Below are 230,686 nucleotides of genomic sequence, written 5' to 3'. Positions count from 1 at the left end.
GTCTGGGCGTGCTGCTGGAACAGGGACCCGATGCCGCCCGGGAGGTTGCGCTCACGCCACCTGACGGGTCGGAATAGTTCACAGACGTTCTGGGGGTGGCCCTGCCGGGGTCGGCGGGCATCACTCCCATAGCGCATATCGGATGGTTACGGAGAGCGTGGGCGCATTCGGGCAACCGCTGTGGATCGCTGCTCCCCGTAGCCTAGTGCGGCCTACTGTTGAGATGTGCGCCTGCCGTGGCGCGGGCACCGCCGGCTGTGAGAGGGACGGGTATGAAACCGACCGACAGCGCCGCCCCAGTGTCGCGGTTGTGGCGGAACGCTCTCCCCGGTTTACCGGTCGTGGTCGTCGCGCTGGCCGCCGTCGCGCTGGGCGTGGGCGTCTTCCGCGTGCTGCGGACCGACACCGCGCTCTTCCCGAGCGGCACCGTCGGCTGGTCGCTGGCCGTGCTGACCGGGGCGATCGTCGGCCATCTGGTGGCCCTCGGCCGTGACCGCTGGTGGGGCGGCACCGGCTCCGGCGCCGCCCTCACCCTGGCCGCCCTGCTGCTGTACGGCTGGCTGCCCGCCGTCGTCATCAGCCTGGCCGTGGTCGTGCTGGTCGGCGCGGCCCGCCGACACCGCTGGCGCCAGGCCCTGTTGCACGGCGCCGTGGACATCCTCGGCATCGGCGCCGCGGGCCTGGCCCTCGCCGGACTCGGCACCATCCCCTCGGTGGAGCACCCCTGGCAGCCCGACGCGTGGAACCTGTACGTCATCCCGCCCATCGCCCTGGTCGCCTTCGCCTACCTGCTGGTGACCCGGGCCCTGCTCTGGTACACGATGGCGCCGCGCGGCGGCGGCCTGCGCACCGTCGTGCGCACCGCCATCGTCCGCCAGGCGCTGGTCGGCATCGCCCTCCTGGGCATCGCCCCGCTCATCGTCGTCGTCGGCGTGCACACCCCGATGCTGCTCCCGCTGTTCGCGGTGCCGCTGATAGCCCTCGACTCCACGCTGTGGATCGCCCGGGTCCGCGCCGAGGAACAACTCCGCGACCCGCTGACCGGGCTGCCCAACCGTCAGTGGCTGCTGGAGCGCACCTGGTCGGCGCTGGACGAGGCCGAGCGGGCCGGCACCCGCTCGGCCCTCGTCCTCATCGACCTGGACCGGTTCCGCTCCGTCAACGACACCCTCGGCCACCTCGCCGGCGACCGGCTGCTGTTGCAGATCGCCGAACGGCTGCGGCTGGCGCTGCCGCGTGGCGCCGAGGTGGCCCGGCTCGGCGGTGACGAGTTCGCCGTACTGCTGCCCACCGCCGACTCCCTGACCAGCGCTCAGCGCGCCGCCCGCTCGCTCATCGCCGCCCTCGGCTCGCCCCTCGACCTCGACGGGCTCACGCTGGTCCTGGAGGCCAGCGCCGGGGTCGCCGTCTTCCCCGACCACGCGATCGACGCGGAGGGCCTGCTGCGCCGCGCGGACGTCGCCATGTACCAGGCCAAGCGGGACCGCAGCGGCACCGAGGTCTACGAGGCGCGCCGGGACGGCAACACGCCCGACCGACTCGGCCTCCTCGGCGACCTGCGCCGCGCCCTGGACGCGGGCGACGTGGAACTGCACTACCAGCCCAAGGTCGGCTTCGACGGGCACGTCGCCGGCCTCGAGGCGCTGGTGCGCTGGGTGCACCCGGACCGGGGCAAGGTGCCGCCGGACGAGTTCATCGCCATGGCCGAGAGCTCGGGCCTGATGCCCAAGCTGACGGAGTACGTGTTGGAGACCGCGCTCGGCCAGGTCGCCCAGTGGCGTGCCGCCGGCCTCGACGTGCCGGTCGCCGTGAACGTCTCGCCGCGCGACGTGCACACCCCCGGCTTCGCGGGCGCGGTCGCCGCGCGCCTGGCGCGACACGGCGTACCGCCCGGCGCGCTGCAACTGGAGATAACCGAGCACGTCCTGCTGGAGGACCCGCAGCGGGCCGCCGACACGATGGCGGGCCTGACCGGGCACGGCGTCAAGATGTCGCTGGACGACTTCGGCACCGGCTACTCCTCGCTGGTGCACCTGCGCCGCCTGCCGGTGAGCGAGCTGAAGATCGACCGGTCGTTCGTGGCCCGCCTGGTAGTGGACAACGAGGACGCGGAGATCGTCCGCTGCACCCTCGACCTGGCGCACTCGCTGGGGCTGCTGGTCGTCGCGGAGGGCGTGGAGGACGACGAGACCTGGGAGCGGCTGCGCGACCTGGGCTGCGACGCGGTGCAGGGCTGGCTCGTGGCCGCGGCGATGCCGCCGGAGGAGACGACGGCCTGGCTCAAGCTCCGTGGCAAGAGCGGTTGGCACCGGGAGGTCGAACGCGGCCAGGCCCTCCAGGCGTCGGCCGAGCCCTCGGTGCCGGCGGCGTCGACCGAACAGAAGACCCCGGCCGCGTCGGTGGGCAAGGAGGCGGACCAGCCGGTGACCTAGTCCCCGCCCGCGCCAGCCGGCTGCCGCAACGTTTTGCCTGAGGTAGCGGGCCTGCCGCACGCCGCCCCTCACCCCCCCCGGACCGGGCTGAGCCAAGCCGGGCGGCAGGCTCAGCCGAGCCGAGCCGGTCCGGGGCGGGGGAGCGGAGGAAGGCGGGTGGAGGGGGTTACGGGCGGATGATCCGCTGGACCAGCTCCGGGACCCACTCGACGTACTCGACCTCGGCCCCGTCGGCGTGGCGTGCGTAGAGGAAGCGGCCGGTCGGCCCCGAGGCCAGGGGCGTGGTGAGGGTGGCGCCCGCGGCCGTGAGCGTGGCCTGGCACGCGTCGAGGTCGGCGACGACGACGGTGGCGGAGGCGTGCGCGTACTTGGCCCGTTCGTCGGCCGGTCCGGCGATGACGAGGAAGTCGCCGACGGCCGCCAGCTCGACGGCCTCGAACCCCAACCGCAGGTCGGGCTCGGCCCCCGTCAACTCGCGCAGCAGCGGCAGCGCGTCGTCCAGGCTGTCGGTCCACAGGCGGGCGTACGTCTTGAGGATGGTCATGGGACTCCCAGCGGTTCAGTCGCGGTGGCGCGTGCGGGGGCAGGGACAAGGGGGCAAGGGGGCAAGGGGGAGGGGCGGTGGTCGTCGGCGGTGGCCGACGCCTCGCACACCGTAGGGACGGACGGTCCTGACGTGGAAGAACGCACTTTTTGGTGCCCAGGGCACCAGGAGGAAACCGCGCACGGGCGGCGCGGCGGCGTAATCCCGCCACCGGGACGCCCTGTACCCGCGCCCCCGTACCCACGGCCCCGCGACCTGCCCCGCGCCCCCCGACGCCCCGAGCGATCGCTCCACCGCGCCGCCCCCGGTCCCGCTCGTGGTTGCGAGCGCGGTGGCCTGAGGCGGGCCGGTTGGCGTCCGTGCGGGGGGTCGTCGGATAAGCCCTTCGTCGGGTGCTGTCCGTGGCGCATAGGATTGGGCGCGCGTCACGACCCGGCGCACGGGCCGGTTCCGGTCACGCGGCGCCCGGGTCCACGCTCAGGAACCCAGCCCGTTCACCCACAGTCCAGCCCGAACCCAAGCCAAGAACCCAGAGGATCGCTGCATGCCTGGCATCACGCGCGAGGAGGTCGCCCACCTCGCTCGGCTGTCGCGTCTGGAGCTGAAGGACGAAGAGCTCGACCACTTCGCCGAACAGCTCGACGTGATCATCGGCGCGGTCGCCCGCGTTTCCGATGTCGCCACCGAGGACGTCCCCCCGACCTCCCACCCGCTGCCGCTGACCAACGTCATGCGGCCGGACGAGGTCCGCCCGTCGCTGACCCCGCAGGAGGCGCTGTCCGGCGCCCCGGCCCAGGAGCAGCAGCGTTTCAAGGTTCCGCAGATTCTGGGGGAGGAGTGACCACCGTGTCGGGTACCACCGATCTGACCAGGCTCACGGCGGCCGAGACCGCCGCCAGGATCGCCGCCGGCGAGGTGACCGCGGTCCAGGTGACCGAGGCGCACCTCGACCGGATCGCCGCCGTCGACGAGAAGGTGCACGCCTTCCTGCACGTCGACCGCGAGGGCGCGCTCGCGCAGGCCCGCGCCGTGGACGACAAGCGCGCCCGCGGCGAGGAGCTGGGCCCCCTCGCGGGCGTCCCGCTGGCGCTGAAGGACATCTTCACCACCAAGGGCGTGCCGACCACCGTCGGTTCCAAGATCCTTGAGGGCTGGATCCCGCCGTACGACGCGACGCTGACCCAGCGACTGAAGGCCGCCGACGTGGTCATCCTCGGCAAGACCAACATGGACGAGTTCGCCATGGGCTCCTCCACCGAGAACAGCGCGTACGGGCCGACCGGCAACCCGTGGGACCTGACCCGCATTCCGGGTGGCTCCGGCGGCGGCTCGTCGGCCGCGCTCGCCTCGTACCAGGCCCCGCTGGCGATCGGCACGGACACCGGCGGCTCGATCCGCCAGCCCGCCGCCGTGACCGGCACGGTGGGCGTCAAGCCGACCTACGGCGCCGTCTCGCGGTACGGCATGGTCGCCTTCTCCTCCTCGCTCGACCAGGGCGGGCCCTGCGCGCGCACCGTCCTCGACGCGGCGCTGCTGCACGAGGCCATCGCCGGGCACGACCCGCTCGACTCCACCTCGATCGACGCGCCGGTGCCCTCGGTGGTGGCGGCGGCGCGCGAGGGCAACGTGGCGGGCCTGCGCGTCGGCGTCGTGAAGGAGTTCAGCGGCGAGGGCTACCAGGCCGGGGTGATGCAGCGGTTCAACGAGTCCGTCGAGCTGCTGCGCGAACTCGGGGCCGAGGTCGTCGAGGTCTCCTGCCCGTCCTTCGACCGGGCGCTGGCCGCGTACTACCTGATCGCGCCGTCCGAGTGCTCCTCCAACCTGGCCCGCTTCGACGCCATGCGCTACGGGCTGCGCGTCGGCGACGACGGCACCCGTTCGGCCGAGGACGTCACCGCGCTGACCCGCGAGGCGGGCTTCGGCGACGAGGTCAAGCGGCGGATCATGCTTGGCACGTACGCCCTGTCCTCCGGCTACTACGACGCGTACTACGGCTCCGCGCAGAAGGTCCGCACGCTCATCACGCGCGACTTCGAGCGGGCCTTCGCGTCGGTGGACGTGCTGGTCTCGCCGACCACGCCGACCACGGCCTTCCCGATCGGTGAGCGCGCGGACGACCCGCTGGCGATGTACCTTGCCGACCTGTGCACCATCCCCTCCAACCTGGCGGGGAACGCGGCGATGTCGCTGCCGTGCGGCCTGGCCCCCGAGGACGGGCTGCCGGTGGGTCTGCAGATCACCGCCCCCGCGATGGCTGACGACCGGCTGTACCGGGTAGGCGCGGCGGTCGAGGCGGCGTTCGTCGACCGCTGGGGCCACCACTTGCTGGAGGAGGCACCGGCCCTGTGAACGCCGTCTGTACGAGCGTCACGCGTACGGCCGCCGGAGCGCACCCGACGACGACATCCGCCCCGCTGCACCGTGCGGGTAAGGAAGCGAAGAGGAGCAGCCTGTGAGTGGCAAGCTTGAGAAGGCCAAGGGGTTCAAGAAGTCGAAGCCCGGCCTCTACCTTTCCATCGGCACCTCCCTGTTTGGCGTAGTGAGCGTCATCAAGCAGGGCAAGAAGGCCCGGCACGAGAACGACACGTTGCAACTCCTGGACGCCGCGGTGTCCGCCGCGGCCATCGCCACGGGTGTCGCGCTGCTCCTCCGTGAGCTCAAGCGGCTCGGCGACGACGACGTTCTGCTGGGCTGAGAGGGTTAGTTTTCCGTGACCGTCACTGAACTGGTGTCGTACGAGGACGCGCTGGCCACCTACGAGCCCGTCATGGGGCTTGAGGTGCACGTGGAACTCGGCACCAAGACCAAGATGTTCTGCGGGTGCTCGACCGCCCTGGGCGCCGAGCCGAACTCGCAGACCTGTCCCACCTGTCTCGGCATGCCCGGCTCGCTGCCGGTGGTCAACGCCGTCGGCGTCGAGTCCGCCGTCAAGATCGGCCTCGCGCTGCACTGCGAGATCGCCGAGTGGTGCCGCTTCGCCCGGAAGAACTACTTCTATCCGGACATGCCGAAGAACTTCCAGACCTCGCAGTACGACGAGCCGATCGCCTTCAACGGCTACCTGGACGTCCAACTGGAGGACGGGGAGGTCTTCCGCGTCGAGATCGAGCGCGCCCACATGGAGGAGGACACCGGCAAGTCCACCCACGTGGGGGGCGCCACCGGTCGCATCCACGGCGCCTCGCACTCCCTCCTGGACTACAACCGCGCCGGCATCCCGCTCATCGAGATCGTCACCAAGCCGATCGTCGGGGCGGGGGAGCGCGCGCCGGAGGTCGCCAAGGCGTACGTCGCCGAGCTGCGCGAGCTGATCAAGGCGCTCGGCGTCTCCGAGGCCCGCATGGAGATGGGCCAGATGCGCTGCGACGTCAACCTCTCGCTGCGCCCGAAGGGCGCCGAGAAGTTCGGCACGCGCTCGGAGACGAAGAACGTCAACTCGCTGCGCTCCGTCGAGCGGGCCGCGCGCTTCGAGATCCAGCGGCACGCGGCCGTGCTCGGCGCGGGCGGCACGATCCTCCAGGAGACCCGGCACTTCCACGAGGAGGACGGGTCCACCACCTCGGGCCGGATCAAGGAGGAGGCCGAGGACTACCGGTACTTCCCCGAGCCCGACCTGGTGCCGGTGGCGCCGTCCCGGGAGTGGGTCGAGGAGCTGCGCGCGGGGCTGCCGGAGCTGCCGCGGGTGCGGCGCAACCGGTTGCGCGAGGAGTGGGGCATCTCCGAGCACGAGATGCAGTCGGTCCTCAACGCGGGCGTCATCGACCTGATCACCGCCACCATCGAGGCGGGCGCCGACGCGGCGTCGGCCCGCAAGTGGTGGATGGGTGAGCTGGCCCGGCGCGCCAACGAGGAGGGCATCGACCCCACCGCGCTGCCCATCACCCCGGCCCAGGTCGCGCGGGTCGCGGCGCTGGTCGCCGAGGGGGCGCTCAACGACAAGCTGGCCCGCCAGGTCATCGAGGGCGTCCTCGCGGGCGAGGGCGACCCCGACGCGGTGGTGGACAAGCGCGGCCTGAAGGTCGTCTCGGACGAGGGCGCGCTCGGCACCGCCGTGGACGAGGCCATCGCCGGCAACCCGGCCATCGCGGACAAGATCCGTGGCGGCAAGGTGGCCGCCGCGGGCGCGCTGGTCGGCGCGGTCATGAAGGCCACGCGCGGCCAGGCCGACGCGGCCCGGGTGCGCGAGCTGATCCTGGAGCGGCTCGGCGTCACCGAGTAGCGAACCGGCGCGGCGCGGCCCCGGGCCGCGCGGCTTCCGGAGGTGACGACGGCGGCGGGTCCCCGGTGGGGGCCCGCCGCCGACGCGTGTGCGCGGCCGGGCCGGTGCGCGGCCGGGCCGGCGGGGCGGTCGGCGAGCGGGCGGCCGGGCGCTCCGTCCCGACGCCCGCCCGCTCGGGCTACCTCGTGCCGATCACGATCGCCAGCGGGCCGTTCTTCTCGGTCGGCTCGTCGGGCGCGCTGATCAGCTTCTGGCCCAGGTACAGGCGTCCACGCGCGTAGCGCACCTGCCCACCGGCCTCGAAGGACGCCTCGGTGTCCCGGCCGGCCGGGCCGCCGCGCAGCACCCGCGTCTTGGCGTGGGTGCGCGGATCGACGCGCCACACGGCGCCGCCGGCGCCGCCCAACGTCGTCTCCTGGTACGCGAGGACCGCGCCCTTCTCGTCCAGGCCCAGGACGCGCAGGTTGGCGTCCACGGAGCCGGGCGTGCGGCCGGCCTCCTCGCCGGTGGCCAGGTCGAGGGCGACGATCTCGTTCATCGTCGCCGCGTCCACGTTCTGCTCCGTGCCGAGGAAGACCGCGTCGCGCTCCTTGCTGACCGCCACTTCCGTGCAGCTCTCCACCACCGATGGCTGGCAGTCCAGGGTGTACGTGTCCTCACCCACCTCGATCGCGCCGCGTTTGGTGCCCCGGGCCGCGCTGTCGTCGACGGCCACCAGGTCGGTGACGCCGGTCGACCGCTTCTTCTCGTCCTCGACGGCGATGACGAGCGGGTCGGTCGAGACCACGTGCAGGTACTCGATGCCGGCCGGCAGCTCGTACGTCGACGTCGCCTTCCGCGTCTTCGGATCGACGCTTTGCACGTCGACGGCGGGGCTTGAGACGTCCCCGCAGTGCCGCACCGCGACGAGCCTGGCGCCGCCGCCGTAGCCGACGTCGCGGCACTCCGCGTCCTCCTCCGGCTTCCACAGCGCCGTGCCGTCCACCGACCAGGCCGCGCCGCCGTCGGAGCTGCCGGCCGCGATGGTGCCGCCGCCCATGGTCACCTCGTCGAACATCACCCGCGACCCGTACTCGTTGGCGACCTCGTGCTGCCAGCGCAGCTCGCCCTTGCGGAGGTCGAGCAGCCCGACCTGGGTGCACACCGGGTTGTCAGCGTCCGAGTCGCGAAACAACACCGGTGTGAGACCGTCCGCGCTGATATGCGGAGTTGTCCAGCAAATCTCGCCGCCGAGGGGTATTTCCCATTGCGCCGAACCGCCGTCGAGTGGATATCCGGTGACCTTCTCGACGCCCGCCTTCACGAAATTACGGTCGGTCGTCCACATGCCCTCCACGTTGATCGGGTCTTTTCCTATCTTCGGGGTCGGAATCTCGTGGAGAATGCGGGCCTCGGGCGGCTCCTTCTCGCCCGAACCGCCGGAAGAACCGCCGGACGAGTCGTCGCCCGAGGCGATGAGCCAGGCGCCACCGGCCAGCGCGAGCGCCACCACGATCACCGCGGCGACCACCGCCGGAGTACGCGCCGGGGTGCGGTTCCCGCGCCGGCGACGGTTGCCGCGCCCCGGAGGCGGGCCCGCTCCGGGCCCCGTCCCCGACCCCGTGGCAGGGTCGCTGCCAGGCGGAACGCCGGGGCCGGCCGGTCCGCCCGACCCGCCGGGTACCGGCTGGCCGAAGGCCGCGCCGCCACCGGGATAGGGCGGCGCGGTGCCGCCCGTGGCCACCGAAGGGCCGCCACCTGGCGGCGGGGGCGGGTAGCCGTAGCCGCCCGGGGGCGGCTGGTTCGGCGGCGGGCCCGGAGGCCGGGGAGGGGGCTGGGTCATGGAAATCCCTCATCGCGGACGCCGGTGAACCGTTCACCTTCCCCCGCGCCCCGGGGCTGATATCCCCCGGAAAAGAAGCGAATCGGAAACGGCGCCCGTTATTCATTGATCAACTGGCAGTGCGATTGCGGGAGTTATTTCTACCACCCGATACGGAAGCGGCTTCGGCGACCCGCGACGGTCGCCACGCGGGAAGCGACGGGGCGCGCCCGGGGTTGACCTTGACGCTAACGACAACCTTTTAGCGTCCACGCATGGTGAAGGAGATGGAGATGCGCATCGGGGAACTGGCTCAGCGGACCGGAGTCACTCCCCGCGCGCTGCGCTACTACGAACAACAGGGCCTGCTCGCCCCCGAGCGGGCCGCCAACGGGTACCGCGAGTACGGCGCGCTGGACGGCGTGCGCGCCGCGAACATCCGGGAGTTGCTGAGCGCCGGGCTGACCGTCGAGGACGTCCGGCCGGCCCTGGAACAGGGCTGCCTCGACGTGCCTCTGCGGGAGCGCGCCGGGTGCGCCGCCGAGTTGCGTACGGCCACCGACCGGCTCGCGGCCCTGGACGAGCGCATCGCGGCCCTGCACGGCCTGCGCAACCGGCTGGCCCACCACATCGACGAGGTCCGCTCGGCCGCCGAGCCGCCCCGGTCGACCGCGCTGGCCGCCCGCTCCGTGCGGGTCGGACGGGCCGCGCCGGTGCCCGAGGGGCGGCCCTGATGGTCGACACCACGGCGCGGGCCGGCCAGACCTCCACCGGCGCGCCGATCAGCCGCGTCCTCCCGCTGGCGCTGGCCACCTTCGCGGCCGGCACCGACGACATGGTCATCGCCGGCGTACTCCCGGACATCGCCGCCGACCTGCACGTCAGTGAGGCCAACGCGGGACAGCTCGTCACCGCGTTCGCCCTCACCTACGGCATCGGCACGCCCCTTGTCGCCGTGCTCACCGCGCGGTTCCCGCGGCGCGGCGTGCTCCTCGGCGGGCTCGGCGCGTTCGTCGCGCTCAACCTGCTGGCCTCGCTGGCGCCCTCGTACGGGGCGCTGTTGGCGCTGCGCGTGCTCGCCGCCGTGGCCGCCGCCGCCATCACGCCCGCGGCCCTGGCCATGGCCGCGACCATGGCCCCCGACCACCGGCGCGGCAGGTACCTCGGCCTGGTCATCGGCGGCCTCACCGTCTCGCTGGTGGCGGGCGTGCCGCTGGGCACCTGGATCGGCGGCGGCCACGGCTGGCGGGCGACGATGCTCTTCGTCGCGGGGCTCGGCGCGCTCGCCTGGTGCGGGGCGCTGGCCGTGCCCCGCACGCTCGCGGACGGGGCCGACACGGGGCCGGGCGGCGGGGCGACGGGGGCCGGGGCCGAGCGGGGAGCGGGGTTGCGCGGGCGGCTGGCCCCGCTGCGGCAGCGGCCCGTGCTCGGAGTGCTGCTCATGATCGTGGTCGCTGCCTCCGGCGGCATGATGCAGATGACCTACGTCTTCCCGGTGCTCCGTGCCGCCGGGCACGGCATCGGCCACGACGACGTCGCCCTCACCATCACGCTGATGGGGTGTGCCGGCGCCGTCGCCGCCTGGCTCGGCGGGCGCGGGGCCGACCAGTGGGGCCCGCGCCCGACGGTGGTGGCCGCCGAACTCGGGCACGGAGCCGCGCTGTTGGCCGTCGCCGCCCTGGCCTGGGCCGGCGACATGCCGTACGCCGCGATCGCCTCGGCCATGATGCTGGTCGCCCTCTTCGCGTGGTCGCTGACCCCACCGCTCCAGATGCTGCTGCTCACCCTGGCGCCGGGGGCCGGCATGGAGGTGCTGGCGTTGCAGACCAGCGCCCTGTTCCTCGGGGCGTCTCTGGGTGGCGTGCTCGGCGGGCTGTTGTTGGCACACGGGTCCGCGGCGGCGATACCGCTCGCGGGTGGCCTGTTGCAGTTCGCCGGCCTCGCGTTGTTGCCACGGCGACGGGGCGCTTGACGTAGCGACGGGGGTGCCGACGAGGCGACGGGGCGGCCGGCGGGGCGACGACGGGGCGCCCGGCCGAGCGCCGCACGGGGCGGGCGCTGGCTGCCCCGTCCGCTCCGTGCCCCGTGCTCCGTGCCCCGTGCCCCGTCGGGACGGTGCCGGTGCGGCCCCGTGCCCTGTCAGTCGGCCGCGCGCCCGCTGAAGAGGACGTCGTGTTCCCACTCCGCGCGCGGCTGGGCGTGCAGGCGCCAGTAGTGCTCGGCGATGGCGTCCGGATCGAAGGCCGTGCCCGGCGCGACCGGGCCGTCCACGGTGATCGCCGCCACGTGCACGCCGGCCGGCCCGTACTCCTGGTCGAGCAGTGAGACCAACGCGCGGACGCCGGCCTTGCCGAGGGAGAGGCTGACGTACCGGGGCACCGGCCGCGGCATGCCGCTCGTGACGAGGAATGTGCCGCTGCCGCGCCGCGCCATCGCCGGCGCCACGTGTGCGGCGGCGGTGTGCGCGCCCACCACGTTGACCGCCCAGGCGTCGAGGTGGCCTCGCGCGCTGAGTTCGCCGACGCGGTCGGGGCGGACGATCGCCGCGTTGTAGACCACGACGTCGGGCGGTCCGAACCGGTCGGCGGCCGCGTCGAGCGCGGCCCGCAACGCCGCCTCGTCGGTGACGTCCGCGGTCAACGCGGCCACCCGCGCGCCGGGCTCCGTTCCCGTTCCCGCCTCGGAGTCCGTATCGGGCGAGCCGCCGGTGGTTCCGAGCGCCCGCGCCACCTCGTCCACCGTCCGCCGGGTCCGCGCGATGAGCGCGACCGGCATCCCCGCCCGCGCGAACCGCCGCGCCACGGCCTGACCAATCCCCGGCCCCGCCCCGATGACGACCGCTCCGGACATGCCTCGACTCCCTTCCTCAAGATCACGTACGGCCCGAGGCTAGGGGTTGCCATGGATGTGAAGGTCAAGCGGCTGCGCCGGGCCGGGAGTGGTGCGTACGCGGGGCTGCGGGGAGGGGGCGGGGACGGCGGTACGGGGCACGGGGCGCGGGGCCGCAGGGTTCGCCAGTGCGGAGCCGCTGAGCACGGGGGCACGGAGCGCGGAGCACGGGGCGGCGATCCTCTTCGGGGGCACGGGGCACGGGGCACGGGGCACGGAGCCCCACGTACGGAGCACGGGGCGCAGGGCCCCGGGGGGCGCTCCACCCGTCGCCTCCGTACCCCGCCGCCGGTGCCGACAGCGTCACCCACCGCCAGGCCCGAACGCTGACGGGCCCGCCCGCCGACGGGACGTCAGCCGCACGGCCGCGCGGGATTGGCGCCGGGCCTCGTTCATCAATGCGCCACTTTGGTACCTATCGTGTGCCATGCGGCTGCAGTACGGTCCCCACCACACGTAACCAATGGTGTGCGACCGAACCATTAGCTGCCGACCGGGAGGAAAGAGCGTGGCATCGGAGATATCTCGCAGGCGGGCACTGGCACTTGGGACGGGCGGGGCGGGGCTCGTCGCGGCGGGTTCGCTGCTGCCGCCCTCGCTCCAGCAGGCCCTGGCCGACCAGGCGTCCGAGCGAGGCCACGAGCGGCACCACGGCGGGGGGTTGCGCGACATCCGGCACGTCGTGGTGCTGATGCAGGAGAACCGATCCTTCGACCACTACTTCGGCATGCTGCGCGGCGTACGCGGCTTCGGTGACCGCAACGCCATCGAACTGCCCCGTGGCGGAAGCGTCTTCGAGCAGCCCGGTGCGCTCGGGGTCGGCACCGTGCTGCCGTTCGGTGTCCGCGCCGCCGCGGCGGCGCAGCAGAAGGAGCTCCAGTACATCGGGGATCTCGACCACAGTTGGCAGGGCGGCGCGAAGGCGTGGCGGGACGGCTGGATGGACGGCTGGGTCACCGCGAAGACCGCCGCGACGATGGCGTACTACGATCGGTCCGACATCCCGCTGCACTACGAGCTGGCCGACACGTTCACCGTCTGCGACGCGTACCACTCCTCCATCCACTCCTCGACCAGCCCCAACCGCAACCATCTCGTGAGCGGCTGGACGGGCTTCGAGCCGGGCGGGGCGCGCGCGGTGGGCAACGACGCGTACTCCGAGGACAAGCACCCCGGCTACGCCTGGCCCACCTACGCCGAGCGGCTGGAGAAGGCCGGCCACTCCTGGCAGGTCTACCAGGAGTGGGACAACTTCACCGACAACAACCTGGAGTTCTACGCGAGCTTCAAGGCCGTCGCGCGCAAGGCGCTGGCCAAGGTCGAGGGCGTGCGGAACATGACCGCCTTCTACGACAAGCTCGCCGCCGCCGACGCGGCCGGCCGCAAGCAGCTCACCGAACTCCTCGAAGAGGGCGTGCGCGGCCTGAGCGCGGCCGAGCGCAGCCTGTTCGAGCGCGCGCTGCGGCGCGGCGAGCCGGGCACGACGGCCACCGCGTTCGCCGCCGACGTCGCCGCCGGGACCCTGCCGAAGGTGTCCTACATCGTGCCGTCCGCCGCCGACTCCGAGCACCCGGGAGCCTCGTCCCCGGTCGCCAGCGCCACCATCGTCTACAAGGTGCTCGACGCGCTCGGCAGGAACCCCGACGTGTGGCGGCACACCGCGCTCTTCCTCACCTACGACGAGAACGACGGCTTCTACGACCACGTGCCGCCGCCGGTGCCGCCGGCGGGCACGGACGGCGAGTTCTGGCAGGGCAAGCCGACCGGCCTCGGTATCCGGGTGCCGATGCTGGTGATATCGCCGTGGACGGTGGGCGGCTACGCCTGCTCGGAGGTGTTCGACCACACCTCCATCGTCCGCTTCATGGAGCGCTGGCTCGGCGTCCGCGAGCCCAACATCGGCGCGTGGCGCCGCACCGTCTGCGGCGACCTCACGTCGGCGTTCGACTTCTCGCGCCGCCGCCGGCTGCCCGAGGTGGAGCGGCCGGGCGCCATTCCGCCCTTCGACGGGCGCTGGCGGCCCAAGCCGCCGGCCGACCAGCGGCTGCCGAAGCAGGAGCCGGGCACCCGGCCGGCCCGCCCGCTGCCGTACGGGCCGGACGCGGATGGTCGCCTGGACGCGGACGCGGCCGTCTTCCGGCTCACGCTGCGCAACACCGGTCGCTCCAGCGCGCACCTGGCGCTGTACCCGTACGCCGACGAGTACGCCACGCCCCAGCACCGTGACGTGCCCGGCGCCGGACGCCACCCGCACGGTGCCACGGTGCACGGGGCGACGGGGCACGGGACGACGGCGCACGAGGTTACGGAGCAAGAGGCGCTGGCCGCCGGGCACGGTCGGGGGCGGGGCCGGCACGAGCGGGGCGAGGCGTGGAACGTGCCGGTGAAGAACGGCGCGTACCGCTTCACCCTCACCGGGCCCGGCGGCTTCCGCCGCGAGTTCGCCGGCACCGCCCGTGGCGCCGCCGCGCGGGCCGCGGTCCGCAGCCGGATCGACGAGCGCCGTCGCGAACTGCACCTGTCCCTGGAGAACGCCGGCGACGCCCCGCTGACCTTCACCCTCAAGCCGCTGGCCTACTCCGACGCCGCGCCGCGCACCATCACCCTCGCCCCGGGCCGCACGCGGACCCTGCCGTTCCCGACGGGCGGCGCGCACGGCTGGTACGACCTGGCGCTCACCGTCGCGGAGGACGAGACCTTCCGCCGTCGTCTGATGGGTCACATCGAGAACGGGGCGGAGTCCGTGACGGGCTGAAGCCGGACCGCGCCTCGCCCATTGCGGCAACCACCACGGCGAAAACGCCAGAGATCCTTCCAAGGCCGCGGTTAACGGTCACCGTGGCCCAGTTGTGGGGTAACCCACAAAGCGGTCAAAGGATCTCCGCGGGCTGTCAGAGTGCTGCGCGGGGCCCGTCGCTCCTTCGTCGGCAGGCGGCGGGCCCCGTGCCCACCCGTTCCCCGCGCACGCTGCCCAGCCCCGGCACCCGCCGGTGGTGAGCGGCGCACAATCCGGAAGCGACCCTGCACTCCATGGCCGCACTCGCCCGGTGGTGCCTCAGGCGCCGCCTCGTCGTCATCGTGCTGTGGCTGGCCGTCCTCGCGGGCGCCGCCTCGGCCGCCGCCGTGGCGGGTTCCGCGTACTCCAACGACTACGACGTGCCGGGCACCGAGTCGGCGAAGGCCGCCTCGCTGGCGGCCAAGGCGTTCCCGGACCAGGCGGGCGACGGCGACCGTGTGGTCTGGCACACGGACGCGGGGCGCGAACCCGTCCGCTCCGCCACCGTCGAGGCCCGGATGACCGGCGTCCTCGACCGGATCGCCGACCTGCCCGGAGTGGCCGCCGTCGGCAGCCCCTACGCGGGGCCCGACGGGGCGCGCCAGATCAGCCCCGACGGGCACACCGCGTACGCGACCGTCACCTTCGAGCGGCCCGCCGACGACCTGCCGGCGAGCCAGCCGCGCGCCGTGGTGGACGCCGCGAAGGCCGCCGCGGGCGACGGGCTCCAGGTCGAGGCCGGGGGCAGCGCCATCGCGCTCACCGAGAAGCCCGACACGCACCTCAGCGAGTTGATCGGCATCGCCGTCGCCGCGGTGGTGCTCTTCGTCGCCTTCGGCTCGCTCGCCGCCAGCCTGCTGCCGATCATCACGGCCGTGGTGGCCGTGGGCACCGCCACGCTGGGCATCACCCTGCTCGGCCACGTCATGACCGTCGCCGACTTCGCGCCGATGCTGGGCATGCTCATCGGCCTCGGCGTGGGCATCGACTACGCGCTGTTCATCGTCACCCGGCACCGCCAGGGACTCAGGGCCGGACTGCCGGTGCCCGAGGCCGCCGAGCGCGCCGTGGCCACCACCGGGCGCGCCGTGGTCTTTGCCGGCGGCACCGTCTGCGTCGCCCTGCTCGGCATGCTCATCCTGCGACTGAGCTTCCTGAACGGCGTGGCCATCGCCGCCTCGCTCACCGTCGTGCTGACCGTCGCCGCCTCCGTCACGCTGCTGCCCGCGCTGCTCGGGACCATCGGGCCGCGGGCGCTCAGCCGCCGCGAACGACGCCGGCTCGCCGCGGGCGCCCGCCCGTCCGAGGCGCCCACGGGGCTCGCCGCCCGCTGGTCCGCCTTCGTCGAGCGCCACCCCCGGCTGCTCGGCGGCCTCGCCGCGGCCGTCATGCTCGTCCTGGCCCTGCCGACCCTCTCGCTCCACCTGGGCACCTCCGACCAGGGCAACAACCCCGTCGGGTCGACCACGCGCCAGGCGTACGACCTCCTCGCCGGCGACGGTGCGAACGGCACTGGCGCGAACGGCGACGGCGCGAACGGTGCTGGCACCACTGACGGCGGCCCGGACGGGGCCGCCGGGGGAGCGGCGGTCCCGAGCGGCTTCGGGCCCGGGGTAAACGGGCCCCTGACGCTGGTCGCCCATCTCGACGGGGCCGCCGACCGCGTCGCCCTGAGTCGCCTGGAGGACGCCCTCCGGGACACCGAGGGCGTCGCCTCCGTCCAGGGCCCGGCTGCCACCGACGCGTCCGCCCCCAGCAGCGGCGACACGAGCGTGATCACCGTCATCCCGGAGACCGCCCCGCAGTCCGAGCGGACCAGCGAACTGGTCGACCGGCTCCGCACCGAGGTGATCCCGGCCGCCGAACGCGGCACCTCGCTGGAGGTGTACGTGGGCGGCCTCACCGCCAGCTACGACGACTTCGCCGAGGTCATTGTCGGCAAGCTGCCGCTGTTCGTGGGCGTCGTGGTCGGCCTCGGCTGCCTGCTCCTGCTGCTGGCCTTCCGTAGCGTCGGCATCCCCGTCAAGGCGGCGATCATGAACATCGCCGCCGTCGCCTCCTCCTTCGGCGTCATCGTCGCCGTCTTCCAGTGGGGCTGGGGCAGCGAGTTCCTGGGCCTGGGCAGGGCGGGACCGATCGAACCCTTCCTGCCCGTAATCATGATCTCCGTGCTGTTCGGCCTGTCGATGGACTACCAGGTGTTCCTGGTCAGCCGGATGTACGAGGAGTGGCGAGTAACCGGCGACAACTGCCGCGCCGTGCGCGTCGGACTGGCCGAAACCAGCCGGGTCATCAACTCCGCCGCCGTGATCATGATCGCTGTCTTCGCCGCCTTCGTCCTCAGCGGTGACCGCATCATCGCCATGTTCGGCATCGGCCTTGCCGTCGCCGTCGCCCTGGACGCCTTCGTGCTCCGTACGCTCCTGGTCCCGGCCCTGATGCACCTGCTGGGCGGCGCCAACTGGTGGCTCCCCGGCTGGCTCGACCGCTGGCTGCCCCGGTTCAGCATCGAGCCGCCGGAGCGCGTGGCCGCGCCGAGGCGCGTGGAAGCGCCGGCGCGGCGCGCGGAGGCACCGGAGCACGCGGGCGCGCCGTAGGACGCGAAGGCGCCGGGGCGGCGGGGCGGCGTGCGGCGGCGTCGGATGGTGCTCGTAGACGGGTGTGACGGGTGCGACCGGCATGGTCGGTGTGCGGGGTACGCAGGCGGGCGACGGAGCGCACGACGGGGCACGGGGGCGTCGATCGACGGCCGCCGTCCGGCCTAGGGTTGGCCCGTGCAGAGCCCCATGGACGACAGCGCACGCCTGGGCCGCCAGGCCCAGGCCCTCAAGGACACCGCGGCGCGGCCCACACCGACCAACGTCGTGGGTCTGTCCCCGACGTTCACCGACCCGCTGTGGCGGATACCGGTCAGCCTGCGTCCCGTGGAAGTGGCCCTGCTGCGCACCGCGCCGCTACGGCGCCTGCACTTCGTCGCCCACGGCGGAGCCTCGACGCTCAGCACCCTGCAGTCGTACTCCCGGTTGGAACACAGCCTCGGAGTCCTCGCGCTGGTCGCGCACTTCCGCCCGGACGACGCGCCGCTCCGGGTCGCCGCGCTCGTGCACGACATCGGACACCTGCCGCTGAGTCACACCTTCGAGGGCATCCACGACCTCGACCATCACGCGATCGGCTTGCGGTTGCTACGGGCAGACCCGGTCCGCTCCGTACTGGCCCGCCACGGGGTGTGCGCCGACGCGGTCGCCGCCGCCCTCGCCGGAGAACCGCCGTCACCGCTCAGCAACCGCACCGGTCTGCTGCACCTCGACCATCTCGACTCGTACGTGCGCAGCGGTCGGGCCGCCGGGCGACTCAAGACCGACCCCGCCGTGATGCTGTGCCGGATCGACCTCCGGGACTCCGTGGTCTCCACCGACCGCGAGACCGCCGCCACCCTCGTCGACCTGATCACCGCGGAGGCGCGGCTGCACACCTCCTGGGACAACGTGGGCCCGACGTCCGTGGTCCGCCGCCTGGCCGGGCAACTACTCGACGGCACGCCCCTCAGCCCCGACGAACTGGCCCGGCTCACCGACCCGCAACTCTGGTCGGCGCTCGACGCCTGCCCCAGCACGCGGGCGGAGAGCACCATGGTCCGGTACGAGCCGCACCGGCTGAAGGTCAGGGCCGGGCACGCCCCCGACGAGCAGCGCGGCTGGAACTTCTCGCTCCGCAAGATCTACCGCGCCGCTCCGCTGGTGGCCGGCCAGCGAATCGAGGCGTCGGCACCCGAACTGGCCGCGGAGCTGGCCGCCCTGGGCACGCTCCCCACCACGTTCCGCGTCTGGTGGAGCTGAGCGAACGCCGGCCCGTCGGCCCGTAACCGATCGTCCGGCCCCCGCGCGGTCGCCCAGCGTGCCACCGGAGCGCCCCACCGCGCCCCGCCTCCCACGCGGCGCTCCGTGTGCCCCGTGCCCCGCGCCCCGTGCTCCGTTGCTCCGTGCCTCATGCCTCATGCCCCGTGCCCCGCACGAGGGGTACCGCTCAGCGCTCCGTGTGCCCCGTGCCCCCGGCCCCGGCTGAGCCACATCCCTAAGGCACCGCGCTAAGGCACCTCACCGTGCGCCCGGGCCCCGTCAACCCTGTGTGGACGGCAGACCTAAGGCCTCTGGGCAGGCGGAAATCAGGCACTCGCCCGATGTGGCCGACCCCTCTGAGTCGCGAAAGTGGAGGCACAACGAAGGCAGGCCGGAGCAGGAGTCCACGAAGCCCCTACCGCCCCTGCCGGACCACCACCCACCAGGGAGAGCCCGATGTTCCACTACGAACTGCACCAGCTCCGCCAGCGCGACCTGGTCCGCGAGGCCAGCAGCGACCGCCGTGCCCGCGAGGCCACCGGCCGCCTCGTCGCCCGCCGTTCTGCCGGCGACGAAGCGGAGGGGCGGGTGAGGCCGCCCAGAGGCCGCCGCGCGGTCCCACCGCGCCGCGCCACCGCCTGACGGGGCTCACTCTGACCCGACGCTCGCCCCGTCGCCCCGTACGGAGCCACCTCACCCCACGGCTCTGTACGGGGCACTCCCTTTCCCCGGCCGGTGCTCCGCGCTCCGTGCCCCGTGCCTCGTGCTCCGTGCTCCGTGCCCCGCACGAGAGGTACCGCCCCGTGCCCCGCGCGAAGAGTTGCCGCCCCGTGCTCCGTGCCCCGCGCCCCGTGCCCCGTGCCCCGTGCGAGGGCCGGCGCCCCGCGCCCCGTCACCCCGCCGTACGCCGCGAGGACGGCGCCCCGCGCCCCGTTCGCCCCGCACCGTCACCGGAGTTCTGGCCATGACCACCACCGCGCCCGTTCCCGCGTCCCCCGACATCAGTGGTTCCCCGCCCCGTTCCGGCACCGTCGCGTTCGGCGGGGCCGAGGGCGCGTCGCACGTCGGCGAGGGATTTCACGCTGCGTTGTCGGATGCCTGTGCGATGCTCGGCTCTGTGAGTACCACGTCCGTCAGCCCGGTCTTCGTCGGCCGTACCGAAGAGCTGGGCGCGCTCTCCGACGCGCTCGGCCGCGCCGCCGTGCAGCAGCCCCAGGCGTTGCTGCTCGGGGGTGAGGCCGGAGTGGGCAAGACGCGGCTGGCCGAGGAGTTCCTGGTCGCGGCGCGCGCGGCCGGCGCCGTCACGGCGCTGGGCGGGTGCGTGGAGATCGGCGTGGACGGCCTGCCGTTCGCGCCGATCTCCACCGTGCTGCGCGCGCTGCGCCGGCAGTTGGGGGAGGAGCTGGACCGCGCCGCCGCGGGCCAGGAGGGCGAGCTGGCCCGGCTGCTGCCCGAACTGGGGGAGACCGCGCCCGAGTCGCGGGACGAGGACGGCCGGGCCCGGTTGTTCGAGCTGACGGCGCGACTCCTGGAGCGGCTCGCCACCGAGCGCACGCTGGTGATCGTCGTCGAGGACCTGCACTGGGCGGACCGTTCCACCCGCGAGCTGCTCGGCTACCTCTTCCGCTCCGTGCAGCGCGCGCGACTGGTCATCCTCGCCACGTACCGCTCCGACGACATCCACCGCCGCCATCCGCTGCGCCCCTTCATCGCCGAGATCGACCGCATGCGCACCGTGCGCCGCATCGAGCTGGCGCGCTTCAACCGCGCCGAGGTGCACGCGCAGATAGCGGGCATCTACGGCACCGAGCCCGACCGGCAGTTGGTGGACCGGGTCTTCGAGCGGACCGACGGCAACGCCTTCTTCGTCGAGGAGATCGCCCACAGCATCACCGACGGGGCCCAGTGCGGGCTCAGCGAGTCGCTGCGCGACCTGCTGCTGGTGCGGGTCGAAGCGCTGCCCGACGACGCCGAACGGGTGGTGCGGATCGTGGCGGAGGGCGGTTCGCGCGTGGAGCACGCGCTGCTCGCGGCCGTCGCCAGGCTCGGCGAGGACGAGCTGATCGAGGCGCTGCGCGCCGCCGTCGGCTCCAACATCCTGCTCCCGACGGACGACGACAACGGCTACCGCTTCCGGCACGCCCTGGTCCGCGAGGCCGTCACCGACGACCTGCTGCCGAGCGAGCGCGCCCGGCTCAACCGGCAGTACGCGACGGCCCTGGAGGCCGACCCCGGGCTCGTGCGGGAGGACGAGTACGAGGCGCGGCTGGCCAGCTACTGGTACTACGCGCACGACCCGGCCAAGGCGCTCCCCGCCGTGCTCGCCGCCTCCGTCAAGGCCCGCCGCCGGCACGCCTACGCCGAGCAACTGGGCCTCCTCGAGCGGGCCATGGAGCTGTGGGAGGACGTGCCGTCGGAGGTCAGGACGGCGCAGCGACCGATGGACGAGGCGGGCGCCTATCCCGCCTGCGCCGTGCACGAGGAGGGCGCGCTGCGCCACCTGGACCTGCTGGCGGAGGTGGTGGTGGCCGCCCACCTGTCCGGGCAGCGCGAGCGGGCGCTGGCCATCACCAAGCGCGCGCTGCGCACGGTGGACGAGACGCGGGACCCGCTGCGGGCCGCGTGGTTCTGGACCCAGCGCTCCAAGATCATGGAGGGGCTGGCGCGGGGCAACGGCTGGGCCGAGCTGAGCCGGGCCCAGGAACTGGTGCGCGGCCTGCCGCCGTCGGTGGTGCACGCGGACGTGCTCGCCGCGGCGGCCGGCTGGCTCGCGGTGCACGAGCCGGGGCCCGACAGCTACACCGCCGCGGAGCGCGCCGTGGAGTTGGCCCGGCTCGTCGGCGCCGACGAGTTGGAACTGCACGCGCGGGTGACGCGCGGCAACCTCATGATCGACTCCGGTGACGTGGACGGCGGCCTGGCCGAGATGGCCGACGCCGCGGCCCGCGCCGTCGACGGCGGGTGCATCAGCGTGATAGCCCGCTGCCACGTCAACCTCTCGTCGGCCCTGGAGGGCGTCGGCCGGTCGGCCGAGGCGGTCGAGGTCGCGCGCGAGGGCGTGCGGACGGCGCAGCGTTTCGGGCTCGTGGACACCAAGGGCTGGACGTACGGGAACATGGCCGAGTCGCTGATCTCGCTGGGCCGTTGGGACGAGGCGCTGGAGGCCACGCGGAAGACGGAGCGGTTCGGCCAGGGCAGCAAGCCGCGCGGCGCGGCCGCGAGCCGGCGCGTACAGCTCGCGCTCGCGCGCGGTGAGTGGGACGTGGCCCAGGAGCAGCACCTCGCCGCCCGCGAGTTCTACGGCACCCACGACCCGCAGCCGCAGTACACCATCACGCTGGCCCGACACGCCCTGACGCTGGCCGCGCTCCGTGGCGACATCCTCCGGGCCCGCGCCCTCCTGGCCGAGGCGCTGGACTTCGGCATTCCGGTCGGAACCCAGCGGTACGCCTGGCAGTTGCTGCTCGCCGCCGCCACCGCGGAGGCCGAGGCGCGCGGCCTGCCCGCCGCGGAAGCCGGCCGGGCCGAGGCGCTGGACCGCGTCCGCTCGGCCGCGAAGCGGCTCGCCCAGCCCGTACCGATCTGGCGCGCGTACGGCCTGCTGGTGGCGGCCGAACTGCTGCGCGCCGAGGGTCGCGACACGCCCGCGCACTGGAGCGAGGCCGCCGCCGCCCTGGCCCCGCTGGACCGCCCGTACGAGCTGGCCCAGGTCCGCTACCGCTGGGCTGCGGCCCGCCTGGCCGCGGGCGACGCCCCACCGGCGACCGCCGCGCACTCCGTGGCGGCGGTGCCGAGACCGGCCTCGGCGACCCCCGCCGTCACCGCCCCCGGCGCGCGTCACGCCGCCGAACCCGCCACCGTCGGCCCCGCGCGCGAGCACGCCGCGTCCCTGCTGGCACGGGCGTACGAGACGGCGGAGCGACTGGCGGCCGAGCCGTTGCGCGAGGCGATCACCCTGCTGGCGGCGCGCGCCCGGCTCCCGCTGCCGTCCACGGGCGCCGGCCGGCCCCGCCCCGTCGGCGCGCCGACCGGCGCCGGTACCCGACGGGCGGTCACCGCGGGCGGCCCGAAGCCCGAGCCGGCCGACGGGGACCACCCCGTGCACGGCGCCCCGGAGCCCGCCGCGCGCCCGGACGCGGCCCCGGCCGTCGGCGCCCGCGCCGAAGACCCGGCCGACGCCTTCCGGCTGACCCGGCGCGAGCGCGACGTGTTGCGTCTGGTGGCCGTCGGCCGGAGCAACCGGCAGATAGCCGAGGAGTTGTTCATCTCCCCGAAGACGGCCAGCGTCCACGTCTCCAACATCCTGTCCAAGCTGGAGGTATCGGGTCGTGGCGAGGCCGCGGCCATGGCCCACCGGCTGCGGCTGGTGACCCCGGCGGAAACGGCGTAGCCGCCTCTCGTACCGACCGCGTACGGGCCGCGCCGGGGCCGGCCGGGCGCACCGTGGCCCGGTGGGGTACGTCAGTCAGCTCACCTTCAGCCGGAGGACGCGGTCGTCCTGCCCCTTCGGGTCGCCCCGCCCGTCCGTGTTGCTCGTGGTCAGCAACAGGGTGCCGTCGTCCGAAGCCTGAACGGTGCGCAGCCGCCCGTACTTCCCGACGAAGAACTCCTGCGGCTTCGCCACCGGTCGGGTGCCGTCCAGCGGAACGCGCCACAGGCGCTCGCCGCCGAGCGCCGCCATCCACACGGAGCCGTCCACGATGGCGATGCCGCTGGGCGACGCCTCGCTGGTCTTCCACTGCTCCACCGGGTCCACGAACCCCTGCTCCGCGGCCTCGCCGTCCTTGCCCCTGCCCTCGACCTCGGGCCAGCCGTAGTTGCCGTCCGGCTTGATCAGGTTGAGCTCGTCCCAGGTGTCCTGGCCGAACTCCGCGGCCCACAGCCGCTTCTGCTTGTCCCAGGCCAGCCCCTGCACGTTGCGGTGACCGTACGAGTAGACGACCGAGTCGGGGGACGGGTTGTCCTCCGCCGGCTCCCCGTCGGGCGTCATCCGCAGGATCTTGCCGCCGAGCGAGTCCTTGTCCTGGGCCAGCCCGCGGTCCCCGCTCTCACCCGTGCCCACGTACAGCATCTTGTCCGGACCGAACGCGATCCGCCCGCCGTTGTGGATGGTGCCCTTGGGGATGCCCTTGAGGATGGTGTCGGGCGCGCCCAACTGCTGTCCCGCGGGGCGCCTCTCGTCGTAGATCATGCGCGCGACACGGTTGTCCGACTCGGTCGTGAAGTACGCGTACAGCATGCGGTCCGCACCGAAGGTGGGCGACACGGCGATCCCGAGCAGCCCGCCCTCCCCACCCGGCGAGGCGCCGGGCACCGAGCCCAGCTCGGTCCGCTTGCCGTCCTCGCCCCCGATCCGCACCACCTTGCCCTCGTCGCGCAGGGCCACCAGCAGATCGCCGTCGGGCAACTCGACGAGGCCCCACGGCGCACTCAACTTCTGCGCCACGGTGGCCACCACCTTCGCGGTGCCCTTCTCGGGCGGCGCGGAGCGCGACGGACTCGCCGACGGCCCGTCACCGCCCTTCTTGGCCGACGGCGACGGGGTCCCCGGAGTCCGCCCCAGGATCGGACCGTCACCACCGTCGTCCGAGCAACCGGACACGAACAGCAGCGTGGCCGCGGCGAATGCGGCGGTGACACCGGTACGTCGCACGATGGTTTCCTCCCACTGAGCACGAGCAACTGGCCCGGGCGGCCCTGGCCCAGACGGCGAGTGAGGTCGGGGCGCGACCCTGGTTCCTTATACACCGTGCCCTGCTCATTCGCCGGCGCCGCACGGGCTGGCGGGATGCCGGAGGATCGCCCCGCGGCCTCGCCTAGGGTGCGTACGACGGCTCGCGGCGAAGCGGCTTCGGGGGCGCCGCGGTCGTCACGGGGCGGCTGCCACCCGCCGGTCGAGGCACTGGCATCGCGGCGCTGTTGATAGGGACGCATCAGTGCACCACAAGACTTCCGGCAAGGAGCGAGCCCCTCGATGCTGCGAGACCCCAGCCCGCCGACCAGTACCGAACCCTGGCTCTCCATCGCCGACCTCGACGGCTCAGTGCCTATCCAGGACTTCCTTCCCTCTCCCGGCACCACCTTCACCGCGTGGATGAGCGGGCGGCACATGCGGGACCCGGATGGACTCCTCCAACAGTTCTACGACGCCTTCAGGTTTCCAGACTATTTCGGTTGGAATTTCCCCGCACTCAGCGACTGTCTGAGCGATCTCGCCTGGCTCCCCGCAGACCATTTCGTGCTGGTCATCGAGGAGGCACAGGGGATTCTGAGCGAAGATGTCGCGGCACTCGCGGATTTCCTGGACATCCTGCTACGCACTGGAGAGCGATGGTCCACTGCCCAGCGCCCCGACGGCAGCACGCGCGCCAGGTTCCGCACTCTCCTCATATGCGATGAGCCTGCCGGGGCGCGTTTGCGGGACGCTGCGCTCGCGAAGCGTCGACAACAGAAGCCAGGAATGCCCGGCACCGAGTGAGGTGCTGCGAAGGCGGCGACCTCGCGTATGTCGTGGAGCGGGCTCGCGCCGTGAGCGTCGGCCTCATCGAAAAGGTCGTCTATTTAACCCGCGCCAACGCGGCAGAAACTACCGAGGCCACACCTCTGCGACCCCCTCCCCGCCGCCCCCCACGAGGTCTCAGTCCCACGACCCCCGCGCCGGCGGCAGCGCGGCGATCTCCGCGAGGTCCTGCTCGGTCAGGCGTAGCCGCGCCGCCTCCGCGTTCTCCGTGGCCCAACGTTCCTTCTTGGTGCCGGGGATCGGCACGATGTGCCGCCCCCGGGTGAGCAGCCACGCCAACGCCACCTGGGCGGCCGTGGCCCCGTGGCGTTCCGCCACGCGGCGCAGGCCCACGACGATCGGCTGGTTGGCGGCCATCATCTCGCCCGTGAAGCGCGGGTGGCGGGCGCGTACGTCCTCCGGCTCGAAGCCCTGGCCGGGCGTCAGCGTGCCGCTGAGGTAGCCGTTGCCCAGCGGCATCGCGGCGAGGACGCCGACGCCGCGCGAGGCGCACCACGGCACGAGCGTGTCCAGGGCCTCTGGCGACCACACCGACAGCTCGGCCTGTACACAGCTCACCGGGAACACCTGCTGCACCCGTTCGAGCTGGCGGATGGTCGCGTCGTGCATCCGCGCCGGGGCCATTGCCCCGGCGCGTGCTCCGGCGCGTCGTAGCTGACCGCGCGCTCCTACGGCGCACAGCCCGAGCGCCCGCACCTTGCCGGCCGCGACGAGTTCCGCCATGGCGCCCCAGGTCTCCTCGATGGGCACCTCGGGGTCGGCCCGGTGGAGCTGGTAGAGGTCGATCCGGTCCGTCTGGAGCCGGCGCAGCGAGGCGTCACAGGCCCGCTTGACGTAGCCGGGGCGCCCGTTGGCGACAACGTGTTGTTCCCCGACGAGCAGTCCGCACTTGGTCGAGACGAAGGCTTCGGCGCGCCGCTCCTTGAGTACCCGGCCGACGAGCAGCTCGTTGGTGAAGGGGCCGTACATGTCGGCGGTGTCCAGCAGGCTGACGCCGCGGTCGAGCGCGGCGTGCACGGTGCGCAACGAGCCCTCGCCGCTCTGCTGCGAGCTGGTGTACGCCCAGTTCATGGGCATGCACCCGAGCCCGATGGCGCCCACCGACAGCGCCCCCGCACCGATTGTCCTGCGCTCCACCTGCCCGCACCCCTCCCGTGCCGGACCCCAACGTAACGTCTGCGCGCCGGTGCCTTTCGCATAGCCTCCTGTCATGCCTGCATATGACAGTGAAACGGTGCGTCCCGTGGTGTGGCTGCCCCTCCCGGCCGAGGAGATCGACGACCTGCCGCAGGGCCTGGAGTACGCCTACTGGAACGCGGGGGACGAGTACCCGACGGACCCGGCCCGCTGCGTCTTCTACTGCGTCCCGTACATGAAGGGCGCGGAGCCCTCCGTACGGCCGCTGCCCCAGATGTCCCGGGTGCGGGTCGTGCAGACGCTCACCGCGGGTATCGACCACATGGAGTCAGGGTTGTCCTCGCTGCCGCCCGGCGCCCAGTTGTGCAACGCGCGCGGCGTCCACGACGCGAGCACCGCCGAACTCGCGCTGACGCTCACGTTGGCTGCGCTGCGTGACATCCCGGGGTTCGTACGGGCCCAGGACGCCGAGCGTTGGAGCACTGGATTCCGGCCAGCGCTCGCCGACCGTTCCGTGCTGATTGTCGGGTACGGCGCGATCGGCTCGGCGATCGAGGACCGGCTCACACCCTTCGAGTGTGCGCGGGTGACGCGCGTCGCGCGCTCCGCCCGCGAGTCCGAGCGCGGCCCCGTGCATCCACTCGCGGCGCTGCCCGAGCTGCTGCCCGACGCGGACGTGGTGATCTTGGCCCTGCCGCTTACCGAGGCGACTCGTTCCCTGGTCAGCACCGGTTTTCTGGATCGGATGAAGGACGGGGCGCTGCTGGTGAACGTCGCCCGCGGCGCCATCGTGGACACCAAGGCCCTGCTCGCTGAGCTGGAGACGGGCCGGCTGCGGGCCGCGCTCGACGTCACCGACCCGGAACCACTGCCGCCGGGCCACGCGTTGTGGCACGCTCCAGGGGTCCTCATCACTCCGCACGTGGGCGGCCCGTCGTCGGCCTTTCTGCCGCGTGCCCGGCGGCTTCTGCGGGATCAACTGCATCGGTTCGTAGCCGGAGAACCGCTGCACAACGTGGTCGTGACGGCTGGCTGAAACGCGGCCAAGCAGTACCCGGAATGCACACTTCCGGCACACTGCGGAATCACGTGATTGCTCAAAGTGTTGACGACCCCCTCCCTGGTTACGCTGTGTAGATGACCTATGTCCCTGAGTGACTAATCTGGTGTATCGTCCGGAACGGGGACCCACGCCACGAAACGCACGGCGTGCGTGACGGACCGGAACCGAGGGGGGCGACGGGCGATGTACGGCCAATGGATGAACACCCCGACGCGGCTCACGCGTCGATCACTACACAGCCTGGCGAACCGCAGCGCGGCGATTCGCGAGCTGACGGCGGTGCCGTCGTGAGCGCCTGGGCGGCGGTGCTCGCCCGCCCGGGGGCGGCGGACGGTGGCGCCGGGATGCTGCACCAACTACTGCTGACCCTCGTGTGCGGCGGCTACGCGGCGGGGTCGGTCCTCGGCTGGGGATCGCGCGAACTGGCCACCATCATGGGCGACTTCGGGCTCTGTGCAGCGGCGCTGGCCGCCGCCGTCTCGTGCTTCGTCTACGCGCGCTCATGCTCCGGCCCCTCCCGGCCGGCGTGGTACATGTTCGCCGCCTCCTCGCTGATGGCGGGCCTGGGCAACGGCGTATGGGGGTGGTACGAGGTGGTGCGGGGGCAGCCGGTGCCCTCGGTGTCGCTCGCCGACTTCTGCTTCCTGCTGTTCGCGCCGCCCGCCATCGTGGGACTGCTGGTGCTCGCCAAGCGCCCGGTCAACCGCGCCGGGTGGCTGTGCCTGAGCCTCGACTCCTGGCTCATCGCCGGATCGCTGCTGACCCTCTCGTGGAGCCTGGCGCTCGCGCACACGGCCAGCTTCGACGGCGAGAGCGTCGCGCGCACCGCCCTCTCGCTGGCCTATCCGCTGCTGGACATCGCACTGGTCAGCGTCGTGCTCGCGGTCCACTTCCGGCGCTCGTCGGCCAACCGCTCAGCGGTCAACACCGCCATCGGCGCCCTCGCGCTGACCGTCCTGTGCGACGCGCTGTTCACCTCGCCGCTGCTGCGCCAGCAGTACAACTCGGGCCAGCCGCTGGACGCGGGCTGGTTCGCGGGCTCGCTGCTGCTGGCCTACGCGCCGTGGGCGTCGGCCCGCTCCAGCGCGGAGTGGGAGCGCCCGCGCCGGCCACAGCCCGCCGGGCGCCCCATCGCCAACTCGCTGACCGCCCTGACGCCCTACCTGGCCGCCAGCGTCTGCGTACTGGGGATCATCTACAACGTGCTCAACGGCCGGGCCGTGGACCAGGTCGTGCTCTTCACGGGCTGCACCGTCGTCCTCGCCCTGGTGGTCCGGCAGGCCATCATGCTGATGGACAACATCACCCTGACCCAGGAGCTGGCGCAGAAGGAGAACCACTTCCGCTCCCTCGTGCAGGGGTCGAGCGACGTCATCATGATCGCCGCGCCCACCGGCGTACTGCGCTACGTGAGCCCGGCGGCCTCCGGAGTCTACGGCCGCGACGCCGAGGAGCTGACCGGCTCCGAGCTGGCGTCGCTCATCCACCCCGAGGACCTGGGCTCGGTCGTGCACGAGGTGCGCAGGTTCCTGGCCGCCGCGCCCAGCCAGGAGCCCACCACCCGCATCGAGTGCCGGTTCCGCTCCGGCAACGGCGACTGGCTGAACGTCGAGTCCACGATCAACCGACACCACGGCGGGCTGATCCTCAACAGCCGCGACGTCACCGAGCGCGTCCGGCTCCAGGCGCAGCTCCAGCACAACGCCGAGCACGACCCGCTCACCGACCTGCCCAACCGCGCCCTGTTCACCCACCGGGTGCGGCAGGCGCTCGGCGGCAGGCGGCGCACCGACCCGGGCACCGCGGTGCTCTACATCGACCTCGACGGCTTCAAGGCGGTCAACGACACCGTCGGCCACCAGGCGGGCGACGAACTGCTCGTGCAGGCCGCCCGCCGGCTCCAGGAGTCCGTGCGCGCCGGCGATGTCGCCGCCCGGCTCGGCGGCGACGAGTTCGCCGCGCTCATCATGGGCGACGGCGGCCCGGACCAGGCCGCCCACGAGTACCGCGTGCACGACATCGCCGAGCGGCTGCGCATCGCCCTGTCCCGCCCGTACCGCGTGCAGGGCACGGAGGTGCGGGTGGCCGCCAGCATCGGTGTCGCCTTCGCCGAGCCCGGCATCAGCCCGGGCGACCTGATGCGTAACGCCGACCTGGCGATGTACCGGGCGAAGTCCGCCGGCAAGAACCGGGTCGAGCTGTACGCGCCACAGATGCAGGCGGACGTGGCCCGCCGGGCCGAGATGGCGACGCGGCTGCGTACCGCGCTCAAGGACGGCGAGTTCGTGCTGCTGCACCAGCCCGTCGTCGACGTCAACAGCGGGCGCGTCACCGCCGTCTCCGCCCAGCCGCGCTGGCGCTCCGCGCAGGGCATCCTGTTCACGCCGGCCGAGTTCCTCCGGGTCACGGGCACCGGCCAGAGCGACGGGCGAGGTGGCGGAGAGGACGCCGCGCGCAGCGCCGAGCTGAGCCGCTGGACGCTGGAGGAGGCCATCCGGCAGGCGGCCCGCCGGCGGCGCGCCGGTCACAGCGTCGCGGTCTCGGTGCGGCTGCCCGCGAGCCAACTGGCCGACAAGGCCATTCCGCCCAAGGCGGTGGAGGGCCTGCTCGCCGAGCACGGCCTCCCGTCCGGCAGCCTGATCATCGAACTGTCCGAAAGTGACTCCCGCAAGCCGCTGGAGGACCTGGAGCACCGGCTGATGGCGCTGCGCCGGTTGGGCGTACGCATCGCGTTGGACGGGTTCGGTAGCGGGTACGCCGCGATCAACGCCCTGCGCAAGCTCCCCGTCGACCTGGTCAGGCTCGACCACAGCCTGGTCGAGGGCGTGCTGGAGTCGGCCAGGCTCTACAAGATCACCGCCGGGCTGCTGCGGATCGCCAACGACCTGGGCACCCAGGTGATGGCCGAGGGCGTCGACCTCCCCGAGCAACTGGCCGCCCTGCGAGCCATGGGCTGTACGCATGCCCAGGGCACCGTCTTCTGTGGCCCGCTGGACGAGCACCGGCTGCGCCGCGCGCTCACCGTGGGCGACTACCCGCTGCCGCGCCCGGAGCCGCGTCTGACGGCCCGCTCCGCCGTCCTGGCCGACGTCCGCGCGCCCGAGCAGCGGACCGAGCCGCCGGCGCTCGTGGGTGGCGCCATGCCGGTGCGGTACAGCGGATCGCACGGGACACGGCGCCACGAGCCGCTGGCGCATACGCCGTTGCGTTCAAATAATGAGACGCCCGTCCCACCCACTTGACACTCCCTGGGCGGCGGGGGGAGGGTCAGAGCCATGCGCACCCGAATTCTCGTACTTGGACAGCGCGTCGGCTGAGCAGGGCCACAAAGGCCCTGCGGACCTCCTCCCGACGCGCTCCCCTCGATTGCCTCACGGCACGAGGGGTTTTTTGTTGCACTGACGCACTTTCCACCCCCGCACCACCCCTCATCTTCGAGAAGAGAATGCCGATGACCGAGCAGGCCACCGGGGCTCCCCACCCCCAGCCGCGGGCCCGAAACGGACAGCAGTCCGTCACCGCTGAGGACGTCACGGGCGCGCAGTCCCTCATTCGTTCGCTTGAGGAGGTCGGAGCAGACGTAGTCTTCGGAATTCCCGGCGGGGCGATCCTGCCCGCGTACGACCCCATGATGGATTCATCGCGGGTCCGGCACGTGCTGGTGCGTCACGAACAGGGCGCGGGACACGCCGCGACGGGATATGCGCAGGCGACCGGAAAGGTCGGCGTCTGCATGGCGACTTCCGGCCCCGGGGCGACCAATCTGGTGACGCCGATCGCCGACGCGCACATGGATTCCGTGCCACTGGTTGCCATCACGGGACAGGTGGCCTCGAAGGCCATTGGTACCGACGCCTTCCAGGAGGCGGATATCTGCGGCATCACGATGCCGATCACCAAGCACAACTGGTTGGTGACCAACGCGGACGACATTCCGCGGACTATCGCGGAGGCGTTCCACGTGGCCTCGACGGGCCGCCCGGGCCCGGTCCTGGTGGACATCGCGAAGGACGCGTTGCAGGCGCGGACGCGGTTCTCGTGGCCGCCGCAGACGGACCTGCCCGGCTACCGGCCGGTGACCAAGCCGCACGCCAAGCAGATCCGGGAGGCCGCCCGGCTGATCACGCAGGCGAAGCGGCCGGTGCTGTACGTGGGCGGCGGCGTCCTCAAGGCGCGGGCCAGCGCCGAGTTGCGGGTGCTGGCGGAGCTGACCGGGGCCCCGGTGACCACCACGCTCATGGCGCTCGGCGCCTTCCCCGACGGCCACCCGCAGCACCTGGGCATGCCCGGGATGCACGGCACGGTGGCCGCCGTGACGGCCCTGCAGAAGGCGGACCTCATCGTCGCGCTCGGCGCCCGGTTCGACGACCGGGTGACGGGGCGACTGGATTCCTTCGCGCCGCTGGCGAAGGTGGTGCACGCGGATATCGATCCGGCCGAGATCGGAAAGAACCGCCTGGCCGACGTGCCGATCGTGGGAGACGCGCGCGAGGTGATCACCGATCTGGTGACCGCGGTGCGCGCCGAGCACGCGGCCGAGGGCCGGGTCGGCGATCTGGCCGCGTGGTGGGCGGATCTGGACCGGTGGCGCAAGACGTATCCGCTGGGTTATGACCTGCCGTCGGACGGGAGCCTGTCGCCGCAGCAGGTGATCGAGCGCATTGGGCAGTTGGCGCCGCAAGGCACGGTTTTCGCGGCGGGCGTCGGACAGCACCAGATGTGGGCCTCGCATTTCATCCAGTACGAGGAGCCGGCGACCTGGCTGAATTCGGGCGGGGCCGGCACGATGGGATACGCGGTGCCGGCGGCCATGGGCGCGAAGGCCGGTCGGCCGGAGCGCACGGTGTGGGCGATCGACGGTGACGGGTGTTTCCAGATGACCAACCAGGAACTGGTCACCTGCGCCCTGAACGACATTCCCATCAAGGTCGCCATCATCAACAACGGCGCCCTGGGAATGGTCCGGCAATGGCAGACCCTGTTCTACAACCAGCGCTACTCCAACACGGTGCTGCATTCCGGCCCCGGCGAGGCGGCGGACGAGGGAAAGCCGACCGGAACCCGCGTGCCGGACTTCGTCAAACTGGCCGAGGCCATGGGGTGCGTGGGACTGCGCTGTGACGACCCGGCACAGCTCGACGCCGTCATCGAGAAGGCCAACGCGATCAACGACCGCCCCGTGGTGGTGGACTTCATCGTCCACGAGGACGCCATGGTCTGGCCGATGGTCGCGGCGGGGACCTCCAACGACGAGGTCATGGCCGCCCGCGGGGTGCGCCCGGACTTCGGCGACAACGAAGACGACTGAGCACCAGGCCGAGCGCAAGCCGAGAAGAGAGAGACCCATGTCCAAGCACACGCTCTCCGTTCTGGTGGAGAACACCCCCGGCATCCTCGCCCGGATCGCCGCGCTGTTCTCGCGCCGCGGGTTCAACATCGACTCCCTCGCCGTGGGCGTCACCGAGCACCCCGACATCTCCCGCATCACCATCGTGGTCAACGTCGAGGAACTGCCCCTGGAGCAGGTCACCAAGCAGCTCAACAAGCTCGTCAACGTGCTGAAGATCGTGGAGCTGGAGGACGGTTCGGCCATCCACCGCGAACTCGTCCTGGTGAAGGTCAGGGCCGACAACGAGACGCGCTCGAAGGTAGTGGAGATCGTCCAGCTCTTCCGGGCCAAGACCGTGGACGTCTCCCCGGAGGCCGTCACCATCGAGGCCACCGGCGGCAGCGACAAGCTGGAGGCCATGCTCAAGATGCTGGAACCCTTCGGCATCAAGGAACTGGTGCAGTCCGGCACCATCGCCATCGGACGGGGCGCGCGCTCCATCACGGACCGGAGCCTGCGCGCCCTCGACCGCTCCGCGTAACGGGTCGCCCGCGCCCGCCCCGTACCCCGGGGCCAGCACGGCGCCACCCCGCCGCCACCGCGCTCCGCGCACCACCGCGCACGCGCTCCGAGTCCGCGCGCCGGGCCGGCCGCGACCGCCCCACCCCGGCGGATTCCGGCCGGCCCGCGGGACCGGATAGCGAGACCCCCAACCCTTCCCCCGCCCAGCCGTCATACGGTGGGCAGCACCACCCAGAAGCTAGGAGATACCCGAAGTGGCCGAGCTGTTCTACGACGCCGACGCAGACCTGTCCATCATCCAGGGCCGCAAGGTCGCGGTTCTCGGTTACGGCAGCCAGGGTCACGCCCACGCGCTGTCCCTGCGCGACTCGGGCGTCGATGTCCGCGTCGGCCTGCACGAGGGCTCGAAGTCCCGGGCCAAGGCGGAGGAGCAGGGCCTGCGCGTGGTGACCCCCGCCGAGGCCGCCGCCGAGGCCGACGTGATCATGATGCTGGTGCCCGACCCGATCCAGGCCACGGTCTACGAGGAGTCCGTCAAGGACCACCTCAAGGAGGGCGACGCGCTCTTCTTCGCCCACGGCCTGAACATCCGGTACGGCTTCATCAAGCCCCCGGCCGGCGTCGACGTCGCCATGGTCGCCCCGAAGGGCCCGGGCCACCTGGTGCGCCGCCAGTACGAGGAGGGGCGCGGCGTGCCGTGCATCGCGGCCGTCGAGCAGGACGCCACCGGCAAGGGCTTCGCCCTGGCCCTGTCGTACGCGAAGGCCATCGGCGGCACCCGGGCCGGCGTCATCAAGACGACCTTCACCGAGGAGACCGAGACGGACCTCTTCGGCGAGCAGGCCGTGCTCTGCGGTGGCGCGAGCGCGCTGGTCAAGGCGGGCTTCGAGACCCTGGTCGAGGCCGGTTACCAGCCGGAAATCGCCTACTTCGAGTGCCTGCACGAGCTGAAGCTCATCGTGGACCTGATGTACGAGGGCGGCCTGGAGAAGATGCGCTGGTCGGTCTCGGAGACGGCCGAGTGGGGCGACTACGTCACCGGCCCGCGCATCGTCAACGACGCCACCAAGGCCGAGATGAAGAAGGTCCTCGGCGAGATCCAGGACGGCTCCTTCGCCAAGAACTGGATGGCCGAGTACCACGCGGGCCTGCCGAAGTACAACGAGTACAAGAAGGCCGACCAGGACCACCTCCTGGAGACCACGGGCAAGGAGCTGCGCAAGCTCATGAGCTGGGTCGACGACAACGAGTAAACGCGCCGCCGGCGCGGGCGTGGGCGCGCGGTGCCGGGAGATGCCCGGCGCCGCGCGCCCACGCCGCGTCCGCCCCGCCCACCGGCCGCCGCGCGCCGCGGCCCCGGCGCGCGGCGGGTCGGGCGGCCCGACCCGGCCGCCGTCGCACGCGACTCATGCGTCATCCCAGGTCACAAGTGCGGCCGGGGACGAACAGGCGGCGCCGACCGGTGGCCGGGCGGCGGGTGTGAGCCGGCCTTGACGACGTTGTCCAGAGGGCCCGCTCAGAACCGGGCGATGTTGCGCGACGACGCGAGACGCGAGCCCGTACGCCACTACACTGCATCCACAAGCGCGTCAGGCTCACAGCGTCGTGCGTCTTCCACGCGGCTGACCCCTTCACCGCCTTCGGCCGTCGGGACGGCCGTCCGCAAAGGACTAGTGAGGACTGAGGACCACGTGAGCACTGCCAAGCCCAGCAAACCTGTCGTACTCATCGCTGAAGAACTCTCGCCCGCCACCGTCGACGCCCTCGGCCCCGACTTCGAGATTCGGCACTGCAACGGTGCGGACCGGGCCGAGCTGATCCCCGCCGTCGCCGACGTGGACGCCATCCTCGTGCGCAGCGCCACCAAGGTGGACGCCGAGGCGATCGCCGCCGCCCGCAGACTCAAGGTCGTCGCCCGCGCCGGCGTGGGCCTGGACAACGTCGACGTCGCCGCCGCCACCAAGGCGGGCGTGATGGTCGTGAACGCGCCGACCTCCAACATCGTCACCGCCGCCGAGCTGGCGTGCGGCCTGATCGTCGCGACCGCGCGCAACATCCCGCAGGCCAACACGGCCCTGAAGAACGGCGAGTGGAAGCGGAGCAAGTACACCGGCGTCGAGCTGAGCGAGAAGACGCTCGGCGTGGTCGGCCTCGGCCGCATCGGCGTGCTGGTCGCGCAGCGGATGTCCGCCTTCGGCATGAAGATCGTCGCGTACGACCCCTACGTGCAGCCCGCGCGGGCGGCGCAGATGGGGGTCAAGCTGCTGTCGCTTGACGAGTTGCTCACCGTCTCCGACTTCATCACGGTGCACCTGCCCAAGACCCCCGAGACGCTGGGGCTGATCGGCGACGAGGCGCTGCACAAGGTCAAGCCCGAGGTGCGCATCGTCAACGCGGCGCGCGGCGGCATCGTGGACGAGGCGGCCCTGGCCTCGGCGCTGAAGGAGGGCCGGGTCGCGGGTGCGGGCCTCGACGTGTACGCCACCGAGCCGTGCACGGACTCGCCGCTCTTCGAGTTCGACCAGGTCGTGGCGACCCCGCACCTGGGGGCCTCGACGGGGGAGGCGCAGGAGAAGGCGGGCATCGCGGTCGCCAAGTCGGTGCGTCTGGCGCTCGCCGGTGAGCTGGTCCCGGACGCGGTCAACGTGCAGGGTGGTGTGATCGCCGAGGACGTGCGTCCGGCGCTGCCGCTGGCCGAGAAGCTCGGCCGGATCTTCACCGCGCTGGCGGGCGAGGTCGCGGTCCGCCTCGACGTGGAGGTCTACGGCGAGATCACCCAGCACGACGTGAAGGTGCTCGAACTCTCCGCGCTCAAGGGCGTGTTCGAGGACGTCGTGGCGGAGACCGTCTCGTACGTCAACGCGCCGCTGTTCGCCCAGGAGCGCGGGGTCGAGGTGCGGCTGACGACGAGCTCCGAGTCGCCGGACCACCGCAACGTGGTGACCGTGCGCGGCACCCTCTCGGACGGCCAGGAGGTGTCCATCTCGGGCACGCTGGCCGGCCCCAAGCACCAGCAGAAGATCGTCGCGGTGGGCGAGCACGACATCGACCTCGCGCTCGCCGACCACATGGCGGTCCTGCGCTACAGCGACCGCCCCGGCGTGGTCGGCACCCTGGGCCGGGTCCTCGGCGAGGCCGGGATCAACATCGCGGGCATGCAGGTCTCCCGGTCCACGGCGGGCGGCGAGGCGCTGGTCGCGCTGACCGTGGACGACAGCATTCCGGCGAACGTGATGAGCGAGATCGCCGTGGAGATCGGCGCGACGTCGGCGCGCGCGGTCAACCTCACGGACTGATGCAGGGCAGCCCGCGGGGCCGCACGGCGCGAGCCGGGACCCGCGGGCTTCCGTGACGTAGGCGGCCGGCGGGCGCGCGTCGGCGGGGCTCGGCCCCGGTCGGCGTACGGCGTCCGCGCCGGCCGGTGTGCTCGTACGGGCTGGTCAGCAGGGGTATGCGCGCATACCGGGTAACCGGGCCCGCACCGCGATGGCGGTGCGGGCCCGGTTTTTTCTCTCACTTACTCAACAGGTGATGAATTAATGCGCGGCAGGCCCTACGCTGATGGAAGTGGAGAAAAACCATCCATCTACGGGATGTGTGTGCCCTGCTGCCGCGCGTAGGCGAACGCCCTCGCGCCGCGCCCTCCCGCCACCGCCCGGCCCATCGAGGAGGAACCGTGACCCCCGACCGCGCCCCCACCGCCGGCACGGAGCCGCCGCGCATGCGGGCCGACGCGCGGCGCAACCGCGAGCAGATCCTCCGCGCGGCCCGAGAGGTCTTCGCCGCCCAGGGCCCGGACGCGCCGCTGGACGAGATCGCCCGCCGCGCGGGCGTCGGCGTCGCCACCCTCTACCGGCGCTTCCCCGACCGCACCGACCTGATCCGCGGCGTGGCCATCGACGTGCTCACGGCCCTCGGCGAAGCCGCGTTGGCGGCGCGCGACACCGAGGACGAGCCCTTCGAAGCGCTGCGCACCTTCATGCACGCGGCACTCGACCTCAGACTCGGCTCCGTCATGCCCGCGCTGATCGGGCGCCTGGAGGCCGACGACGTACTCGACGGCGTACGGCAGGACGCCGCCGACCCGGTACAGGAACTGGTCACCCAGGCCCAGGCGGCCGGCACGCTCCGCTCCGACGTGCGCTTCGGCGACCTGCCCCTGATGCTCATGCGCATCTCCCGACCCCTGGCCGGCGGACAACTCGCCGAAGACGACGACCTGGCCCACCGCCAACTGGAGATCTACCTCGACGGCCTGCGCGCCCCGGGCACCTGCCACCAGCGGGCCACGCTCCCCGGGCCCGCCGTCGACCTCGGCTGGTTCAAGCGGATCAGAACACGACTGATCGGCAACCAGCCCCCGTCACGCCCACGGGCCTGACCCACACACCGCCCAGCTCGTTCATGAGAGAGGCACCACCATGTCCGTCAGCGACCGCAGGCCAGGCGGCTCCTTCCCGGAGCCCGAGCCCGAGCCGGCGTCCGGAGCGGCCCGGGGAACCACGGCCGCGCCCACCGACCAGCCCCCCACGGACGCGCACCCACGACGCTGGCTCGCCCTCCTCTTCATCGGCATGGCCCAGTTGATGATCGTGCTCGACATCACGATCGTGAACATCGCCCTGCCGTCCGCGCAGCGCGACCTCGACATCTCGGCCGGCGACCGGCAGTGGGTCATCACGGCCTACACCCTCGCCTTCGGCAGCCTGCTCCTCTTCGGCGGACGCATAGCCGACTACACGGGGCGCCGACGCGCCTTCGTGATCGGCCTGTTGGGGTTCGCCGGCGCGTCGGCGCTCGGCGGCGCGGCGGAGAGCCTCGGCACGCTGCTCGCCGCCCGGGCGCTCCAGGGCGTCTTCGCCGCGCTGCTCGCCCCGTCCGCGCTCTCGCTCCTGGCCGTCATGTTCACGGAAGCGAAGGAGCGCGCCAAGGCGTTCGGCGTCTTCGGCGCCATCGCCGCGGGCGGCGGCGCCCTCGGCCTCGTACTCGGCGGGCTGCTCACCGAGTACCTGAACTGGCGCTGGTGCCTGTACGTGAACGTGCCGATCGCCGTCGCCGCCGTCTTCGGCTGGTACGCGCTGCCCGCCGACACCCGTACCAGCGGCAGCCGAGCCCGCTTCGACATCCCCGGCGTCCTGCTGGCCGTCAGCGGCCTGGTGGCCGTGGTGTACGGCTGCAGCGAGGCGGAGGCGGACGGTTGGGACTCCGGCCGCGTCATCGGCCTGCTCGCCGCGGGCGTCCTGCTCCTCGCCGTCTTCGTCGCGGTGGAGAGGCGGGTCAGCACTCCGCTGCTGCCGCTGCGCGTGGTCCTCGACCGGACCCGTGGCGGGGCCTACCTGGCGGTGGGCCTGGCGATGGTCGGCATGTTCGCGATGTTCCTGTTCCTCACCTACTACCTACAGACCGTCAAGGACTACTCGGCGGTCGTCACCGGGGTGGCCTTCCTGCCGCTGACGGCGGGCGTGCTGTTCGGAGCGGGCGGCATCGCCACCCGACTGCTGCCCAGGGTCCCACCGCGGGCGCTGGTGGCACCGGGGCTGCTGCTCGCCGCGGCGGGCGCGGCCTGGCTGATCCCGCTGGAGCCGGACAGCTCGTACGCGGCGGGCGTACTCCCCGCGGAGTTGCTGGTCGGCACGGGCATGGGCCTGGTGATGGCCCCGGCGATGAACTACGCCACGTACGGCGTACGCCCCGAGGACACCGGCATCGCCTCCGCCTCGGTCACCACGGCCCAGCAGATCGGCGGCTCGATCGGCACCGCCCTGCTCAACACGATCGCGGCCAGCACCACGTCCGACTACCTCAGCGCGCACCGGCCGCCCACCCCGGACGTGGCCAGGCAGGCCCTGACGGAGGGGTTCTCGGACGCGTTCGTCGCGGCCTCGCTGATCCTGGTCGCGGCGGCGGCCGTGGTCGGCGCCCTCATGAACACCCCGCGCCCCAGCCGCGACGCCGACGCCCGCACCGATGCCCAGCCGATGGCACCGCACCTGGGCTGACGAGACCGCCGGCGGCCCCCCGGGGCGGGGTCCACCGGCGCACCCCGCGCCCCCGGCGCCCGTGGGGACGGGGACCTGGGGCGCGGGCCAGCCCTCCGCCGGGCGGGGCGGGCGCCGCGCGGGGCAGGGGGCTGGCGCGCCGCGCGGGGTGCGCCGTTACGGAGCGCGGGGCGGCGATCCTGCCCGGGGGCACGGGGCACGGGGCACGGGGCACGGGGCACGGGGCACGGGGCACGGGGCCATGGGGCGGCGACCCTGCCGACGGAGCACGGAGCACGGAGCACGGAGCACGGAGCACGGAGCACGGAGCACGGAGCACGGAGCACGGAGCACGGAGCGGGGCGTCGTCCGACGGGGCGCGGGGGCGCACGGGGCGGGCCCGCCGGAACGGCACCAAGTCAACAGGCGCCCAGCCGACACGCACGCCACCAGCGCGGCCCGGGCCGGCACGGTCGCGACCAGCACCACGGCACTCAGCAAGCACGCCGACGCGAACTCACGTCGCGAACTCACCGTCGTGAACTCGCCGTCGTGAACGCACGGACAACGAAAAGAGGATTGTCATGACGCAGGCAGATGAGCGAGCCGAAGGGTTGACCGGGCTCGCGGAGACCTCCCTGGGCGTCGCGTTCCTGCGCGACCTGGAGCACCAGCGTGCGGACCGGCTGTTCGCGGACCCGTTCGCGCGGTTGTTCCTCGACGCGGCCGGAGACCTCGGCGCCTCCTGGACCGACGTGCCCTCCGGGCCGGCGGGACCGTCGGGGCCCGGATTCGTCGACCTGATGGCCGACCAGGTGGCCGTGCGCACCGCGGCGCTGGACGCCGCGCTGTTGGAGGCCGCGGCGGCGGGGCGTACGCAGGTGGTGCTGCTCGCCTGCGGGATGGACGCCCGCGCCTACCGCCTGGGCTGGCCCGCGGGTACCCGCGTGTTCCAGGTGGACTTCGCGGCCGTGCTGGACTTCCGCGTCCGGGCGCTGCGCGCGGCGGGGGCGAGCCCGCGCTGCGACGTGGTCGACGTCGCCACCGACCTGCGGGAGGACTGGGGCGCGGCGCTCCGCGCGGCGGGGTTCGACCCGACGGCGCGTACCGCCTGGCTGGCCGAGGGCCTGGTGTACGGGCTGCCGTCGGTCGCCGCCGACGGGCTGCTCGACGCGATCAGCGCGCTCTCGGCACCCGGCAGCACGCTGGCCCTCGACCACGGCGAGGACGGGGAGCTGTTGCGGGCCGCGCGCACCGCTGTCTCGCCCGACTTCACCGACCTGTGGCAGGGCGGCCCCCGTACGGAACTCGACGTGTGGTTCCGCCGTGCTGGTTGGGCGCCGTTGATCCGCGACATCGGACTGGTCGCGGTGGAGTACGGCCGCCCCACGCCGAAGGCGTTCGACCCGCACCGTGCGGGCACCGGTCGCGGGTGGCTGATCCAGGCGATGCGCCAGCCGCTCCCCGCAGGTGATGTCCCGCAGGGGTTGGCGGGCGCCAGCGCCCCGTAACCCTGACCGGACCCCGATCCGTACGGGCGAGGGCAACACGAGCCCCGTGGCTTTCGGTCCTCCCAGGCGACGGGCGTGGCGCATCCGGGCGTGACGCCCCTCGCGAAGGGACGCGTAATCCATGACACGTAGGCAACTGCGGCGCGGCGTCGGGGTTCTGGCCGTGGCCGGGGCACTGACGGCCGTGGCCGCCTTACCGGCCACCGCGACCGGCGACCCCGCCAACGGCGCGGGCCCCGCCGCCCGCGCCGGCGAACGGAGCCGCCCGCACGCCGAGACCGCTCGGGCGCTCGACGCGGTCGTCGCCGACGGCACCCCGGGCGTCGTGGCGCGGGTCGACGACGCTGACGGGGCGTGGCGGCGGTCGGTCGGGGTCGCCGACCGCGAAACGGGGCGGCCACGGCTCGCCCGGGACAGGCTCCGGGTGGGGAGCGTGACCAAGCCGTTCACGGCGACGGTGCTGCTGCAACTCGCCGCCGAGGGGCGCCTGTCCCTCGACGACACGGTGCACACGTGGCTGCCCGGTCTGGTGCGGAACGCGTACTACGACGGCAGGCACATCACCCTCCGCCAGTTGCTCAACCACACCAGCGGCATCTTCAACTACAACGACGACCCGGGCTTCCTGGCCAAGTTCACCGGGCAGGGCTTCCTCCAGCACCGGTACGACGGGGCGACACCGCACGAACTGGTCGCCATCGGACTGGCCCAACCGCCGGTGTTCGCGCCGGGGAAGGGCTGGTCCTACTCCGACACCAACTACATCCTGGCCGGCCTCGTCATCGAGAAGGCCACCGGCCACGACTACGAGGACGAGGTCAGGAACCGGATCATCAAGCCGCTGAAACTGACGTCCACCACGCTGCCGAGGTCATCGCCCACCCTGCCGGCCCCGCACGGCCGGCACTACTCACGGCTGTACGAGGAGGACCCGGCGGCCCCGGTGCACGACGTCACCGAGTTCAACCCGACGGTCGCCTGGGCGGCGGGCACGATCATCTCCACGCCGCGCGACCTGAACACCTTCACCCGCGCGCTGTTGCAAGGGCGGCTGCTGCCCGCCGAGCAACTCGCCGAGATGCTCGAAGGGGTCCCCGTGCCGTCCGACGGTGACGAGACCCCGCCGGCCGCCCCCCGCCGGCCCACAGACGGGACACCTCGGGCCACCTACGGGCTGGGCATCCGGTCGTTCACCCTCTCCTGTGGTGTTGAGGTGTGGGGCCACGGCGGACAGGTGCCGGGCTCGCTGACGCGCACCGCGGCCACCCGCGACGGCCAGCACGTCCTGACGATGAACAGGAACGCCGACTACGGGGCCCAGGAGGGGGAGGACGCCACGCTGGAGGCGGAGTTCTGCCGACGCTGAACCGTGCTCCTGTCCGGCCTGTCCCCTCGCCAGACGTCCCCAGTCCCCGCCGCCGCTCCGTCCCAGCCGTGACGGCGGGGACGCCGCCGGCGCCGCCGGGCCCGTACGCCGCTGGCCTGAGGCGCGCCGCCGGATAACCCGACGCGCGCGGTCGGGTAGCCCCGCGTACGCGACCGGGCAGCCCTACGCGCGCGCCAGACGGGCCTTCTTCAGCGCCATGTGCAGCAGCAGCCGGTCCTCGCCGGCGTCGAGGTCGAGGCCGGTCAACTGCTCCACCCGGGAGAGCCGGTAGTAGAGCGTCTGGCGGTGGATGCCGAGGGCCTGGGCGGTGCGGCCCGCCTGGCCCGCCCGGTCCAGGAACTCCTCGGCGGTCCGGGCCAGCTCCGTGTGGCCCAGTTCGAGGAGGGGTCGTACGGCCGGGTCCGGGTCGGTGGCCGGCAGCCCGGTCAGCAGCCGGTACGGGCCGACGTCCGCCCAGTTGACGACGGGCCCGAAGCGTTCGTCGGCGCGCGCCGCGCGCGCGGCGGCCAGCGCCTCGCGCCAGGCGGCCGGCAGCTCGCCGAGCTCGCGGCGTACGTCGCTCACGCCCGCCGCGGCGCCCCGCGCACCGTGCCCCGTTGTGGCGGGCACGGCGCCGCCACGGCCGGCCGCGCCCCGCGCGGTGCGCCCCGCGCCCCGTGCCCCGTGCTCCGTCCCGGACGGCGCCCCGCCGCCGGACGGTGCCACGGGACCGGACGGTGCCACGAGGCCGGAGGGCGCGGGGCCCGCCCCGTGCTCCGTGCTCCGTGCCCCGTCCGCCGGCCCCCGCCCGCCGATGTCGGCAGTGCCGGAGCGCGGCCCCGGCTCGGCGCCGGCCGCGCGTGGCGAACGCAGCAGTTGCTCCGCCGTCGCGTGCGCCGGGTCGAGCGACGCACCCGAACGCAGCCGGACCAGCGCGGCCAGGCTCGTCCTCGACGCGTGGGGCCCGCCCGTCGACCCCGCGCCGGCGCCCGAACCAGTGGCCCGGGGCCGACCGGCGATGGCGCAGACGGCGGCGAGCCCCGACAGGTTGGGCAGGGGACCGGCCTCCGCGGGGTTCTCGGTGTCCCAGGGCGTGACGGCGACGACGGCGAGCGGGCCCCGCGCCGCCCCGCGCAGCGCGTCGCGCAGCGCCGCCTCCGCCTCGTCCCGCCCCGCCGGCGGTCCCACCAGGAGGGCCCGCAGCAACTCTCCGAGCTCCGCTCCGCTGCGCGCCTCGGCCGCCAGCAGGGCGCCGATGCGTGCCGTCGTCTCCATGGCCTGGGCGAGCCGAGGGTCGGTCTGGGCGCCGGGGCGCCCGAGTTCCAGGTCGGCGAGGTGGCCGTCGTCGAGCAGCCACACGTAACCGTGCACGACGCCCCGGTGCCGTACGGGCAGGCAGATGCGCCCCATGAAGACCCCGGCCGCCGGGTCGGGCGGGATGCGCAACGGGGCCTGCGCGCGTGCGATGCCGAAGCCCTCGAACCACGCCCGCACCGCCGCCGTCGAACGGCGCTGGAGGATGGACCGGGTGCGGACCGGGTCCATGGCCAGGTCGTCGTCGCTGTCGTGCACCCCGAACGCGATCAGCCCGAAGTCCCGGTCCTCCAGGGTCGCGGGCGCGCCCAAAGTCGCCGAGATCTCGTCCACGAGTTGCTGGTAGTCGCCGCGCATCCGCCGCGTGGCCCCCTTCGAGGTGGCTGGCTTTCGAGGTGTCTGGGTGAGCCCGCGTGCTCCTCGGGCGGTACGCCGTCCGAGGAGCACGCGGGGGGGGTGGGGTGGTGGGTGGGGGAGCGGGGAACGACGGTCCGGTCGCCGTGACCGGCTCCCTGGCGCGTCAGCCGCGCTCGGCTGGTCGTGCGGTCGGAACGTTCACGCGGCGCTCCGGCACCACGCGTGCTTCAGGTGTTCCACGCGTTCCCCGTCTTTCATGCTTCCGTGCTCCGTGCTCCGTGCTCCGTGTGGCTCGTGCTCTGCGTTCCGCGTGCTCCGCACTCCTTGCCCGTCCTGCCCCGCGCGTGTCCTGCTTTGGGTGCCCCGTGCCCCGTGCCCCGTGCCCCGTGCCCCGTGCCCCGTGCCCCGTGCCCCGTGCCCCGTGCCCCGTGCGCGACCTCCGGCGTACGAGCACGGCCCGTACCCGCCCCCGGCACCGCACGCCGCCAAGCATCGACGAGGCGCCGGCCCGGCCGAGTCCCCAACCGGGAGAGTCCCCGACCGGACGAGGCCACAGCCCAGCGAGGCCCCGGCGTACCACCCGGCGGATGTCCGTCCCACCCCACGGCACCCCCAAGGCACCCTCCAAGCCGCACCCCAAGGCACCCCCGAGCCGCACTCCGGGGCGCACGCCCGGCGCGTACCGCAGCGCATTGCTGGAACCATTGTCATACATCTGTCTGAGATCCCGGCCACCAATGCGTGACAGGTGTCGATGGTCGCGCGCCGGCGCGCTCCATAGGTTTCACAGTGGCTCACCTTGCCGTCGTGGCCCTGGCCGCCCGGCGCCATCAGCCCTGACAAGAACCATCGCAACGTGGAGGTGCCCCGTGCTGGGTCCCGTGCTGCTCGCCGCGTCACGCAGCGACGCCATCCGCCGTATCGTCTCGGCCGCGCCGGTCACCCGCCCCATGGTGGACCGTTTCGTCGCGGGCGAGCTGCTGGAGCCGACCATGTCGGTGATCCGGGGCCTGACCGAGCGCGGCCTCGACGTGACCATGGACTTCCTCGGTGAGGACATCACCGACCCGGCCGAGGCGCTGCGCAACCGCGATGCCTACCTGGCGCTGACCGAGGAGCTGGCCCCGCTGGGCCTCGGCGCCCGCACGGAGATGTCGGTCAAGCTCTCCGCCTTCGGCCAGGCGCTGCCCGGCGGCCACGACCTCGCCCTGGCGAACGTCACGCCCGTCGTGGAGGCCGCGGCCGAGGCCGGCATGAACGTGGCCCTGGACATGGAGGACCACACCACCACCGACTCCACGCTGGCGATCCTCAGCGAGCTGCGGAAGAAGTACCCGTCGACCGGCGCCGTGGTGCAGTCGTACCTGTTCCGCACCGAGGAGGACTGCCACGCGCTGGCCACCGAGGGCTCGCGGGTGCGCCTGGTCAAGGGCGCCTACAAGGAGCCCTCCGACGTCGCCTTCCAGGACAAGCGCGAGGTCGACAAGGCGTACGTGCGCTGCCTGAAGATCCTCATGGCCGGTGACGGCTACCCGATGATCGGCTCCCACGACCCGCGCCTGGTCGCCATCGCGCAGGAACTGGGCCGGCGCTACGGCCGCAAGCTGGACGAGTACGAGTTCCAGATGCTGTTCGGCATCCGCGTCGCCGAGCAGGAGCGCCTGCTGGCCGAGGGCCACCGGATGCGCATCTACGTGCCGTACGGCACGGACTGGTACGGCTACTTCATGCGCCGTCTCGCCGAGCGCCCCGCCAACATGACCTTCTTCCTGCGCTCGCTGGTCAGCCGCGGCTGACCGCCCCACGGCACGCCGCGACGGCCCCGTGGCCGCCGGCCGCCGGGCCCGCCCCGTGCGCCGACGCGAACCGGTCCGTGGGCATCCCCACACGTCGGCCGCCCCGTTCGGCGGCCGACAGGAGTAAGACTGGCAGGGGGCGCCCCGTGACCGGCGAGCGCCGGCACCCCCGGCGCCCCCACCGAACCGCCCGGCGCAGGCCAGCGCGGAGCGGAGCGCGGACGGCACCGGAGGGGCCGCCGTACGGGGCCGAGCCGGCGCCGTGGCGGCAGCCCGACGGCCCCGCGGCCTGGTGGCCCCCGTGCCGCCGCCCTTACGTTCCGTACGCAGAACGTTTTCGTACGCAGACCCGACGATCGAAGGAGACACGGCCATGGACGCTGTGACCCAGGTCCCCGCGCCGGTGAACGAGCCGGTGCACACCTACGCACCCGGCACTCCCGAGCGCGCCCGTCTTGAGATCAAGCTCAAGGAGCTTGCCGAGAACCCCATCGACCTGCCGATGACCATCGGTGGCGAGAAGCGGATGGGCGGCGGCGACCGCTTCGACGTCGTACAGCCGCACAACCACGCCGCCAAGCTCGGCACCTACGCGAACGCCACCACCCAGGACGCCCAGGACGCGGTGGACGCCGCGCTGGCCGCCGCCCCCGCGTGGCGCGCCCTGGCCTTCGACGACCGCGCCGCGATCATCCTCAAGGCCGCCGAGCTGCTCTCCGGCCCCTGGCGCGAGACGCTGGCCGCCTCCACCATGCTGGGCCAGTCCAAGACCGCCCAGCAGGCGGAGATCGACACCCCCTGTGAGCTGGTCGACTTCTGGCGCTTCAACGTGCACTTCGCGCGCCAGATCATGGCCGAGCAGCCGATGGCCAACGCCCCGGGCGTGTGGAACCGCAGCGACCACCGGCCGCTCGAGGGCTTCGTCTACGCCATCACCCCGTTCAACTTCACCGCCATCGCCGGCAACCTGCCGACCGCCCCGGCGCTGATGGGCAACACGGTCGTGTGGAAGCCGTCCCCGACCCAGACCCACGCCGCCGTGCTGCTGATGCAGCTCCTGGAGGAGGCCGGGCTGCCGAAGGGCGTCATCAACCTGGTGACCGGCGACGGCATCGCCGTCTCCGAGGTGGCCCTGAACCACCCCGACCTGGCGGGCATCCACTTCACCGGTTCGACCAAGACCTTCCAGTACCTGTGGAAGACGGTCGGCAACAACATCGAGAAGTACAAGACCTACCCGCGCCTGGTCGGCGAGACCGGCGGCAAGGACTTCATCGTCGCCCACCCGTCCGCCGACCCGGCGGTCCTCAAGACGGCGATGACCCGTGGCGCCTTCGAGTTCCAGGGCCAGAAGTGCTCCGCCGCCTCGCGCGCCTACGTGCCGCGCTCGCTGTGGGAGAACGGCCTCAAGGAGGAGTTCGCCGCCGAGGTGAACGCCCTGACCATGGGCGACGTCACCGACCTGTCGAACTTCATGTCGGCCGTCATCGACGAGCGGTCCTTCGCGAAGAACAAGGCCGCCATCGACCGTGCCAAGGCCGACCCGACGATCGAGGTCATCGCCGGCGGCACGTACGACGACAGCGTGGGCTACTTCGTCCGTCCGACGGTGCTCGTCTCGACCGACCCCGAGAACGAGATCTTCAAGGACGAGTACTTCGGCCCCATCCTCGGCGTCTTCGTCTACGACGACGAGAAGTACGACGAGATGCTCACCCAGATGGAGTCGGCCTCGGCGTACGGCCTGACCGGCTGCGTCATCGCGCAGGACCGCGCCGCTGCCGCCGCCACCTGTGAGGCGCTGCGCTTCGCGGCGGGCAACTTCTACATCAACGACAAGCCGACCGGCGCCGTCGTCGGTCAGCAGCCGTTCGGTGGCGGTCGCGCGTCCGGCACGAACGACAAGGCCGGCGCCAAGCAGAACCTGATGCGCTGGACCTCCACCCGCTCCATCAAGGAGACCCTGGTCCCGCCGACCGACTACCGCTACCCGCACATGGGCTGATCAGCCCCACACACCGGCCGGTCCGACCCGGTCGGTCCGGTCCGGCGCGCGCCACGCGTGCGCGCCACCAGCTTCCGCCCCCGTCTGGTCCCCCAACCGGCCGGGGGCGGAGGTGTACCCGGCGCCAGCACCCGCCCCCGCGAGCGCGCCCCGTACGCGGGGGCCCCGCCCGCCCCGCCCGTCCGCGCGCCCCGTGCGACCCGCGCATCCGGAGCGCGCTTCCCGCGGGTGGCCTAGCGCGCCGTTGGCGCGTCGGGCGGGGCCGAACGTGTCCAACAGGCGGGACGCCCAGGCAGGTGCCAGCGGAGCCTCGGTAGTGCCGCCGTCTCAGATAGTAGGAAGTCCGAGTAATGGGGCAGACAGCTCCGCTTCGCTGGCTTACGTTTGTGGAAGCCGAACGTCTCGCTCCATCGAGCGACGGCGGATGAGCCGGCTGCGTCGCGCAGGTGACCCCTGCCGTATCCAGGCTCCCGCCCTTCCGGCGATTCCATTCCCCTTCGGGTTCTGGCATTGGCATTGGAGACGTGCATCATGGCCGACACCGTTCGCAGGATCAGGCACGCTGCCCGCCGCGACGACGACACCGACCGCAAGAACGCCGCCGCCGCGCTCCAGCGCGCGCTCGACCGCCGCGACAACGGCGGCTCCACCGGCCACTAACACCGACTCACCCCGCGCACGCACGCCCCGGGGGCCCCAGCCACCCGGACCACCGATCCTCCCTGGGGGCACGGGGCACGGGGCACGGGGCACGGGGCACGGGGCACGGGGCACGGGGCACGGGGCACGGGGCACGGGGCGGGCGTCGCGGGCCCGCCCCGTGCCCCGTCGCCCCGTCGGCACCCGGCCGAGGACGGCGCCCGGCCGATGACGGTGCGAGGCCGCGCGGCGGTTACGCGCGGCCGTCCCGCCGTGAACGCGTGATCTCGAAGTGGTCCACGCGCTCGCCGCTCTCCGCCAGGGTGGTCACCCGCATCCGGGGTCGCGCGCCGGCGCGCACGCTGACCGCGACGAAGGAGAAGCCCGTGAAGCGCACCCGGGACCACTCCACGTCCTCCTCGCGCTTCTCCGGCTTCTCCGCCTTCTCCGCGCCCTTGACCCAGTGGTACGTCCGCACGTGGTCGCGGTCCTTGACGTGTCCCTCGTAGCTGTCCGGCACCGGAAAGCTGTAGAGCGCCTTGCCCGCGCCGCCCGCCGTGACGTACACGATGCCGTCGCGCGCCGGGTCCACGCTCTCGCCGATCGGCACCTCCCTGGCCACCGCGCCGCCGCGCAGCGCGTCGGTGCGCTCGTAGACGTGGTTGTGGCCGTTGATCACCAGGTCCACCTGGTGCTTCTCGAACAGCGGCACCCACGCGTCGCGCACGCCGCCGTCCGAGGCGTGGGCGCTGGTGGTCGAGTAGGCGCAGTGGTGGAAGAAGACCACGACGAAGTCGATGCCCCGAGTCCGGCGCAGCTCGCCGAGGCGCCGGTCGAGCCAGGCCGTCTGGCGCCCGCCCGTGTAGCCGAGGTTGGCGGTGATCTCGTACGAGACGTCGTTGGCGTCGAGGGCGACCACGCCCACGTTGCCGTAGGTGAAGGAGTACACGCCGGGGGCCTCGCGCGGATCGGGGCCGTTGTCCGGCAGCGTCCAGCGCGCGAGTTGGCCGCCGTAGCCGTTGGGGCTGTACCACGCCTCCATGTCGTGGTTGCCGGTGGTCACCATCCACGGCACGCGCGCGGCGACCGATTCGGTCTGCGCGAGGAACTGGTCCCACACCCGCGCGTCGTAGACGTCCGACTCCTCGCCGTGCCCCGTGGTGTCCGCGTAGCACAGGTCGCCCGCGTGCAGGTGGAACGACGGGTTCTGGCCGAGGATCAACTGGTCGTTGGCGAGCGCGTCGTAGCTGACGCCCTGGTCGCCGAAGGCGGTGAAGACGAACTCCTCCGGCCGCGCGGGCGCCGTCCGGAAGCTGCCGATCGTCGAAAGGCGGCTCGGGTCGGTCGGGTCGAAGCCGTCGTGGCCCACGCCGTAGTAGTACGTCGTGCCGGGGCGCAGCCCGTCCAGCGCGGCGTGCAGGTAGACCTGCCGCACCGTGGGCAGCCTGTCGGACAGCGCCGGCGTGTGCAGGTCGCGGACCTCGGCCTCGATCTTCCGGCTCAACTGCCAGGGTTCGACCCCGATCCGTACGTACGGCCGCCGCACGGCGAAGGGAACCTGCCACGAGATCCGCATCTGCGTCCGCGGGTCAGCGCCGAAGGCCAGGTGGCGACCGAACGGGGCGACGAACGAGCCGTCAACGCGCTCCGTGGCCGGGGCGTTCGCGGCGGCGACGGGGCGGGCGTCGGCGTTGGCGGAGCCGGCGAGCAGGCCGGCTCCGGCGACCGTGCCCGCGGTCGCCGCGCCGGCGCGCAGGGCGCCACGCCGCGACAGTTTGGCGCGCAGGTAGGCGTGTTGTTCCGGCATGGACATCCGGCGGGCCAGCTCATCGGGGATGCCGACCCGGGGGAGATCGGCGGAACCAGGGGAGTGGGGGCCCGGCTGGCGGGAATGAGCGGTCATGACAGGAAAGCTCCCAGCCGTGATCAACTCCGGGCTGTATCACGGCCGTATCTGGGGTGAACGCCACCTGTCCGACGAGCGCCCGTCCGAACTGTGGACATGACGTGTCAACGAATGGGACGAAGAGTAGGGTCCTCGCATGTCTCGCAGCATTCGCCTCGCAGTGATCCCCGGTGACGGAATCGGCCAGGAAGTGGTGGCCCAGGGCCTCAAAGTGCTCTCGGCGGTGCTTCCGCAGGACGTGAAGCTGGAGACCCGGGAGTACGACCTCGGCGCGCGGCGCTGGCACGCGACCGGGGAAACCCTGCCCGACGCGGAACTCGAGTCGCTCAAGGACCACGACGCGATCCTGCTCGGCGCGATCGGCGACCCGTCCGTGCCCTCCGGCGTCCTGGAGCGCGGCCTGCTGCTCAAGCTGCGGTTCGCCTTCGACCACTACGTCAACCTTCGCCCCTCCAAGCTCTTCCCGAACACCCCGACGCCGCTCGCCGGCCGCCCCGAGATCGACTTCGTCGTGGTCCGCGAGGGCACCGAGGGCCCGTACACCGGAAACGGCGGCAGCCTGCGCACCGGAACGCCGGCCGAGGTCGCCACCGAGGTGAGCGTCAACACCGCGTACGGCGTGGAGCGCGTGGTGCGCGACGCGTACGAGCGGGCCAACGCCCGCCCCCGCAAGAAGCTGACGCTCGTGCACAAGAACAACGTCCTAGTCTACGCGGGCCACCTGTGGAAGAACATCTTCGACCGGGTCGGCCAGGAGTACCCGGACGTCACCACCGACTACCTGCACGTCGACGCGGCGACGATCTTCTTCGTCACGCAGCCGGAGCGCTTCGACGTCATCGTCACCGACAACCTCTTCGGCGACATCGTCACCGACCTGGCCGCCGCCGTCACCGGCGGCATCGGGCTGGCCGCCAGCGGCAACATCAACCCCACCGGGGCCTTCCCGTCCATGTTCGAGCCGGTCCACGGCTCGGCCCCCGACATCGCGGGCACCGGTAAGGCCGACCCGACCGCCACGGTGCTCTCCGTCGCGCTGCTGCTGCGACACCTGGGGTACGAGGCGGAGGCGGCCCGCGTCGAGACCGCGGTCACCGAGGACCTGGCCGCCCGCGACGGCGTGACCCGGACCACGGACGAGATCGGCGACGCGCTCGCCGTCCGGGTCACCGCCTGACGCGTACGCCGCGTGCCCGGCGGCGTGTGACGAACGCGACGCGCTGACCGGTCCTACGGACCGCTTCCTCGGGGCCCCGTGCTGACGCCCGGGGCCCCGAGGCGTCCGCGCGCGGACGACCGTTCCGCCATGCCCCGTGCTCCGCTGCTGCTTCCCGTACGGGGCGCCGCGCGGCACCGATCCTCCCTGGGGGGCACGGGGCACGGGGCACGGGGCACGGGGCACGGGGCACGGGGCACGGAGCGGCGGCCTACGGGGCGGCGGGGCGAAGGGGAATCGCGGTCCCGCGCGGCGCGGGTCGGGGCGGTCGGGGGCGGGACCTGGCGTCCGTGGGTCGGCGGGGGACGTCCCCGGCCCGAAGCGGACGGTCGTTCGCATCCACGGCGGTGGCCACGGTCACAAACGATGATGGGAGCCTCGTCACCGTCGCTGTGTTTCCGCGCGATGGGGTGCGACCATCGAGGTCAGGCCCGCGCGCGCCGAGGTGCGGCCTTGTGTTCCCTGGGCGGTCGCGCACGAGCGATAATCGAACGTGGGGCCGCAACACAAGGCGAATCTTGGACGTTATAGCCGACTGACAGGGACGGAAGTGAGCGCGGTCCGCCGAACCCACCTGGCGAAGGACACGTACTCATGACGACGACCACGATCGAGCTCAAGCCCTCCTCGCATCCGCTGCCGGCCGCGGAGCGCGAGAAGATTCTGGCCAGCCCCGGGTTCGGCCGCCACTTCACCGATCACATGGTGACCATCAAGTGGACCGAGGGCCGCGGTTGGCACGAGGCCCAGCTCGTTCCGTACGCGCCGCTGTCGATCGACCCGGCCAACATGACGTTGCACTACGCGCAGACCATCTTCGAGGGCCTCAAGGCGTACCGGCAGCCCGACGGCACCGTCGCCACCTTCCGCCCCGACGCCAACGCCGCCCGCTTCCAGGCGTCCGCCCGCCGGCTGGCCATGCCCGAGCTGCCGACCGAGACCTTCATCGCGGCCTGCGACGCCCTGGTCACCCAGGACAAGGCATGGGTGCCGGCCAGCGGTGAACAGTCGCTGTACCTGCGGCCCTTCATGATCGCCACCGAGGTCGGCCTCGGCGTGCGCCCGGCCAACGAGTACCTGTTCGTGGTCATCGCCTCCCCCGCCGGCGCTTACTTCCCCAGCGGCGTGAAGCCGGTCTCGGTGTGGCTGTCCGAGGAGTACGTCCGCGCGGCCCCCGGCGGCACCGGTGCCGCCAAGGCCGGCGGCAACTACGCCGCGTCCCTGGTCGCTCAGGCGCAGGCCGCCGAGAAGGGCTGCGACCAGGTGGTCTGGCTGGACGCCATCGAGCGCCGCTGGATCGAGGAGATGGGCGGCATGAACCTCTACTTCGTCTACCGCTCGGGCGACTCGGTGCGCATCGTCACCCCGGAGCTGTCCGGCTCCCTGCTGCCCGGCATCACCCGCGCCTCGCTCCTCAAGATCGCCGAGGACCTGGGGTACGAGTGCGAAGAGGGCCGCATCTCCGTCGACGACTGGAAGAACGGCAACGCCGACGGCTCGCTGACCGAGGTCTTCGCCTGCGGCACCGCCGCCGTCATCACCCCCGTCGGCTCCGTGAAGTCCGCCCGCGCCGACTGGACGGTGGGCGACGGCCAGCCCGGTGAGATCACCATGAAGCTGCGTACCGCGCTGCTGGACATCCAGACGGGCGCCGCGCCCGACACCCACCACTGGATGCACCCGCTGGGCTGATCGCCACCGATCACCACCGATCACCACCGGTCGTCACCGACCGCTGACGGGCCCGCCCTACGCCGCCGCCACCGCGCGCGTGGGCGGGTCCTCGCGCGTCGACCACGCCCCCGCGTCCCGTGGGGGAGGGGCCAAGCGTCCGCGCTCCGTACCCGGTTGGGGGTAGGCGCCCCGTGCCCCGTGCTCCGTGCCCCGTTGAGGTCTCGCGCTCCGTGCCCCGTGCCTCGTTACGGGTTCACACCCCGTGGCCCCGTCCCCCGTCAGGGTGGTCATGTCCCGTGGCCCCGTACGCCACCGCCCGGTCGGGGCCGCACCGCTTCGGTGCGGCAGGACGGCGCGCGGCGGTCGGCCGGGGCTCCCGCATCGTGAGACGGGCGGGTGCCGCGCCGGGGCGTGTGGCACACTCCTGCCGTGCTCTCGTTCGCCATGATTATTGGCAGCAGGCGCGCCGGTCCGCAGTGACCGCCCCGTACGAACCGAGTACGGCGCGGACACCGTCGTCCCAGACCCGCGCGCAGACCTCTCGCACCCGCGAGGGGTTTTTTCGTTTCCTGGACCATCCGCCCCAGGGGACGGAGCGCACGGGAGCATAGTGGGGACGGTGGAACCGGTCATTCCGGTAGACCGAGATCCCGACAGGAGCCAGATCAGCATGACGGACGCACTCGACGACAACTTCCACGTGTTCGACACCACGCTGCGCGACGGAGCGCAGCGCGAGGGCATCAACCTCACCGTCGCGGACAAGCTGACGATCGCCCGGCACCTGGACGCGTTCGGCGTGGGGTTCATCGAAGGCGGCTGGCCCGGCGCCAACCCCCGGGACACGGAGTTCTTCGCCCGCGCCCGCGCCGAGATCGACTTCCAGCACGCCCAGCTCGTCGCGTTCGGCGCGACGCGCCGGGCCGGGACGCGGGCTCAGGACGACCCGCAGGTACGGGCGCTGCTCGACTCCGGGGCGCCGGTCATCACGCTCGTCGCCAAGTCCCACGACCGGCACGTGGAACTCGCGCTGCGGACCACGCTGGAGGAGAACCTGGAGATGGTGCGGGACACCGTCTCCTACCTCCGCTCCCAGGACCGACGGGTGTTCGTCGACTGCGAGCACTTCTTCGACGGCTACCGGGGCAACCCCGACTACGCCAAGCAGGTCGTCAGCGCGGCGCACGAGGCGGGTGCCGACGTGGTCGTGCTGTGCGACACCAACGGCGGCATGCTGCCCGCCCAGGTGCAGGCGGTCGTCGCCACGGTGCTCGCCGACACCGGTGCGCGCCTGGGCATCCACGCCCAGGACGACACGGGGTGCGCCGTCGCCAACACCCTGGCCGCCGTGGACGCGGGCGCCACCCACGTACAGTGCACGGCCAACGGCTACGGCGAACGGGTCGGCAACGCCAACCTGTTCCCGGTCGTCGCCGCCCTTGAGCTGAAGTACGCCAAGACGGTGCTGCCCGCGGGGGCGCTCGCCGAGATGACGCGGGTCTCCCACGCCATCGCGGAGGTCGTCAACCTCACGCCCTCCACCCACCAGCCCTACGTCGGCGTCTCGGCCTTCGCCCACAAGGCCGGCCTGCACGCCTCGGCGATCAAGGTGGACCCGGACCTGTACCAGCACATCGACCCGGAGCGGGTCGGCAACACCATGCGCATGCTGGTCTCCGACATGGCGGGCCGCGCGTCCATCGAGCTCAAGGGCAAGGAGCTCGGCATCGACATCAGCGACGACCGCGCGCTGGTCGCCCGGGTCGTGGAGCGGGTCAAGGAACGGGAGTTGGCGGGCTACACGTACGAGGCGGCCGACGCCTCCTTCGAGTTGCTGCTCCGCGCCGAGGCGGAGGGCAGGGCGCGCCGGTACTTCCGGGTCGAGTCCTGGCGCGGCATCGTCGAGACCCGCCCGGACGGCACGCACGCCAACGAGGCCACCGTGAAGCTGTGGGCCAAGGGCGAGCGCATCGTGGCCACGGCGGAGGGCAACGGCCCCGTCAACGCCCTGGACCGGGCGCTGCGGGTGGGCCTGGAGCGGATCTACCCGCACCTGGCCGGCCTGGAGTTGGTCGACTACAAGGTCCGCATCCTGGAGGGCCGGCACGGCACCGAGTCCACCACCCGGGTCCTGGTCTCCACCAGCGACGGCCGGGGCGAGTGGGCCACGGTGGGCGTCGGCGACAACGTGATCGCCGCCTCCTGGGAGGCGCTGGAGGACGCGTACACCTACGGCCTGCTGCGCGCGGGCGTCGAACCGCAGGAGTAGGCGGCGCGCGGCGGGGCGGCGCGGCGCACCCGGCCCCGTCGCGGCCCGGCACCGCCGCCCCGTAGCAACGATCCCGTAGCAGCGATTCCGTAGCAGCGGCCCCGTGCCAGCAGGGCCCGTGCCGGCAGGGCCCGTGCCAGCAGGGCCCGTGTCACCGGGCCCAGCAGGCGTGGGGTGCTGAGCGCGGGCGAACGCACCGCGGCCCCGGCCGGCCCACGGGGGAGGGCTCGGACGGGGCCGCGGCGTTCGGGGGGTCAGGCCGCGGGGGCGGCCTTGACGGCGGAGATGTCGAAAGTGAGCTTCACCTTGTCGCTGACCATGACGCCGCCGGTCTCCAGAGCGGCGTTCCACGTCAGGCCCCAGTCGGAGCGCAGGATGGTGGCGCTGCCCTCGAAGCCGACGCGCTCGGCCCCGTAGACGTCGGTCGCCGCGCCGTTGAAGTCGAGGTCGATGCTGACCGGGCGGGTGACGTCCTTGATGGTCAGGTCGCCGGTGACGCGGAAGCTCTCGTCGTCGGTCTGCTTGACGCCGGTGCTGCGGAAGGTCATCAGCGGGAAGCGCTCGGCGTCGAAGAAGTCCTCGCCGAGCAGGTGCGCGTCGCGGTCCTTGATGCCGGTGTCAACGCTGGCGATCTTGACGTCGATGCTGGCGCTGGAGCGGGCCGGGTCGGCACCGTCGAGGCGCAGGGCGCCCTCGTGCTCGATGAACGAGCCGCGCACGTTGGTGACCATCGCGTGGCGCACCGTGAAGCCGATGCTGCTGTGTGCCGGGTCGATCGTGTACTCACCCGTGAGCCCCGCGAGGGCCGGGTTCGCCTGGGGCGCCGCGGCGTCGATGACGGCGGTGCCAGTGGCGGCGGTGGCGGCGTCAGCGGCCGGGACGGTGTTGCGCTTGCGGTTGAACAGAGCCATGGCTCCTCCTCGGGGCGTTGTTGTTTAAGCTTCAACGAAATTCATCGTAGGGGCATTCCGTTCAATTTTCAACCTTCTCGTTTCCGGGGGGTCAGGCGCCGTGCCCCGCGCCCCGTGCTCCGTGCCAGGCTCCGCGCCCCCGGGCCGCCCCGCCCCGTGCCCCAGGCTCCGTGCCCCGTGCCCCGTGCGAGACCATCGCCCCGCCCCGTACCCGTCCCGCCCCGCATCCGTGGTGCTCCGTTCATGCCGGGCCTCTGGCGGACGCGCGTAGAACTCGGGCATCATCCTGGGGCTCCACCTGCACAGCCGACCCGCCCCACCGTCCGGTCCGTCCTCAGCAGGAGGTTCCCCCATGGATCACGCGCTGTACGGCAGTCGCCGCCCGCGCCGCGTCGTTCGGTCCCTGCTCACCGCCCTCGCGCTGGCGCTCGGCGCCCTGTTCGCGCCCGGTGTCGGCGTCGTCGGTGGCGCCACCGAGGCGCACGCGGTCACCAAGCTGAGCCACGCGCAGGCCACCGCGATGTTCCGGGACGCCGGCATCACCTGGTCGTCCTCCGGCGGCTGCTCCGACCGCAACCAGCCGAACTGCACCTCGTTCACACAGCTCAACCTCAGCTCCGCGCGGGGCGCTCAGACGCTCAAGCAGGCCAGCCGGTGCGCGCTGAACATCACCGGTGGCACCGAGACCGGGCACGCCAGCGGCACGTACAGCCACTGGAACGGCTACAAGCTCGACTTCAGCCTCTCCACCTGCCTGTCGAACTACATCACCGGCACGTTCGCGTCCATCGGCGGATCGAAGTGGAAGTCGGCCTCCGGCAACATCTACTACCGTGAGAGCAACCACTGGGACGTGACGTACTACAACTGCGGCGGTTGCTGACCCCGCCCACCCCCTACCGCGCCGGCCCCGTCATCCGCCCCGCTGGGGCCGCTGGCGGGGCCGGTGGAGTGCGCGAAGCTGTGGGAGGGGCACCAGGGTGGCCCCTTATGCTTTGTGGGGTATACACAGGGGAAAATGGGGGTTAGGCGCCCGACAATGCGGGAAGGGTGCCGCACAGTTCTGCCGCCTGTGACACGAAAACGTTCACGACGTTGTAGGGAAACGACATGAGGTTCCCGGCCCCAGGGAACGTACCGTCTTGGCATGACCAATCTCGAAGGTGCGCCCGTAGCGGCGAGTGACGTCCGTGGGCGCGTCGCCGAGCTGCACGCCATTCGCGAGCAAGCTCGGCGCGGCCCGAGCGAGCGGGCGACCGAGGCGCAGAAGGCCAAGGGCAAGCTGACGGCCCGGGAGCGGATCGACCTCCTGCTCGACGAGGGCTCCTTCAACGAGGTCGAACCCCTGCGGCGACACCGCGCGGTCGGCTTCGGCCTGGAGGCCAAGAAGCCCTACACCGACGGCGTCATCACCGGTTGGGGCACGGTGCACGGTCGCACCGTCTTCGTCTACGCGCACGACTTCCGGATCTTCGGCGGCGCGCTCGGCGAGGCCCACGCCACCAAGATCCACAAGATCATGGACATGGCCATCGCGGCCGGCGCGCCGCTGGTGTCCCTCAACGACGGTGCCGGCGCCCGCATCCAGGAGGGCGTCTCGGCCCTCGCCGGGTACGGCGGCATCTTCCAGCGCAACACTCGCGCCTCCGGTGTCATCCCGCAGATCTCGGTGATGCTCGGCCCGTGCGCCGGCGGCGCCGCGTACAGCCCCGCGCTGACCGACTTCGTGTTCATGGTCCGCGAGACCTCGCAGATGTTCATCACGGGCCCCGACGTCGTGCAGGCGGTGACCGGCGAGAAGGTCTCCCAGAACGGGCTCGGCGGCGCCGACGTCCACGCGGAGACCTCGGGCGTGGCTCACTTCGCGTACGACGACGAGGAGACCTGCCTCGAAGAGGTGCGCTACCTGCTCTCCCTGCTGCCGCAGAACAACCGGGAGAACCCGCCCGTCGCCGAGGCGTCCGACCCCGCCGACCGGCGCGGCGAGGCGCTGCTCGACCTGGTGCCGGCCGACGGCAACCGGCCGTACGACATGCGCAAGGTCATCGAGGAGATCGTCGACGACGGCGAGTACCTGGAGGTCCACGAGCGCTGGGCGACCAACATCATCTGTGCGCTCACCCGGCTCGACGGGGCCGTCGTCGGCATCATCGCCAACCAGCCGCAGTCGCTGGCCGGCGTGCTCGACATCGAGGCGTCGGAGAAGTCCGCGCGCTTCATCCAGATGTGCGACGCCTTCAACATCCCGCTGGTCACCCTGCTCGACGTCCCCGGCTTCCTGCCCGGCGTGGACCAGGAGCACGGCGGCATCATCCGGCACGGCGCCAAGATGCTGTACGCGTACTGCAACGCCACCGTGCCGCGGATCTCGGTGATCCTGCGCAAGGCGTACGGCGGCGCCTACATCGTCATGGACTCCCAGTCCATCGGGGCCGACCTCACCTACGCCTGGCCGACCAACGAGATCGCCGTGATGGGCGCCGAGGGCGCGGCCAACGTCATCTTCCGCAAGCAGATCGCCAGCGCGGACGACCCGGAGGCCATGCGCGCCCGCATGGTCAAGGAGTACAAGTCCGAGCTGATGCACCCGTACTACGCCGCCGAGCGGGGCCTGGTCGACGACGTGATCGACCCGGCCGACACCCGCGAGGTGCTGATCCGATCCCTGGCGATGCTGCGCAACAAGCACGCCGACCTGCCGTCCCGCAAGCACGGCAACCCGCCGCAGTAACCGCCGTAGTAATGGAGACGAAGAGCCTGTGAGCACCGCAACCGAACCCACCGCGCACACGTCGACCGACACCGTTGTCCGGGTGGAGCGGGGCCACGCCGACGCGGAGGAACTGGCCGCCGTCACCGCGGTCCTGCTCGCCCGCGCCGCCGCCACGCAGCACCTCACGGCGCCGCCCGCACCCCGCCGCTCGACCGCCGGCTGGCGTCGCCTGGAGCGCACGCCCGGCTTCCGGGCTCCGCACAGCTGGCAGGGCTGACCGGCCCGCCGGACGGCAAGCAGCACGAAGCCCCCGTTGCTCCTCGGAGCGGCGGGGGCTTTTCGGGTCACGCGCGAGCCGGCGGCACGCGGTCGGGGAGCGCGGCCGGCCGCGGCCGGGGGAGGGGCGCCGCGTGCCGCGGCCCGTCCCCGCCCCGGCCCGCGTCGGGCTAGCGGAGGCGGGCCATCAGCGCGTGCTCGACCAGGGTGATCAGCGCGCTCTTCGCCTCGTTGCGGTGCCGGGCGTCGGTGACGATGATCGGTGCGTCCGGGCCGATCTGGAGCGCCTCGCGCACCTCGTCGGGGGTGTACGGCTGGTGCCCGTCGAAGCCGTTGAGGGCGATGACGAACGGCAGGCCGGAGTTCTCGAAGTAGTCGACGGCCGGGAAACAGTCGGCCAGTCGGCGCGTGTCGACCAGCACCACGGCGCCGATCGCGCCGCGTACGAGGTCGTCCCACATGAACCAGAAACGGTCCTGCCCGGGCGTGCCGAACAGGTACAGGATCAGGTCCTGGTCGAGCGTGATGCGGCCGAAGTCCATGGCTACCGTGGTGGTGGTCTTGTCCGGCGCGTGCGTGAGGTCGTCGATCCCCGCCGATGCGGAGGTCATCACGGCCTCGGTGCGTAGCGGGTTGATCTCCGAGACCGCGCCGACGAACGTGGTCTTGCCCACGCCGAAGCCGCCCGCCACCACGATCTTCGCGGAGGTGGTGGAGCGGGCTGCACCGCTAGAGCTTGCGAAGTCCACTGAGCACCCTTTCGAGCAGTGTCACGTCAGGCTGACCGCCGGCGGTTTCGTCGCCGCCGGGCTGATGGATGGCGACGAGCCCCGCCTCGGCCAGGTCGGCGACGAGGATGCGGGAGACGCCAAGGGGGATGGAGAGGAGTGCGGAGATCTCGGCGACCGACTTGATCTCCCGGCACAGGTGGCAGATCCGCTGGTGCTCAGGGAGTTGGCCCTGGAGCTGGGACGGATCGGCGGTGGTGCTCACCAGCGCCTCGATGGCGAGCTGGTAGCGCGGACGCGTGCGGCCACCGGTCATCGCGTACGGGCGCACCAGGGGGTTGTGTGCGCTACCGGCGGGCGCCGGCTCCGGCTCGTGCCGTTGCGGCGCCACCGGTTCGATGCGCGGGCTGTGCGGATGGCGCGGCCCGGCGGGGGGTTCGTAGCCCGGCTGGGGCTGTGGCTGTCGTTGCGGCTGCGCGTGGCGGCGCGGCTGCTGGTGCGGCTGGCCGTAGCCCTGCTCGTACGGCTGCTGGTACGGCTGTTGCGGATAGGACTGCTGTTGCGGGTCGGCGTGCCACGAGCCACCCGGCCGCCGCGCACCGTACTGGTCCTGGCCCGGCTGGCCCTGGCCGTACTGGCCCTGGCCGTGCTGGTCCTGGCCCGGCCGGTTCGGGTCGGGGTGGCTCTGCCGGGGGTGCGGCTGCTCGGCCGCGCCCGGCTGGCGCTGGGCCGCGGGCCGGACCCGACGGCTGGGCGCGGAGGGGAAGTTGAACCGGTTCAGCGGCGCCTGGCCCTGGGGATCAGGCTGCTGCCCTTCGCCGTACGAATAGCCGCTCGGGGGCGTTGCCACGGTTCCTCCTCCAACTCGCCTGTCTGCCGGTCGCGCCACCGCACCCTATGGCGCGGTGGCGCGAAACGCACTGTTTGTTTGCTAGTTGAGAAGGCTCCCTTGCAGTTCCGCGCGGAGATCCGGGGTGAGGACACCGCCGGTGCGGTCGACGAGGAGGGCCATTTCGTAGCCGACGAGACCGATGTCGCACTCGGGGTGAGCGAGTACGGCCAGCGAGGACCCGTCGGAGATGGACATGATGAAGAGGAAGCCGCGTTCCATCTCGACCACGGTCTGGTTCACGGCGCCGCCCTCGAAGATGCGGGAGGCGCCGGAGGTCAGCGAGGTCAGACCGGACGCTACGGCCGCCAGTTGGTCGGCCCGGTCACGGGGGAACCCTTCGGACATCGCCAGAAGGAGTCCGTCGGCGGAGACCACCACCGTGTGGGACACCCCTGGGGTGTTGTCCACGAAGTTGGTGATCAACCAGTTCAGGTTCTGCGCCGCCTGGCTCATCGGGCTCACACTAACGCTCCTGATCGTAGGTGCTGCCGGGGCCGAAGCCCTGTTGGTCATGCTGGTGGTGCGTACTGTTGTCGGCGCCCGCGTTGCGCCCCTGTTGGACCCCGCGCCGCAGATTACTCAACCTGCCGCGGATGTCCTCCGGGGACCGCGAAATCTGCGGTCCGCCCTGCTGGCTCTCCTCGGCGGTGCCCTCCACCAGATTGGCCTTGGGGACGCGCCGTGGCAGCCCGGACGGAGTCACTCCGCCTGCCTTCGGCTCACGTAGCTGCTCGGCACGGTGCCAGCGCTCGTCGTTGGCCGACTGCCAGCCGGAGTCCGCGTGCCGCGGCGTGTGCTGCTGCTCCGGCTCCGCCTGCTCCTCGGGTCCTTGGTGTGCTGACTCGGTGTGGTCCGCCGCCGCGTCCGCGACGTCGGCCCCGTCCGAAGCCCGCCACTGCTTGCCACGGCGCGGGAGGCCCGCCTCGGTGATCGAGTCGATGCCGCTGGGCGATGGGCCCGGACGGTGGAACTCTACGCGCTCCGGGCCGTCTTCCGCAGCGCTCGGGAAGGGTTCCGTTTGCGCTCCGTGCGCATCGGCGCCGGGGGCCTGGTAGGCGTCGGCCGTGGCCCACTCACCCTGGTGACCTCGCGCGTCGTGCGTGCCGTAGGGCTGCTGCCCGGACTCGGACTGATCCGCGTAGTCACCTTCCGGATACGCACCGTCGCGGGAGCCATCGGGCAGGTAGCCACCGTGTCCCGGCAGCCCGTCCGGCGCCGGCGCGGCCTCCGCCTCCGGGAGCGGGGACTGGCCCGTGCGCTCGTGCTCCGGCTGCCCCGGGTACGGGGCCAGCGGCGTCACGTGGCCGGCCCCGTCCGGGAAGCCGGTCGCGCCCACCCCGCCCGGCGCGGCCCCGTAGCCGGCGTCGTACCCACTGCCCGGCCCGGCGTCGTAGCCGACGCCCGGCACCGCGCCGTAGCCGGCGGCACCGTCGTCGCCGGCGGGCAAGCCGGCGCCCTGCTCGGCTCCGTAGGGCTGCTGAGCGGGCGCCGTCTGGCCGCCGCCGTACTCGCTCCCGTACTCGCCGCCCGGGCTCCCGCCCGGAGCGCTCTCGTACGGGACACCCTGCCGCGCCTCGTACGGAGCGCCCTGCTGCTCCGCGTACGGAGCGGCCTGCTGGCCCTCGTATGTCGGGTGGCCGGCGTCGTCGAAGCCGAGGTCCGCGGCCGTCTGCTGCGCGGCCGGCTGCGGCGGCGACGGGGGCGCGGGCTGCTCGGGGACGATCGGCGAGACGGCGAAGTCCTCCTGGGGCGCGTCGTCTCCGCCACCGCCGTGCGTGATCGGCTCGGGCAGCATGACCAGCGACGTGGTGCCCGCCTGCTCGCCGGCGGGGCGCAACTGCACCCGGATGCCGTGCCGGTTGGCCAGCCGGCCGACCACGAACAGGCCCATGCGCTGGGAGACCGCCACGTCGACCGTCGGCGGGTGGGCCAGCCGGTGGTTGATGTCCGCGAAGTCCTCGGCGGTCAGGCCGATGCCCTTGTCGTGGATCTCGATCATGACCCGGCCGTCGGGCAGCCGGGTCGCGGTCACCCGCACCTTGGACTGCGGCGAGGAGAACGTGGTGGCGTTCTCCAACAGCTCGGCCAGCAGGTGCACCAGGTCCGTGACGGCGTTGCCGTGGATCTCGCTGTCGGGGACGCCGGCCAGCTCGATCCGCTCGTAGCTCTCCACCTCGGACGAGGCGGCGCGGAGCACGTCCACCAGCGGCACCGGCTGGTTCCAGCGTCGGCCCGGCTCCTCGCCCGCGAGGACGAGGAGGTTCTCGCCGTTGCGGCGCATGCGGGTGGCCAGGTGGTCCATCCGGAACAGGTTCTCAAGCTGGTCCGGGTCGGCCTCGTTGTTCTCCAGCGTGCTGATCAGCGTGAGCTGGCGCTCGATGAGGCCCTGGTTGCGGCGCGAGAGGTTGGTGAAGATCGCGTTGACGTTGCCGCGCAGCAGCGCCTGCTCGGCGGCCAGGCGGACCGCCTCCTGGTGCACGTGGTCGAAGGCGCGGGCGACCTCGCCGATCTCGTCGCGGGTGGCGATCGGGATGGGGGTCACGCGGGTGTCGGTGCGCCCCGGCTCCGTACGCGAGAGCTGGTCGACCAACTCGGGCAGCCGCTGCTCGGCGACCTCCAGCGCGGCGTTGCGCAACTGACGCATGCTACGGCTCATCGAGCGGGCCATCAGACCGGCCACGATGAACGCGGCCAGCAGGGCCACCAGCACGATCGCGGAGTTGACGAAGGTGTCCCGGCGGGCGTCGGAGGAGATCTGCGCAGCCTCGTCCACCGCCTTGTCGGCCAGGCTCTCCTCGACCGCGCGGTAGGCGTCGAACTGGGCCGTCGAAGCGTCGAACCAGGAGGCGGCGGTAATGCCCTGGTCACGCAGCTCGGACGGCTTCGCGCCGGAGCCGATGGCCTTGACCATGGTGTCCATCGACGGCGGAGCCGTGAAGTCCTCACCACGGCCCTGGGCGCGCTCCCGCGCGGCGGCCGTCTTCTTCTTGCCGGTCTCCGCGGCCTCCCGCAGCGCCCGCTTGAGGTGTGCGGTGTCCGCGTCCATGCCGCCGGACTCGAACTCCAGCAGCGCGATCCGCTCCAGGTAGGCGTACGAGGAGAAGGCGGTGAGCTGCGCGCGGCGGTCCGCCTCGGTGGGGCCCGGCTTGGTCAGCAGGTGCGCGCCGATCGAGCGCTGCAACGATTCGGCTGCCTTGGCCAGGGAGATCGCGTAGACCGTACGGCCGTAGGAGGTGATGTTGCCGGTGCCGAGGCCGAGTTCGTTGGAGAACTCCATCAGCGGGTGCTGGACGGTGACGTACCCCTCCTCGGTCTGCACCCCCGGCAGCCGCGAGGAGAAGGCGTTCTGGCGCAGCGAGGTCAGCCGTGGCTCCACGGCGCGGAACGCCTTGAGCCGGCGCCCCAGCCCCGCGTCGTCCGGCATGTCGCGCGCGAAGCGGTCGAACTCCTTGGCCGCCGCGTCGGTCGTCCGCCGGGCCTGTCGCATCTCGTCGGTCTCGCGGCCCTCGAGCAGCGGCACCGTGGACACGTCGCGCTCGTTGATCAACGCCTGGCCGTACGTCGCCGCGGCGCGCACCAGCCCGGCCGTGCGCTCGGCGTCCTGCGCCTCCTGCCACGTCTCCACGGAGGAGGCGACGCGGAAGCCGCCGAAGACCAGGGCCACCAGGACCGGAATGAGCAGGATCGCGTTCAGCCGGACCGGGACCCGCCAGTTGCGCGGGGACCAGGGGCCACCCTGGGGCGGCGGGGCGTCGGGTGCCGCGTCGGGCGATGCCACCGTGCGCGATGGCGGCGTGAAGTTGCCCCGTGCCTGACCCTGTGGGGTCCGTGGCTGGGGCGACCCCGTCGCGGGCGCCGTTGTGCTTCGCCTCACTGACCAACAACCTCTCGGCGTCGGCACTTGATGTTGTGCCGTTCTCTGCTGAGCCCTTACCGCTCAGTTCAGCGAATTCCAGCACGTGAGGCAGGCGCATTCCAAACAGTGCCGCTACCGGATGGAGGACTGTCGGCCACGGAGATAAAACGGGCGTTAAGGGCGACCGACGGCAAAATTCAGGAGAATCGCGTGCGCTTCGGAGTCGATTGATCGCGCTGTGTAGTGGGCGCGTGGTAATTGCCTGTCGAAACGTTATGAATTTGCGGGCTAGCCGTGGCAAACGACACAACGGTGTGTACGACAACTACCCGGTGGTTCACGCTACTTGAGGCGGGCCATCAGCGCGTGCTCGACCAGGGTGATGAGCGCGCTCTTGGTCTCCCCGCGTTGCCGGGCGTCGGTGACGATGATCGGCGTGTCCGGGCCGATCTGGAGCGCCTCGCGGACCTCGTCGGGGGAGTAGGGCTGGTGCCCGTTGAAACCGTTGAGGGCGATGACGAACGGCAGGCCGGAGTTCTCGAAGTAGTCGACGGCCGGGAAGCAGTCGGCCAGCCGGCGCGTGTCCACCAGCACGATCGCGCCGATCGCGCCCTTGACCAGGTCGTCCCACATGAACCAGAAACGGTCCTGCCCGGGCGTACCGAACAGGTACAGGATCAGGTCGTCGTCCAGCGTGATGCGGCCGAAGTCCATCGCCACGGTCGTCGTGGTCTTGTCCTGAACGTGGCTCAGGTCGTCGATCCCCGCCGACGCGGAGGTCATCACGGCCTCGGTGCGCAGCGGGTTGATCTCCGAGACCGCGCCGACGAACGTGGTCTTGCCCACGCCGAAGCCGCCCGCCACCACGATCTTCGCGGAGGTGGTGGAGCGGGCCGCGCCGCTAGAGCTTGCGGAGTCCACTGAGCACCCTTTCGAGCAGAGTCACGTCAGGCGTGCCGCCCGCCTCGGAGCTGCCGGGCTGGTGGATCGCCACCATGCCGGCCTCGGCCAGGTCGGCGACGAGGATGCGGGCGACGCCGAGGGGTATCGCGAGCAGCGCGGAGACCTCCGCGACCGACTTGACCTCACGGCACAGGTGGCAGATCCGCTGGTGCTCGGGGAGTAGCCCCTGCAGGTGCGCGGGGTCTGCCGTCGTGCTCACCAGCGCCTCGATGGCGAGCTGGTAGCGCGGCCGGGTGCGACCCCCGGTCATGGCGTACGGGCGCACCAGCGGCTGGTCGCCTTCGACCCCGTACGGCGCGTGGTGAGAGGCGCCGTACGGGCCGGTCGAGGCAGCGGGCGGGTTCATGGTTCCTCCGGTCGGGACAGCAAGCGAGTAGTAGTGCCGTCGGTCGGTGCCGGTGGGGGGGCCTGGCGGTGAAGCGAAGGACGGACGGTGGTCGAAAGTCAGTTGAGCAGACTTCCCTGCAGTTCCGCACGCAGGTCAGGGGTCAGGACGTTACCCGTACGGTCGACGAGAAGCGCCATCTCGTAACCGACGAGACCAATGTCGCACTCGGGGTGCGCGAGCACCGCGAGCGATGACCCGTCGGAAATCGACATGATGAAAAGGAAACCGCGCTCCATCTCGACCACGGTCTGGTTCACGGCGCCGCCCTCGAAAATGCGGGAGGCACCGGAGGTCAGCGAGGTCAGACCGGAGGCCACGGCCGCCAACTGGTCGGCCCGGTCCCGGGGGAACCCCTCGGACATCGCCAACAGCAGGCCGTCGGCGGAGACCACCACCGTGTGCGACACCCCCGGGGTGTTGTCCACGAAGTTGGTGATCAACCAGTTCAGATTCTGCGCCGCCTGGCTCATCGGACTCAACTAACGCTCCTGCTGGTGAAGGGGACCGCGACCGCGAGACTCAAGGCCGACCGTCCGTTCCGGCCTGACGGCCCTGCTGGATACCACGACGAAGGTTGGTCAGTCGCCCGCGCACGTCGTCGGGCGCGCGGGAGACCTGGGGGCCACCGCGCCGCTGGGCGGGCTGTTCCTCGGCGGTGCCGTCGACGAGGTTGGCCCGCGGCACCCGACGGGGCAGACCGGACGAGGTCACCCCGCCCGCCGCCGGCTCCCGGACCTGCTCGGCCCGCCGCCAGCGCTCGTCGTTGGGCGAGGAGCGCCAAGCCGCGTTCCCGGCCGTGCCGGCGCCCCGCGCGTCCGCGCCGTCCGCCGCCTGGGGCCGCTGCCCCGTGGCACGCGCGGGGATCAGACCCTGCTGGCCCGGCTCGCGCCGCGGCAGCGGGGGCGTGGCCGACCGCGCCGACTCGCCCTCGCCGCCCGGAGCGCCGCCGTGCGGGTCGGCGGGGCGCGCCGTGGGCTCGGCGGACGGACCGGCCGGCCCGGGGCCCTGTGGGCTGTGGAACCAGCGCGACTCGATCGTGTCGAAGATCGGGGTGCCACCGTTGTCGAAGCCCTGCGGGAGCGGCAGTTCGCCGGTGAGGTGGTCGTCCTCGGGCGCCGGCGCCGGCGCCGGCGCCGGCTCGGCGTGCGCGCCCTGGCCGAGCCCCACGCCCGGGCCGCCCTGCGGCAGGTACGCCCCGCCACGCCCGGGCGGCGGACCGTTGAAGTCGGGCCGCTGGAACTGGGTGGTGTCCCCGGAGCCGTCCTGCCCGTGCTCCGGCCGCAAGTAGCCGCCGGTGTCGGCGGGGCGCGGGTACTCGCCCGTCTCGCCCGGCAGCGCGTACTCGCCCGTGTCGCCGGCCGGCCGCGGGTACTCACCCGTGTCGCCGCGACCGCCCGCGAAGGCGTCGGGCTGTGCGTACTCGCCCGTGTCGGTGAGCTGCGGGTACGTCCCGGTCTCGCTCGGTGTCGGGTAGCCGCCGGTCTCGTCCGAGGTGCCCTGGGCGTACGGGTCCGGGTACGCGCCGGCGCCTTCGGGCAGGGCGTAGCCGCCGGTGTCCGTGGGGCGCGGGTACTCGCCGCTGTCGCCGGGGCCGCCCGCGGGCAGCGCGTACTGGCCGGTGTCCGCGACGCCGGAAGGCTGGGACGGCAGCGCGTACTCGCCGGTGTCGCCCGGGCCGGCCTGGTGCGGGTAACCGCCGGTGTCGGACGTGCCGGGAACCGGGTAACCGCCGGTGTCCGCGGTGTTCGGCCGCGCCCACTCACCGGTGTCGCCCGCCCCGTGCGGGGTGGGGGGTACGGCGAACTCGCCCGTGTCGCCGGGGCCACCGGCGGCACCGCGCGGGAACGGCGGCGTGGTGTCGATCTCCGCGTGGTCACGTGCCGCGTCGCCGTCGGTGGGCCAGTCGTCCGCCGCGGCGGCGCGCCGGGCGCCCCAGTTGGCGCCGGGAGCCTGCGGCCCGCCGTCCTGAGCCGGCGTCTCGGTGGACTCGGGGGCCACGGCGCCGGTCAACTCGGGGGCGGGGCCGCGCTGCGGGAGCTGCGGGCGCGCCCCACGCTCGCCGGAGCGTCCCGCGCCCGCGGGGGCGCCGGTCGGCGGGGCGACGGTGGGCTCGTGGTCCGGCGCGTCCTGGCCGCCACGCGTGGGCAGCGCCGGGCGGTTCGCGCCCGGGCCCTGCCCCTGGTCGGCGCCCGCGGCGCTGCGCGCGCCGGCCCGGCTGCCGCCGAAGAAGTCACCGGTGGTTGCGGGGACGTTTCCGCCGCCACTGGCCCGGTTGCCACTGCCGCCGCTGCCGAAGAAGTCGCCGCCACCGGCGCCCGTCCCGGCCGCCCCGTTGCCGTGCACCGAGGCGCCCACGGGGCGCGTGGGCAGCCCGCTGCGCGTGGCGCCGCCCCGTGCGGGCTGGGCACCGGTGCCGGTCGGCGGCACCGGGCCGCTCGGGTTCGGCTTCGTGCGCTGCGGGGTCGAGCCGCCGCCCGCGAGTTCGGCCCGCGGACCCGAGCCCGGCACCTGGCGGCGCGTGCCCGTACCGGCGGTCGCGGAGCCGGACGCGCCGTTGCCACCGGGGCCGGCCGCCTTGCCAAGGGCGGGGGTGCCGCCGGCCGGCGTGCCGGACTGCCCGGGGGCGCCGGACGGACCGGGCGTGCCGGGCGCGCCCGGGGTGGGCTTCTTGCCACCGCCCTGCGCCACGTCGACCGGCAGCATGACCAGCGCGGTCGTACCTCCGGAGTCCGACGGCCGGAGCTGGATGCGGATGCCGTGCCGCAGCGACAGGCGGCCGACCACGAACAGACCCATCCGGCGCGAGACCGACACGTCCACGGTCGGCGGGCTGGCCAGCCGCTCGTTGATCGCCGCCAGGTCCTCGGGGGAGAGCCCGATGCCGGTGTCGTGGATCTCCACGAGCACCCGGCCGTCCGGCAGCGCGTGCCCGGTGACCTTGACCTTGGTCTGCGGCGACGAGAAGGACGTCGCGTTCTCCAACAGCTCGGCCAGCAGGTGCACGAGGTCGTTGACGACCCGGCCCGCGACCTCGGTGCCCGGAACGGAGCTGAGCTCGATCCGCTCGTACTGCTCCACCTCGGACGCCGCCGCGCGGAGCACGTCCACCAGCGGCACGGGGCGGGTCCACCGGCGCCCCGGCTCCTCACCGGCGAGGACGAGCAGGTTCTCACCGTTACGGCGCATACGCGTCGCGAGGTGGTCCAGCTTGAACAGCGAGGAGAGCTGGTCCGGGTCCGCCTCGCGGGACTCAAGCTCGGAGATGAGTGAGAGCTGCCGCTGGATCAGGCCCTGGCTGCGGCGCGAGAGGTTGGTGAACATCGCGTTGACGTTGCCTCGCAGCAGCGCCTGCTCGGCGGCGAGCCGGACCGCCTCGCGGTGCACGTCGTCGAAGGCCGCGGCCACCTTGCCGATCTCGTCCCGGCTGTGCACACCGACCGACTCGACGGAGGTGTCCACGTCCTGCGGGTCGTGCTCGGACAGCTCCTTGACCAGCTCGGGCAGCCGCTGCTGGGCGACGTCCTGCGCGGTGTCCTGGAGCCGGCGCAGCGAACGCACCATGGAGCGGGAGACGACGAACGCGCCGACCAGCGAGATGCCGAGGACGAGCAGGATCAGCGCACCGTTGATGAACGCGTCCTGCTTGGCCTCCGAGCGCAGCTCGCGGGCCTTCTGCTCCATCTCCGTCAGCAGCGTCTGCTCGATCTTGGACATCGCCACGAGCTTGATGCTGTCCTGGTCGTACCAGTCCATGTAGGTGCGCTTGGCGGACGCCAGGCTCTCCGGGTCGCGCACCATGCGCAGCGCGTACTTGTTGGCCGCGTTGATGTCGCTGTTGTCGCCGGTGAGCGGGTCGAGCAGCTCCGGCGTGTCACCGCTGCGGATCTCCAGGAACCGGCGGAGCGCCTGGTCTTCCTTCTCCAGCGCCGTGGAGGTGTACCGGCTGTCGATCGCCGAGAGCTTGGGCTTGTTCGGGTGCGCCAGGGCCGCGCTGATGGAGGCGCGCTGGATGGACGCGTACTCCTTGGCCGACGAGAACGTGGCCAGCGCGCGCGTCTTGTTGATCATCGCGCGGTTGCTGGTCGCCTGCGCCATGTCCTGGGAGAGCGAGAGCAGCGAGGTGATCAGCTCGTTATACCCGAGGATCGTCTGCGAGGTGTAGTCGCGGTCCTTGTACGCCTGCTTGCGGATCTCGTGGATCTTGTTGAGCTGCTTCTTGATGTCGATCACCGTGGACTGCACGCCGGTGATCGCCGGGTCGACCGGGTCCAGGTCGTCCGTGGCGTCGGCGAACGCGACGAGCGCCTGGTCGGTCGCCTGGCGCGGGGCGACCACCTGGTCGTCCCGGTCGTCGCCGGCGCCGGCCAGCGGCCCGGCCGACTGGTCGCGCTCCTCCTGGAGCGCGTTGGCCAGCTCGGTCGCCTGCTGCGTCATCTCGGTGAGCAGCTTCATCTGGTCGAGCTGCTCGATGTTGTCCATCGAGTTCTGGATACGCAGGGCGCCCAGCGTGGTGGCGGCCACCACGGGGAGGGCGAGCAGCGACACGAGTCGGGTGCTGATCTTCCAGTTACGCAGGGCTATTCGCGGCCCGGGCCCCGTGGGGCCCTTCACCTTCGGCCGCTCGCCGGATGACTCCTCGCCGCTGGGCGCGGTCGGCCGCGTACTGACATCCGCGCCGCGGTCGGTGCCACCGCGCGGCTCGGGGTCCGCCGCGGCGTTGCCATCCTTCTTGAAACGTCCCTGCACTAGCGTCGCAACCTCTGGACCAGGCGTCCCGCCGTGCGTACGGCGAAACGGTGTGAGTCGTGAGTGACCGGCGCGCTCGACCCTTCCTTGTCGCGGAGCGAGGCCGCCGCCGCTCGGCGCCCCGTCTGCGCCCGCTGCGCGCCAGGTGAATCCTGTCGGCGGTCCGTGGAATTCCAGCACAGTGCCGGATGCTCCAACAAGAGCCGTGGGTCACGGTGTGGATGCGGTGACGGTACGTGGCAATAAAGTGACCGCATGTGGAAAACAATGGCCGTGATAACGGACTTTTATGCACGTTCCGCTCGGGAGTGATGGGTGTCCGGGTCGCGATGATCAAGAGCGGAACGTCTGCATAGGTCGGCAATGCCGGATTCCGCCTGGGGTGATAGGTGCGCACGATGCGGCATTTGTCCGCCTCTTCGTGAGAGAACTCACATGCTGGGCGTGACTGGCCTCGCGGATTTCGGGGGAAGGGCGCGTTTAGCCTGACGCTTTACACCGTCCGCGAAAACGACAAGACGAGGCAGATCCCGTGAAGACGACGATGATGTTCCGCAACATAGCCAACCCGCGGCGCACCACTCTCGCCCACCTCAAGGATGCCGAAGAACTCCAGACCGCGCCCGCCGCAGAGGAGCAGACCGCCTCCGTCGAGCTGCCCGCCCAGACGGCGAACCCCCGCCGCACGATTCTCACCGAAGCACCCAAGTAGCGGCCACCTCCCTCGTGGGCGGCGCCCCACGGCCCCCTCGGAGCCCGCCGCCCCCGTCCGCCCCACCTCGTCGCGTCCCCCGGCGCACGGTCGCGCGCCCCGCGCGCGAGCGGCCCACCCTCCCGCCGCTCCGGCGCCCGCCCGCCCCGTTCGGACCCGCCCCACCCCGGCCTCGCCCCCGGCCGGCGACGTACGTCCCGTACGCCCACGCCACCGGGAGGGCTGGGGTTTTCGCGTTTCCCCTCCGTGGACCTGTCGTCCGCTGCCCGTTCTTGCGTCCTGTCCGGGAACACCCGGGGCATGGCCGGGCTCCGCGTCGTGGCTTCGTGCCCCGTGCCTCGTGCTCCAGCTCCGTGCTTCGTACGGGAGGGGAGCTGGGCTCCGTGCCCCGTGCTCCGTGCTCCGCGCCCCGTTCGGGAAGGGAGCCGGGCTCCGTGCCCAGTGCCCCGTGGGAGCGGGGTGGCTGCCCCCGTGCCCCGTCCCGCTACCCGCCGCACCGGGGCACTGCCACGGGGTGACGGGCTGGGAGCGCGGCGGTGTCGAAAACGGGGCGATAGCCTGGAGCGTCAGACCTCAGCCAATGATCAGTAGTGAAGGGCAGCACTTCCCGTGCGCATCGCCAGATTCTCCATCGACGGCAACGTCGCGTTCGGAGTCGTGGAGGAGGCCGCCGCCCCTGACGGCGGCCCCGTCCTCGACATCATCAAGGGGCACCCCTTCGCCGAATTCGAACGCTCGGGCCAGAAGGTCCCGCTGGACAAGGTGCGCCTGCTGCCCCCGGTGCTCCCCAACAAGGTCGTGGCGATCGGTCGCAACTACGCGGAGCACGCCAGGGAGCTCGGCAACGAGGTTCCCGACGTTCCCGTCGCCTTCTTCAAGCCGTCCACCTCGGTGGTCGGCCCCGGCGACGCCATCGCCTACCCCTCCTTCTCGCAGGAGGTCCACCACGAGGCCGAGCTGGCCGTCGTGATCGGCAGGATGTGCCGGGAGGTCCCGCGCGAGCGGGCCCGGGACGTCATCCTCGGCTACACCTGCGCCAACGACGTCACCGCGCGCGACGTACAGCGCCGCGAGCAGCAGTGGGCGCGGGCCAAGGGGTTCGACACCTCGTGCCCGCTGGGGCCGTGGGTGGAGACCGACGTCGAACCGGGCGACCTCGCGATCATGTGCACCGTCAACGGTGAGCAGCGGCAACTAGGCCGCACCAGCGAGATGGTCCGCTCCGTCGAGGACCTGATCGTGCACATCACCGAGGCCATGACGCTGCTCCCGGGCGACGTCATCCTCACGGGCACCCCGGCTGGGGTCGGCCCGCTCAACGTCGGCGACGAAGTCGCCGTCACCATCGAAGGCATCGGCACTCTCACCAACAAGGTGATCAAGCGTGGCTAGCGCATCTCCCGTACGCGTCCGTTTCTGTCCCTCGCCCACCGGCAACCCCCACGTGGGCCTGGTCCGCACCGCCCTGTTCAACTGGGCGTTCGCCCGTCACCACGGCGGCACCCTGGTCTTCCGCATCGAGGACACCGACGCGGCCCGCGACTCCGAGGAGAGCTACGAACAGCTCCTGGACTCGATGCGCTGGCTCGGCTTCGACTGGGACGAGGGCCCCGAGATCGGCGGCCCGCACGCCCCGTACCGGCAGTCGCAGCGCATGGGCATCTACGCGGACGTCGCCCGCAAGCTCCAGGAAGGCGGCTTCGCGTACGAGTGCTTCTGCACCACCGAGGAGCTCGACGCCCGCCGCGACGCGGCCCGCAAGGCCGGCAAGCCCTCCGGGTACGACGGGAAGTGCCGCGACCTCTCGGCCGAGCAGATCGCCGCGTACCGCGCCGAGGGTCGCACACCGATCGTCCGGTTCCGGATGCCCGACACCCCGATCACCTTCACCGACCTGGTGCGCGGCGAGCTGACGTTCACCCCGGAGAACGTGCCGGACTTCGGCATCGTGCGCGCCAACGGGGCCCCGCTCTACACCCTCGTCAACCCGGTCGACGACGCGCTGATGGAGATCACGCACGTGCTCCGCGGCGAGGACCTGCTCTCCTCGACGCCGCGCCAGATCGCGCTGTACGGGGCGCTCGCCCAGATCGGCGTGGGCAACGGCACCGTGCCGGCCTTCGGCCACCTCCCGTACGTCATGGGCGAGGGCAACAAGAAGCTGTCCAAGCGCGACCCGCAGGCGTCCCTCAACCTCTACCGCGAGCGCGGCTTCCTCCCCGAGGGGCTGCTCAACTACCTGTCCCTGCTGGGCTGGTCGCTGGCCGAGGACCGGGACATCTTCTCCATCGAGGAGATGGTCGCCGCCTTCGACCTGGGCGACGTCAACGCCAACCCGGCGCGGTTCGACCTCAAGAAGTGCGAGGCCATCAACGCCACCCACCTGCGCGCCCTGGCGCCCGACGAGTTCGTACGCCGCCTGGTGCCCTTCCTCTTCCCGGGACGGGGCCCCAGCGACGCCGAACTCGACCTGCTCGCCAAGGCCGCTCCGCTCACCCAGGAGCGCATGGTGGTGCTCGGCGAGGCGGTGGGCATGCTCGGCTTCCTGTTCGTGAAGCCGGAGCACTTCCGGGTGGACGAGGCCGACGCGGCCAAGGTGCTGACCGAGGACGCCAAGCCGGTCCTTGAGGCCAGCGTCAAGGCGCTGGAGGAGCTGGCCGACTTCACGCCCGAGCCCATTCAGGCCGTGCTGCGTGAGGCGCTGGTGGACGGGCTCGGCATCAAGCCGAAGTTCGCCTTCACGCCGCTGCGGGTCGCGGTCACCGGTCGTCGGGTCTCGCCGCCGCTGTTCGAGTCGATGGAACTGCTCGGCCGCGAGGAGACGCTGCGCCGGCTGCGGGCCGCGCTGTAGCCGCGACCACGGCGCGCCCCGACGGGGCGGGCCACGGCTGGCGCCGTCCCACGGTGTGGGGCGGCGCCAGCCGTTTGTCCCACCGTTCCGCCGCCGGCCACCGCCCCGTTACGGCTACGTCGTGGCTCCGTGCGGGGCTGTTCGGGGGCGCGCGGGGGGCGTGCCGTGGGGGTGTGCGCTGGGTAGGGATGACGGGCGTCCGTGCTGCGGTCGGGGCGCTGCGCGGTGCGCTCGACGGCCTCGGGACGGGCGGTGGCCTTCGCCGCGCGCCCGCGGGTCGCTGGCGGGGGATCTGCCGCGCGCGGGCCGACCAGGCGCGTGTAGCGGGGCGCGAGCACGCGTGGGGCGGCTGTCGAGCCGCTCACACGAGCGGTATCCGTTTTGGTGCGCCGCCTCCTGTCGGGTAATGTTCTTCCTGCGCCGCCCGCCAGGGGCCGGGAAGCCCCAGCGGAAAGCGCAGATCCAAACAAAAATCCCCAGCAGGGGGTTTGAGTTTTGGTGGGCTATGGTGTAATTGGCAGCACGACTGATTCTGGTTCAGTTAGTCTAGGTTCGAGTCCTGGTAGCCCAGCAAGAGATCCTTCGTTTGATCTCTTGGATTGCAGTAACAAGCCCCCGTTGTGTAGCGGCCTAGCACGCTGCCCTCTCAAGGCAGTAGCGCCGGTTCGAATCCGGTCGGGGGTACAGATCCTGACTCCGTCACCATCCGGAAAAACCCCGGAGGCGACGACGAATGGATCGCTAGGGCCCCCGTTGTGTAGCGGCCTAGCACGCCGCCCTCTCAAGGCGGTAGCGCCGGTTCGAATCCGGTCGGGGGTACTGGTCTATACCATGGGCTATGGTGTAATTGGCAGCACGAGTGATTCTGGTTCATTTAGTCTAGGTTCGAGTCCTGGTAGCCCAGCGCAGTAAATCAGGCCCCCGTTGTGTAGCGGCCTAGCACGCCGCCCTCTCAAGGCGGTAGCGCCGGTTCGAATCCGGTCGGGGGTACAAGAGAGAAAGAAAATGGCCTTCCGCATGACGCGGGAGGCCATTTTCCGTTACGCGCTGCCGCGTTGTCGCACGCTCCGACACGGGACCGCCATGCCGCGCCGCGCGGCGCAGTGCGGTAGCCAACGTGAAGCGATCACGTGGTGCCTGGTGACGCCCCTGGCGCGGTGCGGAACCGTACGCGAGACAGCGGCACTTGCCTCCTTGGGGCGCGGGGACGGAGCGGCGATCCTGCCTGGGGGCACGGGGCACGGGGCACGGGGCACGGGGCACGGGGCACGGGGCACGGGGCACGGGGCACGGGGCACGGGGCACGGGGCACGGGGCACGGGGCACGGGGCACGGGGCGGCGTCCGTGCGGCGGTGCGGTGGCGTGCCCGGAGCGCCGGGGCGTGTCAGCCCGTGCGGCGCAGGGCCTCGGAGAGGCGTAGCGCGGCGTCTATGACCGCCTGGGCGTGCATGCGGCCCGGGTGGCGGGTCAGGCGCTCGATGGGGCCCGAGACGGAAACCGCGGCGACGACGCGGTTGGAGGGGCCCCGTACCGGCGCGGAGACGGAGGCCACGCCCGGCTCGCGTTCGCCGATCGACTGGGCCCAGCCCCGGCGCCGTACGCCAGAGAGGGCCGTCGCCGTGAAGCGCGCCCCCTGCAGGCCGCGGTGCAGCCGCTCCGGCTCCTCCCAGGCCATCAGGATCTGCGCCGCCGAGCCGGCCTTCATCGGCAGCGTCGAGCCGACCGGCACCGTGTCCCGCAGTCCGGACAGCCGTTCCGCCGCGGCGACGCAGATGCGCATGTCGCCCTGGCGCCGGTAGAGCTGGGCGCTCTCGCCGGTCACGTCGCGCAGGTGGGTGAGGACCGGGCCGGCCGTGGCCAGCAGTCGGTCCTCGCCGGCCGCCGCTGCGAGTTCGGCCAGCCGGGGGCCGAGGATGAACCGGCCCTGCATGTCCCGCGCCACCATGCGGTGGTGCTCCAGCGCCACCGCGAGACGGTGCGCCGTCGGGCGCGCGAGGCCGGTCGCTGAGACCAGACTTGCCAGGGTGGCCGGGCCGGCCTCCAGTGCGCTCAGCACCAGAGCCGCCTTGTCGAGTACGCCCACGCCGCTAGAGTTGTCCATGCAACGATACTCGCGTCTCACAGTATGAAACGCAAGTTCAAATTCTCACGGCAGCCGCCAGGCTGGAGGTGGCGCCGGGCACTCATGGCGGCGCTCCCACGAACACACGAGTTGGGTCGGCAGCGACGCCGACCGGAGGGACAGCGATGGGACGGACACTGGCGGAGAAGGTCTGGGACGATCACGTCGTCCGGCGCGCCGAGGGCGAGCCCGACTTGCTCTTCATCGATCTGCACCTGCTGCACGAGGTGACCAGCCCGCAGGCGTTCGACGGGCTCCGCAAGGCGGGGCGGCGGGTGCGGCGTACCGACCTCACCATCGCGACCGAGGACCACAACACCCCCACCCTCGACATCGACAAGCCCATCGCGGACCCCGTATCCCGCACCCAACTGGAGACGCTGCGCAAGAACTGCGCGGAGTTCGGCGTCCGCCTGCACCCGCTGGGCGACGTCGAGCAGGGCGTGGTGCACGTCGTGGGGCCGCAGTTGGGGCTGACCCAGCCGGGCACCACGGTGGTGTGCGGGGACAGCCACACCTCCACGCACGGGGCGTTCGGCGCCCTCGCGTTCGGGATCGGCACCTCGCAGGTGGAGCACGTGCTGGCCACCCAGACGCTGCCGCTGGCCCCGTTCAGGACGATGGCCATCACCGTCGAGGGCGAACTGCCCGCGGACGTCACCGCGAAGGACCTGATCCTCGCGGTCATCGCGAAGATCGGCACCGGTGGCGGCCAGGGGTACGTCATCGAGTACCGCGGCGAGGCCATCGAGAAGCTGTCGATGGAAGCGCGGATGACCGTGTGCAACATGTCCATCGAGGCCGGCGCGCGGGCCGGGATGATCGCCCCCGACGAGACCACCTTCGCCTATCTCAAGGGTCGCGACCACGCGCCCCGTGGCGAGCAGTGGGACGAGGCGGTGGCCTACTGGCGCACCCTGCGCACCGACGAGGACGCCACCTTCGACCGCGAGGTGGTCATCGACGCGGCGACGCTGGCCCCGTTCGTCACCTGGGGCACCAATCCGGGGCAGGGTGCCCCGTTGTCGGCGTCCGTGCCCGACCCCGCCTCGTACGCGGACGCCAGCGAGCGCCAGGCGGCCGAAAAGGCCCTGGAGTACATGGGGTTGACGGCCGGTCAGGCGCTGCGCGACATCAGCGTGGACACCGTGTTCGTCGGGTCGTGCACCAACGGCCGGATCGAGGACCTGCGCGCGGCCGCCGCCGTGCTGGAGGGGCGCCAGGTTGCCGAGGGCGTCCGGATGCTGGTGGTTCCGGGTTCGGTACGGGTGGCCCTGCAGGCGGTGCAGGAGGGACTGGACAAGGTCTTCACCGCGGCCGGGGCCGAATGGCGGCACGCCGGGTGCTCGATGTGCCTGGGCATGAACCCCGACCAGCTCGCTCCCGGCGAGCGTTCCGCCTCCACCTCCAACCGCAACTTCGAGGGACGTCAGGGGAAGGGCGGGCGTACGCACCTGGTCTCGCCCCAGGTCGCCGCCGCCACGGCCGTGCGCGGCAGCCTCGCCTCGCCCGCCGACCTCGCTCCGTCAACCGCTCCCGTGGGGGTCTGATCAGACATGGAAGCATTCACCACGCACACCGGCCGCGCCGTTCCGTTGCGCCGCAGCAACGTCGACACCGACCAGATCATCCCCGCACACTGGCTGAAGAAGGTCACTCGTGACGGCTTCGAGGACGGCCTCTTCGAGGCGTGGCGCAAGAACCCGGACTTCGTGCTGAACCAGCCCGAGCGCGCGGGCGCCACCGTGCTCCTCGCCGGTCCGGACTTCGGCACCGGCTCTTCGCGCGAGCACGCGGTCTGGGCCTTGCAGAACTACGGCTTCAAGACGGTCATCTCCTCGCGGTTCGCCGACATCTTCCGGGGGAACTCGCTCAAGAACGGTCTGCTGACGGTGGTCTTGCCGCAGGAGACGGTGGAGCGGCTGTGGGAGCTGACCGAGGCGGACCCCGAAGCCGCGGTCACCGTGGACCTCGTGACGCGCCAGGTGCGAGCGGGGAGCGTAACGGCCGAATTTGAGCTTGACGAGAACGCTCGTTGGCGACTGCTTGAGGGGCTGGACGACATCAGCCTGACCCTGCGCCAAGAGGCGGAAATCGCTGCGTACGAGGCCCTCCGACCGGCCTTCAAACCCCATACAGTGCAGGTCTAAGGCACCCCGGTGCTCCGTGTACGGGGCACGTTTGGCACGATGCGTCGTCGGTCTCCGGACCGGCGGCGCATCGGTGTGTTGGGGCCCCGTGAGGCGACAACTCGCCGTAGATGGCACAATCAACGTATGGAACGCGACACCCAACTCCAGCTTTACGGGATTGTCGCCGACCGTCTCAAGGAAGCGCATGCGAGGGTGCGCACACTGCAAGTCCCGGAGGGCGTACGGATGGCGCTGTCCCGGAAGCTGCTGGTCATCACGGCAGCGGCGAAGCACGATCTGGCAGACGCGGCGCGGCGTCTGGACCGGTTGATGAACGACCTCGACGAGGGCCGTTTCCCCGAAGATCTCGACAGCGACGGAACTCCGTGACGGTCGAGTTCGTTGCGGCACAAGGGTGATTAGCCCGTTTCGTGTTTGATTTGCGGTATATATCTGCCTAACGTGCGAAAAAGCTTGAACAGATTCGTTCCAGCAATGTCTCCGAAGGGGAAGACGTGAACAAGGCGCAGCTCGTGGAAGCCATTGCCGACAAGCTCGGCGGCCGTCAGAACGCCGCGGACGCGGTGGATGCGGTACTGGACGCCATCGTCCGTGCGGTCGTGGGCGGTGACCGGGTTTCGGTCACCGGTTTCGGCTCGTTCGAGAAGGTTGACCGCCCCGCGCGGTACGCCCGCAACCCGCAGACCGGTGAGCGGGTCCGGGTCAAGAAGACCTCGGTGCCGCGCTTCCGCGCGGGTCAGGGCTTCAAGGACCTGGTGAGCGGCTCGAAGAAGCTCCCGAAGAACGACGTGGCCGTGAAGAAGGCCCCCAAGGGCAGCCTCTCGGGCGGTTCTTCCACGCGTACGACGGCGAAGGCCGCGGCGAAGAAGGCCACCGCCAAGAAGGCTTCGACGGCGAAGAAGGCCGCGACGAAGAAGGCGACGCCGGCGAAGAAGACGACGGCCACCGCCAAGAAGGCGGCGACGGCGAAGAAGACCACCGCCAAGAAGACCACGACGGCCAAGAAGGCCACCGCGGTCAAGGCGACGCCGGCGAAGAAGACGACGACCACCGCCAAGAAGACCAGCGCGAAGAAGACGGCGCCGGCGAAGAAGGCGACGGCCACGAAGGCCCCCGCGCGCAAGACCACGGCGCGTAAGACCACGGCCAAGAAGGCCACCGCGAGGAAGAAGTAGCCGCGGCGGCCACCACCGTCTCGCTCAGCACCTCGCCGGGCCGGACTCCCCCAGGGGAGCCCGGCCCGCGGTGCGTTCGTGGCGCCATCGCTGTTGGGGGCGGGCACTGCCCGGCGCGGCGTACGGAGCTGCCTGGCGCGACGTACGGCGCCGCCGAGGGCATCGTCCTGCCGGAGCACGGAGCACGGAGCACGGAGCACGGAGCACGGAGCACGGAGCACGGAGCACGGAGCACGGAGCACGGAGCACGGAGCACGGAGCACGGAGCACGGAGCACGGGGCACGGGGCGGTGACTTCGCGGCGGGCGCGGGGTGCTCGAAGTGCGTGTGCGGCCGGAACCGGAAGGCAGGGCACGCCGCTGGGCCCTGCGGGAGAGCGCGGGCCGCGAGCGGGCCCGTAGGGCTGTCGAGCGGTCTAGAACGTCTGGAGTGTCACCAGGACCACGCGGCGGGCCTCGCCCTCGCCCTCGACGTCGATCCGCACTCGTTGGCCGGGCCGCAACAGTCGTAGCCCGCCAGCGTCGAAGGCCGCCGCGTCGAAGTCCAGCGGAGTTCCGTCGTCGAGCAGCACGCTGCCCGCACGGGTGTCGGGGTCGTACGTGTACGCGGTCGCCTGCATACGCAGCAGCGTAGCCCGCGCCAGGGGTTGCCCTGCGCGGGCCGGTTCGGTGCTCCGTCGCCCCGTACCCGGAGCGAGCGCCGCTCCGGGCTCCGTGCGCAGTGTCTATCAGCCGCGGCTCCGTGCCCCGTGCCCCGTGCAGGATTCACCGCTCCGTGCTCCGTTGCCCCACGGGGCTAGCCGCGCCACTCCTGGCGCGCTGGAAGGCACGGCGCGGGGCGCACGGGGCTGGGGAGGACGGCGTCGGGTTGGGGCCGGGCGCGATTAGCCGTGGGGCGTGGGGGAGCCGGAGGGCGGGGCGCTGGACGCTGTTGGCGGCGTTCCGTTGGCGGCGAGGAGAGCGGTCGTGTACGGGCCCACTCCCAGGGCCAGCGCGGCCCGCAGGTCGTGCCCCGTGTCCACGTCCTGGCGCACGCTCGGTACGTCGAACAGCGGAATGTCCTCTGCTCCCGTGGCGCGGTGCCGAACGCGGGACGCGCCGCCGAAAGCCGGATTGAGTTCCCATTTCGGGGCCGCGGTCAACAATGTGGTGCCGATCCCGGCGGCGTCCGCGAGAAAAGCCCGTGGGAAATCCGCGGCGGCGGTCAGAACTCGGTGGAGTTCCGTGGATCGGAGGGCCGGTAGATCGGCGTTGAGCGCGGCGACCGCCGCGTCGGGGCGCCGTGCGCGTACCACGGCGGCGCCGTGGGCCAGTGCGGCGTTCAGGCCGGTGCCGGGCGCGTCTCGCACGCTCGTTGCGCCCAGCGTCGACAATTCGGCCGCCGCGAGCGGGTCGTCCGTGACAACCACCACATCTCGCACTCCGGGACACGCCAGCGCCGCGCTCACCGTGTCCTGTGCGAAAGCGAGCGCGAGCCCAGGTCGTAGGTCGTCGGACGCGGCGTCGGCCAGCCGGCTCTTCGCGCGGGACAGCGGTTTCAGCGGTACTACCAAGCTCCAGCCCACTCCCGCTTCCCTCGCTTCATCTCTGCGCACACGCATCATTCTTGCCTGCTGCCGAAGCCGCCTGAGACCGGCGGGGTTACGGTGTCCTCGACAGACCAGATACCTGGGGCGACACTTGTGCGGCTGCCCGGGTGGCAGCAAGCCAGCAGGTCAGCAGGGACCAAGAGGAGGACGTCCGAGTGCCCCGCCAGAGAATCGGCTTCTGGTACCGCCTGGCAGCGGTCCTCGTGAAACCGCCGCTCGTGATTCTGTTCAAACGGGACTGGCGTGGAATGGAGAACATTCCGGCCCACGGCGGATTCATCACGGCGATCAACCACAACTCGTATCTCGATCCGCTGGCGTACGCGCACTTCCAGTACAACACCGGGCGTGTGCCACGATTCCTCGCGAAGTCCGCCCTCTTCAAGGTGCCCGTTATCGGCCGGATGTTCCACGGGCTCCAGTTGATTCCGGTCTACCGGGAGTCAACGGACGCCGCCAACGCCTTCCGTGCGGCCGTCAGCGCGATCGACAAGGGCGAATGCGTCGCCTTCTACCCCGAGGGCACGCTCACCCGCGATCCGGATCAGTGGCCGATGCGGGCCAAGACCGGCGCCGCGCGCGTCGCGCTGCTCACCAAGGCGCCGGTCATTCCCGTCGCGCAATGGGGCGCCAATGCGGTGCTTCCCCCGTACGCGGGGACAAAGCGGCTGCGGCTGTTTCCCCGTAAGACCTTCAAGGTGGTGGCCGGGCCCCCGGTCGACCTGTCCGCGTACTACGGCCAGGAACCGACGGCCGAGGTGCTGCGCGCCGCCACCGATACGATCATGGCCGCTGTCACCGAACTCCTCGCCGACGTGCGCCAGGAACCGGTGCCGGCGGGGCGGGCCGAGCAGCCGAAGGGCGGCGCGGCCGAAGGTCTGGGCTCCGCCGACCGCGCGGACCACGAGACCGACGGTACGGAGCGCGAGGCCGGCCGCACCAAGCACGAGGCCGACCGGACGGAACGCGACAGTGGCCGGACGGGGCACGAGACTGAGGGGAACGCCACGTGACGCGTTGTGCCGTCTTCGGCGCCGGATCGTGGGGCACCGCCTTCGCGATGGTGCTGGCCGACGCCGGGTGTGAGGTGACGCTGTGGGCGCGCCGCCCGGAGGTGGTGGAAGCCATCAACACGGGGCACGGCAACCCGGACTACCTGCCGGACGCCAAGCTCCCCGAAACGGTGCGGGCCACCACGGACCCCGCGGTGGCGGCACGGGACGCGCGGTTCGCGGTGCTGACCGTGCCGTCGCAGACGCTGCGTGCCAACCTCGCCGCATGGGCCCCGTTGCTGCCGGCCGACGCCGTGCTGGTCAACCTGATGAAGGGCGTCGAACTCGGCACCGCCAAGCGGATGAGCGAGGTCATCGAGGAGGTGGCGGGGGTCGGCCCGGAGCGGGTCGCGGTGCTCACGGGGCCCAACCTCGCCAAGGAGATCGCCGCCCGACAGCCGGCCGCCGCCGTGGTCGCGTGCAGCGACGAGGCCGTGGCCCAGCGGCTGCAGGCGGCCTGCCACACGTCGTACTTCCGCCCGTACACCAACACCGACGTCGTCGGCTGCGAACTGGGCGGAGCGGTGAAGAACGTCATCGCCCTCGCGGTGGGCATCGCCGACGGCATGGGCCTCGGGGACAACGCCAAGGCGTCGTTGATCACGCGCGGGCTGGCCGAGACCACCCGGCTCGGGCTGGCGATGGGCGCCGACGCGCACACGTTCGCGGGGCTCGCGGGCATGGGTGACCTCGTCGCCACCTGCTCGTCCCCGCTCTCCCGCAATCACACCTTCGGCACCAACCTCGGGCGGGGCATGACCCTGGCCGAGACGATCGCGGTGACGAAGCAGACGGCGGAGGGCGTCAAGTCCTGCGAGTCCGTCCTCGACCTGGCGCGACGCCACCGGGTGGACATGCCGATCACGGAGACGGTGGTGAGCATCGTGCACGGCGGGAAGCCGCCTCTCGTGGCGCTCAAGGAACTGATGTCGCGGTCCGCCAAGCCGGAGCGCCACTGAACCGCTCGGACCGGCTCGCCCCGGCTTGCTCTGGTGGGAAGTGACCGGTCGACGCCTGCTTCGGGGCCCCGTGGCACATGCCACGGGGCCCCGAAGCGCGTATGCCGGCGTCCGCCGGTGACGCGGCGCGCGGTCCGGTGCCGGCGGCCGGCGGCGGTGCCTGCGTGCGCCACGGAGCGCGCGCAGGGGCGCCCGTCGCGGAGAGGCGCCGTGGTGTACGGGGCCCGGGGCGGGGCTCGTTGGGTCCGGCCGGGCGGGGGATGCCAGGCGGCGGGTGGTCGGACGGTGAGCCGTCCGGTGGGGTGGTCGTGGGCGGCGCTCCGTGCCCGTGTGACGGGGCGGGCCGCGGACACCGGCTGGCGAGACCTGACCGTGGGCGGGTCGCAGGGTAATCTCAATCCGATGAGCAGCGAGTCCACTTCCCCAAGCCCCGTGCCCGCCGCCGGCCCCGGAACCGACGGTCGCAAGCCGCGCGTCGCCGTCGTGTTCGGCGGGCGTAGCTCCGAGCACGCCATCTCCGTCGTCACCGCCGGCGCCGTGCTGTCGGCCATCGACCGTACGAAGTACGAGGTGCTGCCGATCGGCATCACCGCCGAGGGACGGTGGGCGCTCACCGCCGACGCGCCCGAGCGGATGGCCATCAGCGACGGCACGCTGCCCAACGTCGACCAGCTCTCGGAAACCCCGGAGGGCGGCGTGCTGTTGCCGCTCGACCCCGGCAGCCGCGAGGTGGTCTACAGCGAGCCCGGCTCCGTGCCCAAGGCGCTGGGCGACGTGGACGTGGTCTTCCCCGTGCTGCACGGCCCGTACGGCGAGGATGGCACGCTGCAGGGATTGCTGGAACTCTCCGGCGTGCCGTACGTGGGGGCCGGAGTGCTGGCCTCCGCCGTCGGCATGGACAAGGAGTACATGAAGCGCGTCTTCGACTCCTTCGGGCTGCCCATCGGGCCTTACGAGGTCATCCGGGCCCGCGAGTGGGGGCTCGGCCCGGAGAACGACCGGGGCGCGGTGGCGCGCAAGAAGATCGTGGACTTCGCCGCCGACAACGGCCTGCCGATCTTCGTGAAGCCGGCTCGCGCCGGCTCCTCCATGGGCATCAGCAAGGTGGACGACCTGGCGGACCTCGACGCGGCCGTCGAGGAGGCCAGGCGGCACGACCCGAAGATCGTGGTGGAGGCGCTGCTGCGCGGGCGCGAGATCGAGTGCGGCGTGCTGGAGTTCGAGGACGGCCCGCGGGCCAGCGTGCCGGCCGAGATCCCGCCGGTCACGGCTCACGACTTCTACGACTTCGAGGCGAAGTACATCGACTCGGCGTCCGGCATCGTGCCGGCGCCGCTCACCGCCGAGGAGACGGCGCGCGTTCAGGAGATGGCGATCGCCGCCTTCGACGCCACCGGCAGCGAGGGCCTGGCGCGGGTGGACTTCTTCCTCCTCGACAGCGGCGAGTTGGTGATCAACGAGATCAACACCATGCCCGGGTTCACGCCGATCTCCATGTACCCGCGCATGTGGCAGGAGAGCGGCGTCAGCTACTCCGAACTGGTGGATCGCCTCATCCAGGCCGCCCTCAACCGCCCGACGGGCCTGCGCTAGACGCCGCGCGCCCTGCTCCGTCCGCACGCACGTCGGCGAGGCTGTGCGGCGACGCCCGTCGCTGGTCCGTACGCCGACCACCGGAGCGGCGTGCGAAGGCCCGTAGTACGTGAGGGGCCGCACGGAGCGACTGGCCAGCGGCGTACATGCCGCCGCGGCACCCGTCCTGATCGCGCGGACCCGGAGCACGGAGCAGCGATCCTCCCCGGGGGCACGGGGCACGGGGCACGGGGCACGGGGCACGGGGCACGGGGCACGGGGCCGGGTCGTGGGGCTGACGTCCGGTGTGGGTGCCGGGCCACGCGGCCCGTACCGGCCGAGCCGGTTCTCCGTACGCCGAACCGTCGTCCCACCGCGCCTGGCTGATCCGTCCGCTCCGTACGCCCGTGGGGCCCGGCCATGCGCCATGCGGGCCCCGTTCGACCCCGTAGCGCGCACGGAGGGCCAGCGCTGCGGTGGGCGGCGTCAGCCGGTGCCAAGACGCCGTGTGGTGAGTCAGAACGCCGGGCGCTGAGGGCCAACGTCGGGCGCCCCGTCGCGCGGAACGGTGCGCGCCCGTCCGCCCGTACCGCCCCGTCCAGCGCGCGTTCCGTGCCTCGTACTCCGACCGCCGCACGGCTCCGTACCACGCCCGCCGTGATCGGCGGGTGGGAGCCGAGGGGGTGGTGGGTCAGATGCCGGCCGGGATGGTCTTCTTGACCGCGTCCGCCAGATCGGTGAGGGGGTTGATCTCGGGGGCGTACTTCGACGGAACCGTGACCTCCACGTACGCCTTGCGCAGGGTGGTGGTGAAGCGGTAGCCATCGGGCCGCTTCTCCAGCAACCAGCCGACTCCGTTGACGTCCACGGAGTCGGCCAGGGGGTTGTAATGTTCACTGCCGGGCGTGAGCACATCGGGGCGCTGTACGCCGCACCGCAGTTGCACGGCGGGCTCGCCCCAGACGGCGGTGAACTCCGACGCGGGCTCGGTCTCGCGCTGGTCGAGTCCATCCACCTTCGTGGGCAGTTCCCTGTGGAGAGCCTTGCAGTACGTGACGGCCCGCGCCGACGGGGTGGGAACCGCGGGAGCTGCGGGTTCGTCGCTGTCAGAGCAGCCCACGGCGGTCAAGAGCAGGATGGCGATGGGCAGGCGGTGCCAACGGCGCGGTGCAAAACTCACCGGGCCGAGGATACGGGGAGCTACAGATGGACGACCGGGCAGGTGAGGGTGCGGGTGATGCCGTCCACTTGCTGGACCTTGGCGACCACCATGTGGCCGAGCTCGTCCACCGTCTCGGCTTGGGCACGCACGATCACGTCGTACGGACCCGTCACGTCCTCGGCCTGGACGACTCCTGGGATCTTGGCGATGACGTCGGCAACGGTCGACGCTTTGCCGACCTCAGTTTGGATCAGGATGTACGCCTGTACCACGGAACCTCCAGGGCGGCGACGAGGATCATGTGGGAAGAAGGGACGCCACGGTACCGCGTCGCCGAGCGACGCGGGGAGACCCGCGCGACGCACGCGGCGTGGCGCCTGCCGGAGCGGACAGCGGAGCACAGGGCGGAAGAACAGTGCAAAGGGGCGATGGGATGAAGGGCACCGTGGGCGAGTTGGGAGAGTTCGGGCTGATCAGGGAGCTCACTTCCCGACTCACCAGCACCCCGGCGGTCCGCCTGGGGCCGGGGGATGACGCCGCGGTGGTCGCAGCGCCCGACCGACGGGTCGTGGCCAGCACCGACGTACTGCTCGAAGGGCGGCACTTCCGCCGCGACTGGTCCACGGCGTACGACGTCGGCCGCAAGGCGGCGGCGCAGAACCTCGCGGACATCGCCGCCATGGGGGCCGTGCCCACCGCGTTGCTGCTCGGTCTCGTCGTCCCCGCGGACCTCCCCGCGACGTGGGCCAATGAGTTGATGGACGGCCTGCGCGACGAGTGCCAGGTGGCGGGCGCCGCGGTGGTCGGCGGCGACGTGGTGCGCGGCGAGACGATCACCGTGGCCATCACGGCCCTGGGCGACCTGCGCAACCACGAACCGGTGACCCGCGCCGGGGCCCGGCCGGGTGACGTCGTCGCCGTCACGGGCTGGCTGGGTTGGTCGGCGGCCGGCCACGCCGTGCTCTCGCGCGGCTTCCGCTCGCCCCGTGCCTTCGTCGAGGCGCACCGTCGCCCCGAACCCCCGTACCACGCCGGGCCTGCCGCGGCGGGGCTCGGGGCCACGGCGATGACGGACGTCAGCGATGGCCTGGTCGCCGACCTCGGACACATCGCCGAGGCCAGCAAGGTCCGGATCGACCTGAGTTCCGCGTCGATAGACATTCCCTCGCAGATGTCGGACATCGGCCAGGCGGTTGGCGTGGACCCGCTGCAATGGGTGCTCAACGGCGGCGAGGACCACGCGATCGTCGCGACCTTCCCCTCCGACGTGAAGCTGCCCGCGCGCTGGAAGGTGATCGGCGAGGTCCGCAACCCGTCGGCGCTGCCCCAGGTGACGGTGGACGGCGCTCCGTGGGCCAAGGCCGGTTGGGACCACTTCAGCGACATCGAGGAATCCGCGGGAAGCTGAAGCCGCGCCCAAGCCGGTTGGGCAAGCCTCTCTGGGGCCTGCCAACCGGACCTTCTGTGCGCGTTTTCGGCCGGCGACGGGGCCGGCTCGTGCCACGCACGGAGCCTGCGCCGGGCCTGGCGCCGTTCTCCGGGTACGGGGCGCCGTGTCGGGTGGGTGGTGCCGCGCCGGTGCGGGTACACGCGGGCGGCGCCCTCACCCCGTCCTGTCGGCGCGACGTGATGTCCGGGGCGGGCTGGGCGGCAGTTCGGCCCGGCGTTCGGTCCGGCGCGGCCCGAACGGCTTGGTCGGTGGGCGGAGCCAGCGAGCCGTGAGGGGGCTGAGAGGCCCGGGAACGGCGCGGCGTAGATTCGATGGCATGACCACTGACGCCCCGGGTGCTGGCCCCGTCCCCACCGCCGTACCGCCCCGTGTCCTGACCGTCGCCGGGTCCGACTCAGGCGGTGGAGCGGGCATTCAGGCCGATCTCAAGGCGATGCTGACTCTCGGCACGCACGGCATGAGCGTGCTCACCGCGGTCACGGCGCAGAACTCCCTGGGCGTGCAGGGGGCGTGGGAGCTTCCGCTGGAGGCGATCCGGGCCCAGTTCCGCTCCGTCGTCGACGACATCGGCGTCCAGGCCGTGAAGACGGGCATGCTCGCCTCACCCGCGATCGTGGAGACCGTCGCGAGCCTGCTCACGGACCTCAACGCGCCCGTCATCGTGGACCCGGTCGGCGTCTCCAAGCACGGTGACGCCCTCCTGGCCGCCGACGCGCTCGACGCCGTACGCACCAAACTGCTGCCGGTCGCGACGGTTGCCACGCCCAACCTGGACGAGGTCGCGCAACTCACCGGCCTACGCGTGGCCACGGAGGCCGACATGCCGCGCGCTGCGGCGGCCGTCCTGGAGTTCGGGCCCCGCTGGGCCCTGGTGAAGGGCGGCCACCTCCGAGGGGACGCGGTGGACCTGCTGACGGACGGGACGGAGGAACACTGGCTCCGCTCCCCGCGCCACGACAACCGCCACACCCACGGCACCGGCTGCACCCTCGCCAGCGCCATCGCCGCCCACCTGGCCCACGGCATGCCGGTGCCGGAGGCCGTCGCGGCGGCAAAGGAGTACGTCACGGGGGCGATCGAAGCCGGCTTCCCGCTGGGCGCCGGCATCGGCCCGGTCGACCACGCCTGGCGCTGGCGCTGAGCCGCCGCCCCGTGCCTCGACGTCTTCGGACAGGCGGCGCGGCAGCCGGCTGACGGCTGCTGTGGCGCCGCATCGGCGCGAGTCGAGCCCGCCGGGGGCGGCGGACATCCTGGCACGGAGCACGGAGCACGGAGCACGGAGCACGGAGCACGGAGCGGTGATCCTGCCTGGGGGCACGGGGCACGGGGCACGGGGCACGGGGCACGGGGCACTGGGCACGGGGCACGGGGCACTGGGCACGGAGCGGCGGATCCGACCGGAGTGCCCACACACGAGCGGGCGACGGAGCCGTGGAGCGAGGCTTGGGGCGCTCATGGGCAGCATGTAGGCAACAAAAAAGCCGGCCCGCACGAATGCGGGCCGGCTTTGGCAACCGGCTGGCTGCGCTACGACGGGAACGTCAGCGCGCGACCTTGCCGGCCTTGATGCACGAGGTGCAGACGTTGAGCCGCTTCGGCGTCCGACCGACCACAGCGCGCACCGTCTGAATGTTGGGGTTCCAACGACGGCGAGTGCGGCGGTGCGAGTGCGAAATGTTGTTGCCGAAGCCCGGCCCCTTGCCGCAGACGTCGCAGTTGGCAGCCACGGGTCACTCCAAAGACTTCAGATGCACTTACGGTGAGTTCCCGGTTCGTCGAATCAATAGCTGATCGGCATCACCGGGGGGATTTGGCCCGACCTGATCGGGCAACCGGAGCAGCATACAACGACCGCTCCCGTACAACGAAACTACCATGGCCGCCCCGGCCCCCGCCCCAGACGATCTCCGCGAAGCGCGACTACCCTGCGGGCATCCGCGCTGCCACCCAGCACCGTCCAAGGAGGCCATAGGTGCCGCACACGTTCGACGCCGAGGCGGTACGTACGTGGTGCGGGCTGGCACTGGAGGCGTTGGGGCGCGCCCGCGAGGGGATCGACGCCATCAACGTCTACCCGGTCGCGGACGGTGACACCGGCACCAACCTCTACCTCACCGTCGAGTCCGCCGCGCAGGCCGTCGGCGCCGCCTTCAACGGCCACGCGGCTACCGGTACCGCGTCCAGGCCGAGCCTGGGCGACGCGATAGGAGCCATGGCGCACGGTGCGCTGATCGGCGCGCACGGTAACTCCGGCACCATCCTGGCCCAGATGTTGCGCGGGATGGCGGACGTATTCGCCGAGCAGTACGAGGCGGATGATGCGACGGACGACGCGCGAGGCGAAGGTGACGCACGCCACGCCAGTGGGGTTGTCCTGTCCCGCGCGCTGCTCCGCGCGGCCGATTCCGCCCGGAACGCGGTCGCCCGGCCCGTTGAGGGCACGGTCCTGACGGTCGCCGCCTCGGCGGCAGCGGCAGCGGCGCGGGCGGCGGGCGCCCGCCCCGCGGAGCACGGGGCGTCGGCGCCGTACGGAGCCGAAACGGGGCACGGGGCCGCGACGGGGCACGGAGCCCGCACGGGGCACGGGGCCGAAGCGGGGCACGGTGCGGTCACCGGGCACGGGGCGGAGCAAGGCGCGGTGTACGGGGCGGCTACGGCGAGCGAGGGCGGCGCGGCTCCGGGGACGCGGAGCACTCCCGCGACGCGGTGGGCCGCCGTGCCCGTCGGCGCCGTGGCACGGGCCGCCTACGAGGGTGCCTGCGCCGCTCTGGACGCGACCACCGGCCAGCTCGACGTACTCGCGCGGGCCGGCGTCGTGGACGCGGGCGGCTACGGCCTGGTCACCGTCCTCGGTGCCCTGGCCGAAACGCTGACCGGCGAACGCACCACGGCGCCGACCGGCCCGCTTCGGGCGGCCCTGGGCAGCCACGGCCTCGGTCCCGGCAGCTCCGACCCCGAACCTCACGAACCCCGCCGCCCCGCCGCCCCGCCCGCCCCCCTGACCCCGACCGAGCGGAGTGCCGACGTCGACGCTCCGTACGGTGCCGCCACTCCGGAGCGCGCGCCCGCCGGCGCAGGACCCTCGGGCCGGCCCACGGGATGCGACGGCGAGCCGATCACGGGCCCCGCCTACGAAGTGATCTACCTCCTGGAGGCCGACGACACCGCCGTGGCCCGGCTCCGTGGTCGCCTGGACGCGCTGGGCGACTCCCTCGTGATCGTGGGCGGCGACGGGCTGTGGAACGTGCACGTGCACGTCGACGACGCGGGGGCCGCCGTGGAGGCGGGCATCCAGGCGGGACGCCCGTATCGGCTCCGCATCACGCACTTCGGCGCCGCGGCCGAGCGCCGGTTGCACCGAGAGACCGCGCCCAGGGAACCCCAGCGAACTGACGGTGCACGGGGCACGGTGCACGGGGCACGGGGCGAGCGCGCCGCGCGCTCCGTGGTCCTGGTGGTCCCGGGCGACGGACTCGCCGCCCTGTGCGGCGAAGCGGGCGCGACCGTGGTCACCGCGCGCCCCGGGGAGCCGCCCGCCAGTGGCGAACTGGTCGACGCGATCCGGCGAGCGCACGCGCACGAGGTCGTCCTGCTGCCCAACGACGCCGAGCTGCGCCACACCGCCGCCGCGGCTGCCGCGCAGATGCGTACGGAGGGGGTCCGTGTCGCACTCATCCCGACCCGCTCCGTCGTCCAGGGCATCGCCGCGCTCGCCGTTCACGAAGGGGACCGCGGGTTCGACGAGGACGTGGTGGCGATGACCTCGGCCGCGGGCGCGACCCGTTACGCCGAACTGGCCGTGGCCGAACGCCAGTCGTGGACGATGGCCGGCGTGTGCCAGGCAGGCGACGTGTTGGGCCTGATCGACGGTGACGTGGTCGTCATCGGGGCCGACCTGTTGGCCACGGCGCGCACCGTGCTCGACCGCATGCTGGCGGCCGGCGGCGAGATGGTCACCCTGGTGCTGGGGGCCGGCGTGCCGAACAATCTCGCCGAGCGGCTGGAGGAACACGTACGGGAGCGACACCTGGCGGTGGACACGGTCAGCTACCGGGGCGAACAGCCATCGGCCCCGCTGCTCATCGGCATCGAATGACCGTCGGGCCGCCCGCGACCTGAGCCGGCGCGGGGTGAGCGACGGCGCCCCGTACCGCGCGCGTAGGCCGCACGCGAGGCCACGAGTTGCCGCGGGCTACCGGCACCCCAAGCGACCCGACCATGCCGCCGGAGCACGGAGCACGGAGCACGGAGCACGGAGCACGGAGCACGGAGCACGGAGCGCAGACCACGGAGCGGTGGTTTTGTTGGGGCTACGGAGCGCGGTGCGGGTGATCCTGCCTGGGGGCACGGGGCACGGGGCACGGGGCACGGGGCACGGGGCACGGAGCACGGAGCGGCGGCTTCGTTGGGGCTACGGAGCGCGGCGCGGGTGATCCTCGCTGAGGGCACGGGGGCACGGGGGCACGGGGGCACGGGGGCACGGGGGCACGGGGGCACGGGGGCACGGGGCCGAGGGTTGTCGCGCGCCCCGGGGCGGCCAGCGGCGCGACGGTCGGCGGGAGGACGCGGGTAGGGGCCGCCGCGCGGGGGGTGCGACGGGCCGGTGGCGGGGAGTGTCGCGCACGCTGTCAGTGGTGTGGTGTGCAATGGATCGCGTGCCCGCGCTCGATGAACCCCTGAAGAAGATCGTTGGCGGCAACACCGCGAAGGTGATGGCCGCCCACCTCGACCTGCATACCGTCGGGGACCTGCTGCACCACTACCCGCGCCGGTACGCGGAGCGGGGCGAGCTGACCCGGCTGGCCGACCTGCCGTTGGACGAGCACGTCACGGTGGTCGCGCGGGTGGCCAAGGCGACGAAGAAGACGTTCAACCACGGCAAGGGCGTGCGGCTCGAAGTGGTGGTGACCGACGGTAGCGGGGCGCTGACACTAGTGTTCTTCGGGCGGAGCGTCTTCCACCACGAGAAGGCGCTGCTGCCGGGGCGGCGGGGGATGTTCGCCGGCAAGGTCTCGGTGTTCAACCGGACCCGGCAGCTCTCCCACCCCGACTACGAGCTACTGGACCAGGATCACGAGGACGACGCGGCAGGCGCGGTAGACGCCTTCGCGAACCAGTTGCTGCCGCTGTACCCCGCCTGCAAGCAACTCGCGTCCTGGCAGCTCGCCAAGTCCGTCGGCATGCTCCTCGACACCATGGAGGCGACGGGTTGGGAGGGCGTGGTCGATCCGCTGCCCCCCGCGTTGCGCGAGGGCCGCGGCTTCGAGACGCTGCCCGACGCCTTGCTGAAGATCCACCGGCCGCGCACCAAGGCCGACATCGCGGCGGCCCGCGACCGACTCAAGTGGGATGAGGCGTTCGTGCTCCAGGTGGCCCTGGCGCGCCGTCGGCGCGCCGAGGCCCAGCTCCCCGCCGTGCCCCGGGCTCGGCGCCAGGACGGACTGCTGGACGCCTTCGACGCCAAGCTGCCGTTCACGCTCACCGAGGGCCAGCAGCGGGTGTCCGCCGAGATCCTGAGTGACCTGGCGGCCGAGCACCCCATGCACCGGCTGCTCCAGGGCGAGGTCGGTAGCGGCAAGACGTTGGTGGCGTTGCGCGCGATGCTGACCGTGGTGGACGCGGGGGGCCAGGCCGCGATGCTCGCGCCGACCGAAGTGCTGGCCCAGCAGCACCACCGTTCCGTCGTCGAGATGATGGGCGAGTTGGCCGAGGGCGGCATGCTCGGCGGGTCGGAGAACGGCACCAAGGTGGTGCTGCTCACCGGCTCCATGGGGGCCGCGGCCCGCCGCCAGGCGCTGCTCGACCTGGTCACCGGCGAGGCGGGCCTCGTGATCGGCACCCACGCGCTGATCGAGGACAAGGTGCAATTCCACGATCTGGGACTGGTGGTGGTCGACGAGCAGCACCGGTTCGGCGTGGAGCAACGGGACGCGCTGCGGGCCAAGGCGGACCGCCCCCCGCACCTTCTGGTCATGACGGCCACGCCCATCCCGCGCACCGTTGCCATGACGGTCTTCGGCGACCTGGAGACCTCGGTCCTGGACCAACTCCCCGCGGGCCGCTCGCCCATCGCCAGCCACGTGGTCCCGGCCAAGGACAAGCCGCACTTCCTCTCCCGCACCTGGGAGCGCGTACGGGAAGAGGTGGAGTCCGGGCACCAGGCGTACGTGGTCTGCCCCCGTATCGGCGACGAGGAGGACGCCCCCAAGGAGCGCAAGGGCGCGAAGTCGGGGCAGCGCGGGGCCGGGAGCGCGGCGGACCCCGCCGCGGAGTACGACGTGGGCGGCGCGGCGGAAGCCACGGACGGCGCTGACGGGGCGGGGGAGCGCCGGCCCCCGTTGGCGGTGCTCGACGTCACCGAGCAGCTCACCAAGGGCGCGCTCAAGGGACTGCGCATCGAGGCGCTGCACGGGCGCATGCACCCCGATGACAAGGACGCGCTGATGCGCCGGTTCTCCGCCGGCGAGGTGGACGTGTTGGTGGCCACCACCGTGATCGAGGTCGGCGTCAACGTACCCAACGCCACGGCCATGGTGATCATGGATGCGGACCGGTTCGGCGTATCCCAGTTGCACCAGTTGCGGGGCCGTGTCGGCCGTGGCTCCGCCCCGGGCCTGTGCCTCCTGGTGACCGACATGCCGGAGGCCAGCCCGGCGCGGGCCCGGCTCGGCGCCGTCGCCGCGACGTTGGACGGCTTCGAACTGTCCCGCATCGACCTGGAGCAGCGGCGCGAGGGCGACGTGTTGGGGCAGGCCCAGTCGGGCGTCCGCTCCAGTCTGCGCATGCTCACCGTCATCGACGACGAGGAAGTCATCGCCGCCGCCCGCGCGGAGGCCGTGGCGACCGTCACGGCCGACCCGGAGTTGGAGCGGCTGCCGGCGCTGCGTACGGCGCTCGACGCCCTGCTGGACTCCGAGCGCGAGCAGTACCTCGACAAGGGCTGAGTAGCGCGAGAAGGCCATGCGCCGGCCGCATGTCACTCACGACCGGCATGCCGGCCCCGCTGCTCCGACGCCCACCATCCAACGGACCCCGACGCTCGCCAGCCAGCCCCCCGAGGCCCGAACCGCCGCCAGCACCGCCCGGCTTCCCCCGCCCCGCGGCACCATCCCGCCGGAGCACGGAGCACGGAGCACGGAGCACGGAGCACGGAGCACGGAGCACGGAGCACGGAGCACGGAGCACGGAGCACGGAGCACGGAGCACGGAGCACGGAGCACGGAGCACGGAGCGGTGATCCTGCTTGGGGGCACGGGGCACGGAGCGGTGATCCTGCTTGGGGGCACGGGGCACGGGGCACGGGGCACGGGGCACGGGGCACGGGGCGGAGCCGTCCCCGCTCCGCTGGGTGCGGCCCCGCCGGGTGCGGCTCCCCGAGTCGTCCGTCGGCTGACGCCATATCGTGGGGGAGCGGTGGCCGATCACGGTCACCGCTGTCCACCACCACGAAGGGCCGACCAACAGATGACCCGCGTGATCGCCGGGGCTGCCGGCGGGCGCCGTCTCGCCGTACCCCCGGGCACCGGCACTCGACCGACCTCGGACCGGGCGCGCGAGGGCCTGTTCTCCACCTGGGAGTCGCTGCTCGGCTCGCTGGCCGGGGCACGGGTTCTCGACCTGTACGCGGGTTCGGGCGCCGTCGGCCTTGAGGCGCTCTCCCGCGGCGCGGAACACGCCTTCCTGGTGGAAGCCGACCCTCGCGCCGCCCGTGTGGTCCGCGAGAACGTACGAACCCTGGGCCTGCCCGGTGCCGAGGTGCGGGCGGGCAAGGCGGCACAGGTCATCGCCGGCCCCGTGCCGGGGCAGCCGTACGACGTGGTGTTCCTCGACCCGCCGTACGCCGTCACCGACGACGAGCTGCGGGAGATCCTGCTCACACTCTCCGGTAATGGCTGGCTCGCGGCACAGGTGCTGGTCACCGTGGAGCGGAGCACCAGGGGCGGCGAGTTCCGGTGGCCGACCGGTTTCGAGGGGCTACGGGCTCGTCGCTACGGGGAGGGCACGCTTTGGTACGGTCGCGCCGCTTCACGCAGCACCGCCACGACGACACACCACAGCGCGTCATGACCGCACTGGAGAGCGAGGAACCACTCTTGCGCCGCGCCGTCTGTCCGGGGTCCTTCGACCCCGTCACCAATGGACACCTCGACATCATCGCCCGTGCCTCGAAGCTGTACGACGTCGTGCACGTCGCCGTGATGATCAACAAGTCAAAGCAAGGGCTCTTCACTGTCGACGAGCGCATCGACCTGCTGCGCGAGACGACGGCCGAGTACGGGAACGTCGAGGTCGAGGCGTTCCACGGGCTCCTCGTCGACTTCTGCAAGCAGCGCGACATCCCCGCCATCGTCAAGGGCCTGCGCGCCGTCAGCGACTTCGACTACGAGTTGCAGATGGCCCAGATGAACAACGGCCTGTCCGGTGTGGAGACGCTGTTCGTGCCCACCAACCCCACCTACAGCTTCCTCTCCTCCAGCCTGGTCAAGGAGGTCGCGGCCTGGGGCGGCGACGTCTCCCACCTGGTCCCGCCGCTCGTGCTCCGGCGCCTGACGGAGCGGCTCGCCGAGCGCTAACGAGCTGACGGTTTGTCAGCAGGTGTCGGGCGGGAGCCCACTGCCCGTACAGTCGGTCCCGTCCCGACCCTTCGGCCTAGAGAGTGCGAGCACCCAAGGTGGACGTGCAGAAGAAGCTCGACGAGATCGTCGGCACCGTCGGCAGCGCGAAATCCATGCCCATGTCGGCCTCCTGCGTGGTGAACCGGGCCGAGCTGCTCGCCAAGCTCGAAGAGCTACGGATGGCACTGCCCGGCTCCCTCGCGCAGGCCCAGGAGGTGATCGGCGACCGGGACCAGATGGTCGCGGCTGCCCGGCAGGAGGCCGAGCGCATCATCGAGTCGGCGCACTCCCACCGTGGCTCGCTGATCTCCCAGACCGAGGTGGCCCGCCAGTCGCAGGAGGAGGCCGACCGGATCCTCGCCGAGGCGCGCCGCGAGGCGGAGGAGATCCGCGCCGAGGCCGACGACTACGTCGACAGCAAGCTGGCCAACTTCGAGGTCGTCCTCACCAAGACCATCGGCTCCGTCGACCGGGGCCGCGAGAAGCTCCTCGGGCGCGGCCCCGGCGCGTACGGCGACGACGAGAACGGCCACTTCGACCAGGCCCCCGAGCGCAGCGCGGACCCGGAGACGCTGCGCCAACGCGCGGACGAGTACGTGGACGCCAAACTGGGCGCCGTGGCCGCCGTGCTCGCCAAGACCCTGGAAGCGGTCGGCCGGGGCAGACAGAAGCTGCTCGGTACGGAAGAGGACGAGCTGGGCGCCCACATGGCCGCGCAGGACGCCGCGGGCGCCGCCGGCCTCAGCACCAGCGACGACGACTACCTGGCCGACCTCGCCACCAGCCAGCACGTCGCCGACCCGCGCGTCCCCGCGCCGCCCCCCGCTCACGCGCCGGCCCCGGTCCACCAGCCCCCCATGCCCGACCAGCAGCCGCTGCCGCCGCAGCAACCGCCCGCCCCGCCCGAGGCCCCGGCCCAGCCCGAGTACGCGGACTACTACGCTCAGGCGGGCTACCAACAGGACGCGTACGGCTACCAGCAGCAGTACGCCCAGCCGGACCCGTACGCGGCGCAGCCGACGCACGGCTACCAGCAGCCGGCCGCCGCCGCGCCACAGCCGGCCGGCGACTACGGCTGGCAGCAGCCCCAGCACGGCTACGACCCGCACGCCGGGTACCCGCAGCCCCAGCCGCTCGATAGCCACCAGCCGCAGCAGCAGCCCCGCGCGGCCGGCACCCCGGCGCTGGACGAGACCAGCCTCTTCGACACCAGCATGATCAACCTGGACCAGCTCCGCCAGTACGAACAGGGCCGCTGAGCCACGCCGTCGCCGCCGAGCCGCGGTGCCCTGGGACCCGCACCCCGCGCAGCCGATGACATCGCCGCGTGGCCGGCGCGGGTACCGCGCCCGCTACCCGCCGCGCCCCAGGCCCCGCGTTCCCCGGTAGCGTCGCTGCTCCATGCCCCATGCCCCGTGCCCCATGCCCCGTGCCCCGTGCCCCGTGCCCCGTGCCCCGTGCCCCGTGCCCCGTGCCCCGTGCGAGTTTCAGTGCCCGTGCGCCCGCTCTCCGCACGCCGCTCGCTCCCAGGGCCCGCGCAGCGCCCCGTGCGCTACGGCGGGCCGACTCGGCCCGGGGCCCGTACGGCTGGCCGTCCGTATGCCAGGCCCGTACGGTGCGTGCCTGCGCGCTCACGTCGCGCCCCGGAGCGCACGCCGAGATCAGCGTGCGCTCCGGGGCGCAGCGCCGGGCGCCCGGCGCCGCGCAGTCGACGCCGGGCGCCATTCGCGCTACTGGGAGGGCTGCGGTGGCTCCACACTCTGCGGGACCTACGCTCGGGGACGCGCACGTGACCCTCGGCACCACCGCGCAGGGGCGGCACGCGTGCTTCGAGGCGCACGGGCGCGCGGGGCGCGGCAGGGTCGATTGGTGCGGATTGGGTCTACGGCGACCCGTCCAGTATCCTGGCTCTTCGGCCGCACGTATATCCGCGATTCCGGCTGCCCACTTCGTCTCGTAGCAGTGCTGCGAGGAGGGACGCCCGTGCCGCAGCGTAGAAAGCAGGAAGCCCTGAACGCCCGTCTCGACCACCGTTCCCCACTCGTGTTCGACACACGAGAGCTGGGGCGGAGTCCTGGTGCGCTCAAGCGGCTTTCGCGCTCGATCGAGGCCCCGGGTGATCTCGGGATCGAGATGATCGGGGTGCGCAAGGGTGCGACCGTGGAGCTCGACCTCCGACTGGAGGCGGTCATGGAGGGAGTGCTCGTTACGGGCACCGCCCGTGCGCCGCTCACAGGGGAGTGCGTAAGGTGTCTGGAGCCGCTCGGGCGTGAGCTCGAAGCGGAATTCCAGGAGATGTACTCCTACCCCGACGCCGACGACCGGAGCCGCACAGCGGAGACCGGCGACGACGCCGAGGAGGAGGACACACTCTTCCTCGAGGACGACTTGTTCGACCTTGAGCCCGTGCTGCGGGACGCGGTGGTGCTCTCACTGCCGTTGCAGCCGGTGTGCCAGGAGGACTGCCCTGGTCTGTGCCCCGAATGCGGAGTACGGCTGGCGGACGACCCGGACCACCATCACCAAGAAGCCGTCGACATCCGTTGGGCGGCACTGCAGGGACTCGCTGAGACCGTCCAGGACGGCGAGAAGGACAACACCCCTCGCGCTAGCGAGGATGACCCACAGGAGAAGTAGCCGTGGCTGTTCCGAAGCGGAAGATGTCGCGCAGCAACACGCGCCACCGCCGGTCGCAGTGGAAGGCTGCGGTCCCCACCCTGGTGGCGTGCGAGCGCTGCCACGAGCCGAAGCTGCAGCACATCGCGTGCCCGAGCTGCGGCACCTACAACCGCCGCCAGGTCCTCGAGGTCTGATCGGCGGGTGACAGGCTTCATGTCAGACGCCAAGACGCCGCTCCGCAAGCGCGGGGAAGAAGCAACGGCGACGGCAGACACGGCCTCGTCTCATACCGTTCTGGAAGGGCGGCTCGGGTATCACCTTGAGTCCGCCCTTCTAGTGCGTGCGCTCACGCATCGCTCCTTCGCGTACGAGAACGGCGGGTTGCCCACCAACGAGCGGCTGGAGTTCCTCGGGGACTCCGTGCTCGGCCTGGTGGTCACCGACACGCTGTACCGCATCCACCCCGACCTGCCCGAGGGCCAACTGGCCAAGCTGCGGGCCGCGGTGGTCAACTCGCGCGCGCTCGCCGAGGTGGGTCGCGGGCTGGACCTCGGCGCGTTCATCCGGCTCGGCCGGGGCGAAGAGGGCACGGGCGGCAGGGACAAGGCATCGATCCTCGCCGACACCCTGGAGGCGGTGATCGGCGCGGTCTACCTCGACAAGGGCCTCGACGCCGCCGCCGAACTGGTGCATCGGCTCTTCGACCCGCTGATCGAGCGTTCGTCGAACCTCGGCGCGGGCCTGGACTGGAAGACCAGCCTTCAGGAGCTGACGGCCACCGAGGGGCTCGGCGTGCCCGAGTACCTGGTCTCCGAGACGGGCCCCGACCACGAGAAGGTCTTCACGGCTGCTGCTCGCGTCGGTGGTGTCGCGTACGGCACCGGCACCGGCCGCAGCAAGAAGGAAGCCGAGCAGCAGGCGGCCGAGGCCGCCTGGCGGGCGATCCGCGCGGCGGCCGACGAGGCCGCCGCCACCGCCGCGGAGGGGGCGTCCACCGACAGCTCCGGGGCGGACGGTACGACCTCGGACGGTGCGGCCCTCGATGGCGCCGCCGCTGCGGCGGCCGGCTCCGCCGGGAAGGCTGAACCGACCGCACGGTGACGAGGCGCGGTATGCCGCGCCGAGCGCCGTACCGCACGAGTCCTCTGTGTTCGACGGGCCCACCGGCTCACCACCGGTGGGCCCGTCGCGTACGCCACGCCGGCCGCGCGCCCTCAGCTCTTGTGCCGCGCTACGTGGCACGACCCGACCATCCCCCCGACCCGCGTGACGGGTCCCGACCTCCGCGGAGGATCACGTGCCGGAACTGCCCGAGGTCGAGGTCGTCCGCCGTGGCCTGGAGCGCTGGGTCACCGGGCGTGTCATCGCCGAGGTGCAGGTCCTGCATCCCCGCGCGATCCGCCGTCACCTGGCGGGCCCGGCCGACTTCGCCGACCAACTGATCGGGCACCGCTTCGCCGCGGCCTGCCGGCGCGGCAAGTACCTCTGGCTGCCCTTGGACACGGTGGGCGCCGCCGCAACGGCCCCCACGGAGCACCCCGTACGAACCACCACGGGGCGCGCTCTCGAAGTGACGGAGCACGGGGAGACGGGGCACGGAGCGACGGCGCACGGGGCGCCGCCGACGGGGCACGGGGCAGGGGGCACGGGGCACGGAGCGCCGGGTTCCGCGGACGGGGCCGCCGACGGTGCGACGCGCGGCGAGGCCACGGGGCGGTCCGTCCTCGGCCACCTCGGCATGAGCGGCCAACTGCTCGTCCAACCGGAAACCGCCGCGGACGAGAAGCACCTGCGCATCCGCGTCCGGTTCGCCGACGCGGCGGGGACCGAACTGCGCTTCGTCGACCAGCGGACCTTCGGCGGCCTCTCCCTGCACGACCAGTTGCCCGGGGCTCCCGACGGGCTGCCGGACGTCATCGGCCACATCGCCCGCGACCCGCTGAACCCGGCCTTCGACGAGACGGCGTTCTACGCGGCCCTGCGCCGGCGTCGCACCACCATCAAGCGCGCGCTCCTGGACCAGTCACTGATCAGCGGCGTGGGCAACATCTACGCGGACGAGGCGCTGTGGCGCGCCCGACTGCACTTCGACCGCCCCACGGCGAGCCTCACCCGCCCCCGGGCGATCGAACTGCTCGGCCACGTCCGCGACGTCATGCGAGCGGCCCTCGCCGTGGGCGGCACGAGCTTCGACAGCCTGTACGTGAACGTCAACGGCGAGTCCGGCTACTTCGAGCGCTCACTCGACGCGTACGGCCGCGAGGACGAGCCGTGCCGCCGGTGTGGCGCGCCGATGCGCCGCAGCCCGTGGATGAACCGTTCCAGCTACTTCTGCCCGCGCTGCCAGCGCCCGCCCCGCGCCGTGGCGCCCCGAACGGCACGCGGCGGCCCGATCGCCTAACGCACCGCGGCCGCCCATCCCCGTTTCCGTCCGTGCTCCCTCCCGCGGTGCTCGTGGTCTGTGGGCCGTCGGGGGGAGGGGTGGCCCGGGTGATCTCGGCGGGGTGGGGCGGCTAGCGTGCTCGTATGGACGAAAACGTGCGCCTCACCGCCTGGGTGCGGGGCCGGGTGCAGGGAGTGGGGTTCCGCTGGTTCACGCGGGCCAACGCCCTGCGCATCGGAACGCTGGTCGGCTTCGCCTCGAACCTGGACGACGGCCGGGTCCAGGTGGTGGCCGAAGGACCGAAGGCCGGCTGCGAGGAGCTGCTGGAGTGGCTCCGCACGGGCGACACGCCCGGGAGGGTCGACGGAGTGACTGAGATTTGGGACACCCCGCGAGGTGGCTACGAGACCTTTGAAATTCGCTGACGGGAGCGTCAGCGCGGGGCTATGCCCCGCGTGCCCCGGGATGTGCGCCGGGGAGAAACGGCCTGGTGGTTGCCAATACGGCGCGTCCGTGGAAGGCTGCGGACTAAGGATGATCTCCACGCCCCGATGGGTCGCGAGACGAAGTCGCGCCGCACCGTTCGCTGCCGCGCCCGTTCGCCTGCCCTGTCGATACGGGGCGTGATCGTGTTGACCGTCAAACTTTTTGGTGAGACGCTGGAAACCCCGCGCACCTTAACTGTTTGGCATTGAAGTCGGTAGTGATGGCAGACATCGCGGGTGCGAATCCCTCACGACCCACACCGCTCCGGTCGGTCACTCATTGTGGAGGACCATCCATCATGGCAAAGGCGCTTCTCGGTTACGTCGGCGGCTCCGACCCCCGAGTCCTCGCCGAGATGCGGCGGCTTCAGCAGCGCGTACAGGACCTGGAATCCGAGCTCATCCGGATGCAGGCCGAAAATGACGCGTTGTCCGCCGCCGTCCAGCACAGCGACTCGCTGCTCGACAGCATCGACGTATCCCAGGCGGAGCCTGCGCTTGCCTGACCCGCGGTTCCTTCGGGGACCTGTCGGGCGAGCATCGCCACCCGCTTGAGAATCTGCAAGGGACGCTTCGGCGTCCCTTCGTCGTTTCGCTCCGTTGTTTCTCGTCCAGTCATTCGAGTTTTCCCTACCGTCTGATGTGCCCTTCACCTTCGCCGGCGAAACCGAAAAAGCCGCCGCGGCGCGCCTGGGCGCGCGCTGCGGACGGCTGCCCCTCGGCGCGTGAGCGGTAAAGTCCGACGGCGTGCACCTCAAGAGCCTGACCCTGCGAGGTTTCAAGTCCTTCGCCTCCGCCACGACGCTGCGCTTCGAGCCCGGTATCACCTGCGTCGTGGGTCCCAACGGGTCCGGTAAGTCCAACGTCGTCGACGCCCTGTCGTGGGTGATGGGCGAGCAGGGGGCCAAGTCGCTGCGCGGCGGCAAGATGGAGGACGTCATCTTCGCCGGCACCACCGGCCGCCCGCCGCTCGGCCGCGCCGAGGTCTCCCTCACCATCGACAACGCCGACGGCGCGCTGCCCATCGACTACGCCGAGGTCACCATCACGCGGATCATGTTCCGCAACGGCGGCAGCGAGTACCAGATCAACGGCGACACCTGTCGGCTGCTCGACATCCAGGAACTGCTCTCCGACTCCGGCATCGGCCGTGAGATGCACGTGATCGTCGGCCAGGGCCAGCTCGACTCCGTACTGCACGCCGACCCGATGGGGCGCAGGGCCTTCATCGAGGAGGCGGCTGGCGTCCTCAAGCACCGCAAGCGCAAGGAGAAGGCGGTCAGGAAGCTGGACGCGATGCAGGCCAACCTGGCCCGCGTGCAGGACCTGACCGACGAGCTGCGCCGGCAACTCAAGCCACTGGGGCGGCAGGCGGCCGTCGCGCGGCGGGCCGCCGTCATCCAGGCCGACCTGCGGGACGCGCGGCTGCGCCTGCTCGCCGACGACCTGGTGACGCTGCGCGAGGCGCTGCGCGCCGAGGTCGCGGACGAGGCGGCGCTCAAGGAGCGCAAGGAGGCCGCGGAGGCCGCGTTGCACACCGCGCGGCGGCGCGAGGCCGCGCTGGAGGAGCAGGTACGAGCGCTCTCGCCCCGCCTGGTGCGGGCCCAGCAGACCTGGCACGAGCTGTCGCAGCTCGCCGAGCGGGTGCGGGGCACCATCGGACTCGCCGACGCGCGGGTCAAGAGCGCGACCTCGGCCCCGGTGGACGAGCGACGGGGCCGCGATCCGGAGGAGATGGAGCGCGAGGCCCAGCGCATCCGGGAGCAGGAGGCCGAGCTGGAAGCCGCCCTGGAGGCGGTCAGCCGTGCCCTGGACGACACGGTGGCCCACCGCGCGGAACTGGAGCGCGAGCTGGCCCAGGAGGAGCGCAGGCTCAGGGACGCGGCCCGCGCGTACGCCGACCGTCGCGAGGGGCTGGCCAGGCTGCACGGCCAGGTGAACGCGGCCCGCAGCCGCTCCTCCTCGGCGCAGGCCGAGATCGACCGGCTCACCCGCTCCCGGGACGAGGCCCGGGAGCGGGCGGTGGCCGCGCAGGAGGAGTACGAGCAGCTCAAGGCCGAGGTCGACGGGCTCGACGAGGGCGACGCGGAGCTGGCCGACCGACACGAGGAGGCCAAGCGGGCGCTGGCCGACGCGGAATCCGGGCTCAACGCGGCCCGCGAGGCGGCGACGGCGGCCGAGCGCAAGCGCGCGGCGACGGCGGCCCGGCACGAGGCGCTGGCCCTGGGGCTGCGCCGCAAGGACGGCACGGGGGCGCTTCTCGGCGCGGGCGAGCAGCTCGGCGGCCTGCTCGGCCCCGTCGCGGAACTGCTCACCGTCGCCCCCAGTTACGAGGTGCCGCTCGCCGCCGCCCTGGGCGCCGCGGCCGACGCCGTCGCCGTCGCCAACCCCGCCACGGCGGCCAACGCCCTGCGGCTGCTGCGCAAGCAGGACGCGGGGCGGGCGGCGCTGCTGCTGAGCGCCGGCACTGGCGCCCCGGAACGCGCGGCGAGCGCCCCGGAGCGTACGGAGGGGAGCGCGGACGCGCGGCAGGGCACCGGCGCGGTCGTGGGTGGCTCCGTGACCGGCGCGGTGACCGGGGCTGGTGCCGGAGCGAGCAACGGGGCCGACGGAGCCCACGGGGCAGAGCGGGGCGACGGGGCCGCCGAGGCGGGCGGCGGCGCCCCGGGAGCGGACGGCGAGGGGCTGGGCGCGCTGGGCACGCCGCTGTGGGCCGCGGACCTGGTGCACGGGCCCGCCGAACTGCTTCCCGCGGTGCGCCGGCTGCTGCGCGACGTGGTGGTCGTCACCGCCCTGGAGGACGCCGAGGACCTGGTGGCCTCGCGGCCCGAGGTGATGGCGGTGACCGCCGAAGGCGACCTGTTGGGCGGGCACTTCGCCCAGGGAGGGTCGGCCGGCGCGCCCAGCCTCCTTGAGGTGCAGGCCCAGGTGGACGAGGCGGCGGCGCAGCTCACGGAGCTGGCCGTGCGGTGCGACGAGCTCGCCGACGCCCAGCGGGCCGCGCAGCGGCGGCGTACCGAGGCGGCGGCGCTGGTGGAGGAGTTGGCCAGCCGGCGCAGCGCCGCCGACCGGGAGAAGTCGCGCGTCGCGCAGTCGCTGGGCCGGCTCGGTGGCCAGGCGCGGGGCGCCGCGGGCGAGGCGGAGCGCATGACGGCCGCCGCCGCCAAGGCCGAGGAGGCGCTTGTTCGGGCGACCGAGGAGGTGGCGGAGTTGGCCGAGCGGCTGCGCGTGGCGGAGGAGGAGTCGCCGTTCGGCGAGGACGGGGCGGACGAGCCCGACACCGCCGTACGGGACCGACTCGCCGCCGACGGGGCCAACGCGCGGCAGACCGAGATGGAGGCCAGGCTCCAGGTCCGTACGCACGAGGAGCGGGTCAAGGGGCTGGCCGGCCGGGCGGACGCGCTGGATCGCGGGGCGCGGGCGGAGCGGGAGGCGCGGGCGCGGGCCGAGCAGCGTCGCGCCCGGTTGCGGCACGAGGCGGCCGTCGGCGCCGCGGTGGCCGCCGGCGCGCGGCAACTGCTGGCGCACGTCGAGGTCTCGTTGCGGCGCGCCGATCAGGAGCGGCGGTCGGCCGAGACGGCGAAGACGGAGCGCGAGGCCGAGTTGGTCGCGGAGCGGGAGAGGGGTCGCGGGCTGGCCGCCGAGCTGGACAAGCTCACGGACTCGGTGCACAAGGGCGAGGTCCTCGGCGCGGAGAAGCGGCTGCGGATCGAGCAGTTGGAGACGAAGGCGCTGGAGGAGCTCGGCGTGGAGCCGGCCGGCCTCGTCGCCGAGTACGGCCCCGACCAACTGGTGCCCCCGTCGCCGCCCGCCGAGGGCGAGGAGCTGCCGCAGGACCCGGAGCACCCGCGCAACCAGCCGGTGCCGTTCGTACGGGCCCAGCAGGAGAAGCGGCTGCGGGCCGCCGAGCGCGCGTACCAGCAGTTGGGCAAGGTGAACCCGCTGGCGCTTGAGGAGTACGCCGCGCTGGAGGAGCGGCACAAGTTCCTGACGGAGCAGCTTGAGGACCTGAAGAAGACCCGGGCCGACCTGCTCCAGGTGATCAAGGACGTGGACGAACGCGTCGAGCAGGTCTTCACGGAGGCGTTCCGGGACACGGCGCGCGAGTTCGAGGGCGTCTTCTCGCGCCTCTTCCCGGGCGGGGAGGGGCGGTTGATTCTCACCGACCCCGAGAACATGTTGACCACCGGCCTGGACGTGGAGGCCCGGCCGCCGGGCAAGAAGGTCAAGCGGCTGTCGCTGCTGTCCGGCGGCGAGCGCTCGCTGACCGCCGTGGCGCTGCTGGTGTCGATCTTCAAGGCTCGTCCGAGCCCGTTCTACGTGATGGACGAGGTCGAGGCGGCGCTGGACGACACCAACCTGCAGCGCCTGATCCGGATCATGGAGGAGTTGCAGGAGAGTTCGCAGCTCATCGTGATCACGCACCAGAAGCGCACGATGGAGGTCGCCGACGCGCTGTACGGCGTGTCCATGCAGGGCGACGGCGTCTCGAAGGTCATCAGCCAGCGGTTGCGCTGATCGGCCCGCGCGTACCGCGCGAACGGAGATCAACACTTGAAGCCTTCGCCGGGCGCGGGGTGGAACTACTCATGTTGCGGGGGTATTGACTTCGAAACTTGAATGCATAGTCTCTGCAACGTTGCTTTTGCCTTCAAGTGGTGGCTCGCCTTTGATCGTGCCCCACTGGGAGTGCCAACCCCCCACGCCCGGCAGTGCCGCCGGGCCTCAGGAGTACACGTTGACCAGCACCGCGCAGCCGCCGGCGCCGGAAGGCCGTAAGGCCATGCCCGAGCACCTCGGCCACGTCATCTTCATCACCGCGGCAGCCGCCATGGGCGGCTTCCTCTTCGGCTACGACAGCTCGGTCATCAACGGTGCGGTCGAAGCGATCCGCGGCCGGTTCGACATCGGCTCGGAAGCCCTGGCGCAGGTGATCGCGGCGGCCCTCATCGGCTGCGCCGTCGGCGCGACGGCGGCCGGGCGCATCGCCGACCGGATCGGCCGCATCCGCTGCATGCAGATCGCCGCCGTACTGTTCACGATCAGCGCCATCGGCTCCGCCGTACCCTTCGCGCTGTGGGACCTCGCCATGTGGCGCGTCCTCGGCGGCGTCGCCATCGGCATGGCCTCGGTGATCGGCCCCGCTTACATCGCCGAGGTCTCACCACCCGCCTACCGGGGCCGGTTGGCCTCCTTCCAGCAGGCGGCGATCGTCGTAGGCATCGCCGTCTCGCAGCTCGTCAACTGGGGCATCCTCAACCTCGCGGACGGCGACCAGCGCGGCACCATCGCGGGCCTTGAGGCATGGCAGTGGATGCTCGGCGTCATGGTCGTGCCCGCCGTGCTGTACGGCCTGCTCTCGCTGGTCATCCCCGAATCGCCCCGGTTCCTGATCTCGGTCGGCCGGTACGACCAGGCCCGTGCGGTGCTCGCCGAGGTCGAGGGCAAGGACGTGGACATCGACCTGCGCGTCGACGAGATCCAGGAGGCCATGCGCCGCGAGGAGCGGTCCACCTTCCGGGACCTGCTCGGCGGCCGGGCCGGGCTGCTGCCGATCGTGTGGATCGGCATCGGCCTCTCGGTCTTCCAGCAGCTCGTCGGCATCAACGTGATCTTCTACTACTCGTCCTCGCTGTGGCAGTCCGTGGGCATCGACCCGAGCAGCTCGTTCTTCTACAGCTTCACCACGTCGATCATCAACATCATCGGCACCGTCATCGCGATGACCTTCGTCGACCGGATCGGCCGCAAGCCGCTGGCGCTCATCGGATCAGCCGGCATGGCGGCCTCCCTCGCCGTCGCCGCCTGGGCGTTCTCGGCCAAGACCGGTACCGGCGAGGACATCCGGATGCCCGACACCCAGGGCACCGTGGCGCTCGTCGCCGCGCACTCCTTCGTGCTCTTCTTCGCCCTGTCCTGGGGCGTGGTGGTCTGGGTGCTGCTCGGCGAGATGTTCCCGAACCGGATCCGCGCCGCCGCGCTCGGCGTCGCCGCCTCGGCCCAATGGGTGGCCAACTGGGCGATCACCGTCAGCTTCCCGACGCTGTCGGACTGGAACCTCTCCGGCGCCTACGTGATGTACACGATCTTCGCCGTGCTCTCGATCCCGTTCATCCTCAAGTGGGTGCCGGAGACCAAGGGCAAGGCGCTGGAGGAGATGGGCTGACCGCCCCGTGGCCCCGGCGCCGCGGGCGGCAGCCCGCGGCGCGCGGGTCGCCGAAGCACCGCCCCGGCATCGTCACCGAGCCGGGGCGGCGGCGATCTTGGGCAGCACGGCGCTCGCGAACAGGTGTAGGGAACTCCACCCCTCCTCCACCGGAATGCCGCCACACAGCGGGTGCAGGACCAGCCGCCCGCCGTCGCCGAGGCTCCCCGCGAGCTCCACGCACTCGTCCGGCGTCACGACCCGGTAGCGCCCCTGCCGGCGTAGCGCGTCCACGTCGCTCACCGGGGGATGCGCCCCGGAGCGCGCGGGGGGCGCCTGCCACGAGGCGTGCACCCGCGCCTCGTGCAACAGGTGCTGTCCGTACGTCGCCCAGGTGCGGTCCGGGTCCTCGGACAGGTGTAGCAACGGCGTACGGGGCGCCGGCATCACGCAGCGCCCCGCCGTGCCGTACTCCGCGCACCGCGCCCGGTAGTACGCCGCCAGCCGCGGCAGGTGCGCGTTCAGGAACATCGGCAGCCCGAGCCGCGCCGCGCGCCGCGCCGCCGGCCGGGAGTTGCCCCCGACGTACAGCGGCGGATGCGGCTGCGTGTATGGGCGCGGGGTGACCCGAACGGTGCGGCCCCGGTAGCCGAACGGCTCGCCGGTCCAGGCCGCGAGCAGCGTCTCCAACGCCTCGTCCTGGAGCTTGCCGCGCCAGCGCCAGTCCTTGCCGTGCGCCCCGTACTCCGCGCGCCGTGAGCCGAGCCCCGCGACCGTGACCAGCCTGCCGCCGCTCAGCAGGTCGAGCACGGCGATGTCCTCGGCGAGCCGCAGCGGGTCGTACAACGGGGCCAACAGCGCCGCGACGGTGACCGAGATCTGTCGGGTGGCGCCGAAGACGGTGCCGGCGAAGGTGAGCGGGGAGGGCAGCCAGCCGTTGACCGCGCCGTGGTGCTCCTCGGTCTGGATGGTGCCGATGCCACGGTCGTCGGCGAAGGCGGCCATGTCGATGGCCGCGCGGTAGCGCCGGGAGAGGGATTCCGGGGTGGCCGTCGGGTCCACGAGGTTGAACCGTACGGCGGTGCTGGGCGCCGTCGGCGGGCCGGTGGGCAAGGTAGCGGACATGGGAATCCCCTTCGCCGTGGACGGTCCGAGGACGGCGAAGGGGACGGTAGCCCGGCGGTGCGGCCAGGTGGTAGGGCGCGGATCAGCCGACGGGGTTCAACTTCTGGCCATCGCCCGTGGCCCCGTGGGGGGCGGCGCCGGCGCCCTCACGGGGGCGCGGGAGCAGCGCGAAGCTCACCGCGGCGATGAGGATCGTGGCGGCCCATCCCAGGCCGTTGCGCCCGATCCAGCTCGTCGCCAGCGGGCCGGTGAACCAGTCCACCTTCGTGAAGCACAACCCGGCCGTCAGGGCCAGCCCCCAGGCGACCATGGCCTGCCAGCAGAAGCCGCCCACGTACCAGTACCGACTGCTGCGACCGGTGTCCATCAGCCCCCGCGCGTCGTAGCGCACCACCAGCGCGCGGCGGCGGAACATGTCCACCGCGTACACGCCGATCCAGGCCGAGAAGGAGACGGCGAGCAGCGTGAGGAAGGTGATGAACGAGCCGTAGAAGCTCTTGGCGACCAGCATCAGCAGCAGACCGCCGACCAGGCTGATGACCGCGTTGACGGAGACCGCGAGGGCGCGCGGCAGCTTGACGCCCATGGTCTGCGCGGTGAAGCCGGCCGAGTACATCGAGAGGCTGTTGATCAACAGCATTCCGACCAGCGCGGTGATCAGGTACGGCACCGCGAGCCAGGTGGGCAGCACGTCGCCGAGGAAGGACACCGGGTCGGCGGCGGAGGCGAGGTCCGGCGTGGCGACGGCCATGACGGCGCCCATGAGCACCATGGGCACGAACACCAGGGCCGCGCCGGAGACCGTGGCGCCGACGATCTTCCGGCCGGACGCCGCGTGCGGCAGGTAGCGGGTGAAGTCAGGCCCCGTCGGTACCCAGCTGATGCCGCCCGCCGCGATGGTGCCGATGCCCGCGATCACCATGGCGGTGCTGCCGGTCGGACGGTCGAAGACGGAGCCCCAGTCGGTGTCGACGATCAGATAGCCGAGGACGAGCACGCTGAAGGCGCCGAAGACGTAGGTCGACCACCGGTTGCACACGTTCAGCACGGCCCGGCCCATGCCGCTCACCAGGAACGTGGTGGCCACGAAGCCGACCAGCGTGACGACGACCAGCAGGTTGTTCTGTCGGACGCCGAACAGCAGGTCGAGGATGGTCAGCAGGGCGTACGCGCCGGTGACCGCGTTGATCGTCTCCCAGCCGAAGCGGGCCACCCACAGCACGGCGCCGGGGAAGTAGTTGCCCCGTACGCCGAACGTCGCGCGCGAGAGCATCGCGCCCGGAGCGCCACCCCACTTGCCCGACACCGACAACACGCCCACCATCCCGAACGAGACGGTGGCGGCGCACCCGGCGACCAGCAGCACCTGCCAGAGGCTGAGTCCGTTGAAGACCACCAGCCCCGCGCCCATCGTGAGCAACAGCACGCTGATGTTGGCGGCCACCCAGGTGGGGAACAGCTCGCGCACGCGGCCATGGCGCTCGTGGGCGGGGACGGGTTCGATGCCGCGGGTCTCGATGGCGCTCGCGGCCGCGGTCGTGGCGGAGTCGGCCGTCGTGGCGTGGGGGGTGGTGAACGCGGTGGACGTCTGGTCCATGGATGGGGGCTCCGTGCGTGCATGCGGTGGCCGGTGAATGGCCGCCGGGAGGGACGCGGGGGACTCTACGCGCGTTGCATCGTCCCATACCATCGTACTTTGCTCCAACTTTGGAACCTAAGTGGCTTTGGTCCTCGCCACCAACTGATGGCGTCGTGATTCAGGACCCGTGGCCGATACTGGGTTCGTTATGGAAATCGTCATCCTTGCTGTAGTCATCGCTGTGGTCGCGCTCGCCGCGATCAGCGGGCTCGTCGTCAGCAGCCGCAAGAAGAAGCAGCTGCCCCCGGCCCCGCCGAGCAGCCCGTCCATCACCGCGCCGCCCGCCGAGCCACACGTCGGCGAGGAAGCCGAAACCCCACGCGAAGAGCCCCGTCGCACCATCGAGGAGGTGGACCTGCCGGGGGCCACCGCGACGGAGCCCGAGGCGCCGGCGGCGCCACCCGCACCCGAGATCGAGGTACCGGAGCCCAGCGCGGGCCGTCTGGTACGACTGCGCGCCCGCCTCTCGCGCTCGCAGAACAGCCTCGGCAAGGGGTTGCTCACCCTGCTCTCCCGCGAACACCTCGACGAGGACACGTGGGAGGAGATCGAGGACACCCTGCTGACCGCGGACGTCGGCGTGGCACCCACCCAGGAACTGGTGGAGCGGCTGCGCGAGCGCGTCCGGGTCCTCGGCACCCGCACCCCCGACGAGCTGCGCGCCCTGCTCCGTGCCGAGCTGCTCCAGCTCGTGGGCACCGACAGCGACCGCACCGTGCACACCGAAAGCGGCGTGACCGCCGACGGCCAGGAGAAGCCCGGCGTGGTGCTGGTCGTCGGCGTGAACGGCACCGGCAAGACCACCACCACGGGCAAGCTCGCCCGGGTACTCGTCGCCGACGGCAAGTCCGTGGTGCTCGGCGCCGCCGACACCTTCCGCGCCGCCGCCGCCGACCAGCTCCAGACCTGGGGCGAACGGGTCGGCGCCCGCACCGTACGCGGCCCGGAGGGCGGCGACCCCGCCTCCATCGCCTTCGACGCGGTGAAGGAGGGCGTGGCCGAGGGGGCCGACGTCGTCCTCATCGACACCGCCGGCCGGCTGCACACCAAGACCGGCCTGATGGACGAGCTGGGCAAGGTCAAGCGCGTGGTGGAAAAGCACGGCGCGGTCGACGAGGTGCTGCTCGTCCTCGACGCCACCACCGGCCAGAACGGGCTCATCCAGGCCCGGGTGTTCGCGGAGGTCGTGGACATCACCGGCATCGTGCTGACCAAGCTCGACGGCACGGCCAAGGGCGGCATCGTGATCGCGGTGCAGCGCGAACTCGGCGTCCCGGTCAAGCTCGTGGGCCTGGGCGAGGGCGCGGACGACCTGGCCCCGTTCGAGCCGGAGGCGTTCGTGGACGCGCTGATCGGCGACTGAGCCCGCGACGAGGAACCCGACCGAGGCGCCAACCACCCAGGGCCGCCCCGCACCCCGCGGGGCGGCCCTCGCGCGTGGGGTGCCCCTCCGGGTCTTGTTCGCTACGTGTCGGCGCTGGGGGGGCGTGGGCGTGGTTAGGCGGTGCTTCTGTTGCGTGTGTCGGGCATTCCGCTTCGGTGCTCCGTGCTCCGTGCGCCGTGCGGGGCGCTCCGTGCCTCGTGCCTCGTGTGTGGGGCTCCGTGCCCCGTGCTCCGTCCCTCGTGGTCCGCTGCTCTGCGCCCCGTGCGAGTGGGGGGGGCGCGCATTTCCCGGGCCGCGGGGCTGGTCCCGGCTGCCCTGGCTGCTTCGGCGAGTCGCGGGGCCTGGCGGGGCGCGCGCCGGCGCCGCGTCCGGGGGAGTGGCGGTGCGGCTGGGCCAGGGGTGGTCTCGCCGGAGCGAGCTGGTGCGGAGAGGGCGGCCTCGGGCCAGGCGTGCGTGCGCCACGGAGCGCGCGTGGGAGCGCACGCCAGCTCCGCTGGCGCCCGCTGTGCGCTCCGAGGCGCGTGCCGCGCGCCGACAACGTGTGGGCGCTGGTGAACCTTCTGGCTGAAGGGCACCGGCGTTGCGTCGTACGGAGCCGAGCCAGGGCACGGGGCGCGATATGGCGGAGCCGTGGCGGAGTGGGGCGGCGCGCCCGGCGTACGACCCGCCGACGTACGGGGCGGGACCTTGGCTCAGGTTCCTGAGCGGTGGCAGACGTAGGCCAGCGTGCCGAGGAGCAGGCGCGCGTGCGGGGGGCTGTCGGCGGTGTCCAGGGTGGGTGGGCGCAGCCAGCGGACGGGGCCGAGTCCGCCGCGGTCGGATGGCGGCGCCGTGACGTGCTCGCCGTGGCCGAGGCAGCGCAGGCCGAGGTCGGCGTCGTCCCAACCCATGCGGTAGAGCAGGTGCGGGAGTTCGGTCGCGGCTCCGGGGGCGACGAAGAACTGCGCGAGTCCTTCGGGTGTGACGGCCACTGGGCCGAGCGGTAAGCCCATGCGCTCCAGCCGTACCAGAGCGTGGCGCCCCACCGCCTCACCCACCTCAAGGACGTCGAAGGCGCGACCGACGGGGAGGAGCATCGCGGCGCCCGGCGTACCCGACCAGATCACCGCGGCCTCGTCGAGGGTGGAGCCCGCCGGGACCAGTTCCGTTCCGGCCAGTGGATGCGCTCCGGGGGCGGGGCAGTCGACCGCCCCGCAGGAGCACTCGCGCGTCCCACCGGCTCCCCGCACGGCTCGGGCTCCGGGCCTCACGTCCCACCCCCACAGTCCGGTGTACTCCGCCACCGTCGTGCTTTCGCTCGTACGGCCGCGGCGCCGTGAGGCCGACCGGATGTCTCGGATGCCGCCGATCGTGAAGCCCATGCTCCCTCCAACGGGTTGCGCTCTTGATGGTTACGAGTTGGAGTTCCGCCGAAACCCTCGGTGGCTGCCGATGGCGAGGCGGCGTGCTGCCGCGTACTGGGTGGTGTGTTGTCAAACGCACGCCCTGTGGCGCACCACTGCGCCTTGTGAGGGCGACCTGTGACAAGTGAATCGTGGTGGGCGACAGGGGAGTTCATTCGAAGGGGTGGCGAATGGTGGCGTTTCCCGGAAGCGCCTCGCTGGAGCAGTGATCGTAGGATTACCGTCGGTACACGCAAGCCGGAACCGCGCTTGTCACCTGGTTGAGTCGACCGCATGCCGTGACGCGTCAAGTTCGCTGGTACGCGGCCGTGTTGGCGGGAGCCGCGTGGCCACGCGACCGACCTCAACCGCGACGATGCCTGCCCCTTACGTCGCCCCCTGCGCCGATGGCTCGGAGCGGAGTGTGATACGGAGGGCGCTGAGCGAAGGCGAACGCCGAGGGCTGGCGCGGATGGCGAAGGCCCGGCGACGATGGTGCGGTCGCGGCTGAGCGAACGTTGACGTGACTCTCGAAGTGGGGGCGTTCCAGTGGGCGGCAACTGCGGAAGCGCTGAGAAGCGACCCAACGAGCAACTGGGTTCGTGGTTTCTCCGCAGTGGCTGGTCCAAGGGCGAGCTGGCCCGACAGGTGAACCGCAGGGCGCGCCATATCGGCGCGCACCACATCAGCACCGACACCTCGCGGGTGCGCCGCTGGCTCGACGGGGAGCAGCCGCGCGAACCGATTCCGCGCATCCTGTCCGAACTGCTCTCCGAGCGCTTCGGGTGCGTGGTGAGCGTGGAGGACCTGGGGCTGAGGGTGCACCACCAGGCCCCCTCCGTCTCCGGCGTCGACCTGCCCTGGACGGGTCCCCAAACGGTCGCGCTGATCAGTGAGTTCTCGCGCAGCGACCTGATGCTGGCCCGGCGCGGGTTCCTCGGCACGTCGCTCACCCTCGCGGCCGGGCCCGCGCTCGTGGAGCCCATGCAGCGGTGGCTGGTACCCGCCCCCATGGGCGCGACGGGCGCGGTACCCAGCGGCGGAATGCGACCGGACCGGACGCACCGCGTGCGACTGTCGGAGCCGGAGCTGGACATGCTGGAGTCCACGACGCGGATGTTCCGCCAGTGGGACGCCCAGTGCGGCGGCGGACTGCGCCGCAAGGCGGTCGTGGGGCAACTGCACGAGGTCACCGACCTGATGCAGGAGCCGCAGGCGCCCGCCATCGCCAGGCGCCTGTTCGCAGCCGCCGCGGAACTCGCGGAACTCGCCGGCTGGATGAGCTACGACATCGGCCTGCAACCCACCGCCCAGAAGTACTTCGTCCTCGCGCTCCACGCCGCCCGGGAGGCCGGCGACCGCGCGCTCGGGGCGTACGTGCTCTCCAGCATGAGCCGCCAGATGATCCACCTGGGGCGCCCCGAGGACGCGTTGGAGCTGATCCATCTCGCGCAGTACGGGGGGCGGGAGTCGGCCACGGCGCGGGTGCAGGCGATGTTGCACTCGCTGGAGGCGCGCGCGTACGCGAACATGGGCCTGCCCAACAAGTGCCACCGCGCCGTGAAGATGGCAGAGGACACCTTCGCCGACTGCGCTCCCGGCGATGCCGACCCGGACTGGATTCGCTTCTTCTCCGAGGCCGAGCTATACGCGGAGAACGCGCACTCCTACCGTGACCTCGCCTACGTCGCCGGCCGCAGCCCCACGTACGCGCACCTGGCACAGCCCCTGATGCTTCGGGCCGTTGAACTGTTCGGCCAGGAAGTCAGTCAGGGCACGCCGAGCCACCAGCGCTCCTACGCGCTCAACCTGATCGGCATGGCCACCGTCCACCTGCTCCAGCGCGAGCCGGAGCAGTGCACCGTGCTCGCTGACCGCGCCTTACACGCGGCCCAGAAGGTGCGCTCCGAGCGGGTCAACAACCGCTTGCGCAAGACGGTCGGCAACGCTGTACGGGAGTACGGGCACCTCGCCGAGGTCGCCTACCTCGCCGACGAACTCACCCGCCTCCTGCCGGACCCGATGGAGGCCGCGCAAGCGGCAGTCTGACGCGGCCCGCCCCCGGAATCCGACCGCGGCGACCGCCTCGCACGACCGACTCGGCTCCCCTATGCCAGTCAGCGAGGTGGCGCCGCGGTCGGTCTCATGAGAACCCCTTTTTTCGCCATCGGATATTGCCCGTGATGCGGGCTGGGCTCATCGCGCGGCCGTACGTTCCCGTGCTGTCGCGGCTCCGTGGCCGCACGACAGGGGGGAGACTCTGGCACGGAGCACGGAGCACGGAGCACGGAGCACGGAGCACGGAGCACGGAGCACGGAGCACGGAGCACGGAGCGGTGGCTTTGTCGGGGCTACGGAGCGCGGTGCGGGTGATCCTCGCTGGGGGCACGGGGCACGGGGCACGGGGCACGGGGCACGGGGCACGGGGCACGGGGCACGGAGCGTGGAGCCATACGGGGGGCGTGCAGCGGGGCGCAGACGCGGGGCTCGCAGTGACGGGGCGCGGGCCGAAGCGGCTGGCGGCGCCGGCTCCTGGAATTCATTCGCACGTAACATCGCCGCGCCCCTCGTCACCACGGCGAAACACCGTGCGGCCCTGGCCGAAACGGCACTGCGCCAACCTCGTGGCTACATCGGATCGCTCAGCCGGTCCCGCTCGAATCCGCCTTGCCCGCACGGGCAGCCGCGACGAGGAGACGTCGACATTGAACGGCGCAGACACCGCATTCGTCCTGATCAGTGCCGCACTCGTGATGGTGATGACACCTGGCCTCGCCTTCTTCTACGGAGGCATGGTGCGAGTCAAGAGCGCCCTCAACATGCTCATGATGTCCTTCATCTCGCTGGGCATCGTGAGCGTGCTGTGGGTGCTCTACGGCTACTCGCTGGCCTTCGGCGACGACGTGGGGGCGGGGCTGCTCGGCAACCTCGACCACGTCGGCCTCAGGGGCGTGGACGCCAGCACGCTCACGGGCGGCGATGAGGGAATCCCCGTCTTCGCCTTCGCCGTGTTCCAGCTCATGTTCGCGGCGCTGACGCCCGCGTTGATGAGCGGCGCGTTGGCCGACCGCGTGAAGTTCAGCGCCTGGGCCCTGTTCGTCACCCTGTGGGTGAGCCTCGTCTACTTCCCGGTCGCGCACTGGGTGTGGCAGGCGGACGGCTGGCTGTTCCGACTGGAGGTCATCGACTTCGCCGGCGGCACCGCCGTGCACATCAACGCCGGCATCGGGGCGCTCGCGGCGGTGCTCGTCGTCGGTAAGCGGATCGGGTTCACGCGCGACCCCATGCGCCCGCACAGCCTGCCCCTGGTGATGCTGGGCGTGGCGCTGCTGTGGTTCGGCTGGTTCGGCTTCAACGCGGGCTCCGCGCTCGCCGCGAACGGCACCGCCGCCACCATGGCCCTGAACACGCAGGCCGCCACCGGCGCCGCGATGCTCGGCTGGCTGGCGTACGAGCGCGTCCGGCACGGCGCGTTCACCACCCTGGGTGCCGCCTCCGGCGCCGTCGCCGGACTGGTGGCCATCACTCCCGCGGGCGCGCACGTGGACGCGATGGGCGCGCTGCTCATCGGCGCCGTGGCGGGCGCCGTCTGCTCCTGGGCGGTGAGCTTCAAGTACAAGCTGGGCATCGACGACTCGCTCGACGTGGTCGGGGTACACCTCGCGGGCGGGCTCGTCGGCACGCTCCTGGTCGGGGTGCTGGCCATCGACGGCGTCGGCGGACTCAGGCAGTTGGGCAAGCAGGCGACAGGCGCGTTCGCCGTGCTCGGGTTCTCCTTCGTCGCCTCGTGGCTGCTGGCCAAGCTGGTGGACGCCCTCATCGGCTTCCGGGCCGCCGAGGACGACGAGGTCGGCGGCGTCGACCAAGCGTTCCACGCGGAGACGGCCTACGACCTCGGCTCCGTCGCAGCCGTGGGCGCCAGCCGCGCCACGGGGCCTACAGGTCCCGGCTGGAACCAGCATGACGTCGCCACGGTGCGGCAGTCGGGGAACGCGAAGGTGGACGCATGAAGCTCATCACGGCCGTCGTCAAGCCGTACCGTTTGGACGAGATCAAGCAAGCGCTGCAGGCGTTCGGCGTCCAGGGTCTGACGGTGACGGAGGCCAGCGGGTACGGGCGCCAGCGCGGACACACCGAGGTCTACCGGGGCGCCGAGTACACGGTGGGCCTGGTGCCGAAGGTACGCATCGAGGTCCTGGTGGCGGACGCGGAGGCCGCCGAGCTGGTCGACGTCATCGTGCGGGCCGCCCGTACCGGAACGATCGGCGACGGCAAGGTGTGGAGCGTCCCCGTGGACACGGCGGTCCGCGTACGCACCGGCGAACGCGGCCCGGACGCTCTGTAGCCCCCCGCGCACACGGGGCCCGTCCTCGACAGACGGGGTGCTCGCGAACGGCGCCAGCCGACTTCGGCCACCCCAGCTATGCGGCGGCCCGGCCCCACCTCCTCCAGGAGCAGGGCCCGCCAGACCAGCCACGCCGAGCTGACCGACCTCACAGACGGCTGGCTGGCCTCCCTACTTGCTCGGGCCACCCAGGCAGCGGGGCTCGACGAAGGCGGCGCCGATGGACGGCCCGGGCAGCCGGGAGCGGAGCACGGGGCACGGAGCGGTGATCCTGCCTGGGGGCACGGGGCACGGGGCACGGGGCACGGGGCACGGGGCACGGGGCACGGGGGCACGGGGCACGGTGGCCGTGGTGCTGGGGGTGACGCAGGGTGGGTTGGGTTGGGCCGCGTGGTGCGGTGGTTACGGCGCCCACGCCCGGCGCGGGTCGACGTTCTGGCGACAGATGAGGCACTGTGGGCACGGCGACCCCCATGGATGACGTCGCCGACGCGTCATGGCGCCGTCGCACGGCCAGCCGGCCCCGGCGCCGTACGCGGGGCCCGGGACGCTGCTCTCACCGGCGCCGGAAGCAGGGCCACGGGCAGCGGGGCAGACCAGGCCGGACTGGGCGGATACCCTTGGGGGTCAACCGCCGAATCGACTTCGACAAGAAGGACTCGCGACCGCCGTGTTCGATACCCTCTCCGACCGCCTCGCAGCGACGTTCAAGAACCTCCGGGGCAAGGGGCGCCTGTCCGAGGCGGACATCGACGCCACGGCGCGCGAGATCCGTATCGCCCTCCTTGAGGCGGACGTCGCCCTGCCCGTGGTCCGGGCGTTCATCAAGCAGGTCAAGGAGCGCGCGCTCGGTGCCGAGGTCTCCCAGGCGCTGAACCCCGCCCAGCAGGTCATCAAGATCGTTAACGAGGAGCTGGTCGGCATCCTCGGTGGCGAGACCCGCCGCCTGCGGTTCGCCAAGACCCCGCCCACCGTCATCATGCTGGCCGGTCTCCAGGGCGCCGGTAAGACCACCCTCGCCGGCAAGCTCGGCCGGTGGCTGCGCACGCAGGGGCACACGCCGCTGCTCGTGGCCTGTGACCTCCAGCGCCCCAACGCCGTCAACCAGCTCTCGGTCGTCGCCGAGCGCGCCGGGGTCGCGATCTACGCGCCCGAGCCGGGCAACGGCGTGGGTGACCCGGTCCGGGTCGCCGAGGACTCCATCGCCTTCGCCAGGTCCAAGCAGTACGACGTGGTGATCGTCGACACCGCGGGGCGCCTCGGTATCGACCAGGAGCTGATGCAGCAGGCCGCGGACATCCGTGACGCCGTGCGGCCGGACGAGGTGCTGTTCGTCGTCGACGCGATGATCGGCCAGGACGCGGTGAACACCGCGGAGGCGTTCCGGGACGGCGTCGGGTTCGACGGCGTCGTGCTCTCCAAGCTTGACGGTGACGCCCGCGGTGGTGCGGCGCTGTCCATCGCGCACGTCACCGGCCGGCAGATCATGTTCGCGTCGAACGGTGAGAAGCTCGACGACTTCGACGCGTTCCACCCGGACCGCATGGCCTCCCGCATCCTCGGCATGGGCGACATGCTGAGTCTGATCGAGAAGGCCGAGCAGACCTTCAGCCAGGCCGAGGCCGAGAAGATGGCGGCCAAGCTGGCGAAGGGCCCCAAGGAGTTCACGCTCGACGACTTCCTGGCGCAGATGGAGCAGGTCCGCAAGATGGGCTCCATCTCGAAGCTGCTCGGCATGCTGCCGGGCATGGGCCAGATCAAGGACCAGATCAACAACCTGGACGAGAAGGACGTCGACCGTACCGCCGCGATCATCAAGTCGATGACCCCGGCCGAACGGCAGGAGCCGACGATCATCAACGGCTCGCGCCGTGCCCGTATCGCACGCGGCTCCGGTGTCGACGTCAGCGCGGTCAAGAACCTCGTCGAGCGCTTCTTCGAGGCGCGCAAGATGATGTCGAAGATGGCCCAGGGCGGCGGCATGCCGGGGATGCCCGGCATGCCTGGGATGCCGGGCATGGGTGGCGGCTCGCGCAAGAAGGGCAAGCCCCAGAAGAAGGCCAAGGGCAAGCAGCGCAGCGGTAACCCCATGAAGCGCAAGGCCGAGGAGCAGGCCGCGGCGGAGCGCCGCGCCGCGGGTACCGGCGGCCAGCAGGGCGACGCGTTCGGGCTGCCGGGCGCCGGCAAGGACGCGAGCTCGTTCGAGCTGCCCAAGGAGTTCCGCGACATGCTTCCGCCGCAGCAGTAACGGCTGTTACGCGGCTCCGCCGCTCGCGCCGTGGCCCCGTACCCGCACGGGGCCACGGCGCTCCCGTATCCGGCGCGCGCCGCACTCGCTACCCGCCCCACCCGGCATCTGCTCCACGACCCGCGCGCACGCGACAAACTCGCGTGCCCCGTGCCCCGTGCTCCGTGCCCCGTGCGTGACTCAAGGCAACGGCGCCGCTCCGTGCCCCGTGCCCCGTGTCCGCCAGAGCACCGCCCCGTCCTGCGCGTACCCCGCAGGGTGCCGCGCGCGGGGCGGGGGCGCAGGGGGCGCGATTCACGTTCTGCGGGGCTCGCCCCGTACGATCTGCGCCATGGCAAAGGCTCCCGTACTCACGCCCCAGGCGGACGATTTCCCGCGCTGGTACCAGGATCTGATCAACAAGGCCGAACTGGCCGACAACGGCCCGGTGCGCGGCACCATGGTCATCCGACCGTACGGGTACGGGCTCTGGGAGCGGATGCAGCGGGAGCTGGACGACCGGATCAAGGAGGCGGGCGCCGCCAACGCGTACTTCCCCCTGTTCATCCCGCAGTCGTACCTGACCCGCGAGGCCGAGCACGTCGAGGGCTTCGCGCCGGAGCTGGCGGTCGTCACGCACGGTGGCGGCAAGGAGCTGGAAGAGCCGGTCGTGGTGCGCCCCACGTCCGAGACGATCATCAACGAGTACTTCTCGAAGTGGGTGCAGAGCTACCGGGACCTGCCGCTGCTGATCAACCAGTGGGCCAACGTGGTCCGCTGGGAGATGCGCCCGCGGGTGTTCCTGCGCACCTCCGAGTTCCTCTGGCAGGAGGGGCACACGGCGCACGCCACGTACGAGGACGCGCGGGACTACGCCGCGCGCATCCACCGCGAGGTGTACGCCGACTTCATGGTGAACGTCCTGGGCATCGACGTGGTGCTCGGGCGGAAGACCGTGAAGGAGCGGTTCGCGGGCGCGATCAACACCCTCACCCTTGAGGGCATGATGGGCGACGGCAAGGCGTTGCAGCTCGGCACCAGCCACGAGCTCGGCCAGAACTTCGCCAAGGCGTTCAACACCCAGTACCTCTCGGCCGACGGCGGCCGTGAGCTGGTGTGGCAGACCTCGTGGGGCGTCTCGACCCGGATGGTCGGCGGACTGATCATGTCGCACGGTGACGACAGTGGACTGCGGGTGCCGCCGCGGCTCGCGCCCGTGCAGGCCGTGGTGTTGGCGATCAAGGGCGAGGAGTCCGTTGCCGCCGTGCGGGCCCTGGGTGACAAGCTGAAGGCCGCCGGCATCCGCGTGCAGGTCGACGACCGGGTGGACGTCCCGTTCGGCCGTCGCGCCGTGGACTGGGAGCTCAAGGGCGTACCGGTGCGGATCGAGATCGGCCCGCGCGACCTGGAGAACGGCACCGCCATGCTCGCCCGGCGCATCCCCGGGGGCAAGGAGCCGGTCCGCGCTGAGACCCTCCCCGAGGTCCTGCCCGCGATCCTCGAAGAGGACCAGGCACTGCTGCTCCAGCAGTCCCGCGAGCGCCGCGAGAGCCGTACGACGGAGGTGGCCACCCTCGACGAGGCCGCGCAGGCCGCGACGGCGGGCGGCTGGGCGCGCATCCCGTGGGCGAAGCTCGGCCCCGAGGGCGAGGCCAAACTGGCTGAACAGGCTGTGTCCGTACGGTGTTTGATCGCCGAGGATGGTTCGGTGCCGGACGCGGACGACGCTCCCGGTACGGTCGCCATCGTCGCCCGCTCCTACTGAGGCGGGCCCCTCGGCGAGAGGCGACCGTTCGGCGCGGATTCGGTTCGACGTCCGGGTTCCAGCCGTGCCGTACGCACGGTGCGGCTGGACGACATCATGGCCCGGAGCGACGGGGCGGCATACGGAGCCGTGCGGGCCATGGTGTACGGCGCGCGGCGCGGGGCAGCGCACGGGGCGCCACCGGCGCGCGGTGCGGGCGCGCGGCGCCCGCCCGAAGCGAGGTCCCTGCCCGGACGCTGGGGCGTACGCACCGGTACGTACCAGCTTGACGCGCGCCGTGCCGCTCCTCCGCAGATCTGCGCACCCGCCCTCGTCAGGAGGCATCAGCGTGAACCGACTGGTACGTGCAAATTATTTGGGATGCCCGGAATCGGAACACCCAGCCGCCACCGCTCGTTGTCACGACGTGAGCACGACACCACCTGTTCTCGCCGCGGAGCTGGCGCTGGCGTGGGCCGACATTCAACGGCACCACCCCGAGCTGCCGGATCTCGCCGCGCCCGAATCCTTGATCGGAGAGTCGTCGTCAGCCTGTGGCCACGAACTCTCATTCGAACGGCTGCTGCACGAGGCCGTGCACGGGATCGCCGCAGCCCGCGGTATCCGTGACACGTCGCGCGCCGGTCGCTACCACAACCGCCGATTCCTGGCGATCGCCGAGGAGTTGGGCCTCGACCACGCCGAGGAGCCGCATCCAAGCAGCGGCTTCTCGCTGGTGACCTTGAACCCGGAAGCGAGAAAGCGCTACCGCCCGACCATCGAGCGGCTGCAGCGCGCCCTGAAGGCGCACACCGTGGCGACCGCCTCCGACACCACGCGTAGCTTCCGCGGCCCCGCCGCGCGGCACGGGTCCTCGGGCGGCGGGGTGCGCGTCAAGGCGGTGTGTGACTGTGGACGCAATGTGAGAGTCGTCCCATCGGTCCTGGCCCAGGCGCCGATCATGTGCGGTGGATGCGGGAAGCCCTTCCGCATCCCCGAGGTGGTCGCGGTCGGCTGACCGGTCGCGGTGTGGCACAATAGCGAGCTGTACTCGACAGTCGAACAGGACCCCTCTCTCCTCCGGCTGACGCGTCCATCGGGCACTCGGGTACCGCAACCCCACGCGGCACGTACGAGTGCTCAACCACGTCAAGACCAGGAGACACCACTCCCGTGGCAGTCAAGATCAAGCTGAAGCGCCTGGGCAAGATCCGCGCGCCTCACTACCGCATCATCGTCGCCGACTCCCGTACCCGCCGTGACGGCCGGGCCATCGAGGAGATCGGCCTGTACCACCCGGTGCAGAACCCCTCGCGCATCGAGGTCGACTCGGAGCGCGTGCAGTACTGGCTGAGCGTTGGCGCCCAGCCGACCGAGCCGGTCGCGGCCATCCTCAAGGTCACCGGTGACTGGCAGAAGTTCAAGGGCCTGCCGGCTCCGGAGCCGATGAAGGTCGCCGAGCCGAAGGCCGACAAGAGCGCGCTGTTCGAGGCCGCGGCCAAGAACGCCGGTGACGAGCCGAAGGGTGAGGCCATCACCCCGAAGGCGAAGAAGGCCGACAAGAAGTCGGACGAGGCGGCCCCGGCTGCTGAGTCCACCGAGTCGACCGAGGCCTGAGGATGCTCGAGGAAGCCCTCGAGCACCTGGTCAAGGGCATCGTCGACAACCCCGACGACGTACAGGTCGCCTCGCGCGTCCTGCGCCGCGGGCGCGTTCTGGAGGTTCGGGTGCACCCCGACGACCTCGGCAAGGTGATCGGTCGCAACGGCCGCACCGCACGCGCGCTGCGCACGGTCGTGGGTGCCATTGGCGGCCGGGGTATCCGGGTCGATCTCGTCGACGTGGACCAGGTTCGCTGAAGAGCGAGTGAGCACCGGCACGGGCCGGGGACGGCTGAACTGTCGTCCCCGGCCCGTGCCGCGTTCGGCACTACGGTGAAGGCATGGCCAGCCCCGCCCGGCGCCCCGTGTGCCCGCTCCGTGCCCCATGCGGCCCGCCCCGTCCGGCGCTCCGTGCCACGGCGCGGGCGAGCCCGGGACCGGCCCCGTACGCGCCCCGTGGCGCCGTCCCGCCTCCGTTCCGTTCGATTCACCCACCCCGCGTAGCCCACGCGGCGGCAGAGAAGGAAACGCACAGTGCAGTTGGTAGTCGCGCGCGTCGGCCGCGCCCACGGCATCAAGGGCGAGGTCACGGTCGAGGTACGGACCGACGAGCCGGAACTGCGGCTCGCACCTGGCTCCGTTCTGGCGACGGAGCCCCCGTCGGCGGGGCCGCTGACGATCGAAACCGGCCGCGTCCACAGCGGGCGCCTGCTGCTGCGCTTCGCCGGCGTCAGCGACCGTACCGGGGCCGAGGCGCTCCGTAACGTCCTGCTGATCGCCGAGGTGGACCCCGAGGACGTCCCCGAGGACCCCGAGGAGTTCTACGACCACCAGCTCATCGACCTGGACGTGGTCACCGTGGACGGGACCCTGGTGGGGCGCATCGCGGAGATCTCCCACCTGCCCTACCAGGACCTGCTCATCGTGCGGCGTCCCGACGGGGGCGAGGTGATGGTGCCGTTCGTCGCCGAGATCGTTCCCGAGATCGACCTCACGGAGCAGCGGGCGATCATCGACCCGCCGCCGGGGCTGCTGGACGACGGGGCGGCCGAGGTGGCACGGGGCGGGGACGACGCCTGATGCGGCTCGACGTCATCACGATCTTTCCGGAGTACCTGGAGCCGCTCAACGTGTCGCTGGTCGGCAAGGCGCGCGCCCGCGGCCAGCTCGACGTGCGCGTGCACGACCTGCGGGAGTGGACACACGACCGGCACAACACGGTGGACGACACCCCATACGGCGGCGGCCCGGGCATGGTGATGAAGCCCGAGCCGTGGGGCGAGGCGCTCGACGCCGTACTCGACTCCGACACGGAGCGGGACGGGGCCGGCCCCGCCCTCGTCGTGCCGACGCCCAGCGGGCGTCCCTTCACCCAGGCGTTGGCGATGGAGCTCTCCGAGCGGCCGTGGCTGGTTTTCGCGCCGGCCCGCTATGAAGGCATCGACCGTCGGGTCATCGACGAGTACGGGCAGCGCCTTGACGTGTACGAGGTCTCCATCGGCGACTACGTGCTCGCCGGCGGCGAGGCGGCGGTACTGGTGATCACCGAGGCGGTCGCCCGACTTCTGCCGGGTGTGCTCGGCAACGCCGAGTCGCACCGCGACGACTCCTTCGCCCCCGGGGCCATGGCCGACCTGCTGGAGGGCCCCGTCTACACCAAGCCGCCGGAGTGGCGTGGCCGCACCATCCCCGACGTGCTGGTCAGCGGGCATCACGGGAAGATCGCCCGGTGGCGCAGGGACGAGGCGTTCCGGCGCACCGCGAACAACCGCCCCGACCTGATCGAACGGTGCGACCCCGCGTCGTTCGACAAGGGCGACCGCGCGATCCTGGCCGCCCTGGGCTGGCAGCAGGGGGCGGATGGCCGATTTGGGCCGCCGGGGGCGGCCGTGGAAGAATAGGCCGCTGTTGTCCACCTAGCGCGCGCCCCTGCCACAGGGGGAACGACGCCCGCCCGGCGGATCGACAACACTCATCGATCATTCCGAAATCCCGTTGATGACCTGTGGCATCAGCGAAGAAAGCAGACGGTCATGCACCTTCTCGACAACGTCGACGCCGCGTCGCTGCGCAGCGATGTCCCGGCCTTCCGCCCCGGCGACACGGTCAACGTCCACGTCCGCGTCATCGAGGGCAACCGCTCTCGTGTGCAGCAGTTCAAGGGCGTTGTCATCCGCCGCCAGGGCTCCGGCGTGCGGGAGACCTTCACCGTCCGCAAGGTCAGCTTCAGCGTTGGCGTCGAGCGCACCTTCCCGGTTCACACCCCGATCGTCGAGAAGATCGAGCTCGTGACCCGCGGTGACGTCCGCCGTGCGAAGCTGTACTACCTCCGTGACCTCCGCGGCAAGGCCGCGAAGATCAAGGAGAAGCGCGACAACTGAGCCGAGGGCGCGCCGGGCGGTCACAGCATGGCCGGATAGGCTCTGGGCCCGATGGACACCGACGCACAGATCTCGGAGCGCGACCGCTCTCCCGACCCCGAACCGGGTCCGGAGCAGCGGTCGCGCTCTTCGCGTTTCCCGTGGCTGACCGGCGGCGGCCCCTGGCGGCGAACGGGGCTGCTGGCCGCAGCGTGCGTGACGTGCGTCCTGCTGCTGAGCGCCTTCGTGGTGCAGCCCTTCCTCATCCCCAGTACCTCGATGGAGAACACCCTCAAGGTCGGGGACCGGGTGCTGGTGAACAAGCTGGCGTACCGTTTCGGTGATCAGCCGCGGCGCGGCGACGTCGTGGTCTTCGACGGCACCGGTTCCTTCGCGGAGGAGTACCCGTCGGAGAATCCCGTCACGTCGCTGCTGCGCTCGGCGGCCGCGGCGGTCGGCCTGGCCGAGCCCGCCGAGACCGATTACGTCAAGCGCGTGGTGGGCGTCGGGGGCGACCGGGTCACCTGCTGCGACAAGCGGGGGAGGATCAAGGTGAACGGTCAGGCGGTGGACGAGGACTACCTGTACCCCGGGGACGCCCCGTCCCACGTGCCCTTCGACGTCGTGGTGCCCGACGGCAAGCTGTGGGTGATGGGCGACCACCGCAGCGCCTCGCGTGACTCCCGCGACCGCCTCGGCGCGCCGGGGGGCGGCTTCGTGCCCGAGGAAAAAGTCATCGGACGGGCCGACTGGATCGGCTGGCCACTGAACCGCGTTCGTTCCCTGCACCGCCCCGACGCCTTCGCCCAGGTGCCGGAGCCCGGCGAGACGCCGGCCTCGGGCCGGCGCCATGGGTAACCGCGGACGGCCGCGTTCCGGCCCCCACGCCTCGGAGCCGCCATACGAGCCGGTGCCGCCCGGCGACGCCGCGGGCGCCCCGTACACGGGCCACGGAGCGCGGGGGGATGGCGCACGGGGCCACGGAGCGGGTCCTGTCCAGGGCGCGGGGGCTGGGGCGCCCGGCGGCGCGGGCCCCGACCGGAGCCCGGGAGCCGGCCCTACGGGGCCACGGCGTGACGCCTGGAACCCCGAGCGCGGAGCAGCCGGCGCGGGACCACACGGGGCTGCCCCGGGGAGCCCGCCCACCGCCCCGCCCACGCCCCCGTACCAGGCGCGTGGCCGCCCGCCGAAAGCGGCGGCGCCGGGCGGCTCAGGGGCGCCCACCCCGCCCTACGGAGCGCCCGCCCACCCGCCGCCCGGAACTCCAGGGCAGCATGGCTCTCAGGCCACACCGGGCCGGCACGCGCCCGCACCGTCGGGACCCCAGGGTGCCGGAGTCCCGCCCCGCACCGCGCGGCCGGCCGTCGCGGTCGATGACACGGCCGATCTGGGTACGGGGCCCGGCGCGGGCCCCGTAGCGCTCGACGGGGAGCTGACGGAGCCCGCGACGGCGCACGAGGGCGACACGGAGCAACCACCGCCGCACCGGTCGGGCGGTCGGGCGGAGCGACGCAAGGCGGCCCGCCGCGTCAGGCGCAGGCGGCGCCGCTCGGCGCTGCGTGAGGTACCGATCCTCGTCGCGGTGGCGCTGCTCATCGCGCTGGTGTTGAAGACCTTCCTGGTGCAGGCGTTCGTAATCCCCTCCGGCTCCATGGAGCAGACCATCAAGATCGGCGACCGGGTGCTCGTGGACAAGCTCACGCCCTGGTTCGGCGCCAAGCCCGAGCGCGGCGACGTCGTGGTCTTCAAGGACCCCGGGGGATGGCTGGAGAACGAGCACAAGCCCAGTGACGACGCCCCCGTGGGCATCAAGCAGGCCAAGCAGTTCCTGACGTTCATCGGACTGCTGCCATCGGCCGACGAACAGGACCTGATTAAGCGTGTCGTGGCTGTCGGCGGTGACACGGTGCGCTGTTGCGACAAGGACGGTCGGATCACCGTCAACAGCACTCCCATCGACGAGCCGTACGTCCACCCGGACAATGCGCCGTCGAAGCTGAAGTTCACGGTGCGGGTGCCCCCGGGGCGTATCTTCGTCATGGGTGACCACCGGTCGAACTCGGCCGACTCGCGCTACCACCTCGACGACGAGGGACGTGGCACGATCTCAGAGGACCTGGTCGTCGGGAAGGCCGTGGTCATCGCCTGGCCGATCGGCCACTGGCGGCGGCTGGAAGAGCCGGAAACCTTCGCCTCCGTAGGCGACGCGAGTGCCGCTCCGTCCCCGGCGGGCGGGGCTCCGCATAGTGTGTCTTCCGGCTCTGCGCTTTCTCCGGAAGCGCAGGGATTGACCCATCTCCCGACCCTTGCGGAACTCCCGCTCGTTATGGGGTTGGTGGGCCTGCGTCGAACCTGGGGCAGGCGGCAGCGCGGCAAGAGGAGTGGATGTGGGGGATTTGGCGGTCGGCGCACGATCCGGACACGAAGAGCCCGAGAGGCGACCCGGGCACCCCGGTGAGTCACCCGTGGACGGGGCGTCCGAGGCCGAGACCCCGTACGGCGCGGGTCAGGCTGACGATCTCGGTGGGCCCGGCCAGCAGGCCCGGCAGCACCGCGACGGCGCGGGGCCGGACGGCGACGTCGCCCGCCCGCGCAGCGCCGGGAGCGCCGAGCCGGAGGACGCCGTGGCCGAGCCGGGTGCCCAGGGAGAGCCCGCCGGCGACCAGGCCGACACCGCGGCCGCCGGGGCCAGCGAGGACGAGGAGCAGCGTGCGCGCGCCCGACGCGCGAAGCACCGTTCCTTCTGGAAGGAGCTACCGCTCCTCGTCGGTATTGCGCTGCTGCTCGCGCTGCTGATCAAGACGTTTCTGGTGCAGGCGTTCTCCATTCCCTCGGACTCGATGCAGAACACCCTGCAGCGCGGCGACCGGGTGCTGGTCGACAAGCTCACGCCGTGGTTCGGCTCGGAGCCCGAGCGCGGCGAGGTCGTCGTCTTCCACGACCCGGGCGGCTGGCTGGACGAGGCGCCGCAGTCCGACTCGGGACCGATCGGCGAAGGCGTGCAGAAGGTTCTGAGCTTCATCGGCCTGATGCCGTCGGCGGAGGAGAAGGACCTGATCAAGCGAGTGATCGCGGTTGGTGGCGACACGGTGGAGTGCAAGAACGACGGCCCCGTCAAGGTCAACGGCAAGGCGTTGGACGAGCCGTACATCTTCCCCGGCGACACTCCGTGCGGTGACAAGGAGTTCGGCCCGATCCACGTGCCCGAGGGCCGGATCTGGGTCATGGGCGACCACCGCCAGGACTCCCTCGACTCCCGCTACCACCAGAACCTGGACAACGGCACCGTGTCGAACGACGAGGTCGTGGGCCGGGCGATCGTCAAGGCGTGGCCGATCAACCGCTGGGGCACGCTGCCCGTCCCGGACACCTTCGACCAGCCGGGGCTGAGCGCGGCGGCGTCGATGACGCCGACGATCGCCGGGTTCGCCGGCGCCCTGCCCCTGGTGTTGTGGCGCCGGCGTCGGCTGATCAGGAAGGCCGAGCTGAAGAGCTGACGGCGCCCATACCGCCCGGTAAGGTGCGGACCCGTGCTGGCATGGCGTGCCGGGTCCGGCCGGCCGCGCGCACGGAGCCGCCGCGGAGTCCGTACGGGGCCATCCGGCGCGACGGGGCACGGGGCGGCTCGTGCACAGCGCCGGCGGGTGACAGGGGAGTGGAATGGGCGGACCGCGACGGACGAGCGACGGCCAGAGCCGTCGCGGCAACGTGGTGTCGGGGCTGGTGGTGGCACTCGGTTGCGTGCTCTTCCTCGGAGGCTTCGCCTGGGGCGCGGTGCTGTACCAGCCGTACGCCGTGCCCACCGACTCCATGGCGCCGACCATTGCCAGGGACGACCGGGTCCTCGCCGAGCGCGTTGACGGCGACGACGTGCACCGGGGGGACGTCGTCGTCTTCCGCGACGAGGTGTGGAGCGACCTGCCGATGGTCAAGCGGGTGGTCGGGGTCGGTGGCGACAAGGTCGCCTGCTGCGACAAGCAGGGGCGCCTCACGGTCAACGGCAAGGCCATCGACGAGCCGTACCTGAAGCGCCAGGGCCCGGCCTCGCCGACCGTGTTCTCCGCGACGGTGCCCCAGGACCAGCTCTTCCTGCTCGGCGACAACCGGGACACCTCGGTCGACTCCCGAGGCCACCTGACGGACGGCGACCAGGGCGCCGTACCGCGGACCGCCGTCCAGGCACGGGTGGAAGCGGCGGTCTGGCCCCTGGGTTCCCTGGGGATGTTGGAGCAGGCGTCGGGCTTCGACGACCTGCCGGGCGGGGTCTCAGAGCGTGGCCCACTGAGCCTGATCACCGGCATGGTGGTGGCCGGGGCCGTGCTGATTCTCGGCGGGGCCGCCTACGGCCCGATCGCGAACCGTAGGGGCGGCAAGAGCAGGCCGCGTAGCGGCGCCACACGGGGCACGGAGCGCGGGGCACGGAGCGGCGCCCCGCGCGGCACCGGGGCCGCGCCGCCAACCCAGCGGACACCCCCCGGGCGCGGGCCGGGCACGGCGGCCAGCGGCACGGAGCACGGAGCGGCGGCGCCGGGCGCGCGGGCTCCGGGAAGCGGGCCCGCACGGGCCGACGGTGCGGGCCGGTCCGCACGGGGCGGGAAGGGAACGGCGAAGAACGGTGGCTGACGACATACGGGAGGACCCGGCGGAGCCCGAGCTGCGCAAGGTCGCGCGGGTGATCCTGCTGGGCCCCGACGACCGCGTCCTGCTGATGCACGGCTACGAGCCGCACGATCCGTCGTCCACCTGGTGGTTCACCCCCGGTGGCGGCGTCGAGGCGGGGGAGACCCGCGAGCAGGCCGCCCTGCGGGAGCTGGCCGAGGAGACGGGGATCACCGACGTACGACTGGGCCCGGTGATCTGGCAGCGGGTGTGCTCCTTCCCGTTCGACGGGCGCCGGTGGGACCAGGACGAGTGGTACTACCTGGCCAGGACGGAGCAGATGCGCACCCGCACCGCGGGTCAGACCGACCTGGAGCGGCGCAGCGTCGCGGGGCTTCGATGGTGGACTGTCGAAGAACTGTTCGCCACTCGTGAGACGGTGTACCCGACCAGGCTCGCCGAACTGCTGCGTACGTTGCTCGACGAGGGCCCCCCTACCGCGCCGGTGGTCCTGGAGACGGAGCGTGTCTGACGCACAATGGGGGGACGCACGGCTGAAGGGGAACATGCCATGAGCGCCGAGGACCTCGAAAAGTACGAGACCGAGATGGAGCTGAAGCTCTACCGGGAGTACCGCGACGTCGTCGGTCTGTTCAAATACGTGATCGAGACCGAGCGGCGCTTCTACCTCACCAACGACTACGAGATGCAGGTGCACTCGGTCCAGGGTGAGGTCTTCTTCGAGGTCTCCATGGCGGACGCCTGGGTCTGGGACATGTACCGGCCGGCGCGCTTCGTCAAGCAGGTCCGCGTGCTGACGTTCAAGGACGTGAACATCGAGGAGCTCAACAAGAGCGACCTGGATCTCACCTCGGGCGAATCCGGTTTCAATAACTGACCGCTGCCCCGCTGCCCCAGTGAGCGAAGGTTTCTTCACTCGCATGGGTGAGCCAGTTTTCCCCAGCTCGCCGGCCATCCACCAAGATCCAAAAGTTCGCGCCACCTCCGGCACCGTCAGTGCCGGAGGTACTACTCATGCCGCGAACATCCCGGAAGCGATCTCCCGCCCACCCACCGAGCGAGTCCGACGCGTCACGCCCCAGTCCCGCCCAGCCCGCGCCGCCACCCCTGGCGCCCGGAGTCCTTCCCCCCACCGCTGATCGACCGCGCCCCTCGTCGGCCCGCCGAGCCCTTGGCGCCTACGGCGAGAACCTGGCGGTCAGGCGACTCGTGGCAGCCGGGATGCTCGTCCTGGCGCGCAACTGGCGCTGCCGCGAGGGCGAGATCGACATCGTGGCCCTGGACGGCGACGCGCTGGTCATCTGCGAGGTGAAGACCCGCAGGGCCAGCGCGTACGAGGACCCGATGGCCGCCATCGGTCACGTCAAGGCCGAGCGCCTGCGCCGGCTCGCCGCCCGTTGGCTGGAGCGGTACGGCGGGCCGCCGGCCGGCGGCGTCCGCATCGACGTGGTGGGCGTGCGGCTGCCGGACCGTGGCGCGCCGGCCGTCGAGCACGTGCGGGGGGTGTCCTGATGGGCTTCGCTCGCACGTGCTCGGTGGCGCTCGTCGGCGTCGAGGGGGTCGTGGTCGAGGTGCAGGCGGATCTGGAGCCGGGCGTGGCGGCGTTCACGCTGGTGGGGCTGCCGGACAAGAGCCTGTCCGAGAGCCGGGACCGGGTTCGGGCGGCCGTCGTGAACTCGGGTGCCGAGTGGCCGCAGAAGAAGCTCACAGTGGGGCTGAGCCCCGCGTCCGTTCCCAAGGCCGGCAGCGGCTTCGATCTCGCGGTGGCCTGCGCCGTCCTCGCCGCGGCGGAGTTCATCGATCCGCGGGAGATCGCCGACCTGATGATGATCGGCGAACTGGGGCTGGACGGACGGGTGCGACCGGTGCGCGGCGTGCTGCCGGCCGTGCTCGCCGCCGCTGACGCGGGGTACCGACAGGTCGTCGTCCCGGAGCAGACCGCGGCCGAGGCGATGCTGGTGCCGGGCGTCTCCGTGCTGGGCGTGCGAAGCCTGCGTCAGTTGGTGGCCGTCCTGACCGACGCGCCGGTGCCAGAGGAGGCGGAGGAACCCGACCAGGGGCGGCCCGATCCCATGCTGGCGGGCCTGGTGCTGCCGGGTGCCGGCGCGGGTACGGGTACGGTCGGCCGCGCCGGGCCCGCCCGACGACTCGACATGGCCGACGTCGCGGGTCAGCAGGGTGCCCGCAAGGCGTTGGAGGTGGCAGCGGCCGGTGGGCACCACCTCTACCTGAAGGGCCCACCCGGCGCGGGCAAGACCATGCTGGCGGAGCGGCTGCCGGGGTTGTTGCCGCCGCTCACGCGGGACGAGGCGCTGGAGGTGACCGCGGTGCACTCCGTGGCAGGCGTCCTCCCGCCGGGCAAGCCGCTCCTGGACGTACCGCCGTACTGCGCTCCGCACCACTCCGCGACGATGGCCTCACTGGTGGGCGGAGGAACCGGAATCCCTCGGCCGGGAGCCGTCTCGCTGGCTCACAACGGAGTCCTGTTTTTAGACGAAGCCGCAGAGTTCAGCGGGCGCGCGTTGGAGGCGCTGCGGCAGCCCCTGGAGTCGGGACACGTGGTGGTGGCCAGGTCGGCCGGGGTGATGCGGATGCCGGCGCGATTCCTGCTGCTGTTGGCCGCCAACCCGTGCCCCTGCGGGCGGCACGGTCAACCTGGTGACGGGTGCGCGTGTTCGCCCACCGTCATCCGCCGCTACCAGGCCAGGCTGTCGGGCCCACTCCTCGACCGGGTGGACCTGCGTGTACGAGTGGGACCGGTGAGCCGGGCGGAGCTGGCTGGCGAGCTGGGGCGGGCGGAGAGCACCGCGGCGGTGGCGGCCCGCGTGTGTGAGGCCAGGGAGCGGGCCGGCGCGCGCTACGCCGGGACGCCCTGGACGGTGAACGGCGCGGTCCCCGGGTACGAGCTGCGCACACGCTGGCCACTGGCTCCAGGAGCGCTGCGCGAGGCGGAGCGCGACATGGAGCGGGGCGTGCTCACGGCGCGAGGCCTCGACCGAGTGCTGCGCGTCGCCTGGACCGTGGCAGACCTGGCCGGCCACGACCGACCGACGGGGGATGACGTCGCACAGGCGCTCCAACTGCGCACCGGCGTCAACCGCGGCGTGCCACAGCCGATGGGACGCGCGTGATGGCCCCGGGCCCGGCCGCCACGGACGGCGGCGCCCTGAGCCGGGGCCCCGAGCCCGCCACGGAGGGCATCGCCAGGCAGCGGGTCGACGATGACGAACGGCTGGCCCGAGCCGCGCTGACCCGGCTGACGGAGCCGGGGGACGAGGTCGTCGGCCGTTGGCTGCGCGAACTGGGCCCCGTGGCCCTGTACCGCGCGCTGACCGGTGCCGACGAGCCGCCGCCGGGGGCGAGTGACCGACGCCTTGCCGGCTGCGCGCTCCGCGCCGCTCGCCTTGACCCGGCCGGCGACCTGGCCGCCATGGAGGTGCTCGGCGGACGCTTCGTCTGTCCGGGGGACGCGGAGTGGCCGAGCCAGCTCGACGACCTCAAGGACGCCCGACCCGTGGGGCTGTGGGTGCGCGGGGCGGCGTCGCTGCGGATGTGGGCGCTGCGGTCGGTGGCCGTGGTCGGCGCGCGGGCCTGCACGGACTACGGGGCGCACGTGGCGACCACGCTGGGCGCCGGGCTCGCCGAACGCGGCTGGGTGGTGACCTCCGGGGCGGCCTACGGGGTGGACGGAGCGGTCCACCGGGGCGCCCTCAGCGCCGACGGGGCGACTATCGCCGTGCTCGCCTCTGGGACGAACGTGCCCTACCCCCGTGGCCATACCGAGCTGATCGACAGGGTGGCGGAGCAGGGGCTCGTGTTGGCGGAACTACCCCCGGGCAGCCACCCCACGCGAAGCCGGTTCGTGTTACGCAACCGGGTCATCGCGGCCCTCACACGCGGGACGGTCGTCGTCGAGGCCCAGTACCGCAGCGGGTCCCTGGTCACCGCCCGGTGGGCGCAGCGGCTGGGACGCTGCGCGATGGGCGTGCCCGGCCCCGTGACCAGCGCACTCTCGGCCGGCGTGCACGAGCTGCTACGCGGGGAGGCCCTGCTGGTGAGCGACGCCGACGAAGTGGTCGAGCTGGTCGGCAGCATCGGGGACCTCGCGCCCAGCCGACAGGGTCCCGTCGTGGGGCGGGACCTGCTGGAGGCCGCAGCCGCCCAGGTGCTGGAAGCGCTGCCCGCTCGGGGCACGAGCGACACCCGGGCGGTGGCCCGGGACGCGGGGATGAGCCACGACGAAACGTTGACCAGGCTCTACGAATTGCTCTCCCTCGGGTTCGTCGAACGAGCCGGTGAGCGTTGGGAGTTGGCCCACCCGGCACATCACGGGAAAAGCTCGCGGCGAGGCGGTTCTTGATTTGCGGCAATTGGGTGAAAGGGTGTGGGAGATGACCGTATACGCCGTTGTAGAGCCGGCATTGCGGTCGCCGTCCGCGCTGGCGACCGTAACTCCGGGGTGCGGAGAACGGAACGAATCTGCGCATCGCATAGCCCCTGTCGCTCGCACACTGCGACGTATCAGTCACGCTACGCTCACAAGGATTCCGACGCGGGCACACGTCCTGACCCACGTCACGGCAGAACGGCTCAAGGCGACGCATGCCCCAGCACACCTCCGGGTCTGAACGCGCGACGGTGCCGCCCGCTGCCCGCGGCGCCGTCCGGCCACCCGCGCCCTCGTCCCTCGAAGAACTGTGGCGTTCCTACAAGGCCACCGGGGACGAGAGGCTGCGGGAACAGTTGATCCTGCACTACTCCCCGCTGGTGAAGTACGTGGCGGGGCGCGTCAGCGTGGGGCTGCCGGCCAACGTCGAGCAGGCGGACTTCGTGTCGTCCGGAGTCTTCGGCCTCATCGATGCCATCGAGAAGTTCGACCCCGAGCGGGCCATCAAGTTCGAGACCTACGCGATCACCCGCATCCGGGGTGCCATGATCGACGAATTGCGGGCCCTGGACTGGATTCCCCGCTCGGTTCGGCAGAAGGCCCGGGCGGTCGAGCGTGCGTACGCCACGCTGGAGGCCGCCCTGCGCCGCACGCCCTCGGAAGTGGAGGTCGCCGCCGAGATGGGGATCGGCCTCGAAGAACTGCATGGTGTTTTCAGCCAGTTGTCGCTGGCCAACGTGGTGGCTCTGGAGGAGCTGCTGCACGTCGGGGGAGAGGGCAGCGATCGGCTCACCCTCGGCGACACGCTGGAGGACCAGGCTGCTGACGACCCCGTAGAGGTCGCTGAGGACCGAGAGCTACGCCGACTGCTCGCGCGCGCCATCAACACCCTGCCGGAGCGGGAGAAGACCGTGGTGACGCTCTACTACTACGAGGGCCTCACGCTGGCTGAAATCGGGCAGGTGCTGGGCGTCACGGAGGGCCGTGTCAGTCAGATCCACACGAAGTCCGTGCTCCAGTTGCGTGCGAAACTGGCCGACGTCGGGCGCTGAATCGTCCCTCCTCCGTCGTCGTGCGCGGCGCGCGTACGTAAAGTGGAGGAGTGCCCAGGATTCGAGCGGCCTCGGTGGCCGAGCACCGGACGATGCAGCGCGGCGCCCTGCTGGACGCCGCCCGTACCTTGCTGTCTGAAGGCGGTACCGACGCGCTGACGTTCCCCGCGCTCGCGGAGCGGACGGGGCTCGCCAGGTCGTCCGTCTATGAGTATTTCCGGTCGCGGGCCGCCGTGGTCGAAGAACTGTGCGCCGTGGACTTCCCCGTGTGGGCGGCCGAGGTCGAGGCCGCGATGGAGCGAGCCGACACCGCCGAGGCCAAGATCGAGGCGTACGTCCGACAGCAGTTGGCGCTGGTCGGTGACCGACGCCACCGGGCCGTGGTGGCGATCTCCGCGGGAGAGCTGGACGCGGGAGCGCGGGAGAAGATCCGGGCCGCACACGGTGGGCTGATCGCCATGGTGGTCGAGGCGCTGGGCGCGCTCGGTCACGAGGAGCCCAGGTTGACCGCGATGCTGTTGCAGGGCGTGGTCGACGCGGCCGTCCGGCGCATCGAACTGGGCGCCGCGGAGGACCCTGGGCGTATCACGGACGCCGCCGTCGCCACGGCCCTGCGCGGAGTGTGCGGCTGAGCCGCCTCTCGACGCCCGAGTCGCAGCCGCGCCCAGGCCGCCACGACGGTCACGGTCAGAACATGGGCCCACTCGGCGGGCGCCATGGCCGCGGCGCGAGGACGGCCGCGCCGTGGCTTCGGTGGGGCGACGGGACGGAAGTTCCGGGTGAGCCGGTGGGGGCAGGTCCCGCCGTTCTCCGCGCGCTGGGAACGAGGGCAAGCACAACGGGGCACGTGCCGCGTGGAGCCGTATCGGATCGGACGGTGCCGGTGTGGGCCGACCTGCTCCGGTGGCTGGAACGCCCGGCCATGGCCCGAGGTGGTCCGGGCCCTCGGGGTGGCCGGGGCTGTCGGGACGCCGATGGTGGGCAGCAGCCGAGAGGGGCCGCCGCGCAGCATGGCGGGTGGCATCAGCGACAACGGGTCCAGATAGCGATCCCCGCGGCGCAGCCCCCAGTGCAAACACCCGGGCTGGCAGTGGAACGGCCCGTCCTCCATGACGCCCACCACCTGCCCCGCCGCCACCGTGTCGCCCTTGGACACCAGAGCCCGCACCGGCTCGTACGTCGTACGCAGCGGCGGTCCGCCGCTGTCAGACACCGCGATGGCGAGCACTCCCCGCCCCGCGACCCGACCCGCGAACGTCACCCGGCCCGGTGCGGCGGCCCGCACCGGCTGTCCGGCGCGCGCGGCGAGGTCCACCCCGCGGTGCCCGGCGGCCCACGGCTCGGGCGGCGGCTCCCAACCGCGTAGCACGGTGGGCCGCAGCGCCCCCATCGCTCCGTCCACCGGCCAGGCGCGGTCGGCCACGGGGCCGGGCTGCCGGGCCGGCGGGGGCTGTAGTGGAGCGGACGGGGCCGGCGGCGTACCCAGCAGCGGGGTCGGTAGGGGGAGGGCGCCGGCCGCAGAGCCGAGGTGCTGGGTGTCTGCCTCTTGAGTGCTGACCGGCGACGTGGCTTGGCGCGGGACGGACGGCGGGGCGGGGAGCACGTGACCCGGGGCGGCCGGCAGCGGGCGGGTGGCGGGCGAAACCGGGTCGCCCAGCGCAGGCGCACGCCTGTCGGGGCGGGCCTTCGCGGCGGCGGCGCGTACTCGCGCGGGGTCCGCGGTCCGAGTGGTGTTCTCGGAGGCGGGCCAGTCGCCTCGCTCGCTCGCGCGGGCGTCCGCGTACAGCGTCACGGCACAGGCCGCGAGGGCCAGGCCGATAGCGGTCGCACCCGCCGCGAGCCAGCGGACAAAGGGAGCGCCCCGCACGCGGACTCCGCTTGTACGTGGCGGCGGCGACGTGCGCCGCAGGCTGGCGGTCACGCGGCCGGGACGCAACCGGCGCCATGCGCGCCGGACCGTGCTCAGGGCTTGGCGGGGTTTGGGTGTGTAAGACATGCGACGACCGTGCCGTAAATCACCGGTCTGCGGGGATCATGGCGACCTTCGGTGGATTACTCACGGGTTGTGGATAACGCCGTCACCCGCCGGCGCACCGGTCCCGTACACTTCACATGGCGATCCGGGCGACCGGGTCGACTTCGCACGCCCCGCCATCGGCGCATCAGTCCCTCTCGGGCAGCCCGGTGGCCGCGTCCCTCGGTCTTCGGAAGGTCTCCTTCCGTGGCAGGCGCGTTCGGGGTGTCAGGCGCGACGGCCGACCGGCCGCCGCGGTAACCGAGTATCCAAGGAGTACGGCCATGGCCGTCGTCACGATGCGGGAGCTGCTGGAGAGCGGCGTCCACTTCGGTCACCAGACCCGCCGTTGGAACCCGAAGATGAAGCGCTTCATCTTCACCGAGCGCAACGGCATCTACATCATCGACCTGCTCCAGTCGCTGTCGTACATCGACCGCGCCTACGAGTTCGTCAAGGAGACCGTCGCGCACGGCGGCTCCATCATGTTCGTCGGCACGAAGAAGCAGGCGCAGGAGGCCATCGCCGAGCAGGCGACCCGCGTCGGCATGCCCTACGTCAACCAGCGCTGGCTGGGCGGCATGCTCACCAACTTCTCGACCGTCTACAAGCGCCTCCAGCGCCTCAAGGAGCTTGAGCTCATCGACTTCGAGGATGTGGCCGCCTCCGGCCTCACCAAGAAGGAGCTCCTGGTCCTCTCGCGCGAGAAGGCCAAGCTGGAGAAGACCCTCGGCGGTATCCGCGAGATGCAGAAGGTGCCGAGCGCCGTCTGGATCGTGGACACCAAGAAGGAGCACATCGCCGTTGGCGAGGCGCGCAAGCTCCGCATCCCGGTCGTCGCGATCCTCGACACCAACTGCGACCCCGACGAGGTCGACTACAAGATCCCCGGCAACGACGATGCGATCCGCTCCGTCACGCTGCTCACCCGCGTCATCGCCGACGCCGTCGCCGAGGGCCTCATCGCCCGCTCCGGTGCGGCCACCGGTGACGTGAAGGCCGACAAGGCGGCCGGCGAGCCGCTCGCCGAGTGGGAGCGCGACCTGCTTGAGGGCGACACGGCCAAGAAGGCCGAAGAGGCCGAGAAGCCCGCCGAGGCCGCTGCCGCCGAGGTTGCCGCCCCCGAGGCTCCGGCCGCGGACGCCGAGCAGGCCTGACGAACGCCGTGACGGATCGGTGCCACTCCGCTCCGTCGCAGCGTCACGGTTGGTGACGGCGGGGCGTTGCGCGACGCGACGCCCCGCCGTCCACCCGTAAGATCACAGATCTTTCGAGACCTTTCGAGACCTTTCGAGAAGAGATTCACAGACCATGGCGAACTTCACCGCCGCTGACGTCAAGAAGCTCCGTGAGCTCACCGGCGCCGGCATGATGGACTGCAAGAAGGCGCTGGACGAGGCCGAGGGCAGCGTCGACAAGGCCGTCGAGATCCTGCGCGTCAAGGGCCAGAAGGGCGTGGCCAAGCGCGAGAGCCGCAGCGCCACCAACGGCGCCGTCGTCTCGCTGATCGCCGACGACAAGAGCTCCGGCGTCCTGGTCGAGCTCAAGTGCGAGACGGACTTCGTCGCCAAGGGTGACAAGTTCGTCGCCGTGGCCGACACGATCGCCGCGCACGTCGCCAAGACCGCCCCGGCCGACATCGCCGCACTGCTCGCCTCCGAGATCGAGGCCGGCAAGACCGTGCAGGCGTACGTGGACGAGGCCAACGCCACGCTCGGCGAGAAGATCGTCCTCGACCGGTTCGCCCAGTTCTCCGGGGGCTACGTCGCGGCGTACATGCACCGCACCAGCCCGGACCTGCCGCCCCAGGTGGGCGTGCTCGTCGAGCTGGACCAGGAGAACGCCGAGGTCGCCAAGGACGTCGCGCAGCACATCGCCGCGTTCTCGCCGAAGTTCCTCACCCGCGAGGAGATCTCGGCCGAGACCGTCGAGAACGAGCGTCGCGTCGCCGAGGCCACCGCGCGCGAGGAGGGCAAGCCCGAGGCCGCCCTGCCGAAGATCGTCGAGGGCCGCGTCACCGGCTTCTTCAAGGAGAACGTGCTGCTCGACCAGCCGTTCGCCAAGGACAACAAGAAGTCCGTCAAGAAGGTCCTGGACGAGGCCGGCGTCTCGCTCAAGCGCTTCGCCCGCTTCCGCGTCGGCGTCTGAGTCGTTCCCGGAACTCGGCCCGGCTCAGGGCTGAAGCAGGGCAGCGAATGACCAGCGACCCCGATAGGGTCGTACGCAGCCAGTCGTCCACCGGTTGGCCGCAGATGTGACGAGGAGGCCATTGCCGTAGAGGTCGATCAAGGACCATCCCGGCAGTGGCCTCCTTCGTATGTGCACGAGGAGATCTCCCATGAATCTGGACGCCGACCACGCCGACCCGAAAGCTGACGGCGCCAAGCGCCGCCGGTTCCTGCTGAAGCTGTCCGGCGAAGCATTCGCCGGTGGCGGCGGACTCGGCGTCGATCCAGACGTCGTGCACAAGATCGCCCGCGAGGTGGCCGCCGTCGTCCGCGACGGGGCCGAGATCGCCATCGTCATCGGCGGCGGCAACTTCTTCCGCGGAGCCGAACTGCAGCAGCGCGGCATGGACCGCGCCCGCTCGGACTACATGGGCATGCTCGGAACCGTCATGAACTGCCTCGCTCTCCAGGACTTCCTGGAGAAGGAGGGCATCGACTCCCGAGTCCAGACCGCCATCACCATGGGGCAGGTGGCGGAGCCGTACATCCCGCTCCGTGCGGTGCGACACCTGGAGAAGGGGCGCGTCGTGATCTTCGGCGCCGGCATGGGCATGCCGTACTTCTCCACCGACACCACCGCGGCCCAGCGCGCCCTGGAGATCGACGCCGAGGCGCTGTTGATGGGCAAGAACGGCGTGGACGGAGTCTACGACTCGGACCCCAAGCGCAACCCGGACGCGGTCAAGTTCGACGCGCTGGGCTACGCCGAGGTCATCACCCAGGACCTCAAGGTCGCCGACGCCACGGCGATCACGCTGTGCCGCGACAACAGCCTGCCGATCCTCGTCTTCGAGCTGCTCGCCGAGGGCAACATCGCGCGCGCGGTGAAGGGTGAGAAGATCGGCACGCTCGTCAGCGGCCAGGGTGACCGGAACTGACGGTCCGTACCGCCTTCGCAGGGTCGCCCGTGATGCCATACGGGCGACAACTCCCGGTCGCCGGAAGTGCTCGGCGCGGGGATGGACAACGGCCTGCCGGTCGGACACCGTGCAGGAGAAGACGCACGCAGGGGCGAGGCTCTGCTTACTGATAACACCAGGAGCAAGTGGTGATCGAAGAGATCCTCCTCGAGGCCGAGGAGAAGATGGAGAAGGCCGTCGTGGTCGCCAAGGAGGACTTCGCCGCGATCCGCACCGGGCGTGCGCACCCGGCGATGTTCAACAAGATCGTGGCGGACTACTACGGGGCGCTGACGCCGATCAACCAGTTGGCGTCGTTCTCGGTACCGGAGCCGCGGATGGCGGTTGTCACGCCGTTCGACAAGAGCGCGCTCCGCAACATCGAGCAGGCCATCCGTGACTCGGACCTGGGCGTCAACCCGAGCAACGACGGAAGCATCATCCGGGTGGTGTTCCCCCAGCTCACGGAGGACCGCCGCAAGGAGTACATCAAGGTCGCCAAGACCAAGGCCGAGGACGCCAAGATCTCCATCCGCAGCGTTCGCCGCAAGGCCAAGGAGACCATCGACAAGCTCGTCAAGGACGGCGAGACGGGCGAGGACGAGGGCCGCCGCGCGGAGAAGGAGCTCGACGACACCACCGCGAAGTACGTCGCGCAGGTGGACGAGCTGCTCAAGCACAAGGAAGCCGAGCTGCTCGAGGTCTGATGAACGACTCATCCTGGGGGGCTCCGCCCCGTACCGGCTACCGGGGCTCGACCGACCAGGGATCTGCTCCCTCGCTTCGTGGGGCAATGCCTTCGACATCGGCGGGTCCCCTGCGCGCGGCGGAGCATGCGGCGCAGACTCGGCCCATGCCCATCGTGCCCGACAGAGGCGGAGACCAGGACGACCAGGGGGCCGCTCGGTTGAGTGGCCCCCTGTTCCGCGACGAGCAGGAACCGCCAGCCCCGTCGCCCCAGCCCGGCTCGGAGCCCGCTCACGAGCCCGCACGGGGCGACGCGGGCACGACGCCCAGGGAGCGCCCGGCCGTGCCATCCGCGCCGCAGAAGAAGCGGGCAGGGCGTGACCTGCGCGCCGCGATAGGGGTCGGCCTCGGGCTCGGCGCCGTCATCGTCGTCTCGCTCTTCGTGCAGAAGGTCCTCTTCGTCGGCGTCATAACGGTCGCCGTCGTCGTCGGCCTGTGGGAGCTGACCTCGCGGCTCGCCGAGCGCAAGGAGATCCGCGCACCGCTCGTGCCGCTGGCGGTGGGTGGCGCGGCCATGGTCGTGGCCGGATACCTGCGTGGCGCGCAGGGCGCCTGGATCGCCATGGCGCTCACGGCGCTCGCGGTGCTCCTGTGGCGGATGACGGAGCCGCCGGACAACTACCTCCGGGACGTCACGGCGGGCGTCTTCGCGGCGTTCTACGTGCCGTTCCTCGCGACGTTCGTCGCGCTCATGCTCGCCGCGGACGACGACGGTCCGCAGCGGGTTCTCACGTTCCTGATCCTGACCGTGGTCAGCGACACCGGGGCGTACGCCGTGGGCTGGAAGTTCGGCAGGAACAAGCTCGCCCCGCGCATCAGCCCCGGCAAGACGCGTGAGGGCCTGTTGGGCGCCGTGGCCTTCGCCATGGTGGCGGGCGCGCTGTGCATGCGCTTCCTGATCGAGGACGGTGCCTGGTGGCAGGGGCTCATCCTCGGCCTCGCCGTTGCCGTCAGCGCCACCCTGGGCGACCTGGGCGAGTCCATGATCAAGCGGGACCTCGGGATCAAGGACATGGGAACGCTGCTGCCGGGGCACGGCGGAATCATGGACCGCCTCGACTCGCTGCTTCCGACGGCGCCGGTGGCCTGGCTGCTGCTGGTGATGTTCGTCGGCGCGGGCTGAAAGGCCCACGGCCGACGACGAGCCGCCCGCCCACGAGCACTGTGGGCGCGGCGGCTCGTGGTGTGTGAGGGGACGCGCAGGCGGCGCCCGGTGTCCTCTTCTTCAGGGACGGGGGACGGAGGAGGGGCGCGGAGTGTGGAGATGCGGCTCCCCTGGCGGTGCGGGGGAGTGGCTGTGTGGCGCGCGGGCGTGGCGTGGCGCGCTGCCGGAGTGTGCGTGGGGCCGCCTGATGGGGGGAGGGGCACGTCGGCTGGCACGGGGCACGGGGCATGGAGCACGGGGCGCGGAGCGGCGGCGTGGGCAGGGCGCTGGGGCGGAGCGGTGTGAGTGGGGGTACGGGGCGCGGAGCACGGGGCGTCATCTGGCGCGAGGTCGCCGGGTGGAGGCGAGGCGTAAGGGCGGGGCGGCGGAATGACACGGCGTACGGAGCGTGCGGCGGGCCGGATCGTCGAGGTGTTTTGCCGTGTGGGCGAGGTTGCCAGCGGAGCGAGATCGCTTGTGCGGTGGCCTGTCGGGATGAGCTGAAGGGGCGGTGAGCGAGGCGCCGCCGGAGGTCGCGGGTTTCGGTCTGAATGTCGCGGATAGCTGCCGTGAGCTGCGGTTTCGCGTACTTCGAGGGTGCCGTACGCGGACGGCGAGGTCTTGCCCGTATGTCTGCGACACTAGATGCACCATGCCTGCACCCGGAGAACTCACTTTCGTCGCGCCGCGCGGAGCCAAGAAGCCGCCGCGGCACCTTGCCGACCTCACCCCCGCCGAGCGCCGTGAGGCCGTGGCCGCGATCGGTGAGAAGCCCTTCCGTGCTGGACAGATCTCCCGGCACTACTTCGCTCGGTACACGCACGACCCGGCGAACTGGACCGACATCCCCGCGGCCGCACGCGAGAAGCTGGCCGCGGAGCTACTGCCCGACCTGATGAACGTCGTCAGGCACATCAGTTGTGACGGCGACACCACCCGTAAGACGCTGTGGCGACTGCACGACGGGACCTTGGTCGAGTCGGTGCTGATGCGCTACCCGGACCGGGTCACGATGTGCATCTCGTCGCAGGCCGGCTGCGGCATGAACTGCCCCTTCTGCGCCACGGGCCAGGCCGGGCTGGACCGTAACCTCTCCACCGCGGAGATCGTGCACCAGATCGTCGACGGCATGCGTGCTCTGCGTGACGGTGAGGTGCCGGGTGGGCCCGCGCGGTTGTCGAACATCGTTTTCATGGGTATGGGCGAGCCGCTCGCCAACTACAAGCGGGTTGTCGGCGCCATCCGACGGCTGACCGACCCGGAGCCGGACGGGCTGGGCATCTCCCAGCGCGGTATCACCGTCTCCACGGTGGGCCTGGTGCCGGCGATGCTGCGGTTCGCCGACGAGGGCTTGAAGTGCCGCCTGGCTGTGTCGTTGCACGCGCCGGACGACGAGCTGCGCGACACCCTGGTGCCGGTCAACACCCGCTGGAAGGTCCGCGAGGTCCTGGACGCCGCGTGGGAGTACGCGGAGAAGTCCGGCCGCCGGGTATCCATCGAGTACGCCCTCATCAAGGACATCAACGATCAGGCGTGGCGGGCCGACCTGCTGGGCAAGCTGCTGAGCGGACGTCGGGTGCACGTCAACCTCATTCCGCTCAACCCCACGCCCGGATCGAAGTGGACCGCTTCGCGCCCCGAGGACGAGCGCGCGTTCGTCGCGGGGCTTGAGGCGCATGGAGTGCCCGTGACCGTTCGGGATACTCGGGGTCAAGAGATCGACGGTGCGTGCGGGCAGCTGGCGGCCTCCGAGCGCTGACGGGGCGTGAGGAGCGCGCCACGGCGGCCCCACTTCCGTACGCACCAGCATTCCGCGGTGCACGATGCTTGGCGTGCCCCGTGCCCCGTGCCCCGTGCCCCGTGCCCCGTGCCCCGTGCCCCGTGCCCCGTGCCCCGTGCCCCGTGCCCCATGCCCGTTGGGCCGTCAGGCTGACGGGCACGGTCCCTGGCCGTGGACCGTGGGGTGGGACGGTGTGCGTGGCGCGGGCCGGCGCGATCTTGGGTGGGCGATGCGCTGATACTGTGCCGCGATACCGTTGAGTCGAACAAACGCACATTTCCGACAGGGGAGCGCTACGCGCTGAGAGTGCGGCACCGCAAGGGCCGCAGACCCTCAAACCTGATCCGGGTCATACCGGCGTAGGGAGTCATACGCACTGATGAACAGCTACCTTCGGCGTGCCGTGGGCACGGCACTGCTCGGCGCACTGGGTGCCACGACGCTCGCGGCGTGCGGCGAGTCCGACAACGGAGCGGACTCCAAGACGGTCACCGTCGTCTCGCACGACTCCTTCGTGGTCTCGAAGTCGGTGCTTGACGAGTTCACCAAGCAGACCGGCTACAAGGTCAAGGTCGCGCGCGGTGCCGACGCCGGAGCGGCGGTGAACCAGGCCATCCTGTCGAAGGGGAACCCGCAGGGCGACGTCTTCTTCGGCATCGACAACACGTTGCTCTCCCGCGCGCTCGACGAGGGCGTCTTCGCCCCGTACCGCGCCAAGGACCTGGACCAGGTGCCGACGGAGCTGCAACTGGATGCCGCGAAGCACCGCGTGACCCCCGTGGACACCGGCGACATCTGCGTCAACTACGACCGGAAGTACTTCGCCGACAAGGAGCTCGCGCCGCCGCAGACCTTCGACGACCTCATCAAGCCGCAGTACAAGAACCTCCTGGTCACCGAGAACGCCGCCACCTCGTCGCCCGGATTGGGCTTCCTGCTCGGAACGGTCGGCGCGTACGGGGACGACGGCTGGCAGGACTACTGGAAGAAGCTGAAGGACAACGGGGTCGAGGTCGTGGACGGCTGGGAGCAGGCGTACAACGACCGGTTCTCGGGCTCCGGCGGCGGTTCGGGCAAGGGCGACAAGCCCCTCGTCGTCTCGTACGCCTCCAGCCCGCCCGCCGAGGTGGTCGGCGTCAAGCCGCAGCCCAAGGAGGGCCCGACGGGGGTGGCCACCGGCACCTGCTTCCGGCAGATCGAGTTCGCCGGGTTGCTCGACGGTGCGAAGAACAGCAAGGGCGGCAAGGCCCTGCTGGACTTCATGTTGAGCAAGAAGTTCCAGGAGGACGTACCGGTCAAGATGTACGTCAACCCGGTGCGGCGGGACGCGAAGCTGCCGGAGGTCTTCACCAAGTACGGCGAGCGGATCACCAAGCCGGCCACCGTCGCTCCGGAAAAGATCACTGAGAACCGCGAGCAGTGGATCAAGTCGTGGACTTCGCTCGTCGTGAAGTGAGCGACCATTCGCGCCCCGGTACGGCGAACGGGGCGGAATCGCTGAGTACCGGACGCGACGGTGCGGAGGCACGGGGCACGGGGCACGGAGCCAGCGCCCCGGCGGGCCAGGGTGCGAAACGTCTTGTGCGGCACGGGGCGGGGGGAGACGGAGCACGGGGCACGGAGCACGGGCGACGGACGCCGAGGGCCTGGCGTGTCGCGGGACTGCGCTTGGGCTTGATGGCCGTGCCGCTCGGGTTCTTCGGGCTCTTCTTCGGCTACCCGGTCGCCGCGATCACCGCCCGCGGGCTCCACCCCGACGGTGCCTGGCAGTTCGCTCGCATCGGCGACGTGCTCGGTGACCCCGACGTACTGAACGTGCTGTGGTTCACCGTGTGGCAGGCAGCCGCCTCAACGGGGCTGACCCTGGCCCTCGCGTTGCCAGGTGCCTACGTGTTCGCGCGCCTCGACTTTCCGGGCAAGCAGGTGCTGCGGGCCGTCGTGACGGTGCCCTTCGTGCTGCCCACCGTGGTGGCGGGATCGGCGTTCCTCGCCCTGTTGGGACGGGGCGGCCTCCTCGACGAACTGTGGGGCGTTCGGCTGGACACTACGGTCTGGGCCATCCTGCTGGCCCATGTCTTCTTCAACTACGCCGTGGTGGTCCGCACCGTCGGCGGGCTGTGGGCGCAGCTCGATCCGCGACAGGAGGAGGCGGCACGTGTCCTGGGAGCCGGTCGGTTCGCCGCCTGGCGCCGGGTGACGTTGCCCGCTCTCGGGCCTGCGGTGGCCGGCGCGGCGCTGATGGTCTTCCTCTTCACCTTCACGTCCTTCGGCGCAGTCCAGATCGTCGGTGGGCCGCGTTACGCGACGTTGGAAGTGGAGATCTATCGACAAACGGCACAGCTTCTGGACCTGCCGACCGCCGCCGTACTCACGCTTACCCAGTTCGCCGCGGTCGCCTCGTTGCTGGCCGTACACGCGTGGACGGTGCGGCGACGGGAGAGCGCGCTGAGGCTGGTGGACGCCTCGCACACGGCACACCGGCCACGAGGAGTCGGGCAATGGGCACTCCTGGTGGGCGTGCTCACCGTGATCGCGCTATTGATCCTGCTGCCGCTGGCGGTGCTAGTGGAGCGGTCGTTCTCCGGTCCCGACGGCTACGGATTCGCCTTCTACGAGGTTCTGGCCTCGGCGGAGGAGAGCGGCGGTACCTTCATCGTGGCCCCGTTGGACGCCTTGTGGAACTCGCTCCAGTACGCGGCGGTCGCGACCGTCATCGCCCTCGTTGTCGGCGGGCTGGCCGCCGCCGCGCTGACCGTCCGGGGGCCGCGCGGTGAGGGGCCCACACGTACGGGGCGGCTGGTACGGGGCTTCGACGCGCTGCTGATGCTGCCTCTGGGCACCTCGGCCGTCACGGTGGGGTTCGGGTTTCTGATCACCTTGGATGAGCCGCCGCTGGACTTGCGGGCCTCGTGGTTCCTGGTGCCCCTGGCACAGGCCCTGGTCGGGGTACCGTTCGTCGTCCGCACGATGCTGCCGGTGCTCCGTGCGGTGGACGACCGGCTGCGCGAAGCGGCGACCGTGTTGGGGGCGTCGCCGCTCCGTGCCTGGCGAGAGGTCGACTTCCCCCTGGTCCGGCGGGCCCTGTTGATCGCAGCGGGTTTCGCGTTCGCCGTGTCGCTCGGCGAGTTCGGGGCGACCGTCTTCATCGCCCGACCCGACAACCCCACCCTGCCGGTGGCCGTCGCCCGCTTCCTGGGCCGCGCCGGGGAGCTCAACTACGGGCAAGCCATGGCCCTGAGCACCATCTTGATGGTGGTCTGCGCGGCTGCGCTGTTGGCGCTTGAGCGGCTCCGTACCAACCGTTCGGGAGAGTTCTAGATGACGTTGCCGAGCAAGGGACAGGCCGAGAACCGCGAGGGAGGGCGGCCCGACAGGCCGGCACCGGGCGATGCTGCGCCCGACGGCACGCAGCGGCCCGGCGCGGCGCAGCGGCCTTCCCGTACGGGGCTGTGGCGCAGGGACGGGGTGCGGAGCGGCGGGGCACGGGGCGCCGGAGCGTCTAGCCACGGGGCACGGAGCACGGGGCACGGAGCACGGGGCGTCGATGGTGGTGCGCGCGGTACGTGGCATGCGCGGGGGGACCAGGGCGAGCCCGGTGAGAGCTTGCTGCGGCTGGATGGCGTCACGGTGCGCTTCCGCGACCGCGTCGCGCTGGACGCGGTGAGCCTCGACGTCGCCGAGCGGCAGACCGTCTGTGTGCTGGGGCCCAGCGGTAGCGGCAAGTCGACCCTGTTGCGGGTGGTAGCCGGCCTACAGGCCACGGATGCCGGGCAGGTCTGGTTGGCCGGCCGCGACCAGGCCGGGGTGCCTGCGCACCGTAGGGGCGTCGGCCTCATGTTCCAGGACCACCAGTTGTTCCCTCAGCGTGACGTGGCGGGCAACGTGGCTTTCGGCCTGCGGATGAGGAGGGCCGGGCGCGGAGAGGCTGACCGCGCCGTGGCCGAACTCCTCGACCTGGTGGGCCTTCCGGGCGCGCAGCGACGGGCGATCGCCGCACTGTCCGGAGGGGAACAGCAGCGCGTGGCGCTGGCGCGAGCGCTCGCCCCCCGGCCGAAGCTGCTGATGCTGGACGAGCCGCTGGGCCAGCTCGACCGCAGCCTGCGTGAACGGCTCGTGGTCGAGCTGCGTCAGATGTTCCTCCAACTGGGCATGACGGTGCTGGCGGTCACCCACGACCAGGGCGAGGCGTTCGCCCTCGCCGACCGGGTGGTGGTCATGCGAGACGGGCGGATTGCTCAGGTAGGCACGCCGCTAGAGGTCTGGCAGCGCCCCGCTTCTGAGTTCGTGGCGCGCTTCCTCGGCTTCGACAACGTGGTTGCCGCCACCGTGCAGGGCGCGTCCGCCGCCACGCCCTGGGGCGAGCTACCCGTACCCGTGGGCACCTCGACTGGCCCGTGCCAACTGTTGGTTCGCCCCACGGGCGTGCGACTGACAAGCGCGGACGACGGCCTCCCGTGCGTGGTGCGTGCGCGCACGTTCCGAGGCGGCCTGGGCGTCTCCCTGCTCCTACAGCCCGAGCAGGGGCCGACGCTGGAGGCAGCGTGTTCGCTGCGGGAGGCTCCAGCGGAAGGGGACCAGGTGCGCGTCGCGTTCTCGGCCGAGGACGTGATGGTTCTCGGCGGTACGGAGTAGAGCGCGGGGCGATACCGGGCTGGTTTCCGTCATCGAGGTGGCGCCATGCTCTGGCACGGAGCACGGAGCACGGAGCACGGAGCACGGAGCGCTGAGTGGTGCGTTTACGGGGCACACGCGGCGGTCCGCTTGCCGAGTGACCGGGACGGAGCGGTGATCCTGCTCGGGGGCACGGGGCAGGCAGGGGCGCCGGGCGGTGCGCGCGAGGCGTGATGTCGCTTCGATGGGTGTTGGTGTCGGGTCTCACGTGGCGAGCGGCATTGCCGCAAGCTCGGCGACCAGCCAACTGAGGGCGCCAAGGACTGTGACGACTGCCACGGTGCGAAGCGTCGCGGCGTTGCGGAGCACGGAGCGGGGGGCGCCGATGCGGATCAGGGCATCGGTTGAGGCGGTGCGTGCGTTTCTGCTCTCCAGTACGGCCATCAGCGCCGTGGCGGTTGCGCATCCCATCACCAAGGCAGCGCCGAGCCCAGTGAGCGGGCCGAACGGGCGGTCGTGGGTCAGGTCAGGTACCGCGTCGTAGAGACGTACAGCGACGTACGTGCTGCTGACGACCGCGCACAATGCGCCCAACGGACGACCGAGCCGATGCGACTCCTCCTGCAACCTGCGCCCGGCCAGCAGTCGCATGGCGCCTGGCCGCCCCAGGGCGAGCAGCTTGCCGCAGAGACGGACGAGCCCAGGTCCCACCAGCACGAGTCCCGCGGTGGCCAGTACCCACGTCGCGAGCACCGCGATGGCGCCGCCGCTGAGATGGCCAGGCGTGGGCAGCAGGTCACGCGTGTCGGTCGCGTCGCGGCTGACGTAAGCCTCAAGTGCCAGTCCCACGGAGATCAGTGCGATCCCCCAGGGAAGGCCCGATGCCTCGGTGAAGCTGGGGGGCGGCGCGATGTGCATCACGTGAGGGGCACGCTGGTTGGTTGCCTTCACCAGTCCAGGAGAGGGCAACGAGCTGGCCGACGGGGCGCCGGTGTCGGCTCCGTGATGCGCGGCGGCGACTCGGTCGGACTGGCCGGCAGACGCGGCCGTCGAGGCGAACGGCGATGTCGCGGTGGGAGATGTGTGTGACGTTTCACGCGTGACGAGCGCGGCGGCGGCCGGCTGCGAGGTGAGCGCTGGCCGTGCGCTCCGGGGCGCCCACGCGCGGCGCGCGTCTGTCATACGAGGCGTGCGCAGGCTGAGCGCGCTGGCCGCTGCGGCGGCGAGAGGCGCTACCGACAAGAGGGTGAGTACGGCGCCTACGGGGAGCCGGCGCCCTACGGCGAACGCGTCGATGACGGGGTCGTTGAGGGGCGAGCCGAAGATGCTGCCACGGAGAGACAGAAAGGCGATCAACGCGAGCACACTACCGGCGAAACAGATCAGGGCCGTCGACGCCGCCGTCAGGAGAGCACGCCTGTACGGTCCGCAGCCAGCGCCGGCCATGCCCGGAGCGGGGTGGAGGATCGCGTCAACGCGCCCCACCGCGCTGGCCAGTTGGACGGTCGTGGCAAGCGGGGCCACGCACCACAGCAGTCGGGCAAGGGCGTCAGAGGTGTCGTCGGGGTGCCCCAGGGCGTATCCGAGTGAGCACAGCAGCAGAAAGCCGGCTCCTGCCGACGCGATAGCCACCAGCGACCGCCGTACGTGCGTCAGCGGTCCCGCGCCGAGGACTAGACGGAGACTGAGCACGCCGCACTGCCCTCCGCGTGATGGGCGGGGACGGAGCCGCTCCGGCGGCCGTCGATGAGTGAGACGGAGCGGTCGACCAGGGCATCGGCCTCGGTGCCGTGGCCGGTGAGCACCACGGTGATGCCGTGCGAACGGGCCGCCGTGGTGATGGTGCGGAGCACTTGTTCCCGGTCGGGGCCGTGCAGCGGGGCGGTGGGCTCGTCGGCAAAGAGGATGTCGGGTGCTGCGGCGAGCGCCCTGGCGACGGCCACGCGCTGCCGCTGGGCCTGCAGGAGCTCGGCAGGTCGACTCCGGGCACAGTCACCGATGTCGAGTCGGTCCAGCCATTCGTGCGCCGCGTGCTTGGCGCTCTTACGGCGCGTGCCACGGAGCATGAGGGGCAGTGCGGCGTTCTCCCAGGCGTTGAGTTCCGGTAGGAGGCACGGCTCGGGATCGATCCACCCGAAGCGTTCGCAACGCAGCCGCTCGCGCGCCAGTGCCGACATGGTGTGAATGGGCGAGCTGTTGAACCACACCTCACCGCTGTCGGGCAGGAGCTGACCCGAGAGGCAGCGCAACAAGGTGGTCTTGCCGGAGCCGCGAGGCCCGGACACGGCGAGGATCTCACCCTCCTGAACGCCCAGGGACACGCCCGTCAGCGCGGGCGAGCCACCGTACGCGTAGGTGAGGGCGCGCGCCCACAGCACATCGTTGTCGGGCGGAGCCACCATGGCAGTACCTCGGTTGCTGACGATTGTCCGCGTTCCCCTGACTGGGTGAACGAAGACAATGGCGATCGGTCACTGGAACGGTAGGGACTCGCGCGGGGAACGGAGCCCAGGCGCGGCGCTGAAGGCGCGCTATTCCTCCGATCAGCCGTCAAATCAGCCGTACGCCCGAGCGCCCGCGCGCGAGGGGGAACAGACGTGCGCTCGCCACTCATTGGTCAGTGGAAGGTGTCCCGGGAGCGGACGTCACGCGGACGGGCGCAGGTCGTGCTGGGGTCTGGTGGGGCGGATCGGCAGTCCTGGCGGGACCGCACGGGATCTTGTGGCCGAGCCGGCAGGTCCGCCAGGTTGCGCTCGTTACCGAGGTGGTGCTCCTGAGCGGTCGCGCGCCCCGTCGCGCCGGCGACCCTGCCGGGAGCACGGAGCACGGAGCACGGAGCACAGAGCACGGAGCACGGAGCACGGAGCACGGAGCACGGAGCACGGAGCACGGAGCGGTGATCCTGCCTGGGGGCACGGGGCACGGGGCACGGGGCACGGGGCACGGGGCACGGGGCACGGGGCACGGGGCACGGGGCACGGGGCACGGAAGCGGCTTACCGTATCCGCGCCCCGTCGGCCCGGCCCGATCTCGCCCGGCCAGGCCCACCGCCCCGTGCCCCGTCCGTTCGCTCCGCCCTGCCCCGTACCGTTCGTACGTCGTACCCCGCAGCGCCGGTCAGATCTTCTGCCACGCCTCCGTCAGTACGCTCCGCACGATCTGCTCGATCTCGTCGAACGTGGCCTGGTCGGCGATGAGGGGCGGCGAGAGCTGGATGACGGGGTCGCCACGGTCGTCGGCGCGGCAGTAGAGGCCGTTCTCGTACAGCTTCTTGGAGACGAAGCCGTACAGGAGCCGCTCGCACTCCTCGTCGGTGAACGACTCCTTGGTTGCCTTGTCCTTGACGAGTTCGATGCCGTAGAAGAAGCCGTTTCCGCGTACGTCACCGACGATCGGGAGGTCGTTGAGGCGGGAGAGGGTGGAGTGGAAGGCGCTCTCGTTGTCGAGCACGTGCTGGTTGAGGCCCTCGCGTTCGAAGATGTCGAGGTTGGCGAGCGCGACGGCGGCCGAGACGGGGTGGCCGCCGAAGGTGTAGCCGTGCAGGAAGGTGTTGTCGGCCTTGTAGAAGGGTTCGGCGATCCGGTCGGAGACGATCGCGGCGCCTATGGGCGAGTAGCCGGAGGTCATGCCCTTGGCGCAGGTGATGATGTCCGGCACGTAGCCGAACTTGTCGCACCCGAACATCGTGCCGAGGCGGCCGAAGGCGCAGATGACCTCGTCGGAGACGAGCAGCACGCCGTACTGGTCGCAGATCTCCCGAACCCGCTGGAAGTAGCCGGGCGGCGGCGGGAAGCAGCCGCCGGCGTTCTGGACGGGCTCCAGGAAGACGGCGGCGACCGTTTCCGGCCCCTCGAAGAGGATCTCCTGCTCGATCTGGTCGGCGGCCCAGCGACCGAACGCCTCCGGGTCATCGCCGTGCAGCGGTGCCCGGTAGATGTTGGTGTTGGGCACCTTGTGCGCGCCGGGCACCAGGGGCTCGTACGGCGCCTTGAGGGCGGGCAGTCCCGTGATGGACAGGGCGCCCTGGGGCGTGCCGTGGTAGGCGACGGCGCGGGAGATGACCTTGTACTTGGTGTGGTTACCGGTCAGCTTGTGGTACTGCTTCGCCAGCTTCCACGCCGTCTCGACCGCCTCGCCGCCGCCGGTCGTGAAGAAGACCTTGTTGAGGTCGCCGGGGGCGTGGTGCGCGAGCCGCTCGGCGAGTTCGATCGCCTTCGGGTGGGCGTAGCTCCACACCGGGAAGAACGCGAGCTCCTGCGCCTGCTTGCGCGCGGCCTCGGCGAGTTCCGCCCTGCCGTGTCCCGCCTGCACCACGAAGAGTCCGGCCAGGCCGTCGAGGTAGCGCTTGCCCTGGTCGTCGTAGATGTAGGTGCCTTCGCCGCGCACGATGGTGGGCACGGGGGCGTTCTCGTACGACGCCATGCGGGTGAAGTGCATCCACAAGTGGTCGTAAGCGGTCTTGGAGTGGCGTGCGTTGGCGGTTTCTGTGCCGGCGTCGGCGCTCATGGCTATCTCGTTCCCCAGGTGTAGGTCTGCTTCCGGAGCTTGAGGTAGACGAAGCTCTCGGTGGAGCGCACGCCGGGCAGCGTGCGAATCCGCTTGTTGATCATTTCCAGGAGGTGGTCGTCGTCCTCGCAGACGATCTCGATGAGGAGATCGAAGGAACCGGCGGTGACGACGACGTACTCCACCTCGTCCATGGCCGTCAGGGCGTCGGCCACCGGATCGACGTCGCCTTCGACGTTGATGCCGACCATGGCCTGGCGTCGGAAGCCGACGGTCAGCGGGTCGGTGACGGCGACGATCTGCATGACGTTCTGGTCGAGCAGCTTCTGGACGCGCTGTCGGACGGCCGCCTCGGACAGGCCCACGGCCTTGCCGATCGCGGCGTACGGACGGCGCCCGTCTTCCTGGAGTTGCTCGATGATCGCCAGGGAGACGGCGTCGATCGAGGGCGAACTGCGCTTGTCAGGTGTGGCCACGTCCCTCACTGTGCACGAGGACTCGACCGTGTCGCAACCCAAGTTTGCCGGAATTCGTTGTCTGGGTCCGTGGAGCGTGCTGATTCCGCAGTTTTCGGCGAGTGGGTATGTCGAAAGCGTCACCCGGGAGGCTAGGGTGGGTGTCTCACCTATCGGACACCAGGCAGGGAGGGGTGGCTGTGACCACCGAGCTGCGTCGTTTGCGCAACTACATCGACGGGGAGTTCCAGGACGCCGCTGACGGGCGGACCACCGAGGTGGTCAACCCGGTCACCGGGGAGGCGTACGCCACCGCTCCACTGTCTGGCGCGGCGGATGTGGACGCCGCGATGGCGGCTGCCGAGGCCGCCTTTCCGGCGTGGCGGGACGTGGTGCCGGCCGAGCGGCAGAAGCTCCTCCTCAAGATCGCCGACGCGTTCGAGGAGCGCGCGGAGGAACTCATCGCGGCCGAGTCGGAGAACACCGGCAAGCCGCTCGGCCTCACGCGGACCGAGGAGATCCCGCCGATGGTCGACCAGATCCGCTTCTTCGCGGGGGCGGCGCGCATGCTGGAGGGGCGCTCGGCGGGCGAGTACATGGAAGGGCTGACGTCCTTCATCCGCCGCGAACCAATCGGTGTCTGCGCACAGGTGGCGCCGTGGAACTACCCGATGATGATGGGCGTCTGGAAGTTCGCCCCCGCCCTCGCGGCAGGCAACACGGTCGTCCTGAAGCCGTCGGACACCACCCCGGCGTCGACCGTTCTGATGGCCGAAATCATCGGTGGCGTACTGGCGGATCTCGGCCACCCCAAGGGCGTCTTCAACGTCGTCTGCGGCGACCGCGACACGGGCCGCCGCATGGTCGAGCACCCGGTCCCCGCCATGGTCTCCATCACCGGTTCCGTACGCGCGGGCATGCAGGTCGCCGAGAGCGCGTCCAAGGACATCAAGCGGGTCCACCTGGAGCTCGGCGGGAAGGCCCCCGTCGTCGTCTTCGAGGACACGGACATGGCCAAGGCCGTCGAGGACATCTCGACGGCGGGTTTCTTCAACGCGGGCCAGGACTGTACTGCCGCGACCCGCGTGCTGGTGCACGAGTCCATCCACGACGAGTTCGTCGCGGCTCTGGCCAAGGCTGCCGCCGAGATCAAGACAGGCGCGCCGGACGACGAGGACGTGCTCTACGGCCCGCTGAACAACGCCAACCAACTCGCCCAGGTTTCCGGCTTCATCGACCGGCTTCCGGCCCACGCCAAGGTGGAGACGGGCGGCCAGCGCGTCGGTGACAAGGGGTACTTCTACGCCCCCACCGTCGTTTCCGGCCTGAAGCAGGACGACGAGATCATTCAGAACGAGGTCTTCGGCCCCGTCATCACCGTCCAGTCCTTCACCGACGAGGAACAGGCCATCAGCTACGCCAACGGCGTCGAGTACGCCCTGGCGTCGTCCGTCTGGACGAAGGACCACGCGCGCGCCATGCGCCTGTCCAAGGCGTTGGAGTTCGGCTGCGTGTGGATCAACACGCACATCCCGCTCGTGGCGGAAATGCCTCACGGCGGCTTCAAGAAGTCGGGCTACGGCAAGGACCTGTCCGCGTACGGCTTCGACGACTACACGCGCGTGAAGCACGTCATGACGTCGCTGGACGGCTGAACAACGGCGCGCTGCGCGCGGCCGGGCGCGGCTCTTCGCCCGGTGGTCTGCGGACACGGGGCGGAGCCGCGTGCCCCGTCGGTGACCGGCGGGCCGGCTGTCGCCGTGGGTGCGTGCTGGCGACGGCTGGCTGGCCGGACGCTGGAGGCTGGGTGCTGGTGGGTGCCTCGCTGGCGGGCGTGGCTCAGTAACACGGCGCGCGGGCGCGAACGCGATACCGCCTGCTTGGCGGTGGCGCGGCTCGGGAGCACTGCGGCGTGTGTCGGCGGCGGGTCGGTCGCGTACGGGATGCCGTACAGGCCGGCCCGTCGTGCTGTGTGAGGTATGGCGATCAGGCTGCGCGGGGGCGCTGTGGGAGGTGGGCGCGCTGTGTTCGTGGGTGGGGCGAGTTTCGGCGGGGCTGAGGGCTGGCGGCGGGGGAGCGGGGCGACAGCGATGGAGGCGAGCCGCGAGGCCGGCTGCGTGGTCGCCTGGGGACGGGGCGCCTGACGAGGCCGGGGCTTCATGCTGGAAGCACGGAGCACGGAGCACGGAGCACGGAGCACGGAGCACGGAGCACGGAGCACGGAGCGGTGATCCTGCCTGGGGGCACGGGGCACGGGGCACGGGGCACGGGGCACGGGGCACGGAGCGGTGATCCTGCCTGGGGGCACGGGGCACGGGGCACGGGGCACGGGGCACGGGGCGGCCGCCCCCCCCTGCAACGGTGCGCGGAGCCGGCCCCGCGGTGACGCGAGGCTCTCGTACGAAGTCCCCGGGACGCCGTGAGGATGAGGCCAGGGCTGCGGCACCGTAGGCAGGGCCTGGGGCCGCGAGTAGGTCCCTTCGTATCGACGGCGCCGGCTTGCCGTCAGCCAGTGGCGCGTGCGAGGTCGTACGTGACTACGGTCCGCCGGCGCCATCGATAACGTGCCTCACCGGCCGCTGGCCGCTCCCTGCCCGATCAACGCGCGCAGTGTGCTGATGCGGTTGGTGGTGATGCCGTCCACGCCTGCGCGGAGCAAGCGCCGCATCGTGCGCTTGGTGTCCGCCGTCCAGGCGGACACCAGGATGCCGTCGGCGTGCGCCCGCTCTACCAGCGCAGGGGACACGATGCCGAACCGGTAGTTCAGCCACCGCGGGCGCAGCTCCGCCACCAGGTCGGGGCGTGGCGGGGCGAGCGTCGTCCAGGTGAAGGCGATCTCCGCGTCGGGTTCCGCGCGTCGCACGGCGCGCAGCGCGGCCAGATTGCCGCAGTAGTACACGTGCTCCAATGCGCCGGCCTCGCGCACCGTGGCAAGTGTCGCGGGCACGGCTGAGGCAGCGGGCAGATCGATCATGGCGCGCACCGAGCGAGTGTTCTTGGCCAACTCGCCGAGGGCGTCCCGCAGGGTCGGCACTCCGTCGCCCGTGAGCGCCCCCACCTCGTCCGCTGTGAGGCTCGCGAGGGGGCGATCGTGGCCCCACAGCCGCTTGAGGGACGCATCGTGCAGCAGGACGGGCACGTCGTCGCGCGTGATCCGTACATCGATCTCCACGGCGTCGGCGCCCGCTCGCATCGCGGAGCGGATCGAGGCCAGAGTGTTCTCGCGCTGCTCGTACGGATCGCCGCGATGGGCTACGGCGGTGAAGTTGCTGACGCGTGGTGCGGTTCTGGTGAACATGCGCTCCATTGTTGCCGCGCTGCCTTCCCCCCGCTCCGCTGTGGCCCCGTGCCCCACGTCCCATGCTCCGTGCCCAGGGACGTCTTGGACGTCGTCGCTGTCCCACTCGGCGGCCGTGTGAGGCGCGGAGCGGACGTCGAGCCGGACCGCGCGGCGCCAGAGCACGGAGCGGCGACCGATCCCGCCCCGTGCGGGGACAGGGCACCTTGCCGGGCGGAGCCGGAGCGTCCGGAGGCACGGGGCACGGGGCGGCCGAGGGGGCACGGGGCGGTTGATGCGGCGTGCCCCTCGTCCTTCACACGTACGAACTACTTGGCCACCGCTGCCGCCGTGTACGCGTCGATCTCCGCCGTCAGCCTGGCCTTCCCCTCCGCATCGAGGAACGACGCGGTCACGGCGTTCTTCGCCAGCGCGGCCACGCCCGTAGCGTCGAGGTCCAGCAGGCGCGCCGCTACGGCGTACTCGTTGTTGAGGTCCGTGCCGAACATGGGCGGGTCGTCGGTGTTCACGGTCACGAGAACGCCCGCCGCGACCATGTCTCTGATCGGATGTTCCTCCAGCGTTGTCACCGCTCGCGTGGCGATGTTGGAGGTCGGGCAGACCTCAAGCGGGATCTGGTGCTCCGCCAGGAACTGGAGCAGCTTCGGGTCCTGTGTGCTGGAGGTGCCGTGGCCGATGCGCTCGGCGCGGAGCTCGGTGAGGGCGTCCCAGATGGTCTGCGGCCCCGTGGTCTCACCGGCGTGCGGCACACTGTGCAGCCCGGCCGCGATGGCCCGGTCGAAGTAGGGCTTGAACTGGGGGCGCGGCACGCCGATCTCCGGGCCCCCCAGGCCGAAGCTGAGCAGGCCGTCGGGCTGGAGCTCCAGCGCCATGCGCGTGGTCTCCTCCGCGGCCTCCAGCCCCGCCTCTCCGGGGATGTCGAAGCACCAACGGAGCGAGACGCCGAGCTCCGTCTCGGCTCCCTTGCGCGCGTCCTCAATCGCCTCCACGAACGCCGCATCGGCTATGCCGCGCCGGATGGAGCTGAACGGGGTGACGGTCAGCTCCGCGTACCGGATGTTCTGCCGAGCCATGTCCCGGGCGATTTCGTACGTCAGGAGTCGTACGTCCTCCGCGTCCCGGATCAGGTCCACGACGGAGAGGTAGACCTCGATGAAGTGCGCGAAGTCCCGGAAGGTGAAGAAGTCGACAAGCGCCGCCGGGTCCTGGGGGACCTTGGAGTCGGGGTGTCGGGCGGCGAGTTCGGCGACGATGCGGGGAGAGGCGGAGCCCACGTGGTGCACGTGGAGCTCGGCCTTCGGTAGCCCAGCGATGAAGGCGGTGATATCGGACAACAAGACCTCCTGGGGGCGGGGCCCGGGAAGGGGCACGCTTGGATCATCGTAGAACCGGGGCGTGGGCCCCGTAGCAACAGGCCGCGGCACGACCAGATGCCCTTGGGGGAGCGATATGTCCGACGAGCACGAGCAGCAGCCAACACCCGCCACGTCATCTGGTGGCTCGGAAACAGCGCCCGCTGCCGCGTCCAGCCCTGAGCCGCAGGGCCAGGCTGCCCCGATGACGCCTGGGCAGCCGCAGCCGCGGCCGTCGGCGCCGGGCGATGTCGCGGCTACGTCGCCGGAGGCAAACGGTGCGGCGGGCTCCTCGGCTCCGCCGCAGGCTGTGCCGCCCGTGGGGGCGCCGGGACCTGGCGTGCACGGGCCTGTTGGCGCGTACCACCCGGCAGGGTGGCCGCCCCACGGTGCGGCGGGTTCGAGCACCGTCCCTCCGCCGCCGATGGCCCCGACGGGGCCGGGAACGCCGAGCGCCTACGCGCACGGCGCCGCCGCCCCGTACGGTCCGGCCGGCCATGTCCCGAGCGGCTACGGGCAGGGGCCGTACACGGCCGGTGGCCCGAGCTATCCCAGCTACGGAGCGGGCCACCCTCATCCGGGGCAGGTGTATGCGCATCCAGGGCCGTACGGAGCGGGGTGGACCCATGGTGCGTGGCGGCCGGACAACGCACAGGGCACCGCCGCACTGGTGCTGGGAATCGTCGGGCTTGTGCTGTTCTTCAGCATCGTCTTCGGCATCGTCCTGGGCGCGCTGGCGATCATCTTCGGCGCACTCGGGCGGGGCAAGGCGCGGCGCGGTGAGGCGAACAACGGTGGCGCCGCGCTGGCCGGCATCATCATCGGAATCGCCGCCTGCGCGGCGAGCGTGGTCATGATCTTCGTTTACACCATGACCGGCGTCGACGACGATGACGAGGGCCGGCGTGACGAGCCGTACGGCAGCACTGCCCTGGTGCAGGCCCGGGTACTGGTGGAGAGGCCGGTGAGAGGGGCGTAGCGGGCTCAGCCAGGGGGGCTCATCTGCTGGACGAAGCCGGTGCCTGGTCGCCGGTGCGCGCGAGGGCGCGGCGAGGCGCCTGTCTCTCGTGCCGGCGCGGGTCCGTACAGACTCAGGCCCCGTGCCCCGTGCCCCGTGCCCCGTGCCCCGTGCCCCGTAGTACGGACGCGCTGCGCCCGTGCTCCTGGAGGATGTGCCTCGCCCCGTGCCGGCGGTGGCCGTCTGGCTGTGACTACACCAGCCGGCGGCGGGCCTCCATGAGGGCGAAGCCGAGGAGATTCTGCCCCTCCCACTGTCGTGGCACGGCGGCACGCTCGTCGTCTGCGCTCAACCCGATGCCCCAGATGCGGTCCACAGGGCTCGCCTCGACGAGCACGCGTACTCCCGTACTCAGCAAGTAGTCGCGCATCTCCGGGTGCTGCCCGAACTTCTCGACACTGCCTCGCACCACGAGCTCGAAGCGCCGCTTCCGCCACACCGCATCGTCGAATCCGCGCACGGAGCGGCCGATCTCCTTGGCCTGGCCAGGGTGCGAAGCGGCGATGGCCCGACGCTCCGCCTCGGCGTCGCCGAACAGTCGGGCCTTGCCCGCCATCATCCAGTGCTCAGCCGTCGCGTAGGTGACCCGCTCCACGACGAAAGGGGACGGGAACCACTGGCTGAAGCACTCGGCGCCTACGGAGCCAGCCCGGCGCGGCTGGTGACCCCAGAAGTAAGACGTACTTGAACCGCTCACCCCGCGCCGCGCGCTCCACCAGTTCCGCCACACTCGTCGGTTCGCTGTGCCCTTGCGCGCCGTCCGAGCCGATCTTTGCTTGCCCCATGGACGGGATTGTGTCAGCCACGCAGGTAGGGGCGACCAGCGGCGATCCTACCCGGGGGCACGGGGCACGGGGCACGGGGCACGGGGCACGGGGCACGGAGCGAGCAGCGAGGGGCGCGGCGCTCTGTACTCCTTGCGAGGCGACGAGAAGCGCTCTACGAGAGCCCGCCAAGCCGAGGGGCGGCCCACCCGGGCCGAGAGTGGCGCGGCTCACTACCAACTAGGACTTGTCCGGCCGATCATGCGCGGAGCCAGATGACGAGGGTTGCGGCAGTCGCGGTGCCGAGGAAGACATAGCCGCGCTTGTCGTAGCGGGTGGCCACGGCTCTGGCGTGCTTGAGCCGGTTGATCGCCCGTTCGACGGTGTTGCGTTTCTTGTACCGCTCTTCGTCGAAGCCGGGTGGCCGTCCGCCGCGTGACCCTTTGCGCAGGCGGGCGGCCTGGCTGTCGGCCTTCTCCGCAATCGTGTGCCGGATGCCCCGGCGCCGCAGATACTCGCGGCAGGGGCCGTTGCTGTACGCCTTGTCGGCGGCGATGCTGTCGGGGTTCTTGCGCGGCCTGCCCGGCCCGATCCGCGGGACGCGGATCTTCTCCAGCACGGGCTTGAACTCGGTGCAGTCCGCCCGCTGTCCCGGTGTGATGCTCAGGGACAGCGGGCGGCAGCGGCCGTCCGCGCTCAGGTGGAGCTTGGTGGTGAACCCGCCCCGCGAGCGACCCAGGCCCTCACCTCCTGCACCACCTCCACCAGGCGGGCCACCAGACTCTGCCACGGAGTTTCGCCCTGGTGTTCTGCCGGTGCCTCCCCCTTTGAGGCGGGAGCCGGCGGTGGTTCGGTGCGGGCGCCGGCGGCGTGTTGATGCGCCCGCACGATGGTGGAGTCGACCGAGATGTCCCAGTCGATCTCCCCGGCCGCGTCCGCCTCGGCCTGAACCTGCTGGAGTAGGCGTTCCCAGGTTCCGTCGGCCGACCACATGCGGTGGCGTTCATAGACGGTCTTCCACGGGCCGAACCGTTCGGGCAGGTCACGCCACTGCACGCCGGTCCGCACCCGGTGCAAAATCCCGTCGATCACCTGCCGGTGATCCCGCCACCTGCCACAACGCCTGTTGCTGACGGGCAGGAACGGCCGCAGCCGTTCCCACTCCGCATCCGTCAGATCACCCCGCCCCATGTCCACATCAACGACACGGCGGCGGAGCAGTCGCATGATCGGCCGGACAAGTCCTAGTAGCAGTAATTGAGTAAGGAACAGCCGCGGTCCTCCTCTCTTCTCTCTGGCACGCACGACGATGTGAAACGAGAGAGGCCAGAGAGTATGAGTGAGACGGGGGCGCCTGATGCGGCGCGGTGGCTGGCGGCGGCAGCGCCTGACGCGGGAACTTGCCTTGCGGAGTGGGGGCGCAACCCGTTAGGCGTGACGCTGCTACCCGCGGGGCGACTGTGGGACGTTCTCATCATGCCGGGGGAGCTTGGCGGCAGGACGTACGAGGTACTGCGCCTCTACATGCGGCCGGTCGGCCCCGTGCTGGGTGACTTAAGCGCCTCGCGGATCGGATTCTTCGTGCCACCCGGGACCGCCGCGGGATGGATGGCCACCGGCGTACGGGGCGCGGGGCGCGGCAGTTGGGTCCTCGTGCCCTACCCCGGGCGGGCGGCGGGCGGGGTGCGGTGGATCTGCCCGCCGGACGGCTCGGGCACGCTCATCGATCCCGTGGCCCTGGAGTTGGCGATGCACGAGGCGGCTGCGGGCCACGAGCCGGCGCCGGAGCAGGGCGGTTGACGGAGAGCGCCCGCCCTACCGACCAGACGACGCAACTCAGCAGCAGGGCGGACAGGCACCAACTGCCCAGTACGTCCAGGGGCCAGTGGTACCCGCGTCGTACCAGGCCCGCGCCGACGCCCACGTTCAGGCATGTCAGCGCGGCCGTGCCCCACCAGCAGGCGGTACGGGGCACGGTGGGGGCCGCTGTCGCCGGGGGCGCCCCGGACGCAGTCATCGGCACTTCCGACGGTGCCGGCGGGCGCGTGATGGCCCGGGTGAAGGCGATCAGCAGGAGCACCGCCCCGTAGCCGACGGCGGCAGTGGCGGCATGGCCGGAGGGGTAGTAACCGTTCCCGGATGCAATTGGGGCGCCGTCCGGGCCAGGCCGCCCGAGCCATGCCTTCAACGGGGCGACGAGCGCGGGTACGGCGCCCAGGGCGAGCGCCGCCGTCAGGGGCGGCAGCCACCACAGACGGAGCCGTACGCGGTAGCCGCACCACGCCGCGACCGCGACCGTCACCGCTAGCGGCGGCAGGACGGCGACGACGCCGCCGAAATCCGCGCCGAACTCGGCCAGGACATCGACGAGGGCCGAGACCGAGTATCCGGACGGCACGGCCCCGTGCCGCGCCGTGTCGTGGCTCAGTCGCTCGTCGAGTGCGCGGAGGGGGCCATGGGCGGCCACCTGCCAGGTGACGAGTAGGAAAAGCAACACCGCGCCGCCCACGATGATTAGGGACGCGCGACGAGGAATGGGCAGCCCCGGAACAAGGGGGGAGGTCCCGGGGCCGCCAGAGTGACCGAGGCGCCGCGCGCCCCGGGGGGTGTGGGGCGGGCGGCCATCCGATCGGTGAGGAGATCCAGAGCCAGAGACTCCAGTGGTGTGCGCCATGGCGCGGCCGGAACGGGGCTGGGGATGCACCGGCCCGGCGTCGCTCGCAACCTCCTGCGAGCGGGGTGTTTCTCTCATCTGCGGGAACCGTACGTCAGGCCCGACGTGGCGGATAGCTGGATCACTTGCTCGACATTGCCCTCGCACATCTTCTTCACGAGGTGTGCCTGTCCCTCCGCGTGTGCTGTCCGCCCATCCCCGCACGCTCCGTTCCCGCCCCGTAACCGCTCCCTGTGGCCTCCATTGTCGCCACTCGCCGCCCGCTTGCGGTCCAGGTCCAGGGACCATGCGGGTGTGCGCCGTACGAGCCCAAGTGGGGCGTGCGGGTCCGTAAGCCTCGGCCGCCCCGAGCGCGGTGCGGGTCCCGCAGCCGCCCCGTCCTGTCTCACCGAGGGCTCCGTACGGCGGGGGGAGGGCGGGACGGGGCGACGCGGCGGGCTTGTGCCGCTTGTGCCGTCGAGGTCAGAGCTGGGCGAAAGACTCTTCCAGGATGTCCAGGCCCTCGTTAAGCAGGTCCTCGCCGATCACCAGCGGGGGCAGGAAACGCAGCACGTTGCCGTACGTGCCACAGGTGAGCACCACCAGGCCGGCCGCGTGGCAGGCCTTGGCCAGGGCGCCGGTGGCGCCCGGGTTCGGGTCCTTGGAGCCCGGCTGCACCAACTCGATCGCGATCATGGCGCCGCGGCCACGGATGTCGCCGATGATCTCGAACTTCTCCTGCATGGCGCTGAGGCGGCCCTTCATGACCTCCTCGATGCGCTTTGCCTTCGCGTTCAGGTCGAGTTCGCGCATGGTCTCGATCGAACCCAGGGCCGCCGCGCAGGCCACCGGGTTGCCGCCGTAGGTTCCACCGAGGCCACCGCTGTGCGCGGCGTCCATGATCTCGGCACGGCCGGTCACGGCGGCGAGCGGCAGACCGCCGGCGATGCCCTTGGCGGTGGTGATCAGGTCGGGCACGATGCCCTCGTCCTCGCAGGCGAACCACTGGCCGGTGCGGCAGAAGCCGGACTGGATCTCGTCCGCGACGAAGACGATGCCGTTATCCCTGGCGAACTCGACGATCTTCGGCAGGAAGCCCTTGGCCGGCTCGATGAAGCCGCCCTCGCCGAGCACCGGCTCGATGACGATGGCGGCGACGTTCTCGGCCCCGACCTGCTTGCTGATCATGTCGATGGCCTGGGCGGCGGCCTCGTCCGCACAGTTCTCCGCGCCGGTCAACCAGCGGTAGGGGTAGGCGACCGGAACCCGGTAGACCTCGGGCGCGAAGGGGCCGAAGGAGTGCTTGTAGGGCATGTTCTTGGCGGTGAGCGCCATGGTGAGGTTGGTGCGCCCGTGGTAGCCGTGGTCGAAGACGACGACGGCCTGGCGCTTGGTGTAGGCGCGGGCGATCTTCACCGCGTTCTCGACGGCCTCGGCGCCGGAGTTGAACAGCGCGGACTTCTTCGCGTGGTCACCGGGAGTGAGCTTGGCCAGCTCCTCGCAGACGGCGATGTAGCCCTCGTAGGGAGTCACCATGAAACAGGTGTGAGTGAAGTCGGCGAGTTGCGCCGAGGCTCGACGTACGACCGCTTCGGCACTGGAACCGACCGACGTTACGGCGATACCGGAGCCGAAATCGATCAAAGAGTTGCCGTCCACGTCCTCAATGACCCCACCGCCCGCACGCGCGGCGAAGACGGGCAGCACGCTGCCAACGCCCGCGGCGACCGCCGCACCCTTGCGAGCCAGCAGCTCCTGGGACTTCGGGCCGGGGATGGCGGTGACGAGGCGGCGCTCCTGGGGGAGGGCAGGGCCTCCGGACAGTTCGGTCATGTGGGGCTCCAGGGGGTACGCAGGGAATGACAGCGGCTTTACTTCGCAGGCTAGGTGCGCCACCACGGCCCCGGCATGTTCCGTTCGGGAGAAGTGCGCGTGTTGCGTTGTCCGCGGCGGACATAGCGCGAGGCCCGGACATAGCGGAGCGAACAACGCGCCCCCGGACGCGGCAACGGAACTCCCGGCGCTGGGACACTAGATTGGGCGACGAGACAGCTGAAGGGTGACTCGTGGCGCTGACTCGGTGCGGACTCTGGGCCGGCGTGTGGGGTGCCGATGGGCTGTGACGGGCTGTTGGGGCTGGTGTGCAGCGGTGGACAACGCGGGGGTGGCGGTGGGGTATGGAGCATGGGGTCCCGCGTGCGATTCGGTAGTTACGGTGCGGCGGGGCGGCAGTGCGCCGTGGCAGTGCCGTACAGCGGAGCCTCCTGCGGGGGGTGAGGCGTTGCAGAACTGGCGGCGTGGCTCGCCAGCGTTCGCCGTCCAGCGCGTTGAGCGGCGGCGCAGGCCGGCACGCGGCCGTAGTGGTGGTGCGACGGAGCGTGTGGAGCGGTGCCGCAGCGCCAGGGGAGTGGGGAATGGCTGAGTCGCTGCGGCTGGAGCAGCGGGGCGGTGACGGGACCAGACGGCGCACCGTTGTCGGGCGCCGGTCGCCGCACGGCGACGTGCCGAGGGCGTGGTCCGTGCGGCGTGGCGGGTAATCGAGTGTGGGTAGTCGGCAGGTCAGGCCAGGGGGCTAGGAAAGCGGATGGATACCGAGGGCACCTACGACGCACGCGGCGCGCGGCGGGACGCCGTGCCACCCCCGACCGATCGGCATCAGCCGCCCCGTTGGCCCGCTGATTCGGTGAGGGGGGCGGATGGCCAGGGCGCACCGCTACGGCCTTCGTCGTCGGCTGGACCTGGCGGCGAGCCCACGCCGCCGCCCGTCCCGATGGCCGTCCCGCTCCCGGCTCAGCCTCCTGGGTCTCCACACCCGTCAGGGGGCCCGCAGCAGCAGGGTGTACCCCAGCGTGCCGTTGAGGTGCCCGCCCCACCCACCGCGCCCCCGCCGACTGCGGCGAGCCCGATGCCTGGGGGGATGCCGCCTGTCGGTGGCCAGCCGTACCTTCCCGGCCCACCGAACGTGGCTCCGGCTCCAGCGGCCCCTCCCGTGCCAGTCGCCCCGCCCGGGGCACCGCCGGCACAGCACCCGTTCCTGGAGTGGCTGCGTACCCCGCGGCGACTCGCGGAGCCAGGCATCTGGGCGTTCGGGTATCGCCCCAAGCCTCCGGAGGAGCCGGATCGGGTCCCTACTCCGAGGCTGATGGGCGGGGCTGTGGTGGCCTTCTTGTGCGCCTGGTTGGTGTGGGAACTGTTGTCGAACCACTACCTGGGGAACTACTGGCGCCTGCCTCTCGTCCTCCTCACCCCCGAGTCGTGGTACGACAAGTCGTCGGCGATCGGACTGTGGGCGGCGCGGATCTACCGTTGGTTGATCTGGGCAGCCCTGGCCTTCATCTTCGGCCGCGTAGGCCACTGGCCCGAACTCCTGCGCCGCCTCTTCGCCCCCTTGCTCCGCGCCATGAAGGACCAGAACACCGATCCCTCTCGCCCCCCCGCCACCCCCGAAGCCGATCCGGCCGAGTGGCCCGAGCTGCGGCAGGCCGGGGCGCGGGATGCCGCCGATCGGTTGGCGCACGACGCCCGCGCGGGGCTGATGAACGACGTGGATCACGCCCGAATCGCGCAGGCGTGGACCTCCGCACGCACCCAGCCCGGCCGGCTGACGGCCTTCACCGACACCGTCATGCGCCAAGGTGCCGCCGCGTGGGCGCACCCCTCCGGGGCGCGGGACCTGCCGGTGCGGATCGCCCGCCACGACCTGGCCGTTCGCCAGGTGCGGCTGGGCACCGCCGCCGACGACCCGCGTAACCCGTACCAGCACCGTGGCGTCGGCTTGGCCGTCGATCCCGGGGTGCTCGGGACGTCCCTGCTGGCGGTCGGGCCGCCCGGGGCCGGGAAGACGGCGCGGCTGGTGGGCCCCGTCGTGGAGGCGCTGTGCCTGCAGGCGCTCGCTGGCCAGGCCGCGGTCGTGGTGGTCGGGGCCGCCGGAGCCGGCCTGGGGCCGGACGAGGCGTTCGACGTCGTGGTGAAGATCGGGCGGCCGGACTCGGCATACGACCTGGACCTGTACGGCGGGGCCGCCGACGCGGACGAGGCAGGCGGCATGTTGGCCGAAGCGCTGCTCGGCGACCTGACGCTCACCCTGCCCGGCGGGGAGAGCCAGCGCGCCAGCACCGCCATCGCACAGCTCCTCGGCCCCTTCCGGGCGGCGCACGGCCGTTTCCCGTCCGTTCTCGAACTGCGCGAGCTCCTGGAAGGCGCGCCGGCGGCCTTGCTGGCGCTCCGTAAGGTGCTCGAAGCCACCGGGCAGCAGGCGCAGGCCCGCGAACTCGACGCCAGGGAGCGTCAGGCCGCCCGGCCCGGCGACATCGGCACCGTGCTCGCCGAGCGACTCGCGCTCCTCGACCGACCCGCCTTCGCGCACTTCTTCAAGACCGACGGAGCCAGCCGCCCCTTCTCGCTGCGCGCCCTGGAACATCCGGTGCGGGTGCGCATCGACCTACCGGAGCGGGGCTACGCCGAAGCCTCTCGGCTGCTCGCGCGCCTCGTCCTGGCGCAGTTCGCCGAAAGCGCCGTCAGCCGCGCTGACCGGTCACTGTTCGCCTGCCTCGTTCTCGATGACGCCTCCCACACCGTCACCCCGGAGGCCCTGCGCGCCATTCAGCGGTTGCGCTCGGCCAACGCCGGCGCGGTCCTCACCCTCCGTACCCTCGACGACGTGCCGCAGGCCCTGCGCAGTGCCCTGCTCGGCGCGGTGGGCTGTCGCATGGCGTACGCCGGGCTGACGACGTGGGACGGGGCGCACTTCGCCGAGGTGTGGGGCAAGGAGTGGGTGGAGACGCGCGATGTCACCGACCGGCAGATCATCTCGGACGAGCCCCTGACCAAGGTGCTGCACTTCATCCGCCGGGTCGCGACGGGCAAGGCCGCGACCGCGCAGTCGGTGACCGTACGGACGGTGGAGCGGGAGCGCTGGTCGGCATCGGAGCTCGCGCACGCGGTACCGCCCGGGCACGCCGTGCTGTCGCTGACCTCCGTACGCGGCCACAGCGCCCCACCCGTGCTGGTCAACCTGAACGGTTGATCACCGACCCCCGCTGAGGGTGCGCGGGCAGGGGCCTGACCCCCTGCCCGTCTCCCCTACCGCACACGGGATACCTGCGCTTTCCTCCATTGAGGCAGAATCGGAAGGAGCCGTTCGTACGAGACGGCGCACTCTTCGCATCCCGCCGAAGCGAAGCCGCCCGAAGCCGTAACGAAGGTGACATGCCTCCCACGCTCGCCTCACTCGTCCACCACTCCACCCTGAAGCTGACCGTGCTCGCGGGTGAGGGGCGGCTGGACACGCCCGTGCGGTGGGCGCATGTCAGCGAGCTCCCCGACCCCGTGCCGTACCTGGACGGCGGCGAACTGCTGCTGATCACCGCGATGAAGCTGGACGCGGAAGATCCCGAGGCGATGCGCCGCTACGTGCGGCGGCTCGTCGACGCGGGCGTCGTCGGCCTCGGCTTCGCGGTCGGCGTCAACTACGAGCAGGTCCCGACGGCCCTGGTACGGGCCGCCAGCGAGGCCGGACTGCCGCTGCTCGGCGTCCCGCGCCGTACCCCGTTCATCGCGATCAGCAAGGTCGTCTCGGCCGCCATCGCCGCCGACCAGTACCGCGCCGTGACCGCGGGCTTCGAAGCACAGCGCGAGCTGACCCGCGCCGCCATCGGCGCCGAGGGCCCCACGGCGCTGCTGGCCAGACTCGCCGCCCACCTCAACGGCTGGGCAGCCCTCTACGACGCCTCCGGCACGCTCATCGGCTCCGCGCCCGACTGGGCGGCGCGCCGTGCGGCCAAGCTCACCAGCGACGTCGAGCGGCTCCGTGAGCGAGCCGCCCCCGCCAGTGCCGTCGTCGGGGGCGGCGGAGCGGACGGGGGTGAGGAGGAGGTGGCCGACCGGGTAGAGCTCCAGACGCTGGGCATCGGCCGGCGCACCCGGGGCGTCCTCGCCGTGGGCACGGGGGCGCCGCTGGGCACCGCGGAACGGTACGCCGTCCACTCTGCGGTCGCCCTGCTCACCCTCACCACGGAGCGCTCCCGTGCGCTGCGCGAGGCCGAACAACGACTCGGGGCGGCCCTGCTCCGCATGCTCCTCGCTGGTGAGCCCGACCACGCGCGGGCCGTGGCGGGCCAGCTCTACGGCGAACTGCTCGACGCCCCGTTCCGCGTGCTCGTCGCCGAGGGGCCGGCCAGCACGCCGCACGCGGCCCCGTCGGCGCCCCACGGGGCCGACACGGCGGCCCCGTCCGCCGCTCCGTCCCCCTCCGCCGCCTCTGCCACGAGGGAAGCTCATGCCGCGCCGACCGCGGAACCCGGCACCGCGCAGGAGGCTCACGGGGCGGCGTCCGATGCGGCGGCGTCCGGCGCCCCGCCGACCGTGGACGACCTCCCGCTCATGGCAACGCCCCCGGCACAGCCGCTCAGCTCCGCCGCCTCTCTCTCCGGCGGCGCGCCGGCCACGGCGCCGGCCGATCCGCTCGGTTCGCTCGTGGACACCATCGAGGCGGCGACCGCACGCACCGGGGAGGCCGTGCTCATCGTGCCGGACGGGGCGCGCCTGATCGTGCTCGCCACTGATGGGGGAGCGGCGGTCAGGGCGTGCGCGGAGCACGCCGAGGCGGCCGAGGCACGCCGCGGCGGTACGGCGCGCCCCCGCGCCCGGGGCAGCGCTCCAGCGGACGACGGCCTCGTCATCGGACTTTCCGCCCCCGCCGGCCCCACGGCAGCGGCCACCGCCTACCGGCAGGCTGAGCAAGCCCTCTCCGTGGCTCGCCGCCGCGGTCGCGTACTCGTCGAACACGAACAGGTCGCCGCCGGTTCGGTGCTGCCGCTCCTCGCCGACGACGCCGTACGGGCCTTCGCCGACGGCCTGCTCCGCGCGCTGTACGACCACGACGCGACGGGACGGGGCGACCTCGTGGCGAGCCTCCGGGCATGGCTCTCCCGGCACGGCCAGTGGGACGCCGCGGCCGCCGAACTCCGGGTCCATCGCCACACGCTGCGCTATCGCATGCGCCGAGTCGAGGAGATCCTCGGCCGCTCGCTCGACGACCCCGACGTCCGCATGGAACTCTGGCTGGCCCTGAAGGCCACCGGCATGTAGCCGCGCACGCGGGTCGCTGTACGGCTGACCAGTGACCGCCCACCAAGGGACCGCGAGCGCGCTGACGGCATTGGAGCTGGCAAGGCCCGTACGGCAGACGCCGAGGTGCGTGACGCGTTGCCGAGCGGGCCAATCTCGAATGTCCCCGTGCCCGCACGCCGCCTTCGCGCGTTGCCCCGTGCCCCGTGCCCCGTGCCCCGTGCCCCGTGCCCCGTGCCCCGTGCCTGACGGTCGCCTCCACGACGGAACGCGAAGAGAGCGCCCATGTAGCCCCACGGAGCAGTCCGCACGTGCCAATCCGGCACGAGGCGGGCGGGCAGTGCTACGGGTCGGACAAACGCCGTACGCGTGATTCGCCCCTACGGTGTGGGCAGAGCGTGTGTCAGCACTCCGGTACGTGGTCCGTCTGCCCAGGGCGCAGGCGATGCGGGCTGAACTGCGCCGTTCGGCCCGGGCGAGGCTGAGCGGTGCCGGGGCCGGTCGGCGATGGCCGCCCCGTACCGCCGCCGGCCGTCTAGCACTCGTTCTGCGATCACTAACCGCACCACCTCCATCAATCAGAAGGGCCGGGATTCGCTGTGTCAGTCACTCAAGAATCTGCCACCCACGCTTTCTGGCTCGCTGGCCGCGCGGCGACCGGCGAGGACACCTTCGACGTCACGTCCCCCTGGGACAACCGGCTCGTCGGCACCGTGAGCATTCCCACCGAGGCCCAGGTCGAGGAGGCCGTGGCCGCCTCCGTAGCGGTGCAGGCCGAGTTCTCGGCCACCCCCGCGCACGTGCGGGCCGCCGCCCTCGACCACGTGACGAAGCGCCTTGCCGAGCGCACCGAGGAGATCGCTCAACTCATCTCCGCCGAGAACGGCAAGCCCATGAAGTGGGCCCGTGGCGAGGTTGGGCGGGCGATCTCCGTGTTCCGCTTCGCGACGGAGGAGGCCCGCCGGTTCAACGGCGGGGAGGCCCAGCGCCTGGACACCGACGCCGGCGGGGTCGGGCGGCTGGCGCTCACGCGTCGCTTCCCGCGCGGCACCGTGCTGGGCATCGCCCCGTTCAACTTCCCGCTGAACCTCTGCGCGCACAAGGTCGCCCCGGCGATCGCCGTCGGCACGCCGATCATCCTGAAGCCCGCACCCGCCACTCCGCTGTCGGCTCTGCTGCTCGGCGAGCTGCTGGCCGAGACCGACCTCCCGGCGGGTTCCTGGTCGGTGCTGCCCGTACCCAACGACCGCATGCCCGCACTGGTGCAGGACGAGCGGCTGCCGGTCATCTCCTTCACGGGTTCCGACAAGGTCGGCTACGCGATCATGGAGTCGGTGCCGCGCAAGCACTGCACGCTGGAACTCGGGGGCAACGGGGCGGCCGTCGTCCTCCCGGACTTCGCCTCCGAGGCGGACCTCGACTGGGCCGCGACCCGCATCGCGACGTTCTCCAACTACCAGGGCGGCCAGTCCTGCATCTCCGTCCAGCGCGTGATCGCGGACGCGTCGCTGTACGAACGGCTCGTCCCCAAGGTCGTGGCCGCCGTCGAGGCGCAGGTCACGGGCGACCCCTCAGACGAGGCCACCGAGGTCGGCCCACTGGTCAGCGAGGACGCCGCGAAGCGCGTCGAATCCTGGGTTGAAGAGGCCGTACGGGGCGGGGCCACGCTGCTCACCGGCGGCAAGCGCGACGGAGCCTCCTACGCCCCGACCGTCCTCGCCGACGTCCCCGCCGACACCACCCTCGCCCGCGAGGAGATCTTCGGCCCCGTGCTGACGCTCCACAAGGTCGACGGTGAGGACGCGGCCTTCCAGGCCGTCAACGACTCCAAGTACGGCTTGCAGGCGGGCGTCTTCACGCACGACACCCGAGCCGCCTTCCGCGCGCACCGCGCGCTGGAGGTCGGCGGCGTCATCATCGGCGATGTTCCCTCCTACCGGGCCGACCAGATGCCGTACGGCGGCGCCAAGCAGTCCGGCGTCGGACGCGAAGGCGTCCGCTTCGCCATGGACGACTACACCTACGAGCGCGTCATGGTGTTCACCGGCATCGACCTGTAGGGCGATTCGGCGGTTCGACAGTTCAGTACGAGGCCGACGGCAGGCTCGGCATCGAGGAACTGGCGCCGAAGTCACCATGGCGGTGCAGGCGACGGCTGGAGTGAACACCTCGCTCCAGCCGTCGCTCCGTTCCCAACGCCCCGCGCGATGAGGCACCGCTCGCGTCCGGGCCCCTGCCCACTCCGCCCCCTGCCGCGCCCCACCCCCGTGCCCCCTCCGGCTCCCGCACGCTGGCCCCGTGCCCCGTGCCCCGTGCCCCGTGCCCCGTGCCCCGTGCCCCGTGCCCCGTGCCCCGGCAGGACCATCGCTCCGTGCTCCGTGCTCCGTGCTCCGTGCTCCGTGCTCCGTGCCCGGGACGGGGCCGGCGCCCCACGCCCCCTCCCCGCCGCTCTCTCCAACGCGGCGTGCCGCCTCGCGCCCCGTCACTTGGCGCCGCCGAAACCACGCCACTCGCCCCGTAACGCGTCTCGCGACCCGCCCGCATCACCCTGCTGTCCCCGCCGCTTCGCGCCCCCGAAGCCCGCCGTGCCGGCATCCGTTACGCCGTCCGTCGGGCTGAGGCGCGCCGGCCGATACGGGGTGTTGAGATCGGGTACACGCCGACCAGCAGAACGGGATGGCGCTCCACCGGCCACGGGGCAGGCATCCGGGGGCCCCGCGCGGATGGTCGCCCCGTCTACTCCGGCCCCACGACGCGGCGAGGTGAGTTCCCGATGACCGCTCCATCCGCAACGCCCCCGCCGACGCCCCCGACACCCCCGGCCGTGTCCGAGCGCGAGGCGCGCCAGGTCGCGGAAGCCGCCCGGGAAGCGACCTGGCGCAAGCCGAGCTTCGCCAAGGAACTGTTCCTCGACCGTTTCCGGCTCGACCTCATCCACCCGTATCCAGCGCTCTCGGCCGAGAGCGTCCAGCGCGGCGAAGAGTTCCTCGCCAAGCTCCGGACGTTCTGCGAGACGAGGGTCGACAGTGCTCGGATCGAGCGCGAAACGTGCATCCCCGACGAGACGATCAACGGTCTCAAGAAGCTCGGCGCCCTTGGCATGAAGATCGGCACCTAGTACGGCGGGCTCGGCCTCAGCCAGGTCTACTACAACCGGGCCCTGGCGCTGGTCGGTTCCGTCAGTCCCGCCATTGCGGCGCTGCTCTCCGCGCACCAGTGCATCGGGGTGCCGCAGCCGCTGAAGATGTTCGGTACGCAGGAGCAACGCGACGTCTTCCTGCCACGGTGCGCCCGTACCGACATCTCGGCGTTCCTGTTGACCGAGCCCGATGTCGGTTCCGTCCTGGCGCGACTGGCGACCACCGCGGTGCCGGACGGCGAGGACTACGTACTGGACGGCGTCAAGCTGTGGACGACCAACGGCGTCGTCGCCGACCTCCTCGTCGTCATGGCCAGGTGCCGGCGGGCGACGGCCACCAGGGCGGCATCACCGCCTTCGTCGTCGAGCCGCGGCCGACGGGGTCACCGTCGAGAACCGGAACGCCTTCATGGGGCTGCGCGGCATCGAGAACGGCGTCACGCGGTTCCACCACGTCCGCGTGCCGACCCGGCACCGTATCGGGCCCGAGGGCGCCGGCCTGAGATCGCCTCACCACCCTCAACACGGGGCGCCTGTCGCTGCCCGCCATGTGCGTCGGCACGGGAAAGTGGTGCCTGAAGATCGCCCGGGGAGTGGTCGGCCGCCCGGGAGCAGTGGGGCAAACCGATCGGCCGGCATGAGGCCGTGGGATCGAAGGTCGCCTTCATCGCCGCGACGACGTTCGCCCTGGAGGCCGTTGTCGACTTGTCGTCCCACATGGCCGACGAAGACCGCATCGACATCCGCATCGAGGCGGCGCTCGCCAAACTGTACGGCGCGGAGATGGGCTGGCTGATGGCCGACGAACTGGCGCAGCTTCGCGGCGGTCGCGGGTTCGAGACCGTGGCTTCGCTCGCCGCACGAGGCGAGCGTGCGGTGCCCGCCGAACAGGTTCTACGCGACCTGCGGATCAACCGGATCTTCGAGGGGTCCACGGAGATCATGTACCTCCTCATCGCACGCGAGGCCGTCGACGCACATCTGTCGGTGGCGGGCGACCTGATCGCCCCGGATACGCCGCTCCGTGACAAGGCCAAGGCAGGCGCGAAGGCGGGCGGCTTCTACGCCCGCTGGCTGCCTCGACTCGTGGCGGGTGCGGGCCAGCTTCCGCGCTCGTACGCGCAGTTCCACTCACCCGGGCACCAGGACCTCGCCTGCCACCTGCGTTACGTAGAGCGCGGCGCACGCAAACTAGCCCGCTCCACCTTCTACGGCATGTCGCGCTGGCAGGGCCGACTGGAGGCCAAGCAGGGCTTCCTCGGGCGCATCGTCGACATCGGCGCCGAATTGTTCGCGATGAGCGCCGCCTGCGTACGCGCCGAGCGGCTACGGCTGGACGGGGCGCACGGCGCCGAGGCGTATCGGCTCGCCGACGCCTTCTGCCAGCAGTCCCGCGTGCGTGTCGAGGAGTTGTTCGGACGCTTGTGGAGCAACACCGACGCTCTGGACCGCAAAGTGGCCTCAGGCGTACTCGGCGGTGCCTACACCTGGGTCGAGGAAGGCATCCTCGACCCCAGCGGCGACGGCCCCTGGATCGCCGACACCACACCAGGACCCGCCCGTGTACCCACCGTCCACCGCCCCGTCCGCTGACGCGCCTCTCGCTACCCACCCCGCCTCCCGCGCACGCTGACAGCACCGCGCTACGCCGCACAGCAATACGCCGCATCCTGGCGACGCCCGGCATACCGGGCGTACGGGGCCGGCATGTAGGAGTGCGGCCCGCCCCACGGGTGTGCGTACGTCGCGCCCAGATCCGCCCACTTCGCCTGCCGCCCACGCGCCGTACCGCTTCCCACGCACGGACCACCCGCGGCACAGTCCCGCCGGAGCACGGAGCACGGAGCACGGAGCACGGAGCACGGAGCACGGAGCACGGAGCACGGAGCACGGAGCGGTGATCCTGCCTGGGGGCACGGAGCACGGGCCCCACCACCCCCGACACCGCGGGCCCGGTCGCCCGCCCTGCCCGCGTGCGCCGTCCGGCGCACGCGTTCGCACCTGCGACCCCCGAGGAGACCGCCCGCTCCGCGCCGCGACGCCCCTGGCTCGCCCCCTCCCCGCTATGGCAGAGTCCTACTAGGGGTGCGCCCCCCAAATCCCGCGACGGAGCGGCCACAATGGGGGGATGACGGACTCCCTCGCCTCGCCGCACCAGCCCTTCGCCGCTGCCTTTGACGCCTCCGCAGCCCCGGAGGCCCCGCGCACCATCGTGATCCTCGGCTCAACGGGTTCGATCGGAACCCAGGCCATCGACGTGGTGCTGCGCAACCCCGACCGGTTCCAGGTCACGGGGCTGTCCGCCGCCGGTGGGCGGGTGGAGCTGCTCGCGGAGCAGGCGCACCAGTTGCGGGTCCGTACGGTCGCCGTCGCGCGGCAGGATGTCGTGCCCGCGCTCCGTGAGGCGCTGCGGGCGCGGTACGGGGCCGAGCCGCTGCCCGAGATTCTCGCGGGGCCCGAGGCGGCCACCGAGCTGGCGGGCAGCGAGTGCCACTCCGTGCTCAACGGCATCACCGGTTCGATCGGGCTCGCCCCGACGCTGGCCGCCCTGGAGGCCGGCAGCGTGCTCATCCTCGCGAACAAGGAGTCCCTGATCGTCGGGGGACCACTGGTCAAGGCCGTGGCCAAGCCGGGCCAGATCGTCCCGGTCGACTCGGAGCACTCGGCGCTCTTCCAGGCCCTGATGGGCGGCACCCCGGCCGAGGTGCGCAAGCTGGTCGTCACGGCCAGCGGCGGGCCGTTCCGCGGGCGTAGCAGGGAGGAGCTGACCGCCGTCACGTCGCGCCAGGCGCTCGCCCACCCCACCTGGGACATGGGCCCCGTCGTCACCATCAACTCGGCGACCCTGGTCAACAAGGGCCTTGAGGTCATCGAGGCGCACCTGCTGTTCGACATCCCCTTCGACCGCATTGAGGTCGTCGTCCACCCGCAGTCGTACGTGCACTCCATGGTCGAGTTCACCGACGGTTCGACGCTCGCCCAGGTCAGCCCGCCCGACATGCGCATGCCCATCGCACTCGGCCTGGGATGGCCGGACCGGGTGCCGGACGCTGCGCCGGGCTGCGACTGGACGAAGGCGTCGACGTGGGAGTTCTTCCCGCTCGACACGGAGGCGTTCCCCTCCGTGGCCCTGGCGCGCCACGTGGGCGACCTGGGTGGCACCGCCCCCGCGGTGTTCAACGCGGCGAACGAGGAGTGCGTGGACGCGTTCCTGGCCGAGCGACTGCCCTTCACCGGGATCGTGGACACGGTGGCCGCCGTGGTCTCCGAAGGACTGGCCTCAGGCGCCGTGAAAAAGCGCCATGATGGAACCTCGCTCTCGGTGACTGACGTCCTCGAAGCGGAGACATGGGCGCGCGCCCGCGCCCGGGAACTGGCCGCACGGGCGGCGAAGGCAACATCGGAGGTACGCGCATGACGACCTGGATGACGATTCTTGGGATAATCGTCTTCGTCGTCGGCCTGCTCTTCTCCATCGCCTGGCACGAGCTGGGACACCTCTCGACCGCCAAGCTGTTCGGCATCCGGGTACCGGAGTACATGGTCGGCTTCGGGCCGACGATCTTCTCGCGCAAGAGGGGCGAGACGGAGTACGGCATCAAGGCCCTCCCGCTCGGCGGCTACATCCGCATGATCGGCATGTTCCCGCCCGGCGACGACGGCAAGGTCACGGCGCGCTCCACCTCGCCGTGGCGGAGCATGGTCGAGGACGCCAGGTCAGCCGCGTACGAGGAGCTCCAGCCGGGCGACGAGAAGCGGTTGTTCTACACGCGCAAGCCGTGGAAGCGCGTGATCGTCATGTTCGCCGGGCCGTTCATGAACCTGGTGCTCGCCGTGGTGATCTTCATCGGCGTGATGATGACCTTCGGTGTCAACACGCAGACCACCACCGTCGGCTCCGTCTCCGAGTGTGTGATCCCCGCCTCGGCCAACACGGACACGTGCCCGAAGGGGGCCAAGGACTCCCCGGCCAAGGCGGCGGGGCTCAAGCCCGGTGACAAGATCGTGGCGTTCAACGGTCAGCCGACCCCGGACTGGCAGACGCTCCAGCGTGACATCCGCGACACCACGGGGCCCGCCACCATCACCGTGGAGCGGGACGGGGCGCACAAGACGCTGCAAGCCGACCTCATCAAGAACAAGGTGGCCAAGTCGGACGGCGACGGCGGCTACGTCAGGGACGAGTACGTCACCGCCGGCTTCCTCGGCTTCGCGCCCGCCACGGGCGTCGTCCAGCAGTCCTTCGGCGAGTCCGTCGAGCGCATGGGCGACATGGTGGAATCCGGCGTCGAGTCGCTGGTGGCGCTCCCGTCCAAGATCCCCGACCTGTGGAACGCCGCCTTCGGTGACGCCGAGCGCGAGGCCGACTCGCCGATGGGCGTGGTGGGCGCCGCACGCGTCGGCGGCGAGGTGTTCAACCTCGACATTCCGCCCGAGCAACAGGTCGCCACGATGCTGTTCCTGGTGGCGGGCTTCAACCTCTCGCTGTTCCTGTTCAACATGCTGCCGCTGCTGCCCCTGGACGGCGGGCACATCGCGGGCGCGCTGTGGGAGTCCGTACGGCGCAAGACGGCGCGCGTCTTCCGCCGCCCCGACCCGGGCCCCTTCGACGTCGCCAAGCTCATGCCGGTCGCGTACGTCGTCGCGGGGATCTTCATCTGCTTCACCCTGCTGGTCCTCATCGCCGACGTGGTGAACCCGGTACGCATCACCTGACGCCGCCGCTCGGGGCGGCGCCAGCAAGCGCGTCGCCCTGAGCGCGGCTACGTCACGGGGCCATCACCGCGGCCCCGTGTACCGAGCCTCTGGCCCAGCCGTACGCCGCCTTCGTCAGCCGCTGTGGGCGCAGTCCGGCCGAGGCTTCGTCGCGACCGCCTGGACCCGCCGGAACGGGGCCACAGCGCCCCGACGGCGCGCCCCCGGCGACCGCGCCGCCACCCGCTCCGCACGACGTGACACGTGTCCCATATCGCCAAGAGGGTCACTCGGCGTCACGTAATGAGCGCATATGGTAATGGGTCGGTTCGGCGTAGCCCGTTGCATTCCCTGGCGATGCGACGGCACGGTACGGAACGGCACAACCAGCCCACCCAAGGCGCTCGCTGCCCGCCCCTGCCGCGTGCGCTGGCGGCTGGGGCGCTGGCCTACGGGGCGGTGAGCGTACAGGGACGGGGCCGCAAGCCGCCGGCGCCGTGGTGGGCGGCGCGGAGTGTTGATCTTTCGACTGGCTGACGTGCGTGCCACGAAGGGGCGAAGTTCTGGCATGGCGTATTCGTCCGGCTATCACCGATCGTGTGAGGTTAGAGGCTGGGTGCGCTGTGTCCGGGGCGGGTGCCGTAATCTCGAAGACCGGAGCCCGCCGATCTCGGGACCTCGTTACACACCTTGGGGTTGCTCGCCAGATGACTGCGATTTCGCTTGGAATGCCGTCCGTTCCGACCAAGCTTGCTGACCGTAGGGTGAGCCGCCAGATCCAGGTGGGCTCGGTGCCTGTCGGGGGTGATGCCCCGGTGTCCGTGCAGTCGATGACGACGACGTTGACCGCTGATGTGAACGCGACGTTGCAGCAGATCGCGCAGTTGACGGCGTCGGGTTGTCAGATCGTGCGGGTGGCGTGCCCGTCGCAGGATGACGCGGAGGCGTTGCCGGCGATCGCGAAGAAGTCGCAGATCCCGGTGATCGCTGACATTCACTTCCAGCCGAAGTACGTGTTCGCGGCGATTGACGCGGGGTGTGCGGCGGTGCGGGTGAATCCGGGGAACATCCGGCAGTTCGACGACAAGGTGAAGGAGATCGCGAAGGCGGCTTCGGATGCGGGGGTGCCGATTCGGATCGGGGTCAACGCGGGGTCGTTGGACAAGCGGTTGTTGGCGAAGTACGGCAAGGCCACGCCGGAGGCGTTGGTGGAGTCGGCGTTGTGGGAGTGCTCGTTGTTCGAGGAGCACGGGTTTCGGGACATCAAGATCTCGGTGAAGCACAACGATCCGGTGGTGATGGTCAATGCCTACCGTCAGTTGGCGGCTCGGTGTGACTATCCGTTGCACTTGGGTGTGACGGAGGCGGGTCCGGCGTTTCAGGGGACGATCAAGTCGTCGGTGGCTTTTGGTGCGTTGTTGGCGGAGGGGATCGGGGACACGATTCGGGTGTCGTTGTCGGCGCCTCCGGTGGAGGAGGTCAAGGTGGGTATCCAGATTTTGGAGTCGTTGAATCTGCGGCCTCGTCGGTTGGAGATCGTTTCGTGTCCGTCGTGTGGGCGGGCGCAGGTGGATGTGTACAAGCTGGCTGATGAGGTGACGGCTGGGCTTGAGGGGATGGAGGTGCCGTTGCGGGTGGCGGTGATGGGGTGTGTGGTCAACGGGCCGGGTGAGGCGCGTGAGGCTGATCTGGGTGTGGCTTCGGGGAATGGGAAGGGGCAGATCTTCGTGAAGGGTGAGGTCATCAAGACCGTGCCGGAGTCGAAGATCGTGGAGACCCTGATCGACGAGGCCATGAAGATCGCCGAAGAGATGGAGAAGGCCGGCGTGGCCTCCGGCGAACCCGAGGTATCCGTCAGCTGACGTGTGCCGGTCGTTGCCTCGTTCACGGTTGCGGGGGTGCGGCGCGGGGGAGCGAGGTACAGTGCGGAAACCGAGTCCCCTGTGGCCCGCAGGCCCGCAACCACGAGGCATACCGACACGTGCTGACGACGACCACCACCAGGGTCCTTGAGCCGGGTGAGCTCGATGCGGCGCTCGCCGTCCTCGACCGCGACCCGGTGGCCAATGCCTTCGTCGCCGCACGGGTCCAGACGGCAGGTCTGGATCCGTGGCGGCTCGGCGGCGAGATGTGGGGTTGGTACGCCGACGGACGGCTGGAATCGCTGTGCTACGCCGGGGCCAACCTCGTTCCCATCTGCGCCACCCCCGACGCCGTGCGCGCCTTCGCCGACCGCGCGCGCCGCTCCGGACGCCGCTGTTCCTCGATCGTCGGGCCCGCCGAGGCCACCGCTGACCTCTGGGCCCTGCTGGAGCCGAGCTGGGGCCCGGCGCGCGAGGTGCGCGGCCACCAGCCGCTGATGATCACCACGACGATGCCGTCGAACGTCACCCCCGACCCTCTGGTGCGCCGCGTCCGTAAGGACGAGATGGACGTGATCATGCCCGCCTGTGTGGCCATGTTCACCGAGGAGGTCGGCGTCTCACCGCTGGCGGGCGACGGTGGTCTGCTCTACCAGGCGCGCGTCGCGGAGCTCGTCGGTTCCGGCCGCTCCTTTGCCCGCGTCGAAGACGGACAGGTCATCTTCAAGGCCGAGGTCGGCGCCGTCACCCCGCACGCCTGCCAGATCCAGGGCGTCTGGGTCGCCCCCGAGTACCGGGGCCGCGGCCTCTCCGAGACCGGCATGGCCGCCGTACTCAGCTACGCCCTGCGCGAGGTGGCCCCGGTCGTCAGCCTGTACGTCAACGATTTCAACGCGGCGGCCCGAGCCGCGTACCGGCGCGTCGGCTTCCGTGAGGTCGGCGCGTTCATGAGCGTCCTGTTCTGACTCCGTCCGGGCCGGCCAGTAGTGTGCCGCTCATGTCGCACCCCGCCGCGGGCCCACCCCCAGCTCCCCGAGACGTCACCGTCGGGCCACTCGACCTCGCGGCTCGCGTGGACGACGCGCTCGCAGTCCAGGCCCTCGCCTTCGGGCTGACGGACGACGAGATCGGAGTGCGGCGCCACATCGTCCTCCGACATCTGGCGACCCCGGGCGCGCGTGCCCTCGGTGCGACCACCGAGACCGGCCGCCTTGTCGGCTTCGTCTACGGTCTGCCGAACCACCGTTCCTACTGGTGGTCCACGATCGTCGCCCCGTACCTCCGAGCCGAGGGCCACGAGGACTGGCTGGACGACTCCTTCGTCATCACCGAACTACACGTCCATCCGGCCCACCAGAAGCACGGCATCGGCCGGGCCCTGATCACCATGCTGACCGACGTGGCAGTCCAACCCCGCAGCATCCTGTCCGCGATCGACGCGGAGACCCCGGCCCGCGGCCTCTACCGCGACCTGGGCTACCGCGACCTGGCCCGCCCGGTGCACTTCCCGAGCGCACGGAGCCCGTACGTCGTGATGGGAGCGCACCTGCCGCTGCGGCGGCGGTAGCACCCGGCCGGGGGAGCGCGGAGCGGGCCCGGCACCGGCCGGCTGAGCGCTCCGGGGCGTGCGGGCCAGCGCACGGTGCGAGGATCGGGCGGGAGCCGAGGCCGGCACAGACCATGGGACACGCGGTGAGCCGAGCACGGAGCGGCGATCCTGCCTGGGGGCACGGGGCACGGGGCACGGGGCACGGGGCACGGGGCACGGGGCACGGGGCACGGGGCACGGGGCACGGGGCACGGGGCACGGGGCACGGGGCACGGGGCACGGGGCACGGGGCACGGGGCGGCTCCTGCTCGGGGGCACGGGGCCGCGACTCATTTCCTCGGCGTGACCCGCTCCGGCTAACCTCTCGCTCACCGCACCTCGCACGCAGGAGATCCCCATGGCCCATGCCGTCAACGTCCAGCGCATGTCCACGATGCTGCTCAAGACACTGCGCGACGACCCGGCTGACGCCGAGACCGCCAGCCACAAGCTGCTCGTCCGCGCCGGGTACGTCCGGCGCACGGCGGCGGGAATCTGGAGCTGGCTGCCGCTGGGCAAGCGCGTGCTGGACAACGTTTCACGCATCGTGCGCGAGGAGATGGACGCGATCGGCGCTCAGGAGGTGCTGCTGCCCGCGCTGCTGCCACGGGAGGCGTACGAGACGAGTGGGCGCTGGGACGAGTACGGCGACCTGCTCTTCAGGCTCAAGGACCGCAAGGGCGCCGACTACCTCCTCGGCCCCACCCACGAGGAGATCTTCACGCTCACCGTCAAGGACCAGTGCACGTCGTACAAGGACCTGCCGGTGATCGTTTACCAGATCCAGACGAAGTACCGGGACGAGGCCAGGCCGCGCTCGGGCGTGCTGCGTGGGCGCGAGTTCCAGATGAAGGACTCGTACTCGTTCGACGTCACGGACGAGGGCCTGGCCGAGTCGTACCGGCTGCACCGTGACGCGTACACCCGCATCTTCGAGCGCCTGGGCCTGGACTACCGGATCGTGTCGGCGGTCTCCGGGGCGATGGGCGGTTCGGCGTCGGAGGAGTTCCTGGCGCCTGCGGCGGCCGGCGAGGACACCTTTGTGGACTGCCCCGCGTGCGACTACGCGGCCAACACGGAGGCCGTCACCTTCGCGGCGCCGTCGGCCGGGGACGGGGCGGCGCACGGCCCCGTCGAGGAGTTGGACACGCCCGACACACCCACCATCGAGTCCCTGGCGGTACACCTCGGGGTGTCCGCCTCCGCGACGCTGAAGAACCTGTTGGTCAAGGTGGACGGCGAGATCGTCGCGGTCGGTGTGCCGGGCGACCGTGAGGTGGACCTCGGCAAGCTGGGCGAGCACCTGGCGCCGGCGACCGTTGAACTGGTCACGGCCGAGGACTTCACCGACCGGCCCGACCTGGTGCGCGGGTACGTCGGCCCGCAGGGCATGGCGGGCAAGGCGTTCCGCTACATCGCCGACCCGCGGGTCGCCCCGGGCACGGCCTGGATCACCGGCGCCAACAAGGCCGACACACACGCTCGGAACGTCGTCTGCGGCCGGGACTTCGAGGTGGACGAGTACCTGGACGTGGTCGTCGTGGAGCCTGGCGACCCGTGCCCCGCCTGCGGCGCCGGCATCACACTCGACCGCGCCATCGAGATCGGCCACATCTTCCAACTCGGCCGCAAGTACGCCGACGCCTTCGAACTGGACGTGCTCGGACAGCAGGGCAAGCCGGTGCGGGTCACCATGGGGTCGTACGGCATCGGCGTCTCGCGCGCCGTGGCGGCACTCGCGGAGCAGACCCACGACGGGGCGGGGCTGTGCTGGCCGCGCGAGGTGGCGCCGGCCGACGTGCACATCGTCGCGGCGGGCAAGGCCCTGCAGAACGAACTCGCGCTCGATGTCGCCGAGCGGCTGGGCGGCGCTGGCGTGCGGGTGCTCGTTGACGATCGGGCCGGGGTGTCACCCGGCGTGAAGTTCACGGACGCGGAACTCATCGGCGTGCCGACCATCCTGGTCGTCGGGCGCGGGGCGGCGAACGGCGTGGTCGAGCTGAAGGACCGACGGACGGGCGAGCGTGAGGAGCTCGCCATCGACGAGGCGGTGGCACGCCTCACCGCGTAACGGCGCCGTGCGCCTGCCGCTGCCGGTACCCCCGCCCCGTCTTGCTTGGACCCGTGCCCCGTACCCCGTGCTCCGTGCTCTGCGGCGGACACGGAGCACGGGGCACGGGGCGATGGATGCACGGAGCGGGAGGCTGCTACAGCCAACCCGCGAACTCCAACAGCAACTCTCCCTCGTCGCGCTCGCTCCGGGACAGACGCCGCACGCCGGCGGCTACGGAGCGGAACAGGGCCCAGCCGCGTAGGCGGTCCCGGTCCAGCTCCAGCGAGTCGGCGAGCTTGTTGACGCGCCGGCGGGCGGCGTTGGAGGCGCCGGGGAGTGCGATCAAGGTGTCGAGACGGTCCCGAGCCAGCCAGGCCAGGTCGTACGCGCGCTCCCCGACGACCGGCTCGGGCGCGATCGCGAGCCAGGGGGTCCGATCGCCGGCGAGTACCTTGCCCTGCTGGTATGCGCCGTGCAGCAGCAGCGACTCGGGCGAAGCGGCGATGAGTTCGGCGTGCACCGCGAGTGCCTCGTCGATCAGTGGCCCGACATCGGCTGCCCAGGGCTGGTCGCGTGCTGCGCGTAGCGCCGCGGCCTGGGCGGCCGTGTGGTCGGAGACGGAGGGGAACGCATGCCCCGTTGGCGGCGGCACCCACAAGCGCCGAACCGTTTCGGCCGCCTCCAGCATGGACTTCGGTTCCGGGAGGGAGCGCAGACTCACCTCGCCGTGCAGCCGTTCGAGCAACAGGGCACCCTCGGGGCACTCGCTCCGCAGGATCCGTACGGCGCCGGAGCCGCCCCAGTGAGTGAGCGCGGCGCACTCGCGCTCGACGCGCTCCGCGTTCGCGCCGAGCTTGAGTACGGCCGGAGCCCCGTCGGCTTGGTACACCAGCACCAGCAGGCTCCCGCGGCCACCCGGTGTCCAGACCCGCTCGACGGTCAGCTTCCAGCGGTCGAGCAGGCCCTGGACGCGCTCGGGCACGGTCGCCAGCCAGGCTCCGCCAGCTGCCCCGTGTTCGTCCTGTACAGCGCGGGCCAGGCGCTGCGGCGGTTCCACCGGAACTCCTCCCGTGGACCCCGAGCCACCCTCGTGCGGTGCTGTTGCCATTCCCGAGCTGTCCCTTTCCGTTACCTGACGGTGCCGCGTACGAACGTGCCCCGCCGCCCCAGTGCGGCCCGCCACCGTGCGGCGACAGTCTGCCTCCGCTGCGCGGAACGAGGCGTGCACGCGCACCTCCCGGACGTCCCGCTCTCGCACCTGCTCACCGACGATTAGCCTGCCCCGTGCCCCGTGCCCCGTGCCCCGTGCCCCGTGCGGGGCGGTGGCGCCGTGCTCGGATGGGCGGGCGCGGAGCCGGCGTGCTCGGTGCTCCAGCGGGGCGGGGACGGGGACGACTCGCGCCGTACGCCGCGAGAGCGTGCCCTCTCCCGTTCCGGAGCCCCGTCACTCCCGCGCGGCCGGAGGCCGCTGAACGGCGCCTCACAACGCGTCGGCTACGTCGCTCGTGGTGGTTGAGGGAACGCCGCCGGCAGCCCGTTCGGTGAGCCCAGGGAAGGTTACGCTGCTGCCGCGCCAGCGCACCGCTCGCACCGCTGCCTCGCGCAGAGCGGCGGCGGCTTCCCGGCGGGCTGCGCCCTCGGCGGCCCGGACCAGGTCGGCGTAGACGGAGCAGAGCCGGGCTTCGATCTCGCCCGCGAGCCGGGCTGCCGCGGCGGCGTCAGGTACGGGGAAGGGCAGCGCGTAGGCGGCTGCGGAGCTGACGGGCTCGCCCTTGAGGGCCCGCACGTCGCGCTCCAGCGCGTCCCGGCGTGCCCGGTGGGCCGTCAGGCCCTCGCGTGCCTCGGGTAGCCGCTGGTCCTCAATGCGACCGCCGACCACGCCGTATCCGTAGACGGCGGCATGTTCAGCCGCCAGAGCCGCCTGGGTAGCCCGCAGCGTGGGCTCCGTCGACGCGTCGCGGCTCCGTTCGCGCGCGCTGCCTTCGGCGGCCATGGCGCTGTTGACGCCACCGGCCTCCGCCGTACGCTGTCGGGCCCTGCTCATATGGGCGACCTTTCTGCCATGTCCCGTCCACTGCGCGGTTCGTCTCGTCCCTGACTTGCGGTGCGGCACGTCAGCCCGTCATCGTCGGATGCTCCGTGCTCCGTGCTCCGTGCTCCGTGCTCCGTGCTCCGTGCTCCGTGCTCCGTGCTCCGTGCTCCGTGCTCCGTGCTCCGTGGCCGCGCCGGACGGTCTCGCACGCCCCGAGCGCCGCACCCTCCACACGCCCCGCCCCGCGCCCCGTGGCGCACGGACGGTGTGGGCGAGGCGCTGGCCGACCCGACCCGACCCGACCCGACGCGGCGCTCCGCTCCGGGGGCTCACGTGTGGCTCTCCGCCAGCAGGTAGGCGTGAGCCGCGCCGCTGGCGGCTACGGAGGCGAGGAGCCGGGCGAGTTCGGGCGAGGCGGTGGCGAGGGCCGCCGTGCGCGCGTCCGCCGTCCGGCGCTCCGCCGTGGCCAGTGTGGTCAGCGCCCTGCGGGCGTCCCGGGGCACCTCGACGGTGCGGCGTGGGCCGCTCCCTTCACGGGTCGCGGAGGGGGACGCGGAAGCCGACGGCGGGGGCGAGCCGAACGCCTCGGCGTGTCGAGCCACTTCGCTACGGAGCGGACGGAGCCGGTTGGCGAGTGCGGGGTGCGCCGTGATGGTCGCGTCGTAGTGGGCGAGCAGGTTGAGTGAGCCTCGGGCCGCCTCGCCGCGCAGGCGTTCGTCGGCCGAGGCTCGCCCGTCCGAGTCGGCCCCGTCGTCGCTACCGTCGGTGCAGCCGGTCAGAAACGCCCCGACGCCGACGGCCCCGACCGAGCCGCCGGCGAGCGCGAGCAGGCTGCGTCTGCGCGGGCCCGTGGGGCCTGACGCTGTTCTCGTGAGCGGCACGTTCCTCATCCCCTGCTCGTGATCACCGCAGGCGAGCGTACCCATCACACGCGTCACAGTGCCGCTGCCCCCGCCGCAGGCCGCCCCGTACGGCCCGCACCACGGGGACGGGGCGCGACGCGACTGCCGAATCGTCAGCCCGTCGTCGGAACAGCTAGGCTTTGGTCTGACACGCGACGTTCCCACAACAGCACACGCGGCCGAGGAGTCACCCGGATGAGCACCACCCAGAGCGAGAGGCTGCGCGGACTGCTGACACCGCTTGTCAGCGCGCGGGACCTGGATCTGGAAGAGATCGAGGTGACCCCGGCCGGGAAGCGGCGCGTGCTCCGTATCGTGGTGGACTCCGACGAGGGCGTGCAGTTGGACGCGTGTGCGGAGTTGAGCCGAGCGGTCTCGCAGACCCTCGACGAAACGGACGTCATGGGCGGCGCACCGTACGTCCTTGAGGTCACCTCGCCCGGCGCCGACCGGCCGTTGACCGAGCCGCGCCACTACCGCCGCGCCACAGGTCGCCTCATGAAGGCACAGCTCGTCGAGGGCGGGGAGTTGCTCGCCCGGATCGTCGCGGTGGACGCCGACGGGCTCGACCTGGAGGTCCCGGGTGTGAAGGGTCGCAAGCCCACGGAGCGCCGCCTTGCCTTCAGCGAGATCTCCAAGGCACGAGTGGAGATCGAGTTCAATCGCAAGGCCAGTGAGAAGCAGAACGACGAGAGCCAAGAGGAGGCGTAGCCGTGGACATCGACATGAGTGCCCTGCGGGGTCTGGTGCGGGAGAAGGAGATCTCGTTCGACCTGCTGGTCGAGGCGATCGAGGCGGCCCTCCTCATCGCGTACCACCGCACCGAGGGCAGCCGCCGGCAGGCGCGCGTTGAGCTGGATCGCCAGACCGGTCACGTGACGGTGTGGGCGAAGGAGGACGCCGCCGACCTGGAGGACGCCCAGGAGGGCGCCGAGCCGCAGGAGTTCGACGACACGCCGTCCGGGTTCGGGCGGATCGCCGCGACGACCGCCAAGCAGGTCATCCTGCAGCGCCTGCGGGACGCCGAGGAAGAGGTGACCTTCGGTGAGTACGCGGGGCGCGAGGGCGATGTCGTCGCGGGCATCGTCCAGCAGGGCAAGGACCCCAAGAACGTGCTGGTGGACATCGGCAAGCTGGAGGCCATCCTGCCGGTGCAGGAGCAGGTCCCCGGCGAGGAGTACACCCACGGCACCCGCCTGCGCACCTACGTCGTTCGGGTGGCCAAGGGCGTACGCGGCCCGTCGGTCACGCTCTCGCGGACCCACCCCAACCTCGTGCGCAAGCTCTTCGCGCTGGAGGTGCCGGAGATCGCGGACGGCTCGGTGGAGATCGCGGCCATCGCGCGTGAGGCGGGGCACCGTACGAAGATCGCCGTACGCTCCACCCGTTCCGGTCTCAATGCCAAGGGTGCCTGCATCGGTCCGATGGGCGGGCGGGTGCGCAACGTGATGGCGGAGTTGCACGGCGAGAAGATCGACATCGTGGACTGGTCGGACGACCCGGCCGAGCTGGTGGCCAACGCGCTGTCGCCGGCGCGGGTCAGCAAGGTGGAGGTCGTGGACCTGTCGGCGCGTTCCGCGCGCGTGACGGTGCCGGACTACCAGCTCTCGCTCGCCATCGGCAAGGAGGGGCAGAACGCCCGCCTCGCCGCGCGTCTCACGGGTTGGCGCATCGACATCCGCCCCGACACCGAGCAGCAGCCGGCCGGCCAGAGCTGAGCCCCACGCCCGCGCGGTCGCGCGGGGGTACGACGGAGCGCGCGGGGCCGGTGCGGAGGCTGCGGGTCCGCGCGAGGGCGCACGAGCCTGTACGGGGGGCGTGCGGCGCACGCCGCTCGTGTGTCATGCGCCACGGAGCGGGCCGGTTGGCGCACTGCTGCCGAGCGCTCCGCCCCGGGGCGGAGCCGATATGGAACGTGGCGCCATGCGTACGGCGCGCCGGCACTGGATGGCGGGCCCCGGAACGAGACCGTCACCCAATCGCATCGGGCCAGAACCGCCCCTCTCGTGGGCCCGACGATCCGGCGCCCCGCCTCCGGACCCGGCTCGCGTCGTACCCCTCGTACGCCGAAGTCGCCGACTGCGCCAAGCGGGGCGTCCAGCACGCAGAGCGAGGCAGGGAGCCCAGCGGCCACGTTCGCCGAGTGGGCCGCGTGTCGGAGCCAGCGACGTAGAACCGGCGGCCAGTGGGCGCGAGCGGGGCGGCACAGGGTCTCACCACCCCGTGATCTCCATCCACACGGTCCCGCCGCCAAGCGCCCGGAGCCTGAGGCTCGGCACCCTGAAGCCTCGGGGCCCGACCCCTCGAGACATGCGGCACCGTCGCCCACCGCAGCCCCCGCACGGCGAGACTGGCCGGAGCACGGAGCACGGAGCACGGAGCACGGAGCACGGAGCACGGAGCACGGAGCACGGAGCACGGAGCACGGAGCACGGAGCGGCGATGCTGCCTGGGGGCACGGGGCACGGGGCACGGGGCACGGGGCACGGGGCACGGGGCACGGGGCACGGGGCACGGGGCACGGGGCACGGGGCGGCTGGATGCCGGCCGTGTCCGGTTGGTGGGCCGGTGTCGCACGCTGTGCGGCACCAGGAACGCGGAGTCGTCGCCGAGCGAGCGACGGGCTCAGCGAAGCGGCATAACGACGACCGTTCGATCGTTGCCCTAAACGGGTGGGGTCGACGCGGGGAGGTAGACTAAAACAGTGTCTGGCCGGACGCGCGTCAGCGCATGCCCTGAACGAACCTGTGTGGGATGTCGGGAGCGTGCGGTAAAGGGCGATCTACTGCGCATCGTGGTGGTCGAGGGCGGATGTGTCCCCGATCAGCGCGGTACGCTGCCCGGCCGGGGTGCGTACGTGCACCCGACACTGGTCTGTCACGACCTGGCGGTTCGCCGCCGGGCGTTTCCCCGGGCCTTCCGGGTCCAGGGCCCGCTCGACACGACCGCCTTGCGGGGCTACGTCGAGCAGGTAACACCGTAAGAGTTGGAAGAACGGCACGGGACACCGTGCGGTCAGGTACCTCGCGAGTTGGAAGTAGGTCGAGATTGCGATGAGCACTCGATGAGTACGCGATGAGTACGCCCATGAAGTAGCGACGGTCCGGCGGTGAACCCCGGACCTAAAAGGAGCGATGTGGCTAAGGTCCGGGTATACGAACTCGCTAAGGAGTTCGGCGTCGAGAGCAAGGTCGTCATGGCCAAGCTCACTGAACTCGGTGAATTCGTACGTTCAGCGTCCTCGACGATCGAGGCGCCGGTTGTGCGCAAGTTGACTGACGCTTTCCAGCAGGGCAACGGTTCCGGCCGTTCCGCTGGCAAGCCCGCGGCGCCGCGCAAGGCGTCGCCCGCCAAGCCGTCTGCGCCGTCTCCGCAGGCGGCCCGTCCCGCTGCCCCGAAGGCCCCGACGCCCGGCCCCAAGCCGGCGTCGAGCGGTCCCGCGGGCGGCACTGGTGCGGCCCCCACGCCGGGTCCGCGCCCCACTCCGGGCCCGAAGAGCCCGACGCCGGCCTCGGCTCCGCGCCCCGGCCCCGCCCCGGCGGCGCCGTCCGCGCCGGCGCAGCCCGAGTTCACCGCGCCCCCCGCGGCTCCGGCCGCGTCCCCCAGGCCCAGTGGCGCCAAGCCCGGCGCGACGCCGGGCCCGCGTCCCAGCGCCCGTCCCAGCACGCCCGGTCAGGGCGGCGGTCAGGGTCAGGGTGGCGGGCGCTCCGGCGCGCCGCGTCCCGGCGGCCAGGGTGGCGCTCCCCGTCCGGGCGGGCGCCCCTCCGGCCCGCGCCCGGGCAACAACCCCTTCACCTCCGGCGGCAGCACCGGCATGTCCCGCCCGCAGGCGCCCCGTCCGGGTGGCCCGCGGCCCGGCCCCGGTGGTCAGAGCCAGGGTGGTCCGCGCCCGCAGGGTGGCGGTCAGGGCGGTCACGCCGGTCCGCGTCCCGGTCCGAGCGGCGCCCGTCCGAGCCCCGGCTCGATGCCCCGTCCGCAGAGCGGCCCCGGCGGCGTCCCGCGTCCCGGTGGCGGCCCTGGTGGCCCCGGTGGTAACCGTCCGAACCCGGGCATGATGCCGCAGCGTCCGGCCGCGGGTCCGCGTCCGGGCCCCGGTGGCGGCGGTCGTGGCCCCGGTGGCGCTGGTCGCCCCGGTGGTGGCGGTGGCGCTGGCCGTCCCGGTGGCGGCGGCGGTTTCGCCGGTCGTCCCGGTGGTGGCGGTGGCGGCGGTCGTCCCGGTGGCGGCGGCGGTTTCGCCGGTCGTCCCGGTGGCGGTGGCGGCGGCTTCGGTGGCCGTCCCGGCTTCGGCGGTCGTCCCGGTGGCCCGGGTGGCCGTGGTGGCACGCAGGGCGCGTTCGGTCGTCCCGGCGGTCCGGCGCGGCGCGGTCGCAAGTCGAAGCGGCAGCGGCGCCAGGAGTACGAGGCCATGCAGGCCCCGTCGGTCGGCGGCGTGATGCTGCCGCGCGGCAACGGACAGACCGTCCGCCTGTCGCGTGGTGCCTCGCTCACCGACTTCGCGGAGAAGATCAACGCCAACCCGGCGTCGCTCGTCGCCGTGATGCTCAACCTCGGTGAGATGGTCACCGCGACCCAGTCGGTCTCGGACGAGACGCTGCAGCTCCTCGCCGACGAGATGAACTACAACGTCGAGATCGTCAGCCCGGAGGAGGAGGACCGCGAGCTGCTCGAGTCCTTCGACATCGAGTTCGGCGAGAACGAGGGCGGCGAGGACATGCTCGTCGCGCGTCCGCCGGTGGTGACCGTCATGGGTCACGTCGACCACGGTAAGACGCGACTGCTCGACGCGATCCGCAAGACCAACGTGGTCGCGGGCGAGGCTGGTGGCATCACCCAGCACATCGGTGCGTACCAGGTCTCGACCGAGGTCAACAACGAAGAGCGCAAGATCACCTTCATCGACACCCCGGGTCACGAGGCGTTCACCGCCATGCGTGCCCGTGGTGCGAAGTCGACGGACATCGCGATCCTCGTGGTGGCCGCCAACGACGGTGTGATGCCGCAGACGATCGAGGCGCTCAACCACGCCAAGGCGGCCGACGTGCCGATCGTGGTCGCGGTGAACAAGATCGACGTCGAGGGTGCCGACCCGACCAAGGTGCGCGGTCAGCTCACCGAGTTCGGTCTGGTGGCCGAGGAGTACGGCGGCGACACCATGTTCGTCGACATCTCCGCGCGTCAGGGCCTCAACATCGACCAGCTCCTGGAGGCGGTCGTCCTGACCGCTGACGCCTCGCTCGACCTGCGCGCCAACGCGGAGCAGGACGCGCAGGGCATCGCGATCGAGGCCCACCTCGACCGTGGCCGTGGCGCCGTGGCCACCGTGCTGGTCCAGCGCGGCACCCTGCGCGTCGGCGACACGATGGTGGCGGGCGACGCGTACGGCAGGGTCCGGGCGATGCTCGACGACACCGGCGCCCAGCTCGAAGAGGCCGGCCCCTCGACCCCGGTCCTGGTGCTCGGTCTGACCAACGTGCCGGGCGCTGGCGACAACTTCCTGGTCGTCGACGAGGACCGGACGGCTCGGCAGATCGCCGAGAAGCGTGCGGCCCGCGAGCGCAACGCCGCGTTCGCCAAGCGCACCCGCCGGGTCTCCCTGGAGGACCTGGACAAGGTGCTCAAGGCCGGCGAGGTGCAGCAGCTCAACCTCATCATCAAGGGCGACGCGTCCGGTTCGGTCGAGGCCCTGGAGTCCTCGCTGCTCCAGCTCGACGTCGGCGAAGAGGTGGACCTGCGCATCCTGCACCGCGGTGTGGGTGCGGTCACCGAGACCGACATCGACCTGGCGGCGGGCTCCGACGCCATCGTCATCGGCTTCAACGTGCGGGCCGAGGGCCGCGCCACGTCGGCGGCCGAGCGCGAGGGTGTCGACGTCCGGTACTACTCGGTCATCTACCAGGTGATCGAGGAGATCGAGGCGGCCCTCAAGGGCATGCTCAAGCCGGAGTACGAAGAGGTCGAGCTGGGCACGGCGGAGATCCGCGAGGTCTTCCGCTCCTCCAAGCTCGGCAACATCGCGGGTGTCCTCATCCGCTCCGGCGAGGTCAAGCGCAACACCAAGGCACGCCTGCTGCGCGACGGCAAGGTCGTGGCGGAGAACCTCAACATCGAGGGCCTGCGCCGCTTCAAGGACGACGTCACCGAGATCCGCGAAGGGTTCGAGGGTGGTATCAACCTCGGCAACTTCAACGACATCAAGGTCGACGACGTCATCGCGACGTACGAGATGCGGGAGAAGCCGCGCGGCTGATCTCGTCTGACCCGTAACGGTCCGGGGCCGGTCGGCCGGGCCCCCTCCGCCGCTGGTGACAGCGGCGGAGGGGAAATCCCGTCGATCGGCCTCGGCCGTTGCGTGTACGGTTCTGGTGTCCCTGCCAAGCAGTGGCGGGGGGCTACCCCGAACCGGCGGGTTAACCGGACAGACATGTATGTAGGGACCTTGTCCTTCGATCTGCTCCTCGGCGACGTACGGTCGTTGAAGGAGAAGCGCTCCGTCGTCCGCCCGATCGTCGCCGAGCTGTACCGCAAGTACGCGGTGAGCGTGGCGGAGGTCGGCGACCAGGACCTCTACCGCAGGGCCGAGATCGGTCTGGCGGCGGTCTCCGGGGACACGGGGCACCTCGCGGACGTGCTCGACCGATGCGAACGCTGGGTCGCCGCTCGCCCCGAAGTGGAGCTGCTGTCAGTCAGACGGCGGTACCACGGCGACGACGACTGACCGTGACCGTCGGGGCACCGCCCGACCTCGCGGCGGGCCCGCGGTGGCTGGGCCGGTGGCGGTTCGCAACGGGGCCCCGCGACGGCGCGGGGAGCCACGGCGCCGCGTCCGACGACTTGATACGTGAACCGAAGAAGAGAGAAGAAGACGCATGACCGACACCGCGCGGGCACGCAAGCTGGCTGACCGCATCCGGGTCGTGGTCGCGGAGACCCTGCAGCGACGCATCAAGGACCCGCGGCTGGGCTACGTGACGATCACGGACACCCGGGTCACCGGTGACCTGCGGGAGGCGACTGTCTTCTACACGGTCTTCGGCGACGAGGAGGAGCGCACCGCGTCGGCCGCGGCGCTGGAGAGCGCCAAGGGAGTGCTGCGCTCCGAGGTGGGCCGCCAGACCGGCGTCCGCTTCACCCCCACGCTGACGTTCGTCCCGGACGCGCTGCCCGACAACGCCCGCACCATCGACGACCTGCTCGCCAAGGCGAAGGCGGCCGACGCGCAGGTACGCGAGGCGTCCGAGGGCGCCACGTACGCCGGCGACGCCGACCCGTACCGCAAGCCGGACGAGGACGACGACGAGGCCCCCGAGGCCGAGACCGGCAGCGAGGGCACCACACAGGCATGAAGCGCAAGGGAACCGGTCCGGACGGACTGGTGATCGTGGACAAGCCGGCCGGCTTTACCTCGCACGACGTCGTGGCCAAACTGCGTCGCTTCGCGGGAACGCGCCGGGTCGGACACGCCGGGACGCTCGATCCCATGGCGACCGGCGTGCTGGTCATCGGCGTGGAGAAGGCGACCCGACTCCTCGGTCACCTGGCGCTCACCGAGAAGGAGTACGCGGCGACCATCAGGCTCGGCCAGAGCACCGTCACCGACGACGCCGAGGGCGAGATCACCGCGTCCGCAGGCGCCGAGGGCCTGGAGCGGGCGGCCGTCGACGCCGGCGTGGCCAAGCTGACCGGCGACATCCAGCAGGTTCCGTCCAAGGTCAGCGCCATCAAGATCGACGGCAAGCGGTCGTACTCACGGGTACGGGAGGGCGAGGAGTTCGAGATCCCGGCCCGCCCCGTGACGGTCTCGACCTTCGACGTGCACGAGATGCGCGAGGCGGTCGCCGCCGACGGCGCGCGCGTCGTGGACCTCAACGTCACGGTCGTGTGCTCCTCGGGTACGTACATCCGGGCGCTCGCCCGCGACCTGGGCACCGACCTCGGCACCGGGGGCCACCTCACCGCGTTGCGCCGTACCCGGGTCGGCCCCTACGGCCTGTCCGGGGCGTACTCGCTGGAGGAGCTGGAGGCGTCGCTGACGGTGCTCCCGATCGCCGACGCCGCGGCGGCGGCCTTCCCCCGCTGGGACGTCAGCGCCGAACAGGCGCGCCTTCTGGGCAACGGCGTCCGCCTCAAGGGCCCTGGGCTCGGCGTCGAGGGCCCCGTCGCGGTCTTCGACCCCGACGGTCGGTTCCTGGCACTCATCGAGGAACGGGACGGCAAGGCCAAGAGCCTGGCGGTCTTCGCCTAGGAACCGCCCGCCGCGAGGCCGTGCCACGGCCCCACGCCGCCGTACGCCGCCGCCATCAGGCACCCCAGCCGCCGGCCCCGTCCCGTGACGGAGCCGGCGGCTTCGCGCTGCCCGCCGACGGGAGCTGTGCTGTCCGCGGGTACGTCGTCCTTGTCGCGCCATACTCGGAGCACGGAGCACGGAGCACGGAGCCCTGGCAGGCTCCCGCGGTGGGTGAGCCCGGGGCGTGCGGGGACGGGTGGGTGATGGCGGGGACGGGACGTGGGCATGGCAGTCTTAGACCTGCGTCATTGGACAGACAAGAGTTCGGGTGAGGAGCGGGCACAGTGCAACGCTGGCGTGGCTTGGAGGACATCCCCGAGGCAGCATTCTTTGGGTCTGGGGGACGCAGCGTGGTCACCATCGGCTCGTACGACGGCGTGCACCGCGGGCACCAGTTGATCATCGGTCGGGCCGTGGCGCGGGCGCGCGAGCTCGGCGTACCCGCGGTGGTGGTGACCTTCGACCCGCACCCGAGCGAGGTCGTGCGCCCCGGCAGCCACCCACCGCTGCTGGCCCCGCACCACCGGCGCGCCGAGCTGATGGCGGAGCTGGGAGTGGACGCGGTGCTGATCCTGCCGTTCACGATGGAGTTCTCGAAGCTCCCGCCGAGCGAGTTCGTGGTCAAGGTGCTCGTGGACAAGTTGCGCGCGAAGGTGGTCGTGGAGGGCCCGAACTTCCGCTTCGGGCACAAGGCCGCCGGCAACGTGGAGACGCTCAGGGAACTCGGCCGCACCTACGACTACGAGGTCGAGATCGTCGACCTCTACGAGCGGGGCGAGGCAGGAGGCGGCGAGCCGTTCTCGTCGACGTTGACCCGCAAGCTCGTCGCCGAGGGCGACGTGGCGGGCGCCATGGAGGTGCTGGGTCGCCCGCACCGGGTGGAGGGCGTCGTCGTACGGGGCGCGCAGCGCGGGCGCGAGCTCGGCTATCCCACCGCCAACCTGGAGACCCTGCCGCACACGGCGATCCCGGCCGACGGCGTCTACGCCGGCTGGCTCACGGCGAACGGGGAGGCGATGCCGGCGGCCATCTCGGTCGGCACCAACCCGCAGTTCGACGGCACGGAGCGGACGGTGGAGGCGTACGCGATCGACCGGGTCGGGCTCGACCTGTACGGGCTCCACGTGGAGGTCGACTTCCTCGCCTTCCTGCGGGGGCAGGAGAAGTTCGCGACCATCGAGGCGCTGCTGGAGCGCATGGCCGTCGATGTGCGGCGCGCCCGGGAACTCGTGGCCGCCCACGACGGCGCCGAGCAGTCCTGAACCGGGCAGCGCCCCGGCAAGCGGCCTGAGCCAGCCGGAGCGCCCGGCTCCAGGGGCTCTCGGCGGCGGCCGGGGCGCGCGCCCGGGGCGGGCCTTGCGAGTAGAGCGCGGCTTGCTCCGTGGCGTCGGCGCCCGGGGCGCTATGGCACTGTCCGCGCACGAGCGGGGTCGCGAACGACGGGGCCCGCACCGTGGCGCTCGGACACCAGAGGGTGTCCGGGCGACGGTGCGGGCCCCGCTGTCGTATGTCCCGCTGCCTACTGCTGCGGCGCCGGCGGCTGCGGCCAGCCGCCCTGGCCGGCGCCTTGCTGGTTGTCCTGGCCCGCTTGCTGGTGCGCGCCGGGTTGGCCGGGCAGGGGGTAGCCGTACCCGTACGGGGCCTGCCCGGGCTGCTGCCCCTGCGGGGCCGGCTGGGCGGCCTGCTGCGCCCCGTACTGGCCCGCCTGCCCCTGAGGGTCGGGCTGGGGCGCCGGAGGCTGCTGCTGCCAGCTCTGCCCCGGCTGCGGGCCCGGTTGCCGCGGGAAGCCCTGGTGCTGCGGGTACGCCGCCCCGCCGGGGCCCGGTTGCGGCTGGCCGTACGGGTCGCCGGGCTGCTGCCCGTAGCCGGGGGGCTGCTGCTGCGCCGGGTACCCCGTGGCGGGAGGAGCGCCCTGCTGGCCCGGCATCGGCGGGGCCACGTGCGGGGGCTGGGCGGCGCTGCCGTCCGTCGTCCACAGGCCCTGCTCCTGCTGGGCCCGGGTGAAGTCCTCGGCGACCAGCGCGGAGAGGTTGAAGTACGCCTCACGGGTCTTGGGCCGCATCATCGTCAGATCGACCTCGGCGCCCGCCGCCAGGTGCTCGTCGAACGGCACCACGACCACGCCGCGGCAGCGGGTCTCGAAGTGCGACACGATGTCCTCGACCTTGATCATCTTTCCGGTCTCGCGGACGCCGGAGATGACGGTGATGCTGCGCGACACCAGATCGGCGTAACCGTGCGCGGAGAGCCAGTCGAGCGTGGTGCTCGCGCTGCTCGCGCCGTCGACCGACGGCGTGGAGATGATGATGAGCTGGTGCGCGAGGTCGAGGACGCCGCGCATGGCGCTGTAGAGCAGGCCGGTGCCGGAGTCGGTGAGGATGATCGGGTACTGCTTGCCGAGCACGTCGATGACGCGGCGGTAGTCCTCGTCGTTGAAGGTCGTCGAGACGGCCGGGTCCACGTCGTTGGCGAGGATCTCCAGGCCCGACGGGGCCTGTGAGGTGAACCGCCGGATATCCATGTAGCTGTTGAGGTACGGGATCGCCGTGACCAGGTCGCGGATGGTCGCCCCGGTCTCGCGCCGGACGCGGCGGCCGAGCGTACCGGCGTCCGGGTTGGCGTCGATGGCGATGACCTTGTCCTGCCGCTCCGTGGAGAGCGTCGCGCCGAGCGCCGTCGTCGTCGTGGTCTTGCCGACGCCGCCCTTGAGGCTGATGACCGCGATCCGGTAGCAGGACAGCACCGGCGTACGGATCAGCTCCAGCTTGCGCTGCCGCTCCGCCTCCTCCTTCTTGCCACCCAACTTGAACCGCGACGCCGCCCCGCCCTGCTTCTTGGGCTTCTGCTTGGCGCGCAGCAGGCGGTCGGAGGACAGTTCGACGGCCGCGGTGTAGCCGAGCGGGGCGCCGGCCCCGTGCCCCGTGCGCGCGCGTTGGTCGGCCGGCGCGGTCGGCCACTCCCCGGAGCGCGGGTCAACGGGACCGGCCCCGTGCGGCTGTGCTGCGGCCCCGTGCCCCTGCGCGGGCGCCGCCTGTTGCCCCGCGTACGGGCCGGCCGCGCCGTGCTGCGCCTGCTGGCCGGACTGCCCCTGCTCGGGGGTGGGCGCGGTGGGCTGTGGGAACCCGTACCCGCCCGGCGGCACGGCGCCCTGGCCGCCGGCTGCGGGGGCCGCGTTCGGCGCCCCGGACTGCGGGAAGCCGTAGCCGCCCGGCGCCGCGCCCGGGTGAGCGGTGGCCGGGGCCGCCTGCTGCTGCTCAGCGCTGCCCGCCGGGCCTGGGGCCGAAGTCGGGGCGGCCAGCGGGTAGCCGTAGCCGGACGGGGCGGCGGGGCCGGGCTGCCCGTGGGCTGCCGCCTGCGCGGGCGCGCCGCCGGCCTGCGGACCGGGGCCGGCCACCTGGCCGGGCGCGCCGTTCCTCGGGTCATGGCCGGGGCCGCCTGGCGTGTGCTGCGCGGACGGTGCGTGCTGGGCGGCGGCGTGATCGGCGACGGACTGTGCGTCGGACGGCTGTGCGCCGGGGAACGGCGCTGCCGCGCCGGGGCCACCCTGCTGCGGGTAGCCGTAACCGCCCTGCTGTGGCGCCGCGTTGGGCGCCTGGTGCTGCTGTCCGGGCGGCGGCGCGAGGCCGGGCTGGGGCTGTGCGTGCGGCGTGGGCGGCGCCCACGGCCCGCTCTGCTGCGGCGCCGGCGCGGCGGCGGGCGCCGCGCCCGATGCGGCGGCGTTGTCCGAAGCGGCCGACGCCTGCCCGGGAGCACCGCCCGCGTGCGGTGCGGCGGACTGGTCCGCGCCCCACTGTGTACCCAGCGGCGGCGACGCGGCGGGGCCGGCGGCGCCGTGTGCCGCGGGGCCGGACTGTCCGGCGGGCGGCGGTGTGGCCCGCTCGAAGTTCGGCGGCAGCGGCGGCAGGCCGGTCTGCGGGGCAGCCGGCGGCCAGGCCGTCGCGGGCTGGGCGTCGGGAGCGTACGGCGGTGTGGCGGGTGCAGGGGCGCCCGGCGACGCGGCGTCGGACGGCGCCCCGGCGCCGGCCTCGCGCGCGGCATCCGCCCCGGTGGCGTCGGGCGAGGCGGCCTCGTTGCCGCCCGCTCCGCGCTCCGCCGCCTCGCGCCGCATCGCCGCGGTGGAGAACCGCATGGTGCCAGGGCCGGCGGCGCCGGTCACCGACCCGGCGCTGGAGGACGCTTCGGGCCGCGCGCTGGCGGACGACTCCTGTCCGCCGGACGAACTCGGTACCTCACCCACGGACCCGTCCGCCCGATCGGCGTTTCCGCGTGCCGCGATCTCCTCCATGTCGCGCTGGAGCGAGGCGGTGGAGAAGCGCACGGTGGAGGGGCTCTGACCGGGCTCAGTCGCGGCGGGGCCCCCACCCGTGCTCGGCTCGCGGTCCGCCACGGCCTCGGCCGCGCCGTCCGCATCGTCCCGCGCACCGCCGCGGGCGTCGGTTGACGACTCGGCGGCGCCTGCGGGCGCGGCGTCCGTGTCGGCCGGCTTCGCGGCGTCGGTACCCGCTCCGTCGCCACCCGCGGTCGCGTCCGCCTCCGCATCCACGCCCGCGCCTACGGCATCGCGCGCCGCGCCGCCGCCCGCGTCGGAGCCCTCCTTGTCGAGGACCGCGCCCGAAGACGAAGCGGAAACCGAACCGGAATTCGAAGTGGAAGCGGATTCCGACCTCGTTCCGGCCTCCGGCGCGCCGGTTGCGCCCGACTCGTCCGCCGCCGGTGGTGTCGACACGTCGACCTTCGGTGTCACCGCAGGCGGCGCCCAGGAGGACTGGTACGCGTCCGGCGCGGGCAGCCCCGGCACCGCTACGGGGCTCCCGGTCGGCGGCGGGGGAGCGGTGGAGCCGGAGGCCGCGTCGTGACCGCCGGATGGTGGAGGCGTCGCGGGCACCGACGGCATGGGCGGCCACGGTGAGGCAGAAGCCGAACTCGACGGCGGGGGCGGCGGTGTGGACGAGGCGAACGCCGAGGAAGGCGACGACGAAGAGGAAGGCGAAGAGGAGGCAGCGTTCTGCGTATACCAGGCAGGCGGGGTGTAGTCGATAGTGAACTCGCCCGTGTGCTCGGCGTCCGCGTCGGACTGATCCTCGCCCGGGTTGGTTCCGCCCGTGCGGATCTCGTCCCGATCGCTGTTCACAATGCCTCCTGCTGGTGTGGTCGAGCACCCTCGAATTTTCCGGCGGGCCGACCGTTCCCGTCGCACGACCGCTCGGCTTTCCCCCATGGGGACGCGGAGCCACCGCAATCAGGTTCTCCGCACTCCACACCAAGACTAATCACCATGAGCGCAACAACGGCAGGCCCGCCCCCTGGCCCCGGTCCACGCGAGGGGAACCGGCGGTGTCCGCCCGGCGATCGCGGCCCCCGCGCCCCGTGCGCTCCAGGCCCGGCGTCTCGGAGCACCCGGCACATCTGCGCCCCGTCAGCCTCACCCGGCGCGCGAACCGACCACCCGGGGGCGTCAGTCCACGCGGCGCGGTGCGCCCAGGAGCGCCGTTTCGATATCCGTCGCCCGTATCGTGACGTACTGCCGTGAACGCCGTGTACACCACAGAGTTACCTCGTCGGGCAGCGACGACAGCGCGTTCACATCCGCCTGGGGCAGCGCCAGCACTTGGCCCACCGCGCTGGCCTCGTCAGGCGAAACCCGCTGGATACCCACCAGATCGGCATGTTCGAGCAGGCGCGGGGCCACCGGGCTGACGTAGGGCAGCAACGTCAGGACCGACTGCCAGGGCGTCGAGGTGACCCGCCCCCGTGGCGGGCGCATCCCGCAGTCGCGTACGACCAACACGGGGCCGCGCACCGACGGCCCCTGCGGTGCCACCCGACCCACCTCGTGCGTCACCATGCAGGGGTGGCCGCCGCCAGCGGCCTGCACGAGCGGACCCCAGGACTGGGCGCGCCCGGTCTCCACGGCCACCCGCAGACCCGTACCCGCCGCCCGCAGCGCCAGGGCCTGCGCGGTCCACAACCCGCCGACGAGCACGACGTCATACGGGGCCGGGCGACTGAGCCCGAGCGTGACGGGACGCTGCTGCTGGTCGGCCCCGATCACCACGCCGTCATCGCCGATCGGCAGGGATAACGCTGACAGTTGACTGGCCCGCAGCACGTGACGGTCGCGGCGCGGGCCGATCAGTCCGAAGCCGAACCTGGCCCGAACGCCGCGCCGCCCCCCGGCCGTTGCCCCGTCACCAGGCGTGCCGCCCCCCGCTGGCACGGGCCCCGGCGGGGTGGACGCCGGCGGCGAGGCGGCGGGCGCGAGCTGGCCCAGGGCCAGCGTGCCGGGCCCGGCGGGTGCCGGGGCGGGTGCCGTGTGGGGGCCCGCGCCGGGGTGAGCGAACGGCGCCCCGGACGCAGGGCCGGGCGTGGCCGGTGCCGGCCGTCCCTGCCCAGCGACCACGCCGGCGCCGCCCACCGCACCCCCGTTGCCAGTTGGTGCCGGGCCGCCAGCGCCTCCCGGCGTACGCGCGGACCCGGGCGCCCCCGCGCCCCCCGAAGCGCCGGGGGCGCCGAAGGTGTTCGGGGCCGCGCCCCCTGCCATGGGCGCCCCGGGGTACGGACCGGCCGCGTCCGGCGGGTAGCCAGAGGCCCCGGGCGTGGATGGAGGTGTGGTCATCAGCGGGTCCCCCCAAGCGGCAGGGTGGCCAGTACGCCGGGCACCTGCTCACGGTCCAGCCGGACCAGGCCGGCCTTGGCCTCGCGCGCCGTACGCTCCAACTCGCGCCGCGCGCTGACTAGTTCATCGTCGCTGCGCCCCGTGATCCGTACGTGTCCACTGAGGGCGACCTCCTGGCTGCCGCCGCGCGCGAGGGTCAGGCTGAACGTCGTCGCCAGCACCGGCACGGCCGTCAGTAGCGACACCAGGCGAGCCAACGGCGTCGCGCTGGTGCCCAACTGGGGCCACCGGCCGACCCAGTATGTGGTGTGTCGACGGTCGTCACAGCGCCAGGTACGGGAGGTCTCCACGGTGCGCCGCGCCGGCCCGCCCGACGAGCCGCCGGACGCGGCGGCGATCGGGTTGGCGCACGCGGCGGCGGCCACGGCCGCGATCAGCTCCGCCTCGGAGAGCACGTCCGCCCGGAAGCCGGCGCCTATCAGTCGGCTGGCCAACTGGTCGGCCGCGCGCAACAGGCTCCGCTGCGCCCCGCCCAACCCGCCGCCCCTGGCGGCGACCGCCTCCGGGCACAGCTCCGGATCGAGCTTCAGCGCGACCCAGGTCACGCGCAGCGCGGGCGCGCCCGACTGGGCCTGCAGCGGGCCGTAGTTACGCATGGCCGCCGTCTGCTGTGGCAGATGGGGCGCGGGCGCTGGTTGGGTGTGCTGCACGACCTGGGTCGACTCCAGCCGTACGCCGTCCACGTCCATGGCCTCACGCAACAGCTCAAGAGGCAGCGAACGTTCGCCACCCGCCGGCCGCAGGCCGTGGTCAGCGGCCTCCACGCGCAACACGGCCGTCAGGAACGTGCCGTCCCCGATCATGCCCACGTCGCGCCGTGAACGGCCGGCGAAGGAGTACGTGCGCAGCGCCGGCTCGCACTCCAGGACCGGCGCGAGCCCCGGGTCGGTGCCGGCCGGAACGCGTACCGAAGCGGCCCGGCGCGTGCGCTGACGCAGGCCCCGCGCGGTCGCCAGCCACTCCGGCAACGAGCGCCGGCGCCGGCGCACCACGGCGACCAGCACCAGCACGGTGGCGACGGCCGCGGCGGGCACCACCAGCAGCGTGTCGACGACCCAGGCCACGAGCAGCACGGCGGCGGCGATCTCCACGAGCACGAGTTGGCGCAACGGGAAGGCGCTGAACCCACCCGCCCGCGCCGCCTTGCGCGGCACGGCCGTCGTCGCCGCGCCGGGCCCCGCCGGCACACCACGCCCCTGGCCCGGCGTTCCCACGGTGGTCCTACCGGCTCCCGTCGCCCCACCCGCGACCGCTGTTCCCGTCATCGCCCCCAGCTCCGCCCTCGACCCCGATCCCGGCCCCGGCCCGGCGTCCGACCGAGGTCACGCCCCCGGCCCCCGCCCCGTCCGTGGCCCCCGTCCCGCTCGGGGCACGTCGCACGGCGGCGCCCCGTCACATCGCCCGCGGCATCGGCGCGTTGTCGGGATGACCGGAGCGCCCGTAAGCACCCACAGACCATGCGTGTCATGTCCGTACGCCCCCTCGCGCCGCGCCACCGCAGACTGCCGCCCCGGTCGCTCTGCCACCCCGCGCCCCACACACCCCGCTGTCGTGCGCACACTGACCGTAGACCGTAGCGCCCGCGCGCCCAAGCCCGGGACCCCCAATCTTGCGCGGAGTGACCCGAGCGTCACGCACCGAACGCTTACCGGCATAGTAGGGGGCCGGTCTGACAGCGGCGCCCGAACGCGGGTGCCGCACGGCCAGCACCGTTTCAGCCTGGGGGAGGAACTGAGGCCATGGCATCACGGCGGGACGAGCTCAACGCGTACACCTTCGCCAGGAAACGGGTGGTCGCTGCCTTCCTGCAGCCCACGCCTGCTGGCACCGAGGAGGGGGCGCCCCGCGCGCTGCGCGCCGTACTGCCCGGGGCCATCGTCGGCGCCCTGATCCTGGCCGGATTCGGCGCGTGGGGCATGTTCAAACCCAAGGCCCCCAAGGGCTGGGACGAGCCGAAGACGAACGTCATCATCGGCAGCGACTCCACCACCCGGTACGTGGTCCTGGAGACCAACGGCAAGGCGCAACTCCACCCCGTCCTCAACCTCGCCTCGGCCAAGCTCCTGCTCAATCCCGACAAGGGCAAGGTCATCAAGGTCGACGAGAAGGTGCTGGACAACGGGAAGATCCCGCACGGCCCCACCATCGGCATCCCCTACGCCCCCGACCGGCTGCCCGACGCGGGCGACGCGGGCAAGGCCAAGCGCTGGGCGGTGTGCGAGCAGCCAGGCGGTCGCGGCAGCACGGTGCAGAAGGCGACGTTCGTCCTGGCCGATCGCGAGACGTCGAAGGTGGAGGGTACGGAGCGGCTGCGCGACGGTCAGGTGATGTACGTACGGGCCCAGAACGGGGCGCGCTACCTCGTGGACGGCAAGGGCTCCAAGTACCTGATCGGGGGCTCCGACTGGCGCCAACGCTCGAAGGACTACACCTCCGCGTACGACAAGCTGTTGCTGCGCACCCTGGTCGGCAACAGGTCCGCCCATCCGCAGAGCGTCACCGACGACTGGCTGAAAACGCTGCGCGACGGCACCCCGATCACGTTCCCGCACCTTCCGGGCACCGTCGCCGCCGACGCGGGCATCGACGGGCTCAGCGAGGAGGAGGGGCGCGTGGGCATGGTGCTCAGGGCGAAGACCGGCACCGGGCCCCAGCACTACGTCGTGCTCCCCGGCAAGGTGCTCCCTGTCTCGGACTTCACCGCCGAACTGCTCCTCAGCTCGCCCGAAACGGACCGTCTGAATCAGGCCGGACAGGCCAGGGACGTCGACGCCCAGGCGTTTACGCCCGAGGGCGCCGAAGACTCCTTCTACGGTGACCGCGCGTGGCCACAGGCGAAGGCGGCGCAGGTCAACTCGCTCGGAGGCGAGTCAGCCCGCGACACGGTGTGCAGCGTCCTGCGCGACGTGAGGGCCAACGGCACCACGAAGCTGAGTACCTGGGCTGGCAAGGGGTTTCCCGCGACGATCGCGGAGGGCGGCAGCACCACCTACGTCACGCCGGGCACCGGGCTGCTCTACCGCGAGATCCGCGGTCACCAGTCCACCTCCGGCTCGCTCTTCCTGGTGACCGACACCGGGCTGCGCTACGCGGTGCAGACGAACAACGACAGCAGCTCCGAGGAGAGCGTGATCGGCACGGACGGCAAGCCGAAGAAGGCGGACGAGCAGGCCCAGCGCGAGGTCGACCAGGCGCGCATCCGCCTCGGATACCGAGACGTCAAGCCGGCCCGCGTGCCCATCGAGTGGTCGTCCTTCCTGGCCAAGGGCCCCCGTCTGGACACCACCGCGGCCCGACAGCCGCAGGGAGCGTAACCACGGCGTACGGGGCGGCGATCCTGCCCGGGAGCACGGAGCACGGAGCACGGAGCACGGAGCACGGAGCACGGAGCACGGAGCACGGAGCACGGAGCACGGAGCACGGAGCACGGAGCGGTGATCCTGCCTGGGGGCACGGGGCACGGGGCACGGGGCACGGGGCACGGGGCACGGGGCACGGGGCACGGGGCGGAGCGGCGGCGGGGGCGGGCGCCGGGGGGCGTCCGCGCGGCGACGGGGCACGGGGCGCCGCGCTCCGGGGCGTAGGAACGGGAACACGGGAGAGGGACGAACGACGATGTGGACGACGCACCAGGCAACCCGGTCGGTGGCGCTGTCGGCCGCCGCGCTGCTGACGAGCCTCGGGGCGGCTTCTCCCGCCAACGGGGTGACGGCCGACGTGGGGGAACCCGCACCAGAGGGCCGGGCCCAGTCGGTGACCGGCCGCGAGTCCGCTGCCCCCGTGCGGGATATCGGCCTCACCCCGAACGGCGGGGGCGAGTGCACGTACCCGATGAAGAAGCAGTTCGCCGCTCGTCCGTGGGCGCTTCAGCGCGTCGTACTCGACGAGCTGTGGCAGGAAACCAAGGGCGAGGGCGTGAAGGTCGCGGTCATCGACACCGGGGTGGACGACGCGAATCCGCAGTTGGCGCCCGCGGTGGACGACGGGAGCGGCCTCGACCTGGTGAGCAAGGGAAAGCGCAAGGACCCGACAGCCGACGCCGTGGGACACGGCACGAAGGTCGCGGGCATCATCGCCGCCAGCCCGCGGCGGGGCACGGGCTTCGTCGGTCTGGCGCCGGAATCGACCATCATTCCGATCCGGCAGAACGACGAGAAGGGCACGGGCACGACGAAGACCATGGTGGTGGCCATCGAGCACGCCATTGCCGAGGGGGCCCGGGTTATCAACATCTCGCAGGACACGGCCAAGCCACTCTCGCACCATTCCGATCTGGCGATGGCGGTGGAAAGGGCGCGGCAAAGGGACATCGTCGTTGTGGCGTCGGCGGGTAACGACGGTCTCGACAACAAGGTGAAGGAAACCTATCCGGCGGCCTACACGGGCGTGTTGGCCGTGGCGTCTTCCGACCGCAACAACGAACGCGCCCCTTTCTCCCAGCGCGGCGACTTCGTCGGGGTCGCGGCACCGGGCGTGGACATCGTCTCGACCGTTCCCGGAAATGGTCAGTGCGTTGACAACGGCACCAGCTTCTCCGCGCCGTACGTGGCCGGCGTCGCCGCGTTACTGCGCGCCAAATACCCGAACTGGAAGGAGCACGAGGTCGTCGCCTGGATCAAGCAGACCGCGAACCGGTCGATCAACGGCCGGGACAACAACGTCGGTTGGGGCGTCGTCGATCCGGTACGAGCCCTCGGCGGCAGGGTCAGCCCGATCTCGACGCCCGCGCCGGACAGGGCTCCAGGCCGGCAGAGCGCCCCGGAGCCGGCGCGGCTCACGCTCGGCGAGACGGCACAGGAGCGGCGCGAGCGACTGGCCACGTACGCGCTCGGCGCCACGGCCGTGACCGTCGCGGTCATCGCCGGCACGGCGGTCATCCTCCGCGACCGGCGCCGCCGCGCCGAACGCCGCGCGACAGGCTGACCCCCGGCAACGGCACCCTCGCCCCGTACGCCCCGTCTCGTCGACACTGCCCCGTGCCCCGTGCCCCGTGCCCCGTGCCCCGTGCCCCGTGCCCCGTGCCCCGTGCGCGAGGGCGCGTGCGTCGGGCCGGCTCCGTGCTCCCGTAACCGCCCCGCGCTCCGTGCTCCGCGCCCCGTCGAGCGGATGGCGCGAGCCCGCCGCGGAAGTGAATAGCGGACCTGATGATCAAGCGGCTCGCTATCACCAACATCCATGACCCGCTACCTCATCAAGGCATTCTTGGCCGGTAATGGTAGAAAGAACCCCCGCTCGATCAGTCATTGCATGGCGGGCTCCGCGACCGGTTCGCTCCTTTTCGGGGGAAAGATCATCCGAATTGCGGGAGGAGGCCGATCGGTCGGCGGGTCCGCGTGAAGAGGTAGGCGCTCATGTCGCAGCCGCCACAGCCCCCAAACCAGCCGCCCGGCGGCTTCGGTGCGCCGCAGGAACCGTCGCTGGGCGGCTTTGGCGCACCCCAGCAGCCGCACGTGCCGCCGGCCGCGCCACAGGCCCCGCCGACGCCCCCACCGGCTCCGCCTGGCGCGCCGACGCCCGCGCCGGCATGGGGCGGCGCCGGCGGGTACGCGCAGCATCCGACGCAGCCGAACCCGTACGTCCAGCAGCCCCAGTACGGCTACCCGCCGGCGGGCCAGCCGCCCTACGGTGCGCCAGGGCCGGGCGGGCCCGCAATGCCCGGTGCCCCTGGCGGCGGTCAGGGCGGTCAGCGTAAGAAGCGCACGGCGATCATCGTCGCCGCGACGGTGGCGGCCGTACTGGCGGCGGGTGGCGGCGTGTGGGCCGTGGTGGGCGGCGACGACGGCGACAAGGAGCCCAAGGCACAGCAGAGCACGGAGCCCGAGAAGAAGGAGTCGACGGAGCCGAGCAAGGCGCCCGAGGAATCCGCGACCCCCGAGGAAGAGGAACTCGACCCGAACGAGATCCGCCAGGACGGCGAGGCGAAGGTCCTCTTCCAGACACCAGCTCCCAAGGTGGCGCGCAGCGGCGAGGACGTGCCCGGTTTCTGGGTTATGGACGACTACGTGGTGAAGGCCGTTCAGACCAAGATCGTCGCGTACGACAACAGTGGCGCGGAAAAGTGGAACGTCCCGCTGCCGAAGACGGTGTGCGCGGCCCCGACCACCGCTAATGACGACGGAAAGGTCGTCGTCGCGTACGAGGGGCGCAAGAAGAACGAATGCAGTCAGCTCGCGCTGATCGACCTCAAGGCAGGAAAGAAGCTCTGGGACAAGCCGGCGCCCGAGGGCGGGATGTTCGGCGGGGGATACAACAGCCTGGGCATGGCCCAGAGCGGCGACGCGGTGGGCCTCTCCTGGTTCGGCGGCTCCGCCCTGGTGAGCGTCAAGGACGGCAACCCGCTTCCGGTCCAGGAACTGACCGCCGCGTGCTCCGTCAAGGGCTGGGCGGGCGGCAAGGCCCTCCTGCGCGCGTACTCCTGCAATGACGGCACCGCCAAACTGCAGAAGGTGGACCCGGCGACCGGGAAGGTCGCGTGGACGTACCCCGTGCGAAAGGGGTACGAGGTGGCGAAGATCTACTCCACCAGTCCGGTGGTCATCCATCTCGTCAACGAGGACCGAAAGTCGGGTGGCCTCATCGCCGTCAAGGAGGGCGGAAAGGAGCGTTCCGCCCTCGACCTCGGCGGACAGAGCTACCAGCCGGACTGCGGCATGAGCATCTTCGGCTCGAATATGGGGTCCTGCCAGGGCGTCGTGGCCTCCGACGACACGTTCTTCCTGCCCACCGCGTTGGGTAAGAGCAGTTCCTCCGGGCTCACCACCGAGATTCACGCCTTCGACCTCAACACCGGTAAGAAGAAATGGGAGTCGAAGACCGACGGGCGCATGATGTCCCCGTTGCGCATGGACGGTAAGAACCTGATCGCCTATCAGCAGCCCACGTACGACAAGGCCGGCACGATCGTCAGCATTTCCCCGAGCGGCGGCAAGCCACAGAAGACGGTGCTCCAACTGCCCGCGGCAACCAGGGAAGCGGAGAACGGCTTCTACCGCACGCGCCGCGTCTTCGACGAGCGAGGCCGCTTCTACATGGCCTCCGAGCGCCTGACCGGCGACGAGGAGAAGGAAAAGCTCATCATGGCCTTCGGCCCCTGAGGAGCCCCGGGTAGCTCTGCCCGAACGAGCTGAGGGGGCGTACGCCAACTGGTGTACGCCCCCTTCGTGTTGTCTACGCGCGCGCATTCCCCCGTTGCCCGGGAGTTGGGGGGCTCCCGGGGCCGGCCGGCCGGGGGCAAGCCCGTCCGGGCGGCGCCACTAATCGCCCTCGCGGGGGCATTTCAGACCACCCGTCAGGAGCAGGGGCGGCCTGGCGCTACGTGGGGACGTACTCAACGGCCAGTAATCGTTGGCGTGGTCACTTATCGCTGCGCGCGACGTCGCTCCGAGTGGTTAGAGTGGTACGCGAAGTCATCTGCGCCGTACGGGGAGGCGGAGTGAGATGGGCGAACAAGACCAGAACGGTGGCCGCGACGTAGGTGGCAGGCGGGGTGGAGCTGACCTCGCGCGCGAGGCCGAGACGCTGAGCTACTTCAAGGGAAAGATCGACAAGATCCTCCTTGACCTGGAGTCGTCTCCGGCAGCGAAGAGCAAGATCGGCGACCAGACCATCACGCGCGCTGCCTACGGAACGGGCTTCAGCGCGGCGGACGATCTCGCGAGCATGTACGACAAGGTGCACGGGCGGTTGGAGAAGTTCTCCCAGACCCTGGGGGACCAACTGGAGGCACTCGGCATCGCGGTGCAGATCGCGGACCGCGGCTACGACAGCATCGACGCGAAACAGGCCGCACGGCTGCATGAGATCCAGCGCCGTGCGCGTGAGGAGTACCCGACGACGAAGCAGGGTCAGCCCGCCGACCAGGGAACAGGACCGGTGGAGGCAGGGAGTGGCGAGACGGGCGGCTCCGGCTCGGACTTCAGGTAGCGGACAGCGGAAAGAGGGGGCATGGGGAACGGGGAGTTCGAGGGTCAGTCCCTTGAGAGCCTGCACGCGATGCTGGCGGGCTCAGATCCGGCCAAGCTGGCGAACGCGGGGAACGCGCTCAACGACGCGGCCCCGAAGATCGCAGAGGTCGGCAACTACCTGCGGAGCCACGCAACGCGTGTTGAGTGGCGTGGCGAAGGTGCCGAGAGCTTCCGCGAGTGGTCGCATCACTTCGCCTTGGAAGTGATGCGATTAGGGGAGTTCACAGGCGCCGTCGGTAACCACATGGTCAACGCGGGGCAAGCGTTGTCCGAGGCCAAGGCGGCCGTACCAAAGCCCGTTGACGCGGAGAAGGCGCACGGGGACCCTGACGCGGACAAGGCGCACATCGCCGACGGCACGACCAAGCTCCAACAGGCCATCCATCAGATGGAGCGGCTTTCTTCCTACTACCGGGCGGCCAAAGAGGACATGGCGGCTGAGCGGGAGCCGGAGTTCAAGCCGTTGCAGTTCGGTGATGGGGTTGTCATCCCTGAGACGCCGTACGAATCGGATTCGACTCCCGCTATGCAGCATTCACGCGGTGCGACGAGTGTTCAACCCCAGTCCGTTTCGGCGGTTGGAGTGAACAGTCACGGCGGCTTGCCCATTCTCCCTAACCTTGAAAATGGTGGCACGTCAGGAGAGAAGGTAGGGGTGGGTCTCGATGGAGTGGAGAGGCTGCCACCTCATGCTCGCGACTTGCCGGCGCCTCTTCCGACGCCTGCAGAGCCTTCGCGGCCGGGGCTATCGCTGCCTACAGTGCCTGCTCGCGTAATGCCTATGCCCGAACTCCAGAAGCCGAGTGCCCCTGGGGAGGGGCGCACACCTACAACTCGCACACCTTCCGACGGTCCAATCGGCCAAGCGCGGTCTAATCTGCAGGCCAAGCGCCGGCAGCCGTCCAACTTGCCCGGTATCTCGGGTGGGCACCTCCGTAACCCGCACGGCTTGCCGGGTGGCTCTCGACTGCCGCGAGGGCTGACCGTAGGGGAGGAGCGTGCTCCCTTCGCGCGAGGGTCCACGCCCGGCAGCGTTCCGCCTGCGGGAGGCACTCCTGTGATGGGCGGTAACCCTGGGGGAAACCGACGGGGTTACGACCACACTGTCTCGCAGCCCCCCGGCTCATCAACCCCGGTGGCCGCGAACTCTCCACGGGGCGTAGTCGCTGGTGAGGAGCGAGGTGGGACAGCCAGAGGGCCGCTTCCCGGGGCAGCCGGTGGTATGCCCGTCGGAGGCTCGGGTGGCACGAGAGGCCCTGGCGGCGGTAGGGCAGGGCAAGGGTTGGCCATGGAACCGGGTGGTACAGCCGCAGCTAGGCGTGTGAGTCCGTTGCGCAGCACTGACTTCACACCTGGCGGGACTGGACTGGTTCGTGGGTCAAGTGTTGCGCCAGCGTCGCAACAGGGGGCCCAGCAGTCGCATCGGCCCGAGCGACGCGAGCAAGGCGACGAGTGGCCTCTGGGGCGGGACACGGTCCCCCCGGTTGTTGAGTAGCCACACCCTGCTGAATCACCAGGAGAATAGCGCGCATGCCTTCTTCACTGAGCCATTGGCGACGAGGCGTAGTCCACCTGCTCGTGCTCCTAGGAGTTGGGTCGATATGGACGGTCTCTCCCGCTGCTGCTGACGACTTTCAGGATCGCCAGTGGCATCTCGACGCGATGAGCGTTGAAGAGTTATGGCCAGTGAGTACGGGGAAGGGAGTGACTATCGCCGTTATCGATTCGGGTGTAGATCAGGTTCCCGAATTGCGAGGGCGTGTAGTGGATGAGAGAAACTTTGCCGGCGATCCGCCGGCGAACGGCGGCAGTGGCCGCAGTCACGGAACGGCGATGGCCTCGTTGATCGCTGGCACAGCCAGCTCGGGAGGTGTGCAAGGCATCGCCCCCGGGGCGAGGGTCATGTCCTTGCAGACCGGTTACGGCGGTACGTCGATCGGCGGGTCTGCGGAAGTCTGGGCTCAGGCCATTAGATATGCTGCTGATAATGGTGCACGCATTATTAATTTCTCGCAGACTTCGCGAGCCTTGGTGCCAGGGACGGCAGGCTCACTCGATCGACCACTGAGACAGCTCAAGAGTGCTGTCGACTATGCTCGCGGAAAAGGTCTCTTGATCTTCGCGGGGACAGGGAATGATGCTGAAAGGAGTAACGCCCCTGGATATCCATCGAGCTTTCCCGGAGTGGTTGGCGTAGGGGCGGTTGATCGCTCTGGAAAGGTGGCTAAATTCTCCACCTACGGGCCGCAAGTGAAGCTGGCAGCCCCCGGCGTGGACATTCCAGCAAGGTGCAAGAGCGGCCAAGGGCTTTGCAGAAGTGGCGGCACCAGCCCCGCCACCGCCCTAGCCTCCGCCTCCGCTGCCCTCATCTGGTCCAAGCACCCCACCTGGACGAACAACCAGGTCCTCCGCGTGATGATGCAGACCGCGAGTAAGCCGGAGGGGAAAGTACCCAGTAAGTACATCGGGTACGGCATTATCCGGCCGGGGCAGGTGCTGATTGACGGCAAGGGTGATCCGGGTGATCCCGATGTCAACCCGTTGCTGCCCAAGGAGAAGGAGCAGGCGAAGCCAACGCAGCAGCCGTCCGCAGCGCCTTCCGGATCGGCTCCGGGCAGCGACAAGGGCTCGGATTCCGAAGACGCGCAGCGCGCGGCCGAGGGGGTCGCGGTCAGCGGTGGCGACGGGGGTGACGACGGAGGGTCCGGCCTTCTGTGGCCGGTGCTGGGAACGGGCGCCGGCATCGCGGTCATTGGTGGGGCTGTCTTCTATCTGCGACGGCGCCAACCTCGCTCAAGCATGTATTGACCGACCAGCACGACTCAACGTACGAAAAACGGAGGGAAGCACGTCATGGCCGGAAATCTGAAGGTAACCGAGGCCGAACTCACGCAGCTCATCAACGACCTGGACCTGATGGAGAGTTCGCTGGAAAACAAGATCCGGTCACTGAATGCTGTGGTGGACCGGATCGAGAGCGGCTGGAAGGGTTCGGCCGCGGGGGCGTACAACCAGCTTCAGAGTGGGGTCAACCTGCATGCCCGCAAGATTCGTGAGCTGCTGGTCCTCATCGAGCAGGCGATGAAGATGAGCCGTGACGGGTTCTCGCAGCAAGAACTGGACCAGTTGCAGAAGTTCAAGAACATGCAGGGCGGCGAGGGCGGCGGCCAGAGTCGCATTCTCGACATGGCCTGACGACCACCATTCCTCTGAACTGACCCAAGGAGAGAAGATGTCCCTGCTCGTTACGTACGAGACCGTGACCACGGCCGCCAATGACGTCCGTACGACCGCGAACACGCTGAAGACCGAACTCGACGAGCTGCACCGGCGCGTGGAGCGCGTCGTCTCGACGTGGGAGGGTGACGCGCAGATCGCCTTCCACGAGACCCAGACGCAGTGGAACACCTCGGTCAACGAGCTGACCAGCACGCTGCACCAGATCGCGCGCGCCCTGGACGACGCGACGGAGGGCTACCGCGCCACGGACAAGGCCGCCGCGGCCCAGTTCCGCATCTGAGGTTCCCCGCAGCACGCACACGTCGGCCCGACGGTTCCCCGAACCGTCGGGCCGACGCGCGTGCCGGGCCTGTGCGCCACCGACCCAGTGCGGGGGCGGGGGCGGGCCCGTTCCCACCCCCACCCCCGTCAGTTCTCCGGCAACCAGCCCAGTTGCACCAGCGGCGTCCCACGACGCCGGGAGACGAACACGCCCCGGCCAGGAGGGAGGGCCCGGGGGCGGACGTTGCCCAGGACCTCGCCCTCGCCTCGGTCGCCGGAGAGGACGACGCCCTGGGCGCCGAGCTCCTTGATGCGCTGCATGAAGGGCTCGAAGGACGAACGGGACGCGCCGGCCGAGTTGCGGGCGATGATGAAGCGGATGCCGACGTCGCGCGCGAAGGGGAGATTCTCCGTGAGCACGGCGAGGGGGTTTCCGCTGCTGGTGGAGACGAGCTCGTAGTCGTCGATCAGGACGAACAACTGCGGACCCGACCACCAGCTACGGTCCCGCAACTGCTGCGGGGTCACGTCGGAGCGCGGCGCGCGGCGTTCCATCACGGTGTTGATGGCGTCCATGTGCGTCTGGAGCGCGGAGGCGACCGGCGCGTACTCCAACAGGTGCTCCGAGGGGATGGTCTCCAGAAGGGAGCGCCGGTAGTCGCCCACGACGATCTTCGCCTCGTCCGCCCCGTACCGCTCCGTGATCTGCTTCGCCATGAGGCGGAGCAGCGCCGTCTTGCCCGACTCGCTCTCGCCGAAGATGAGGAAGAACGGGTCGGTCTCGAAGTCGACGTACACCGGCTCCAGGTTGGTCTCGTCGATGCCGATGGCGATGCCGCGCTCGGGGAACTCGAAGCCCTTGGGCAGACGGTCGGAGGAGAGCCGGCGGGGCAGGAGGCGGACGGCGGGGGCGTGCGGGCCCGGCCAGTGCGTGCTGACGGCGCGCACCAGGTTCGCGGTGGCGTCGGAGAGGCCGTCCGGATCGCTGGCTGAGTCGACGCGCGGTTGCGCCGCCATGAAGTGCAGCTTCTCCGGTACCTGGCCGCGACCTGGCACCCCGGCCGGCACGTTGGCGGCCACCTTGCGATCGAACTCGGAGTCCAAGGAGTCGCCGAGGCGGAGTTCGAGGCGTCCCAGGAGCTGGTCCTTGAGGTTGGCCCGCAGCTCCATGTACCGCGAGGCGGTGATCACCATGTGCACGCCGTAGCCGAGGCCGCGGGCCGCGATGTCGGTCACGACGCCCTCCAGCATCTCGTACTCCTGCTTGAACGGCCCCCAGCCGTCGATCAACAGGAAGACATCGCCCCACGGCTGGTCGGGGAGGTGCCCGGCGGCGCGCTGGCGGCGGTAGGAGCCGATGCCGTCGATGCCGTTCGCCCGGAAGTACTCCTCGCGGCGCGCGAGCACGCCGGCGACCTCGGCGACCGTGCGCCGTACCCGCTCCGGGTCCAGGCGCGAGGCGACGCCGCCCACGTGTGGCAGGTCCGCGAGGGCGGACATGCCGCCGCCGCCGAAGTCGAGCCCGTAGAACTGCACCTCCTGCGGCGTGTGGGTGAGCGCGAACGAGGCGATCAGGGTGCGCAGCAGCGTGGACTTGCCGGACTGCGGGCCGCCGACGACCAGCATGTGCCCCGCGGCGCCGGAGAAGTCGCGGTACAGCACCTCGCGGCGCTGCTCGAAGGGCTTGTCGATGAGGCCGAGCGGGGCGACGAGGCCGCCCAGGCGCGTGTACTCGGGCGCGTGCAGGCCCCGCTCGGGGGAGGTGGACAGCCGCGGTAGCAACTGGTCGAGCGACGGCGCCTCGTCCAGCGGCGGCAGCCACACCTGGTGCGCCGGCTGCCCCTGCCCCTCCAGGCGGCGCACGATCACGTCGAGCACCGTGTCGACCATCGGGTCCTCGCCCGTGTGGGGCGCGGTCGCCGAGGTCCGCGGGTCCGGCAGGCCGTACGCGATGGGGACCGGCGCCGCCGTGAACACCACGGGGCGCCGCTCGATCGGCAGCGGACCACCGGGGGAGGCCGGCGCGCCCGTGCGGTACGCGCCGGAGACGTACGCCGCCTTGAAGCGGGTCATCTGCTCCGTGCCGAACTTCAGGTAGCCGGATCCGGGGACGGATGGCAGGTGGTACGCGTCCGGCACGCCGAGGGCCGTGCGGGACTCGGCGGCCGAGAAGGTACGCAGCCCGATCCGGTACGACAGATAGGTGTCCAGGCCCCGCAGCCGGCCCTCCTCCAGGCGCTGCGACGCCAGCAGCAGGTGCACGCCGAGCGAGCGGCCGATGCGGCCGATCTGGATGAACATGTCGATGAAGTCCGGCTTGGCGGTGAGGAGTTCGCTGAACTCGTCGATGACCAGGACCAGCGAGGCCAGCGGCTCCAGCGGGGCCCCGGCGGTGCGCGCCTTCTCGTAGTCGTGGATGTTGGCGAAGTTGCCGGCCGAACGCAGCAACTCCTGCCGGCGCTGGAGCTCGCCACGGATCGAGTCGCCCATCCGGTCGACCAGCGTGAGGTCGTCCGCCAGGTTGGTGATCACCGCGGAGACGTGCGGCATGCGGGACATGCCGGTGAAGGTGGCGCCGCCCTTGAAGTCGGCGAGGACGAAGTTGAGCGTCTCCGACGAGTGCGTCACCGCGAGCCCCAGCACCAGCGTGCGCAGCAGCTCCGACTTGCCGGAGCCGGTCGCGCCGACGCACAGCCCGTGCGGCCCCATGCCCTCCTGCGCGGCCTCCTTGAGGTCGAGCATCACCGGCTGGCCGTCCTCACCCACGCCGATCGGCACCCGCAGCCGCTCCGACTGGGTGCGCGGGCGCCAGGTGCGCGTGACGTCCACGGCGGCCGCGTCGCCGAGCCCCAGCAGGTCGGTGAAGTCCAGGTTGGCCAGCAGCGGCTCGTCGTCGTCCCCGCCGCCCATCCGCAGCGGGGCGAGCTGGCGGGCCAGGGCCTCCGCCGCCTCCGGCGACAGCGTGTCCGGCACGCCCTCGTACCGCACCCCGGTGCCGGAGTCCAGGGTCAGCCGGCCCGGGCGCACGTCCACCGACAGGCCGCCGCGCAGCTCGTCCAGCTCGCCGGAGACCACCTCGACGATGGTGACGCCCTGCAGCCCCTCGGGCGCCGCGAACACCGAGTCCGGCGGCACCACCCCGCCGTCGAGGACGATCACCAGGTGTGGCTGGTCGAGCAGGGGTTGGCCGTCGCGGTTGAACCGGGGCCGCCCGTCGAGCCGCCCGGCGAGCAGCTCCTCCAACTCGCCGAGGTCGTCGCCGAACAGCCGCTTCGAGCCCGCCCCGTCCACCGCCTGGGGCAGCTGCGCGTGCGGCAGCCACTTCGTCCAGTCCCAGCGCGGCACCGCGCCCGGCGCCGCCACCACCGCGACCAGCAGGTCCTCCGGCGAGTGCAGCGCCACCAACTGGGCCACCAGCGCCCGCGCCAGGCCGTGCGCCGAACGTGGCTCCCCCGAGACGGTCAGGTGGTAGAAGCGGCGCAGCGAGATGGCCATCGGCAGCCCGTCCAGCGCGCCGTGCACCGCCACGAACCGCTGCATGGCGCCGGCCGACAGCGGCTCCAGTTCGTCGACCGGCGCCGTGTCGGGGGTCACCAGCGGCGTGGCGAGCTGCTGTGCGCCGAGCCCGACCCGTACCTGCCCGAAGTCCGCGTCGCTGATCCGCCGCTCCCACACCCGGCTCGCCGCGTCACCGGACGGGCGCGCGCTCGCGTCCACCGTCAGGGACCACAACTGGTCCGGCGCGGGATGCAGGTAGAACTGGGCGTCACGCTGGGCCCGCGCGGTGCGCCGGATCTGGCGCCGGGTCTGGGCCAGGTACTTCAGGTAGTCCCGGCGCACGTCCGCCAACTGGCCCTGCGTGCCACGCCGGTAGCGCACGATCTGCGCTATCACCATGCCCACCGTGGAGACCAGCATCAGCGCGCCCATGATCCGCATGAACGGCGCCGCGCCCGGCATGAAGAAGAACACCACGGACGACCCCATGCCGAGCATCGGCAGGAGCTGCATCAGCACGCCCTCCTGCTGCCCGCGGGGCAGCTCGGGCGGCGGTTCGAGCCGCAGCTCGTCCGATGGCACCTCGGAAGGTAACGCGCGCGGCGGACGCTTGACGACGATCTGACTCACCGGTGCACCAATCCCCGTATTACGGCGGCGACTTCGGGAAATTCCGGACAGAAGCGCCCGTAGTGCCGGCTTCTCACCTCGTATGCGTGATCCTACTGACACGCTCTGACACCAAGGTAGGTAGGGTGACCGGGCGCGCACCTGTCCAACAGACGCCAAACAGAGGGGCACTCTGGTGAGTTCGACCGCAACGACCGGCTTCTGTCGGGTCACCGTCGTTGCTCCCGACAGCCGCATCGACGTCGCGCTGCCCGACGACATCGCGGTTGCCGACGTCTACCCCGAGATCCTTCGGCTGACCGGCCAGACCCAGCCTCCGGGCGCGCCCACCGGCTACCACCTGCTGCGCCGCGACGGCACCGTCCTCGACAGCGCCCGCTCGCTCGCGGCGCAGCGCGTCCTCGACGGCGAGCTGCTCAGCCTGCGCCCGTTCGCGGACTCCCTGCCGCCGACCGTCTTCGACGACGTGTCCGACGCCGTGGCCACCGCCGTCACCCGCGACCGGCACCTGTGGCGCGAGGACATGCTGCGCGGCGCCGGTCTGGTGGGCGGAGTGCTGCTGATCGTCCTGATGGCCCTCGTGCTCTGGTACGCCGACCCCGACCGGCACTCCATGCACGGCCTGCCCGGCATCGTCGCCGGCGTCGCCGCGGTGCTGCTGACGGCGCTGGCCGGGGTGCGGGCCCGGGTGTACGACGACCGCCCGTCGGCTATCGCGCTGGGGCTCGGCGCCATGCCACACCTGTTGGTCGCCGGCTCCGGGATCATCGAGGCGGACCCGGGCGCGGAGCCCGGGCGGTTGCAGTTCCTGCTCGGTTGCGTCTGCGTCCTGGTGGCGTCCGTCCTGCTCGTGGCGCTCACGCCCGACGGTGACGCGCCGTTCGTCGCCACGGCCTTCGCCGCGACCATCGGGACGCTCGCCACGTTCTGCGCCATCCTCGCCGACGCCAGCGCCACCGACGCCGCCGCGGTCTGCGCGCCGGTCGCGATCGGCACCCTGGCCTTCCTGCCCGGGCTCTCCACCCGCTTCGCGCGGCTGCCGATCGGCTACGCGTCGCCGTACAGCGCGACCAGCGTGGACTTCGACGCCGACCCCGACGACCCGCCGTCTCCCGACCCGATCGACGCCGAACGCATCGCGGCGCAGGCGCGGCGCGGGCACGAGATGCTGCTCGGCCTGGTCGGCGGATGCAGCGTGGTCGTGATCGGCGCGGCGGCGGTGCTGGGCTTCTCGGACTCGGTGTGGGGCCAGATACTCGCCCTGACCACCGGCCTGGCCATGCTGCTGCGGGCCAGGCTCTTCCGCTACACCTCGCAGGTCGCCAGCGTCCTCGTCGCGGGGATCGCGGCCATCGGCCTCCTCGTGCTCGGGCTCGCGCTGCACGCCCCCGACCACCTGCGGGCGGAGCTGCTGGGCGGCGACCGGACCGGGATGGACGTACGCACCGTGTGGCTGGTGGGCGCCATCGCCGCCGGAGCGGCGCTGATCGTCGCGCTCGGCCTGATCATCCCGAAGAAGGGGCTGACCCCCTTCTGGGGCCGCGTCTCGGACCTGGCGGAGGGCGCGCTGCTGCTCTCGCTGGTGCCGCTGTGCCTGGCCGTCCTCGACGTCTACTCCTCGGCGCGGAGCATGACGAGCGGCTGACCACCGGCTGGACGCGCCCCGAGGCTCCGTACCCTGTAGTCCGCCGCCCCGCGAGGCTGGCCCCGTGCCCCGTGCCCCGCGCCCCGTGCCCCGCGAGGCGCGCTCCCTGGCGCTGACCCCGTGCCCCGTACGTCCAGCCCCGCGCTCCGCGAGACCGGCCCCGTGCCCCACGGCGTCCCGCCCGTAAGTCCACCCGGCTCACCCGGCCCACCCGGCCGGCCCACGGCGGAGCGGTGAGGCCCCGGCGCGGCCCGTGGGTCGCCCGCGGTGAGGGCTCACCCGCATGGCTGGTACGCTGTGTGACGGCCGTGTGTGTACGCGCTTCCGGAGGCTCTGGAAGCTGCGCTCAGCGGACCCCGCCTTCCGAGTCATGGAAGCTCCCCCGCGAATGAGACCGGGGGCACTCGGTGGCCAAACGAGAATCCTTGAAGGAGTATGCGTGTCGCTCGACGCCGCAACGAAGAAGCAGATCATGGCCGAGTTCGCCACCAAGGAGGGTGACACCGGCTCCCCCGAGGTCCAGGTGGCCATGCTCTCGCGTCGCATCTCGGACCTGACCGAGCACCTCAAGACGCACAAGCACGACCACCACTCCCGCCGTGGTCTGCTGCTCCTGGTCGGTCAGCGCCGCCGCCTGCTGCAGTACCTGGCGAAGAAGGACATCGCGCGCTTCCGCGTGCTCGTCGAGCGCCTCGGCATCCGCCGTGGTGCGGCGGGCGCCAAGTAACACGCCGTGGAGGGAGCGGTTCCCACACCTGGGAGCCGCTCCTTTGCCGTACGGGCACCGGCCCCGCTCGCCAGCCGCACACACAGCGGCCGAAGGGGTCCTCGTACGACCACGGGCCCGCACCGTGCGGTGCGCGGGCCCGCGACGCGCGGCAGACACCGGATCGCGCCCCCGTGCCGACCGCCTGTCGCGAAAGACCGCACCCCGTCGCCCCGATCGGGCGACAGACCCGGCGCCCGGCGCTCGCCTCGCGCCCGCACCGTCCGCCACACGGTCGCCCGCCCGGCCACCGCGGGCGCCGCACCCCGGTCGTCCGTAGCGCGCAGAGCGCCCGCGGGCGAGCCGGACAGCACGCGGCGCGTGTGCCTCATCCGGGGCCCACGCACCCGGCAGGGCCGCGACGTCGCGGCCCCGGGACAGACGTCTCAGCCGTCGTGGCGGCGGCTGAAGGTTTGTAGTCTGGTCCCATAACGCCATAACGAACGAGGGGGAGCGCCCTCTTCCCGCCGAATCGAGGCCGCAGGCGCCGGTCCTCGGTAGTGGCTCCCGGAACTGGCAATTCCGGTAGCTTCGATCGAAGACCGGCCCGGCCGCCGGACCCAGCGGCAGACCGAGCGCTCCTCCGCCAACGTCCCCCGTCACACGGACGAGGGACGCAGACGAGGAGATTTTCCTGGTGGAGAACGAGACCCACTACGCCGAGGCCGTCATCGACAACGGCAGCTTCGGCACCCGCACCATCCGCTTCGAGACGGGCCGTCTGGCCCGCCAGGCCGCCGGCTCCGCCGTGGCCTACCTGGACGACGACACCATGGTGCTGTCGGCCACCACCGCCTCGAAGAACCCGAAGGACCAGCTCGACTTCTTCCCGCTGACGGTGGACGTCGAGGAGCGGATGTACGCAGCCGGCAAGATCCCCGGCTCCTTCTTCCGTCGTGAGGGCCGCCCCTCCGAGGACGCGATCCTCACCTGCCGCCTGATCGACCGCCCGCTGCGCCCCTCCTTCAAGAAGGGCCTGCGCAACGAGATCCAGATCGTCGAGACGATCATGGCGCTCAACCCCGACCACCTGTACGACGTGGTCGCCATCAACGCCGCCTCCTGCTCCACGCAGCTCGCTGGCCTGCCCTTCTCCGGCCCGATCGGCGGCACCCGGGTCGCGCTGATCAACGGCCAGTGGGTCGCCTTCCCGACCCACACGGAGCTGGAGAACGCCGTCTTCGACATGGTCGTCGCCGGTCGCGTCCTGGACGACGGCGACGTCGCGATCATGATGGTCGAGGCCGAGGCCACCGAGAAGACCATCCAGCTCGTCAAGGACGGCGCCGACGCTCCCACCGAGGAGGTCGTGGCCGCCGGCCTCGAGGCCGCCAAGCCGTTCATCAAGGCGCTCTGCCAGGCCCAGGCCGAGCTGGCCGCCAAGGCCGCGAAGCCGACCGGCGAGTTCCCGGTCTTCCTCGACTACCAGGACGACGTCCTGGAGGCGCTGACCGCGGCCGTGCGCACCGAGCTGGCCCAGGCGCTGACCATCGCCGGCAAGCAGGAGCGCGAGAGCGAGCTGGACCGCGTCAAGGCGCTCGCCGCCGAGAAGCTGCTGCCGGAGTTCGAGGGCCGCGAGAAGGAGATCTCCGCCGCGTACCGTTCGCTGACCAAGACCCTGGTCCGTGAGCGCGTCATCAAGGAGAAGAAGCGCATCGACGGCCGCGGCGTCACGGACATCCGTACGCTCGCCGCCGAGGTCGAGGCGATCCCGCGGGTGCACGGCTCGGCCCTGTTCGAGCGCGGCGAGACCCAGATCCTGGGCGTCACCACGCTGAACATGCTCCGCATGGAGCAGCAGCTCGACACGTTGTCGCCGGTGACGCGCAAGCGCTACATGCACAACTACAACTTCCCGCCGTACTCCACCGGTGAGACCGGCCGCGTGGGCTCGCCCAAGCGCCGCGAGATCGGCCACGGCGCGCTCGCCGAGCGCGCCCTGATGCCGGTGCTGCCGACGCGCGAGGAGTTCCCGTACGCGATCCGTCAGGTCTCCGAGGCGCTGGGCTCCAACGGCTCGACCTCGATGGGCTCGGTCTGCGCGTCCACGATGTCGCTGCTGAACGCCGGTGTGCCGCTCAAGGCCCCGGTCGCCGGCATCGCCATGGGCCTGATCTCGCAGGAGATCGACGGCAAGACGCACTACGTCACCCTCACCGACATCCTCGGTGCGGAGGACGCGTTCGGTGACATGGACTTCAAGGTCGCGGGCACCAAGACCTTCGTCACCGCGCTGCAGCTCGACACCAAGCTCGACGGCATCCCCGCCTCCGTGCTGGCCGCCGCGCTCAAGCAGGCCCGGGACGCCCGGCTGCACATCCTCGACGTGATGAACGAGGCCATCGACGTTCCGGACGAGATGTCCCCGAACGCGCCGCGGATCATCACCGTCAAGATCCCGGTGGACAAGATCGGTGAGGTCATCGGCCCCAAGGGCAAGATGATCAACCAGATCCAGGAGGACACCGGCGCCGACATCACGATCGAGGACGACGGCACCATCTACATCGGTGCCGCCGACGGCCCGGCCGCCGAGGCCGCGCGCGCCACGATCAACGGCATCGCCAACCCGACCATGCCGGAGGTCGGCGAGCGCTACCTGGGCACGGTCGTCAAGACCACGACCTTCGGCGCGTTCGTCTCCCTGCTCCCGGGCAAGGACGGCCTGCTGCACATCTCGCAGATCCGCAAGCTCGCCGGTGGCAAGCGCGTGGAGAACGTCGAGGACGTGCTCGCGGTGGGCGCCAAGGTGCAGGTCGAGATCGCCGAGATCGACCAGCGCGGCAAGCTCTCCCTGATCCCCGTGATCGAGGGCGAGGACGGCGACGACCAGAAGGACGAAGCCGCCCAGTGATGCCGCTTTCCCCTTCGGGCGGATCGCACCGCGCGACGGCCCGCCCCTCCATCGAGGGGCGGGCCGTCGCCCGTACCCGGTCCACCACCAAGACGCTTCTCCAGGGCGAGAACGGCATCGGTACGGTGCGCCGCACCACCCTCCCCGGGGGGTTGCGCGTGGTCACCGAGACCCTGCCGTCCGTCAGGTCGGCCACCTTCGGGATCTGGGCCCACGTCGGCTCCCGGGACGAGACGCCGGCGCTCGGCGGTGCCACCCACTACCTGGAGCACCTGCTCTTCAAGGGCACCGAGCGGCGCAGCGCGCTGGACATCTCGGCCGCGATCGACGCGGTCGGCGGTGAGATGAACGCGTTCACGGCCAAGGAGTACACCTGCTACTACGCGCGGGTGCTCGACTCGGACCTGCCGCTGGCCATAGACGTCGTGTGCGACATGCTGACCAGCTCGCTGATCGAACCGGGGGACGTGGACGCCGAGCGCGGCGTCATCCTCGAAGAGATCGCCATGACCGAGGACGACCCGGGCGACTGCGTGCACGATCTGTTCGCGCAGACGATGTTCGGCGACACCCCGCTGGGCCGCCCCGTCCTCGGCACCGTGGACACCGTCAACGCGCTGACGGCCGACCGCATCCGGCGGTTCTACCGCAAGCACTACGACCCCACCCACCTCGTCGTCGCCGCCGCGGGCAACGTGGACCACGCCCGCGTCGTACGGCAGGTCCGGGCGGCCTTCGACCGGGCCGGGGCGCTGGAGCGGGAGGACGTGACGCCGGTGGCGCCGCGCGGCGGCAGCCGGGCGATCCGCACCGCCGGCCGCGTGGACCTGATCGGCCGCAAGACCGAGCAGGCGCACATCGTGCTCGGCATGCCCGGCATCGCCCGCACCGACGACCGCCGCTGGGCGCTCGGCGTGCTGAACACGGCGCTCGGCGGCGGCATGAGTTCGCGCCTGTTCCAGGAGGTACGGGAGAAGCGCGGCCTGGCGTACAGCGTGTACTCCTACACCTCCGGCTTCGCCGACTGCGGGCTGTTCGGGGTGTACGCGGGCTGCCGCCCGAGCCAGGTGCACGACGTGCTGCGGATCTGCCGCGACGAACTCGACCAGGTCGCCGACAAGGGCCTGAGCGACGAGGAGCTGCGGCGGGCCATCGGCCAGCTCTCCGGCTCCACGGTGCTGGGCCTGGAGGACACCGGCGCGCTGATGAACCGCATCGGCAAGAGCGAGCTGTGCTGGGGCGACCAGATGTCGGTCGACGACATGCTGGCGCGGATCGCGGCCGTCACCGCGGACGACGTGCGCGAGATCGCCCGCACGGTGTTGGGGCAGCGCCCCTCGCTGTCGGTGATCGGCCCGCTGAAGGACAGGCAGGCCAGTCGCCTGGACGAGGCGGTCGCCTGACCGTCCCGCTCCGTGCGGCTCACGCCGTGCGCCCCGCCCCGTGTCGCCCGCACCGTCCGGTCCGGGCCGCACGGGGCGGCGGGGCGCCCGCTCCGTGCCCCGTGCCCCGTGCCCCGTAGGACGGTGCCGGGCCCCCGGCGGACGGCGCCCCGCGCACCGCGCGCCGGCGCCCCGTGCGAGAGTGCCCCGTGAGCATCGACCCCGCCCTCCCACCCGTTTGAGCGAAGGAAAGCCACAGACCATGAGCAAGCTGCGCGTAGCCGTGATCGGAGCGGGGGGCCGCATCGGCTCCGAGGCCGTACGAGCGGTGCAGGCGGCCGACGACCTGGAGCTGGTCGCGACCCTGGGCCGCGGCGACCGCCTGGAGTCGCTGACCGAGGCCGGCGCCCAGGTCGCGGTCGAGCTGACCCACCCGGACGCCGTCATGGACAACCTGGAGTTCTGCGTACGCAACGGTATCCACGGCGTCGTCGGCACCACCGGCTGGACCGACGAGCGGCTGGGCCAGCTCCGCACGTGGCTGGAGGCGGCGCCCGGCACCGGGACGCTCATCGCGCCGAACTTCTCCATCGGCGCCGTGCTCACCATGCGCTTCGCCCAGCAGGCGGCCCGCTTCTTCGAGTCCGTCGAGGTCATCGAGCTGCACCACCCGAACAAGGCCGACGCCCCGTCCGGCACCGCCACCCGCACCGCGCAGCTCATCGCGGCCGCGCGCCGGGAGGCGGGCAGCGCGCCGCAGCCCGACGCGACGAGCACCGCGCTGGAGGGCGCGCGCGGCGCCGACGTGGACGGCGTACGGGTGCACTCCGTACGGTTGCGTGGGCTGCTCGCCCACCAGGAGGTCCTGTTGGGCGGCGCCGGGGAGACCCTCACGCTGCGGCACGACTCCCTGCACCACAGCTCGTTCATGCCGGGCATTCTGCTCGGTGTGCGGCGCGTGGTGACGGTGCCGGGCCTGACCTTCGGGCTGGAACACTTCCTGGATCTGGACTGAGAACAGTGCGCGCAAAGATCACCTACTTCACCCTCGCCGCCGTCCTGATCGTCTACTTCGTGCTCGTCGGCAGCCGCGGCGTGCTGCTGATCCAGCAGGGCACGTTGCTGACCATCGCGTTCGGGGTAGGTGTGCTCGTGCTGCCGCTCATCGGCGCCTGGTTCCTGTGGCAGAGCACGAAGTTCGCCCGCAACGCCGGCCGGCTGGCCAGGACGCTCGAGGCGGAGGGGGCGCTGCCGGTCGACGAGCTGGTGCGCACGCCCAGCGGTCGGATCGACCGGGACTCGGCGGACGCGGTCTTCGAGCGGCGTCGCGCGGAGGCGGAGGCGGCCCCGGACGACTGGCGCGCGTGGTTCCGGCTGGCGATCGCCTACCACGACGCCCGGGACACCCCGAGGGCCCGCAAGGCGATGCAGCGCGCCATCAACCTGTACGACGGCGAGCCGGTACGGGGCTGACCGCCACGGGCCGGGGGACCGGCAGCCGGCGCTCCGCGGCGGTGGCCCGTACGCCGATCTCACGCGCCCCGCGCACGCCCGCCCGCGTGGGGCGCGTGCGCGGGGCGCCGCTGTCGACGGGGTCCTGTGTCGTCAGGGGCGTGGCGAGGCGTGTTCCGCCGCCCACGCCTCGACCGCGTCGGCCGCCCGGTCGAAGGCCGGCCCGCGGCCGAGGAAGTCGCTGTTGTGGTCGGTGACCAGCGCGCGCGGCACGGCACCCCGCGTGGTGGTGATGACCAGGGCCTGTCCCTGCACGGTGCGCGGCAGGCCGAGCAGCTTCACCGGCTGCTGCCTGGTGCGCACGCTGGCCACCTGCGACCAGGGCAGCGTCGAGGTGGACAGGAAGCTCGTGAGCCGCAGCCCGTGCTGGCTCACCCAGACGCCCATCCGTAGCAGCCGCAGCGCGCCGGTGATCACGACGGCGGCGACGGCGGCGCACGTGGCCGCGCCCGTGGCGGAGCCCGCCATCGCGATGACCATGGCCGACAGCAGGACGAACGAGGCCAGCAACAGGAACACCGCGGCCAGTCCCACCCGCCAGGGCCCCGGCCGGTAGGGGCGGCGCCACTGCTCGCGGCCCTCGTGCGGCAACGGCGGCGGGCCGGCCGCGGCGTCGTCGAACTCGCGGTCGGCAGTCAGAATGGTCAAAGGCACGGGCCCGTCCTCACTCACCAGCACACTCGGCTGTGCGGGGGTGAGGCTACCGTCAGCGCCCGTCGGCCGCCTCAGCGCTCGGTATCTGACGGGTCGGGTGCGACTGGGTGTCCAGCGACGGCAGCCCGAACAGCAGCGCGCCCACGAAGCCCGCCGCGATGGTCAGCCCGATGAGCGCCCGACCGGCTATCTGCCCCCGGGTGGACGGCGCCTTGGGCGGCGGCTCCACATTGCTGCGGAAACGGTCGGCCTCCGCCACGAAGGCGAACGGCACGGACTCTCGCCGTCGGAACATACGGACGCTCTCCTCGGGTCTCGGGCCGCGTGCGGATCAGGCGGGAACCGGCTGGGGCGACGGGCCAGGTGTACGGAGAACGTCTGAGCTGCCCCGAACATGCCCGTTTTCGACTGCTTAGGGGAAAAAATATCAACTGCCATGCCCGGCTCCGCCATCGGGGTCCGTTTTGTCTCGCAAGGCGAGGGCGGGGCGTACGAGGCGAGGGGCGCGCGGACGGGCCCGTAAGCTGGGCGCCGCCCCGAGCGTGACGCGAAACGATGCGACTGGAAGGACCCTCAGTGACCGACACCGCCGCCGAGAGCACCACGGCGAGCTTCCGCAGTGACATGACCGTCGAGCTGGTCAAGCACAGCGCCGCCGACTCCGATGTGCTGTGGGCCGCCCGCGTCTCCACGGCGGGCGAGCAGTCCCTGGACGAGCTGACCAAGGACCCCGAGCGCTCCAAGGGCCTGATCAACTTCCTGATGCGGGACCGGCACGGCAGCCCCTTCGAGCACAACTCGATGACCTTCTTCATCAGCGCCCCGATCCTCGTCTTCCGTGAGTTCATGCGGCACCGCGTCGGCTGGTCCTACAACGAGGAGTCCGGCCGCTACCGCGAGCTGCAGCCCGTCTTCTACATCCCGAACGAGTCGCGCAAGCTCGTACAGGAGGGCCGCCCGGGCAAGTACCGGTTCGTCGAGGGCACCCGGGCGCAGCAGGAGCTGACGGGCAAGGTCATGGAGGACGCGTACGTCCACGCGTACGAGGCGTACCAGGAGATGCTGGACGCCGGCGTCGCCCGCGAGGTGGCCCGCTCCGTACTGCCGGTCGGCCTCTACTCCTCGATGTACGCGACGTGCAACGCCCGCTCCCTGATGCACTTCCTCGGCCTGCGCACGCAGCACGAGCAGGCGGCCGTGCCCTCGTTCCCGCAGCGGGAGATCGAGATGGTGGGCGAGCTGATGGAGGCGGAGTGGGCCCGGCTGATGCCGCTCACCCACGCGGCGTTCAACGCCAACGGACGCGTCGCCCCGTAACCCCGCGCCGCCCGCCCGGGCGCCCCACGCACCCCGTACACGCAGCGCGTGCTGGCCTCGCCTCCTGCTAACTGTCCAGATTGCGGCATTTAAGGGACTTCATCTAGGCTGACGAATGGGCCCGGCACTGTCTGAACCCCCGAGCAGGCAGTGCCGGTGCCTTCCGCTTCGCCGCTCGCCCACGGCCCGTCCGTAGCCCGGTGAAGCCGCACTTCGTGCCGGTTTGTCCGACACCGATACTCACCCGAGGGAGCGTGCGGGGGCGTGCTGCGAGTAGCGTGGTGCCCATGGCTCCGACTTCCACATCGCAGACCCCCTTCGGGCGCGTGCTGACCGCCATGGTCTCGCCGTTCACGGCTGACGGCGCGCTCGATCTCGACGGCGCCCAGCGACTTGCCGCCCACCTCGTGGACGCGGGCAACGACGGGTTGATCATCAACGGCACCACCGGCGAGTCGCCGACCACCAGCGATGCGGAGAAAGCCGACCTCGTACGGGCCGTCGTCGAGGCGGTCGGCGACCGCGCCCACATCGTGGCCGGAGCCAGCACCAACGACACCCGGCACAGCATCGAACTGGCCCGCGCCGCCGCGGCGGCCGGTGCGCACGGCCTGCTCGCCGTCACGCCGTACTACAGCAAGCCCCCGCAGGAGGGCCTGCTCCGGCACTTCACGGCCATCGCCGACGCCACCGAACTGCCCGTGATGCTCTACGACATCCCCGGCCGCAGCGGCGTCCCGATCAGCACCGAGACCATCGTGCGGCTCGCCGAGCACCCGCGCATCGTCGCCAACAAGGACGCCAAGGGCGACCTCGGGCGGGCGAGCTGGGCCATCGCCCGCTCGCGGCTGGCCTGGTACTCCGGCGACGACATGCTGAACCTCCCGCTGTTGTCGGTCGGCGCCGTCGGCTTCGTCTCCGTCGTCGGGCACCTGGTCAGCCCCGAGCTGCGCGCCCTCCTCGACGCGCACCTGACCGGCGACGTGGCCAAGGCGGCCGAGATCCACCAGAAGCTGCTCCCGGTCTTCACCGGCATGTTCCGCACCCAGGGCGTCATCACGACCAAAGCCGCGCTCGCCCTCCAGGGCCTGCCCGCAGGCCCGCTCCGGCTGCCCCTCGTCGAGCTGTCCGCGGACGAGACCGAGCAGCTCAAGCGAGATCTTGCCGCCGGCGGGGTACAGCTCTAACCACGGACTTCACAACCGAATACCGACCCATTTGCAAGTGCACGAATGACACCCGCGCCACGTGCCTCCCTGCCCCGCTCCCGGCGGAGCAGGGGACATGTGGCGCGCGTGGTAAGGAGAGTCTTTTGAGTCATCCGCACCCAGAACTCGGTCCTCCGCCGAAGCTCCCCAAGGGCGGCCTGCGCGTCACCCCGTTGGGCGGCCTGGGCGAGATCGGCCGCAACATGACGGTCTTCGAGTACGACGGACGGCTGCTGATCGTCGACTGCGGAGTGCTCTTCCCCGAGGAGGAGCAGCCCGGAGTTGACCTGATCCTGCCGGACTTCACGTCCATCCGAAACCGGCTCGGCGACATCGACGGCATCGTGCTCACCCACGGCCACGAGGACCACATCGGTGGCGTGCCGTACCTGCTCCGCGAGAAGCCGGACATCCCGCTCATCGGCTCCAAGCTGACGCTCGCCCTGATCGAGGCGAAGCTCCAGGAGCACCGCATCCGGCCCTACACGCTGGAGGTCACGGAGGGGCACCGCGAGCGTATCGGCCCCTTCGACTGCCAGTTCGTCGCGGTCAACCACTCGATCCCGGACGCCCTCGCGGTCGCCATCCGCACCCCGGCCGGCATGGCCGTGCACACCGGCGACTTCAAGATGGACCAACTGCCGCTGGACGGTCGCCTCACCGACCTGCCCTCCTTCGCCAAGCTCGGCGAGGAGGGCATCGACCTGCTGTTGTCGGACTCCACCAACGCCGAGGTCCCCGGCTTCGTGGCGCCGGAGCGCGACATCTCCAACGTGCTGCGCCAGGTCTTCGCCAGCGCCGACCGCCGCATCATCGTGGCGAGCTTCGCCAGTCACGTGCACCGCATCCAGCAGATCCTGGACGCGGCACACGAGTACGGACGCCGCGTGGCCTTCGTCGGCCGCTCCATGGTCCGCAACATGGGCATCGCCCGTGACCTGGGCTATCTGCGCGTACCGCCGGGGCTCGTGGTGGACGTACGCACCCTGGACGACCTCCCGGAGCACGAGATCGTGCTGGTGTGCACGGGCTCGCAGGGCGAACCGATGGCCGCGCTGTCCCGGATGGCCAACCGCGACCACCAGATCCGCATCGTGCAGGGCGACACCGTCATCCTCGCCTCGTCGCTGATCCCGGGCAACGAGAACGCGGTGTACCGGGTGATCAACGGCCTCACCAGATGGGGCGCCAACGTCGTGCACAAGGGCAACGCCAAGGTGCACGTCTCGGGCCACGCGTCGGCCGGCGAGCTGCTGTACTTCTACAACATCTGCAAGCCGCGCAACCTGATGCCGGTCCACGGCGAATGGCGCCACCTCCGGGCCAACGCCGAACTCGGCGCCCTGACCGGCGTGCCCAAGGACCGGGTGGTCATCGCCGAGGACGGCGTGGTGGTCGACCTGGTCGACGGCATCGCCAAGATCTCCGGCAAGGTCCAGGCGGGATACGTGTACGTGGACGGCCTCTCGGTAGGCGACGTCACGGAATCCTCCCTCAAGGACCGCCGCATCCTCGGGGACGAGGGCATCATCTCCGTCTTCGTGGTGGTGGACAGCACGACGGGCAAGATTGTCGGCGGCCCGCACATCCAGGGCCGGGGCACCGGCATCGACGACGCCGCCTTCGTGGCGGTGACCCCGAAGATCGAGGATTCGCTGGCCAAGGCCGCGGCCGACGGCGTCGGCGAGCCCCATCAGCTCCAGCAGCTGGTGCGCCGGGCGATCGGCAAGTGGGTCTCCGAGAGCTACCGCCGCCGACCGATGATCCTCCCGGTCGTCGTCGAGGTCTGACACTCCCTCACGTACGTGGACGGCTGCGGCCGGAGCCGATTTGCCTCCAACCGCAGCCGTCCAGTACGTTTACGGCTCCACCGGATCGGGAACCCGTCGCCGTTGTGCGCACGGAAGGGACCGAAGCGGGTGGGAATTCGACTCAGAGAAATCTGGTAAAGTCGAAATCACGCCGAAAGGCAAAGGCTCTCCAACGGCCATCGGAAACAAATTCCAGTCGAAAATGACCGGGAAAAGGATCTGGTAAGGTTGGAAACACCGAAGGGAAGCGCCCGGAGGGCCCGGTGAAACGGGACCGAAGGAAGCGTCCGTTCCTTGAGAACTCAACAGCGTGCCAAAAGTCAACGCCGAATATGTTGATACCCCGTCTCCCACACATTGTGGGGGCGAGGTTCCTTTGAAAAGTCCTCCCGATCCTGTGATGGGGTTGGGGGGCGACACAGCGAGGACGCTGTGAACACTGATCTTATTCCGGTCGGTGTTCCGCTCTTATCGTGTGTGTTTGCCGGGATATCCCGGAGGCATTCATGGAGAGTTTGATCCTGGCTCAGGACGAACGCTGGCGGCGTGCTTAACACATGCAAGTCGAACGATGAAGCCGCTTCGGTGGTGGATTAGTGGCGAACGGGTGAGTAACACGTGGGCAATCTGCCCTGCACTCTGGGACAAGCCCTGGAAACGGGGTCTAATACCGGATATGACTACCGATCGC

167 protein-coding genes, 5 tRNA genes, 1 rRNA gene, 5 pseudogenes and 1 riboswitch (2 of these 179 only partly in view) are annotated in these 230,686 nt (G+C 71.7%); of the genes and pseudogenes, 133 read left to right on the top strand and 45 right to left on the bottom strand.

The features are described from left to right. A protein-coding gene (gene ligA / locus OYE22_RS08200; protein ID WP_277324044.1) for an NAD-dependent DNA ligase LigA crosses the window boundary here: on the top strand, window positions 1–77 show its 3' portion. Its footprint begins 2,122 nt before the window's first position; only the last 77 of its 2,199 coding nucleotides appear in the window; the start codon falls outside the window, past its left edge; the stop codon is at window positions 75–77. A gap of 195 nt (window positions 78–272) precedes the next feature. Then, the gene (locus OYE22_RS08195; RefSeq protein WP_277319781.1) at window positions 273–2,432 is read left to right on the top strand and encodes a bifunctional diguanylate cyclase/phosphodiesterase; all 2,160 of its coding nucleotides are present in this window, start codon (window positions 273–275) and stop codon (window positions 2,430–2,432) included. Between the two features lie 166 nt (window positions 2,433–2,598). Here OYE22_RS08195 and OYE22_RS08190 read toward each other — a convergent pair whose 3' ends face one another. Further along, window positions 2,599–2,976 (bottom strand): VOC family protein, encoded by a 378-nt coding sequence (locus tag OYE22_RS08190; protein WP_277319780.1) that lies wholly within the window; start codon window positions 2,974–2,976, stop codon window positions 2,599–2,601. 544 nt (window positions 2,977–3,520) lie between these two features. Between OYE22_RS08190 and gatC the strand changes: the two genes are divergently transcribed. From gatC to gatB, 4 genes are all read left to right on the top strand, one after another. Further along, window positions 3,521–3,817: an Asp-tRNA(Asn)/Glu-tRNA(Gln) amidotransferase subunit GatC gene (gatC, locus tag OYE22_RS08185; RefSeq protein WP_176164282.1), complete on the top strand. Its 297-nt coding sequence runs from the start codon at window positions 3,521–3,523 to the stop codon at window positions 3,815–3,817. A gap of 5 nt (window positions 3,818–3,822) precedes the next feature. Beyond that, window positions 3,823–5,325, top strand: a complete 1,503-nt coding sequence (gene gatA / locus OYE22_RS08180; RefSeq protein WP_277319779.1) for an Asp-tRNA(Asn)/Glu-tRNA(Gln) amidotransferase subunit GatA — start codon at window positions 3,823–3,825, stop codon at window positions 5,323–5,325. Between the two features lie 103 nt (window positions 5,326–5,428). Further along, the gene (locus OYE22_RS08175; RefSeq protein ID WP_277319778.1) at window positions 5,429–5,671 is read left to right on the top strand and encodes a hypothetical protein; all 243 of its coding nucleotides are present in this window, start codon (window positions 5,429–5,431) and stop codon (window positions 5,669–5,671) included. A 15-nt stretch (window positions 5,672–5,686) separates the two neighbouring features. Beyond that, a complete protein-coding gene (gene gatB, locus OYE22_RS08170) occupies window positions 5,687–7,195 on the top strand; it encodes an Asp-tRNA(Asn)/Glu-tRNA(Gln) amidotransferase subunit GatB (protein WP_176164284.1) in 1,509 nt (502 codons plus the stop codon). 178 nt (window positions 7,196–7,373) lie between these two features. Here the strand turns inward: gatB and OYE22_RS08165 are convergent, their stop codons facing one another. Next, window positions 7,374–8,705, bottom strand: a complete 1,332-nt coding sequence (locus OYE22_RS08165; protein ID WP_277319777.1) for a hypothetical protein — start codon at window positions 8,703–8,705, stop codon at window positions 7,374–7,376. 566 nt (window positions 8,706–9,271) lie between these two features. On the opposite strand from OYE22_RS08165, the gene OYE22_RS08160 reads away from it, so the two are divergent. After that, the gene (locus OYE22_RS08160) at window positions 9,272–9,730 is read left to right on the top strand and encodes a MerR family transcriptional regulator (RefSeq protein WP_348652192.1); all 459 of its coding nucleotides are present in this window, start codon (window positions 9,272–9,274) and stop codon (window positions 9,728–9,730) included. Then, a complete protein-coding gene (locus OYE22_RS08155) occupies window positions 9,730–10,968 on the top strand; it encodes an MFS transporter (RefSeq protein ID WP_277319776.1) in 1,239 nt (412 codons plus the stop codon). Before OYE22_RS08160 ends, OYE22_RS08155 begins: the two co-directional genes overlap by 1 nt. A gap of 167 nt (window positions 10,969–11,135) precedes the next feature. Here the strand turns inward: OYE22_RS08155 and OYE22_RS08150 are convergent, their stop codons facing one another. Continuing rightward, window positions 11,136–11,846 (bottom strand): SDR family NAD(P)-dependent oxidoreductase, encoded by a 711-nt coding sequence (locus OYE22_RS08150; RefSeq protein ID WP_277319775.1) that lies wholly within the window; start codon window positions 11,844–11,846, stop codon window positions 11,136–11,138. Between the two features lie 547 nt (window positions 11,847–12,393). On the opposite strand from OYE22_RS08150, the gene OYE22_RS08145 reads away from it, so the two are divergent. From OYE22_RS08145 to OYE22_RS08125, 5 genes are all read left to right on the top strand, one after another. Beyond that, window positions 12,394–14,640 carry a phospholipase C, phosphocholine-specific gene (locus OYE22_RS08145; protein ID WP_277319774.1) on the top strand — a complete coding sequence of 749 codons (2,247 nt, stop codon included), beginning with the start codon at window positions 12,394–12,396 and terminating at the stop codon, window positions 14,638–14,640. Window positions 14,641–14,915: 275 nt separating this feature from the next. Beyond that, window positions 14,916–17,258: an MMPL family transporter gene (locus OYE22_RS08140; RefSeq protein WP_277319773.1), complete on the top strand. Its 2,343-nt coding sequence runs from the start codon at window positions 14,916–14,918 to the stop codon at window positions 17,256–17,258. Window positions 17,259–17,435: 177 nt separating this feature from the next. Continuing rightward, window positions 17,436–18,500, top strand: a complete 1,065-nt coding sequence (locus OYE22_RS08135; protein WP_277319772.1) for an HD domain-containing protein — start codon at window positions 17,436–17,438, stop codon at window positions 18,498–18,500. Window positions 18,501–18,956: 456 nt separating this feature from the next. Further along, on the top strand, window positions 18,957–19,142 hold the full coding sequence (locus tag OYE22_RS08130) for a hypothetical protein (protein ID WP_277319771.1): 186 nt from the start codon (window positions 18,957–18,959) through the stop codon (window positions 19,140–19,142). A gap of 463 nt (window positions 19,143–19,605) precedes the next feature. Beyond that, on the top strand, window positions 19,606–22,890 hold the full coding sequence (locus OYE22_RS08125; RefSeq protein ID WP_277324042.1) for an AAA family ATPase: 3,285 nt from the start codon (window positions 19,606–19,608) through the stop codon (window positions 22,888–22,890). Between the two features lie 75 nt (window positions 22,891–22,965). Here the strand turns inward: OYE22_RS08125 and OYE22_RS08120 are convergent, their stop codons facing one another. Further along, on the bottom strand, window positions 22,966–24,153 hold the full coding sequence (locus OYE22_RS08120; RefSeq protein ID WP_277319770.1) for a PQQ-dependent sugar dehydrogenase: 1,188 nt from the start codon (window positions 24,151–24,153) through the stop codon (window positions 22,966–22,968). Window positions 24,154–24,474: 321 nt separating this feature from the next. On the opposite strand from OYE22_RS08120, the gene OYE22_RS08115 reads away from it, so the two are divergent. After that, window positions 24,475–24,978 (top strand): barstar family protein, encoded by a 504-nt coding sequence (locus tag OYE22_RS08115; protein WP_277319769.1) that lies wholly within the window; start codon window positions 24,475–24,477, stop codon window positions 24,976–24,978. A 159-nt stretch (window positions 24,979–25,137) separates the two neighbouring features. On the opposite strand, the gene OYE22_RS08110 is transcribed toward OYE22_RS08115, so the two are convergent. After that, entirely contained in the window at window positions 25,138–26,157 is a 1,020-nt protein-coding gene (locus OYE22_RS08110; RefSeq protein WP_277319768.1) for an aldo/keto reductase, read from the bottom strand. 73 nt (window positions 26,158–26,230) lie between these two features. Between OYE22_RS08110 and OYE22_RS08105 the strand changes: the two genes are divergently transcribed. From OYE22_RS08105 to OYE22_RS08060, 10 genes are all read left to right on the top strand, one after another. Then, window positions 26,231–27,193, top strand: coding sequence for a 2-hydroxyacid dehydrogenase (locus OYE22_RS08105; protein WP_277319767.1), 963 nt, complete (start codon window positions 26,231–26,233; stop codon window positions 27,191–27,193). Between the two features lie 314 nt (window positions 27,194–27,507). After that, on the top strand, window positions 27,508–30,462 hold the full coding sequence (locus tag OYE22_RS08100; RefSeq protein WP_277319766.1) for an EAL domain-containing protein: 2,955 nt from the start codon (window positions 27,508–27,510) through the stop codon (window positions 30,460–30,462). A 203-nt stretch (window positions 30,463–30,665) separates the two neighbouring features. Continuing rightward, a complete protein-coding gene (locus tag OYE22_RS08095; protein ID WP_277319765.1) occupies window positions 30,666–32,528 on the top strand; it encodes an acetolactate synthase large subunit in 1,863 nt (620 codons plus the stop codon). Between the two features lie 37 nt (window positions 32,529–32,565). Next, window positions 32,566–33,090 (top strand): acetolactate synthase small subunit, encoded by a 525-nt coding sequence (gene ilvN / locus OYE22_RS08090; RefSeq protein WP_187063766.1) that lies wholly within the window; start codon window positions 32,566–32,568, stop codon window positions 33,088–33,090. A gap of 235 nt (window positions 33,091–33,325) precedes the next feature. Then, window positions 33,326–34,324 carry a ketol-acid reductoisomerase gene (gene ilvC / locus OYE22_RS08085; protein ID WP_277319764.1) on the top strand — a complete coding sequence of 333 codons (999 nt, stop codon included), beginning with the start codon at window positions 33,326–33,328 and terminating at the stop codon, window positions 34,322–34,324. 438 nt (window positions 34,325–34,762) lie between these two features. Then, the gene (gene serA, locus OYE22_RS08080; protein ID WP_277319763.1) at window positions 34,763–36,367 is read left to right on the top strand and encodes a phosphoglycerate dehydrogenase; all 1,605 of its coding nucleotides are present in this window, start codon (window positions 34,763–34,765) and stop codon (window positions 36,365–36,367) included. Between the two features lie 380 nt (window positions 36,368–36,747). Continuing rightward, window positions 36,748–37,452, top strand: a complete 705-nt coding sequence (locus OYE22_RS08075; RefSeq protein WP_348652191.1) for a helix-turn-helix domain-containing protein — start codon at window positions 36,748–36,750, stop codon at window positions 37,450–37,452. A 40-nt stretch (window positions 37,453–37,492) separates the two neighbouring features. Further along, window positions 37,493–39,070, top strand: a complete 1,578-nt coding sequence (locus OYE22_RS08070; RefSeq protein WP_277319762.1) for an MFS transporter — start codon at window positions 37,493–37,495, stop codon at window positions 39,068–39,070. 563 nt (window positions 39,071–39,633) lie between these two features. After that, on the top strand, window positions 39,634–40,560 hold the full coding sequence (locus tag OYE22_RS08065; RefSeq protein ID WP_277319761.1) for an SAM-dependent methyltransferase: 927 nt from the start codon (window positions 39,634–39,636) through the stop codon (window positions 40,558–40,560). A 121-nt stretch (window positions 40,561–40,681) separates the two neighbouring features. Further along, the gene (locus tag OYE22_RS08060) at window positions 40,682–41,926 is read left to right on the top strand and encodes a serine hydrolase domain-containing protein (protein WP_277319760.1); all 1,245 of its coding nucleotides are present in this window, start codon (window positions 40,682–40,684) and stop codon (window positions 41,924–41,926) included. 183 nt (window positions 41,927–42,109) lie between these two features. Here the strand turns inward: OYE22_RS08060 and OYE22_RS08055 are convergent, their stop codons facing one another. Continuing rightward, window positions 42,110–43,597, bottom strand: coding sequence for a helix-turn-helix domain-containing protein (locus OYE22_RS08055; RefSeq protein WP_277319759.1), 1,488 nt, complete (start codon window positions 43,595–43,597; stop codon window positions 42,110–42,112). An 869-nt stretch (window positions 43,598–44,466) separates the two neighbouring features. Here OYE22_RS08055 and OYE22_RS08050 point away from each other — a divergent pair. From OYE22_RS08050 to OYE22_RS08040, 3 genes are all read left to right on the top strand, one after another. After that, the gene (locus OYE22_RS08050) at window positions 44,467–45,393 is read left to right on the top strand and encodes a proline dehydrogenase family protein (protein ID WP_187063759.1); all 927 of its coding nucleotides are present in this window, start codon (window positions 44,467–44,469) and stop codon (window positions 45,391–45,393) included. 373 nt (window positions 45,394–45,766) lie between these two features. After that, on the top strand, window positions 45,767–47,398 hold the full coding sequence (pruA, locus tag OYE22_RS08045; RefSeq protein ID WP_277319758.1) for an L-glutamate gamma-semialdehyde dehydrogenase: 1,632 nt from the start codon (window positions 45,767–45,769) through the stop codon (window positions 47,396–47,398). Window positions 47,399–47,929: 531 nt separating this feature from the next. Next, on the top strand, window positions 47,930–48,058 hold the full coding sequence (locus OYE22_RS08040) for a hypothetical protein (RefSeq protein WP_261905843.1): 129 nt from the start codon (window positions 47,930–47,932) through the stop codon (window positions 48,056–48,058). A 232-nt stretch (window positions 48,059–48,290) separates the two neighbouring features. Here OYE22_RS08040 and OYE22_RS08035 read toward each other — a convergent pair whose 3' ends face one another. Beyond that, window positions 48,291–49,940, bottom strand: a complete 1,650-nt coding sequence (locus OYE22_RS08035) for a metallophosphoesterase family protein (protein WP_277319757.1) — start codon at window positions 49,938–49,940, stop codon at window positions 48,291–48,293. Window positions 49,941–50,079: 139 nt separating this feature from the next. Here OYE22_RS08035 and OYE22_RS08030 point away from each other — a divergent pair, with 139 nt between their 5' ends. From OYE22_RS08030 to cimA, 3 genes are all read left to right on the top strand, one after another. Then, window positions 50,080–51,120 carry a 3-isopropylmalate dehydrogenase gene (locus OYE22_RS08030; RefSeq protein ID WP_277319756.1) on the top strand — a complete coding sequence of 347 codons (1,041 nt, stop codon included), beginning with the start codon at window positions 50,080–50,082 and terminating at the stop codon, window positions 51,118–51,120. A gap of 633 nt (window positions 51,121–51,753) precedes the next feature. Continuing rightward, window positions 51,754–52,851: a branched-chain amino acid aminotransferase gene (locus OYE22_RS08025; protein ID WP_277319755.1), complete on the top strand. Its 1,098-nt coding sequence runs from the start codon at window positions 51,754–51,756 to the stop codon at window positions 52,849–52,851. A 652-nt stretch (window positions 52,852–53,503) separates the two neighbouring features. Beyond that, on the top strand, window positions 53,504–55,102 hold the full coding sequence (gene cimA, locus OYE22_RS08020; protein WP_277319754.1) for a citramalate synthase: 1,599 nt from the start codon (window positions 53,504–53,506) through the stop codon (window positions 55,100–55,102). Between the two features lie 254 nt (window positions 55,103–55,356). Here the strand turns inward: cimA and OYE22_RS08015 are convergent, their stop codons facing one another. After that, a complete protein-coding gene (locus OYE22_RS08015; RefSeq protein WP_277319753.1) occupies window positions 55,357–56,013 on the bottom strand; it encodes a YceI family protein in 657 nt (218 codons plus the stop codon). 352 nt (window positions 56,014–56,365) lie between these two features. Here OYE22_RS08015 and OYE22_RS08010 point away from each other — a divergent pair, with 352 nt between their 5' ends. The 3 genes from OYE22_RS08010 (at window position 56,366) to OYE22_RS08000 (ending at window position 59,003) form a co-directional block, all read left to right on the top strand. Continuing rightward, on the top strand, window positions 56,366–56,896 hold the full coding sequence (locus OYE22_RS08010) for a hypothetical protein (protein WP_277319752.1): 531 nt from the start codon (window positions 56,366–56,368) through the stop codon (window positions 56,894–56,896). A gap of 264 nt (window positions 56,897–57,160) precedes the next feature. Continuing rightward, the gene (locus tag OYE22_RS08005; protein ID WP_277319751.1) at window positions 57,161–58,744 is read left to right on the top strand and encodes an acyl-CoA carboxylase subunit beta; all 1,584 of its coding nucleotides are present in this window, start codon (window positions 57,161–57,163) and stop codon (window positions 58,742–58,744) included. Window positions 58,745–58,772: 28 nt separating this feature from the next. Next, on the top strand, window positions 58,773–59,003 hold the full coding sequence (locus OYE22_RS08000) for an acyl-CoA carboxylase subunit epsilon (RefSeq protein ID WP_176164312.1): 231 nt from the start codon (window positions 58,773–58,775) through the stop codon (window positions 59,001–59,003). A 169-nt stretch (window positions 59,004–59,172) separates the two neighbouring features. Here the strand turns inward: OYE22_RS08000 and OYE22_RS07995 are convergent, their stop codons facing one another. The 8 genes from OYE22_RS07995 to OYE22_RS07960 all read right to left on the bottom strand — a co-directional run bounded on the left by OYE22_RS07995 (window position 59,173) and on the right by OYE22_RS07960 (window position 70,575). After that, window positions 59,173–59,751 carry an ATP/GTP-binding protein gene (locus OYE22_RS07995; protein ID WP_176164313.1) on the bottom strand — a complete coding sequence of 193 codons (579 nt, stop codon included), beginning with the start codon at window positions 59,749–59,751 and terminating at the stop codon, window positions 59,173–59,175. Next, the gene (locus tag OYE22_RS07990; protein WP_277319750.1) at window positions 59,732–60,580 is read right to left on the bottom strand and encodes a DUF742 domain-containing protein; all 849 of its coding nucleotides are present in this window, start codon (window positions 60,578–60,580) and stop codon (window positions 59,732–59,734) included. The genes OYE22_RS07995 and OYE22_RS07990 overlap by 20 nt, the downstream gene beginning before the upstream one ends. 81 nt (window positions 60,581–60,661) lie before the next feature. After that, window positions 60,662–61,084, bottom strand: coding sequence for a roadblock/LC7 domain-containing protein (locus OYE22_RS07985; RefSeq protein WP_176164315.1), 423 nt, complete (start codon window positions 61,082–61,084; stop codon window positions 60,662–60,664). A gap of 1 nt (window position 61,085) precedes the next feature. Beyond that, window positions 61,086–64,400: a nitrate- and nitrite sensing domain-containing protein gene (locus OYE22_RS07980; RefSeq protein WP_277319749.1), complete on the bottom strand. Its 3,315-nt coding sequence runs from the start codon at window positions 64,398–64,400 to the stop codon at window positions 61,086–61,088. A gap of 420 nt (window positions 64,401–64,820) precedes the next feature. Continuing rightward, complete coding sequence (locus OYE22_RS07975) at window positions 64,821–65,399, bottom strand: ATP/GTP-binding protein (RefSeq protein WP_277319748.1); 579 nt, start codon at window positions 65,397–65,399, stop codon at window positions 64,821–64,823. After that, window positions 65,380–65,787, bottom strand: coding sequence for a DUF742 domain-containing protein (locus OYE22_RS07970; RefSeq protein WP_176164318.1), 408 nt, complete (start codon window positions 65,785–65,787; stop codon window positions 65,380–65,382). Before OYE22_RS07970 ends, OYE22_RS07975 begins: the two co-directional genes overlap by 20 nt. Window positions 65,788–65,885: 98 nt before the next feature. Then, complete coding sequence (locus tag OYE22_RS07965) at window positions 65,886–66,299, bottom strand: roadblock/LC7 domain-containing protein (protein ID WP_176166450.1); 414 nt, start codon at window positions 66,297–66,299, stop codon at window positions 65,886–65,888. A 49-nt stretch (window positions 66,300–66,348) separates the two neighbouring features. Continuing rightward, window positions 66,349–70,575 (bottom strand): nitrate- and nitrite sensing domain-containing protein, encoded by a 4,227-nt coding sequence (locus OYE22_RS07960; RefSeq protein ID WP_277319747.1) that lies wholly within the window; start codon window positions 70,573–70,575, stop codon window positions 66,349–66,351. Between the two features lie 532 nt (window positions 70,576–71,107). On the opposite strand from OYE22_RS07960, the gene OYE22_RS07955 reads away from it, so the two are divergent. From OYE22_RS07955 to OYE22_RS07920, 8 genes are all read left to right on the top strand, one after another. Beyond that, on the top strand, window positions 71,108–71,287 hold the full coding sequence (locus OYE22_RS07955; protein WP_277319746.1) for a hypothetical protein: 180 nt from the start codon (window positions 71,108–71,110) through the stop codon (window positions 71,285–71,287). Between the two features lie 609 nt (window positions 71,288–71,896). Further along, on the top strand, window positions 71,897–72,679 hold the full coding sequence (locus OYE22_RS07950) for a fumarylacetoacetate hydrolase family protein (RefSeq protein WP_277319745.1): 783 nt from the start codon (window positions 71,897–71,899) through the stop codon (window positions 72,677–72,679). Further along, on the top strand, window positions 72,672–74,138 hold the full coding sequence (gene gltX, locus OYE22_RS07945) for a glutamate--tRNA ligase (RefSeq protein ID WP_277319744.1): 1,467 nt from the start codon (window positions 72,672–72,674) through the stop codon (window positions 74,136–74,138). Before OYE22_RS07950 ends, gltX begins: the two co-directional genes overlap by 8 nt. A 499-nt stretch (window positions 74,139–74,637) precedes the next feature. Then, window positions 74,638–74,709 (top strand) — tRNA-Gln (locus OYE22_RS07940). Window positions 74,710–74,749: 40 nt separating this feature from the next. After that, window positions 74,750–74,822: transfer RNA gene (locus tag OYE22_RS07935), tRNA-Glu, on the top strand. A 62-nt stretch (window positions 74,823–74,884) separates the two neighbouring features. Further along, window positions 74,885–74,957, top strand: a tRNA-Glu gene (locus OYE22_RS07930). 13 nt (window positions 74,958–74,970) lie between these two features. Beyond that, window positions 74,971–75,042: transfer RNA gene (locus OYE22_RS07925), tRNA-Gln, on the top strand. Window positions 75,043–75,055: 13 nt separating this feature from the next. Continuing rightward, a tRNA-Glu gene (locus OYE22_RS07920) sits at window positions 75,056–75,128 on the top strand. A gap of 395 nt (window positions 75,129–75,523) precedes the next feature. Here OYE22_RS07920 and ndgR read toward each other — a convergent pair. Beyond that, complete coding sequence (ndgR, locus tag OYE22_RS07915) at window positions 75,524–76,240, bottom strand: IclR family transcriptional regulator NdgR (protein ID WP_176164323.1); 717 nt, start codon at window positions 76,238–76,240, stop codon at window positions 75,524–75,526. A gap of 146 nt (window positions 76,241–76,386) precedes the next feature. Between ndgR and leuC the strand changes: the two genes are divergently transcribed. From leuC to OYE22_RS07895, 4 genes are all read left to right on the top strand, one after another. Further along, window positions 76,387–77,811: a 3-isopropylmalate dehydratase large subunit gene (leuC, locus tag OYE22_RS07910; RefSeq protein WP_277319743.1), complete on the top strand. Its 1,425-nt coding sequence runs from the start codon at window positions 76,387–76,389 to the stop codon at window positions 77,809–77,811. Window positions 77,812–77,817: 6 nt separating this feature from the next. Continuing rightward, window positions 77,818–78,411, top strand: a complete 594-nt coding sequence (leuD, locus tag OYE22_RS07905; protein WP_277319742.1) for a 3-isopropylmalate dehydratase small subunit — start codon at window positions 77,818–77,820, stop codon at window positions 78,409–78,411. Window positions 78,412–78,537: 126 nt separating this feature from the next. Then, complete coding sequence (locus tag OYE22_RS07900; protein WP_176164326.1) at window positions 78,538–78,783, top strand: hypothetical protein; 246 nt, start codon at window positions 78,538–78,540, stop codon at window positions 78,781–78,783. 125 nt (window positions 78,784–78,908) lie between these two features. After that, a complete protein-coding gene (locus OYE22_RS07895; protein ID WP_277319741.1) occupies window positions 78,909–79,589 on the top strand; it encodes an HU family DNA-binding protein in 681 nt (226 codons plus the stop codon). Between the two features lie 415 nt (window positions 79,590–80,004). On the opposite strand, the gene OYE22_RS07890 is transcribed toward OYE22_RS07895, so the two are convergent. Together OYE22_RS07890 and cofC are read right to left on the bottom strand one after the other, a co-directional pair. Then, the gene (locus OYE22_RS07890) at window positions 80,005–80,208 is read right to left on the bottom strand and encodes a hypothetical protein (RefSeq protein WP_277319740.1); all 204 of its coding nucleotides are present in this window, start codon (window positions 80,206–80,208) and stop codon (window positions 80,005–80,007) included. Window positions 80,209–80,472: 264 nt separating this feature from the next. Continuing rightward, on the bottom strand, window positions 80,473–81,153 hold the full coding sequence (gene cofC / locus OYE22_RS07885; protein ID WP_277324040.1) for a 2-phospho-L-lactate guanylyltransferase: 681 nt from the start codon (window positions 81,151–81,153) through the stop codon (window positions 80,473–80,475). A gap of 179 nt (window positions 81,154–81,332) precedes the next feature. On the opposite strand from cofC, the gene OYE22_RS07880 reads away from it, so the two are divergent. The 3 genes from OYE22_RS07880 (at window position 81,333) to OYE22_RS07870 (ending at window position 84,781) form a co-directional block, all read left to right on the top strand. Beyond that, complete coding sequence (locus OYE22_RS07880; protein ID WP_277319739.1) at window positions 81,333–82,190, top strand: lysophospholipid acyltransferase family protein; 858 nt, start codon at window positions 81,333–81,335, stop codon at window positions 82,188–82,190. Then, a complete protein-coding gene (locus tag OYE22_RS07875; protein WP_277319738.1) occupies window positions 82,187–83,188 on the top strand; it encodes an NAD(P)H-dependent glycerol-3-phosphate dehydrogenase in 1,002 nt (333 codons plus the stop codon). Before OYE22_RS07880 ends, OYE22_RS07875 begins: the two co-directional genes overlap by 4 nt. 402 nt (window positions 83,189–83,590) lie before the next feature. Next, window positions 83,591–84,781, top strand: a complete 1,191-nt coding sequence (locus OYE22_RS07870) for a D-alanine--D-alanine ligase family protein (protein WP_277319737.1) — start codon at window positions 83,591–83,593, stop codon at window positions 84,779–84,781. 670 nt (window positions 84,782–85,451) lie between these two features. Here the strand turns inward: OYE22_RS07870 and OYE22_RS07865 are convergent. Together OYE22_RS07865 and OYE22_RS07860 are read right to left on the bottom strand one after the other, a co-directional pair. Then, entirely contained in the window at window positions 85,452–85,940 is a 489-nt protein-coding gene (locus OYE22_RS07865) for a DUF3515 domain-containing protein (RefSeq protein ID WP_277319735.1), read from the bottom strand. Between the two features lie 20 nt (window positions 85,941–85,960). Further along, on the bottom strand, window positions 85,961–86,194 hold the full coding sequence (locus tag OYE22_RS07860; RefSeq protein WP_277319734.1) for an Lrp/AsnC ligand binding domain-containing protein: 234 nt from the start codon (window positions 86,192–86,194) through the stop codon (window positions 85,961–85,963). 161 nt (window positions 86,195–86,355) lie between these two features. Here OYE22_RS07860 and OYE22_RS07855 point away from each other — a divergent pair, with 161 nt between their 5' ends. Both OYE22_RS07855 and thiD read left to right on the top strand, forming a co-directional pair. Next, on the top strand, window positions 86,356–87,330 hold the full coding sequence (locus OYE22_RS07855; protein ID WP_176164333.1) for a thiamine-phosphate kinase: 975 nt from the start codon (window positions 86,356–86,358) through the stop codon (window positions 87,328–87,330). A gap of 358 nt (window positions 87,331–87,688) precedes the next feature. Further along, window positions 87,689–88,513, top strand: coding sequence for a bifunctional hydroxymethylpyrimidine kinase/phosphomethylpyrimidine kinase (gene thiD, locus OYE22_RS07850; protein WP_277319732.1), 825 nt, complete (start codon window positions 87,689–87,691; stop codon window positions 88,511–88,513). A gap of 400 nt (window positions 88,514–88,913) precedes the next feature. On the opposite strand, the gene rpmB is transcribed toward thiD, so the two are convergent. Continuing rightward, entirely contained in the window at window positions 88,914–89,099 is a 186-nt protein-coding gene (gene rpmB, locus OYE22_RS07845) for a 50S ribosomal protein L28 (protein ID WP_014628431.1), read from the bottom strand. A 245-nt stretch (window positions 89,100–89,344) separates the two neighbouring features. On the opposite strand from rpmB, the gene OYE22_RS07840 reads away from it, so the two are divergent. The 13 genes from OYE22_RS07840 (at window position 89,345) to OYE22_RS07780 (ending at window position 107,640) form a co-directional block, all read left to right on the top strand. After that, window positions 89,345–91,468: a DAK2 domain-containing protein gene (locus tag OYE22_RS07840; RefSeq protein WP_277319731.1), complete on the top strand. Its 2,124-nt coding sequence runs from the start codon at window positions 89,345–89,347 to the stop codon at window positions 91,466–91,468. Window positions 91,469–92,018: 550 nt separating this feature from the next. Next, a complete protein-coding gene (gene recG / locus OYE22_RS07835) occupies window positions 92,019–94,316 on the top strand; it encodes an ATP-dependent DNA helicase RecG (RefSeq protein WP_277319730.1) in 2,298 nt (765 codons plus the stop codon). A 520-nt stretch (window positions 94,317–94,836) separates the two neighbouring features. Beyond that, window positions 94,837–95,439: a 16S rRNA (guanine(966)-N(2))-methyltransferase RsmD gene (gene rsmD / locus OYE22_RS07830; RefSeq protein ID WP_277319729.1), complete on the top strand. Its 603-nt coding sequence runs from the start codon at window positions 94,837–94,839 to the stop codon at window positions 95,437–95,439. Then, a complete protein-coding gene (coaD, locus tag OYE22_RS07825; RefSeq protein ID WP_187063303.1) occupies window positions 95,436–95,945 on the top strand; it encodes a pantetheine-phosphate adenylyltransferase in 510 nt (169 codons plus the stop codon). Before rsmD ends, coaD begins: the two co-directional genes overlap by 4 nt. 98 nt (window positions 95,946–96,043) lie before the next feature. Beyond that, a complete protein-coding gene (locus OYE22_RS07820; RefSeq protein WP_277324039.1) occupies window positions 96,044–97,246 on the top strand; it encodes a cell division initiation protein in 1,203 nt (400 codons plus the stop codon). A gap of 751 nt (window positions 97,247–97,997) precedes the next feature. Beyond that, window positions 97,998–98,624 (top strand): DUF177 domain-containing protein, encoded by a 627-nt coding sequence (locus OYE22_RS07815; protein ID WP_277324038.1) that lies wholly within the window; start codon window positions 97,998–98,000, stop codon window positions 98,622–98,624. A gap of 2 nt (window positions 98,625–98,626) precedes the next feature. After that, window positions 98,627–98,800 (top strand): 50S ribosomal protein L32, encoded by a 174-nt coding sequence (rpmF, locus tag OYE22_RS07810; RefSeq protein WP_065965136.1) that lies wholly within the window; start codon window positions 98,627–98,629, stop codon window positions 98,798–98,800. Window positions 98,801–98,819: 19 nt separating this feature from the next. Continuing rightward, window positions 98,820–99,707, top strand: a complete 888-nt coding sequence (rnc, locus tag OYE22_RS07805) for a ribonuclease III (RefSeq protein WP_277319728.1) — start codon at window positions 98,820–98,822, stop codon at window positions 99,705–99,707. Between the two features lie 196 nt (window positions 99,708–99,903). Continuing rightward, entirely contained in the window at window positions 99,904–101,007 is a 1,104-nt protein-coding gene (mutM, locus tag OYE22_RS07800) for a bifunctional DNA-formamidopyrimidine glycosylase/DNA-(apurinic or apyrimidinic site) lyase (protein WP_277319727.1), read from the top strand. Window positions 101,008–101,132: 125 nt separating this feature from the next. Then, window positions 101,133–101,414: an acylphosphatase gene (locus OYE22_RS07795; RefSeq protein ID WP_277319726.1), complete on the top strand. Its 282-nt coding sequence runs from the start codon at window positions 101,133–101,135 to the stop codon at window positions 101,412–101,414. Window positions 101,415–101,773: 359 nt separating this feature from the next. Continuing rightward, window positions 101,774–101,980 (top strand): hypothetical protein, encoded by a 207-nt coding sequence (locus OYE22_RS07790; RefSeq protein WP_277319725.1) that lies wholly within the window; start codon window positions 101,774–101,776, stop codon window positions 101,978–101,980. Between the two features lie 241 nt (window positions 101,981–102,221). Beyond that, entirely contained in the window at window positions 102,222–105,992 is a 3,771-nt protein-coding gene (locus OYE22_RS07785) for an AAA family ATPase (RefSeq protein ID WP_277319724.1), read from the top strand. Window positions 105,993–106,212: 220 nt separating this feature from the next. After that, the gene (locus OYE22_RS07780) at window positions 106,213–107,640 is read left to right on the top strand and encodes a sugar porter family MFS transporter (protein WP_277319723.1); all 1,428 of its coding nucleotides are present in this window, start codon (window positions 106,213–106,215) and stop codon (window positions 107,638–107,640) included. A 72-nt stretch (window positions 107,641–107,712) separates the two neighbouring features. Here the strand turns inward: OYE22_RS07780 and OYE22_RS07775 are convergent, their stop codons facing one another. Both OYE22_RS07775 and OYE22_RS07770 read right to left on the bottom strand, forming a co-directional pair. After that, window positions 107,713–108,744: an LLM class flavin-dependent oxidoreductase gene (locus OYE22_RS07775; protein WP_277319722.1), complete on the bottom strand. Its 1,032-nt coding sequence runs from the start codon at window positions 108,742–108,744 to the stop codon at window positions 107,713–107,715. Window positions 108,745–108,826: 82 nt separating this feature from the next. Further along, window positions 108,827–110,341 carry a cytosine permease gene (locus OYE22_RS07770; protein WP_277319721.1) on the bottom strand — a complete coding sequence of 505 codons (1,515 nt, stop codon included), beginning with the start codon at window positions 110,339–110,341 and terminating at the stop codon, window positions 108,827–108,829. Window positions 110,342–110,531: 190 nt separating this feature from the next. On the opposite strand from OYE22_RS07770, the gene ftsY reads away from it, so the two are divergent. Further along, window positions 110,532–111,746: a signal recognition particle-docking protein FtsY gene (ftsY, locus tag OYE22_RS07765; protein ID WP_277319720.1), complete on the top strand. Its 1,215-nt coding sequence runs from the start codon at window positions 110,532–110,534 to the stop codon at window positions 111,744–111,746. A 713-nt stretch (window positions 111,747–112,459) separates the two neighbouring features. On the opposite strand, the gene OYE22_RS07760 is transcribed toward ftsY, so the two are convergent. Further along, the gene (locus OYE22_RS07760) at window positions 112,460–113,128 is read right to left on the bottom strand and encodes a bifunctional DNA primase/polymerase (RefSeq protein ID WP_277319719.1); all 669 of its coding nucleotides are present in this window, start codon (window positions 113,126–113,128) and stop codon (window positions 112,460–112,462) included. 570 nt (window positions 113,129–113,698) lie between these two features. Here OYE22_RS07760 and OYE22_RS07755 point away from each other — a divergent pair. The 22 genes and pseudogenes from OYE22_RS07755 to OYE22_RS07650 all read left to right on the top strand — a co-directional run bounded on the left by OYE22_RS07755 (window position 113,699) and on the right by OYE22_RS07650 (window position 136,117). Then, window positions 113,699–115,198: a hypothetical protein gene (locus OYE22_RS07755; protein ID WP_277319718.1), complete on the top strand. Its 1,500-nt coding sequence runs from the start codon at window positions 113,699–113,701 to the stop codon at window positions 115,196–115,198. A gap of 656 nt (window positions 115,199–115,854) precedes the next feature. After that, the gene (locus OYE22_RS07750; RefSeq protein ID WP_277319717.1) at window positions 115,855–117,159 is read left to right on the top strand and encodes an ammonium transporter; all 1,305 of its coding nucleotides are present in this window, start codon (window positions 115,855–115,857) and stop codon (window positions 117,157–117,159) included. After that, on the top strand, window positions 117,156–117,494 hold the full coding sequence (locus OYE22_RS07745) for a P-II family nitrogen regulator (protein WP_277319716.1): 339 nt from the start codon (window positions 117,156–117,158) through the stop codon (window positions 117,492–117,494). Before OYE22_RS07750 ends, OYE22_RS07745 begins: the two co-directional genes overlap by 4 nt. 670 nt (window positions 117,495–118,164) lie before the next feature. Beyond that, window positions 118,165–119,742 carry a signal recognition particle protein gene (ffh, locus tag OYE22_RS07740; RefSeq protein ID WP_277319715.1) on the top strand — a complete coding sequence of 526 codons (1,578 nt, stop codon included), beginning with the start codon at window positions 118,165–118,167 and terminating at the stop codon, window positions 119,740–119,742. A 331-nt stretch (window positions 119,743–120,073) separates the two neighbouring features. Next, window positions 120,074–121,486, top strand: coding sequence for a proline--tRNA ligase (proS, locus tag OYE22_RS07735; RefSeq protein ID WP_277319714.1), 1,413 nt, complete (start codon window positions 120,074–120,076; stop codon window positions 121,484–121,486). A gap of 406 nt (window positions 121,487–121,892) precedes the next feature. Continuing rightward, window positions 121,893–122,483, top strand: a complete 591-nt coding sequence (locus tag OYE22_RS07730) for a hypothetical protein (protein WP_176164354.1) — start codon at window positions 121,893–121,895, stop codon at window positions 122,481–122,483. Between the two features lie 155 nt (window positions 122,484–122,638). Next, window positions 122,639–123,082, top strand: coding sequence for a 30S ribosomal protein S16 (gene rpsP / locus OYE22_RS07725; protein WP_277319713.1), 444 nt, complete (start codon window positions 122,639–122,641; stop codon window positions 123,080–123,082). Between the two features lie 2 nt (window positions 123,083–123,084). Continuing rightward, window positions 123,085–123,324, top strand: a complete 240-nt coding sequence (locus OYE22_RS07720) for an RNA-binding protein (RefSeq protein ID WP_176164356.1) — start codon at window positions 123,085–123,087, stop codon at window positions 123,322–123,324. Window positions 123,325–123,600: 276 nt separating this feature from the next. Beyond that, window positions 123,601–124,146: a ribosome maturation factor RimM gene (gene rimM / locus OYE22_RS07715; protein WP_277319712.1), complete on the top strand. Its 546-nt coding sequence runs from the start codon at window positions 123,601–123,603 to the stop codon at window positions 124,144–124,146. Then, window positions 124,146–124,967, top strand: coding sequence for a tRNA (guanosine(37)-N1)-methyltransferase TrmD (gene trmD / locus OYE22_RS07710; RefSeq protein WP_277319711.1), 822 nt, complete (start codon window positions 124,146–124,148; stop codon window positions 124,965–124,967). Before rimM ends, trmD begins: the two co-directional genes overlap by 1 nt. Before the next feature lie 132 nt (window positions 124,968–125,099). Further along, entirely contained in the window at window positions 125,100–125,447 is a 348-nt protein-coding gene (gene rplS / locus OYE22_RS07705; RefSeq protein ID WP_176164359.1) for a 50S ribosomal protein L19, read from the top strand. Window positions 125,448–125,498: 51 nt separating this feature from the next. Next, window positions 125,499–126,284, top strand: a complete 786-nt coding sequence (gene lepB / locus OYE22_RS07700; protein ID WP_277319710.1) for a signal peptidase I — start codon at window positions 125,499–125,501, stop codon at window positions 126,282–126,284. A gap of 574 nt (window positions 126,285–126,858) precedes the next feature. Then, on the top strand, window positions 126,859–127,884 hold the full coding sequence (lepB, locus tag OYE22_RS07695; RefSeq protein WP_277324037.1) for a signal peptidase I: 1,026 nt from the start codon (window positions 126,859–126,861) through the stop codon (window positions 127,882–127,884). Further along, window positions 127,823–128,923 (top strand): signal peptidase I, encoded by a 1,101-nt coding sequence (lepB, locus tag OYE22_RS07690; protein ID WP_277324036.1) that lies wholly within the window; start codon window positions 127,823–127,825, stop codon window positions 128,921–128,923. Before lepB (OYE22_RS07695) ends, lepB (OYE22_RS07690) begins: the two co-directional genes overlap by 62 nt. A 163-nt stretch (window positions 128,924–129,086) precedes the next feature. Beyond that, window positions 129,087–129,794 (top strand): annotated as a pseudogene (lepB, locus tag OYE22_RS07685) (signal peptidase I); the annotation flags it as partial. Between the two features lie 247 nt (window positions 129,795–130,041). Beyond that, on the top strand, window positions 130,042–130,557 hold the full coding sequence (locus OYE22_RS07680) for an NUDIX hydrolase (protein ID WP_277319709.1): 516 nt from the start codon (window positions 130,042–130,044) through the stop codon (window positions 130,555–130,557). A 39-nt stretch (window positions 130,558–130,596) separates the two neighbouring features. Next, window positions 130,597–130,923, top strand: coding sequence for a DUF2469 domain-containing protein (locus tag OYE22_RS07675; protein ID WP_176164363.1), 327 nt, complete (start codon window positions 130,597–130,599; stop codon window positions 130,921–130,923). A gap of 230 nt (window positions 130,924–131,153) precedes the next feature. Next, window positions 131,154–131,558 (top strand): YraN family protein, encoded by a 405-nt coding sequence (locus OYE22_RS07670; protein ID WP_277324035.1) that lies wholly within the window; start codon window positions 131,154–131,156, stop codon window positions 131,556–131,558. Further along, the gene (locus tag OYE22_RS07665) at window positions 131,558–133,177 is read left to right on the top strand and encodes a YifB family Mg chelatase-like AAA ATPase (protein WP_277319708.1); all 1,620 of its coding nucleotides are present in this window, start codon (window positions 131,558–131,560) and stop codon (window positions 133,175–133,177) included. The genes OYE22_RS07670 and OYE22_RS07665 overlap by 1 nt, the downstream gene beginning before the upstream one ends. After that, the gene (gene dprA, locus OYE22_RS07660; protein WP_277319707.1) at window positions 133,177–134,406 is read left to right on the top strand and encodes a DNA-processing protein DprA; all 1,230 of its coding nucleotides are present in this window, start codon (window positions 133,177–133,179) and stop codon (window positions 134,404–134,406) included. The genes OYE22_RS07665 and dprA overlap by 1 nt, the downstream gene beginning before the upstream one ends. Before the next feature lie 242 nt (window positions 134,407–134,648). Further along, on the top strand, window positions 134,649–135,485 hold the full coding sequence (whiG, locus tag OYE22_RS07655) for an RNA polymerase sigma factor WhiG (RefSeq protein ID WP_187062482.1): 837 nt from the start codon (window positions 134,649–134,651) through the stop codon (window positions 135,483–135,485). A 74-nt stretch (window positions 135,486–135,559) separates the two neighbouring features. Continuing rightward, a complete protein-coding gene (locus OYE22_RS07650; protein WP_176166462.1) occupies window positions 135,560–136,117 on the top strand; it encodes a TetR/AcrR family transcriptional regulator in 558 nt (185 codons plus the stop codon). A 332-nt stretch (window positions 136,118–136,449) separates the two neighbouring features. Here OYE22_RS07650 and OYE22_RS07645 read toward each other — a convergent pair. Then, window positions 136,450–136,899: pseudogene (locus OYE22_RS07645) on the bottom strand (M23 family metallopeptidase); the annotation flags it as partial. Between the two features lie 884 nt (window positions 136,900–137,783). Between OYE22_RS07645 and rpsB the strand changes: the two are divergent. From rpsB to OYE22_RS07600, 9 genes are all read left to right on the top strand, one after another. After that, on the top strand, window positions 137,784–138,656 hold the full coding sequence (gene rpsB / locus OYE22_RS07640; RefSeq protein WP_277319706.1) for a 30S ribosomal protein S2: 873 nt from the start codon (window positions 137,784–137,786) through the stop codon (window positions 138,654–138,656). A gap of 154 nt (window positions 138,657–138,810) precedes the next feature. Beyond that, window positions 138,811–139,647: a translation elongation factor Ts gene (gene tsf, locus OYE22_RS07635; RefSeq protein WP_277319705.1), complete on the top strand. Its 837-nt coding sequence runs from the start codon at window positions 138,811–138,813 to the stop codon at window positions 139,645–139,647. A 190-nt stretch (window positions 139,648–139,837) separates the two neighbouring features. Next, the gene (gene pyrH / locus OYE22_RS07630) at window positions 139,838–140,605 is read left to right on the top strand and encodes a UMP kinase (RefSeq protein ID WP_277319704.1); all 768 of its coding nucleotides are present in this window, start codon (window positions 139,838–139,840) and stop codon (window positions 140,603–140,605) included. Window positions 140,606–140,775: 170 nt separating this feature from the next. Further along, window positions 140,776–141,333, top strand: a complete 558-nt coding sequence (gene frr / locus OYE22_RS07625) for a ribosome recycling factor (RefSeq protein ID WP_176164388.1) — start codon at window positions 140,776–140,778, stop codon at window positions 141,331–141,333. After that, on the top strand, window positions 141,333–142,496 hold the full coding sequence (locus tag OYE22_RS07620; protein WP_277319703.1) for a phosphatidate cytidylyltransferase: 1,164 nt from the start codon (window positions 141,333–141,335) through the stop codon (window positions 142,494–142,496). The genes frr and OYE22_RS07620 overlap by 1 nt, the downstream gene beginning before the upstream one ends. A gap of 673 nt (window positions 142,497–143,169) precedes the next feature. Beyond that, complete coding sequence (rlmN, locus tag OYE22_RS07615; RefSeq protein WP_277319702.1) at window positions 143,170–144,276, top strand: 23S rRNA (adenine(2503)-C(2))-methyltransferase RlmN; 1,107 nt, start codon at window positions 143,170–143,172, stop codon at window positions 144,274–144,276. 295 nt (window positions 144,277–144,571) lie between these two features. Beyond that, a riboswitch (TPP riboswitch) is annotated at window positions 144,572–144,680 on the top strand. Next, the gene (locus tag OYE22_RS07610; protein ID WP_277319701.1) at window positions 144,677–145,753 is read left to right on the top strand and encodes a thiamine ABC transporter substrate-binding protein; all 1,077 of its coding nucleotides are present in this window, start codon (window positions 144,677–144,679) and stop codon (window positions 145,751–145,753) included. Its footprint overlaps the riboswitch before it by 4 nt. A 221-nt stretch (window positions 145,754–145,974) precedes the next feature. After that, window positions 145,975–147,615 carry an iron ABC transporter permease gene (locus OYE22_RS07605; RefSeq protein WP_348652190.1) on the top strand — a complete coding sequence of 547 codons (1,641 nt, stop codon included), beginning with the start codon at window positions 145,975–145,977 and terminating at the stop codon, window positions 147,613–147,615. Between the two features lie 285 nt (window positions 147,616–147,900). Continuing rightward, window positions 147,901–148,929 (top strand): ABC transporter ATP-binding protein, encoded by a 1,029-nt coding sequence (locus OYE22_RS07600; protein WP_277319700.1) that lies wholly within the window; start codon window positions 147,901–147,903, stop codon window positions 148,927–148,929. Window positions 148,930–149,172: 243 nt separating this feature from the next. On the opposite strand, the gene OYE22_RS07595 is transcribed toward OYE22_RS07600, so the two are convergent. From OYE22_RS07595 to OYE22_RS07580, 4 genes are all read right to left on the bottom strand, one after another. Beyond that, on the bottom strand, window positions 149,173–149,859 hold the full coding sequence (locus OYE22_RS07595; RefSeq protein ID WP_277319699.1) for a hypothetical protein: 687 nt from the start codon (window positions 149,857–149,859) through the stop codon (window positions 149,173–149,175). A gap of 722 nt (window positions 149,860–150,581) precedes the next feature. Further along, entirely contained in the window at window positions 150,582–151,310 is a 729-nt protein-coding gene (locus OYE22_RS07590; protein WP_277319698.1) for an ATP-binding cassette domain-containing protein, read from the bottom strand. Window positions 151,311–152,025: 715 nt separating this feature from the next. Then, on the bottom strand, window positions 152,026–153,414 hold the full coding sequence (locus OYE22_RS07585; protein ID WP_277319697.1) for an aspartate aminotransferase family protein: 1,389 nt from the start codon (window positions 153,412–153,414) through the stop codon (window positions 152,026–152,028). 2 nt (window positions 153,415–153,416) lie between these two features. After that, window positions 153,417–153,890, bottom strand: a complete 474-nt coding sequence (locus OYE22_RS07580; RefSeq protein ID WP_277319696.1) for an Lrp/AsnC family transcriptional regulator — start codon at window positions 153,888–153,890, stop codon at window positions 153,417–153,419. Window positions 153,891–154,069: 179 nt separating this feature from the next. On the opposite strand from OYE22_RS07580, the gene OYE22_RS07575 reads away from it, so the two are divergent. Then, on the top strand, window positions 154,070–155,524 hold the full coding sequence (locus OYE22_RS07575) for a gamma-aminobutyraldehyde dehydrogenase (RefSeq protein WP_277319695.1): 1,455 nt from the start codon (window positions 154,070–154,072) through the stop codon (window positions 155,522–155,524). A gap of 914 nt (window positions 155,525–156,438) precedes the next feature. On the opposite strand, the gene OYE22_RS07570 is transcribed toward OYE22_RS07575, so the two are convergent. Together OYE22_RS07570 and OYE22_RS07565 are read right to left on the bottom strand one after the other, a co-directional pair. Beyond that, the gene (locus tag OYE22_RS07570) at window positions 156,439–157,167 is read right to left on the bottom strand and encodes a glycerophosphodiester phosphodiesterase (protein WP_277319694.1); all 729 of its coding nucleotides are present in this window, start codon (window positions 157,165–157,167) and stop codon (window positions 156,439–156,441) included. 308 nt (window positions 157,168–157,475) lie between these two features. Beyond that, window positions 157,476–158,501 carry an adenosine deaminase gene (locus tag OYE22_RS07565; RefSeq protein ID WP_277319693.1) on the bottom strand — a complete coding sequence of 342 codons (1,026 nt, stop codon included), beginning with the start codon at window positions 158,499–158,501 and terminating at the stop codon, window positions 157,476–157,478. 688 nt (window positions 158,502–159,189) lie between these two features. Here OYE22_RS07565 and OYE22_RS07560 point away from each other — a divergent pair. Then, complete coding sequence (locus OYE22_RS07560; protein WP_277319692.1) at window positions 159,190–159,498, top strand: hypothetical protein; 309 nt, start codon at window positions 159,190–159,192, stop codon at window positions 159,496–159,498. Between the two features lie 232 nt (window positions 159,499–159,730). Here OYE22_RS07560 and OYE22_RS07555 read toward each other — a convergent pair. Continuing rightward, window positions 159,731–160,322, bottom strand: a pseudogene (locus tag OYE22_RS07555) (NADAR family protein). Window positions 160,323–160,560: 238 nt separating this feature from the next. Next, window positions 160,561–161,492: pseudogene (locus tag OYE22_RS07550) on the bottom strand (IS5 family transposase). Window positions 161,493–161,636: 144 nt separating this feature from the next. On the opposite strand from OYE22_RS07550, the gene OYE22_RS07545 reads away from it, so the two are divergent. Then, on the top strand, window positions 161,637–162,101 hold the full coding sequence (locus tag OYE22_RS07545; protein WP_277319691.1) for a hypothetical protein: 465 nt from the start codon (window positions 161,637–161,639) through the stop codon (window positions 162,099–162,101). On the opposite strand, the gene OYE22_RS07540 is transcribed toward OYE22_RS07545, so the two are convergent. Next, complete coding sequence (locus OYE22_RS07540; RefSeq protein ID WP_277319690.1) at window positions 162,022–162,798, bottom strand: phosphatase PAP2 family protein; 777 nt, start codon at window positions 162,796–162,798, stop codon at window positions 162,022–162,024. The two genes, OYE22_RS07545 and OYE22_RS07540, sit on opposite strands and share 80 nt — an antisense overlap. 639 nt (window positions 162,799–163,437) lie before the next feature. Next, complete coding sequence (gene gabT, locus OYE22_RS07535) at window positions 163,438–164,787, bottom strand: 4-aminobutyrate--2-oxoglutarate transaminase (RefSeq protein WP_277319689.1); 1,350 nt, start codon at window positions 164,785–164,787, stop codon at window positions 163,438–163,440. 1,084 nt (window positions 164,788–165,871) lie between these two features. Between gabT and OYE22_RS07530 the strand changes: the two genes are divergently transcribed. The 10 genes and pseudogenes from OYE22_RS07530 (at window position 165,872) to OYE22_RS07485 (ending at window position 183,377) form a co-directional block, all read left to right on the top strand. Then, window positions 165,872–167,980: an ATP-binding protein gene (locus OYE22_RS07530; RefSeq protein WP_277319688.1), complete on the top strand. Its 2,109-nt coding sequence runs from the start codon at window positions 165,872–165,874 to the stop codon at window positions 167,978–167,980. A 182-nt stretch (window positions 167,981–168,162) separates the two neighbouring features. Continuing rightward, the gene (locus OYE22_RS07525) at window positions 168,163–170,043 is read left to right on the top strand and encodes a PucR family transcriptional regulator (protein WP_277319687.1); all 1,881 of its coding nucleotides are present in this window, start codon (window positions 168,163–168,165) and stop codon (window positions 170,041–170,043) included. A gap of 578 nt (window positions 170,044–170,621) precedes the next feature. After that, window positions 170,622–172,082, top strand: a complete 1,461-nt coding sequence (locus OYE22_RS07520) for an aldehyde dehydrogenase family protein (protein ID WP_277319686.1) — start codon at window positions 170,622–170,624, stop codon at window positions 172,080–172,082. A gap of 713 nt (window positions 172,083–172,795) precedes the next feature. After that, a pseudogene (locus tag OYE22_RS07515) lies at window positions 172,796–174,754 on the top strand (acyl-CoA dehydrogenase family protein). Between the two features lie 535 nt (window positions 174,755–175,289). Continuing rightward, complete coding sequence (gene dxr / locus OYE22_RS07510; RefSeq protein WP_277319685.1) at window positions 175,290–176,579, top strand: 1-deoxy-D-xylulose-5-phosphate reductoisomerase; 1,290 nt, start codon at window positions 175,290–175,292, stop codon at window positions 176,577–176,579. Beyond that, window positions 176,576–177,877 carry a site-2 protease family protein gene (locus OYE22_RS07505; protein ID WP_277319684.1) on the top strand — a complete coding sequence of 434 codons (1,302 nt, stop codon included), beginning with the start codon at window positions 176,576–176,578 and terminating at the stop codon, window positions 177,875–177,877. Before dxr ends, OYE22_RS07505 begins: the two co-directional genes overlap by 4 nt. Before the next feature lie 686 nt (window positions 177,878–178,563). Further along, on the top strand, window positions 178,564–179,718 hold the full coding sequence (gene ispG / locus OYE22_RS07500; protein ID WP_277319683.1) for a flavodoxin-dependent (E)-4-hydroxy-3-methylbut-2-enyl-diphosphate synthase: 1,155 nt from the start codon (window positions 178,564–178,566) through the stop codon (window positions 179,716–179,718). Window positions 179,719–179,837: 119 nt separating this feature from the next. Continuing rightward, a complete protein-coding gene (locus OYE22_RS07495) occupies window positions 179,838–180,683 on the top strand; it encodes a GNAT family N-acetyltransferase (RefSeq protein ID WP_277319682.1) in 846 nt (281 codons plus the stop codon). Between the two features lie 32 nt (window positions 180,684–180,715). Next, window positions 180,716–181,285: a GNAT family N-acetyltransferase gene (locus OYE22_RS07490; protein WP_277319681.1), complete on the top strand. Its 570-nt coding sequence runs from the start codon at window positions 180,716–180,718 to the stop codon at window positions 181,283–181,285. A gap of 379 nt (window positions 181,286–181,664) precedes the next feature. Next, complete coding sequence (locus tag OYE22_RS07485) at window positions 181,665–183,377, top strand: proline--tRNA ligase (RefSeq protein ID WP_277319680.1); 1,713 nt, start codon at window positions 181,665–181,667, stop codon at window positions 183,375–183,377. Between the two features lie 136 nt (window positions 183,378–183,513). Here OYE22_RS07485 and OYE22_RS07480 read toward each other — a convergent pair whose 3' ends face one another. From OYE22_RS07480 to OYE22_RS07470, 3 genes are all read right to left on the bottom strand, one after another. Next, complete coding sequence (locus tag OYE22_RS07480; RefSeq protein ID WP_277319679.1) at window positions 183,514–184,467, bottom strand: aminoglycoside phosphotransferase family protein; 954 nt, start codon at window positions 184,465–184,467, stop codon at window positions 183,514–183,516. A 372-nt stretch (window positions 184,468–184,839) separates the two neighbouring features. Then, window positions 184,840–185,352, bottom strand: a complete 513-nt coding sequence (locus OYE22_RS07475) for a ferritin-like domain-containing protein (protein ID WP_277324033.1) — start codon at window positions 185,350–185,352, stop codon at window positions 184,840–184,842. 368 nt (window positions 185,353–185,720) lie between these two features. Next, a complete protein-coding gene (locus OYE22_RS07470; RefSeq protein ID WP_277319677.1) occupies window positions 185,721–186,272 on the bottom strand; it encodes a hypothetical protein in 552 nt (183 codons plus the stop codon). 216 nt (window positions 186,273–186,488) lie between these two features. On the opposite strand from OYE22_RS07470, the gene rimP reads away from it, so the two are divergent. From rimP to OYE22_RS07430, 8 genes are all read left to right on the top strand, one after another. Next, entirely contained in the window at window positions 186,489–187,004 is a 516-nt protein-coding gene (gene rimP / locus OYE22_RS07465; RefSeq protein WP_277319676.1) for a ribosome maturation factor RimP, read from the top strand. Between the two features lie 2 nt (window positions 187,005–187,006). Further along, window positions 187,007–188,011, top strand: a complete 1,005-nt coding sequence (gene nusA / locus OYE22_RS07460) for a transcription termination factor NusA (RefSeq protein WP_277319675.1) — start codon at window positions 187,007–187,009, stop codon at window positions 188,009–188,011. 986 nt (window positions 188,012–188,997) lie between these two features. Continuing rightward, window positions 188,998–189,276 (top strand): YlxR family protein, encoded by a 279-nt coding sequence (locus tag OYE22_RS07455; protein ID WP_277319673.1) that lies wholly within the window; start codon window positions 188,998–189,000, stop codon window positions 189,274–189,276. 153 nt (window positions 189,277–189,429) lie between these two features. Further along, window positions 189,430–192,540: a translation initiation factor IF-2 gene (gene infB, locus OYE22_RS07450; protein WP_277319672.1), complete on the top strand. Its 3,111-nt coding sequence runs from the start codon at window positions 189,430–189,432 to the stop codon at window positions 192,538–192,540. A 174-nt stretch (window positions 192,541–192,714) separates the two neighbouring features. Beyond that, on the top strand, window positions 192,715–193,008 hold the full coding sequence (locus OYE22_RS07445; protein ID WP_176164422.1) for a DUF503 domain-containing protein: 294 nt from the start codon (window positions 192,715–192,717) through the stop codon (window positions 193,006–193,008). Window positions 193,009–193,159: 151 nt separating this feature from the next. Beyond that, window positions 193,160–193,636 (top strand): 30S ribosome-binding factor RbfA, encoded by a 477-nt coding sequence (gene rbfA / locus OYE22_RS07440; protein WP_277319671.1) that lies wholly within the window; start codon window positions 193,160–193,162, stop codon window positions 193,634–193,636. Continuing rightward, on the top strand, window positions 193,633–194,535 hold the full coding sequence (gene truB, locus OYE22_RS07435; RefSeq protein WP_277319670.1) for a tRNA pseudouridine(55) synthase TruB: 903 nt from the start codon (window positions 193,633–193,635) through the stop codon (window positions 194,533–194,535). Before rbfA ends, truB begins: the two co-directional genes overlap by 4 nt. Window positions 194,536–194,861: 326 nt before the next feature. Continuing rightward, the gene (locus OYE22_RS07430) at window positions 194,862–195,839 is read left to right on the top strand and encodes a bifunctional riboflavin kinase/FAD synthetase (protein WP_277319669.1); all 978 of its coding nucleotides are present in this window, start codon (window positions 194,862–194,864) and stop codon (window positions 195,837–195,839) included. Between the two features lie 257 nt (window positions 195,840–196,096). On the opposite strand, the gene OYE22_RS07425 is transcribed toward OYE22_RS07430, so the two are convergent. From OYE22_RS07425 to eccE, 3 genes are all read right to left on the bottom strand, one after another. Continuing rightward, window positions 196,097–199,708, bottom strand: a complete 3,612-nt coding sequence (locus tag OYE22_RS07425) for an SCO5717 family growth-regulating ATPase (protein ID WP_277319667.1) — start codon at window positions 199,706–199,708, stop codon at window positions 196,097–196,099. 324 nt (window positions 199,709–200,032) lie between these two features. Then, window positions 200,033–200,794, bottom strand: a complete 762-nt coding sequence (locus OYE22_RS07420; RefSeq protein WP_277319665.1) for a hypothetical protein — start codon at window positions 200,792–200,794, stop codon at window positions 200,033–200,035. A gap of 398 nt (window positions 200,795–201,192) precedes the next feature. Further along, complete coding sequence (gene eccE, locus OYE22_RS07415; RefSeq protein ID WP_277324032.1) at window positions 201,193–202,407, bottom strand: type VII secretion protein EccE; 1,215 nt, start codon at window positions 202,405–202,407, stop codon at window positions 201,193–201,195. Between the two features lie 585 nt (window positions 202,408–202,992). Here eccE and eccB point away from each other — a divergent pair. The 7 genes from eccB to OYE22_RS07380 all read left to right on the top strand — a co-directional run bounded on the left by eccB (window position 202,993) and on the right by OYE22_RS07380 (window position 212,737). Further along, window positions 202,993–204,567: a type VII secretion protein EccB gene (gene eccB, locus OYE22_RS07410; RefSeq protein ID WP_277319664.1), complete on the top strand. Its 1,575-nt coding sequence runs from the start codon at window positions 202,993–202,995 to the stop codon at window positions 204,565–204,567. A 301-nt stretch (window positions 204,568–204,868) separates the two neighbouring features. Beyond that, window positions 204,869–206,176: a type VII secretion-associated serine protease mycosin gene (gene mycP, locus OYE22_RS07405; protein ID WP_277319663.1), complete on the top strand. Its 1,308-nt coding sequence runs from the start codon at window positions 204,869–204,871 to the stop codon at window positions 206,174–206,176. Between the two features lie 728 nt (window positions 206,177–206,904). Then, complete coding sequence (locus tag OYE22_RS07400; RefSeq protein WP_277319662.1) at window positions 206,905–208,347, top strand: PQQ-binding-like beta-propeller repeat protein; 1,443 nt, start codon at window positions 206,905–206,907, stop codon at window positions 208,345–208,347. Between the two features lie 343 nt (window positions 208,348–208,690). After that, window positions 208,691–209,176 carry a hypothetical protein gene (locus tag OYE22_RS07395; protein WP_277319660.1) on the top strand — a complete coding sequence of 162 codons (486 nt, stop codon included), beginning with the start codon at window positions 208,691–208,693 and terminating at the stop codon, window positions 209,174–209,176. A gap of 1,571 nt (window positions 209,177–210,747) precedes the next feature. Further along, the gene (locus OYE22_RS07390; RefSeq protein WP_277319659.1) at window positions 210,748–212,025 is read left to right on the top strand and encodes a S8 family serine peptidase; all 1,278 of its coding nucleotides are present in this window, start codon (window positions 210,748–210,750) and stop codon (window positions 212,023–212,025) included. 45 nt (window positions 212,026–212,070) lie between these two features. Further along, complete coding sequence (locus OYE22_RS07385; protein ID WP_277319658.1) at window positions 212,071–212,412, top strand: WXG100 family type VII secretion target; 342 nt, start codon at window positions 212,071–212,073, stop codon at window positions 212,410–212,412. A 37-nt stretch (window positions 212,413–212,449) separates the two neighbouring features. After that, window positions 212,450–212,737 carry a WXG100 family type VII secretion target gene (locus OYE22_RS07380; protein ID WP_176164434.1) on the top strand — a complete coding sequence of 96 codons (288 nt, stop codon included), beginning with the start codon at window positions 212,450–212,452 and terminating at the stop codon, window positions 212,735–212,737. Between the two features lie 128 nt (window positions 212,738–212,865). On the opposite strand, the gene eccCa is transcribed toward OYE22_RS07380, so the two are convergent. Continuing rightward, window positions 212,866–216,846 (bottom strand): type VII secretion protein EccCa, encoded by a 3,981-nt coding sequence (eccCa, locus tag OYE22_RS07375; protein ID WP_277319657.1) that lies wholly within the window; start codon window positions 216,844–216,846, stop codon window positions 212,866–212,868. Between the two features lie 175 nt (window positions 216,847–217,021). Between eccCa and eccD the strand changes: the two genes are divergently transcribed. The 6 genes from eccD to OYE22_RS07345 all read left to right on the top strand — a co-directional run bounded on the left by eccD (window position 217,022) and on the right by OYE22_RS07345 (window position 224,966). After that, complete coding sequence (eccD, locus tag OYE22_RS07370) at window positions 217,022–218,491, top strand: type VII secretion integral membrane protein EccD (RefSeq protein ID WP_277319656.1); 1,470 nt, start codon at window positions 217,022–217,024, stop codon at window positions 218,489–218,491. 439 nt (window positions 218,492–218,930) lie between these two features. Next, entirely contained in the window at window positions 218,931–219,218 is a 288-nt protein-coding gene (gene rpsO / locus OYE22_RS07365; RefSeq protein WP_277319654.1) for a 30S ribosomal protein S15, read from the top strand. Window positions 219,219–219,894: 676 nt separating this feature from the next. After that, a complete protein-coding gene (locus OYE22_RS07360) occupies window positions 219,895–222,111 on the top strand; it encodes a polyribonucleotide nucleotidyltransferase (protein WP_277319653.1) in 2,217 nt (738 codons plus the stop codon). Further along, complete coding sequence (locus OYE22_RS07355) at window positions 222,111–223,514, top strand: pitrilysin family protein (protein WP_277319652.1); 1,404 nt, start codon at window positions 222,111–222,113, stop codon at window positions 223,512–223,514. The genes OYE22_RS07360 and OYE22_RS07355 overlap by 1 nt, the downstream gene beginning before the upstream one ends. Before the next feature lie 241 nt (window positions 223,515–223,755). Then, complete coding sequence (gene dapB, locus OYE22_RS07350) at window positions 223,756–224,508, top strand: 4-hydroxy-tetrahydrodipicolinate reductase (protein ID WP_277319651.1); 753 nt, start codon at window positions 223,756–223,758, stop codon at window positions 224,506–224,508. A gap of 5 nt (window positions 224,509–224,513) precedes the next feature. Then, window positions 224,514–224,966 carry a tetratricopeptide repeat protein gene (locus OYE22_RS07345; RefSeq protein WP_277319650.1) on the top strand — a complete coding sequence of 151 codons (453 nt, stop codon included), beginning with the start codon at window positions 224,514–224,516 and terminating at the stop codon, window positions 224,964–224,966. A 132-nt stretch (window positions 224,967–225,098) separates the two neighbouring features. On the opposite strand, the gene OYE22_RS07340 is transcribed toward OYE22_RS07345, so the two are convergent. Both OYE22_RS07340 and OYE22_RS07335 read right to left on the bottom strand, forming a co-directional pair. Continuing rightward, the gene (locus tag OYE22_RS07340; protein ID WP_277319649.1) at window positions 225,099–225,659 is read right to left on the bottom strand and encodes a hypothetical protein; all 561 of its coding nucleotides are present in this window, start codon (window positions 225,657–225,659) and stop codon (window positions 225,099–225,101) included. A 52-nt stretch (window positions 225,660–225,711) separates the two neighbouring features. After that, the gene (locus tag OYE22_RS07335; RefSeq protein WP_277319648.1) at window positions 225,712–225,954 is read right to left on the bottom strand and encodes a hypothetical protein; all 243 of its coding nucleotides are present in this window, start codon (window positions 225,952–225,954) and stop codon (window positions 225,712–225,714) included. A 281-nt stretch (window positions 225,955–226,235) separates the two neighbouring features. Between OYE22_RS07335 and thyX the strand changes: the two genes are divergently transcribed. The 4 genes from thyX to OYE22_RS07315 all read left to right on the top strand — a co-directional run. Continuing rightward, window positions 226,236–226,976, top strand: coding sequence for an FAD-dependent thymidylate synthase (thyX, locus tag OYE22_RS07330; protein ID WP_277319647.1), 741 nt, complete (start codon window positions 226,236–226,238; stop codon window positions 226,974–226,976). 287 nt (window positions 226,977–227,263) lie between these two features. Next, window positions 227,264–228,163 (top strand): 4-hydroxy-tetrahydrodipicolinate synthase, encoded by a 900-nt coding sequence (gene dapA, locus OYE22_RS07325; protein WP_187086954.1) that lies wholly within the window; start codon window positions 227,264–227,266, stop codon window positions 228,161–228,163. Window positions 228,164–228,288: 125 nt separating this feature from the next. After that, entirely contained in the window at window positions 228,289–229,974 is a 1,686-nt protein-coding gene (locus OYE22_RS07320) for a ribonuclease J (RefSeq protein ID WP_277319646.1), read from the top strand. Window positions 229,975–230,498: 524 nt separating this feature from the next. Then, window positions 230,499–230,686 (top strand): 16S ribosomal RNA (locus OYE22_RS07315); it runs 1,339 nt beyond the window's last position.

The organism is Streptomyces sp. 71268, from assembly GCF_029392895.1.
GTDB lineage: Bacteria > Actinomycetota > Actinomycetes > Streptomycetales > Streptomycetaceae > Streptomyces.
This window is presented reverse-complemented; position numbering and strand designations above follow the sequence as displayed.

What these genes read in the sequence shown, in the direction of transcription:
- rimP (WP_277319676.1), top strand. Translation starts at nt 186,489, where the DNA reads ATGAGCACCACCCAGAGCGAGAGGCTGCGCGGACTGCTGACACCGCTT.
- OYE22_RS07590 (WP_277319698.1), bottom strand. Translation starts at nt 151,310, where the DNA reads ATGGTGGCTCCGCCCGACAACGATGTGCTGTGGGCGCGCGCCCTCACC.
- OYE22_RS08055 (WP_277319759.1), bottom strand. Translation starts at nt 43,597, where the DNA reads ATGCGCGGCGACTACCAGCAACTCGTGGACGAGATCTCGGCGACTTTG.
- trmD (WP_277319711.1), top strand. Translation starts at nt 124,146, where the DNA reads ATGCGGCTCGACGTCATCACGATCTTTCCGGAGTACCTGGAGCCGCTC.
- OYE22_RS08130 (WP_277319771.1), top strand. Translation starts at nt 18,957, where the DNA reads ATGTTCCACTACGAACTGCACCAGCTCCGCCAGCGCGACCTGGTCCGC.
- OYE22_RS07480 (WP_277319679.1), bottom strand. Translation starts at nt 184,467, where the DNA reads ATGGCAACAGCACCGCACGAGGGTGGCTCGGGGTCCACGGGAGGAGTT.
- OYE22_RS07795 (WP_277319726.1), top strand. Translation starts at nt 101,133, where the DNA reads ATGGACGAAAACGTGCGCCTCACCGCCTGGGTGCGGGGCCGGGTGCAG.
- OYE22_RS08155 (WP_277319776.1), top strand. Translation starts at nt 9,730, where the DNA reads ATGGTCGACACCACGGCGCGGGCCGGCCAGACCTCCACCGGCGCGCCG.
- OYE22_RS07525 (WP_277319687.1), top strand. Translation starts at nt 168,163, where the DNA reads ATGCCTCCCACGCTCGCCTCACTCGTCCACCACTCCACCCTGAAGCTG.
- OYE22_RS07545 (WP_277319691.1), top strand. Translation starts at nt 161,637, where the DNA reads ATGAGTGAGACGGGGGCGCCTGATGCGGCGCGGTGGCTGGCGGCGGCA.
- OYE22_RS07585 (WP_277319697.1), bottom strand. Translation starts at nt 153,414, where the DNA reads ATGAGCGCCGACGCCGGCACAGAAACCGCCAACGCACGCCACTCCAAG.
- OYE22_RS07380 (WP_176164434.1), top strand. Translation starts at nt 212,450, where the DNA reads ATGTCCCTGCTCGTTACGTACGAGACCGTGACCACGGCCGCCAATGAC.
- OYE22_RS07665 (WP_277319708.1), top strand. Translation starts at nt 131,558, where the DNA reads ATGGGCTTCGCTCGCACGTGCTCGGTGGCGCTCGTCGGCGTCGAGGGG.
- OYE22_RS07530 (WP_277319688.1), top strand. Translation starts at nt 165,872, where the DNA reads ATGCCGCCTGTCGGTGGCCAGCCGTACCTTCCCGGCCCACCGAACGTG.
- lepB (WP_277319710.1), top strand. Translation starts at nt 125,499, where the DNA reads ATGGACACCGACGCACAGATCTCGGAGCGCGACCGCTCTCCCGACCCC.
- OYE22_RS07900 (WP_176164326.1), top strand. Translation starts at nt 78,538, where the DNA reads ATGGAACGCGACACCCAACTCCAGCTTTACGGGATTGTCGCCGACCGT.
- dapA (WP_187086954.1), top strand. Translation starts at nt 227,264, where the DNA reads ATGGCTCCGACTTCCACATCGCAGACCCCCTTCGGGCGCGTGCTGACC.
- whiG (WP_187062482.1), top strand. Translation starts at nt 134,649, where the DNA reads ATGCCCCAGCACACCTCCGGGTCTGAACGCGCGACGGTGCCGCCCGCT.
- gabT (WP_277319689.1), bottom strand. Translation starts at nt 164,787, where the DNA reads ATGACCGAACTGTCCGGAGGCCCTGCCCTCCCCCAGGAGCGCCGCCTC.
- dapB (WP_277319651.1), top strand. Translation starts at nt 223,756, where the DNA reads ATGAGCAAGCTGCGCGTAGCCGTGATCGGAGCGGGGGGCCGCATCGGC.
- OYE22_RS08160 (WP_348652192.1), top strand. Translation starts at nt 9,272, where the DNA reads ATGGTGAAGGAGATGGAGATGCGCATCGGGGAACTGGCTCAGCGGACC.
- ftsY (WP_277319720.1), top strand. Translation starts at nt 110,532, where the DNA reads ATGGAAATCGTCATCCTTGCTGTAGTCATCGCTGTGGTCGCGCTCGCC.
- OYE22_RS07400 (WP_277319662.1), top strand. Translation starts at nt 206,905, where the DNA reads ATGCCCGGTGCCCCTGGCGGCGGTCAGGGCGGTCAGCGTAAGAAGCGC.
- OYE22_RS08150 (WP_277319775.1), bottom strand. Translation starts at nt 11,846, where the DNA reads ATGTCCGGAGCGGTCGTCATCGGGGCGGGGCCGGGGATTGGTCAGGCC.
- OYE22_RS07745 (WP_277319716.1), top strand. Translation starts at nt 117,156, where the DNA reads ATGAAGCTCATCACGGCCGTCGTCAAGCCGTACCGTTTGGACGAGATC.
- ndgR (WP_176164323.1), bottom strand. Translation starts at nt 76,240, where the DNA reads ATGGACAACTCTAGCGGCGTGGGCGTACTCGACAAGGCGGCTCTGGTG.
- OYE22_RS08125 (WP_277324042.1), top strand. Translation starts at nt 19,606, where the DNA reads ATGCTCGGCTCTGTGAGTACCACGTCCGTCAGCCCGGTCTTCGTCGGC.
- proS (WP_277319714.1), top strand. Translation starts at nt 120,074, where the DNA reads ATGGCAAAGGCTCCCGTACTCACGCCCCAGGCGGACGATTTCCCGCGC.
- OYE22_RS07445 (WP_176164422.1), top strand. Translation starts at nt 192,715, where the DNA reads ATGTATGTAGGGACCTTGTCCTTCGATCTGCTCCTCGGCGACGTACGG.
- coaD (WP_187063303.1), top strand. Translation starts at nt 95,436, where the DNA reads ATGACCGCACTGGAGAGCGAGGAACCACTCTTGCGCCGCGCCGTCTGT.
- OYE22_RS08005 (WP_277319751.1), top strand. Translation starts at nt 57,161, where the DNA reads ATGACCAATCTCGAAGGTGCGCCCGTAGCGGCGAGTGACGTCCGTGGG.
- OYE22_RS08115 (WP_277319769.1), top strand. Translation starts at nt 24,475, where the DNA reads ATGCTGCGAGACCCCAGCCCGCCGACCAGTACCGAACCCTGGCTCTCC.
- OYE22_RS07475 (WP_277324033.1), bottom strand. Translation starts at nt 185,352, where the DNA reads ATGGCCGCCGAAGGCAGCGCGCGCGAACGGAGCCGCGACGCGTCGACG.
- OYE22_RS07970 (WP_176164318.1), bottom strand. Translation starts at nt 65,787, where the DNA reads ATGAACCCGCCCGCTGCCTCGACCGGCCCGTACGGCGCCTCTCACCAC.
- OYE22_RS07605 (WP_348652190.1), top strand. Translation starts at nt 145,975, where the DNA reads ATGGCCGTGCCGCTCGGGTTCTTCGGGCTCTTCTTCGGCTACCCGGTC.
- rlmN (WP_277319702.1), top strand. Translation starts at nt 143,170, where the DNA reads ATGCCTGCACCCGGAGAACTCACTTTCGTCGCGCCGCGCGGAGCCAAG.
- OYE22_RS07395 (WP_277319660.1), top strand. Translation starts at nt 208,691, where the DNA reads ATGGGCGAACAAGACCAGAACGGTGGCCGCGACGTAGGTGGCAGGCGG.
- OYE22_RS07770 (WP_277319721.1), bottom strand. Translation starts at nt 110,341, where the DNA reads ATGGACCAGACGTCCACCGCGTTCACCACCCCCCACGCCACGACGGCC.
- OYE22_RS08060 (WP_277319760.1), top strand. Translation starts at nt 40,682, where the DNA reads ATGACACGTAGGCAACTGCGGCGCGGCGTCGGGGTTCTGGCCGTGGCC.
- gatC (WP_176164282.1), top strand. Translation starts at nt 3,521, where the DNA reads ATGCCTGGCATCACGCGCGAGGAGGTCGCCCACCTCGCTCGGCTGTCG.
- OYE22_RS07790 (WP_277319725.1), top strand. Translation starts at nt 101,774, where the DNA reads ATGGCAAAGGCGCTTCTCGGTTACGTCGGCGGCTCCGACCCCCGAGTC.
- OYE22_RS07490 (WP_277319681.1), top strand. Translation starts at nt 180,716, where the DNA reads ATGTCGCACCCCGCCGCGGGCCCACCCCCAGCTCCCCGAGACGTCACC.
- OYE22_RS08065 (WP_277319761.1), top strand. Translation starts at nt 39,634, where the DNA reads ATGACGCAGGCAGATGAGCGAGCCGAAGGGTTGACCGGGCTCGCGGAG.
- dxr (WP_277319685.1), top strand. Translation starts at nt 175,290, where the DNA reads ATGACGGACTCCCTCGCCTCGCCGCACCAGCCCTTCGCCGCTGCCTTT.
- OYE22_RS07390 (WP_277319659.1), top strand. Translation starts at nt 210,748, where the DNA reads ATGCCTTCTTCACTGAGCCATTGGCGACGAGGCGTAGTCCACCTGCTC.
- rbfA (WP_277319671.1), top strand. Translation starts at nt 193,160, where the DNA reads ATGACCGACACCGCGCGGGCACGCAAGCTGGCTGACCGCATCCGGGTC.
- OYE22_RS07620 (WP_277319703.1), top strand. Translation starts at nt 141,333, where the DNA reads ATGAACGACTCATCCTGGGGGGCTCCGCCCCGTACCGGCTACCGGGGC.
- OYE22_RS08070 (WP_277319762.1), top strand. Translation starts at nt 37,493, where the DNA reads ATGTCCGTCAGCGACCGCAGGCCAGGCGGCTCCTTCCCGGAGCCCGAG.
- pyrH (WP_277319704.1), top strand. Translation starts at nt 139,838, where the DNA reads ATGAATCTGGACGCCGACCACGCCGACCCGAAAGCTGACGGCGCCAAG.
- OYE22_RS07355 (WP_277319652.1), top strand. Translation starts at nt 222,111, where the DNA reads ATGCCGCTTTCCCCTTCGGGCGGATCGCACCGCGCGACGGCCCGCCCC.
- recG (WP_277319730.1), top strand. Translation starts at nt 92,019, where the DNA reads ATGGATCGCGTGCCCGCGCTCGATGAACCCCTGAAGAAGATCGTTGGC.
- OYE22_RS07570 (WP_277319694.1), bottom strand. Translation starts at nt 157,167, where the DNA reads ATGTTCACCAGAACCGCACCACGCGTCAGCAACTTCACCGCCGTAGCC.
- eccB (WP_277319664.1), top strand. Translation starts at nt 202,993, where the DNA reads ATGGCATCACGGCGGGACGAGCTCAACGCGTACACCTTCGCCAGGAAA.
- OYE22_RS07335 (WP_277319648.1), bottom strand. Translation starts at nt 225,954, where the DNA reads ATGTTCCGACGGCGAGAGTCCGTGCCGTTCGCCTTCGTGGCGGAGGCC.
- truB (WP_277319670.1), top strand. Translation starts at nt 193,633, where the DNA reads ATGAAGCGCAAGGGAACCGGTCCGGACGGACTGGTGATCGTGGACAAG.
- OYE22_RS08030 (WP_277319756.1), top strand. Translation starts at nt 50,080, where the DNA reads ATGTCTCGCAGCATTCGCCTCGCAGTGATCCCCGGTGACGGAATCGGC.
- pruA (WP_277319758.1), top strand. Translation starts at nt 45,767, where the DNA reads ATGGACGCTGTGACCCAGGTCCCCGCGCCGGTGAACGAGCCGGTGCAC.
- OYE22_RS08095 (WP_277319765.1), top strand. Translation starts at nt 30,666, where the DNA reads ATGCCGATGACCGAGCAGGCCACCGGGGCTCCCCACCCCCAGCCGCGG.
- OYE22_RS07505 (WP_277319684.1), top strand. Translation starts at nt 176,576, where the DNA reads ATGACGACCTGGATGACGATTCTTGGGATAATCGTCTTCGTCGTCGGC.
- OYE22_RS07720 (WP_176164356.1), top strand. Translation starts at nt 123,085, where the DNA reads ATGCTCGAGGAAGCCCTCGAGCACCTGGTCAAGGGCATCGTCGACAAC.
- thiD (WP_277319732.1), top strand. Translation starts at nt 87,689, where the DNA reads ATGACCACTGACGCCCCGGGTGCTGGCCCCGTCCCCACCGCCGTACCG.
- OYE22_RS08040 (WP_261905843.1), top strand. Translation starts at nt 47,930, where the DNA reads ATGGCCGACACCGTTCGCAGGATCAGGCACGCTGCCCGCCGCGACGAC.
- OYE22_RS07890 (WP_277319740.1), bottom strand. Translation starts at nt 80,208, where the DNA reads ATGCAGGCGACCGCGTACACGTACGACCCCGACACCCGTGCGGGCAGC.
- OYE22_RS07870 (WP_277319737.1), top strand. Translation starts at nt 83,591, where the DNA reads ATGAGCAGCGAGTCCACTTCCCCAAGCCCCGTGCCCGCCGCCGGCCCC.
- OYE22_RS08190 (WP_277319780.1), bottom strand. Translation starts at nt 2,976, where the DNA reads ATGACCATCCTCAAGACGTACGCCCGCCTGTGGACCGACAGCCTGGAC.
- rpsB (WP_277319706.1), top strand. Translation starts at nt 137,784, where the DNA reads ATGGCCGTCGTCACGATGCGGGAGCTGCTGGAGAGCGGCGTCCACTTC.
- OYE22_RS07485 (WP_277319680.1), top strand. Translation starts at nt 181,665, where the DNA reads ATGGCCCATGCCGTCAACGTCCAGCGCATGTCCACGATGCTGCTCAAG.
- rplS (WP_176164359.1), top strand. Translation starts at nt 125,100, where the DNA reads ATGCACCTTCTCGACAACGTCGACGCCGCGTCGCTGCGCAGCGATGTC.
- OYE22_RS07965 (WP_176166450.1), bottom strand. Translation starts at nt 66,299, where the DNA reads ATGAGCCAGGCGGCGCAGAATCTGAACTGGTTGATCACCAACTTCGTG.
- OYE22_RS07855 (WP_176164333.1), top strand. Translation starts at nt 86,356, where the DNA reads ATGAAGGGCACCGTGGGCGAGTTGGGAGAGTTCGGGCTGATCAGGGAG.
- dprA (WP_277319707.1), top strand. Translation starts at nt 133,177, where the DNA reads ATGGCCCCGGGCCCGGCCGCCACGGACGGCGGCGCCCTGAGCCGGGGC.
- tsf (WP_277319705.1), top strand. Translation starts at nt 138,811, where the DNA reads ATGGCGAACTTCACCGCCGCTGACGTCAAGAAGCTCCGTGAGCTCACC.
- OYE22_RS07675 (WP_176164363.1), top strand. Translation starts at nt 130,597, where the DNA reads ATGAGCGCCGAGGACCTCGAAAAGTACGAGACCGAGATGGAGCTGAAG.
- OYE22_RS07385 (WP_277319658.1), top strand. Translation starts at nt 212,071, where the DNA reads ATGGCCGGAAATCTGAAGGTAACCGAGGCCGAACTCACGCAGCTCATC.
- mycP (WP_277319663.1), top strand. Translation starts at nt 204,869, where the DNA reads ATGTGGACGACGCACCAGGCAACCCGGTCGGTGGCGCTGTCGGCCGCC.
- leuC (WP_277319743.1), top strand. Translation starts at nt 76,387, where the DNA reads ATGGGACGGACACTGGCGGAGAAGGTCTGGGACGATCACGTCGTCCGG.
- OYE22_RS07775 (WP_277319722.1), bottom strand. Translation starts at nt 108,744, where the DNA reads ATGTCCGCTACCTTGCCCACCGGCCCGCCGACGGCGCCCAGCACCGCC.
- rnc (WP_277319728.1), top strand. Translation starts at nt 98,820, where the DNA reads ATGTCAGACGCCAAGACGCCGCTCCGCAAGCGCGGGGAAGAAGCAACG.
- OYE22_RS08010 (WP_277319752.1), top strand. Translation starts at nt 56,366, where the DNA reads ATGGATCACGCGCTGTACGGCAGTCGCCGCCCGCGCCGCGTCGTTCGG.
- OYE22_RS08035 (WP_277319757.1), bottom strand. Translation starts at nt 49,940, where the DNA reads ATGACCGCTCATTCCCGCCAGCCGGGCCCCCACTCCCCTGGTTCCGCC.
- OYE22_RS08015 (WP_277319753.1), bottom strand. Translation starts at nt 56,013, where the DNA reads ATGGCTCTGTTCAACCGCAAGCGCAACACCGTCCCGGCCGCTGACGCC.
- OYE22_RS08025 (WP_277319755.1), top strand. Translation starts at nt 51,754, where the DNA reads ATGACGACGACCACGATCGAGCTCAAGCCCTCCTCGCATCCGCTGCCG.
- OYE22_RS08105 (WP_277319767.1), top strand. Translation starts at nt 26,231, where the DNA reads ATGCCTGCATATGACAGTGAAACGGTGCGTCCCGTGGTGTGGCTGCCC.
- cimA (WP_277319754.1), top strand. Translation starts at nt 53,504, where the DNA reads ATGACGGACGCACTCGACGACAACTTCCACGTGTTCGACACCACGCTG.
- ilvN (WP_187063766.1), top strand. Translation starts at nt 32,566, where the DNA reads ATGTCCAAGCACACGCTCTCCGTTCTGGTGGAGAACACCCCCGGCATC.
- OYE22_RS08195 (WP_277319781.1), top strand. Translation starts at nt 273, where the DNA reads ATGAAACCGACCGACAGCGCCGCCCCAGTGTCGCGGTTGTGGCGGAAC.
- OYE22_RS07760 (WP_277319719.1), bottom strand. Translation starts at nt 113,128, where the DNA reads ATGGGCTTCACGATCGGCGGCATCCGAGACATCCGGTCGGCCTCACGG.
- leuD (WP_277319742.1), top strand. Translation starts at nt 77,818, where the DNA reads ATGGAAGCATTCACCACGCACACCGGCCGCGCCGTTCCGTTGCGCCGC.
- rsmD (WP_277319729.1), top strand. Translation starts at nt 94,837, where the DNA reads ATGACCCGCGTGATCGCCGGGGCTGCCGGCGGGCGCCGTCTCGCCGTA.
- ispG (WP_277319683.1), top strand. Translation starts at nt 178,564, where the DNA reads ATGACTGCGATTTCGCTTGGAATGCCGTCCGTTCCGACCAAGCTTGCT.
- OYE22_RS08140 (WP_277319773.1), top strand. Translation starts at nt 14,916, where the DNA reads ATGGCCGCACTCGCCCGGTGGTGCCTCAGGCGCCGCCTCGTCGTCATC.
- OYE22_RS07610 (WP_277319701.1), top strand. Translation starts at nt 144,677, where the DNA reads ATGAACAGCTACCTTCGGCGTGCCGTGGGCACGGCACTGCTCGGCGCA.